We start from the raw sequence: 228793 nt of genomic DNA on the forward strand, positions 1-228793 counted from the left end.
CTCGGCACGATGAAGCCCGGCGAGAAGTTCGACGTGCCGAAGGATGCCAAGGATCCGAAGATCAACATCGGTCGCGCGGACAAGCTGACAGTGACACTTAACGGTGCCGCGGCGCCGGCGCTGGGCACCGGCGAGCGCGCGATCAAGGACGTCGCCGTCGGTGCGCCCGCGATCGCCGCGCGGATCGCAGGCACGCCTTTGCCGCAGGCCACGCCGGCAACGAGCGAAGCAACCCGTGCGCGCCCCTCCGAGCGGCCCCGCACCGCCAGCCGTCCGCGTACGCCGCGTCGTTCGCTCAGCGAGACGCAGCGCGCTAACCTGGACGCCGCCGCTAATCCGACGCCCGCCGCTACGGCAACGCCCAATCCGTGAAAACCTGCGGGCCTCGCCAGCGCCTTAAGGCTGGCGACAGGATGGGTAGTGCAGCTATACCCGGACGATTAACCAATCCACCGGGGGGTGTGGCCCATGCGTAAGTCAATTCTGGTCGGCGTCTGCCTCGCCGCTCTTCTGCCCGCCGCGATCTCCACGGGTGCGCAGGCGCAAAATGTCGAGGGCCGCGTCGGCAAGCTCGAAAGCGAAATGCGCGCGGTCCAGCGGAAGGTCTTCCCGGGTGGTGCCGGCCAGATGCTCCAGCCCGAGGTGCGTGCGCAGCAGAGCGAGCAGGGCCCGGGGCCTGGCTCGCCCGCGACCAGTGCGCTGGCCGACGTGAACCAGCGCGTGACGTCGCTCGAACAGCAGATGACGTCGCTCACCGAACAGATCGAGCAGAACCAGAACCGTACGCGCCAGTTGCAGGATGCGTTCGACAATTACCGTCGCTCGAACGACGCGCGGATGAAGACGCTCGAAACCGGCCCCGCGCCGATCGCGACGGGGGCTGGTGGCCCGAGCGAGTCCGACGACCAGTCAAGCGACGGTCCATCGAACGGGGGCCCATCCCGCCCGACCACGCGCCCCGAGACGGCAAGCAGGCCCGGTACGGCGACACCGACCAAGGTCTCGGTCGAGAAGCCCTCGACCGGCGATCCGGCGGAGGACGAATATATGTATGGCTACCGCCTGTGGGCGGCCAAGCAATACCCGCAGGCCGAGGCGCAACTGAAGAAGGTCGTCGCCGAATACCCCAAGAGCAAGCGCGCCAGCTATGCGCAGAACCTGCTCGGCCGGTCCTATCTCGACGAGGGAAAGCCGAGCCTCGCGTCGATGGCGTTCTACGACAATTACAAGAAGATGCCCGAGGGCGAACGCGCGCCGGACAGTCTGTTGTATCTGGGCCAGGCGCTGACGAAGCTCAACAAGCCCGCCGATGCCTGCAAGGTGTATGACGAGCTGAACGACGTCTATGGCGCCAAGATGGCGTCCGCGATGAAGGGCCAGGTCGCCGCCGGGCGCAGCGCGGCGAAGTGCAAGTAAGTGATCCGAAGTGCTAGTAACTGATCCTCTAACCGGTGTGTGTGATCCCTTGCTTGTGACTTCGCATCGCCCACCAGCACCACCCCGGCGTAGGCCGGGGCCCAATTGGCAAGGTCGTCGTAACGGAGGGCTGCGCTCGGTCATTACCGTCCCCCAATTGGGCCCCGGCTTCCGCCGGGGTGGTGACCGCTCGACTGTGACGGCGCGCACCGCATGACCGAAGAAGGACGCCGCTTCGCCGCCGACTTCGCGCGCCTGGCCAGCGACATCACCAACCCGCTGTTCGCCGTCTCCGGCGGCCCCGACAGCATGGCGATGCTCACGCTCGCGCACGAAGCGCTCCCGCCCGGCTTCACGGTCGCCAGCATCGATCACCGCCTCCGCCCCGAAGCGGAGGAGGAGTCCGCGATGGTCGCCGCCCACTGCGCGACGCTCGGTATTCCCCACGCCACGCTCGCTCCCACCGAACCGATCACCGGCGCCAGCATCCAGGCACAGGCGCGCACCACGCGCTACGCGCTGCTCACCGATCACGCCCGCGCGATTGGCGCAGGGGCGCTCGTCACCGGCCATCACGCCGACGATCAGGCCGAGACCTTCCTCATGCGCGCCGCGCGCGGTTCGGGCCTCGCCGGCCTCGCCGGAGTCCGCGCGCGTACCGAGGTCCACGGCGTCACGGTCGTTCGCCCGCTGCTCGACTGGCGCCGCGCCGAACTCCGCGCGATCGTCCGCCGTGCCGAAGTGCCGTTCTTCGACGACCCCTCGAACCACGACGACCGGCACGATCGCACTCGTTTCCGCCGGTTGCTGGGCGAGAATGAATGGCTCGGCACGCCCAACCTCGCGCGCGCCGCCGCCGCGCTCGCCGAGACCGATACCGACGTCCGCGCGATGGTCGAATGGATCTGGACCGGACGCGCCAAGGTCGGCGGCGGCGAGGTGAAGCTCGCGGTCGAGAAGCTGCCGCGCGAGATCCTCCGCCGCCTTGCCCGCCGCGCGATCGGCACGGTCCGTGCCGAGGCGGGCATCGTCGCGCCCGAATGGAGCGAGGCCGCCAACATCGAGAGCCTGCTCGACTCGCTGATGGCCGGCAAGCGCACGACCCAAGCCGGGATCATCGCCAGCGTCCGCGGCGACGTCTGGCGCTTCCGCGAGGCGCCACCGCGAAGAACGGCGTAGCGTGCCCGTCCGTTCACACTGATCAACGCAAGTCGCGCGTTGTTCCATTGCCATTAACCTGCGCGCGCTTATCTTGTGCGGTGAAAGGTATCGTGCACCCATGAGCGACAACGACAACCGCGGTCAGAAGCCCCAGGGCTCCGGAAACGGTGGCCCCGAAAATGGCGGCGGCAATCCTTGGATGAAAAGCCTGTTGATCTGGGTCGGCATCCTGCTCGCGCTGGCGATGTTCGTGACTCTGTTCGACGGCCGCACCGCGGCATCGGGCGGCAACACGATCGCCTATTCGGCGTTCCTCGACAAGGTCGACGAGGGCACCGTCAAGGACGTCAACATCTCGCGCGATATCATCTCGGGGACGCTGTCCTCGGGCGAGAAGTTCAAGTCGTATCCGATCCCCGATTCGACGCTGGTGCCGAAGCTGCGCGAGAAGGGCGTCTCGATCAGCGCGAAGCCCGAAGAGGGCCCGTCGATGCTGGCGCTGCTGCTGTATCAGTCGCTGCCGTTCCTGCTGTTCCTCGGCATCGCGTTCTTCGTGCTGAAGCAGATGCAGAAGAATTCGGGCTCCGGCGCGATGGGCTTCGGCAAGTCGCGCGCCAAGATGCTGACGCAGAAGGAGGGCAAGGTCACCTTCCAGGATGTCGCCGGGATCGACGAGGCGCGTGAAGAGCTTGAAGAGATCGTTGAGTTCCTCAAGGATCCGACCAAGTTCGCCCGCCTGGGCGGCAAGATTCCCAAGGGTGCGTTGCTCGTCGGATCGCCCGGCACCGGCAAGACGCTGCTCGCCCGCGCGATCGCAGGCGAAGCAGGCGTGCCGTTCTTCACGATCTCGGGTTCCGATTTCGTCGAGATGTTCGTTGGCGTCGGCGCGAGCCGTGTTCGCGACATGTTCGAACAGGCCAAGAAGTCAGCACCGTGCATCGTCTTCATCGACGAAATCGATGCGGTCGGTCGGCACCGTGGTGCCGGTCTCGGCAACGGCAATGACGAGCGCGAGCAGACGCTGAACCAGCTGCTGGTCGAGATGGACGGCTTCGAAGCCAACGAAGGCATCATCATCATCGCCGCGACCAACCGTCCCGACGTGCTCGATCCTGCGCTGCTGCGTCCGGGCCGCTTCGATCGCCAGGTCACGGTGCCGCGTCCGGATATCGAGGGCCGCATCAAGATCCTCGAAGTGCACATGAAGAAGGTGCCGCTCGCACCCGACGTCGACGCACGCGTTATCGCACGCGGTACGCCGGGCTTCTCTGGCGCCGATCTCGCCAACCTCGTCAACGAGGCGGCGCTGCATGCGGCACGCAAGGGTAAGCGCCTGGTGGCGATGGCCGAGTTCGAGGAGGCCAAGGACAAGGTCATGATGGGCGCAGAGCGTCGCAGCATGGTCATGACCGACGACGAGAAGCGGATGACCGCGTATCACGAGGCCGGCCACGCCGTCGTCGCGATGCACGAGGCCGCCTCGGATCCGATCCACAAGGCGACGATCATCCCGCGCGGCCGCGCACTGGGCATGGTCATGCGGCTGCCCGAGCGCGACTCGTACAGCTATCACCGCGACAAGATGTACGCGAACCTCGCGGTATCGATGGGCGGCCGCGTCGCCGAGGAAGTCATCTTCGGCTACGACAAGGTCTCGTCGGGCGCATCGGGCGACATCCAGTACGCGACCGGTCTGGCACGCGACATGGTCACGCGCTGGGGCATGTCGGACAAGGTCGGGCCGCTCGAATATGGCGAGCCCGAGGGTGAGTCGTTCCTTGGTTACTCGTCGAGCCGTCCGTCGCGCATGTCGAACTCGACCGCGCAGTTGATCGACGACGAGATCAAGCGGATCGTCGAAGGCGGTCTCGACCGCGCCAAGCAGGTGCTGAGCGATCATGTCGACCAGCTCCATACCGTGGCCGGTGCGCTGCTCGAGTTCGAGACGCTGACCGGTGACGAGATCAAGAAGCTGATCGCGGGCGAGGATCTCGATCGGCCGGATCCGGGCGCAAAGGCCTCGACCGTCCCGCGTGCGGGTACGTCGATCCCGAAGACGCGGCGTCCGTCGGGTCCGTTCGGTACGCCGACACCCCTGGGGGCATGATCCGGTTCACCCGGCAGTCACCGAACTAACTCTATGGGCGGCCTTTTCCCGGAAAGGTCGCCCATGTCGTATTCGCGTTCCAAGGCTGTAGTCGCTGCGTTGCTGATGGTCGGCGTGGCGATGCCGGCGCAGGCGGCGATGACCGTCGGCACCTTCCTCGCCCGCGCCAATGCGTTGCGCGACCAAGGCCCGATGGCGCTGATGTCGCCCGACCTCCCCGCGCTGAAGGCCGAAGCCAAGGCTGCGACCAACCAGCTCAGGGCCGAACGCGCCGCACGCGCCGCCGCCGGCAAGCCACCGATCGCCTGCGTGCCGGAGGGCGAATCCGTCGGCATCATGGACATGCTCGACGGCTTGAACGAACTCCCCGCCAGCTACCAGAAACGCCCCTTAAAGGACGGCTACGCCCGCGTCCTGGCGAACCTCTACCCGTGCCGCTAAAGCGCGCGCCGTGACGGTTTCTGCTCTCAAAGCGCGCTCGTTCTCGGTCGCACGCCGGGGGCGCGCCATTTTCCCGTTCGCGCTGAGGGCACGCCCCCTCCCCCCGTCACGCACTGAGTAGACGCCGGCCCCGTTCGCCCTGAGCGATGTCGAAGGGCATGCCCATCGCGCAGGGGGGGGCGACTTCAACCAGGCGTACTACGGTCCAGCCCGGACGCATCGAACGGCCAGGCATCAACGGAATGCCGCGCAGCCGCCTGCTCAGTCCGTCAATCCGTGCAGCAACAACAGAATGACAAACGCCAATAGCACCGTGAACGCGAACGTCAGTAGCGCCACCGTCCGCCACGCCGCCGACCGTTTCCGCAGCGCATACGTACCACGAAGCTGCGCGAACATGTGGATCGGGGGCACGAGCAACGCCGCCATCACGATCCAGCCGTCCGCGACGCCGATCACGCCCGCGACGATCAGCACGATCGTCAACAACATCATGAACGCCAGCGAATAGGTCACGAAGATCGCGTGGTCGTAGAGGTGGTATTGGCGCCGCCAGAGGAACAGAAGCGCCATGAACGGTACCGATAGCGGGATCAGGCCCCAGCTATATTTATACGCGCTGGTCTGCAGCTTGTAGAACATCAGGCCCGGATTGCCGTTCGCCTTGGCGATGCCGTGGTCGAGCCGTTCCCAACCGGTCTTGAAGTCGCCGAGATCGACCAGCCCACCGTTGGCGCCGCCATTTTGCATATCCGCGGCGACACCGAGCGCGCGGACGGTCGTTCGCAACGCGTCCGCCTGCCGATCGAGCGCAGCGCGCGACTCTGCGGATAAAGTGGCGTGCGCGCGCTGTGCCTCGACTTGGTTCAGCGCGATGCGAGCCTTGGCCGATTCCCGCGCATAATCGGATATCTTGCCGGTACGCTCGTTCCGGATGAAGTCCGTCGTCATTTCGCCGCCGACCGCGCCGATCGTCGCGAACATCAGGAAGACCGTGAACAGGAACAGCGCAAGCGGCGACACGAACCGCGCCCGCTCGCCATTGACGTAGCGCCGCGTGAGCATCCCGGGATGCAGGATCAGCAGCGGCAGCGTGCGCCATATCTTGCCCTCGAAATGAAACACCCCATGCGCAATCTCATGGCCGATCCCGCCTAGCGAACGATGCACATGCGCGGATTGCCCGCAGGCATGGCAATGCTCGCCCAGCAACCGTGTCCCGCAATTGAGGCAAAGCGCGCCTTCCAGATCATGTCCTGGATGCACATGCCGTGCCTCTCCGGCTTTCGGTTCGAACGCGCGCCCAACGAGCGTACCTGTAGCGATATCCGCCGCTGCTCCGATTTCCCCGGTCATGCTTCCCCCTCGTAATACCGCCAGCGTAACGAGTCCGCGGCGTTGGCGCGAGAGGCTTCGCATGGTAGCGAACGCCGCATGGCCGACATAGAAAATCCCGCCGCATTGATCGCAGAAATGGCCCATCGCGCGCGCTCTGCCGCGTTGGTGCTGGCGGCCATGCCGTCGGCGCGGAAGGCGGCGGCATTGGCGTTGGCGGCAAAGTCCATTCTGGCGGCGTCCGACGCGATCGTTGCGGCAAATGTTGAAGATATGGCACGGGCGGCCGCATCCGGCCTGTCGGGTGCGCTGCTCGACCGGTTGCGACTGGACGATGCGCGGGTCGCGGCGACGGCGGGGGGAGTGGCGGCCGTGGCAGCGCTGACGGATCCGGTCGGGCAGGTGATCGACGCCAGCGAGCGTCCGAACGGCCTGAAACTCTCGCGCGTCCGCGTGCCGATCGGCGTGATCGGCATCATCTACGAGAGCCGCCCCAACGTCACCGCGGACGCCGCGGCGCTATGCGTCATGGCCGGCAACGCAGCGATCCTGCGTGGCGGGTCGGAAGCGGTGAAGAGCAACCGGGCAATCCATGCCGCGCTGGTGGCAGGACTGGAGGCGGGCGGGGTGCCTGCCGATGCGGTGCAGCTCGTGCCGACCACCGATCGTGCCGCGGTCGGCGCGATGCTCGCGGCGGACGGGGCGATCGACCTGATCATCCCCCGCGGCGGCAAGAGCCTCGTCGCGCGCGTACAGGCCGAGGCGCGCGTGCCGGTGCTCGCGCATCTCGACGGCATCAACCATGTGTATGTCGATGCGTCGGCAGCGTCTGCGATGGCGGAGGCGGTCGTCGTCGACGCCAAGATGCGGCGCACGGGTGTGTGCGGTTCGATGGAAACGCTGCTGATCGACCGGGACTATGCAGACTCAGCCGCCCTGATCCGAAGCCTCGCGGCAACGGGCTGCGAAATACGCGGCGATGCACGCGCGCGCGCGCTCGTGCCCGAGATCGTCGCCGCCGACGCCGTCGACTGGGATACCGAGTATCTCGACGCAATCGCCTCGGTCGCGATTGTCGACGGGGTGGACGGTGCGATCGCGCATGTCGCCCGCCACGGCTCGCATCACACCGACGCGATCATCGCCGAGGATGCGGCCGTTGCCGAGCATTTCCTGACCGCCGTCGACAGCGCGATCGTCCTCTGGAACGCCTCCACCCAGTTCGCAGACGGCGGCGAGTTCGGCTTGGGCGCGGAGATCGGCATCGCCACCGGCCGCGTCCACGCGCGCGGCCCCGTCGCGCTCGAGGGGCTCACCACCTACAAGTGGATCGGCCGCGGCACCGGCCAGGTGCGCGGTTGATGCGCTGTGTCGATCAGCGTAGCGTGAGGCCATGAACGCGTCCGTTTCGATCACGACTCCGCTCGATCCAGTCACCTTCGCGATGGTCGAGGAGCTCGCGCAGTATCGCGGCATCACCGGCGAAGAGTTCGCAGCAGAGGCGATCCGGGAGGCGGCTGAACATCACGCCGAAATGCGCGCTTTCATCCAGGCCGGAATAGACTCCGCCGATCGAGGCGAACTGATCAGCCAGGAAGAGATGGAAGCCTGGTTCGAAGAGCGTGTCGCTGCTCGCCGGCAAGGATGAGCCGCGCGAGCTGGGCTGCGCTCGCGCGGATCGATCTAGCGCGGATCGATGATTTCAATGCACGACACGATCTCGACTATGCCGATTCGGTCGGTCGCGCTGCGATCGCCGCGGGCAATTTCCTGGCAGATTTTCCCGCTGCGGGGCCGGTCGTCGATCGCGGCGAACGAAAATGGCGTGTGCCCGAAACCGACTATATCCTGATCTATCGCATCGTGCCCCATGGCGTCGAAATTCTCCGAGCGTTTCATGCGCGTGAGAATTGGCGGAAATATCCTTGACCCGCGTCGGCATTCTCGGCGGGTCGTTCAACCCCGCGCACCGCGGCCATCGCGGGATCACGCTCGCGGCGATCGACGCGCTCGCGCTCGACGAAGCGTGGTGGCTGGTGTCCCCTGGCAATCCGCTCAAGTACGCGGCGAACGATATGGCGCCGCTGCCTGCGCGCCTTGCATCCGCGCGACGCATGGCGCGCCGCGCGCCGATCCGTGCGACCGATATCGAGTCGCGGCTGCACACGCGGTACACGCTCGACACGATCCGCAAGCTCAAGCGGCGCTACCCCAGGATCCGCTTCATCTGGTTGATGGGCGCGGACAATCTGGCCGACTTCCACCGGTGGAAGAACTGGCGGCAGATCGCCCGCGAGGTTCCGATTGCGGTAATCGCGCGTCCGGGATATGACGGGCGCGCCCTCGCGGCCCCCGCGATGGGTTGGCTGCGGCGCTTCCAACGGCGCACAGACCATGCGAAGAGCTGGACGACGTGGAGATTGCCGGCCCTTGTGCTGTTGCGCTTCCGACCCGACCCGACCTCCGCAACTGGCCTGCGCGCCAAAAATCCCGACTGGGTCCAGCAGGTTGCTGGTCCGGTAGTTTTACCCAGGAGCTGACTTGGCCACTTCCCCTACTGCCCCTCGCGCGACCGACCCCGAAGAGGTTGAGGCGCTGCATCGCCTGATCCTCGCGTCGCTCGACGACGACCAGGCGGTCGAGACGATCTCGATCCCGCTCGCGGGCAAGACCAGCATCGCCGATTACATGGTGATCGCCAGCGGTCGTTCGACCCGCCAGGTCGCCTCGACGGCGCAGAAGCTGGCCGAGCGGATCAAGGCCGAGTTCAAGCGTCCGGTGAAGATCGAAGGCCTGCCGACCGCCGACTGGGTGCTGATCGACGCGACCGACGTCATTGTCCACTTGTTCCGCCCCGAAGTCCGCAGCTTCTACAATCTGGAGCGGATGTGGGCGTTCGGCGATGCGCCGACGCCGCCTGCCCCCCCGGCTTCAATGCCGACGTTCACCGACGAAGACTAAACCGACCCCGAGGCGGCGATGCTGCTCCACATCGTCGCCCGCGGACGGATCGGGCGGTCGCCCGAGGCGGACCTTGTCGACCGCTATCTCAAGCGGATCGTTTGGCCGACCAAGGTCAGCGAACTCCCCGACACCGGCGGCAAGATCCCGCTCGTCGGCGAGCAGACCAAACGCATCCTGCTCGACGAGAAGGGCGAGACGCTCTCCTCGTCGCAGTTCGCGCATAAGCTCGAACGGTGGCGCGACGACGGCGTGCGCGAGGCGCGGTTCATGATCGGCGCCGCGGACGGCTTCGACGATGCCGCGCGCGACGAGGCCGATCTGCTGTTTTCGTTCGGTCGCGCGACCTGGCCGCATCTGCTGGCGCGCGCGATGCTGGCCGAGCAGCTTTTCCGCGCGACCAGCATCCTTGCCAACCACCCCTATCACCGCGAAGGGTGATGCATGAGGGCAGGGGGCGTCTTGGCGATCGCGACGCTGTTCGCGGCGGCGGGCGTCACCGCGCAGACTGACGCGCCCGCGGTCGTGACCGAGCAGCAACGCCTGGTCGCGGCAAAACGCGACGCCGCGATCGCCACCGTCCGCGCCGCCAAGCTCGTCGCCGCCGCCACCCGGGAACGCAACGCCGCCGACAAGGCGCGCCGGGAAGAACAGGCGCTGGCCGCCCGCGTGACCGCGGCCGAAGCCAATCTCGCGACCGCCAGTGCGCGCGTGGCGCTGGTCGAGCGGTTGCTGTCGGATCAGCGCGCCAGGCTCGGCCATGCGCAAACCCCCGTCGCGCGGCTGTTGGCGGCGCTGGAGTCGCTCGCCCGCCGCCCGACGATCGTCGCGGTCGCGCAGCCGGGGTCGGTCGACGACCTCGTCCATGTCCGCGCGGTGCTCGGCAGCGCCTTGCCCGTCGTCCGCCAGCGCACGCAAGTCGTCCGCACCGAACTCGCCGAGACGCGCCGCCTGCAGGCCAGCGCCACGCTCGCCGCCAAGGCGCTCGCCGATAGCCGCGCACGCCTCGAGAATGATCGCCAGGCGCTCGCCAACCTCGAGGCGCGGCATCGTCAGCGCAGCCAGGCCCTCGGCCGGAACGCGCTCAGCGAGTCCGACCGCGCGCTGGCGCTCGGCGAACGCGCACGCGATCTCGTCGATGGGATGACCGCCACGACCAACGCCAAGACGACCGCGGCTAGTCTGATCGCGCTCGCCGGCCCGATCCCGCGACCGATCGCGCGTGGCAGCATACCCGCCGCGCCACCACGCGGCGTGTACCGCACGCCGGTATCGGGCAAGCTCGTCACAGGTTTCGACGAAATCTCGGACGCCGGCGTCCGGTCGCGCGGCCTGACGTTCGCCACCGCGCCCCGCGCGCGCGTCGTCGCCCCCGCTGCGGGGACGATCCGCTACGCCCGCCGCTTCCGCGACTATGGCGTCATCGTCATCATCGACCATGCCGACGGCTGGACCAGCCTCGTCACCGGCCTCGCCGCGACTACGGCCAGGCCCGGCGACCGCGTCACGATGGGCGCCCCGCTCGGCACCGCGCCCGGCGAAGACCCGCGCATCACCGTCGAGCTCCGCCGCCAAGGCCGCCCCGTTGACGTCGCCTCATTGATAGGGTCGCGCTGATCGGCCAAGCCCGATGGCCGCCGCCCTTCAATCCTCCCCCGCAAGGGGGAGGTGGCTGGCACTTGCCAGACGGAGGGGGAGGAACGCGATCACCACTGTTCCGTGTCCTCCCCCTCCGTCACCTTCGGCGACACCTCCCCCTGGCGGGGGAGGATCGAAAGAGTCCTCCGGTCAGCCGCCATTAACCCTCACCAAGCTTTGCTCCGCGCGCGCGTTGCCGCCAGCGTTCGGCTACGCTACGCCGTCACGACCGTACGACCCGTCTTTTCTCAGGTTGCAGGACCATCGATGCCTCGTCCTATACTGCGTACCCCGATCCTTACCGCGACGGCGATCGTCGGCGCGCTGACGCTGATCCCATTGGCTACCTCGGCAATGGCGGCGGTCGACACCGACACGTACCGCGAGTTCGACCAGTTCCTCGACGTCTTCAACCGCGTGAAGGCGGAATATGTCGACAAGGTCGACGACAAGACGCTGATCAAGGGCGCGATCCAGGGGATGCTCGCCAGCCTCGATCCGCACTCGAGCTACGTCGACGCACTCGACTACGAAAACCTCCGGATCATGACCGAAGGTAATTACGGCGGTCTCGGCCTGACGGTGCAGATGGAGGACGGCGCGATCAAGGTCGTCTCCCCGCAGGAAGACTCCCCCGCTGCCCGCGCGGGCGTGAAATCCGGCGACTACATAACGCACATCGACGGCAAGCTCATCTACGGCGATTCGCTCGACGAGGCGGTCGGCAAGATGCGCGGCAAGCCCGGCAGCAAGATCACGCTCGGCCTCGTCCGTCCGGGCCGCGACAAGCCGCTCGACGTGACGATGATGCGCGAGATCATCGTCCAGAAGCCGGTGAAGTGGGAAGTCCGCGGCGACGTCGGCTATATCAACATCAACACCTTCAGCGAGAATACCGGCGCGGACACGCGCGCGGCGATCATGGCCATCGACAAGTCGCTCGGCCACCGCCCGCTCGGCTATGTCGTCGATCTGCGCGAGAATGGCGGCGGCTTGCTCACGCAGGCGATCGAAGTCAGCGACGCCTTCCTCGACCACGGCGAGATCGTCTCGCAGCGCGGCCGCGAGAAGACCGATATCGAACGCTATTACGCCAAGCCCGGCGACGACGCGCACGGCCTGCCGGTCGTCGTCCTCACCGATCCCGGCACTGCGTCGGCCTCCGAGATCGTCGCCGGCGCACTCCAGGATCATCACCGCGCGCTTATCATGGGCGAGCGCAGCTTCGGCAAGGGCTCGGTCCAGACCGTGCTCCAGCTCGGCCCCGAGACCGCACTCCGCCTGACCACCGCGCGCTACTTCACGCCGTCCGGCCGCTCGGTGCAGGAGGGCGGGATCGAGCCCGACATCAAGGTGCCGCAGCTCACCGATCCCGACTACAAGTCGCGGCCCGTGTTCCGCGAGGCCGACCTGCGCAAGCACCTGATCAATGAGGTGAAAGCCGACAACGCGGTGCTGGAGGAAGATACCAAGACCGATCCACGCTTCTCGCAGACGCCCGAGCAGTTGAAGAAGCAGGGCATCGACGACTTCCAGCTCTATTACGCGCTGAAGACGGTCGCGCGCCTCGGCGGTCCGGTGCAGGTTGCCGCCGCGACCAAGCCGCGCCCGATCAAGCCTGATCCCACCGCTGCCGCCACCAAGGCGCCCAACAAGTGAGCGTGCGTCGTGGGCTTGGCATGACCAAGAACGAGGAGATCGCGCGCGCCATCGCACTGCTGCTGCCGGCGTTCCTGCTGCTCGGCGCGCTCGGGTCGCAATATCTGGGCGGATTGTATCCGTGCGAAATGTGCCATTGGCAGCGCTGGCCGCATTATTCCGCGGTGCTGATCGCCGGTGCGACGTTCTTCGTGCCCGGACGCTCGTTGCGCGCGTCGCTGGTCATCATCGCCGGGCTGCTGATCGGCCTCAGCGGGCTGATCGGCGTCGCGCATGCCGGCGTCGAATATCACTGGTGGAACGGATTCACCGCCTGCACCACGACCGTGTCGATGGCGGGGACCACCGCGGCCGAACGCCTTGCCGCGATCATGAACGCGCCGATGGTCCGCTGCGATTCGCCGCAGTGGAAATTGCTGGGAATTTCGCTCGCCGGCTTCAACGCCATCTTTTCCCTGGCCGGTGCGTTCACCATATTCGCACTCATGAGGAAGACGCGATGAGCTGGAAGCCAGGAGACCCCAAGCGCGCAACGGATGCGATGATCCGCGTCGATCAGGCGGGCGAATATGGCGCGATCCGGATCTACGCCGGGCAGCTGGCCGTGCTCGGCGATCGGCATCCGGCGTCGCGATCGATCCACCACATGGCGCAACAGGAGGAGCGCCACCGCGCGTTCTTCGACAAGATGATCGTCGAGCGCCGCGTGCGCCCGACGGTGCTGCAGCCGATCTGGAAGGTTGCCGGCTTCGCGCTGGGTGCCGTCACTGCGGCGATCAGCCCGCGGGCAGCGATGGCGTGCACCGCGGCGGTCGAGACCGAGATCGACAAGCATTACGAGGAACAGCTCGTTCAGCTTGGCGCCAGCGATCCCGAGCTATCGGCGGCCATCCTCGATTTCCAGGCCGAGGAACTCGAACACAAGGCGACCGCGATCGCCGCGGGGGCCGAAGAGACGCCGGGTTATCCGGTGCTGAGTGCTGCGATCCGGCTCGGCTGCAAGGTCGCGATCGCAACCGCCAAACGGATCTAGGCAGGCGGATCGTATCGGCGGATCCCGCCGGGCGACAATGACGAGCCGAACGAACGCGTGGGAGTGATGCGTATGAAGATGCTTTTTGCGGCGGCCTTGCTCGTCGCCGGACCCGCGGTTGCACAGACCGCGCCGCAGACCTCCAATGGTAATGCGGGACCGACCCTTGCCCAGCCGCCGGCCAAGGCCCCCGCGCTTCCCGGCGCGACCGCTCGGCCCAAGCCGGTCGTCGCCCCCCCGCAGGTGTCGCGCAACGCCCCGATCAACGGCGTCCTGACGCTGTTCGGCAACGAACGCTGCCCGACCAACGCGAACGGCGAAGAAATCGTCGTCTGCGTCCGCCGCAGCGCGCAGGAGCAATACCGCGTTCCCAAGGAACTCCGCGACTTCGTCGTCACGCCCGAAAATGCCAGCTGGGCGACCAAGGCGCAGGGCACGATGGATGCTGGCTCCGGCGTCAACACGATCGGCAGCTGCTCCGCTGTCGGTGCCGGTGGTGCCACGGGCTGCTTCGGCCAGCGGGTGCGGGAATCGCGCCTGGAGAACAAGACGCGTGCGGCGGAAGTCCCCGTCCTGCCGTAACCCGGCGGACGAGAACGGTCTCCGCTGTCCCGACGCGGTCCCGCCATCTTAACGCGGACCTGTCATCCTGCCATGCTCCTCCGTCATCCTGACGAAAGTCAGGATCCAGGGTTAAACAGACCATCGCCTGCGGCTCTGGATCCTGACCTTCGTCAGGATGACGGGAATGTTCAGGTCGCTGCGCTCGACCTTCAGGCCATCTCCGCCTCTTCCGCATGCGCCCCAGTTTCATCCGTCGCCTCAGCGAACGCTGGGTATTCCGCGACATGGGTGACGCGAGCAACGCATGATGGCCCATGACCCACATGATCGCCCCGTAGATCCGCGCGGCCTTTCCCGGGACCCAACTACGTCCCGCGCCCGGGCGCGCCACCGTCCTGCGCCCCCCTTCAGCCCTTCTGTCCTACAAGCATAGGGCATGACATGATGCGCGTATGACGTTGCAAACCTTCCCAGCCGTAATCCTGAAAACTGCCCGTCAGCCCGTCTCGACGGCCGGAAAGACTATCGCGCCAGCGTCTATACTTTCTATACTTCACTCGCGCGCTACCCGCACCCAATGCCAGATTGTCGTGACTTCTCCGTAAGCTAGGAAAAATCGCGAACCGTACGCCCCCCGCTGCTCGGCAACGCTCCTCTCGCTAGGAATACCGGCATGACCAAACCCCTGAGCATCGCCTTCCTGCTGTTTCCGAACGTCACACAGCTCGACCTGACCGGCCCCGCGCAGGTCCTGTCGCGGCTCGGCAACGCTCGCCTCGATCTGGTCTGGAAGACGCTGGAGCCGGTACCGACCGACGCGGGATTCTCGATCCTGCCGACCGCGACCTTCGCCGACGTGCCGCGCGCGGACATCCTCTGCGTGCCCGGCGGGTTCGGGATCAACGATGTCATCGCCGATGACGACGCGATGGCGTGGGTCCAGGCGGTCGGGGCGCAGGCAAGCTGGGTAACGAGTGTGTGTACCGGGTCACTGATCCTCGGCGCAGCGGGATTGCTCGACGGCTATCGGGCCGGGTGCCATTGGGCGCAACGCGACATGCTGACGCTGTTCGGTGCGATCCCGGTCGCCACGCGGACCGTCGTCGATCGCAACCGGGTGACGGGTGGCGGTGTCACCGCGGGGATCGACTTCGCGCTGACGCTGACCGCGATGATCCGCGGCGAAGCGCATGCGAAGGCGGTTCAGCTCAGCCTCGAATATGATCCCGCGCCGCCTTTCGACAGCGGCTCACCCGAGAAGGCCGACCCCGAAATCCTTGCTGCGGTAAAGCGAAGAACGGCGCAACTTGTGCCGACCCGCGACGACGATCTGCGCGCGCTCGCGAAGCGTCGTGGCTTCGCCCAAGATACTCAGGGGTGACGCTTGAGCCCACGCACGCGGTGCCAGATGTATAATCCGACCAGCGCGATCAGGACCACGCCGATCAGCAGGTCGGCACTGTGGAACGCCGCCTTCACGCGCGGATCGCTATCCCATTTGTCGCCGAGCTTCATGCCGACCCAGGCGAGCCCGAAGCACCACGGCCACGATCCGATGAAGGTATAGACGTGGAACGGCACCAGCTTCATCCGCGCGACGCCGGCGGGGAAGGCGATGAACGAGCGGATGACGGGCAGCAGCCGGCCGATCAGCACCGCCATCGAGCCCCAGCGTGCGAAGAACCGGTCGGCGGCGTCGAGCTCGCCCGGACCGATCAGCAGGTACCGGCCCCAGCGCTCGGCCATCGGGCGGCCCCCGCGCTTGCCGATCTCATAGGCGACGATCGAGCCAAGATTGCACCCGATCGCGCCCGCGGTGGCGGCAAGGTACAGGTCGAACCGCCCGGTCGACACGAGATAGCCTGCAAACGGCATGATGATCTCGGACGGCAGCGGGATGCAGGCGCTCTCGATCGCCATGAGCAGCGCGATGCCGACATAGCCACCCGACGAGATGACGCCGATCGTGAAGGTGGCCAGCACGGCCAGGATCTTTTCGAACATGAGTCGGTCGATTGCGCGAACCGGGGGGCGAAGGGAAGCCCTAAACCGAACCGGCGCATCGGAACCGGGGCGCGGGTCGTTCGCTGGTGGGGCATGACAGATCTCACACTCAACGACGGCCGCTCCATGCCCCAGCTCGGCATGGGCACGTGGCAGATCCCCGACAGCCAGGCCGCGGCGATCGTCCGCAGCGGGCTCGACATCGGCTTCCGCCTCGTCGACACCGCCGCGATCTACGACAACGAACGCGGTGTCGGCGACGGCTACAAGGGATCGGACGCGTTCCTGACGACCAAGCTCTGGAACGACCGACAAGGCGATGCCAAGGCCGCGATGGACGAGAGCCTTGCGCTGCTGGGCGTCGAATCGGTCGACCTGTATTTGATGCACTGGCCGGTGCCGACGCAGGAGAAGTTCGTCGACGCGTGGAAGGCGATGATCGCGCTACGCGATGCGGGCAAGGCCAAGTCGATCGGCGTATCGAACTTCCTGCCCGAGCATATCGACGCGATCGTCGCCGCGACCGGCGTGACGCCCGCGGTCAACCAGATCGAACTCCACCCGAACTTCCAGCAGCGCGAGCAGCGCACCTATCATGACGCGCACGGCATCGTGACGCAGAGCTGGAGCCCGCTCGGGCAGGGCAAAACATTGCTTCAGGATGAGGCGATCATGCGCATCGCCGACAAGCATGGCCGGAGTGCAGCGCAGGTCATCCTCGCCTGGCACTTGGCGAACGGCTTCTCGGTCATCCCGAAGGCGTCGGACGCCGAGCATCTCGCCGACAATTTCGCAGCACTCGACCTGACGCTGGACGACGAAGACATGGCTGCGATCGAAGCGCTCGACGATCCGGCTGGTCGTCTGGGGCCGGAGCCGAACAGCATGTGATTCGCTTCGACGGGCGGCCGGAGTTTTTGTCCACGACACCGCCTCCACGAGGCGGAGTTAAGTTTCGCTCAGCCGCCCGCCAACCACGCGCAAATCCTCGACGAACCGCGCATATTCCTCCGCCGCCTGCGCCGGATCCGGCAACCGCAGCAGATAGCTCGGATGCACCGTGATCCAGGCCTCGCCCCCGTCGGGCAGCTGCAACGCCCGCCCGCGCTCGCGACCAATCGTCATCACCTTGCCGAACAACGACCGCGCCGCCGTCGCGCCGAGCGCTACCGTCACCTTCGGCTTGATCAGCATCTGCTCCTGCTCGATCCACCAGCGACACGCGTCGATTTCGCCGGCCCCCGGCTTGGCATGAATTCGCCGCTTGCCGCGCTGCTCGAACTTGAAATGCTTCACCGCGTTGGTGACGTATGCGCGCGAGCGGTCAACGCCCGCCTCCGCCATCGCCTTGTCGAACATCTGACCTGCAGGACCGACGAACGGACGTCCGGCGATATCCTCCTGGTCGCCCGGCTGCTCGCCGACGAACATCAGCGGCGCGTCGACCGGACCCTCGCCGAACACGGTCTGCGTCGCGGGCTTGTAGAGCGGGCAGCGCGTGCAGCCTGCGGCCTCGTCGCGCAACGCTTCCCACGCGATCTGGCTATTGCCGCCCACCGTGTCGCGCGCTCTTGCGATCATGCCGCTCTCCCTGGCCTGCGCCGCCGCGAGTAACCCCGGCACCAGTGCAGTCTCGGGCATGTTCTTCCAGTATTTCTTCGGCATTTCCTTCAGCATCGCGCCGATCTTGACGCGCGCCGGGTTGAAGATGCTGGCGTAATAGGTTTTCCACACCTCCTCGGTCGGATCGCCGTCGGGCGCGTCGGCCTTGCTGGCGCCGGGCCCTTCGCTGAGCGCCTTGCCGTCCCAGTGGACCGAGACCTCGGGCGTCAGGATCGACCAGCGCATGCTGGCAAAGCGGTTGACGAAGAAGGCGGCGTTGGCACGGACGATGTGATGATCGGGTTCAAACCACGCGACGAAGCGCGTGCCGCCTTCCTCCTCGACTTCGCGGAAACGCAGGAACGCGCGCATCTTGTGGATGTCCCGGCGGACGTCCTTGGCGATCCGGTCGAGCCGGCGGACCAGCGGATCGGCGCGGTCCTCGATCAGTTTCGGTTCGCGGCTGAGGCGGAAGAGCAGCGTGTAGAGCAGCGCGAACCGCTCCAGGTCGCTGCCGAGGATCGCACTCCGGGCAAGATCGAGGAACGCGCGAGGCACGGAGAACGCGCCGGGGGCAGGGGCAGGCGCGGGCTCGGCGACGGTCGCAAACAGATCGACGGGCTCGTCACCGACCTGCCAGACGACGTCGTCTGGCGGCACGTCCTCGGCGACCAGCCCACGCGCTGCATCGCGCCAGCCGTCGAAGTCGTCGGGTTCGCTAAGCGTTACGACGCGCATACTCCTCCCCGTGCCGAGGAGGAATATGCGGTCACGCGAACATTTCCATCTGCTTGGGCTTTGGCTTCGGCGCGATCAGCGGGCGCAGGTTTGCAGCGTCGGAGAGCATCACCGGGCGCCAATCCTCGGCGATGATGAACGGCCGCAGCTTCGCAACCGACACCGTCAGCCGCGCGACGTCCGCCAGATGCAACCGACGCCAGCGACGGCTCGTCAGGATGCCGTTGACTGCCTTCACGCCGAGCCCCGGCACGCGGAGCAGCATCTCGCGCGGGGCGCGATTGACGTCGACCGGAAACGACCCGCGGAACTTGAGCGCCCAGGCGAGCTTCGGATCGATATCGAGCGGGAGCATCCCGGTCGCGTCGTCGGCAGCCGCCACCACCTCGTGCGGCTGGAATTCGTAGAACCGCATCAGCCAGTCCGACTGGTACAATCGGTGCTCGCGCATCAGCGGCGGGCGTTGCAGCGGCAGGACGGCGCTCGCGTCCGGGATCGGGCTGAACGCCGAATAATAGACGCGGCGCAGGCCGAACCGATCGTACAAGGTCGATGCCTTGCGCACGATATCGCCGTCCGTTGCAGCATCCGCCCCAACTATCATCTGCGTCGACTGGCCGGCGGGGGCATAGCGCGGCGCGGACTTGTACTTCGCCTTGGCATCCTTGCCGTCGATGATCGACGCCTTCACCTCGGCCATCGCGGTCTCGATCCGGACACCGTCCTTCTCGGGCGCGAGGCGCTTCAACCCGTTGGCGGTCGGCAGTTCGACGTTGATCGACACGCGATCCGCATACAGTCCAGCCTGGTGGACGAGCTCGGGATCTGCATCGGGGATCGTCTTGAGGTGGATATACCCTCGGAAATGATGATCCTCGCGAAGCGACCGCGCGACCTCGACCATCTGCTCCATCGTATAGTTGGACGAGGCGATGATTCCGGACGAGAGGAACAGCCCCTCGATATAATTGCGCTTGTAGAAGGCGATGGTGAGATCGACGACTTCCTTGGCCGTAAAGCGCGCGCGGCGCACGTTCGAGCTCTTGCGGTTGATGCAGTAATGGCAATCGAAGATGCAGCTGTTGGTCAGCAGAATCTTCAACAGCGAGATGCAGCGGCCATCCGGCGCATAGGCGTGGCAGATGCCCATGCCCTCGGTCGAGCCCAGCCCCTTGCCGTCGCGCGAATTGCGCTTGGTCGTGCCGGACGACGCACACGACGCGTCGTATTTGGCCGCATCGGCGAGGATCTCGAGCTTTGCACGGGTGTCGAGTTGGGCCATTCGTTCGTCTTACGTTCCGCGAAAAGGGGTGTCGAGTGATGGAGATCAACTTGTCACTATGTCGCTGATACGGGGTGGTTCTTCGTCGTGGCGGCAGAGTGAAGTATAGAAAGTATAGACGCTGGGAGCGTTTTTGCAGGTCCGGCTTCCAGGGTATGAAAGTCTAGCGGTCAAGGCGTCGGAACGCTGGCAGGATCGGGGCATGTAGGACAGCGATCAGTTAGTCGAACACGTAGCGGATCAGGTCGACCATGCCGCCGAGGCTCACGGGCAGGAGCAACAACAAGAAGAGATAGACGAAGATCAGGCGGGTCAGCGCCTTTTCGTGGCGATACACGGGCTTGCGTGGAGGCAGGTCCTCCTTGCGTGGCCAGATGCTGGATTCGTCGAGGAACATGGCGCTATCCGAGTGTTGATCCAGTCATAACGACACGAGGCCCGCCAAGTGCCGCGTATCGTCATCATTATTTACATCTTGTCTGCCGTGGTTAGACTGCTCGAACCGGGGAGATATAGTATGATGAAAAATAACCGATTCCTGTTCGTTCCTGTTTGTCTTTTCCTGATGGTGTCGACCGCGAGCGCGCAAGCCCTCGACAATGTTGGCACCGACGTGAAGAAAGAAAAAAAGACCTGTCGGCAGTTGATGCCTACGGGGACGATCATGTCCACGCGTGTCTGCAACACGGCGGTCGAATGGGCGAAATTCGATGCGATCAATTCGGATGGAGCGGATGACTTTCACAAGGCGCTCAGGATGACGACAACAGGGGAGCGAGGGCCCGGCCCAGGGCGGTGAACCGTCCGCGAGTCGCGGTTTGGACATGCGTCATTCCGCTGCAATAAGACCCGTCGCGGCTTGGAGGTCGACCGAGACCAGGCGACTGACACCGCGTTCGATCATCGTCACGCCGAACAGGCGGTGCATGCGGCTCATCGTGACGGCGTTGTGCGTGACGACGAGGTAGCGCGTATCGGTGTCGCGCGCCATGCGATCGAGAAGATCGCAGAAGCGCTCGATATTGGCGTCGTCGAGCGGTGCGTCGACCTCGTCGAGGACGCAGATCGGCGCGGGATTGGTGAGGAACAGGCCGAAGATCAGCGCGACCGCCGTCAGGGCCTGTTCGCCACCCGACAGCAACGTGAGGGACTGAAGCCGCTTGCCGGGTGGTTGCGCCATGATCTCCAGTCCGGCCTCGAGCGGGTCGTCGGAATCTATGAGTTCGAGGTGCGCGGCGCCGCCGTCGAAGAGCGTGGTGAAGAGGCGCTGGAAATGGCCGTTCACCGCCTCGAATGCGGCGAGCAGGCGTTGGCGACCTTCGCGGTTGAGCGTCCCTATCGAGCCGCGCAGGCGGTTGACTGCCTGGCCGAGTTCGTCGCGCTCGACGGCGTTGCCGCGGGAGGCGTCTTCGAGTTCGGCGAGTTCGGTTTCGGCGACGAGGTTGACCGCGCCGATCCGTTCGCGGTCCGTGGTGAGGCGGTCGTGGGCGGCGGACTCCTCGGCTGGCGCGCGGACGTCGGCGACCGCGAAGCCGAGGCGTTCGGGGAGCACGGGCGCAGGGCATTGGAAGCGCTCACCCGAAAGACGACCGAGATCGAGGCGGCGCGCCTCGTGGTTATCGACGCGGGCGACAGCGCCGGCGCGGGCTTCGCGCGCTTGGGACAGGGCTTCGGTGGCGGCGCGGTGTGCGTCGTCGGCGGCGCGGGCAGCGGTTTCTGCACTCTGTTCGGTGGCGAGGAGCGCGTCGGCCGCTGCACGAGCCTCTCGGTGCTTGCCGTCGAGCGTGGTGATGTCTGCGTCGAGGGCGGCGGGGCGATCGGCGATGGCGGCGAGGTCGGTGCTTAGCGCTGTCTCCCGCGCGTCCATGGCGGCGATGCGCTTGGCGGCTTCACCGGCGCGCGCGCGCCAGCTTCGGGTGTCGGCTTGGGCGGCGGACAGGCGTTCGCGGTAGGTGGCGATGCTGCGGTCGAGTGTGGTGCGATCGGCGCGGGCCTGCGCGACGGCGGCGCGACTGCGTTCGGCGTCGTATTGAAGCGTGGCGACCTGGCGCGCGTTGGCGGTGCCGTCGGGGACCGCGGCCATCGCGGCTTCGGCGCGGGTGCGGTCGGCCTGCGCGTCGGCGACGTCGTCGGCGATACGGTGCGCGCGGACGTCGAGGTCTGCGCGCTGGGTGGCAAGCCGTTCGAGCGCGGCGGCGGCGCGGTCTTCCTGGCGGGTTGCGTCGCGCGCGGTAGTCTCGCCGCGTTGCAGGGCGGCGCGGGCGACCTGCGACTGGCTCCGGGCTTCGGCGATCCGCGCGTCGATCGTGGCGCGGGTGTGTTCGGCGTCGTCCAGCGTTTTGGCCGCAGCGGGGCGGGTGGCTTGCAGCGCGACGAGCCGGTTGCGGCGGACGAGGCGTTCGGCGGCGGCCGCGCCGGTACCGGTTGCGGTGAAGCCGTCCCAGCGGCGGAGTCGGCCGTCTCGAGTGACGATCCGCTGGCCGACGGCGAGGTGTTGCCCTTCGTCGGTCTCGATGACGAACACTTGCGCGAGTCTGCGGGCGAGCGCGGCGGGTGCCTCGACATATCCCGAGAGCGGTTCGGCGTCGGCGGGCGCTTCGGGATCGCCGGCGCGGGACGCGGCGCCTGCCCATGCGTCGAGCCCGGTGTCGAGATCGTCGCCGAGCGCCGCGGCCAGCGCGCGTTCGTAGCCTGCGCTGGCCGAGACATGGTCGAGCAACCGGTCGCGGCCGCTACGCTGCGTCGCCTTGGTGAGTGCCGCCATTTCGCTGTCGATCGCGGCAAGGTCGGCGCGGGCGGTGGCGCGTGTGGTTTCGGCGGCGTCTCGCGCGCTGGTCGCGGCGGCTTCGTCTGTGTCAGCGCGGGCGATGGCTTGGCGGGCTGCCTCTGCAGCCGCTGTCGCGGCGCGTCGGGCTTCGGCGGCGGTTTCGCGCTCCGCGGCGAGCGGCGCTGGGTCACCGAGGGCGCGTAGGGCGGCGGCGATCTGCGCGGAGTCCCGGTCCGCGCGATCGGCGCGGGTACGCGCGGCGGCGAGGGCGGCACTGGCGACACGGACTTCGGCGGCGTCGCGGGCCTGGGTTGCGAGCGCCTGGGCGAGCGAGACCTCCGCATCGCGCGCGCGCCGTTCGGTGTCGGCGAGTGCGGTATCGAGATCGGGGATCGCTGCGGCGGCATCGGCGATCGCGGTGTCGAGGGCCTTGGCCTCGCCTGCGAGGCGGGCAAGCGCAGCGGCGGCATCGCTGGCGAGCGATCCTTCGCGGGCCCGGTCGTCGGCGATCCGCGTGCGCATGTCGGCCAGGTCGGCGATCCGGCGCGCGACGCTGGTCTTTTCGGTCCTGAGCGCGGCAAGGCGGTGCGCGAGGTCACCGACCAGGTCGCGCGCGGCGAGGGCTGCGGTGCGGGCGGTGGAGACGACGTCGATCGCCCGGAGTTTATCGGCGGCGGCTGCGCGTTCGGCGTCCGTGCCCGCGCGGACCTGGGCTTCGGCGGCGGTGGCTTCGGCCATGGCGGCATCGGATGCGGTGGCGGCGTCGCGCCAGCGGGCGAACAGCGTGCGGGCCTCGGCGATGCGGATCTGCGCGGAGACGAGGCGGTAGCGTTCGGCGGCGCGGGCCTGGCGTTTGAGCGTGGCGGCGCGCGCATCCTGGTCGGAGATGATCTCGTCGAGCTTGGCGAGATTGGCTTCGGTCGCGCGCAATTTGCCCTCGGCGTCCTTGCGGCGGACATGGAGCCCGGCGATCCCGGCGGCCTCCTCCAGCATCGCGCGACGGTCGGCGGGCTTGGCGGCGATGACTGCGCCGATCTTCCCCTGGCTGACGAGCGCGGGCGAATGCGCGCCGGTGGCGGCGTCGGCGAACAGGAGGCCGACGTCCTTCGCGCGGACGTCGCGGCCGTCGATCCGGTAGGCGGAGCCGGCGCCGCGCTCGATCCGGCGGACGATCTCGCGTTCGTCACCGGCTATTTCGGCGAGGATCGAGACTTCGGCGAAATCGCGCGGCGGGCGGGTCGCGGTGCCGGCGAAGATGACGTCGTCCATGCCGGCGCCGCGCAGCGATTTCGCGCTGGCCTCGCCCATCGTCCAGCGCAGCGCTTCGAGGAGGTTGGACTTGCCGCAGCCGTTGGGGCCGACGACGCCGGTCAGGCCGGGTTCGATGCGGAGATCGGCGGGGTCGACGAAGCTCTTGAAGCCGGTGATGCGGAGGCGCTTGATCTGCATTTTTGCGCCTCCCCCCGACGGTTATGATTTTATGCCGAACCGTCCTTGTGTCCCCGCGAAGGCGGGGACCCAGACTAGGCTCCCGCCTTCGCGGGAGAACAGGGAAGAGATGACATCTGCCCAAACGTCCACCACCCCGGCGGAGGCCGGGGCCCAGTTGGAGAGGTCGCAGTAACGACGCGCAACGCACGTCAGCACCGTCCCCCAATTGGGCCCCGGCCTTCGCCGGGGTGGGGCGTCGCGCGAGGGTTAGCTTACGCCCCCGCCGCCTTCAGCGCCTTCTCCATCTGATCCCAGCTCACGACCTGGTCGAGCTTCTTGTCGTTCAGCAGGAACGTCGGCGTGCCCGTCACGGTCCCTGCCTGCATGGCGTTTTCGGTCGGCTTGGCCATCACTTCGAGCTGCTTCTGGTCGGCGAGGCAAGCGCGCGCCTTGGCTTCGGGGATGCCGCGCTGCTTGACGAAATCGATCGCGCCCATCTGTTCGGCGAGCTTGGTCGCGACGACCGTCGGCGGCTGGTTGGCGAGTTCCTGCTGCTGCGCGGGCGTCATCACCTGGAGCTTGTCGAGGAACGCGATCTGGTTGCCGTACATCTGCTCGAGGATCGGGAAGAACGGCGCGACGCCGCCGCACTGGCCGAGCAGCGTCAGCGCGACGTCGGGCGCACCGTGGACGAGGAAGTCGCGGAATTCGAAGCTGACTTTCCCGGTCGCGACATATTTCTCGGTCAGCGGCCTGTACGCCTCGCGGGCGAACGCACCGCAGGTCGGGCATGAGCGCGCGCCGTATTCGACCAGCTTGATGGCAGCGTTCGGATTGCCCATCAGATAGCCCTCGGGGGTCTTCACGACCGTCTCGGTCCAGTTCTGGCCGGCGGGTGCGGCGGCGGCGGCGACGGGCGCGGCGGCAGGCGCATCGACGTTGCCGGTGGAATCATTCTTCGAGCAGGCGGCGAGCGCGAGCGGCAGGACGGCGAGCGTGGTCAGCAACTTCATCGGAATACTCCAGTGGATCGGGTAAATTAGCGGGCGCCGGCCTTGCGCAGCGCGGGTTCGAGCTGGTCCCAGCCGACGTGCGGAACCATCTTGCCGTTGAGGTAGAAGGTCGGCGTGGAGTCGATCTCCTTGGGTGCGTCGGCGGTCAGTTTGACGATCCGGTCGATCTCGGGCTGGTTGGCGAAGCAGGCGTTTATCGCCGCATCCGAGAGCCCGCGTGCTTTAACGAACGCGGTCAGGCCGGAGCCGTCGGCGTTGGCGCGGACCTGCGCGGCGGCCGGGTACATGGCGAGCCGTGCGGCGTTGCCCTGCTGATACTCGATCCCGCGCTCCAGCCATTGCGGCTGCGCGGCGAAGATCGCGGACGAGGTAGCGGAGAAGCCCTTGGGTCCGGTGCAGCGCGCGAGGATCGCCGCCGCCAGGTCGAGCCGGTCGCGGATGAAGCTGCGGACTTCGAGGCTGGTCGAGCCCGACGCGATCATCTGGCGCTTGAGCACGGGTTCGGACTTCACCGAGAAGTCGGCGCAGTGCGAGCAGGTGTAGCTGGCATATTCGACCAGCTTCACGCGCGCGGCGGGGTTGCCGATCAGGTAGGCGCCCGACGGGAGGATGCGCGCGGTCTGCGACCAGTCGCGTTTCGGCGCGGCACCGGTCAGGAGGAAGAGGGCGAAGACGGCAAGGAAGACGCGCATCAGTTGATCCTGGGAAGGCCGTGCGTCGAGGCGACTCCGGCGGCGAGGGATTCGAGGACGGCGCGCAGTTCCGGATCGGCGATGCCCTTCAGGCTCGCACCGAGATCGACGGGAACCGGGCGGATCGAAGGCGGGGCGCGGCGGGGGGCGGGGGGCGCGACTTCACCCTGGCGGATCGCGACTTTCACGATCGCCGCGTAGCCGAAGAAGCGGTTCACGCGCTCGATGATCTCGGGCGCGATGTGCTGCATCATCGGCGCGTGTGCGCCGCGGACGGTGAGCGTGAGGACGCCGTCCTGCTTCTTGCCGAGCGGGAAGCGGATCGATTCGGGGATGCTGGCGCCCGCGAGCTTCGCGCCGACGATCTCGGGCCAGCGGCTGACGATCGACGACTGGACGAAGCCGAATCGCCGGAACGCCGCGCCGCCGATCGCGGGCAGCAGCTCGGCGACCGCGCGCGAGCGGTTCTCGCGCGGGGCGTCGGGATCGGTCTTGCCCTTCACGCGGCGCTTGGGCGTCGCAGCTTTGGGCAGGGAAACGGGCGGCTTGCTCATCCGCAATCCCATGCCATAGGCGACGCGTGAACGCCAAGCGCTCTTCGGTCTCGACGGCCCTGCTCGACTGGTATGATGCGCATCGCCGCGACCTGCCGTGGCGCGCGAAGCCCGGTGAAGCGGTCGATCCGTACCGGGTGTGGCTGTCCGAGGTGATGTTGCAGCAGACGACGGTCGCCGCGGTGACGCCGCGGTTCCTGGCGTGGACGGCGCGGTGGCCGGATTTCGCGAGTCTCGCGGCGGCGGACGATGCCGATGTGATGGCCGCGTGGGCGGGGCTCGGCTATTATGCGCGGGCCCGCAACCTGGTGAAGGCGGCGAAGGCGGTGGTCGCCGAGCATGGCGGCGTTTTTCCGCGGACCGAGGCTGAGCTGCGAGAGTTGCCCGGCCTCGGCGCCTATACCGCGGCGGCGGTGGCGGCGATCGCGTTTGGCGAGCGCGCGGTGGTGGTCGATGCGAATGTCGAGCGCGTCGTCGCGCGGCTGTTCGCGATCGAGACGCCTTTGCCGGCGGCGCGGCCGGCGATTCGGGTGGCGGCGGACTCGATCACGCCCGACGCGCGGGCGGGCGATTTCGCGCAGGCGATGATGGATCTGGGCTCGGGGACCTGCACGACGCGCAGTCCGAAATGCCTGCTCTGCCCGATCCGTGAGTTTTGCGAGGGGTTCAGGCAGGGCGCACCCGAGCGGTTGCCGGTCAAGGCGAAGAAGGCGGCCAAGCCGCAGCGTTTCGGCACGATCTTCTGGCTGGAACGCGATGGGCAGGTGCTGCTGGTGCGGCGGCCGGATACGGGGCTGCTCGGCGGGATGCGCGCGTTTCCGACCGGGCCTTGGGGCGACGGCCCACCCGGGTTCGAGGATGCGCCGGCGCAGGCGGAGTGGCGGATGCTGGACGCGACGGTCGCGCACGGATTTACCCATTTCGATCTGCAACTGACGCTTGCGGTGGCGACGGTCGAGGCGCATCAACCCCGCGTTCCACCGGCAAGCGAATGGTGGCCGATCGACGACCTGGATACCGCCGGGCTTCCAACCGTTTTCGCTAAAGCCGGTAAAGTCATACGAAACTGGGCCATACGGAGAGCTGCATGAAATTGGTGCACTGGATTTCGACGGGCGGCCTAGCCGCACTGGCCGCGGCCACGGCCTATGCCCAGCAGGCGCAGCCCCGCCCGCAGCCTTCTCCACAGGTCCGTCCGACGCCGCGGATGACGATCCCGGTTAACGCGCTGCTGCCCGCTACGTCCACGCTGTTCGACGGCTATGTCGCGCAGAACAAGATGCCGGGGATCGTTGGGGCGTTCGGGGCTGGCGACGGTCCGACGCTGTTCCCGTCCGCGGGCAAGATCAGCGACGATCCAAACGCGCCCGCCGCCGGCCCCGATTCGCTGTGGCGCGTCTATTCGATGAGCAAGCCGATCACCGGCATGTCGGCGATGATGCTGATCGAGGACGGCAAGCTCAACCTCGACGATCCGGTCAGCAAATACATCCCGGCGTTCAAGGACATGAAGGTGGCGACGAGCCCCGACACGTCGCTCGCCACGCGCCCCGCGACGCGGCCGATCACGATCCGCAACCTGCTGACGCATACCGCCGGGCTCGGCTACACGATCGTCACCAAGGGGCCGCTGCTCAAAGAGTATGAGCGGCTCGGGATCCTGCCGCTGTCGGTCAGCGCGGCGATGGAAGAGAAGATGCGGCCCGTGCGGCCTAAGTCGCTCGAAGACTTCGCGAACCGCGTCGCGACGCTCCCGCTGATCGCGGAACCGGGGACCAAGTGGAGCTATTCGATCGGGCTCGACGTGATGGGGCGCGTGATCGAGGTGGCGAGCGGCATGAGCTTCGAGCGGTTCGTGCAGACGCGGCTGTTCGATCCGCTCAAGATGCGGTCGAGCTTCTGGCAGGTGCCGCAGAGCGAGGTCGGGCGCCTGGCGACGAACTACGCGTTCGTCGGCGACACGCGGACGCCGCTCGATCCCGCCGCGACGTCGGTGTTCCTGCAGAAGCCGAGCTTTCCGTATGGCGGCGCGGGGCTGGTGATGTCGGCGCGCGATTACGACCGGTTCCTGCACATGATCCAGGACGGCGGCACGCTCGACGGCGTGCGCGTGATGAAGCCCGAGACGATTGCGCTGGCGACGTCGAACCTGTTGCCGACAGGCGTCGTGTTCGGCGGGGTCGGTGGCGGCACGGGGGGCACGAAGGGCAGCAACATGGGCTTTGGCGCGGGCGGGTCGGTGGTGCTCGCCACCACCCCGAACGGACCGGGCAAGGGCACCTATGCCTGGGGCGGTGAGGCGGGGACTATCGCCTGGGTCGATCCGGTCAAGCATTCGCGCGGCAATGTGATGGTCAACTACTTCCCGGCGGATCGGATTCCGCTGCGGGAGCAGGTAGTCTCGGCATTGATGCAGGATGCGGCGAGGTTGCGCCGATGAGCGTGATGGAAGCGCCCGGTTTCACGGGCGGGGCGCTCGACCGGTCGGATGCGCTACGGCACGATCCGGAGGGGCTCGCCGCGGCGCAGCGCGACTGGCGTGCGCGGTTGCTCGTGCTCGACGGGTTGCTCCCCGGCACGACCGATGACGGGCATCTCGCCTGGACGTCGATGGCGGACATGCCCGAGGATGCCGAGCCGATCCTGCTCGGCCTCGACGAGAGCGGGCGGCCGCACTTCGCGGCGTTGCTGAACGGGATGCGTGTCGACACTGCGCCCGCGATGCGGTCGCCGGCGCTGATGGCAGTGCTCGCCGCGCTCGCGCCGGGTGAAGCGGCGACCTATGCTGGCGCACGCAGCGTCATCGACTGGCACGTCCGGCACGGGTTCTGCGCGAAATGCGGTTCGCCGACCGAGATGTTCCGGGCCGGTTGGGCGCGGAAATGCCCGAACTGTGCGACCGAGCATTTCCCGCGCGTCGATCCGGTGGTGATCATGATCGCCGAGCATGACGGGCGTGCGCTGCTCGGGCGGGGCAAGGGGTGGCCGCCGGGGCGGTATTCCGCGCTCGCCGGCTTCGTCGAGCCCGCCGAATCGATCGAGGAGGCGGTTGCGCGCGAGATCCTCGAGGAGTCGGGCGTGCGGGTCGGCAAGGTGCGCTATGTCGCCAGCCAGCCCTGGCCGTTCCCGTCGTCGCTGATGATGGCTTGCGTCGCGGAGGCCGAGGACGACGCGATCACGCTCGACGTGAACGAACTCGAGGATGCGATGTGGGTGCCGCGCGAGATGGTGCGCGCGGTGCTGCGCGGGGAGGACGGGCCGTTCGTCGCGCCGCCGCCCTACGCGATCGCGTACACGCTGCTCAAGGCATGGGCGGGGGAGTAGACGACGCGCCAGCTTCGGATGGACGGCGCGGGGTATAGTCTCGTAACGGCGACGCATGACCCCGCTGACCTTTGATCGCCCGGATGAGCAGACTCGTGCTCGCCCCGATTGCCACCAGGCGATCTCTATCCTCGACCTGTTCACGATCGGGATCGGGCCGTCGAGTTCGCATACCGTCGGGCCGATGCGTGCGGCGTGGCTGTTCGCCGATCTGGTCGCGGACGAGAAGCCTGTGGCGGTGCGCGTCGACCTCTTTGGTTCGCTGGCGCTGACGGGGCGAGGGCATGCGACTGACAGCGCGGTGATGCTGGGGCTCAGCGGTGCGCAGCCCGAGACGATCGATCCCGACCTGATCCCGGTGCGCCTCGCCGCGATCCGGTCGAGCGGGCGGCTGATGCTCGCCGACCGGATCGAGATCGGCTTCGAGGAAAGCCAGCATCTGCTGTTCCACGCGCAGACCTTCCTGCCGGGGCATCCGAATGCGGTGACCTTCACCGCGTCGTTCGGCGACGGGCGCAGCGTCGAGCGGACCTATTTCTCGATCGGCGGCGGTGCGATCGTCGAGGCGGGGTCGGGGCCGGTCAAGGCGAACATCCTCCTGCCGCGGCCCTTCTCGTCGGGCGCGGAACTGCTCGCGACCGGCGACGCTACGGGGATGACGATCGCCGAGATCGTCCGCGAGAACGAGATCGCGTGGCGCCCGGACAGCGAGACCGACGCGTTCCTCGACGCGGTGCGCGCCGCGATGTTCGCGTCGATCGATCGTGGGTGTCGGCAGGGCGGCATATTGCCCGGCGGGCTCAAGGTCCCGCGCCGCGCGAAGGCGTTGTTCGAGGGGTTGCAGGCGCGCGATACCGCCGCCGATCCGTCCGCGGTGTTCGAATGGGTCAGCCTGTACGCGCTCGCGGTGAACGAGGAGAATGCCGCGGGCGGCCGCGTCGTGACCGCGCCGACCAACGGCGCGGCGGGCGTGCTGCCCGCGGTGCTGCGCTTCTACGAGACCTTCACCAAGGACCCGACGCCGAAGGGCGCACACGACTTCCTGCTGACCGCCGCGGCGATCGGATTTCTCTACAAGAAACGCGCGTCGATCTCGGCCGCCGAAATGGGATGTCAGGGCGAGGTCGGCGTCGCGTGTTCGATGGCGGCGGGCGCGCTGGTCGCGGCGCTCGGCGGGACCAACGAACAGATCGAGAATGCCGCGGAGATCGGCATGGAGCATAATCTCGGCCTTACCTGCGACCCGATCGGCGGGCTGGTCCAGATCCCGTGCATCGAGCGCAACACGATGGGCGCGATCAAGGCGATCAACGCCGCCTATCTGGCGCTGCGGGGGGACGGTCGCCATATCGTCAGCCTCGATGCGGTGATCGAGACGATGCGCCAGACCGGTGAGGACATGCGCTCGCAATATAAGGAGACGTCGCTTGGGGGCCTGACCGTCAACGTCGTCGAATGCTGAAGGATTTTTGATGAACCCGCTTCTCGATACGCTGTCGCTGCCCCGCTTCGCCGACCTCGCCCCCGACCAGATCGCGCCCGCGCTCGACGAGGCGATCGCGCGGCACGAGGCGATGGTCGAGGCGCTGACGACTGCGCGGCCGACCGATTTCGCGGGCGCCTGGCTGCCCTATGAGCGCGCGAATACCGAGATCGGCGCGATCTGGTCGGCGGTGTCCCACCTGCACGGCGTGGCGGACACGCCCGAACTGCGCGCGGCGTATTCGGAGGGGCAGAAGCGGCTCGTCGAGAACGACATGAAGGTCGGCCAGAACCGCGACCTGTACGAGGTGTTCGTCGCGCTCAGCGTGTCGCCCGAATTCGCCGACCTGCCGACCGAAGACCGGGTCGCGGTCGAGCAGGCGATCCGCGATTTCACGCTGTCTGGCGTGGCGCTGGAACCCGAGGCACGCGATCGGTTCAGCGAGATTTCGGTCGAGCTGTCGGGCCTGTCGAACGAATTCGGCAGCGCGGTGCTCGATGCGACCGATGCCTGGTCCGAGCTGGTCACCGACGAGGCCGATCTCGCCGGCATCTCGGACGCGGACAAGGCGATGTTCGCGGATGCCGCCAAGGCGAAGGGGCAGGCGGGCTGGCTGGTCACGCTGCAACAGCCGAGCGTCAACGCGGTGCTGACCTTCGCCGAGAACCGTGATCTCCGCGCCCGCATGTACCGCGCGTTCGCGACGCGCGCGTCCGATCAGGGCCCCAACGCCGGCGAGTTCGACAACAGCGCGCGGATCGCGCGGATCCTCGAACTGCGGCACGAAAGCGCCACGCTGCTCGGGTTTGCCGACCCGGTCGCCTGGTCGCTGGAGACGAAGATGGCCCCCAATGGCGCCGAGGTGATCGCCTTCCTCCGCGATCTCGCCCACCGCGCCAAGCCCGCCGCCGAGCGCGATCTCGCCGAGCTGAAGGCGTTCGCGGCCGAGCATCTCGAGATCGCCGATTTCGAGCCCTGGGATGCGGGCTTCGTCTCGAACCGGTTGCGGCAGGATCGCTACGCGGTCGATGCGCAGGTGGTGAAGGCGTATTTCCCGGTCGAGCGCGTGATGGCGGGCTGGCAGACGCTGATGGAGCGGCTGTTCGGCATCCGCCTCGTCGAGCGCGACGACGTCTCGCTCTATCACGACGATGCGCGGTTCTTCGACGTGGTCGACGAGAGTGGGACGGTCTTCGCCGGGCTGTACCTCGATCTCCACGCACGCACCGGCAAGCGCGGTGGCGCGTGGATGGCGCAAGCGCGGCCCAGGCTGCACGACGGCAACACCGTGACGGTGCCGGTCGCCTATATGGTCTGCAACTTCGCGCCGGATGGTGGCGAGACGCCGTCGCTGCTGAGCCACAACGACGTGACGACGCTGCTGCACGAGACCGGCCACTGCATCCATCTGCTCTTCACCAAGGTGAACCGCCCGAGCATCGCCGGGACCAACGGCTTCGAATGGGATGCGATCGAGCTGCCGAGCCAGCTGATGGAGGATTTCGCCTGGGATCAGGGCGTCCTCACCGGCATGTCGGGGCATTACAAGACCGGCGAGACGCTCCCTGCCGACCTGTTCGAGCGGATGGTCAAGGCGCGGCATTTCCAGGCGGGGATGTTCATCCTGCGCCAGGTCGAGTTCGCGCTGTTTGATCTGTTGCTGCACCTCGGCACGATGGGCAGCGACCCGATCGAGGTGATCGAGGCGGTGCGCGACGAGGTGGCGGTGATCCGCCCGCCCGCCTGGCACCGCTTCCCGCACGCGTTCAGCCACATTTTCGCCGGCGGCTATGCGTCGGGCTATTACAGCTATCTCTACGCCGAACTGCTCGCCGCGGACGGGTTCGGGGCGTTTGCCGAGGCGGGGTTGGTCGACCGCAAGACCGGCGACCGGTTCCGCGAGGAGGTGCTCGCGCGCGGCGCGACGCGACCCGCGGCGGAGAGCTTCCGCGCGTTCCGGGGTCGCGATCCGGAGCCGACCGCGATGCTGATCCGGCACGGGCTCCAGTAATGCCGAAGCGGGTCGATCGGCGCTGGCTGTCGGAGGCGGTGCGGCGGATCGAGGCGGACTATAACCGGTCCGCCGACACGCACCTGATCCGCGTCGATTTGCCGCGCTATCCCGACATCGTCCTGTATCTGAAGGACGAGAGTTCGCACCCGACCGGCAGCCTCAAGCACCGGCTCGCGCGGTCGCTGTTCCTGTATGCGCTGTGCAACGAATGGATCGGGCCGGAGACGACGGTGATCGAATCCTCGTCGGGCTCGACCGCGGTGTCGGAGGCGTATTTCGCCAAGATGCTGGGGCTGCGCTTCATCGCCGTGGTGCCCGCGACGACCGCCGCCCCAAAGCTCGACGCGATCCGCTTTCACGGCGGCGAGATCCACATGGTCGACGATCCGCGCACCGTCTACGCGGTGTCGCACGGCCTCGCGGCGGAGACCGGCGGGCATTATCTCGACCAGTTCACCTATGCCGAGCGTGCGACCGACTGGCGCGGCAACAACAACATCGCCGAGAGCATCTTCGCGCAGATGGCCGAGGAGGAGCATCCGTGCCCGTCCTGGATCGTCTGCGGTGCGGGGACCGGCGGCACGTCGGCGACGATCGGCCGCTTCCTCCGCTATTGCCGGCACGAAACGCGGTTGTGCGTCGCGGACCCGGTGCATTCGGTGTTCCACCGCCATTTCGAGGATCGCGCCGTGGTCGCGCTGCCTGAGGGGTGCGCGTCGCGGATCGAGGGGATCGGCCGGCCGCGCGTCGAGCCGAGCTTCCTGCCTTCGGTCATCGACCGGATGATCGCGGTCGAGGATGCCGACAGCATCGGCGCGATGCGCGCGCTGTCCGACCGGCTCGGGCGGCGCGTCGGTGGTTCGACCGGCACCAACCTCGGGGCCTGCGCGCAGTTGATCGAGGAGATGGCTGCGGCAGGGCAGACGGGGAGCATCGTCACGTTGCTGTGCGACGGTGGCGAGCGCTATGGCTGCACCTATTATCACGACGCGTGGCTCGACGAGCGCAACGTCGCGTGGACCGACGCGGCGGCGCGGATGACGCATTTTCTGGGCTGATTGACCGATGACCGCATGGCAGTTCTGGATCGATCGCGGCGGCACGTTCACCGATGTCGTCGCGCGCCGACCCGATGGGCGGATCGTCACCGCCAAGCTGCTGTCGGAAGATCCCGAGCGCTATGACGACGCGGCGGTCGAGGCGATCCGGCGGCTGACCGAAGGCGCCGACGTGCCGCTCGAGCTGCGCATCGGCACGACCGTTGCGACCAACGCGCTGCTGGAGCGCAAGGGCGAGCTGACGTGCCTCGCAATCACCCGAGGGTTCGGCGACGCGCTGCTGATCGGGCACCAGGAACGCGCGGACATTTTTGCGCGCGACGTGAATCGCCCGCCGCCGTTGTTCGCGCACGTCGTCGAGATCGACGAGCGGGTCGGGGCGGCGGGCGACGTGCTCCGTCCGCTCGACGTCGGTGCGGCCCGAGCGGAATTGCAGGTGGCGTTCGATAGCGGGCTTCGCGCGGTCGCGATCGTCCTGATGCACGGGTACCGCTTCACCGCGCACGAAGAGGCGCTGGCGGAGATCGCCGCCGAGATCGGCTTCACGCAAATTTCGGTCAGCCACCGTGTCGCGCCGCTGATCAAACTGATCGGGCGCGGCGATACGACCGTCGTCGACGCGTATCTGTCGCCGGTCGTCGATCGCTATGTCGCGGGGCTCAGCGCTGCGCTGGGGCAGGGTGCGCTGTTCATGCAGTCGTCGGGCGGGCTGGTCGACGGCGCGGGCTTTCGCGGCAAGGACGCGATCCTGTCGGGTCCCGCGGGCGGCATCGTCGGCATGGCCGCGACCGCGCGCGAGGCCGGGTTCGCGCACGTCATCGGCTTCGACATGGGCGGCACCTCGACCGACGTGTCGCACTACGCCGGCACCTATGAGCGCGACACCGAGACGCTGATCGCGGGCACCCGCATTCGCGCGCCGATGCTGCGGATCCACACCGTCGCGGCGGGTGGCGGCTCGATCTGCCGATATGATGGAGAGCGGCTGATCGTCGGCCCGGAGAGCGCGGGCGCGGTGCCGGGGCCGGCCTGCTATCGCCGCGGCGGGCCGCTGACGGTGACCGACTGCAACGTGATGCTGGGCAAAGTGCGGCCCGAGTTCTTCCCGGCACTGTTCGGACCGACAGGCGATGCCCCGCTCGATGCTGAGGCGGTCGCCGCGCGGTTTGCTGAGTTGCCGCTCGATCCTCAGGTCGCGGCCGAAGGGTTCGTCGCGGTCGCGGTGGCGAACATGGCGAATGCGATCCGGACGATCTCAGTCGCGCGTGGGCATGACGTGACGCGCTATACGCTGGCGTGCTTCGGCGGGGCCGGGGGTCAGCATGCGTGCTTGGTTGCCGATGCGCTGGCGATGGACCGAGTGATGATCCACCCGCTCGCCGGCGTGCTGTCGGCATACGGCATGGGGCTGGCCGACCGCCGCGTCCTGCGCGAGGCGACGTCGGGGGCGGCGTTTGCGGACTATGCCGCGATCACGCAGGCGCTGGATGGTCTTGCAGATGCGGCGCGCGACGCACTCGTGGCGCAGGGCGTTCCGGCGAATGACGTTCGGATCGAGCGACGCGTGCATCTGCGCCGCGGCCAGACCGATCACACGATCGAGCGCGATCTCGACGACCCGGCTGCGATGACCGCCGCGTTCGACGCTGCGCACGTCGCGCAGTTCGGGTTCGCCAGCGAGGCGCCGCTGATCGCCGACCGGATCGTCGCGGAAGCGATCGCCGAGAGCCCGCCGATCGAAGCCGCACTCGTCGCGTTCCCGGACGCACCCGCCGCGCCTCTGGCGACCGCGCCCGTCTACATGGCCGGCGCGTGGCACGACACGCCGGTGCTGGCGCGCGAAGGCCTCCCCGTCGGCCACGGCGTCGACGGCCCCGCGCTGATCCTCGACAGCGTCTCGACCACGATTGTCGAGCCCGGCTGGCGCGCGCGCGTCGATCCGATCGGCAACCTCATCCTCGACCGGATCGCGCCGCGCGTCGGCGCGAGCATCGGCACCGAGTCCGATCCCGTCCGGCTCGCGATCTTCGCCGGGCTGTTCATGAGCATCGCCGAGGAGATGGGCGCCGCGCTCCAGCGCTCGGCCGCCTCCGTCAACATCCGCGAGCGGCTCGACTTCAGTTGCGCGCTGTTCGACGCGCACGGCAACCTCGTCGCCAACGCGCCGCACATCCCGGTCCATCTGGGCTCGATGGGCGAGAGCATTCGCACGATCATCGACGCCCGCGGCGGCGGCGCAGACGGGCGCGGTATCCGGCGCGGCGACGCCTATGCGCTCAATGCGCCCTATCGCGGCGGTACGCATTTGCCCGACATCACCGTCATCATGCCGGTCTTCGCCGATGACGCCGAAGCCCCCGCCTTCTTCGTCGCGGCCCGCGGCCATCACGCAGACGTCGGCGGCACGACCCCCGGATCGATGCCGCCCGAGAGTCGGTCGGTCGAGGAGGAGGGCGTGCTGCTCGACGACGTGCTGGTGGTCGACGAAGGGCGCTTCCTCGAAACCGAACTGCGCGCGGTGTTCGCGTCGGGCGCTTATCCGGCACGAAACATCGACCAGAACATCGCCGATCTGTCCGCCCAGCTCGCCGCCTGCACACGCGGCGCGACAGGGCTCGTGCGGCTTGCCGACGAATACGGCACCGACGTCGTCGCGGCATACATGGAGCACGTCCAGGCCAATGCCGACGCCGCGGTCCGTCGCCTGATCGCGACGCTCGACGATGGCGCGTTCGCCTATGAGATGGATGACGGCGCCGTCGTCCGCGTGGCCGTCCGCGTCGATCGCGCGGCCGCAACGATGGAGGTCGATTTCGCCGGCACCAGCGACCAGCGCCCGACCAACTTCAACGCCCCCGTCTCAATCGTCCGCGCGGCGGTTCTCTACGTCGTGCGCGCGCTGATCGACGAGGCGGTGCCGCTCAACGACGGCTGCCTGCGCGGCGTGACGATCCGCGTGCCCGCAGGCTCGATGCTCAACCCGCGCTATCCGGCCGCGGTCGTCGCGGGCAATGTCGAGACCAGCCAGGTCGTCACCGACACGCTGTTCGGCGCGCTCGGCGCGATGGCGGCGAGCCAGGGGACGATGAACAACTTCACCTTCGGCAACGCCGTGCACCAATATTACGAAACGATCGCTGGTGGCGCAGGCGCGGGCCCCGGCTTCGACGGCGCGGCGGTGATCCAGACGCACATGACCAACAGCCGGCTGACCGACCCGGAGATCTTCGAGACGCGCTTCCCCGTGCTGCTGGAAGAATTCTCGATCCGCCGCGGCTCGGGCGGGGCAGGCGCGCACCGCGGCGGCGACGGCGGCACGCGGCGTGTTCGGTTCCTCGAGGCGATGACCGCCTGCATCCTAGCCAACCGCCGCCGCGTGCCGCCGTTCGGGATGGCCGGTGGCAAACGCGGCGGCCTGGGATCCGCAATCATCGAGCGCGGGGCCGGCAGCGTCGAACGGCTTGGGTCCACCGCCAGGGTCGACATGCAGGTCGGCGACGTGTTCGTGATCGAGACGCCCGGCGGGGGTGGCTTCGGTCAGGGGTGATCGTGCACGCGCCGTGCGACGGGTGGTTGCGGTACCGCGACGAACGCGGCACACACGGCACGCCTTCGATCAGCCTGAAAGTCAGCTCATGACCGTATCCCGTTCCCGTGCCCTGTTCGTCCGATTGCTTGCGGGATCGGTGCTGGCGATCGCGGCGCCCGCGCTGGCGCAGACCACCAACAACGCCCCCGGTGCTGCGGCGGCGCGCACCGAGGCGCCGAAGGCGCGGCCGTGGATGAATACTGCGCTCAGCGCGGACGCCCGCGTCGAGTTGCTGCTACAGGCGATGACGCTCGACGAGAAGTTGCAGCTCACCTTCGGCTATTTCGCGACCAACGCCGACTGGCTGAAGACGCCGATCAAGAACTGGGTTTATCCCAAGGACGGGCTGCCCGCATCCGCCGGGATCGTGCCGGGCATCCCGCGGCTCGGCATCCCCAACCAGTGGCAGACCGATGCCGGCGTCGGCGTCGCCAGCCAGCGCGGACCGACGCCGCGCCTGCGCACTTCGCTGCCGTCGGGGATCGCGACCGCGGCGACCTGGAACCCTGCGCTCGCGCAGGCAGGCGGCGCTATGATCGGCCGGGAGGCGTTCCTGTCGGGGTTCAACGTGCAGCTCGCCGGCGGGATGAACCTGACGCGTGAGCCGCGCAACGGACGCAATTTCGAATATGGCGGTGAGGATCCGTTGCTGGCGGGCGTCATCACCGGCCACGAGATCAAGGGCATCCAGTCGCAGCACGTCGTGTCGACGATGAAGCATTACGCCTTCAACGGGCAGGAGACGAACCGCTTCACGATGGATCACCGGATCGGCGAACAGGACGCGCGCCAGTCCGATCTGCTCGCGTTCGAGATTGCCAACGAGGTGGGTCAGCCCGGCTCGGTGATGTGTTCGTACAACCGCGTGAACGGCCATTATGCGTGCGAGAATGATTGGCTGCTCAATACAGTCCTGAAGCGCGACTGGGGCTTCAAGGGCTATGTCATGTCCGATTGGGGCGCGACGCATTCGACCAGCGAGGCGGCCAATGCCGGGCTCGACCAGCAATCGGGCTGGGCGTTCGATCGCTCGGCCTATTTCGCCGATGCGCTGCGCGAGGCGGTCAATAACGGCCACGTCAGCGAAGCGCGTGCGACCGACATGGCGCGGCGCGTGCTGTGGGGCATGGTCTCGGTCGGCGCGTTCGACACGGTCGTGACCGGCGATCAGGCGACCAAGATCGACTATAGCGCGCACGCCGCCGTCACGCGCGCGGATGCCGAGGAGGGCATCGTCCTGCTCAAGACCACCGCCGGGCTGTTGCCGATCGCCAAGACCGCGAAGTCGATCCTGCTGATCGGCGCGCATGCCGATCTCGGCGTGCTGTCGGGTGGCGGCTCGTCACAGGTCTATTCGCACAACGCGCCGACCAACGGCCTCGTCGTGCCCGACGAATTCCCGAGCGGCTTCCCCGGCCCCAAGACCTATCACGCCTCCTCGCCGATGAAGGCGTTGCAGGCGCGGACCGGCGCGAGCGTGACCTATCTCGACGGCAAGGACGTGAAGGCGGCGGCGGCAGCGGCGCGGGCGGCGGACGTCGTCGTCGTGTTCGGCGAGCAGTGGACCGGCGAGTCGATCGACGCGCCCGATCTCAACCTGCCCGATGGCCAGAACGCGCTGATCGATGCGGTCGCGCGCGCCAACAAGAAGACCGTCGTGGTCCTCGAGACCGGCGGCCCGGTGGTCATGCCGTGGCTGGGCAAGGTCGGCGCGGTGCTGGAGGCGTGGTATCCCGGCACGGCGGGCGGCGAGGCGATCGCGCGCGTGCTGACCGGCGAGGTCAATCCGTCGGGGCATCTGCCCGCCACCTTCCCCGCATCGCTCGCGCAGACGCCGCGGCCCGTGCTGGAGGGCGACCCCAAGCTCGACCGCGATTCGCACCCGATGGGCAATTACGACATCGAGGGTGCGGCGGTCGGCTATAAATGGTTCGACAAGACCGGCGCCAAGCCGCTGTTCCCGTTCGGCCACGGCCTTTCCTACACCAGCTTCGCGATGAGCGGGCTGACCGCCGCCGCGGAGGGGAAGGGCATCAAGGCCGGGTTCGCGGTCAAGAACACCGGCGCCGTGCAAGGAAAGGCGGTCGCGCAGGTCTATGTGTCGGGCGCGGGCTGGGAAGCGCCGAAGCGACTGGGCGCGTTCCGCAAGGTCGACCTCGCACCGGGCACGGAGCAGACCGTATCGGTCACGATCGATCCGCGCCTGCTCGCGACGTTCGACGTGGCGAGCGGCGGGTGGCGTATCGCAGCCGGCGAGTACAGCGTGATGCTGGCGACGTCGGCGGCGGATGTCGTGCAGACGGTAAAGGTGCGGATCGCCGCGCAGACGCTGGATCGTACGGGCAAGTAACCACTGATCCTCGCCCGCCAGGGGGAGGTGGCTGGCGCTAGCCAGACGGAGGGGGAGGGAAGGGCGACCGGCGTTGCGTGTCCGCCCCCTCCGTCACCTTCGGTGCCACCTCCCCCTGGCGGGGGAGGATTGGCGTGCTCAATTTATCCCCGCGCGTTCACCCTCGCGTCTTTATCGCGGCGATCCGCTCGTCCACGCGGCGTTCGAGGATCGTGAGCGGCATCGCGCCCTCCTTCAGGATGTCGTGGAACTGCTTCAGGTCGAACCGGTCGCCGAGCGCGGCCTTCGCCTTCACGCGCGTGCGCGTCCACGCCATGTGGCCGACCTTGTAGCTGCAGGCCTGCCCGGCCTGCGTACAGTAGCGCTCCACCTCGCGCAGCGTCCGGGGCCGTGCGAAGCCGGTCGTCGCGACCATATAGTCGGTCGCCTTCTCGCGGCTCCACCGCTTCGCATGGATGCCGGTGTCGACCACCAGTCGGGTCGCGCGGAACAGGAACGACTGGAGATAGCCGGCGCGTTCCAGCGGCGACGCATACGCGCCCAGCTCGTCGGCCAGCTGCTCCGCATACAGCGCCCAGCCTTCCGAATAGGCTGAGAAGAACCCGATTTTCCGGAGAGTAGGAATGTCCTTCGATTCCTGCGCGAGGCTGATCTGGAGGTGATGCCCGGGCACGCCCTCGTGATAGGTGAGCGACGGCAGCGTGTATTTGGGCCAGTCGCCGACGTCCTTCAGGTTGACGAAGTAGATCGCCGGGCGGCTGCCATCGAGCGACGCGCGGTTATAATAGCCGTTGGCCGCACCGTCCTCGATCTCGACGGGCACCGCCCGAATCTCGAGCGGCTGCGTGGGAACTTGCGAAAACGCCTGGGGCAGCTTGGCGTACATCGCCTTGATGCCGTCGTTCAGCCCGGCGATCAGCTCGGTCCGACCCGCTGCGGTGTTCGCATAGAGCTGGTCGGGCATGACGTTCAGCTTGGCGAGCCGCTCGCCGACGGTGCCGGTCGTATAGCCCTGCGACTTCAGGATCGTGTCGAGCTGCGCGGTGATCTCGGCGACCTGCGCAAGACCGATGCGATGGACCTCGTCGGGGCTCATCGTCGTCGTGGTGGCCTGGTTCAGCGCCATCGCATAGATCGCGTCGCCGTTCGGCACGCGCCAGATGCCGTCGCCGGGCTTGGTCGTCGGCTTCAGCTTCTCCATCAGCGCGATCTGGCGGTCGAGCGCGGGATAGACCTTCTGGTCGACGATCGCCGTCGCGCGCGCCTGCCAGTCGCCGGTGAGGCCCTTGGCGGCGGCACGCTTGACGAGCGACTGGACGATGCTCGACGTCGCCGCCGGCTGGCCCCGCAGCTTGCGCATCTGGCCGAGCGTCAGGTCGAGCGACCAGCCCGGCGCGAGCAGGCCGCGTGCGGCGTCGGCCTGCTGCATCGCGCTTTCCTGGTCGAGCACGGTGCCGAACTGGTCGAGCCGCGACAGATACGCTTCGGCATCGGGCGTCGCGGTGATCGTGTGCGCGGTATTGAGGAAGTCGGGGACCTGGAAATAGGCGCCGCCCTGCTGGAAGATCCGGTAGGGGCGGATCGGGCTGTCCATGCCGAATTTTTCGGGCGCGGCGATCTGCGTGGTCAGCGAATAGCGCACCACTTCGAGATTGAGCGCCGCAGCGGGTGACAGGCCCGCGCCGTCATAGCGGGCCAGGGTCGCGAGCGCCGCCTTCGTATCTGCGACGTCCCTAGCGCGCTTGTCGGGGGTGCGCGGCGAAAGCTGGCTCTTCAGTCCCGCGAGCAGCCCCTTGTCCAGGCCAAGCGAGGTCGCGAGTTCGGGCGATCGGGCCACGCTCGCCTGGAAGATCCGCTCGAAATCGGCGTTGAGCGCGGTGTCGCCGCGCGACTGTGCGAACGCCGACTTCGGCAACAGCGTGGTGGCGAGCGCGGCGACGCCCCCCGATGCGAGGAACTGGCGACGATCCAAGACGAATTCTCCCGTGAACTTTCGCATATCTAAGCCGATCGTCGCGCGGATCGCCAGCGCTTCCGGACTTGGAATTCCGGCGCGTCTGCGACAGGAACCGGCGCGGAACGGGCCGATGTGGCGAAACCGTCGCGAAACCGCCGGAACAAGCGCCCATACCGTCGGTTAGACCCGAGAGCCCGGCGGTGTCCTTACCCCCCGAAGGATGCCGTCGGGTGTATGCGTAAATTGAGGTAAGCGTGCGAAACGAAACATCCAGGCGAGGAGCCGGCGCACGATTGCACGATGTCGGCGAGACTCTGCGCTCGTCCTGGCTGACGCCCACCGACACGATGATAACCGAAGACATCCCGACTTTGCTGACTCGCCTGTCGCAGGTGCCCAAGAACCGCAGGAAACCCTAGTCCGACCGGTCCGGCGCGCAGCCGGACCGATTCTTTTGCCCGATCTCAGCGCCCCGAGTTCAGCGCCCCGCTGCGGCGTTTTTCATTGCTTCGATCAGCTTCTTCACTTCCTGGCTGCGACCGCGTGGCATGATTAGCACGTCGTCGCCGCTCGCCACCACGATCAGATCCTCGACCCCGACCAGCGAGACACGGACGCCGTCGCTGCGGACGAAACAGTTCTTCGTGTCGATCGCCAGCACATTGCCGTCACCGTGGCTGCGATGCGCGTTGCCGTCGCTGTCGGTATCGCTGATCGCGTGCAGCGCGTCCCAGCTGCCGACGTCGTTCCAGCCCATGTCGACCGGCACGACCGCGACTCGATCCGCCTTTTCCATGACCGCATAATCGATCGAATCGTCTGGCGAGGCAGCGAAGGCGACGGCGTCGGGATAGATTCGCGTGCCCTCGATCCGTGCCTTGTCCATTGCCTCCTGCGTGGCGGTCAGGATGCCCGGATCGAACTGTGCGAGCGCCTCGAGATAGGCGTCGGCGAGGAACAGGAAGATCCCGCCGTTCCAAGCATGATCGCCGCTCGCCAGCATCGACTGCGCCTTGTCGAGCGGGGGCTTCTCGACGAACCGTGCCACGCGGTTGATGCCGGGTTGCAGCTCGTCGCCGATCTGGATCCAGCCATAGCCGGTCTCGGGGGCATCGGGCGCGATCCCGAACGTGACGAGCCACCCCTGCAACACCAGTGGCATCGCCGCCTCGATCGCCGCATGGAATGCAGCGACATCACCGATGACGTGATCCGACGGCATGACGAGCAGGGCGTCGCCACCACCACCGGCGGCGATCGCAGCGAGCGCGATCGCCGGTGCGGTGTTGCGACCGGTCGGTTCGAGGATCAGCGCCTGAGGCGTCGCGCCGGCTTCGGCAAGCTGCTGCTCGACCAGGTCCGCATGGCGCGCATTGGCGACCACGATCGGCGCGGCAAAGCGTTCGCCGGACGCCCGTCCCGCGGTAAGCTGCAGCATCGTCTCGTCAGCGGTGAGCGCGAGCATCTGCTTGGGCATTTCAGGGCGCGACATCGGCCACAGGCGCGTGCCCGAACCGCCTGAAAGAATAACGGGAACGATCGTACGTGCGGTCATGAAGCCTCCTGCTAGCGCCGAGCTATAACGCGGCAATTTTGCGCGCCAATTGCCGAATGATCGGATTGGCATGCCATGTTCAGGCTTTTTTGGTGTTTTACTGCGAAACGAAGCGTTCAGGTGTCGGAAGCGTTTACACTGGTGCGTCGGGATAGCGGACGATGATACGGCTCTTCAAGCATTACGTACCCTATGCGGTCCTCCTGCTCGGCCTCGTCGATGCGGTGCTGCTGATCGCGTCGGCGGAGATCGGCTGGATCGTCCGCGCGCATCAGATCGGCATGGACGTCGGGCCGATCCATACCCGGATCGCGCAGTTGCTGACGTTCGCGCTCGCATTGCAGGTCTCGCTGGTCGCGGTCGGGGCGTATGGCGTCGCGTCGTTCCTGTCGTTGCGCTTCGCCGCCGCGCGGCTGGCAGTCGCGCTGTCGCTGGGCGTGATGTTCCTGTCGCTGATCTTCTTCCTCGTCCCCCCGCTCGCGCTGTGGCGATCGAACCTGCTGTACGCGACGGTGATCGCGACCATCCTGCTCGTCACGGTGCGCGCGCTGCTCGGCAAGACGCTGGGGGGCGAGACGTTCAAGCGGCGCATCGTCGTGCTCGGCGCCGGCACGCGCGCCGCGCGGATCGAGACGCTGGCTGCGCAACCCGGCGTGAACTTCGTCGTCGCGGGCTTCGTCCGGATGGCGGAGGCGGACCCGGTCGTCCAAGGCGCGATGCCGCGCGCCGACATCCCCAATCTCGCCGCGCATATCGTCGACCAGAATGCGAGCGAGGTCGTGCTGGCGCTCGACGAACGTCGCAACGCGCTGCCGATGAAGGATCTGCTGCGCGTCCGCACCACCGGCGTGCAGGTCAGCGAGATATCGAGCTTCCTGGAGCGCGAGACGGGGCGCATCGACCTGAAGAGCGTCAATCCGTCCTGGCTGATCTTCTCCGACGGCTTCGCCTCCAGCCGGATGCTGTCGAGCGTGTTCAAGCGGGCGTTCGACATCGTCGCCAGCGGGCTGCTGCTGGTCGTGACGCTGCCGATCATTTTGCTCACCGCGATCGCGATCAAGCTCGAATCGAAGGGCCCGGCTTTCTATCGCCAGCGGCGTGTCGGGCTCTACAACGAGGGCTTCGACATCCTGAAACTGCGATCGATGCGGCAGGATGCGGAGGTTGCGGGCACGGCGGTATGGGCCGCGGAGGACGATCCGCGGATCACCCGGATCGGTCGCTTCATCCGCAAGGTGCGGATCGACGAACTGCCGCAGACCTGGACCGTGCTGAAGGGCGAGATGAGCTTCGTCGGCCCCCGTCCCGAACGTCCCCAGTTCGTCCAGCAGCTCGAGGAGCATCTGCCGTTCTACGCCGAGCGGCACATGGTGAAGCCCGGGATCACCGGCTGGGCACAGATCAACTATCCGTATGGCGCCTCGATCGAGGATGCGCGGCACAAGCTCGAATACGACCTGTACTATGCGAAGAATTATTCGCCGTTCCTCGACATGCTGATCCTGTTGCAGACGTTGCGCGTGGTGCTGTGGCCGGCGGGCGCGCGGTGATTCTCGCCGGGCTTCGGCCGTGATGACCACGCTCATCCTCTGGACCCATGCGCTCGCGGCGCTGCTGTTCGGTGCGTTGGCGCTGGCGCAACTGCGGCGACCGAGCGGGCACTGGCCGCATGCGGCGTTCGTGGTCGCACTGGTCGCGACGAGCCTGTGGGTCCTAGCGGTCGCAGGGATCGATTCGCGCGACGTCGCGACACGGATCGCCGCCAGCGCGCGCGACATTGCGTGGCTGGGGTTCATGCTCGCGCTGGTCCGACGCGATCGTGCGGGCAATTACGCACTCGGCGCGGTGTATGTCGTGGTGATGGCGCTCGCCGGTACCGCCGCGGTGCTGGCAGTCGTCGAGGGGATGGGACTGGATGCCGAGCCGCTGGCCGCGCTCGCATCGGCCCGGATAGTGCTGCAGATGATGGGCGCCATCAGTGGCCTCGTGCTGGTCCATCACCTCTATCAGGCGGCCACGCCCTCGCGCGGCGGCATTCGCCTGGTGATGCTCGCGCTGGCCGCGATGTGGGGCGCCGACCTGGTCGTGTCGGGCGCCGTGTATTTCAGCGCACCCTGGACGCCGGTGACGATCGTCGCGCGCGGCGTCGTCATGACCGGCGTCGCGGCACTGCTCGGGGTCGGCGTACACCGCGGCGGCGACAGGACGCTGGCGCTGTCGCGACCGATCGCGGTGCGCGCCTTGTCCGCGGTCGCGCTCATCTTCTACATCGGCATCACCGCGCTCGCGACCGACATCGCCGCGGGCTATGCCGGACAGTATGCGCGGGCGGTGCAGACCGCGATCGTGTTCGGGGCGACGGCCAGCGTGCTGGCGCTGCTGTCGACGCCGTGGCTGCGCGCCTGGGTCAAGGTGAAGATCGCCAAGCACCTCTTCCGCCATCGCTACGACTATCGCGCCGAGTGGCAGCGCTTCACCGATACGCTGGGCAAGCCGGGCGTCGGCGCCGCGACGCTCGATTGCCGCGTCGTGAAGTCGATCGCCGACCTGACCGATTCGCCCGGCGGGCTGTTGCTCGTCCCCGACGGGGCGTCGCTGGCGCCGGGCGCGACGTGGAACTGGGTCGGTGCCGCCGATGGTCCACGCGACGAGACGCTGGCGCGGTATCTCGCACAGGACGCGCGGATCGTCGAACTGGACCGGGTTCGGGCCGGCACTGCGCCGAGCGACGACGTGGCGAGCGTGCCCGACTGGCTGCGTGCGTGCCCCGACGCATGGGTGATCGTGCCGCTGGTTCACGGCGGTGCGCTGGTCGGCGCGATCGTGCTCGCGCGTCCCCCGGTCGACCGCGCGCTCGACTGGGAGGATTTCGACCTGCTCCGGGTCGCGGGGCGGCAGGCGGCGAGCTATCTTGCCGAGGATCGCGCGCATGCGGCGCTGGCCGATGCGGCACGGTTCGACGAGTTCAACCGCCGGTTCGCGTTCATTCTGCACGACATCAAGAACCTCGTCAGCCAGTTGACGCTGGTCGCGCGCAATGCCGAACGCCACGCCGACAACCCCGATTTCCGCGTCGACATGGTCGCCACGCTCAAGGACTCGTCCGATCGCATGACCGCGCTGCTCGCCCGCCTGTCGCAGCACGGACCCGTCCGCGGCGAACCGCTCCAGCCGATCGACGTCACCGGAATCGTCGAACGGGTCGCGATCCACCGCAAGGCGCAGCACCCGATCGTCGCGCGCGGCGGTCCGGCCTGGGCGTTGGGGCATGCGGCGCGGCTCGAACAGGTCTTGGGCCAGCTCGTCCAGAACGCGGTCGAGGCGAGCGCTGCGGATGCGCCGGTCCTGCTGGCGGTCGAGACCGTTGGCGAACAGGTCGCGATCGACGTGATCGACCATGGCTGCGGCATGGCGCCCGGCTTTGTCCGCGACCAGCTGTTCAAGCCGTTCGTGTCGTCCAAGCCCGCCGGTTTCGGGATCGGTGCGTTCGAGGCGCGGCAATTGGTGCAGGCGATGGGGGGCGCGCTCACCGTCGTCAGCCGCGAGGGGGAGGGTACGCGCTTCCGCATCCTGCTGCCCGCCGTCGCGGCGCTGGAGGTGGCGGCGTGACCGACACGACGCCTCCCGTCCTGCTGATCGTCGAGGACGACCTTGGGCTGCAACGGCAATTGCGCTGGGCGTATGAGGGGTATGAGATCGTCGTCGCGAGCGATCGCGCGCAGGCGCTCGACGCGGTGCGCGCGCATGAGCCCGCGGTCGTCACGCTCGACCTCGGCCTGCCGCCCGACCCGGACGGCGTCACGCAAGGGTTCGCCACGCTGCGCGACATCCTCGCGATGAAGCCCGATACCAAGGTGATCGTGGCGTCGGGGCACGGCGCGCGTGACAGCGCGTTGCAGGCGATCGCCGACGGCGCCTGGGATTTCTATGCCAAGCCGATCGACATCGACACGCTGGGGCTGATCGTCAGCCGCGCCTTCCACGTCCACGCGCTGGAGGCCGAGAACCGCCGGCTCGCCGCGCGGATCGACGCGGGCGGGTTTGGCGGGCTGATCAGCGCGTCGCCCGAAATGGCGGTGGTGACCCGCACGCTGGAGCGAGTCGCGCCGGCCAACGTCTCGGTCATGCTGCTGGGGGCGAGCGGCACCGGCAAGGAGCTGCTCGCGCGCGGGCTGCACGACGCGTCGCCGCGGTCGCGTGGCAAGTTCGTCGCGATCAACTGCGCGGCGATCCCCGAGACGTTGCTCGAAAGCGAGCTGTTCGGCCATGAGAAGGGCGCGTTCACCGGCGCGGTGAAGACCACCGAGGGCAGAATCGAACAGGCCGCGGGCGGCACGCTGTTCCTCGACGAGATCGGCGACGTGCCGCTCGCGCTCCAGGTGAAGCTGTTGCGGTTCCTCCAGGAGCGCGTGATCGAGCGCGTCGGCGGGCGGAAAGCGATCCCGGTCGACACGCGCATCGTCTGCGCGACTCACCAGAACGTCGACGCGATGGTCGCGGACGGACGGTTCCGCGAGGACCTGTATTACCGGCTCGCGGAGATCGTCGTGCGGATACCGGCCCTGGCCCAGCGGACCGGCGACGCGGTGCTGCTCGCGCGGCATTTCGTCACGCGCTATGCGCGGACGATGAACCCCGTCGTCACCGGCCTTGCCCCAGATGCGCGTGCTGCAATCGACGGCTGGGGCTGGCCCGGCAACGTCCGCGAGCTGGAGAATCGGATCAAGCGCGCGGTCATCATGGCCGACGGCAAGCTCGTCACGGCAACCGATCTCGACCTCGACGGCAAAAGCGAGGAGGCGGCCGCACTCAATCTGCGCGCGGCGCGCGAACTCGCCGACCGGAAAGCGATTCGCCAGGCGCTGGCGCGGGCCGACGGCAACATATCGGGCGCATCACGACTGCTCGGGATCAGCCGTCCGACCCTGTACGACCTCCTGAAAAGCTATGATCTCCATGCCTGACACGACGCGCACGCATCGTTATCCGCTGCTGCGCCGGGGCAGGCGTCGGCGCCTGACCGTCCGCAGTGTCGTCACCGCCAGATATACGCGGCTCGTCGCGATCGGCGCCGTGTGCCTGCTGATCGTCGGTATCGCGATCGCGCTGGCGACGCGTCCACCGCGACCCGATGCGCGCCGGTCGCTGGTCGACAGCCTGACGACGCTGGCGGCGGGCAACTACAGCGCCGCGCGGACCAATGCGCAGGCTGCGATCAGCGCCGCCCCGAATTTGGCCATGGCGCATGCGGTGCTGGCGCGCGCGTATCTCGAACTTGGCGACGGGCTTGCGGCGGAGGCGGAACTGGCGCGCGCGACCGATGCCGGATTGCCCGCCGACCGCCTGCATCAGCTTCAGGCGCATGCGCGGTTGCTGCAAGGCGATCCCGATGGCGCGATCGACGAGGCCGCACAGGCACTACCTCGCTATGCCGGCTATGCCGCGCGGATCCAGGCGCGGGCGCTGGCGTCGCAAGGCAAGCCCGTGGCGGCGCAGGCGGTGCTCCGCGCGCTGCTGGACCAGGCGCCGGACGATGGCGCGGCGTGGACCGATCTCGGCCGTATCCGATTGACGGCCGGCGATGTCGGCGGCGCGTCCGTCGCCGTGGCGCGCGCGGTGACGTTGGCGCGAGGCGAACCGGCGGCGCTGACGTTGCAGGGCGAGGTGATCCGCAGCCGCTACGGTCTGGTCGCGGCGCTGCCGTGGTTCGAGGCGGCGTTGCAGCGCGACGCCTATTATCACCCCGCGCTGATCGAATATGCGGCGACGCTGGGCGAGGCGGGGCGGAACGCGGACATGCTGGCGGCAACGCGTCGCGCGCTGTTGGCACGGCCCGGCAGCCCGCAGGCGCTGTACCTCCAGGCGGTATTGGCCGCGCGCGCGGGACGGATCGATCTGGCGCGCGGGCTGCTGCAACAAACCGGTGGCGCGGTGGGCGGCTTGCCGGGCGCCATGCTGCTGTCGGGTAGCCTCGACTATGCGCAAGGCAGGTTCGAACAGGCGGCGGTCACGTGGCGACAATTGATCGCGATCCAGCCGCTCAACGTGGCTGCGCGTCGCGTGCTGGGGGCGGCGTTGCTCCGGTCGGGGGATGCGCAGGCGGCGCTCGGCGTGCTGCGGCCGATCGGGCTGCGCGCCGATGCGGACAGTTATTCGCTGGCGGTGATCGCGCGGGCGTTGGCAGCGACCGGGGATACGCAGACCGCCGCGCAGTTCCTCGATCGTGCGGCGGCGGGGCAGGGTGCCCCCGCTGCGATCTTCGCCACGGACGATTCGGTGGGGGCGTTGCAGGCGGTAGCCGATGCCGCATCGGGCGACCCTGTCTATGTGCTGGGCGTGGTACGCGGTCAGATCGCGCGCGGGGATACCGCCGGTGCGATTGCCCGGGCGCGTGCGCTTGTCGCGGCGGGGCCCGGCGCCCCCGCCGCGCACCTGGCGCTCGGTGACGCGCTCGCCGTGGATCGGCGTTATGCCGAAGCGGCCGGCGCCTATGCGCGCGCGGCGGACCTGTCGTTCGACGAACCGACGATGTTGCGTCTGGTCGACGCGCTGGGTCGAGCCGGCCGCGCACAGGATGCCGCGGCCTCGCTGGCGCTGTATCTGTCGCAGAACCCGCAAAGCCTGACCGGGCTGCGCCTGCTGGGCCACTGGCAGGTCGCGTCGGGGGATTGGGACAAGGCGATCGAGACGCTGGAGGGCGTACGGCGACGGGTCGGCAATCGCGATGGCGGCGTCTTGATCGATCTGGCGCTTGCCTATGCCGGCAGCGACGACGGCGCCATCGCGGTGCGCTACGGCAAGGCCGCGTACATGCTCGCGCCGACGAACCCCGCCGCTGCCGATGCTTACGGCGTCGCGCTGGCGGCGAGCGGGAACAGCGACGGCGCGCGCCAGCTTCTGGACAAGGCTGTCCGACTCGCCCCGGGCGACGCGACGATCGCAGGTCACCGCCGCCAGCTCGGTTGAAGGGTGCCGGTCTTGCCGCCGAACTCTTGCCTCCAGGCGGGCGCATCGTCAGAAGCCGCGGATGACCGATCCGCTGGACCGCATCGCCGCCGCGCTCGAGCGCCTGTCGCCGCCGCCGCCGCCGGCCTCCGACCCTTGCGCACATCCTGCCTATGTGTGGCGGGGCGGCGTGCTCCAGCCGGCCCGCGGCTTCGCGCCGTTACCGCTGGATATGCTGATCGGTGTGGATCGCCAGAAGGCGTCGCTGATCGCCAACCTGCGCCATCTTGCCAAGGGGCATGCCGCGCAGGACGTCCTGCTATGGGGTGCGCGAGGGACCGGCAAGTCGGCGCTCGTCAAAAGCGCGGTGGCCGATGTGCAAGGATCGGGCGGCGATATCGCGCTGGTCGAGGTGACCGAACTCGCCGGACTGCCGACGCTGTTCGCCGCCTTGGCACAAGTGGCGCGCGCGTTCGTGGTGTTCGTCGACGATCTGGGGTTCGATGTCCCGGCCGAGGCGCGTGCGCTTCGGTCGATGCTGGAGGGCGGGGCGGAACCCCGGCCTGCCAATGTCCGGTTGCTGGTTACCGCCAATCGCCGACATCTGGCGCCGCGCGACATCGCCGAACAGGAAAGCGCAATAAATCCACGCGATTCGGCGGACGATCATCTGGCGCTGTCGGATCGCTTCGGCCTCAGCCTTGGCTTCCATGCGCTTGATCAGGAGGGGTATCTGGCGATCGTTGCGGCCTATGCAGCGGCGCATAATCTGGATTTCGAACCGGGCGAGGCCATCGGTTGGGCTACACGTCGGGGCAGCCGCTCGGGCCGCGTCGCGTGGCAGTATATCGTCGATCTAGCCGGCCGCGCGGGCAAGGCAATATAAGTCAGAAAACGGTGGGCCGGCGCCGAAGCGCCGGCCCGGCAACATCAGTTGCTGTCCGAATTGTCGTCCTTGACGATGGCGACGATGCCAATCGCTGCAACGCCAGCTGCGATCAGGATCGCGAAGATCCCGCCGCCGCCTGCGAGCTTGCTCTTGTCGGCAGTTGTCGAACCGGTGCGGGCGTTCGCAACCGACAGGCTGGCAGGAGCAGCCGACGCTGCAACCGAGGTGGTCATCATTGCAACGGCAAGTGCGCCGCCGGTAAGGGCCTTGAGCTTCATAAGTATCTCCAAAATAGTCGTCTTCACATGTATCGCAACGCAACATTTGTCAACGAGTTCCGACGTAAACTCATTACGGTTTAACCCGTTCAGGACACCCCTTCGACCATTTCGGCAAGTTCCAGCCAGCGGAGTTCAGCCGCTTCCTTCTCCGCGCGCGCCGTTTCGATCGCCTTGGTGAGTCGGGCGAACGTCGCATTGTCGCGCATGTAGAGATCCGGCTTGGCAAGTTTTACCGCATCCGCTGCCATCTGCGCGTCGAGTTCCTCGATTCGCTTGGGCAGCAATTCGTAATCGCGCTGGTCCTTGTAGGTCAGTTTTGCGCGAGGAGCGGCTGCGACGGGCGCGGTCGCGGCGACCTTCTTCGACGCGCGCTTGCCAGTGGTCGTCGAAGCGCGACGCTTTTCCCAATCCTCGTACCCGCCCGCGACCACGTCGACCGTGCCCGAACCGTCGAGCCCGAGCGTGATCGTCACGGTCCGGTCGAGGAAGTCGCGGTCATGGCTGACGATCAGCACGGTGCCGTCATAATCGCCGATCACCTCCTGCAACAGGTCGAGCGTCTCGAGATCGAGGTCGTTGGTCGGCTCGTCGAGCACGAGCAGGTTCGACGGCTTGGCGAACTCGCGCGCCAGCAACAGGCGTGACCGCTCGCCACCCGACAGCGACCCGATCTTCGCATCGACCATGTTCGGGTCGAACAGGAAGTCCTTCAGATACCCGTGGATATGTTTGCGCACGCCGAGCACGTCGATCCACTCGCCGCCATCGACGACGACTTCGCGCACCGTCTTCTCGGGCGCCATCAGGCTGCGCTGCTGGTCGATCACGACCGCGTCGAGAGTCTGGGCGAGCTTGATCGAACCGCTGTCGGGCTGGATCTCGCCGGTCAGCAGCTTCAACAGCGTCGACTTGCCCGCACCGTTGCGGCCGACGATGCCGATCCGGTCGCCGCGCGTGACGCGCAACGTCAGGTCGCCGATGATCGTGCGGTCGCCATATGCCTTGGTGACGTTCTTCGCGTCGATGACCACCTTCGACTTGCTGTCGTCGCTGGCGGTCGTCAGGTTCGCAGACCCCTGCGGCCCGATCATCGAGGCGCGTTCGGCGCGCATCTCGTGCAGCTTGGTCAGGCGGCCCTGGTTGCGCTTGCGCCGCCCGGTGACGCCGCGCAGCAGCCAATGCTCCTCCAGCTTGAGGCGTGCATCGAGCTTTTCGGCCTGGCGCTGTTCCTCGGCGTACACCTGTTCGGTCCACGCCTCGAACCCGCCAAAGCCGATCTCCGCACGCCGGATCGCGCCGCGATCGAGCCACAAGGTCTGCTTGGTGAGACGCGTCAGGAAGGTGCGGTCATGGCTAATGACGACGAACGCGCCGCGGAAGCGCTTGAGCCAATCCTCGATCCATTCGATCGCGCCGATGTCGAGATGGTTGGTCGGCTCGTCGAGCAGCAGCACGTCGGGGTCCTGCGCCAGCGCGCGGACGATCGCCGCGCGGCGTCGCTCGCCACCCGACGCCGACCCCGCCTCGCGCGACAGGTCGATGCCGAGCTGGTCGGCGATCGAATCGGCCTCGTAGCTCACCGGCGCGTCATCGCCGCCCATCACGTAGTCGCGCAACGTCGCGAAGCCGCGCAGATCGGGCTCCTGCTCCAATATCACGACGCGCGTGCCGGGGACGATTACCCTGCGGCCCTCGTCGGCGATGACGCTGCCGCCGAGCAGTTTGAGCAAGGTGGTCTTGCCCGCGCCGTTGCGGCCGATCAGCGCGAGCCGATCACGCGGGCCGATATGGATGTCGAGGTTGCGAAAGAGCCATCCCGAGCCCTGGACGAGTCCGAGGCCTTCGAATGCTAAGATTGGTGCTGCCATGTCCGCGCCACGTAGGGGGGCGAGGTGATGCAGGCAAGTTACACTGTGTCCGGACTGTATGGGCGGGACCATTCACAGGCTGTTCAACGCATTGCGGCTATGCCACGGCGATGAAGATGTTGCTCATCCTTGCGACCCTGGCCGCGGCGCCCGTCCTGATCGGCGCTGCGCCTATGGTGGCCGCAGCCGATCAGCGCCGCAGCGATCAGATGTCCGCGTTCGAAGCGCGCAAGACCGGACGCCTGCTGTCCGTCCGCGAGATCGAGGCGCGCGTGCGCCCGACGATGGGGGACGCGCAGTATCTCGGCTTCGACTATGATTCGGGCAGTGCCATTTACACGCTGAAATACCTGCGCGATGGAACCGTCATCTGGGTCGACGTGGATGGCCGTACCGGTCAGATCGTCGGCCGTACCGGTCGCTGAGACCAGCAAGCGAGAGGATTATCATGCGCGTTCTGATCGTCGAGGACGAGCCGAATCTCGGCCAGCAACTGAAGAACACCCTCGAAGGGGCTGGCTATGCGATCGATCTCGCGGTCGATGGCGAGGAGGGGCATTTCCTCGGCTCGACCGAGAATTACGACGCGGTCGTGCTCGATCTCGGCCTGCCCGAGATCGACGGGCTGACGGTGCTCGATCGCTGGCGGAAAGAGGGCAAGGTGATGCCCGTCCTCGTACTGACCGCGCGCGACAGCTGGTCGGACAAGGTCGCCGGGCTCGACGCGGGCGCGGACGATTACGTCGCCAAGCCGTTCCAGAGCGAGGAGTTGATCGCTCGCCTGCGCGCGCTGATCCGTCGGGCGAGCGGCAATGCCTCGTCCGAGCTGACCGCGGGAGACATCCGCCTCGACACGCGCAGCGGCAAGGTCACGCGCGCCGGCGAGCCGGTGAAGCTGACCGCACAGGAATATAAGCTGCTGAGCTATCTGCTCCATCACAAGGGCAAGGTCGTCAGCCGCACGGAGCTGATCGAGCATATCTACGACCAAGACTTCGACCGCGATTCGAACACGATCGAGGTTTTTGTGACGCGCATCCGCAAGAAGCTCGGCCAGGACGTGATCACGACGATCCGCGGCCTCGGCTACAGCCTCGAAGATCCGGACGCCTGATCGGCTCACGATGGATAGCGTCCCGGTCACAGACACGCCGATAGCGGACGGACCGATCCGCGTGCCCGCCGCGGTCAAGGGATCGCTGTCGCGGCGGATGATCCTGATCGCGGCCGTGTGGATCGCCGTGTTGCTCAGCGGCGGCGGTTTCGCGCTCGACCGCGTGTTGGGGCAGGCCGTGACCCGCAACTTTGATGATCAGCTCGAATACGTCTTGCGTTCTCTGCTGAATTCATCCGAGATCGGCCCCGAGGGCGAGGTGATCTTCACGCGCGAAGCCGTCGCCGACCAGCGTTTCCTCGAGCCCTATTCGGGACTTTATTATCAGGTGTCGGCCAAGGGCCAGGATGACCTGCTGTCGCGTTCGCTATGGGATCGCAAGCTGGCGTTCGGCGGGCCCCACGACGATCGAACCGCGCATTTCTACGACAGCATGCAGTTCCCCGACGAGAAGCTGCGGATCGTCGAGCGTGACGCGGTCATCCCGGGCTCCAAGGTGCACTGGCGGTTCCAGGTTGCGCAGAGCCGAGACGGGCTCGACGCGCAGATCACGACGCTGCGCCGCACGCTCGTCCGCAGCTTCGCGCTGCTTGCGCTCGGGCTGATCGTGATGGCCGCGCTCCAGACCTTCTACGGGCTGTGGCCGCTGCGCCGCGTGCGCGAGGAGATCGCCCGGATGCGCGCGGGCCAGTCGAACCGCGTGTCGAGCGCGATGCCGGTAGAGGTCGCGCCGATGGTCGAGGAACTCAACGCGCTGATCGAGCATAACGAACGCCAGGCTGAGGAGGCGCGGCGTCACGCCGGCAACCTCGCGCATGCGCTCAAGACGCCGCTGACGGTCATCATGAACGCTGCGACGGCGCAGTCGGACGACCTCGCCGATACGGTGATCCGCGAGGCGCGGACGATGCGGCGGCAGGTCGATCATCACCTCGCGCGCGCGCGCGCGGTAGGCCGGCGCGGGTCCGCGCACAGCCGCGCCGACGTGTGGCCGAGTCTCGAATCGGTCGAGCGCGCGGTCGGGCGGCTCTACCGCCACGTCCGGATCGACGTGACCGGGCCGCGCGGTCTCCAGGTCCATGTCGAGCGGCAGGATCTCGACGAGATGCTCGGCAATCTGATCGAGAACGCCGCGAAATACGGCGGTGGCAGCGTCTTCGTCACGGTCGGTGCGCAGTCGGGCTTCGTCGAGTTCCTCGTCGAAGATGACGGCGTCGGTATCCCGGAAGAGGAGCGCGTCCGCATCTTCGATCGCGGCGTGCGGCTGGATACGGGGAAGCCGGGGACCGGCCTGGGCCTCGCGATCGTGCGCGACGTGGCGGAGATCTACGAGGGAACGGTCGCGCTCGAGGAGAGCGAGGATCTCGGCGGGTTGCTGGTGCGGCTGAGACTTCCGGCCGCAAATTAGCGCACCGTCATCCTGACGAAAGTCAGGATCCAGAGCCGCGATCGATGCCTTTCGTTACTCTGGATCCTGACTTTCGTCAGGATGACGGACTGAGTTGGCTACCCCCGCGACCGCGCCTGCCGATACGTCCCCAGCACCCGCAGCCATTTCGAATGGAACCCCAGTTCCTCCAGCGCGTGATCGAGGTTGGCGTCGCCCGGCTTGCCGACCACGTCCGCGTAGAATTCGGTCGCCGAGAAACTCCCGTTGCGCTGGTAGCTTTCGAGCTTGGTGATGTTCACCCCATTGGTCGCGAACCCGCCCATCGCCTTGTACAGCGCGGCGGGGACGTTCCTCACCTCGAAGATGAGCGTCGTCATCCACGCGCCGCCAACCGGTTCCTGCGCCGCGGGCGGCTTGCCGCCCCGCGCCAGCACCACGAACCGCGTCGTGTTGTGATCCGCATCGGCGATGTCGGTCGCGAGCAGTTCCAGTCCGTACAACCCGGCCGCCGCGGGCGGCGCGAGCGCAGCGATCGCCGGATCGCCAAGCTCGGCGACGACCGCCGCCGCGCCCGCGGTGTCCGGATAGCTCACCGGCTCGATCCCGTGCGCCTTCAGCCAGTGGCGGCATTGGCCGAGCGCCTGCGGATGGCTCATCGCTTGGCGGATCCCGTCGCGGGGCCCGCATCCCATCAGCGCGTGGCGGATCGGCAGGAAATGCTCACCGGTGATGACCAGCCCCGATTCGGGCAGCAGGAAATGAATGTCGGCGACGCGGCCTTGCAGCGAATTCTCGATCGGGATGATCGCGCAGTCGGCGCGGCCGTCCTTCACCGCGTCGATCGCGTCGGAGAAATCGAAACAGGGCAGGGGGAGGCCGTCCGGGAACGCCTCGCCCGCCGCGACATGGCTGTTGGCGCCCGGCGCGCCCTGGAATGCGACGGCGCGCGCGGGATCGGCAGCGGCGGCCTGTGTCATCCGCGCGACGATGGGGCGGGCGGGTGCGGCGAAGTTTTCCATGCGCCGGGCGCGTACTGGCGCGCGCGCGCATGTTCAAGAGTGGGTGCAGCCGCGGGTTGCGGTGCGCGTCCGCCTTTTCTATGGCTATCCCAAACAGAACAGGGCGGATGCACAAGATGGACAATCGGACCAATACGATCGCCGGCTGGGTGCTCGCAGGCTGTGGCGCGGCACTCGGACTGTCGATCGTCGGTGGGATGATGTTCCACGGCGAACGCCCCGAGAAGATGGGCTATGCGATCGAGGGCGTCGTCGCCGAGGGCGGCGAGGGTGCCGCCGCCGAAGTGCCGATCGCCTCGCTGCTGCCGACTGCCGACGCCGCCAAGGGTGCCGAAGTGTTCAAGAAGTGCGCCGCCTGCCACACCATCAACCAGGGCGGCGCGAACGGCGTCGGTCCGAACCTGTACGGCACGGTCGGCGAGGAAATAGCCAAGGGCAAGGGCGGGTACGCCTTCTCGGCGGCGCTCGCCGGCGTCGGCGGCAAGTGGGATTTCGATAAGCTCAACGCTTGGCTGACCAGCCCGCGCAAGTTCGCCAACGGCACCAAGATGACGTTCGCCGGCCTCGGCAACGCACAGGACCGTGCGAACGTGATCCTGTATCTGAACCAGCAGGGTTCGAACCTGCCGCTTCCGGCGGCGCCCGCGGCTGGCGCTGCGCCGGCGGCGAAGGATGCGGCGGCAAAGGATCAGCCCGCGACTGCGAACGCTGCAGAAGCGGCTGCGACCGAGGGCGCGCCGACTGCGGACATCGCCAACACTGGCACGCCAGCTTCGGGTGCGCCGTCGGTCGATCCCGAAGCAGCCCGCAAGGGCGCCCGCTCGGAGAAGTAATGGTTTCCTGCTCCCTCTCCCCTGCGGGGAGAGGGCTGGGGTGAGGGGTAGCCCAGCAGCGCGTCACCTGGAACAGCCCCTCACCCCGACCCTCTCCCCGGAAGGAGGAGAGGGAGCAGAGCGTCAGGCTTGGGCAGCTTCGTCCGCGGCGCGCTCACGGTAGAAGGACTGCACTGCGTCCCAGGCTTCGTTCGCGGTTTCGACATAGCGGAAGATCCCGAGATCCTTCTCGCTGACGACGCCTTCCTCGACCAGTGCGTCGAAGTTCACGACTCGCTCCCAGAAGGCGCGGCCGAACAGCAGCACCGGGATCGGCTGGATCTTGCCCGTCTGGATTAGCGTGAGCAGCTCGAACAGCTCGTCGAACGTCCCGAACCCGCCCGGAAACGCCGCGAGTGCGCGCGCGTGCAACAGGAAGTGCATCTTACGCAGCGCGAAATAGTGGAACTGCACCGACAGCGACGGCGTGACATACGGGTTGGGCGCCTGCTCGTGCGGGAGGACGATGTTCAGGCCGATCGATTCGGCACCCACGTCGTCGGCGCCGCGGTTGGCCGCTTCCATGATCGACGGACCACCGCCCGAACACACCACGAACTGCCGCCAGCCACGCTCGTCGCGCGGCAGCACGCTGACCTTGGCGGCGAGCTCGCGCGCGACATCGTAATATTTCGACTTCTCGACCAGCCGCTCGGCGATCTTCTTAGACTTCTCGTCGGTCGCCAGCGACAACAATGCCTGCGCCTTCGATGGCTCGGGGATGCGTGCGGAGCCGTAGAACACGAACGTCGAGCCGATCTTCGCTTCGTCGAGGACGAGTTCGGTCTTCAGCAATTCGAGCTGGAAGCGCACCGGCCGCAGGTCTTCGCGCAACAGGAAATCCATGTCCTGGAAGGCGAGTCGGTAATGCGGGTGCTGCGTCTGGGGGGTGGAAACGGAGTCGCGGGCGGACTCGGCATCCTGGCTGGCGTTCGGAAAAACGCGCGTCGGTACTCGTGTATCAGTCATTCAGGCGCGATTAGAGGAAACGGGAGTGCAGGGCTAGACTGCCGTTTTCCTGCAAAAGCAGGAATCCAGGGTTTATGCACGATGCGGCTCGGACCCTGGGCGCCTGCTTTCGCAGGAGAACGTCAGCGACAGAAATTGGCGCGATCGTCCTCGAGATGCAGGTGGTTGCGGTGCGCGGCGTTGTAGTCGGGGCTGAGCACCGTGCCGAACCGCTTGCACGCCGAGGCGCGGATCGTCTGGAGGAATTGCCGCACCTGCGGATCGGACGAGTTCCAATCGTTGAGCACGGTGATTCGTCGCCCGTCCTTCAGCACGAACCCGCCGACGTCGATCGCGTTGGCGATCGCGTGGCCAGACCGCCGGCTCGCATTGCGCGCCGAGCCGACGACGTTGCGACACGCATAGCTGCCCATGCTGTCGATCCGTGCCAGTTCGCTGCCGAGCATCTGGTATGCCGCCGGCGCGACCGCGTTGCGCGTCCAGCCGATGAACGCCCGCGCCGCGCCGCAGCGCACCGCGGTGAGATTGGCGACGGGCACGCCGATGTCGACGAGCTTGACCGTGCCGTTCAGTCCGCAGCCGGGCCCGGTCTCGCGGTCGGGCAGCACCTGGAACGACACATGGAGTTCGCGCAGGTCGGCAAGGCACTGCGCGGTCTCGCGGTTGCTCGGAACCGACAGGTTCGGGCGCGTCTTCGTCGGGGCCGCGGGGCGATCGGCACGACCGCAGCCGGCGAGCGCCAACGCAAGGACGATCACGACCGCCCCGATCCTCAGGCCGGGTTCGTTCCGGCATCCAGGTGCGATCTTTTCCCCCACGCGGTCGCGATGCGGCACCGTGGACCCCGGAACAAGCCCCGGGTGACGGAGTGGTTTTGACGCGCGGCGGAGCGAGTCCCGTCGTGCCGCGCCGCGGTCGGCTCGGGTTGACACCCCCGCGGACGTCGTTAGGGCCGGCAACGGGCCACGCGGTCCCAACGCCGCGCGTGCTCTCTGTGAGGAGAGATACATGACTGATACGACCTACGCCCCCGCCACGGGTGCGCCTGCGCTGCCTGCCACCAAACCGGCACGCCCCTTTTTCTCCAGCGGTCCCTGCGCGAAGCCTCCGGGCTGGTCCGCGGACAAGCTCGCCACCGATTCGCTCGGTCGCTCGCATCGCTCGAAGATCGGCAAGACCCGCCTCCAGTACAGCATCGACCTGATGCGCGACCTTCTCAAGCTCCCCGACACGCACCGCATCGGCATCGTCCCCGGCTCCGACACCGGCGCGTACGAGATGGCGATGTGGACGATGCTCGGCGCGAAGCCGGTGACGGCGCTCGCCTGGGAAAGCTTCGGCGAGGGCTGGGTGACCGATGCGGTCAAGCAGCTCAAGATCGACCCGACCGTGGTGCGCGCCGACTACGGCCAGCTGCCCGATCTGGACTCGGTCGACTGGTCGAACGACGTGCTGTTCACTTGGAACGGGACGACCAGCGGCGTCCGCGTGCCGAACGCCGACTGGATTCCCGACGACCGCGAGGGCCTCTCGTTCGCCGATGCGACCTCGGGCGTGTTCGCCTACGACATCGATTGGACCAAGATCGATGTCGCGACCTTCTCGTGGCAGAAGGTGCTGGGCGGCGAGGGCGCGCACGGCGTGCTGATCCTCGGCCCCCGCGCGGTCGAGCGGTTGGAAACCTACACACCCGCCTGGCCGTTGCCGAAGGTGTTCCGCCTCGTCTCGAAGGGCAAGCTGACCGAGGGCGTGTTCAAGGGCGAGACGATCAACACCCCGTCGATGCTGGCCGTCGAGGACGCGATCTTCAGCCTCGAATGGGCGAAGTCGCTTGGTGAGGACGGTCTGATCGCACGCTCCGACGCGAATGCAGCGGCGTTGGACACAATCGTGGCGGAACGCGACTGGCTCGGCCATCTCGCCGCCGATCCGGCGACGCGGTCGCGCACCAGCGTCTGCCTTACGGTCGAGGGCGCCGACGAGGCGATGATCAAGGCCATGGCCGCCGCGCTCGAAAAGGCGGGCGCTGCGTATGACGTCGCCGGCTACCGCGACGCGCCCCCGGGCCTCCGCATCTGGTGCGGCGCGACCGTCGACACCGCCGATATCGTCGCGCTCGGCCCCTGGCTCGACTGGGCCTACGCGACCGCCAAGTCCGCTTAACCGCTACAGCGCGTTCGTTAGTCCGCCGACACCCACCCCCTCTCCGTCATCCCGGCGAACGCCGGGACCCATGGACACGGAGCATCCGCTTATGACACGGACCGCAACCATGGGCCCCGGCGTCCGCCGGGGTGACGGAATGGGGGTGAGGACAAGGTCTTAAACCAAGCGCACCCCCAATTCCCGAAATTCCCAGGAGCAATCCCATGCCAAAAGTCCTCATTTCCGACAAAATGGATCCCCGCGCGGCGCAGATCTTCCGCGAGCGCGGCGTCGAGGTCGACGAGATCACCGGCAAGACTCCGCAAGAGCTGATGGCGATGATCGGCGCGTATGACGGCCTCGCGATCCGCAGCTCGACCAAGGTCACCAAGGAAATCCTCGAGCACGCCACCAACCTGAAGGTCGTCGGCCGCGCCGGGATCGGCGTCGATAACGTCGACATCCCCGCCGCCTCGGCGAAGGGCGTGGTCGTCATGAACACCCCGTTCGGCAACTCGATCACCACCGCCGAGCACGCGATCGCGCTGATGTTCGCGCTCGCCCGTCAGCTGCCCGAGGCCGATGCCTCGACGCAGGCCGGCAAGTGGGAGAAGAACCGCTTCATGGGCGTCGAGCTGACGTCGAAGACATTGGGCCTGATCGGCGCGGGCAATATCGGCTCGATCGTCGCCGACCGTGCGCGCGGCCTCAAGATGAAGGTCGTCGCGTTCGATCCGTTCCTGACGCCCGAGCGCGCGGTCGAGATGGGCGTCGAGAAGGTCACGCTCGACGAGCTGCTCGCGCGCGCCGACTTCATCACGCTGCACACGCCGCTGACCGATCAGACGCGCAACATCCTCTCGGCCGAGGCGCTCGCCAAGACCAAGAAGGGCGTCCGCATCATCAACTGCGCACGCGGCGGCCTGATCGACGAGGTCGCGCTGAAGGCGGCGCTCGATTCGGGTCAGGTCGGCGGCGCCGCGCTCGACGTGTTCGTCGAGGAGCCGGCCAAGGCTTCGCCGTTGTTCGGCACGCCCAACTTCGTCAGCACGCCGCATCTCGGCGCGTCGACCAGCGAGGCGCAGGTCAACGTCGCGATCCAAGTCGCCGAGCAGATGGCCGATTTCCTGATGTCGGGCGGCGTCACCAACGCGCTCAACATGCCGTCGCTGTCGGCCGAGGAAGCGCCGCGCCTGAAGCCGTACATGACGCTTGCCGAAAAGCTCGGCTCGATGGTCGGCCAGCTCGCGCATGGCTCGATCGACCGGATCTCGGTGCATAGCGAGGGCGCGGTTGCCGAACTCAACCCCAAGCCGATCACCAGCGCGGTGCTGGCCGGCTTCCTGAAAACGCAGACCGCGACCGTCAACATGGTCAACGCGCCGCTGCTCGCGCGCGACCGCGGCGTCGAGGTGCGCGAAGTCCGCACCGAGCGCGAGGGCGATTACCACACGCTGCTGCGCGTCGCGGTCCGCACCGAGGACGGCGAGCGCTCGGTCGCCGGCACGCTGTTCGGCGATCAGGCGCCGCGTCTGGTCGAGCTGTTCGGCGTCAAGATCGAGGCCGATCTGGCGGGCCCGATGCTCTACGTCGTCAACGTCGACGCGCCGGGCTTCATCGGTCGCCTTGGCACGGCGCTCGGCGAGGCGGGCGTCAACATCGGCACCTTCCACCTCGGCCGTCGTTCGGCGGGCGGCGAGGCGGTGCTGCTGCTGTCGGTCGACGAGCCGGTGACGCCGGACCTGCTGACCAAGGTCCGCGCGCTCCCGGGCGTGAAGACCGCAATGGGCCTGAACTTCTAACCAGACTCCCTCTCCCCAAAGGGGAGAGGGAGCAGTGGCTGGCGCTGGCGCATGGTTGTGGTACGGATCTAGCCCTCTCCCCTCCGGGGAGAGGGTTGGGTGAGGGGCCGTTGGGACGGGTAGCGCTCGCGGCACCCCTCACCCCGGCCCTCTCCCCAAGGGGGAGAGGGAGCGGTGGCCAAGGTCGACGACGTTCTGCTGGATCGTGCGAAGCGGATGCGGCGTGAGCCTACGCTGGCCGAGGCGATGCTTTGGCGGCATCTTCGCGGGCGCCAGATTTCCGGCGTTAAATTCACTCGCCAGTTCGTCATCGGCCCCTACATCGCCGACTTCGCCGCGCGCGACGCGAAACTCGTCATCGAGGTTGACGGGGATACGCATAGTGACCAAGCGCGCGACGACAGCCGAACGGATTGGCTCGAACGACAGGGATATCGCGTGATACGGTTCAGCAATGCCGACATCATGTCCGGGATGGACGGGGTCTGGCTGGTCATTTCGGCAGCCCTTGGCAAGGAGTCGGCGCAGTGACCGCACTCCTCCCCGAGGGATTTAGAGACCGCCTGCCGCCGTTCGCCGATTCGGCGGCGGCACTGGAAGCCCGCGTGCTCGAGGCCGCGCGCCTGCACGGCTACGAGCGCGTCGACCCGCCGCTCGCCGAATTCGCCGATGGGCTCGAGATGCGGCTGAAGGCAGGCGGGCTGCACGACGCGGTCCGCTTCGTCGATCCGGTGTCGCAGCGCACGCTCGCGATCCGTCCCGACATCACCGCGCAGGTCGCGCGGATCGCCGCCACGCGGATGGGGCATCACCCGCGGCCGGTGCGGCTCAGCTATGCCGGCTCGGTCCTCAAACTGCGCGCGTCGCAGCTCGCGCCGGCGCGTGAGACGCGGCAGATCGGCTGCGAGCTGATCGGGCTCGATTCGGTCGCCGCCGCGCAGGAACTCGTCGCGGTCGCGGTCGACATGATCACCGCTGCCGACGTCACCGGCGCCTCGATCGACTTCACGCTTCCCGACCTCGTGCCAACGCTCGCCGCCGGCCCGCTCCCCGTCGCACCCGAGCACGTCGCGACGCTGCGCGATCGCCTCGATGCGAAGGATGCCGGCGCGGTTGCCGCGCTCGCGCCTGCCTACCTCCCGCTGATCGAGGCCGCCGGGCCGTTCGCGCAGGCGATGGAGCGCCTCCGCGCGTTCGACACGAGCGGCGCGCTCGCCTCCCGCCTCGATGCGCTCGCACGCATCGCGGACGCGATCGACGGTCGCGTCGCGCTGACGCTCGATCCGACCGAGCGGCACGGGTTCGAATATCAGAGTTGGCTTGGCTTCTCGCTGTTCGCCGATGGCAGCGCGCGGGAGGTTGGCCGCGGCGGCACCTACACGATCGTCCACGAGACGGGCGCGGAGGAGGCCGCGACCGGTTTCTCGCTGTTCGCCGATGCTTTGGTCGGGCGCACCGCGAGCGTCGATCGCCGCCGCCTGTTCCTGCCGTTCGGCACGCCGACCAGCGAAGGCGCAGCGATGCGCGCGCAGGGCTGGGTCACCGTCGCCGCGCTCGAGGCGGGCGATACCCCCGAAGCACAGGTCTGCACGCATCTTTGGGTGGCGGGCGGCCCCCGCGCGCTGTAGGCGCTGCGGGTAATCCTCAGGAGATAGAGTTTGGCCAACGTAGCAGTCATCGGCGCGCAATGGGGCGACGAAGGCAAGGGCAAGATCGTCGACTGGCTCGCCGAGCGGGCCGATATGGTCGTGCGGTTCCAGGGCGGCCACAATGCCGGCCACACGCTCGTCGTGGGCGAGAACGTGTACAAGCTGTCGCTGCTGCCCTCGGGCATCGTGCGCGGCACGCCGTCGTTCATCGGTAACGGCGTGGTGCTCGATCCCTGGGCGCTGAAGGACGAGATCGCCCGGCTCGGCGCGCAGGGCGTCGTCGCGACGCCGGAGACGCTGCGGATCGCCGATACCTGCGCGCTGATCCTGCCGTTCCACCGCGACCTCGACGGCCTGCGCGAGGATGCGAGCGGCGCCGGCAAGATCGGCACGACGCGTCGCGGCATCGGCCCAGCATACGAGGACAAGGTCGGCCGCCGCGCGATCCGCGTCTGCGACCTCGCGCATCTCGACGACCTCGGCCCGCAGCTCGATCGCCTGACCGCGCATCACGACGCACTCCGCGCAGGCTTCGGCGAGCCGCCGATCGACCGCGCGCAGCTGATCGCCGAGCTGCGCGAGATTGCCGGCTTCGTGCTGCCATTCGCCAAGCCCGTCTGGCGCGACCTCAACGCGGCGCGCGCAGCTGGCAAGCGCATCCTGTTCGAGGGCGCGCAGGGCGTGCTGCTCGACGTCGACCACGGCACCTATCCGTTCGTCACCTCGTCGAACACGATCGCCGGTGCCGCAGCCGGTGGTTCGGGCCTCGGGCCATCGGCGGTCGGCTTCGTGCTCGGCATCGCCAAGGCCTATACAACGCGGGTCGGCTCGGGACCGTTCCCGACCGAGCTGGAGAACGAGACCGGCGAGCGCCTCGGCGTACGCGGCCACGAGTTCGGCACCGTTACCGGGCGGAAGCGCCGCTGCGGCTGGTTCGACGCGGTGCTGGTGCGCCAGGCGGCGGCGGTCGGTGGCATCACCGGCATCGCGCTGACCAAGATCGACGTGCTCGACGGGTTCGAGACGGTGTCGATCTGCACCGGCTATACGCTGCGCGGCGAGACGCTCGATTATTTCCCGGCACATGCCGCCGATCAGGCGCTCGTGGAGCCGATCTACGAGACGATGGAAGGCTGGCAGGAGACGACCGCCGGTGCGCGCAGCTGGGCCGATCTGCCGGCGCAGGCGATCAAATATATCCGCCGCATCGAAGAACTGATCCGCTGCCCGGTAACGCTGGTGTCGACCAGCCCGCAGCGTGCCGACACGATCCTCGTCCGCGACCCGTTCTCGGACTGAGATAGACACGAAAAAGCCGGGCGATCGCTCGCCCGGCTTTTTCTCTATCCGCTTGCAGCAGGATCAGCGCGGCGGCGTCGTGCCCGTCGTGCCACCCGTGGTCGAACCCATCGTGCCACCGGTCGTCGTTCCGCCCATGGTGCCCGTTCCGCCCATAGTGCCCGTGCCACCCATGGTGCCAGTACCGCCCATGGTGCCAGTACCGCCCATCGTGCCCGTGCTGCCGGTCGTACCGCCCATCGTGTCGGCGCCCATCGTGCTGCCGGTCGTGCCGGACATCGTGCTGCCCGTCGTGCCGGTGTCGCCCGTCGTGCCGCTCATGCTACCCGACGTCGTACCCTTCGTACGGCTACGGGCCTTGGTGCCGCGCTGCGTGCGAGTCGTCGTGGTCGAACGCGTGCTGGTCGAGGGCTTGGCCTGATCCATCGTGCCTGTCGACATACCACCGGTCGTGCTGCCTGCGGTCGAACCGCCCATGGTGCCGCCACTCGTCGTGCCGCCGCCCATCGTGCCACCGGTACCGCCGGTCGTCTGTGCCATTGCCACGCCCGGAATGATCAGGGCTGCTGCTGCGATTGAAGTCAGAATACGCATTTCGCTCTCCTATGTTATTGAAGAGCAAGCGCTTCAGTTCTTCTAAGGTTCCGCTGTCAGCCGCACTGGCCCCGATGCAGCAACGCCTGGTCGGCCAGCACGAGTGCCACCATCGCCTCGACCACGGGGACTCCGCGGATGCCGACGCAGGGATCGTGACGCCCCTTGGTGGCGATCGTCGCCGCTTCGCCGGTCGGGCTGATCGTCTCGACCGGGGTGAGGATCGAGCTGGTAGGCTTGAACGCGACCCGCAGACGGATCGGCTGGCCGGTGGCGATCCCGCCCGCGATTCCGCCGGCATGATTGGCAAGGAATTCGGGGCCATTCTCGCCCGGACGCATCGGATCGGCATTGGCCTCACCCGACAGCGCGGCGGCGGCGAACCCGTCGCCGATCTCGATCCCCTTGACCGCGTTGATGCTCATGCACGCCGACGCGAGTTCGGAATCGAGCTTGGCATAGAGCGGCGCGCCCCAGCCTGCCGGCACGCCCGTCGCCTCGCACGCGATCACTGCGCCGAGCGACGACCCCGACTTCCTCGCGGCGTCGACCAGCGTTTCCCAGCGCAACGCCGCCGCGGCATCGGGGCAGAAGAACGGGTTCTGGTCGATCTGCGCGTCGTCGAAGTTCGCCGGATCGATCGCATCGCCGCCGATCGCCTCGACCCAGGCGCGCACGCGGACCTGCGGCACGACGAGCCGCGCGACCGCGCCGGCGGCAACGCGCGCCGCGGTCTCGCGCGCCGACGACCGGCCGCCGCCGCGATAATCCCGAAACCCGTATTTGGCGTCATAGGCATAGTCGGCGTGACCGGGGCGATAGGCCTTGGCGACGTCGGAATAATCCTTTGAGCGCTGGTCGACATTCTCGATCATCAGGCTGATCGGGGTGCCGGTGGTACGCCCGTCGAACACGCCGGAGAGAATGCGGACGGTATCTGGCTCGCGCCGCTGCGTGGTGAACCGCGATGTGCCGGGGCGGCGCTTGTCGAGCCACGGCTGGATATCGGCCTCGGTCAGCGCGATCCCCGGCGGGCACCCGTCGACCACTGCGCCCAGCGCCGGCCCATGCGACTCGCCCCAAGTGGTAAACCGGAACATCCGCCCAAACGTGTTGACGCTCAAAACCCTCTCCCCTTGGGGGAGAGGGAGGGGCCCGCCGCAACGCGGTGGGAGGGTGAGGGGGCGTTGGCGCAGGCGACGATCGCCGCAGCAACACCATCGATATTCGTCATCACGTCATCATTCCCAAACCGGCATACCCGATAACCTTCGGCCTCTAATACCGCGGTTCGGCGTTTGTCATAGGCCTGCGCGTCATGTGTCGCGTGGGTATCGCCGTCGATTTCGACGACGAGGGCGATCTCAGCGCAGAGGAAATCGACGATATACGGGCCGAGCCAGACTTGGCGGCGAAATTTGAGCCCGACCAACTGGCGATTCCGGAGGATCTGCCAGACGCGATGTTCGGGCTCGGTGGGCGCGTTGCGCGCATCGCGTAGACGGTCTCGCGCCGCGATGCCGGGTGGCCGTTTCATCCCCTCACCCTCCCATGCTTTGCATGGGCCCCTCCCTCTCCCCTGAAGGGAGAGGGGAAGGTCGATGCGGCTTTTGCTTATGCCAACGCGATGTCGGGGGCGTCTTCGGCCTTCATACCGATCACGTTGTAGCCGGCGTCGACATGATGCGTCTCGCCCGTCACGCCGCTCGCGAGATCGCTCAGCAGGTACAGCCCGGCACCGCCGACATCGTCGATCGTCACGTTGCGCTTGAGCGGCGAGTTCAGCTCGTTCCACTTCAGGATGAGGCGGAAATCGCCGATGCCGCTGGCAGCCAGCGTCTTGATCGGGCCGGCCGAGATCGCGTTGACGCGGATGTTGTCGCGACCCAGATCGACCGCGAGATACTGCACGCTCGTCTCGAGCGCGGCCTTCGCCACCCCCATCACGTTGTAATGCGGGATCACCTTCTCGGCGCCGTAATAGCTGAGCGTCAGCATCGCGCCGCCCTCGGTCATCATCTTGGCCGCGCGCTGCGCCACCGCGACGAACGAATAGACGCTGATGTTCATCGTCATCAGGAAATTGTCGAGGCTGGTATCGACGAACCGCCCGCGCAACTCGTTCTTGTCCGAAAAGCCGATCGCGTGGACGACGAAGTCGATCGTCGGCCATTCCTCCGCCAGCTTGTCGAAAGTCGCATCGAGCGCGCCCATGTCCGACACGTCGCAATCGAACAGCCGCGCCACGCCCAACTGCTCCGCAAGCGGGCGAACGCGCTTCTCCATCGTCTCGCCCTGATAGCTGAACGCGAGCTCCGCGCCCGCTTCGGACAGCTTCTTGGCGATCCCCCAGGCCAGCGACTTGTCGTTCGCCAGACCCATGATCAACCCACGCTTGCCCGCCATCAAACCGTTCACGCCGTCTCCGCCTCTGCCTGCATATCTGTAGCAGGATGCTCTAGCGTTGTTTCGGGTGGTTCCGCCAGTGCCGCGTTCAGATGCGCGCCGAATACCAGGCCGAGCCCAATGACATAGAAAAATAACAGCATGATGACGACGCCGGCGAGACTGCCATAGGTCAAGTCATACCCGCCGAGCCGCGACAGGATCACCGGCAGCAATGCGGTCGCGCTGACCCACCAGGCGGTGGTGAACATCGCGCCCGGCCATTTCCGGCACTTCGAATAACGATAGCGCGACGGCGTCACCGAATAGAACAGGAGGTACAGAGCGCCGAACATCAGCAGGCCCGGGATCAGCCGCGACAGCCCGACCCAGCCCGCGGCGTCCTGCGCGAAGGGGAGGAGGCGGTAGATGAACTGCTCGGCCGCAGTCAGGATGCCCTGAACCAGGAACGAGAGCAGCGCGATGATCACCGACAGGATGATGACGGCGGACGAGCCGAGCCGCGATTTCCAGAACGGTGCGGTCGCCTTGATCCCGTACGCGCGGTGGAAGATGTCACGGATCGTCTCGACGAAGCTGCCGACCGTCCATAACCCGACGAGCGCGCCGAGCCACAGCAGCGACCCGGTCCGCGCGGCAAGCACGTCGGCGATCGGCTTGCGCAACAGGTCCCCGACATTGGGCGGCAACACGTTCAGGAAGGATTCGACCGCGCGCACCGTCTCGACGCTCTGCCCGAAGATCGACAGGATGGCCGCTGCGACGATGAAGAACGGAAACACCGTCATCAGCGCGAGATAGGCGAGGTTGCCGGCGTGGATGAACCCGTCGTTGAACACGCCGATCGCCGCGCGCTTGAAGACTTCGAATGCGCGGCTGCCCGGCCTGACCTTCGCCATGCCGCGGTTGAGACGGGTGCGCGTGCCACCATGGTGGTGGTGGGCGCGCGCTTCGGGCGTAAGGGGACTATCGTTCACAACGCGTTCAGACGCCCATGGCCCCCCGCGGGTTCCCCGCCTCGCGCCCATCCCAGCTCTCGACGAACGCGGTCAGCGCGGCATCGCTCGACGGAATGTCGATCATCAGCGTCACCAACTGATCGCCCCGCGTGCCGCCCTTCTTGTGGAAACCCTTGCCCTTGAGGCGCAGCGTCTTGCCCGAGGTAGTCCCCTTGGGGATCGTCAGCATCACCGGCTTGTCGACCGTCGGCGCCTTGATCGAACCACCCAGCACCGCCTCGGCCAGCGTGATCGGCAGCTCCAGCCGGACGTCGTCGCCATCGCGCGTGAAGAATTTGTGCGGCTGGACCTCGATCGTCAGGATCGCATCGCCCGTGCCGCCGGGGCCTTGCTCGCCCTTGCCGGCAAGCTTCATCTGCGTGCCTGTCTCGACACCAGCGGGAAGCTTCAGATCGAGCGTCTTGCCGTCCGACAGCGTGACGCGCTGCGGCTCCAGCGCCGCGGCTTCGACGAACGGCACCTGCAGGCGATAGGCGACGTTCTCGCCCTTGGGCTGCGGCCGCCGGCCAAAGCCGCCGGAGAAGCCGCCGCCACCGCCCCGCTGCGCGCCGCCGAACAGCCCTTCGAAGATATCGCTCATGTCGGCCCCGCCGGCGCCGGTCTCATAGCCTTCGCTGCGGAAGCCGCCGGGCTGGGGTCGTCCGCCGCCGCCGCCACCGAACCCGAACGGCGACGCGGGGTTGCCGTCGCCGTCGATCTCGCCGCGGTCGAACCGGGCGCGCTTGTCCTTGTCGTTGAGCAGGTCGTACGCGTTGGTGACCGTGCTGAACCTTTCCGACGCCTTCGGATTGTCCTTGTTGCGATCGGGATGAAGCTCTTTCGCAAGCTTGCGATACGCCTTCTTGATGTCGGCTTCGGTCGCGTCGCGCGCTACACCCAGAGTCTTGTACGGATCGGCCACTTACGTCCCCATTCTAACTTGCGCATCTATGTGGGGCGATGGCGTCCGCAACGCAATTGCGCGCGGGGTGTTTGATGCGTCGAGAGGAGCGACGATGACCAAGCAACCGATGCAGGGCGTGCCGAGGAGGGACGACGGCGCCAAGGAGAAGGACGGCGTCAACGACGCGCCGGCCAAGGAGCAGGGGGGCGAGAGCGGCGGCGGCGCGTATCCGAACCCGCACGAAGACAAGAAGTAACGTCCTTTTAGGACCCGGCCTTAATACCTCGTTCTCCCGCGAAGGCGGGAGGCCAGGGTAATGAGGGGCGACGATCGTGACTCCTGGGCTCCCGCCTTCGCGGGAGAACAGGGAAGCTAAAATGTCAGGCGAGCGCCGCCTCGTCCAACGGCGCGACATCGACGCTGACGTCCATGTTCTGCGCCCCCGATCCGAGCACGACCCCGTCGACCGGTGCGATCTCCGCATAGTCGCGCCCGATCGCCATAACGATATGGTCGCTCGCCATCCAGATCCCGTTGGTCGGATCGACGCCGACCCAGCCGCGCACCGGCCCGCACCACAGCAACACCCACGCATGCGTCGCATCCGCCCCGACGAGGCGCGGCTGACCCTCGGGCGGGATCGTCCGGATATAGCCCGACGCATAGGCCGCAGGCAGCCCTGCCGCGCGCAGGCCGGTGATCATGATCTGCGCGAAATCCTGGCACACGCCTTTGCGTTGCAGGAACGCCTCGTGCGGCGGGGTGTCGACGAGCGTCGCGTCCGCATCGAACTCGAATTCCTGCTGGATGCGCCGCGCGAGCGCGATCCCCGCCTCCAGCGCGCCGCGCGACGGATCGAGATCGATCGCGCAATAGTCCGCGATCGCCTGGTCGAGCGGGATCAGCGGCGACGGGTAGATATAATTCGCGGGACTCGCCGCGGACAGATCGGTGCTCGCCCGCGCCATCGCCGCGATCTCGCCCAATGTCGGGTCGCTCGCGTCGGGGATGGGTACGAGCCGGTCGACCGTCATCCGCGACCGGCTCTCGATCGTCAGATGCCGGACCGGGCTGTCGACCACCAGCCGCGTGACATTGGCGAGCCCCGCCTCCGCGCGCGCGGCGCTGGTCCGCCCCGCCGGGTGGACCGAAAGCGCATAGGTATCGAGGTGCTGCCCCGGCCAGTCGATCGGCTTCAACCGAAGATTGCACCGCGCGAACTTGACGCTCGCGCCGTAATCGAACGTCGTGACGTGGCGAATATCGTAGATCATGACCGTAACCCGCTGCCCATCGGTGATAGGGCTGCCTCCTTCTTGCTCCCTCTCCCCTGCGGGGAGAGGGCTGGGGTGAGGGGCTGTTCCGGGCGGAGCATGGCTTGGCTGCCCCTCACCCCGACCCTCTCCCCGGAGGGGAGAGGGAGCAGTACACCGCAGCTCACGCCGCCCGTCATGCCAAGGTCAGCCCACTGGTCCGCAACGGCTCGGCACCCTGCAGGAAATAGCGCCGCGCCAGCGCGTCCGACACCGCGCCCAGCCGGCGCTCGATATCGCCCAGCGTCTCGGCATCCAGCGCCGCCGCCGTCGCGGTCGCCACGATCGCCTGCAGCCCGGTCGCCTGCGCCTGTTGCGGTTCCGCCATCTCGTCGTCGCTCAGCACCGGCAGTTCCGCCAGCCGCGCGGCGATCCGCTCCGCCGAGAACGCCAGCGATCGCGGATTGCCCGGATCGAGCGCGACCAGATCGATCACCGGCACGCGCGCGATCCCGGTCGGATAACGCTGGCGATAGCTGATCTGGCTGTCGGCGAGGTCGAGCAGCACCGACAGGTCGTCGGGCGAGGCCCCCGGCATCCCGAACAACCGGATCGCGCGCGCCATCGCCATCGCGCGCTCGACCCGCCGCCCGAGATCGTGGAACCGCCACGCCGCGGTCCGCCCCATATGCTCCGCCGATAGCCCCGCGATCGCCGCATAGCGCCGTTGCAGCGACCCCGCGCGCTCGAGCATCCCGCGATGCGTAGGGAAGGGCGCTTCGAGCAGCCGCACCATGTCCGCCGACAACCGATCGCGCGAGCCTTCGCCGATCTCGCGCGCGTGCCGGTTGAGCGTCAGGATCGACTGCCACGCCTCGTCCTCCATCGCGGTGCGGGCGAGTGCGGTCAGGTCGGCGCGGCGCAAGCTCGGCGGATGCGGCGCGCTGCCGGCGCCGACGATCAGCCCGACCAGCTTGCCGACCGTCGTCTGGGACAACCCCGCGCCGCCATCCGCGTCGATCGAATTGCCCAGCATGACCCGAATCGCGCCGAGCAGCGCCTCGCCGCGTTCCAGATAGCGGCCCAGCCAGTAGAAATTGTCCGCCACCCGGCTCGGCAACGTCCCCGGATTGCGGCGCACCTGGAGCGAATCCGCAGCGGTCAGCAGCGAGACCGGGGCGACCGGCTCTGCGCCATAGACGCAGACATCGGCGGACCAGATGCCTTCGCCCATCACCGCCGCGCGCGCATCCGGGTGCTCGCCGATCCGCGCGAACCCGCCGGGCAACACGGTCCATTCGCCGTCGCCGCCGCGTGCCGCAAACACGCGCAGCGTGAAGGGGCGGGGCACGAGTTCGTCGCCGACGACGACCGGCATCGTCGAGAGCTGGACCAGTTCCTGCCCGACATAATCCTGTGGCCTGTTCGCCATGTCGGCCAGGAGCGCCGCGCGCGCGTCACCGGTGATATCGGCGCCCACGGTCGGACCGCCGGTCATGCCGAGCGGGCGGGCATGGAAGGCCGGACCGATCAGCAGGCGGTCGAAATTCGCCTCCACGCTGCCCTTCGCCGCGGTCTGCCCGCACCACCAGGTCGCGATGTTGGGCAGCAACAGATCCTCGCCGAGCAGCGACTTGGCGAGATTGGGCAGGAATGCCGAGAAGGCGGGCGCCTCCAGTACCGCCGAGCCCGGCGCGTTCGACAGCACAACGTTGCCCGCGGCATAGGCGTCGATCAGGCCGGGCACGCCGATCTGCGAATGCGTATCGAACGCCAGCGGGTCGAGCAGCCGCGGATCGAGCCGCCGCCACAACGCATCGATCCGCTTGAGCCCGCCGATCGTGCGGACATAGACCTTGTCCTCGAGCGCGGCGAGATCTGCGCCCTCGACCAGCAGCAGCCCCAGATACCGCGCGAGATGCGCCTGTTCGGGATAGCTCGGGTTGAAGCGGCCGGGCGTCAGCAGCCCGATCCGCGGGTCGGTCCGCTTGCACATCGCCGCGATTCCCGCGCGGAACGCGGCGAAGAACGGCGCGTGCCGCTGGACGTTGAGCCGATCCTGCAACCCACCGAGCGTACGGCCGACCGCGATGCGGTTCTCGAGCGCATAGCCGGCACCCGCGGGCGCGCGCAGGTGATCGGCGAGCACGCGCCATTCGCCGGTCGGTCCTCGGCCCAGATCGATCGCGATGAAATCGAGATGGCGGCCGCCCGGTGGGGCGAGCCCGACCATCGGCCGCAGGAAGAACGGGCTGCCGGTGACGAGCGCGGCGGGGATATGGCCGTCCGCGACCAGCTTTCCCTCGCCGTACAGATCGGCGATCACCGTCTCCATCACCGTCGCGCGCTGGATCACGCCGCGCGCGATGCCCGCCCATTCGCTGGCCTCGATCAGCAGCGGGACGGGCGAGACGGGCCAGGGGCGCTCATCGGGTTCGTCGGCGATGCGAAAGCCCGTGCCGATGTCGACCGCATGCCGCTGGACGCGTTCGCGGATATGGCCGAGATCGTCCGAGGCGACCATCGCCAGCTCGGCGAACATCGCCGGCCACGCCGGATCGACGCTGCCATCGGCAGCCGGGCACAGCACGTCGGCGCTGGTGCTGCGCGCGCAATAGTCGGCGATCCAACGGCCGGCGTGGACCGTCGCGTCGAATGTCGGGTCGGGCGCCGTGTCGAATGCCGTGTCGGGCGCCGTAGCCAGCGGGGGCGCGGATTGCGTCGCCATGTCCAATGCCTCAAGCCCCTGAATACAGCCGGCGGTGTTTCACCTTTCGACACGGCGGTGCAACATAAATTGTCATGTGGGCGCCGCCGCCTTGTCCCCTCGCAGCAGTGGAGAATGGCGAAACACCGCTCCGAAACAGGCCACCACCCCGGCGAAGGCCGGGGCCCAATTGGGCAACGATGCTAATGAAGGATGGCGCTCCGTTACGACCACCTTTCCAATTGGACCCCGGCCTCCGCCGGGGTGGGAATGGGGATGGGGATGGGGAGGGGGCGGGGTAGGGGTCACAAATCCGGCAGCACCTGATCGGCCACGCCCCAACCTTCCAAACCCCGCGACCCGGCCCGCTCGATCAACTCTGCCCCATCCCGAACACCCCATCGCGCCGCCGTGTCGATATCGCGCAACTCGCTCCACGATACCGGCGCCGCCACCGGCGCCCCCGCCCTGGCCCGTGCCGAATACGGCATCACCGCCGTCGCGCCGCGCTGGTTGCGCAGCCAGTCGATGAAGATCCGCCCCTTCCGTTTCGCCTTCGCCATCGTCGCGACGAAGCGTTCCGGCTCGGCGCTCGCCAGCGCGCGCGCGAACCGATCCGCAAAGTCCTTCACCGCCGGCCATTCCGCCTCCGGGGTCAGCGGCACGACGACATGCACGCCCTTGCCCCCCGACAGCATCGGAAAGCTGATTAGCCCCAGTTCCGCCAGCTGGTTCTTCAGATGCTCGGCCGCCGTCTTCGTATCGCCAAAGTCGAGCCCCTCGTCGGGATCAAGATCGAACACAAGCCGATCGGGTTTCTCCAAGGTCGCGTTCGACGAGCCCCAGCCGTGGAACTCGATCGTCCCCATCTGCACGCACGCGACCAGCCCGTCGGCATCGTCGACATACAGATAATCTTCGGTCGATCCGTCCTTCTCGCGGATCGCCACCTTGTGGACCGCGTCGCCAAAGCTGCCCGCATCGTGTTTCTGGAAGAAGCAAGCGCGCGACCGGCCCTGCGGACAGCGGACGAGGCTGATCGGTCGGTTGCCCGCGACCGGCAGCATGATGCCGGAGACCGCGACGTAATAATCCGCGAGATCGCCCTTGGTAACGTCCGATTTGTCGAAGAGGACGCGGTCGCGGCTGCTGACCTTTATAGTCGTTTCCGGTGCGGCGCTTTCAGCCACCTCCGGCAGCGAGGCAGGCGTCTCGGCAACGACGTCCTTCGCCGCCTTGTCCCCGCGCAGGCCGATGAAGCTCGAATGGCGCAGCACGCCATCGGGCGTGACCTCGGCAAACGCGATTTCGGCGACCAGCTTCGGCGTCACCCATTTCGCGCCGCGCACGGCGGCCTTGGGCGCATCGACCGTCGGTGTCTTGCGGTCGAGCGCGTCGAGTTTGTCGCGCAGGTCGTCCATCAGCGCCTGATCGAACCCGGTGCCGACCTTGCCCGCGTACCGATACCCCTTGCCTTCGCGGACGCCGAGCAACAGCGACTTGAACCCGCGCTTCTTGTCGGATGGGAGCCAGCCGACGATCACGAACTCCTGCCGGTGCGTGCATTTGACCTTGAGCCATGCCTTGGTCCGCTTGCCGAGATACGGCGCGTCGGCGCGTTTCGAGACGATGCCTTCAAGGCCTTCGCGGCACATCGTCTCGAACAATTGCTCGCCCGCACCAATGACGTGGTCGGAATAGCGCAGGCGATCCTCGTCCTCCGGGATAATCGGCTGCAGCCGCGCCTTGCGATCGAGGTTGGAGAGCCCGGTCAGGTCTTCGTCGTCGAGCGCGAGCAGATCGAACGCGAACAACGTTATGTCGCCGCCGGCGGAGATGGCGTCCTTCAACGTCGAGAAATCGGGATGGCCATCCTTGAACGCGACGATCTCGCCGTCGATCAGTGCGGATTTGACGGGGAGCTTGGCGGCTGCTGCGGCGATGGCCGAGAACTTGTCGGTCCAGTCTAGGCCGGTGCGCGTGAACACCTTCGCCTTGCCGTTCGCGACGGAGACAAGCGCGCGGTACCCGTCGTACTTGACCTCGTGCAGCCACGCGGAACCGGTCGGAACGGCATCCACCAGTGTACAGAGTTGCGGTTCGACGAAGGCGGGGGCTGATTGGCGTGTTCTCCCGCGAACGCGGGAGTCTAGGGTAACGGGCGTTGCGCTTGGAGCCCTGGACCCCCGCCTGCGCGGGGGAACGGCTTTCTCGATTGCCGGCGCGTCCTTCCCCTCCGCGATCTCGACCATCGTCCGCCCGGTCGAAACGCTGGTCAGCGCCTCCTCGACGAGCACATCCGTCCCGCCGGCTGCCGCATCGTCGATCTTGCGCAGCAGCCAGTTCTCGCGCTTCTCCTTGGCACGTGGTTTCAGCCGGATCAGCAGCCACTCGCCCTTCATCCGCTCGCCCTCGAGCAGGAAGTGGAGATGGCCCTTGTCGATATCCTTCGCCGACTTGCCCTTGATCGGCGACCAAGTGCCGCGGTCCCACAGCATGACCGTGCCGCCGCCATATTCGCCGGCGGGGATCGTGCCTTCGAACGTCGCATAGCCGAGCGGATGGTCCTCGGTGCGGACCGCAAGGCGTTTTTCGTTCGGGTCGAGGCTGGGGCCGCGCGTGACCGCCCAGCTCTTGAGCACGCCGTCGATTTCCAGGCGGAAATCCCAGTGGAGCCGTGTGGCGTCATGCTTCTGGACCATGAAGCTGTTGCCGTTGCCAGGCGCGAGCGTACCCGCGGGCTCGGCGGTCTTGGCGAAGTCCCGCTTGGCATTGTACAGCGCGAGGGGATCCGGCACTTCAGCCACCGTTGTTCTCCTCCGAAGGCGGGAGCCCCGTCTGGGTCCCTGCCTTCGCGGGGAAACAACGCTGCACGCTACGCACGCTTTTTAGCCGGCGCACGTTTGGCGGGGGCTTTCTTCGCGGGCGCTTTCTTCTCAGGCGCCGCCGTCCCCCCACTCTTCTCCATCGACTTCTTCAACGCCGCCATCAGGTCGACCACGTTCGAGCCCGTCTTCCCCCCGGTGTCCTTGTCCTCGATGATCTTCTTCCCGTTCGCCTTGCGCTTGCGTTCGATCAGGTCCTTCAGCGCATCGACATAGCGATCGTGGAACTCCTGCGGGTGGAAGTCGCCGCTGCGCTTCCCGATCAGTGCCTCGGCCAGTTCCAGCAGCTCCTCGGACGGCTTGTCATCGGGAATGTCGCGGAAATACCCTTGCGCCTTGTGCACCTCGTCGGCGTAGCGCAGCGTCTCCAGCACCATCCCGCGCCCGCATGGCTTAAGGCTCACGACATATTCGCGCCCACGCATGGCGAGCTGGCCGAGCCCGACCTTCTTCGTCCGCCGCAACGCCTCGCGCAGCACGATGAACGCCTCCTCCGCGAGATCGTCGGCCGGCACCACGAAATAGGGCTTCTCGTAATAGAGCACGTCGATCTCGCTCGCATCGACGAACTGCGTCAGCTCGAGCGTCTTCTTCGATTCGAGCTTCACCGCGTCGATCTCGTCCTGCTCGAGCAGGACATATTCGCCCTTCGAGACCTCATAGCCCTTCATGATCTCGTCCGCGTCGACCGGGCCGACGCCGGTGACGACCTTGTCGTAATGGATCGGCTGGCCCGACGGCTCGTGGATCTGCTTGAACGACACCGCCGCGCCGGACTTGGTCGCGGAATAGATCTCGACCGGGATCGAGACGAGGGCCAGCCGGATCTGTCCCTGCCAATACGCGCGCGCTGCCACCTTGCGTGTTCCTTCGTTGCGGAAACGATTCGATTACCTGGGTCAATCATCGGCACGGTAGAGTCGTTCCAAAGTTTCGCTCCGTCCCAAATCCCGCTATGGCGCGCGCATGTCAGACAATCCCTTCACGCTGTTCGATAGCTGGTACGCCGACGCCAAGGAGTCCGAGCCGAACGACCCGAACGCGGTCGCGCTCGCGACGGCCGATGCCGAGGGGCGGCCTTCGGTGCGCATGGTGCTGTTGAAAGGCCATGGTCCCGACGGCTTCGTGATCTACACCAACCGCGAAAGCCGCAAGGCGGACGAGCTGGCCGCCAATCCGCAGGGTGCATTGCTGTTCCACTGGAAGTCGCTGCGCCGGCAGATCCGGATCGAAGGTCCGGTGACGCACGCGACCGACGCCGAATCGGACGCCTATTTCGCCTCGCGCGGTCGCGACTCGCGGATTGGCGCCTGGGCCTCGGAGCAGTCGCGGCCGCTCGACACCCGCGAGACATTCGAGCAGCGCGTCGCCGAGATGACCGCGAAGTTCGAGGGCCAGGACGTGCCGCGGCCGCCGCATTGGGGTGGCTACCGTGTCACGCCGACGCGGATCGAATTCTGGCAGGACCGCGCGCACCGCCTGCATGAGCGGCGGCTGTTTACCCGCGAAACCGGCACTTGGGCCGAAGGACTGTTGTTCCCATGACCCAGGACGAACGGCGCAGGGTTATTCCCCTCGCAACCCGCGCGGCGCTCGCCAGCGTCGCGATGGCGTGTTTCCTGCTGCTGCTGAAGGCGTTTGCGGCGTGGTCGACGGGCTCGGTCGCGATGCTCGGCTCGCTTGCCGATACCGCGCTCGACCTGCTTGCGTCGCTGGTCACGCTGTACGGCGTGCGGCTCGCCGCAACGCCTGCGGATCACGATCATCGCTTCGGCCACGGCAAGGCAGAGGCGCTGGCCGCGTTGTTCCAGGTCATGCTGATCACCGCCTCGGCGGTCGGCATAGCGTGGCGCGCGATCCTCGCGTTCAACGATCCGCAGCCGACCACCGGCGCCGATTTCGGCATCGGCGTGTCGGTCATCGCGATCGTCGCGACCGTGTTCCTGCTCGCCTATCAGCGGCGCATCATCCGCCAGACCGGCTCGGTCGCGATCCTTGCCGACAACGTGCATTACCAGTCCGACGTGCTGCTCAACGGCTCGGTGATCGTCGCGCTGGTGCTCGATCAATATGTCGGGTGGAGCGGTGCGGATCCGATCTTCGGCATCGTCATCGCGCTGTGGCTCGCCTGGGGCGCGTTCTCGGCTTCGTCCAACGCGATCGACCAGCTCATGGACAAGGAATGGCCCGAGGATCTGCGCGCGCAGTTCCTCGACGTCGCCGCGCGTCAGCCCGGCATCCGTGGTATCCACGATTTCCGCACGCGGCGCTCAGGGAGCCATGATTTCGCGCAGTTCCACATGGAGGTCGCACGCGACCTGACCGTGGCGAACGCGCATGACATCGTCGAAGCCGTGGAGCGCAACCTGCGCACCGCCTTCCCCAAGGTCGAAGTGTTGATCCACCTCGATCCCGAGGGCCATGTCGACACCGACAATCCGCTGGTCGAGGCGGACGTGACGCCGCACTGGTTCGGCAAGCGCGTTTAAGAGGGTCAAGCCATGAGAATACCGTTCGCGCAGATCGATGCGTTTTCCGACACCCCGTTCGGCGGCAACCAGGCCGCGGTGATGCCGCTGTCGACGTGGCTCGACGACGCAGTGCTGTTGAACATCGCGGCGGAGAACAATCTGAGCGAGACCGCGTTCATCGTCGCATCGGACGACGAGGGCGTCGATTTCGACCTGCGCTGGTTCACGCCGGGGGCGGAAGTCGCACTGTGCGGCCACGCGACGCTGGCGAGCGGGCATTTCGTGCTGTCGTCGGATACCGCGCGGGATCGGGTCCGGTTCCGGACGCGGCAGGCGGGGATGCTGGAGGTTGCGCGTGCGGGCAGCGGCTACACGCTGGAACTGCCCGCGTGGGGGCCTAGCCCGAAGGCGATCCCGGAGATCGTCACGGCGTTGAATATCGAGTCGCCGGTCGAGACCTTGTGGCACGACAAGGGATATGCGCTCGTGATCGTGGAGAACGAGGGTCTGGTGCGCGACCTGAAGCCGGACTTCGCCGCGCTGGCGGCATTCCCGATCGTCGCGATCGTCGCGGCACGGGGCGAGGCGACCGACATCGTCAGCCGTGTCTTCACACCCTATTACGCGATCAACGAGGATCCGGTGACGGGCTCTGCGCATGCGGTAATGGTGCCCTACTGGGCGCCGACGCTCGGCAACAGCTTCACCGCCTATCAGGCGAGTGCGCGTGGCGGGAAGCTGACGTGCCGGCTCGAGGACGACCGGGTGGTGCTCGGTGGATCGTGCGTGACGACGATCGAGGGCACGTTCCTGCTGCCTTGATTTCGCTCCAAAATACCCCGTCATCCTGACTTTCGTCAGGATGACGGAAAAAACAGGGCGGGGTCAAGCCTACCGCTTCCGCCCCTTGGTCATCGGATCGGGCTTCTTGGGCTTAACCCACCCTGGCGGTGGCGTCATGCGCTGCTGACTGGTGCCAAGCCCCATCGCGCCCGGCTGTTGCCGCGTCAGCCCGACCGTGTCCGCCTCCTTCCCGCCGCCGCGCAACACGCTGATCTGATCGCGCAGCCGGCTCGCGGTTTCGAAGTCCATCGCGGCGGCGGCGGCTTCCATCTGGCGGCGAAGGTCTTCGATATCCATGCCGCCTCAACGCGCCAAACCCACAAAGGGCGCAGGTCAGGCGGCGACCATTGCCGCTTCGGTCTCCGCGATCCAGCCGCCGCCGAGCACGCGCTCGCCCGCGTACAGCACCGCCGCCTGACCGGGCGCCACGCCATATTCCGGCGCATCGAACACCACGCGGTCGCCGACCAGACGCGCGGGGACGGGCTTGGCCATCGACCGCACCTTGGCGGTGAGCGGCCCGGAAAAGTCGCCGCCGAGCCAGTTGATATCGGTCATCCGCGCCGCCTCGACCGCGAGGGCGCGGCGGGGGCCGACGACGACTCGCTTTGTCTCGGGCTCGACCCGCACGACATAGAGCGGCTCGGGGCTGCCACCGATCTCCAGCCCGCGACGCTGGCCGACGGTGAAGTGGATCAGCCCGCGATGCTCGCCAAGCTTAGTGCCGCCAAGATCGACGATATCGCCCGCCGTCTCCGCCGCCTCGGGCCGCAGCTTCTTCACCAGCCCGGCATAATCGCCATCGGGTACGAAGCAGATATCCTGGCTGTCGGGCTTGGCCGCGACGCCGAGGCCCAGTTCCGCGGCGATCTCCCGCACGCGTGCCTTGGGCAAACCACCAAGCGGAAAGCGCAGATAGTCGAGCTGGCTCTGCGTCGTCGCGAACAGGAAGTAGCTCTGGTCGCGCGCCGGATCCGCCCCGCGGTGAAGCTCGGCGCCGTGTATGCCCTCGACACGCCGGACGTAATGCCCGGTCGCTAGGCAATCCGCGCCGAGATCGCGCGCAAGCTTCAGCAGGTCGGTGAATTTCGGCCCCATGTTGCACTGGACGCAGGGGATCGGCGTGCGGCCGGCGAGGTATTCGTCGGCGAACTTGTCGACCACCTGCTCGCGGAAGCTGGTCTCATGGTCGAACACATAGTGCGCGATGCCAAGCCGGTCGCACACCGCGCGCGCATCGCGGATATCGCGACCGGCACAACACGAGCCCGCGCGGCCGACCGCCTCGCCGTGATCGTAGAGCTGCAACGTCACGCCGATCGTCTCGGCACCCGTGGCGTGCGCGAGCGCGGCGACGACCGAGCTGTCGACGCCGCCCGACATCGCCACGACGATGCGCTTTCCGGCCATGCCCGCATCGGCAGTGGCCCCGAGTTGAAAATCGGTCTGATCCATGCGGCGCTACATAAGCGCGGAGGCACCGCGTTGCAAAAAGACGCGTCGATTAACCTGGATCAGGCTGAACCGAGCGAAAAATGCGACCGACGAACACTGCGATGCGACAAATCGAGCTCGGGGCGACCGGTGTTTTACGCCGTCTTCATCCCCTTGGCCTAGACCGGGGTTTCCGAGAGTGAAGCGAGTATCCCGTTGGACCTGAGTTTTCCCCGTTTCGATCGCGACGCAGAGGTCACCCTGTTACCGGGTGACCTGGCCGTCCTGATCGTCGGTATCGCCGCCCGGCAGGCAGCGAGCCCGACAGCGGCGGTGCAGGCGGGATTTGCTCGCGCCACGATCGATCCGAAGCTGTTCGCGCCGCTCCACGGTGCGTTCAATGGGCCGATGGCCGCGGCGCTGACGCGTTGGAAGGAGGAATGAAGATGCTGTTTACCGCGGCGTTTCAGTCGATCTTCAAGACCTGCGATTACTGGTCCAACACGCATATCGAGAGGGGGCCCCCCGCCCCGATCAGAGGTTTCAAATGATCGAGAACCAGAAAATTCGTCCCGGCAAGGTTATCGGGCCGTTGGGCGAGCAGCTGACGCTGGACAGCCTGCCACCGCCGAGCACCACGCGCTGGGTCGTGCGCCGCAAGGCCGAGGTGGTCGCTGCGGTGAATGGTGGGTTGCTGAGCGTCGACGACGTCTGTGCGCGCTACGGCCTGACGGTTGAGGAATTCGCCGGTTGGCAGCGGGCGATCGATCGGTCGGGCATGCCGGGGCTGCGCGTGACGCGGATTCAGCATTATAAGTCATTGTACGAGCGCCAACAAAAGTATTGAGCGGCAAAACTCAAAACGCGAGCGGAACAAAAAACGCCGCTCGCACGTCTTTCCGCCATCGCCCGGATACGGGTTCAACGGAGGGAACGTTATGATTAACCTGATCATTTGGCTGATTGTCGGTGGCGTGATTGGCTGGATTGCAAGCATGATCATGCGCACGGACGCGCAGCAGGGCATTTTCCTGAACATCATCGTCGGCATCGTCGGCGCGTTCATTGGCGGCCTGATCATCTCGGGCGGGTCGATCAACAATGCACCGCTCAACATCACGTCGTTCATCGTGTCGCTGCTGGGTGCGATCATCCTGCTCGCGATCGTGAACCTCGTGCGTCGCGGTAGCGTTCGCTAAGAGTTCGCTTCTTCACGCGAAATCGAAGAAGGGCCGTCCGGGCGACCGGGCGGCCCTTTTTTTGTTCGGGCATCTAGAAATCCTCCCCCGCAAGGGGGAGGTGTCGCTGTAGGTGACGGAGGGGGAGGACACGGAGCAGAGGTTGCCCTGTCCTCCCCCTCCGTCTGGCAAATGCCAGCCACCTCCCCCTAGCGGGGGAGGATCAAGTGCCAGACACCTCCCCTGACGGGGAGGGTCCAGCGCGGGTCAGTTCAGCAGGAAGCGTACCGACAGCGTGACCGTCACGTCCTTCTCGCCCGGTGCGATCTGCGTGCTGTCCTTGGCCAGCGAAGCGCGCGCCATGAACATCGGCTGTGGCGAACCGCCCGTATCCTGGCCCGATTCGGCGATCGAGACGATTCGCGATACGCGCAGCCCCGCCGCCTTGGCGTAGAGATCCGCGCGACGCTTGGCCTGCGCGATCGCATCGGTCCGTGCCTCGTCGAGCGCCGCGTCGGGCTTGTCGATCGACAGGTTCGGTCCGTCGATCTGGTTCGCGCCTTCCGCCACCAGCGCATCCAGGATCGTCCCCGACTTCGCGACGTCGCGGAAGCGGATCGAGACGGTGTTGGTCGCCTGATAGCCGGTGATCACGGGCGGCTGGTTGTCGGCATAACGATATTGCGGTGCGAGCTGGACGTTCGAGGTGGCGACGTCGCGGGGGGCGACGCCGGCACGCTTCAGCGACGCCAGAACCTTCGCCATCCGCTGCGCATTGTCGGCGAGTGCGGCCGCGGCCGTCGGCGACTGCGATACGACACCGGCGCGAATCGTCGCGAGGTCGGGGACGCGCGTCGTGCGGCCCTCGGCGGTCACGTCCAGAACGGTCCCGGCAGCGGGCACCATCGGTTCGACGGTCGTCGGCGCGGCCTGCGCCGTGGCAGCGACGGCGGGCAGGCCGATCGCCACGGTGGCGAGGGCGCTCAGGAACGATGCTGTCTTCATTGTTTCTCTCCGGTAGGTCACGGCCTGCCTGTCGTCCCACACAGTTCAACGCAAGCTGAACGGCATTGCGGATAGATCGGAATCGAAGCATGTCTGCGCTCCGCACGAGCCAAAGGGCTTGAGCGCGGTGACCTATTCAGATAATACAGCTTGCGAATGGCGAAGCGGGTCGAGACAAGACCGGTCGAAATTGGGATTGTGACGCGCATGAACTACGAGACGAAAATGGCCGGTCACATTGGCGCGAGCGACAGCGAAGACCAGCTTGTGCTCCCCGATTACACCGCCCCGTCGCACCGCCGTCGCAACATCATCATCGCGGTCGTCGTGGTGCTGGCGATCATCGGTGCCGTCTTCGCGTTCAGGGGCGGCAAGAAGGACGTCGCCGCCGGTCCGGTGGTCGAGCAGGTGCCGACCGTTTCGGTCGTGGTGCCGGGGCGCCAGGTCGTCGATCGCACGATTTCCGCCACCGGCACGATCGCGGCGCGTCGCGAAATGCCGGTCGGCGTCGCTGGCGAGGGCGGGATGATCACGCGCGTCCTGGTCGAGCCGGGCCAGTGGGTCGCGGCGGGTCAGGTGCTGGCGACGGTCGATCGCTCGGTCCAGACCGAGACCGCCGCGTCGCTTGCCGCTTCGGTCAGCGTCGCTCGGTCCGACGAGACGATCGCGCAGGCCGAACTCGATCGCGCCAAGCAGCTCGTCGATCGCGGCTTCATCTCGAAGGCCGATCTGCAGCGCAAGGCCGCGACGCGCGACGCCGCCGCCGCGCGCGTGAAGGTGGCGCAGGCGACGCTCGGCGAGGCGCGCGCGCGCAACGGTCGGCTCGATATCCGGGCGCCTGCCGCCGGGCTCGTGCTGACGCGCGGCGTCGAATCGGGTCAGGTCGTGGGGGCGGGCACCGGCGTGCTGTTCCGCATGGCGGCGGACGGCCAGATGGAAATGCGCGCGCAGTTGAGCGAAGCGGATCTCGCCGGGCTCCATGCCGGCGCGCGTGCGACGGTCGTTCCGGTCGGCACGACTCACGGCTTTCCGGGCCAGGTGTGGCAGGTGTCGCCCGTGATCGACCCGCAGAGCCGGCAGGGCATTGCGCGGATCGCGGTCAAGTACGACCCCGCGCTGCGGCCGGGCGGGTTTGCCGCGGCGACGATCGTCGGTGGCGCGACTCAGGCGCCGTTGCTCCCGGACTCCGCGCTGCAGAGCGATGAGAAGGGCAGCTTCGTCTATGTCATCGGCGCGGACGACAAGGCCGTGCGCCGTGATATCAAGATCGGCCAGGTGTCCGATGCGGGCGTGACGATTCTCAGCGGACTCGACGGAACCGAACGGGTAGTGTTGTCTGCGGGTGGGTTCCTGGCGCCCGGGCAGAAGGTGAAGCCGGTCACGAAGAAAGCGAGCTGAGCTCATGAACTTCCGCAACATCTCGGCCTGGGCGATCCGCAATCCGGTGCCGCCGATCGTGCTGTTCATCGCGTTGACGCTGGCGGGCATCGTCAGCTTCATGCGGATGGACGTGAACAACGATCCGGACATCGATTTCCCGATCGCGATCGTCGTCATCAACCAGCCGGGTGCTGCGCCGACCGAACTCGAGACGCAGGTCACGCAGCGCGTCGAGGCTGCGGTGCGTTCGCTCCAGGGCATCGACGAGATCACCTCGACCGTCACCGAGGGGACGTCGCAGACCGTCGTCCAGCTCAGCATCGGGACGCCGATCGACCGCGCCGTCACCGACGTCCGCGACGCGATCGCGCAGATCCGCAGCGACCTGCCCGAGGGTATCCTCGAGCCGCAGGTGTTCCGCGCGAACACCACCGACAACGATCTCGCCAGCTATTCCGTGATCGCCAAGGACATGACGGTCGAACAGCTCAGCTGGTACATCGACAACAACGTCGCCAAGGAATTGCTGTCGGTCCCCGGCATGGCCGCGGTCAACCGCAACGGCGGCGTCAGTCGCGAAATCCGCATCATCCTCGATCCGCTCAAGCTGCAGAGCCAGGGGCTCACCGCAAGCCAGGTCAACGCTCAGTTGCGGCAGGTCAACCTGAACGCGGCGGGTGGTCGTGCCGAGATCGCCGGATCCGAACAGTCGGTCCGCGTGCTCGGCAATGCGAAGGATGCGGTGGCGCTCGCGCAGACGCAGATCAGCGTCGGCAACGGCCGTACGGTACGATTGGCCGACATCGCGCAGGTCCGCGATCTCTACGCCGAACAGCGCAGCCGCGCCGCGATCGACGGTCGCCAGACGATCAGCTTCGATTTCCAGCGTTCCAAGGGGTCGTCCGACGTCACCGTCTTCAACGAGGCGGTGAAGAAGCTCGCGGCGATGGAAAAGCGCAATCCGAACGTGCATTTCGTGCTGCGTTCGAACAGCGTCAAATACACCGAGATGCAGTATGAGAGCGCGATCCACGCGATGATCGAGGGCGCGGTGCTCGCGGTGATCGTGGTGTTCCTGTTCCTGCGCGACTGGCGTGCGACGGTGATCTCGTCGCTGGCGATCCCGCTGTCGGCGATCCCCGCCTTCTGGTTCATGGACCTGCTCGGCTTCAACCTGAACCAGATGACGCTGCTCGCGCTCAGCCTGGTCGCGGGCGTGCTCGTCGACGACGCGATCGTCGAGATCGAGAACATCGTCCGCCACATGCGGATGGGCAAGTCCGCCTATCAAGCCTCGATCGACGCCGCCGACGAGATCGGTCTCGCCGTGCTGGCGACGACGATGGCGATCGTCGCGGTGTTCCTGCCGGTCGGCCTGATGCCGGGCATCTCGGGGCAGTTCTTCAAGAATTTCGGCCTGACGGTGGTCGCCTCGGTGCTGATGAGCCTCGCGGTCGCGCGCCTCGTCACGCCGATGCTCGCCGCGTATTTCCTCAAGTCCGCCGGCCCCGCCGTGCACGGCGAGGGCGTCCTGATGGACGGCTATATGGCGACGCTGAAATGGACGCTGGAAACCGGCAAGGCCAAGGCCTCGGCGGCACGCGGCGGCTTCCGCCGCGTTACCAGCCGGTTCCGCGATCACCGGTTCTGGGTGCTCGGGCTCGGCGTATTCGCGTTCCTGATGACGATCGTGATGTTCGCGGTCCTGCCGATGACCTTCCAGCCGGCGCAGGACAACGACACGTCGATGGCAGTGATCGACATGGTGCCGGGCACGACGCTGGCGCAGACCGAGGCGGTGGTGACCAAGGTCGCGGCGCTGATCGGATCGCAGCCCGACGTGCAGTCCGTCTACGCGCGCAGCGGCGCCAACGGCTCGGTCAACGCCGGCCGCGTCACCGCGACGCTCAAGGACGATCGCAAGATGAAGAGCACGGAGTTCGAGCGCAGCCTCGCACCCCAGCTCGCGGCGATCCCCGATGCGCGCGTTTCGTTCCGCTCGCAGAATGGCTGGGGCGGCAGCACGCGCGACATGAGCGTGACATTGGGCGGCGACGATCCCAAGCTGCTCGATGCGACCGCGCAGAAGATCGTGACCGAGATGTCGCGCCTGCCGACGCTGGTCGCGCCGCGCGTCGCCGGCAACATGCAGCGCCCGGAAATCGTCATCAAGCCGCGCTTCGATCTGGCCGCCAATCTCGGCGTGACGACGCAGGCGCTGTCGTCCGCGATCCGGATCGCGACGCTGGGCGATATCGATCAGAATTCGGCACGCTTCTCGCTGTCCGATCGCCAGATTCCGATCCGCGTCGCGCTCGATCAGGGCGCGCGCAGCGAGCTGTCGACGATCCAGAACCTGCCGGTGTCGACCGCATCGGGCGGCTCGGTGCCGCTCAATCTGGTGGCGGAGATCACGCTGGGTTCGGGGCCGACCAAGATCGACCGCGTCAACCAGCAGCGTCAGCTGACGATCGGCGCCGATCTCGCGCCCGGTATCGTCTCGGGCGTCGCGCAGAAGCAGATCGATGCGCTCCCGACGATGGCGAACCTGCCGACCGGTGTGAACAAGCTCGTGCTCGGCCAGTCGAAGTTCCAGGCGGAGATGATCAACAACTTCATCCTCGCGGTGATCGCGGGGACGTTCCTGGTCTTCGCGGTGCTGGTGCTGCTGTACCGCCGCGCGCTGCCGCCGTTCGTCAACATGGGCTCGCTGCTGCTGGCGCCGCTGGGAGGATTGCTGGCGCTGTGGGCGACGGGTAATCCAGTGTCGATGCCGGTGTTCATCGGCATTCTCATGCTGCTCGGCATCGTCGCCAAGAACTCGATCCTGCTGATCGACTTCGCGCTGGAGGAGATGGGCAAGGGCGTCGACGTGTGGACCGCGGTGGTCGATGCGGGACACAAGCGCGCGCAGCCGATCGTCATGACCACGGTTGCGATGGTCGCGGGCATGATCCCGACCGCGCTGTCGCTCGGCGGCGACGGATCATGGCGCGCGCCGATGGGTATCGTCGTGATCGGCGGGCTGGTCCTGTCGACCATCCTGACGCTACTGATCGTCCCCGCGGCGTTCAGCCTCGCGGTCGGGATCGAGCGGTATATCGGACCACGCCTCGGCCGCAGCCTGCTGACGTATCGCCCTGGCGACGACGGCAGCGAGGTGATCGGGATCGCCGGACCGTCCGGGCCGCGGCTCGGGCCGGTGACTCCCAAGCTGGGCGATGGCACGCAGCCAGCCGAGTGACGCCACCGCGCCCTTCGTGTTGAGCGACGTCGGATTTCCGCGCGACGGCGGAGCCCCTGGGCAGCGCGCACCGCGAAGGGGTTGCGCGCGAGGATCGTGGTCGAAAGCCGGATCCTCGTCAGGCCGCTTGAACTATCCCCGCGCTGGGGGATTGTTTCGGGCATGACAGTTTCCACCCGCACGCGCCCGGCGAGCGAAGCAACGCCGCCCGCCCTCGTCCGCATGCGGATCGTCGCGACCGGGCTGCTCGTGTTCATGGCCGCGACGTTCTTCGTCAGCCGCGCGCTCGTCCCCGTCCACCCCGCCTTCGCGTTCGTCCGCGCCTTTGCCGAAGCGGCGATGGTCGGTGGCCTCGCGGACTGGTTCGCGGTGACCGCGCTGTTCCGCCATCCGCTCGGGCTGCCGATCCCGCACACCGCCATCGTCCCGCGCAACAAGGATCGTATCGGCGACACGCTCGCGCAGTTCCTTCGCGCGAATTTCCTGATCCCCGTGGTGATCGCCAGGCGGACCCGCCGGCTCGACGTGGCGGGCGCGATCGCCCGATGGCTCACCGATCCGCCGGAGGGGGCAGGGGGGCGCTTTCGCCAGGGGGCGTCGAAGCTGGTCGCGCAGGTTCTCGAGGGGCTCGATCCCGCGCGGCTCGGCGGGATGGTCAAGGCCGGGATCGGCGCCCGCCTGCGCGCCACGGAGGTTTCGCCCATCCTCGGCCAGCTGCTCAAGGCTGCGATCGCCGAGCGCCGCCATGCACCGTTGCTCGAAAGTGCGATCCGCTGGGCGGCGAAGACGCTCGCGGCGAACGATCACCTCGTCCGCGCGATGGTCCACGACAAGGCAGGTTCGATCCTGCGCTGGACCGGGCTCGACACCACCGTCGCGGACAAGCTCATCAGCGGCTTCGACCGCCTGCTCGCGGAGATGGCAGAAGATCCGGAGCATCCGTTGCGCGTGAAGGCGGAGGAGGGGCTCGATCGGCTCGCCTGGGATCTGCAATATGACCGCCGCATGCGCGAGCGCGTCGAGACGATGAAGAACGAACTGCTCGACAACCCTGCGATGCAGCGCTGGCTCGACGGCTTGTGGGAACAGGCGCGGGGCGCGCTGCTGGCGATCGCGCGCGATCCCGAGCGCGCGATGGCGGGCAAGCTCGGCGACATCCTGCGCCAGTTCGGCGAGACGTTGCAGCACGATCCGCGCATGTCGCGGACGATCAACCGGTTCGTGCGGCGTGCAGCGGTCGGCGCTGCGGAGGATTACGGCGACGGAATCGTCAAGCTGGTCTCGGAAACGGTCCGCAGCTGGGACGCCGACACGATCACCCGCCGTCTGGAAAACGCCGTCGGCCGCGACCTGCAATATATCCGCGTGAACGGCACGATCGTCGGCGGTCTGGTCGGACTGGTGATCCACAGCGTGGATGTACTGGTGTGAACGCCTAAAACGCTCGGGTACTGATACATACCTTTGCCGAGTGTTTTCACGACGTTAGGCGGGCGCAACGCATCGATGATGGCGCAGGCCCTGTACCTGAACGACAACAGTCGACCGGTCCCCCTTGCACGCCAATGCAAACCCTTCAGCCACGCAAGTTCGCAGGACGTCTTTGCGAGAAAAAACCGCTAAACTGCCGGTCCGTTGGAAGGCCCATCGGCAGTGCACGTAGCGAGCGGTGGCTTGCCACCGCTCGCCACTTAGCTTTACCAGCCGAACGTTACCCCGACGCGTCCACCCGTCGAGCCCTTGACCGTCGATCCCGCTATGCCGCCGGAAACGTAAACGCGGTCGACCACCTTCGCGATGCCTGACCCGGAAAAGCCCTGCTCACCACGATAGGTTGCGAGGTTGAATGACACCGCCATCGTCGAATCGGGCGGCAGAATCGTTCCGCCCAGCGCCATCGCCGCAGCGATGCCGCCCTCCGCCTGCGTTGCCTGGCGCTGAAGAGCAGCCGTGCGCCCTTCGAGGGTAGCGGCACGCAGTTCCAAGGCGCCAGTCCGGCCTTCGAGAACGCCAGTACGGCTTTCCAGCGTCGTAGTGCGTCCGTCGAGTCCGCTGAGCGTTCCGATGTTCAGCGCGCTGGTTGCGAGATTGCCTAGGCCATCGGTAGTGATAAGGCTCAGCGCACCGGTTTGCGCGACACGGCTAGCCGACGACACGACACCGGCAAGCGTCACCGTCGAGGTCGCGCTACCCAAAGCTAGCTGCCCATCTCGACTGGCAACCGCGCCATCGCCGATCGCAACCGACGAGGCGCCGCTTGCAACCGCATTTGGCCCAACCGCAACCGCGTTGGTCCCGGATGCCTGTGGTCCTGGCGCGGTTGAATTTGCGCGGAAATACGTTCCGTTGGCAGTGGCGACATTAGCGGCCGCCAGCGCGGTTGCGGCGTCGGTCCGTGCGAGGTTGGCCGTCGTCTGTGCCGTGCCCGCCGATGTCAGCGCTGCCGTTGCATTGGTATTGGCCGTATTGGCAAGCGTCTGTGCGGTGCCTGCCGATGTCAGCGCTGCCGTTGCGTTGGTATTGGCCGTGCTAGCGAGCGCTTGAGCTGTGTTCGCGGATGTTTGCGCCGCAGCGACGTTCGTATTGGTCGCGAACAACTGCTGCCCCGTCACCGCGTCGGTGCTGGTCGAGGTCAGCGCGCCATTGGCAACGTTGACGATGCTGCGTTCTGCCCCGACCGCGCCGACTGAGACCGTATTGGCAACATCGGCAACCGAATTGGCGCCGATCGCGACGCTGTTCGCGGCTGACGCGGTCGCACTTGAACCGACCGCAACCGCTTCTGCACCGCTTGCCTGGGCCACCGGACCAGTCGAATTGACTGCAACATACGCATTGGTGCCTCCCGCCTCCAACGCGTCGACACGGTCGTTCGTCGCCAAAAGCTGTGAACCGTTGACGGCATCGGTGCTTCCGGTCGCGAGATTGCCCGCGGCGACGTTTACGATGCTGCGTTCAGCGCCGACGGCGCCGACCGATACGGTGTTTGCGACATTTGCCACCGATCCTGCACCGAGCGCCACGCTATTGCCCGAAAGGGCCGAACTGTTCGCGCCGATGGCCACTTTCGTTCCGCCATCGCCGAAGGCACTCGCCCGTTCTCCGATCGCGATGTTACTGGCTTGAAGGCCACTAGCGTTGCTGTTTGTACCAGTAGCAATGTTACCGCCCTGATCGCCGCTTGCATTGCTGAATTGGCCCGTCGCGATATTATTTCCTTGAATACCGTTTGAATCACTCAATTGCCCGATCGCAATATTATTGCCTTGGCCGCCACTCGCGTTGCTTCCGACGCCAGAGGCAAAATTGTATCCCTGTTCTCCGCTGGCATTGCTGGCTGTGCCCGTTGCAACGTTATTGCCCTGAACGCCGCTAGCGTTGCTGTCGGCCCCTGTCGCGGTGTTGTTGCCTTGCACGCCGCTGGCGTTGCTATTGGCACCGGTTGCGGTGTTTGCCGCTTGGCCGCCGCTGGCATTGGCATTCAACCCGGTCGCGGTGTTTTCCGGTGTGCCTGTCGCATCCGCGTTAGTGCCGGTCTGTGTTTGCGCTGTCGCGGGAGCCGCAAAAAGCAGTGCGCCCGTCAGCGCGAGTGCCGAAGCTTGCGCCAGTAAAGAGAGGCTGTGATCGGCAAAGCCTGAATTGCTGCCGGAGATGCGCCGGCGACGATGATTGCTGGCGGTACGATCGGTCATTTTGCTTCCCCATGTTTCCTGCCCGCCGATGTTTGACATCGATCTGGGCGCGTCGGTGACGCCCAGGTCGATCACGTCCCAGTGGATGGTTGTCGCCGCAAGAGCGTGCCGGTTCCGGCCGCCCATTCCTCCCCTTCGCGTGGAAACCTCGCAGCGAATCATTCTGCGTCGGTTCCATCGACGCGATTCATCACACGCAAATGTATGTTCGTTCAATACAATATAGGATAAATATTGAATGCAGCGCTTTGATTTCACGGATAGTTCAGTTTTGATCATTACATCCAAATCCGATGAAACTCTTTTGACGAGCGAAAAGTTTTAGCGCGCCGAATTCTATACTAGCCCCATGCGGGCGGGCGGGGTGAATGGTTAAGCATGGCTTAACGCTTACTTGCCCCGCCGTGCTGTATGCGACGCAGAACTTGAACAAAGATCGTTTGCGGCGGCGGCGGGAGGCCCGTCTCGACCGCGGCGCTATCAGGGCAGCGAATGCGAACTGTACCGGATCGTCCGTGACCGTTGCCGTTCACAGCCTAGACCGCGTGCCGAATACACGCCGTCGCGTTGCCAAGCGTCGATCACGCAAGCGATCCGCTGCAAGTCCGTGCGTAGACATGTTCCCGAACGGTCCTTTCCAAAAAAGGAGCGTTCGAATCTTGAGGAACGGGTTGGCTGGCCTGAACCGCAGACTGGTTTCCGGCCGCCTCGCTCTTTGACTAGCGGTCATCGCAAGGACGACAGTTCGCTTGAATGTTTTCTCAAGGCGAGCATGTCGCTCGAGGACACTGGATTACGCAGCTTGCCGCCAGGCAGCTACTGTTCCCACCGGGACGCTACCGTTCCCAATCCGGCATCGGCCAGCCTCTGGCCTTGGCCAGCAACCGCAACGGCCCGTGCGCATTCACCGCGAAAGGTTCGTCGGCCCACTCGAAGGTCGGGGCGTCGGAGACATGATCGGAGTAGAATCGCACATGCGCGTCCGCCCGCGCGATGCCTTCGCGGTCCATCCAGGCTTCGATCATCCGCAGTTTTGCCGGGCCGTAGCAATTCTCGCCCTCGATCCCGGCGAGCAGCATCCCATCACGGTCGCGCACGCTCTCCGTCCCGATCACTGCGTCGAAGCCCAGTCGCCGCGCGATAGCCTCGACGTAGAAGCGGTACGACGCGGTCGCCATCACCAGCCGGTAGCCGGCGGCGCGGTCTGCCTCGATCTGCGCGCGGGCGCTGGTGAACACGCCGTCGCGCATCACGCGGTCGGCAAAGGCGTCGGCGCTTCGGCGTTCTTCGGCAGGCGTCATGCGCTTGCCGAGCATCATCCGCTGCATCAGATATTTGAGCCGGCCGCGGCTGATCAGCTTGCCGACATAGCCCAGCGCCGCGACCCCCGCGAACGGGACGAGCGCCAACCGCCACGGCGCACCGCTGCTGCGCGCGGTCTGGAGCAGGAACGGCGTCCAGGTCGGTGCGTGCGTGATCGTCTTGTCCATGTCGTAGATCGCGAGACGGATCGCGCGCGAGGCGCTGGCGGTCGAGGCGGAAGGGGAGGGGGCCGGTGCAGAAGGAGTCATCGTCGTCGCTTACGCCGCATTCATCTTGCCGATCCAGTCACTTTGCCGCAAAGGTACCCCCTATGAGCGCGATGGCCGATTTCCAGCAGGACGGTGCCGATACCGGCACGCTTCGCTTTACCGGCGATCTGTCGCTCGCGAAGATCGGCAATCTGCCCGATCGGCTCGAGGCGATCGATGCGGCTTCGGTGAAGCATGTCGACCTTAGCGGCGTCGACCGGATCGACACGATCGGCGCCTGGGTCGTCCACCGGTTCGCGGCGCGCAACGACGCGACGATCGCGGGGCTCGACGAAAACGACCAGGCGCTGTTCGATCAGGTCGTCGCGTCGGACCAGCCGATCGCCGCCAAGCCGGCGAAGGTCAGCGCGCTGTCCCGCGTGGTCGGCGAGATCGGCGACGCGGTCGTGCTGTCGGGCAAGACGATGCTCGGCCTGCTCGGGTTTCTCGGCGCGACGACGATCGCGTTCGGCAGCGTCATCCGCCATCCGCGCCGTTTCCGTTTCAACGCCGTCGTCCAGCGCTTCGAGGTCGTCGGCGTTGCCGCGCTCGGCATCGTCGGGCTGATGAGCTTCCTGATCGGCATGGTCATCGCGCAGCAGGGCGCGGTCCAGCTTCGCCAGTTCGGCGCCGAAGTCTTCACGATCAACCTCGTCGGCCGCCTGACGATCCGCGAGCTCGGCCTGCTGATGACCGCGATCATGGTCGCGGGCCGCTCGGGCTCGGCGTTCGCGGCACAGCTCGGCACGATGAAGCTGACCGAGGAGATCGACGCGATGCGGACGATCGGCGTGTCGCCGATGGAGGCGCTGGTGCTGCCGCGCGTTCTGGCGGCGATCGTGATGATGCCGCTGCTCGGCTTCTATGCTTCGGTCATCGCGATCATCGGCGGCGGACTGCTGTGCTGGGTCCAGCTCGGCATTCCGCCGGTGACGTTCATCGCGCGCATCCGCGAGGTCGTGCCGATCACGGATCTCTATATCTCGCTGATCAAGGCGCCGGTGTTCGGCGCAATCATTGCGATCGCCGGCTGCTTCCAGGGGATGCAGGTCGAATCGGATGCCGAGCAGGTCGGGCTGCGCACGACCTCCGCGGTCGTCCAGGGCATCTTTCTGGTGATCGTGCTCGACGCGTTCTTCGCGGTGTTCTTCACCTGGTTGGGTTGGGACTGATGCCCCGCAAGACAGACGATATCATCATCTCCGTGAAGGGGTTGAAGAACGCGTTCGGCGATTCTGTCGTACACGAGGGGCTCGACCTCGACGTGCGGCGTGGCGAGATCCTTGGCGTCGTCGGCGGGTCGGGGACCGGCAAGTCGGTGCTGATGCGCTCGATCATCGGCCTGCAGACGCCGGTCGCGGGCGAGGTCACGGTGTTCGGCGAGCCCAATATCGGCCGCGAGGAAACCGAGGCGACCGAGATCCGCAAGCGCTGGGGCGTGCTGTTCCAGGGCGGCGCGCTGTTCTCGACGCTGACGGTGGCCGAGAATGTCGAAGTGCCGTTGCGCGAATTCTATCCGGATTTGTCGCCGGCGCTGCTCGCCGAGATCGCGTCGTACAAGGTGGTGATGACGGGCTTGCCCGCCGACGCCGCGAACAAGTTTCCCGCCGAGCTGTCGGGCGGCATGAAGAAGCGCGCCGGCCTCGCCCGCGCGCTGGCGCTCGACCCGGAATTGCTGTTCCTCGACGAGCCGACCGCGGGCCTCGATCCGATCGGTGCGGCGGCATTCGACGGGCTGACCCAGTCGTTGCAGAAGACGCTCGGGCTGACCGTGTTTCTGATCACGCACGATCTCGATACGCTGTATGCGATCTGTGACCGTGTTGCCGTACTGGCCGACAAGAAGGTCATCGCGGTCGGCACGATCGACGAACTGATCGCGCTCGATCATCCGTGGATCGAGGAATATTTCAAGGGGCCGCGCGGCCGTGCCGCGGTCGCGACTCAGAACGCGCACGAACGCGCCGACGAAGAAGCAGCCCGACACCCTACCGAAGTCCAGTCCAAGCAGTCCGCGCCGGACGACGCCGACGCGACATACGCCGAGAAAGAAGCAAGGACGCGCTGATGGAAACCCGTTCGAACCACGTCCTAGTCGGCGCCGTCGTGCTGATCCTGCTAGCCTTGCTAGCGCTGTTCACCGTGTGGATCGCGCGGATCGGCGGCAAGGAAGAGAAGGAATACGACATCTTCTTCCGCCAGTCGGTCGACGGACTCGCGCGCGGCTCCGCGGTGGTGTTCTCCGGCGTGCCGTCGGGACAGGTGAAGACGATCTCGCTGTGGAAGAACGATCCGCAGTTCGTCCGCGTGCGGATCAGCGTCAACGACGAGACGCCCGTGCTGCAGGGCACGACCGCGTCGATCTCCGGCGTCGGCTTCACGGGCGTCAGCCAGATCTCGCTCGATGGCGCCCGCAAGGGTGCGCCGGCGATCGGTTGCCCCGACACGAAGACGCCGACCGAATGCCCGTATGGCGTGCCGGTGATTCCGACGAAGCTCGGTGGTCTGGGCGCGATCCTGAACTCGGCACCGCAGTTGCTGGAGCGCCTGTCGACGCTGACCGAGCGCCTGACCGGCTTGCTGACCGATCGTAACCAGGCATCGATCGCGGGTATCCTCGAGAACACCAACCGCCTGACCGATGCGCTTGCCGATCGTGGGCCCGAGATTGCCGCGACGCTCGCGCAGACCCGTGTTGCGATCCAGCAGGCGGGCGACGCAGCACAGCAGTTCGGCGTGCTCGCCAAGACCACCAACGGCGTGCTGTCCGAGGACGTGAAGCCGGCGATGGCGAACCTGAACAAGGCGATCGTGTCGGCGCAGACCAGCGCCGAAACGCTCAATGCGGCGATCGGCGATGCGCGTCCGGGGTTGCAGGCCTTCTCCAAGACGACGATCCCCGAGGCCAACCGTCTGGTCCGCGACCTCCGCACGACCGCCGCGGCGCTTTCGTCGGTCGCCGAGAAGGTCGACCAGCAGGGTGCGAGTTCGCTGATCGGGCAGCAGAAGCTCCCGGATTACAAGGGTAAGTGAGGCACGCCATGAAGACACCGCTCATCCTGATCGCGATGCTGCCACTCGCCGGGTGCATCAGCTTCGGCGCGAAACCGCCCCCCACGTTGCTGACGCTGACGAGCGCATCGTCGGTGCCGGTCGGCCAGAACCAGGATTCGGCGACCGCGAAGTCGATCACGATCCAGGTTCCGGTCGTGCCGCAGTCGCTCGCGACCGCGCGCGTGCCGGTGCAGGCCACGCCGACCTCGATCGCCTACGTCACCGAGGCGCAGTGGGCCGAGCCTCCGGCGCGGCTGTTCGCGCGGCTGGTGTCGGATACGGTCGCGGCGCGCACCGGGCTGGTGGTGCTGTCGACGGCGCAGTCGGTCGGCGATCCGGGCGGCTTGCTCGGCGGCGAGCTGCGGTCGTTCGGGCTCGACGCGACGACTCGCGAGGCGGTCGTGACGTTCGATGCCTCGCTGACCCGCGTGGGCAAGACGACGGTTGAGAAGCATCGCTTCGAGGCGCGCGTGCCGGTTGCGGCGATCGATGCCCCCTCGGCTGCGGCTGGGATCAACCAGGCGGCGAACCAGGTCGCGACCCAGGTGGCGGACTGGATCGGTCGCTGAACGCGATGCCGGCCTGAGCGTTGACGGTCTCTCATCAGGAGAGCGGCGATGCCACAGGGTGACAAGAGCGCGTACACCGACAAGCAGAAACGCAAAGCCGCGCACATCGCGGACGGCTATGAAGAGCGCGGCGTCCCGGAGAAGGACGCCGAAGCTCGCGCCTGGGCCGTCGTGAACAAGGATTCCGGCGGTGGCAATCTGTCCGGCTCCGGTCGCGGGAAGCCCGATACGCATGCGTCTTCGCACGAAGGCGGGAAGCAGGCGGCTGGGCGAGCCGCGTCAGCGAAGTCGGCCGCTGCGAAGAAATGGTGGGAGACGCGGCGGAAAAACGGCTCGGGCTGATGCCCGGTTGTCGGCCGCTCGTCCCACCGCGAGCAGGTCGCGGTGCAGCGTCGTCTCAGCATCGGCATCGCGTCTCTTCAGGCCGGGCAAAACGCCGTGACCGTCAGAACCGACGCGCATCCCAGCGCCATCGGGAAATGCCCGATCCCGCGCCGGAGCGCAGGATCGGGTAGTCGTCGGTCAGAGCATGCGGTTGATGAGGTTCTCGATCCGCTCCTGCTGGCCCGAGACCGGCTTTGGATCGATGCCGCGCTCGATCGCCAGGTCGGCGATGCCGGCAAGGTCCAGCCCACCGATCGCGCCGCCGAATTCGCCGTCCCAGCCGGCATAGCGCTTGGCCTTGATCGCATCGATGCGGCCGTCTTCGATCAGCTTGGCCGCGTTCAGCAGGCCCTTCGCGACGACGTCGATCGCGCCGACATGACCGTAGAACAGGTCCGCCGGGTCCATGCTCTGGCGCCGCACCTTGGCGTCGAAGTTGAAGCCGCCGGTCGTGAACCCGCCGGCGCGGATGATCTCGAGATTGGCGAGCGTCAGTTCCTCGACCGAGTTGGGGAATTGATCCGTATCCCAGCCATTCTGCGGATCGCCGCGATTGGCATCGATCGAGCCGAAGATCCCCAGCGCCGCCGCGGTCGCGATCTCATGCTCGAACGTATGGCTGGCCAGCGTTGCATGGTTCGCCTCGATGTTCACCTTGACCTCGTTCTCCAGGCCATAGCGCTTGAGGAAGCCGTATACCGTCGCGGTGTCGAAGTCGTACTGATGCTTGGTCGGCTCGAACGGCTTGGGTTCGATCAGGATCGTGCCGGTGAAGCCGATCTTGTGCTTGTGCTCGACGACCAGGCTCAGGAAGCGGCCGAAATTGTCGAGCTCGCGCTTCATGTCGGTGTTGAGCAGCGTCTCATAGCCCTCACGACCGCCCCACAGCACATAGTTCTGGCCACCCAGCCGGTGCGTCGCCTCGAGCGCGTCGCGCACCTGCATCGCACCGAACGCGAACACTTCCGGATCGGGGTTGGTCGCGCCGCCGGCGGCGAAGCGCGGGTGGCTGAACAGGTTGGCGGTGCCCCAGAGGAGCTTGCGACCCGTTGCGGCCTGGAGCTGTTCGAGATGGTCGACCGCTTCGGCAAAGAACGTCCGGTGCTCGGTGATGTCGTTGGCATCGGCCATCACGTCGACGTCGTGGAAGCAATAATAGGGCACGTCGAGCGTCTTGAAGAAGTCGAACGCGACCTCGCGCTTCATCGCCGCCGCTGCGCTGTCATTGGCACCGCGATGCCACGGGCGATCGAACGTGCCGCCGCCGAACACGTCGGAGCCGGGCCAGCAGAAGGTGTGCCAGAAGCACGCGGCAAAGCGGAGGTGATCCTCCATCCGCTTGCCAAGGACCATCTTGTCCTTGTCATAGAAGCGATAAGCCAGCTCGTTGGTGCTGTCGGGGCCCTCATATTTGATCTGGGGGATATTGGCGAAGAAGTCGGACATCGGGATTCCTACGATTTTGGAGTGATGCGGGAATAGGCTTGGCGAAACGCGGCCTTCTTTTCGGCGAGTGCCGAGACGAGGGCAGGGTCGGGGACGATGCTGTGCGAGACGGGGGGCGCGACGCAGATGTCGGCGGGGTCGCCACCATCGACGGCGAGCTGGGCCAGCCGTGCGGCGCCCAGCGCAGGGCCGACTTCGCCGCCTTGAAGGTAGACGAGTTCCACCTCCATCGCCGCTGCGATCACCTCGCCCCAATAGCGCGATCGCGCGCCGCCGCCGATCACCGCGAGCCGCTCGACGACGGTGCCCGCCTCGCGCAGCACGTCGAGCCCGTCGGCCAGCGCGAACGCCACGCCTTCGAGCACCGCCTGCGACAGGCGGCCAGCATCGGTATCGTTGTCGAGATGCAGGAACGCGCCGCGAACCTCCGGGTCGTTGTGCGGCGTGCGCTCGCCCGAGAGATAGGGGAGGAATATCTCCGGGCCACTGGCGGGGCCGGCGGCCTCGGCGCGTGCGAACAGGTCCGCGGCCCCCGTCGCGCCGGTGATCCGTGCGACCCAGTCGATGCACGACGCGGCCGACAGGTGCACCGACATCTGGTGCCACATGCCAGGCAGCGCATGGCAGAAGGCGTGGACCGCGCGCGCCGGATTGGGGCGAAAGTCGTCGGTTGCGACGAAGATCACGCCGGACGTGCCGAGCGACAGCAGCGCGTCGCCGTCCTTGACCACACCGACACCGACCGCGCCCGCGGCATTGTCGCTGCCGCCTGCCGCGACCGGGACCTGCGGCATGCCCCAGAGCTCGGCCACCTCGGCGGTGAGCGTGCCGGTGATCTCCGATCCCTCGAACAGGGCCGGCATCTGCGCCTGCGTCAATCCGCACGCAGCGAGTATCTCGTCGCTCCAGCAGCGGCCACCGACGTCGAGCCACAAGGTGCCGGCACTGTCCGACAGGTCCGATGCCTTGTCGCCGGTCATCAGCAGCCGGACATAGTCCTTGGGCAGCAGCACGGTGGCGATCTTCGCGAAGACATCTGGCTCATGCTCGCGCACCCAGAGCAGCTTCGGCGCGGTGAAGCCGGGCATCGCGATGTTGCCCGCGATCGTGCGGAGATCGGGAACGGCGCGCTCCAGGGCCAGGCATTCGGCGAAGCAGCGACCGTCGTTCCACAGGATCGCCGGGCGGAGCGGACGGTCATCGGCGTCGAGCAACGTCGCGCCGTGCATCTGGCCGGCGAGTCCGACGCCGCGCACGGAGCGGCGGACGCCCGGGTCGATCGCCTGCACCGCGGCGGTGGTCGCCTGCCACCACGCATCCGGATCCTGTTCGGACCAGAGCGGGTGCGGCCGCTGCACGGTCAGCGCGGCGGTACCCTGGCCGACCACGCTGCCGTGCGTGTCGAGCACCACGGCCTTGACACCCGAGGTGCCGATATCGATTCCGAGGAACATCAGTTGACGAACGGATCGATGGTCGGGATCGAGCCGTCGGGTGCGAACTTCAGTTCGGTCACCTTGACGTTGCGCAGGTGGTTCTTGTTGCTGAGCTGCGTATCCGCATAGAACAGCCACCATTTGTTGTTCCACTCGATGATCGAATGGTGGCTCGTCCAGCCCTGTACCGGCTTCAGGATATGGCCCTTGTAGGTGAACGGACCGTACGGGTTGTCGCCGATCGCATAGTTGAGGAAGTGCGTGTCGCCGGTCGAGTAGGTGTAGTAATATTTGCCGCCGCGCTGGAAGACCCAGGACGCCTCGAAGAAGCGCTTCTCATGATCACCACCGAGGACGGGCTTGCCGGCCTCGTCGAGGATCTGGACGTCGCGCGGCGTCTCGGCAAAGCTCTTCATGTCGGGGTTGAGCTTGGCGATCTTGCCCGACAGCGCGGGCTGGTCGTCCTTACCCAGATCGGTGTCCGAGCCGTTGGCGTCGAACTTGCCGTCCTTCCAGCGCTGCAGCTGGCCGCCCCAGATCCCGCCGAAATACATGTAGCTCGCGCCGGTCGCGTCGGTGAATACCGCCGGATCCATCGAGAAGCTGCCGGCGATCGGCTTGGGATCGGCCTTGAACGGGCCGGTCGGGCTTTTCGACGTGGCGACGCCGATCCGGAACGTGCCGAGGCCGTTCTTGTCGAGCATCTTGTCGCGGACCGGGAAGTACAGGAAATACGTCCCGTTCTTGTAGGCGGCATCGGGCGCCCACATCTGCTTTGACGCCCAGGGCACGTCCTTCACGTCGAGCGCGACGCCATTGACCTTCACCGGGCCGCCAATGCGGTCCATGCTCAGGACGCGGTAGTCGCGCATCGCATATTGATTGCCGAGATCGTCGTCGCCGATGCCAGCGTCGATGTCATGGCTCGGATAGACGTAGATCTTGCCGTTGAAGACATGCGCCGACGGATCGGCAGTGTAGATGCTGGTGACGAGCGGCTGCGACAGATAGGGCTTGCCGTCGGGGCTACGCGGTTCCTTGCCGGCGGACGCGGTTTTTGCTGGGGCGTTGGTGCCGCTGGTCTGGGCGAGGGCGATCGTCCCCGTTGCTGCAAATGCGGCAATGACGAGCGTAGGCGCGAGGCTGAAACGCATCGGTCCGTGGTCCTTCCTAATGTTCACCATCTGCTGTGGTGTCGAGCTTCGATGTGTTTGGGTAGCGCTACCGCACGAAACGTGTCAATACTTAGCACGTGGGTCGGACGACTGTCGACACGACCTGAATCGCATGCCGTGTTGACTACGTGCGCGTGGCTCACTTCAGCCATGCGTAGGGACCGACCAGCGTGCCGACGAAACCGCCCGCGGTCTTGGTGCTGAGGAAGCGGGCATCGACGTCGCGCGCCAGCGTTCGCTTGCCGCCGGCACCACCATAGTCGAACGCCATCGTGCCGCCGTTCGCACGGATCGTCAGCGTGATCGGGCCTGCACCCATGACGGGAGCCGAGCCGACCAACCGCTCCGTGCCCTTGTCGTTGGTGTAGAGCGCGACGACGGACTTGCCGGCGATCCGTGTGATCCCGAAGAACAGGTAATTCGCGTCGCTCTGCATCGCGACCAGGCCGGCGCGATCGCCATCGGTGTCAGGCGCGAATCGGACCGTCGTGGCCATCGTCGCGATGTGATGTTGCTGCCGGCGTCCGACGAACGACGGCACGCGCGACAGATCGCCGATGCGTCCGCCGCGGTCGAGGATCAGGTCGCCGTGATCGAGCCGGTAGAAGGGGGCCTTGGGCGTGCGTACGCCGACCCATTGCATCGCCAGCGTGCTGCCATCGAAGCTGTCGACATAGCGAAAGTCGCCGCTCGTCGGGATGTCGCTCGGCGGGCTTGCGGGCAGCTTGGGCTTGGTGCCGACGAAGGGAACCGGTTGTCCCTTCGGCAGGATGATCGGCCAGCCGTTCTTCCATGTTACCGGTAACAGAAACGTCTCGCGGCCGATGTTGTAAGAGTCGCCCTCATACGGGCGCACGCCGAGGAAGGTCGCGTACCAGTCGCCGTTCTGCGTCTCGACGAGCTTGGCATGGCCGGTCGAGGTGACCGGATTGGCGCGCGCAGGGTCGAGATCGCGCTGCGTCAGGATCGGATTGCCCGCGAACGGGACGTAGGGCCCGCGGAGTGACGTCGACCGTAGCGCGACTTGAGAATGGTTGACGCTGGTGCCGCCCTCGGCTGCGGTCAGGTAATAATAGCCGTCCTTGCGGAAGATGTGCGGGCCCTCGATCCAGACCGGCTTCTTGGCGATGTCGACGCCGCCATTGATCAGCTGCGTGCTGTCGCCGACCATTTTCCCTGCGCGCCAGTCATATTCCTGGATCCAGATCGCGCGGTGGCCGTCGTAGCGCGGCGGCTCGGCAGGGGCGCGGTTGTTGAGGATATAGGCCTTGTCGCCTTCCCAGTAGATCGACGGGTCGATGCCTTCGAACGGCAGCCATGTCGGGTTCGACCAGGGTCCCGCCGGGTCCTTGGCGGTGATGACGAAATTGCCTCTGCACGCGACGCACGTGTTGACGATGTAGAAGACGCCGTCGTGATACGAGATGTCGGGGGCGAACACCGCCTCCGACGTGCGCATGCCGGTGAAGTCGAGCTGCTCCGGCCGGTCGATCGCGTTGCCGATCTGCGTCCAGTTCACCAGGTCCTTCGAACGGAAGATCGGCAAGCCCGGGTAATGCGCGAACGAGGACAGGACGAGGTAATAGTCATCGCCGACGCGCGTCACCGACGGATCGGGATAATAGCCCGACAGGATCGGGTTGCGATACTGGCCGGGGCCGACGGTGACCTTCTCCTGCGTATGGCCGTCATAGCTGAAGCTGCTGAACCGCGGCGCGTCGCTCGCGAACGCGGGCGTCCCAAGACCGAGACCGGCGAGCAGTGCGAGCGACGGGCGTTTCATGGCGGGTCTCATCGGGTTGCGCTCGCCGTCTGGGTCGGCTTGGATCCGGCAGCGGCGGCAAGCTCCTGCGCGGCTTGCGCGAGTTCGATCCACATCGCGCCTTCGGGAATGACATATTCGTTCTCGCCCCAGAAGAACGGCCAGTCCTCATGGTTCTCGGGAAAGTCCGGCTTGATGACCAGCACGCCTGGTACCACGCCGCCGGCGATGAACGAGAAGTCGGCGCGGTTGTTGCCATAGGCGACTTCCTTCGAGACGGTGCCGACGGCGGAGACGAACGACACATCGGACGCGGGGTGGTTGCCGACCAGGAACTCGAGCCCGCGGAACACTGCGTCGGCGGGCATGATCTCCGGGAACGCCTTGTGCAGCGCGTAGGCGTTCATCGCCGTGCCAAGCACGGTGCCGCTGCCTGCCCAGCCGCCGGTGGTGATCGGCACGCCGAACGGATTGGCCTTGGCGGCCGTATCGGCGGAGGCGGCATAGGCGCGCACCGCGGGGATCATCGCCGCGCGATAGGCTGGCGGCATGAACGGGATCGCCGCCACCGCATCGCGCAGCGTGAAGGCGAACGTCTTTTCCATCGCCGGCCACAGCGACTGGACCGCCGCAGCGTAGCGCGGATCGCGCGTCGTACGCAGCAGTTCGACGGCGGCGGAAAAGCGCTCGGCATCGAGTGGCCCGCCGGTGGTGTTGCCATGCTGGTACATATCGGGCGCATGCGACTGTTCCTCTGCCCAGGTTCGCGTCGCGATCCCGAGCGCTTTCTTCGCCAGCGCCGGATCGACCTCGGCGAGCGCGCGCGATGCGGCGGCGAGCCCTGCGATCGAGCCATAGTTCAGCGCGGAGGCCTTGGTCGTGAATGCCCAGCGATCGTCGGGCGTCCCGCTGCGGCCGCCCTTTTCCTCACCGAGCTTCAGCGCGGGATCGTAGACCAGCCCGTCGGTCTTGGTCGAGGCATCGCCGAGATGCGTGTATTGCGCGACGTCGGGTTCGACGATGCCGTGGATCGCATGGCCGACCGCGTCGAACTGCGCGACGAGTTGCAGCGTGCCGTGGCGGATCTGCTGGACCAGATCGGGCGTGCCGTCGGGGACGTGGATCTCGGTCTTGCGGCGCGTCCAGTCGATCGCGGTCGTATCGCGCATCGGGTGCCAGCGCTCCCAGCTGTCGACCAGCGAGCGGATCACCTGATATTGCGATTGGGTGCGGATGTCATAGTCGCCCGCGTCGAACCAGCCGCCGACCGCGAGGCCGGGGATATGCTCGCCCGACTTGAACCGCGTGTCGGTGGTCGGGCCCTGCGCGTAGAGATCGATATGCTCGTGGTCGGTCGGTGCCTGCCGCGCATCGTCGCGGTGCGCGTCGCCATGCCAGACGCGGTAGCCCTCATTGACGAACATATGGTCCATCGCGACCGGGAAATAGACGTCGAGCGTCGGGTGCCAGGCGCCGGCATAGGCGTCGGCGGCGATGCGGAACGGCGCGGTACGCGTGCTGCCATAGTCGAGCACATAGGTGCCGGGTTGGCGGACCGCGCTGAAATCGAGTTGCAGATAGCTGTAGCGCAGATAGTCGCCCCAGCGCTTGGCGGGCGTGGTCGGCACGGGCGTCATGCTGCCATCCTCGCCGACGCGGAGCAGGCGCGCGGGCAGCATGCGGCGATCGTTGCGATCGAGTTCGATCGTCGCGACCTTGCGCGCGTCGGGCGTATAGCCGAGCTGCGAATGCGCGATTACGGGGTCGCGCAGCCAGCCCGGTACGCTGTTCGGCTGGATCGTCCATTCGAGCACAGTGCCGGTGCGCCCGGCCGGGAGCAGCGAGCGGAGGACGAACCAGCCATTCTGTGCCTGGTTGCGCCCGTCGAACAACTGTACTTCCGCGGTCGATCGGATCGTCACGCGGCGAGCCGGGTCCTCGGGCGCGAGGACGAAGCGGCTGCCCTTGGCGATCGCGGTCGGCTCGGCGCCGGGCCCTTCCGTGCGACCGCTCGCCGCGTTGCGTTGCGGCGTCCGGATCATCGCGTCGGCGGGATAGACCGGGAATGCGCCGCTGACCCCGTCCGCCATATAGCTATGGTGGAAATAGGCGGCGGGGAGGAATTCGAGGTTGAACCCGGCGTTGCCCGCAAGTGCGGCCGGCACGGGTTGGTCGAGGATCACCGAGACGGCGACCGCGCCGCCGCGCTTTTCCGAGCGGACGCGGTAGCGCCATTTATAGTCGGGATATTCGAGTGTGACCGTGATCGCGCCGGTCGCGGCGTCGATCTTCCGGTCGACCAGGCGCCCGATCGCGTCCCATTGGCCGGGCGTTGACGACAGGCGGACGTCGCCATTGGTGGCGATCCGTTCGCCCTGCTGGATGATCTCGACGCCGCTGATCTTCGAATCGGCGAACAGGCCGTCATACCAATTGGAAAACACGAGGACGTTGGCGGCCGGCGCCTCATAGTAACCGGCGGCGTTGAGCGTCAGGTCGGTCGACGCCGCGCGTGGGCTTGTCTGAGCGGTCGCGGGCGCGGTGCTCGCCAGCAGGGTCGCGATCAGGCAGAATGCGGATTTGGCCGCCATGGTTTTTCCTCTCCGGTATCGTCATGCGGCGTTGGATTCGCCCGCTATTCGCTCGACTATAGCGCTAACAATCGCAGACGCCACCCGCTGTCGCCTTTGCCATATGGACAGGGTAGCGGTATCACCCTAATACTCATACAAGGTTGCAAAGGGCACGCGACGGTTTCGGTTTCGGGACGTCGGAGAATGCCAGCACGCAATCGACAGGGAGAAGAGGATGACCGGGCCAACCGTCGATCGTCGTCGTGCGATGTTTGCATCGATCGCCACCGGGGCAGGGCTGATGCTGCCCGCCATCGGTCGCGCGCAGCCTGCGCCCGGATCGTCCGCTTCGCGCGCCGGCAGTTGCTCGACGCCACAATCGGCGATCGCGCGGACGCAATACGGGCCGGTTCGCGGCTATGTCTCGGACGGCGTCTACACCTTCAAGGGCGTGCCTTACGGCGCGGACACCGGCGGCGAGAATCGCTGGCTGCCTGCCAAGCCGCCAAAGCGCTGGACCGAGACTCGCGACACGCTGTCCTATGGCGCGAACTGCCCGCAGACGCTGCATGATTTCAGCGCGGTCGAGCATACGTTCCTCCAGCAATGGACCGACGGGTTCGTCGGCGAGGACATGCTCAAGCTGAACGTCTGGACGCCGTCGCTCTCGGGCAAGCGGCCGGTGATGGTGTATTTCCACGGCGGCGGGTTCGCGTTCGGATCGTCGTACGAACTCGCGTCGCACGACGGTGCGCAGATGGCGCGGCATCATGACGTGGTGCAGGTGTCGATCAACCACCGGCTGAACGTGCTCGGGTTCCTCGACCTGACCGAAGTCGGCGGCGCGGCGTATAAGGAGTCGGTCAACGTCAGCATGACCGATTGCGTCGCGGCGTTGCGCTGGGTGCAGGAGAACATCGCGCGGTTTGGCGGCGATCCCGACACGGTGATGATCTACGGCCAGTCGGGCGGCGGGTCGAAGGTGACGACGTTGCTCGGCATGGCGACCGGCAAGGGCCTGATCCACCGCGCGGCGGTGCAATCGGGCGGGGGCGGGTCGCTGCCGACCGCCGAACAGTCGCGCGAGTTCTCGCGGCGCGTGCTGCGCGAATTGAGTATCGGACCGAAGGATCTGGGCGCGCTGCAGCGGATCGCCTGGAAGCCGCTGTTCGAGGCGGGCAACAAGGTCGCGACCGAGATCAACGGACCGCGCGGGCCGATGGGGCCTTCGCTGACCCCGCGCGTGGGCTGGAACCCGACGCTCGACGGCAAGGTGATCGACGTCCGCTCCTACTCCGAAATAGCGCCCGAGGTGTCGCGCGACGTACCCGTGATGATCGGCAACGTTAGCGAGGAGGGCATGCGCTGGGGCTATAACCCGAGCGAGACGCAGTGGCGAACCGATCTCACGACGCAGATGGGTGGCGACAAGGCGGGGCGGCTGATCGCGGCGATGAAACAGGCGCACCCCGAAAAGGCCGTGCGGACGTTGGCGTACGGCGTGCAGGGCCTGCAGAACCGCAACCGCGTGCAGGACATGGTGCGGCTGAAACACGCGCAGCGCGGCGCGCCGGTGTACCAATATCTGTTCCAGTGGCAGTCGCCGCAACTCGGCGGCGTCGCCGGCGCGTGGCACACCGCCGATCTCGCCTTCTGCTTCGACAACACCGCGCTCTGCGACCAGGGCACCGGCAACTCGGCCGAAGCGCAGCGCGTCGCACGGACCATGTCGACGGCGTGGGCGAACTTCGCGCGGACCGGCAATCCGAGCCAGCCGGGCTTCAGCTGGACGCCGACCGATCCGCAGCGCTGCCAGACGATGGTGTTCGATGCCACGAGCCGCATGGTCGACGATCCCGAGGCGGCCGCGCGGCGCATCCTGCTGTCGTGAGCGTGGTGTGACGGACGATTTGATGGAGAAGACAATGCGTTGGGCGATCGGATGCGGACTATTTGCCGGCGCGCTGGCACTGGCGACACCGGTCATGGCGCAGGACGCGCGGATGACCGTGACGGCGACTCCGGCCGAGCCGAGCGCGATCCCGCTCAACACCGGCGGGGTGAAGGGGCAGGCCGCACCCGAGGCGTGGTTCAGCCAGTACGGGGTCGCGATGACGCGCAACGTCACGACTGCGACGCTGACGCCGTTCCTGCCCGATCCGGCCAAGGCGACGGGGGCGGCGGTGATCGTCGCGCCGGGCGGCGGCTTCCTGATGCTGTCGATGGAGAATGAGGGCTGGCGCGTGGCCAAGGCGCTCGCCGACCGGGGGATCGCGGCGTTCGTGCTGAAATACCGGTTGAAGCCGACCCCGGCGGACATGGGCGGGTTCGAGCGATCGGTCACGGCGATGTTCGCCGGTGCCGCGCAGCCGCAGCGACGGATGAGCCCGGACGAGGCGATCGCCGGGCTCGGCGATCAGATCGCGGACGCGCGCGCTGCGGTCGCCATGGTGCGGGCGCGCGCAACCGAGTGGAAGATCGACCCTGCCCGCGTCGGGATGGTCGGCTTCTCGGCAGGGGCGATGACGACGATGGCGACCACGCTGGCAGCCCCCGACACGCATCTGGCCTTCATCGCGCCGATCTACGGATCGATGGAGGCGGTGAGCGTGCCAGCCGACGCGCCGCCGCTGTTCGCGGTGCTCGCCGCCAATGACCCGCTGTTCGCCAACAAGGGATTCGGCCTGATCGAGTCCTGGCAGAAGGCGGGCAAGCCGGTCGAGTTCCACCTTTACCAGGCGGGCGGGCACGGCTTCGGGCTCGGCAAGACGGGCACCACCAGCACCGGCTGGTTCGAGGATTTCATGCACTGGCTCGACGCCAACGGCATGCTCGTACGGCGATGACACCATGGCAGGGGAGACGGATATGACACGCTTTACGAGAGTTCGGGCGATCGGGCTGCGCGCCGCGCCGCTGCTGGCGCTAGCGGCGCTGGCCGGAATGTCGTCCGGCGCGAACGGGCAGGACACGGCGACGGGACTCGCGCCGTATTTCCAGCCGGTGACGCAACGCGCCACCACGCCGGATAGCGACGGTTTCCTGCGTCGCTGGCTGCTGCTCGAGCCGATCGACAAGCCCAACCGGAGCAATGCGGGGTTCACCGCCACCTATGTCCGCCAGGCGCTGACCACGCAGTATTTTCCCGGCCAGTTCGGCGCCGTCCCGCGCGACGGGCAGAGCGTGACGGCGGCACGATCGCTGCGCTGGCATGCGCTCGATTCCAGCGCGTTCGACGTGAAGCTGTTCAGCTTCGCCAAGGGCCTCGGCAAGCCGACCTACGGCGTCATCTTCTGGGCGGTGACGATCGTCGACAGCCCGCGCGAGATGCGTGACGTGCGGCTGGCGGTCGGGTCGAACTCGGCGTCGATCTGGTGGCTGAACGGCAAGGAGACGGTCGGGCTGTTCAACGATCGCCGCATGGTGATGGACGACGTGCTGTCGGACCGCGTGACCCTGCGCAAGGGCCGCAACATCCTGCGCGGCGCGGTGATCAACGGCCCCGGGCTGAGCGCCTTCTGCGTGCGCTTCGTCGACGAGACCGGCCGACCGATCACCGACCTCAAGACCGATGTTCGCTAGCATGGAGCCTCTCATGACACGTCTTGCCGCCGCTGCTCTCGGGCTGTCCGTGATCCTCGCCGCCGGTGCGTCGCCTGCCATCGCGCAGTTGCAGGGCGAGACCTTCATCCACGATCCGTCGACGGTGACCGAGTCGGACGGCAAATTCTACACGTTCGGCACGCGTGGCGGTGGTCTTGTTTCCGACGATGGTTGGACCTGGCGCAGCGGGCCCGAGCGTCCCGGCGGCGGCGTCGCGCCCGACGTCGTCAAGATCGGGGACCGGTATTACGTCGCCTATGCGGTCGGCGGTGGCGGGATGTCCGGCGGGCATGCGAGCCAGGTCAAGATCATGTGGACGCTGTCGCTCGATCCGAAATCGCCGCGGTTCAAATATCACGACGTCGGCGTGGTCGCGTCGAGCGACGGGGTGGAGACCGCCGACGCGATCGACCCCGCATTCCTCTACGTCGATGGCCGTCTATGGCTGACCTACGGCACCTATTTCGGGCCGATCCGCATCATCGAACTCGATCCCAGGACCGGCCTGCGCATCGCCGGCAACCAGCCGGTCGATGTGGCCATCGACATGGAAGCCACCGCAATGATGCACCGCGACGGCTGGTATTACCTGCTCGGCACGCACGGGACGTGCTGCGACGGGCCCAATTCGACCTACCATATCCGCGTCGGCCGATCGCGCAGCCCGCTCGGGCCGTATGTCGATCACATGGGGACGCCGTTGCTCCGCGGTGGCGGCAAGCTGGTCGTCAGCGCACGCGGTCGCACCATCGGCCCCGGCCATTTCGGGCTGATCGAGCTGGACGGCGGCGTCGAGAAATTCTCGATGCATTACGAGGCGGACATGGATCGCAGCGGCCGCAGCGTACTGGGGATCGAGCCGCTCCGCTGGACCGACGGCTGGCCGGTCGCTGGCGAGAACGTCGTGGCCGGCACCTATGAGGTCGCCTCCGAAAGGAGCGGCTACGCGCTCGGCCTCGCGACCGATGTCGTAAGGATCGCGTTCGACCCGCGCCGCAGCTTCATGGCCAAGCCCACCGACCCGGTCAGTCCGATCCCGGACCAGACATTGGCGCAGGATTCGGCGGGCTGGCCGCAGGGTCGCATCCGCGTCGACCTCGCCGACTATATGAACCGCCCGCATCAATTGTGGACGATCGCGCCCGCGGCGGGGGCCGGCGGGTATTTCGGTGCACCCTATTACACGATCACCATCGCCGGGACCGCGCGGGTGCTCGCGGCGACGCGGCAAGGCGAGGTCGAGACGGTGCCCGCGTTTACGGGCGCGACCGAACAGTTGTGGCGAATCGACCAGCTCACCGACGGCACCTACCGGATCATGCCGAAGTCCGTGGCCGGTGGTCGCGCAAACTCGGCCCTCGTAGCGATCGGCGCCAGCACGCCGACGCTCGCCCGTTTCGATCCGGCTAGCCCCGCCGGGCGCTGGACCTTCAAGCGACCGTAGCCGATCTCCGGCCGACGTTGACGCTGGCCGAGATTGAACTACTCCTACAAGTATCGAAAAGATGGGGCTGCGTCATGGCGGTCGAAAGGGAGAGTATGGACCTGTTCACGCAACGCACTTCACAGTCGGGTTCCGGCCAGGCGCGCGGGCGCACGCGCGCGTTCGTGGCACTGACGTTAGCGCCGCTGATGCTGGCGGGGGCTGGCTTCGTGACGTCGGCGGCGGCGCAGGATGCGGCGGCACCGACGGTGACGGCGACGTTGCAGGCGGACAAGCCGGGTGCGGTCGTCCACCGCGACGTGTTCGGGCAGTTCGCCGAGCATCTCGGCCACGGCATCTATGGCGGGATCTGGGTCGGCAAGAGCTCGCGTATCCCCAATGACGGCGGCTATCGTCGCGACGTGCTCGATGCGCTGAAGGCCATTAACGTGCCAATGGTGCGCTGGCCCGGCGGGTGCTTTGCGGACGAATATCATTGGCGCGACGGGATCGGCGCGACCAAGAGCCGCCCGACCAAGGTCAACACCAACTGGGGTGGCGTGAACGAGGACAATGCGTTTGGCACGCACGAATATTTCGGGTTGATGGACCGTCTCGGCGCGAGCACCTACGTCTCCGCCAATGTCGGCAGCGCACCGCCTGCCGAGACCACGCAGTGGGTCGAGTACATGACCGCCGCGCAGGGCACGACCGTGCTGGCGAAGGAGCGCGAGCGCAACGGCCATGCTGAACCGTGGAAGATCCAGTATCTCGGCATCGGCAACGAGCTATGGGGCTGCGGCGGCAACATGCGCGCCGAATATGCCGCCGACCTGACCAACCGCTACGCGCAGTTCGCCAAGTCCGCGAACGGCACGATGCTCAAGATCGCCAGCGGCCCGAGCGACTCGAACTACGAGTGGACCGAGGCGATGATGCGGATCGCCGGCAAGAATATCGATGGTTTGGCGCTGCACTATTATACGCGGCCGCGAAACAAGGACTGGAAGGATAAGGGCGCAGCGATCGGCTTCCCAGAGCGCGAATGGGCGAGCACCATGTCGCACACGCTGGAGATGGAGGAATTCATCACCAAGCATTCGGCGATCATGGACAAATATGATCCGGCCAAGCGCGTGATGCTCGCGGTCGACGAATGGGGCACGTGGTACGATCCGACACCGGGCAGCAATCCCGGTTTCCTCGAGCAGCAGAATTCGCTGCGCGACGCGGTGGTCGCCGGGCTCAACCTCAACATCTTCGCGCATCATGCCGACCGTGTCCGGATGGCGGCGATCGCGCAGATGGTGAACGTGTTGCAGGCCATGCTGCTGACCGACGGCGCGAAGATGGTGAAGACGCCGACCTATTGGGTGTTCGACTTGTACAAGCCGTGGCAGGGTGCGACGTCGTTGCCGATCCAGGTGACCTCACCCTGGTATCACAAGGACGAGGTGGCGGTGCCTGCGGTCAGCGCGTCGGCGGTGCGCGACACGGCGGGGCAGGTGCATGTTGCGCTGGTCAATCTCGATCCGAACCGCGCGATGCCGGTTTCGGTATCGCTCGCCGGGTTGCAGGCGACGCAGGCAAGCGGTCGGATCATCACCGGCGCTGCGATGGACGCGCATAACAGCTTCGACGCGCCGAACACGGTGACGCCGCAGCCGTTCGCGGGCGCGCAGGTGACGGGCGGTACTCTGACGCTCACGGTACCGGCGAAGTCGGTGCTGGTGCTCGACCTGCGCTGATCGGGTGACGACCATCGAACCCACGCGTCGTGACATGCTGGAAGGGGCAGCGGCGGTCGCCGTCGCTGCCCTTGCCGGATCGGCGACGGTGCCCGCCTGGGCGGCGGCAACTGTCGATGGTCCACGGCTCTGGTATCGGCAGCCGGCGGTCGCCTGGACTGAGGCCTTGCCGGTTGGCAATGGCCGGCTGGGCGCGATGGTGTTCGGCGGGACCGCCAGCGAGCGGTTGCAGCTGAACGAGGACACGCTGTGGACCGGGGGGCCGTATGATCCGGTCAACCCGGCAGCGCACGCGGCGCTGCCCGAGGTGCGGCGGTTGATCGACGCAGGCAAGTTTGCCGAGGCACAGGCGCTCGCCAATGCGCAGGTCATGGGACTACCCAAGACGCAGATGGCGTATCAGCCGGTCGGCGATGTGCTGCTGGAAATGCCGGGCGTGTCGGGGGCGGTCGGCGACTATGTCCGGCAACTCGATCTCGACGTGGCGGTTGCGACGACGAGCTTCACGATGGGTGGCACGCGGTTTCGGCGCGACGTGTTCGCGTCGCCGGGGGATCAGGTGATCGTGGTGCATTTGGTCGGCGATCGGCCGTTCGACCTGCTGGTGGGACTCCAGTCGCCGCAGCTTGGCGCCAGCGTCTCGATCGACGGTGCAACGGTGACGCTGGCCGGCCATAATGGCGAGCGGGCGGGGATTGCGGGACGGTTGCGCTTTGCGGCGCGCGCGCGGGTTTCGACGGTGGGCGGTGTCGTCTCGAAGGACGGCGGCCGGGTTCGCGTCACGGGGGCACGTGCGGTCACGGTGCTGGTGGCGATGGCGACCAGCTATCGCCGGTTCGATGATGTGAGCGGAAACCCTGAAGCCGCGACGCTCGCCACGCTCGATCGTGCCAGTCGGCGCGGCGTCGAGCGGATCCGTGCCGAGACGAGCGCTGCGCACCGTGCGCTGTTCCGTCGCGTGACGCTCGATCTCGGGCGTACGGCCGCGGCGGAGAAGCCGACCGACGAGCGGGTCCGCGCCAATCGGGCCGGCGACGATCCGGCACTGGCGACGTTGTATTTCGATTATGGCCGCTACCTGCTGATCGCGTCGTCGCGACCGGGGACGCAGCCGGCGAACCTGCAGGGTATCTGGAACGACGCGATCAAGCCGCCTTGGGAATCCAAATACACCGTCAATATCAACACCGAGATGAATTACTGGCCGGCGGAGGTGACCGCGCTGGCCGAGTGCACCGCGCCACTGGTGCAGATGGTGCGCGAACTGGCCCTCACTGGGACTCGCACCGCGCGGAAAATGTACGGCGCGCGGGGCTGGGTGTGCCATCACAATACCGATTTGTGGCGGGCGACAGCGCCGATCGATGGTGCGCAATGGGGGCTGTGGCCGACCGGTGGCGCGTGGCTGTGCACGCATTTGTGGGATCGCTACGACTATGGGCGCGACCTCGCCTATCTGCGCTCGGTCTATCCGCTGATGCGCGGGGCAGCGTTGTTCTTTCTCGACACGCTCCAGACCGATCCGGCGACCGGTGCGCTGGTGACCAATCCGTCGCTGTCGCCCGAGAACATCCACCCGGCGGGCGCGTCGATCTGCGCAGGGCCGGCTATGGACATGCAGATCCTGCGCGACCTGTTCGATCAGGTCGGGCAGGCGGCGGCCTTGCTTAAGCTTGATGCACCGTTTGCGGCGGAGGTGGCGGCGGCACGCGCCCGCCTCGCGCCCGATCACGTCGGCGCGCAGGGGCAACTTCAGGAGTGGCAACGCGACTGGGATACGGCCGCGCCAGAGCCGCATCACCGCCACGTCTCGCATCTCTACGGGCTGTTTCCGAGCGACCAGATCGATCTCGACCGGACGCCCGCGCTGGCACAGGCGGCGCGACGGTCGCTCGAACTGCGCGGCGACGAGTCGACCGGCTGGGCGACCGCGTGGCGGGCAAACCTGTGGGCGCGGCTGCGCGACGGCGATCACGCGCACCGCATCCTCGCATTCCTGTTGGGTCCGGAGCGGACGTATCCCAATCTGTTCGATGCGCATCCGCCGTTCCAGATCGATGGCAATTTCGGCGGTACGCGGGCGATCGCCGAGATGCTGATGCAGAGCCGTGGCGACGAGATCCTGGTGTTGCCCGCGCTGCCGCGCGCATGGCCGGCCGGGTCCGTGACGGGGCTGCGCGCGCGGGGGCGGTGCTCGGTCGACCTGCGCTGGCAGGGCGGCGAACTGGTCGAGGCGGTGGTGCGCGGCGAGCTGTCGGGGCGCCGTGTGATCCGGCTCGGCATGCGCCGTGTCGAGGTCGCGCTGACCCCGGGGAAAGCGGTGCGACTGCGCGGCAATGATCTCGCGGCCGCGTGACCAAGAAAACGGGGATGTCCGTGAACACGATGCTCGTCATACTTGGTACCGCGTTGGCGATGCTCTCGAGCGGTCCCGCTTCGGCGCAGGTCAAGACGCCGGGGCCGCCGCCCGTCGCCGGTGCGCGGCCGGTAACGATCGAGCGGATCACCGTCCACTCGCCCGCGATCGCGGGCAATCTCGAAGGGCTTTGATGATGTAACCGCCCCCCGACGGCATTAAAGTGGAAACGGGGGTCTTCAACTGATGGAGGAGTGCGGTGATGTCGGAGATTGTTACGATCGGACTCGATCTGGCGAAGAGAGTGTTCCAAGTCCACGGGGCTGATGGAGCGGGTCATGCGATCCTGCGCAAGAAGCTGAGCCGGGATCAGTTGCTGCCGTTCTTCAGTACGCTTCCGCCGTGCACGGTCGCGATGGAGGCTTGCGGAGGCTCGCATTTCTGGGGGCGGAAGATTGCCCTTCTGGGCCATGAGGTTCGCCTGATCCCGCCGGCGTATGTGAAGCCTTTTGTGAAGCGGCAGAAAAATGATGCGGCGGACGCCGAGGCGATCTGCGAGGCGGCGCAACGCCCATCGATGCGCTTCGTGCCGGTGAAGAGCGAAGAGGTACAGGGAGCTGCCTCGGTGTTCCGGGTCAGGGAGTTGATGATCCGGCAGCGCACCCAGGCGATTAACGCCTTGCGCGGCCATTTGACAGAGTTCGGCAAGGTGGTGCCCAAAGGCGCTGCAAATATCTCCCGCCTGATTGCCATTGTGGATGATCCGGACAGCGGCCTGCCTGCTCAGGCTGTTGCGACATTCCGGGTGCTTGTCGACGCGCTCGTCGGCCTCGACGCGCAGATCGAGAAGCTGAACGCCGAAATCACCCATCGCGCTAAAGAGAATGAAGTCGCGCAAAGGTTGATGACGATCCCCGGCATCGGTCCCCTGATCGCCACAGCCATCGCGGTGCTGGCCCCACCACCGGAGACGTTCCGTCGCGGCCGCGATTTCGCGGCCTGGCTCGGCCTCGTGCCGCGACAACACTCAACGGGCGGCAAGCAACGCCTTGGGGCAACGACGAAGATGGGCGAGCGATCCCTGCGCCGCCTCCTGATCATCGGGGCCAACAGCGTCATCATCAAACGGAGTGTCCATCAGGCAGCTCGACCGGGCACCTGGCTGGCAGGAATGCTGTCGCGCAAGCCGTCGATGCTCGTCCGTGTCGCGCTGGCCAACAAGATGGCGCGCGTCGCCTGGGCGTTGATGATCAAGGGTGAAAGTTACCGGGCTCCGGCTGCGGCGGCATAAGCCGACCGTCAGTCGCGAGGCGTCGGAGCGTACGAGGGCAAGGAGCAGTTTGGCGCAACGGTCGTGAGACGGGGATCGGGAAAACCAGTTTGCAACAGAGTGCCTTCGAGCACGCGGCTTTGATCTGGACCCGACCTGCGAACACCATACGGGCCCGCGGCAGTTGTAAGGCCGCATCATGAGGCCGGACATATGTCAGCACCCGACACGCGCCACAACGAGTTTCAAAAACCCTCTTGCGTATGGGGCGGTTACATATGTTGCATAACGCCTCGAGAGCATGACCGCCCTTTTACTTGAAGATATTATGCGATGCGGACAGTGATCGGCGTTCCCATCTTGGAGAAGCGATTGAGGATTGCAGCACGGACTTTGAGCTCGGTGATCTGACGATCGAAGGTACGAGCCACAACGCGTTGGCTCAGGAGTTTGAAGCAGTGCATTTTGGTCTCGGCCAGACTGCGGCGATGATAGCCGCTCCACTTCTTCCAGATAGCGCGGCCAAGGCGCTTTGTAGCGCGTAGCGCTTCATTGCGACCATCGACGCCAGGACCGTCTTTCGTCCATGGTTGCCCGTTGCGACGGACCGGAATGACCGCCTCTGCACCACGTTTGGCAATGGCAGCATGGCACGCCCTTGTATCGTAAGCGCCATCTCCGCTGACGCTGAGTATCTGCTCGTCCTGCGGGATCTGCGCCAGTAGATTTGGCAGCGTCGGCGCATCGCCGACGGCATTCGTCGTGACTTCGATGGCCCGGATATCCAGCGTTGCCGCGTCGATCCCCAGATGCACCTTGCGCCACTGGCGGCGGTAGGAGGCGCCATGCTTGCGCGTCTTCCACTCACCTTCACCCGTCATCTTAATGCCTGTGCTGTCGACCAGAAGGCGCAGGCCGCCTGAACTAGGTCGCCCGCCAAGCTCGACGACCAACGTCTTCTGCCGTCGGCATAGCGTCGTATAATCCGGCACCGGCCAGTCCAGCCCGGCAAGCTTGATCAGGCTAGCCACCAACCCTGTCACTTGCCGCAAAGGCAGATTGAACAGCGATTTCAGCGTCAGGCAGAGCTCAATCGCGCTGTCCGAAAATCGCATCGGCCGACCAGGACGACCGCACGGCTTCGACAGCCAGTGCATCTGCGGATCAAACCAAATTTCCAGTGACCCGCGCCGCTTCAGCGCTGCATTATACTCCGGCCAGTTCATCGTGCGGTATTTCGGTGCGGCAGGTTTGGACATCGCGCCCATCTATCTCGCTCGATTCCCTCGGGGAATCCCCAGCGTCAGTTTTGCAACATATGTAACCGCCCCATACGCAAGAGGGTTTTTGAAACTCGTTGTGGCGCGTGTCGGGTGCTGACATATGTCCGGCCTCATGATGCGGCCTTACAACTGCCGCGGGCCCGTATGGTGTTCGCAGGTCGGGTCCAGATCAAAGCCGCGTGCTCGAAGGCACTCTGTTGCAAACTGGTTTTCCCGATCCCCGTCTCACGACCGTTGCGCCAAACTGCTCCTTGCCCTCGTACGCTCCGACGCCTCGCGACTGACGGTCGGCTTATGCCGCCGCAGCCGGAGCCCGGTAACTTTCACCCTTGATCATCAACGCCCAGGCGACGCGCGCCATCTTGTTGGCCAGCGCGACACGGACGAGCATCGACGGCTTGCGCGACAGCATTCCTGCCAGCCAGGTGCCCGGTCGAGCTGCCTGATGGACACTCCGTTTGATGATGACGCTGTTGGCCCCGATGATCAGGAGGCGGCGCAGGGATCGCTCGCCCATCTTCGTCGTTGCCCCAAGGCGTTGCTTGCCGCCCGTTGAGTGTTGTCGCGGCACGAGGCCGAGCCAGGCCGCGAAATCGCGGCCGCGACGGAACGTCTCCGGTGGTGGGGCCAGCACCGCGATGGCTGTGGCGATCAGGGGACCGATGCCGGGGATCGTCATCAACCTTTGCGCGACTTCATTCTCTTTAGCGCGATGGGTGATTTCGGCGTTCAGCTTCTCGATCTGCGCGTCGAGGCCGACGAGCGCGTCGACAAGCACCCGGAATGTCGCAACAGCCTGAGCAGGCAGGCCGCTGTCCGGATCATCCACAATGGCAATCAGGCGGGAGATATTTGCAGCGCCTTTGGGCACCACCTTGCCGAACTCTGTCAAATGGCCGCGCAAGGCGTTAATCGCCTGGGTGCGCTGCCGGATCATCAACTCCCTGACCCGGAACACCGAGGCAGCTCCCTGTACCTCTTCGCTCTTCACCGGCACGAAGCGCATCGATGGGCGTTGCGCCGCCTCGCAGATCGCCTCGGCGTCCGCCGCATCATTTTTCTGCCGCTTCACAAAAGGCTTCACATACGCCGGCGGGATCAGGCGAACCTCATGGCCCAGAAGGGCAATCTTCCGCCCCCAGAAATGCGAGCCTCCGCAAGCCTCCATCGCGACCGTGCACGGCGGAAGCGTACTGAAGAACGGCAGCAACTGATCCCGGCTCAGCTTCTTGCGCAGGATCGCATGACCCGCTCCATCAGCCCCGTGGACTTGGAACACTCTCTTCGCCAGATCGAGTCCGATCGTAACAATCTCCGACATCACCGCACTCCTCCATCAGTTGAAGACCCCCGTTTCCACTTTAATGCCGTCGGGGGGCGGTTACATCATCAAAGCCACGCGCTGCTGTTCGGCGCCATATTGTTGCGGGAACCAGCCCGGCAGGTTCTGCCGGTTGTTCGGATTGGCATAACCTGCCGACGCAGTGTCGCTGGTCGGGGCGCAGGCCCCGGTGCTGCCGGCGAGCTGGCACGGCGCGAAGTTCCCGCCCGGCCAACCGGACACGTACACGCGGTTGGTATCGGTCTTACGCTGCGTGTAAATCACGTCCGCCAAGACGCCGAACGTCTCGTCCTTGTTCGTGCTGCTGATCAGGAGACCAGCGGTCGGCGCGATCTTGCCCGAGCGTTCCTGGATCGAACCAGAGCCAGATGCGGCAAGGCGGAAGCCGGGATGATCGAACGGCTTCGGGAATTGGATGTCCACCGTCGCACCGATCGAACTCGATGACAGAGTGACGTCGGGCGTCTTCAGAACGCTGAGCTGGCCAATGAAGTCGACGCCGACGGTGCTGAAATCGATCTGGCGACCGCCGGTCGCGGTCGAGATACGACGACCATCATACAGCGTCGTATTGAAGTCGTTGCCAAAGCCGCGCACGGCGATGCCCGTCGGTTCACCCCGCGAGCCGGAGCGCACGATCGTCACGCCAGGCAGGCGCTGCAAAGCGGCGGCGACATTCGAATCGGGGAACTTGCCGATGTCTTCGGCCGAGATGACGTCGACGACGCCGGAAGACGTGCGCTTCAGGTCGAGGTTGCGCTGGAGCGACCCGCGCAAGCCTGTGACGATGATGTCGTCGCTCTGCGGTGCGCTACCCTGGACCGTGTTGCCCTGCGACGCGTCGGGCGCGGTCGCGAGATCCTGCGGCTGTCCGGCCTCCGATGCGGTCGTCGTATTCGCAGTCGTCGGCACCGCTGGCTGCGGTGCGGTCGGCTGCGTGGTAGTGCTGTTTTGAAGATTGCCCTGATCCTGCGCCATAGCCGGGATCGACCACATCATCGCCAGTACGCTGGTCGCGCAGGCGAGAGCGCTCGATGGGTGGGCCAGTCCCCGAAAGCCGAAAGCGCGCGTTGTGGTGGTCACGGTCAAACATCCCCTCATGCGACGCCGCACCGCCCTTCTTTTGAGAGGCGTAAGCGACAAAATTACTCCGACGATCGAATCATGCGCGTTCCCGCACCGTCTCGATCCTCTACGGTAGCGCTCACAATAATCACGCCGCGGCCCAATGCAAGCAATTGTATGAGTGGTCGCGACGACGCTTTGCAACCGGCGCCGCATGTGCGATCTCACGAGCAAGAAGACTGCACGGAGGGAGACGGGATGCCGATCTGGGAGATGCTGAGCCATGCACAGCATGCGGCGTTGCGCGTATCGCGCGCGCATGATGGCGAGCGGCAATTCGCGCAGATCGTTGCGGATGAATTCCTCCAAGCCGCACCATATTACGCGATCCTCTTCACGAAACACCCGGAGACCGGCGCCTTTTACGCAGGTGTCGTGATGGGTCTGGAGCCGGGGCGCAACCTGATGACGGTAAAGGGTGCGTCGCCCGATTACCGGCCTGCCGACCTCGAACGGCAAGGCTTCTACATCGCCGACGGGCAGTTGGTCGTCGACCGCGAACACGGCGTTTTCACCGCGCCGGACGGCCAGCTCTTGTTCGACATGAACGGTGAGGCAGCGCTACCACTCAAGCGCGTCCAGCAGGCCCTGCATGTCCTCCAGTCCGGCATTCCCGAGACGGATGCGATGATCGAGCGCTTTCTCAAGCACCGCCTGCTCGAGCCGATCGACGTGACGATGCACTTCGATGATGGCGAACACCTGACCCTTGAAGGGCTTTACACCGTCAGCCTCGACGCGTTGCATGCGCTGACTGATGCCGCGGTGCTCGATCTGTTTCGCCGCGGCGACCTGCAACTCGCCTATGCGCAGGCCGGATCGGTCCGCCACCTGCGCACGCTCGGCCGGATTCGGAACAACCGTCTGGTGGACATCGGCTGATGGTTCACGAAGCGTCTGCCGATGCGTTGCGCGATCCGGAGAGGTTCCGGGCCGAGGTGATGACGCGGTGCGAGCCGGCGGTGCTGCGCGGTGTGGCGCGCGATTGGCCCATGCTGTCGGGTGTGGCGAAGGGTGCGGCACTCGACGGCGTCGTGGAGCAGCTTCGCCGTTTCGACATCGGCAAGCTCGCCGACGTGTTCGTCGGCAAGCCCGAGATCGGCGCGCGGTACAATTACGACGCGTCGATGGCCGGGTTCAATTTCGACCGCACCACGCTGCCGTTCGGCGACGCGCTGACCCGGATCCTCGACAGTGCGGCGGACCCCGACCGAGCCAGCATGTACATGGGATCGATGACGGCGGAGACGTATTTCCCCGGCATTGAGGAGACGACGCGCCTGCCGTTCGTGCCGCCCGCGGTACGGCCCCGGTTCTGGGTCGGACACGCATCGACGGTCGCCTGCCACTACGACACGATGGACAATGTCGCGTGCGTCGCGGCGGGGCGTCGGCGTTTCACGCTGTTCCCGCCCGATGCGATCCGCGACCTGTATGTCGGACCGATCGATCACACGCTCGCCGGCCAGCCGATCAGCCTCGCGGTCGGCAGCGACCCGGGGGATCCGCGCTTCCCTCGGTTCGAAAACGCCCGCGATCGCGCACTGGTCGTCGAACTCGAGCCCGGCGACGCGCTCTACGTGCCGAAACTCTGGTGGCATCAGGTCGAGGCGGTCGGCGACGTCAATGTCCTGGTCAATTTCTGGTGGGACGGGTTCAGCGCGGGGCCGGACCAGCCCTATACCGCGATGCTGTTGTCGCTCCTGACGATCGCCGAACGCCCGCCGGCCGAGCGCGCGGCGTGGCGGGCGTGGTTCGATCATTATGTGTTCCGTCCGGACGGACATCCGCTGGCGTTCCTCCCGCCCGAACGCCACGGCGTGCTAGCGGCGTCGAAGGAGGCTCACGGACGTATCCGCACGCTGGTGATGCGGTTGCTGCGGGGCGGTTGAGTTTGCGCGGGGCGGGTATTTCAATGTCTACTAACGTCACCACGTAATACTTCGTCGGGAGTGCGGCGGAGTCAGTACTCATACTATCGATAGAGCTAGGTCGAGGCTGTCGAAGTTAACAGAACGGCAGGCGGCGCTAAGACGCGGCGTCGTCCTGCGGCGGCGACGTGGACTGTCGCTTGACGATTTCGTGGTCCAGCACCCGGTCGGTACGTTTGACGGGGGTCCTCGATGGCGTAGCGATCTCCGCAACCAGCAGGCCGAGCGCTTCCGCCGCGAGTCGGCGGACCGGCTGGTGCACCGTCGTCAGCGGCGGCCACAGCATCACTGCCGCGGTGGTATCGTCGAACCCGACGACCGTCAGCTCACGTGGTACGTCCAACTGGCGTCGGTGCGCCACCGACACGACGGCAGCGGCCATGTCGTCGTTGCTTGCGAAGATGGCGGTGGGAGGCGGATCGGCCTGTAGCAACTGATCTCCGGCAGCGAGCCCGGAGGCGAAGCTGAAATCGCCTTGCGCGACCGTCGCGCGAATGCCCGGATGTTCGCGAACCGCGGCGTAAAAGCCGTCGAGCCGCTTGAGGCTGGCGACCTGATCGGGGTTGCCGACGACGAAGCCGAGACGGCGGTGGCCCAGCGCGATCAGCGCGCGGGTCATCTCGTACGCCGCGAGACGATCGTCGATACGGACGCAGATCACGTCGTCGACACCGTGTGCACCAACCGCCGCTACCGGTACGCGCGCCTTGCGCAACACGTCGAGGACCGCCGCGGACTCGCTTAACGGCGGCGCGCAGATCAGGCCGGAGATGCCCGACGCGACCAGCTCCTCCAGCGCGGCGGGGCTCGGCGGGCGGCCGTCTTCGCCCTTCAGCAGGATCAGGCGTGCGCCTCGGATCGATGCCTCCTCGAACACGCCGGTGAGGAAATCGCTCATGAACGCGGCACTGGGGTTGGCGTAGATCACGCCGATCTTCAGTTCGGTCGACGTGACCAGACTGCGCGCGGCGAGGTTCGGCGTGTAGCCGAGCGACGTTATCGCATCCTGCACGCTGGCGCGCGTCGTCGGATCGACGCTGGCGCGGCCGTTGATGACGCGCGACACCGTCATCGGCGATACCCCGGCCCGGGCGGCGACATCGATGATCGTCGGGCTGCGCGGGCGCCGAGCGCGTTCCTTCACACCGATCCCTTCAACCCTGCCCCACGACCGTCACGTCAAACTCTACAGTCCGAACCATGCACATCAATTCGACCTAGACCTTTGGCCCTGCGATGCAAGTTGGTCGGGTCTCGACCGTTTTCTTGTTAGTCGGCGTAATCTATCCTGCGATGCGCCGCCGCCAGTCGATGCCGAAGAGCGGGTCGGTGTCGTCTACAGGAATGGTGCGCCAAGCGGACGACACGGCAAAACCGGCGGTTAAACCGACCCGCCGAGCGTCCAGCGCTTTTTCTGAAACAGCAATGCTTGCCTAAGCCGAGCATCGACGGCTACCACGACATGATAACGTTACCGGGGGGGTGAGGGTGCGGCGCTTCACGAATATCCGCTGGACCATCATCGGCCTGTTCGTTGTGGCGATGGTCATCAACTATCTCACGCGCAGCGTGCTCGGCGTCGCGGCGCCGGCGATCATGGCCGAACAGCATATCAGCGCCGCGCAATATTCCTGGATCACCGGCGCGTTCCAGATCGGCATCATGTTCCAGCCGCTGGCCGGCTATGTGCTCGACGTGGTCGGGCTGAAGATCGGCTTCACGCTGTTCGTCACGCTCTGGTCGCTGATTACGATGGCGCATGGGCTGGCGAGCGGCTGGATGGGATTTGCCGGGCTGCGCGGTGCTTTGGGGCTGGTGGAGGGATCGGCGCAACCGGCGGGGATGAAGCTGGTCGCCGAATGGTTTCCGGCCCGTGAGCGCGGCGTCGCGGGCGGCATCTACCAGATCGGCGCTTCGTTCGGGGCGGTGTTCGCGCCGCCGCTGGTCGCCTGGGCGGTACTCAACCATAGCTGGCGGGCCGCCTTCTTCATCGCGGGCGCACTTGGACTGGTGTGGGTGATCGGCTGGCTGCTCTGGTATGCGCCGCCCGCCAAGCACCGACGGCTGTCGCCGGCCGAGCATACGCTGATCGTCGCGGGACAGGAGGCGTCGCTCGCAACGCATCGCAAGCGGCCGCCGCTAGGCGAACTTTTGCGACGTCGTAATCTGTGGGCGATCGCCGCGGCGCGGTTCCTCGCCGATCCGGTGTGGGGCATGTTGTCGTTCTGGATGCCGCTATACCTCGTGCAGGTACGACATTTCGATCTCGGCCAGATCGCGATGTTCGCGTGGCTGCCGTTCCTGGCGGCGGATCTCGGATGCCTGTTCGGGCCGATCGTGGTGGCGTGGCTGCAACGGCGCGGCGTCGACCTGATCGATGCGCGGCGTGGCGCCTTCACGGTGGGCGCGGTGCTGATGACGGGCATGATGTTCGTCGGCACCGTGACCAGCCCGATCGCGGCGATCGCACTGCTGTGCCTCGGCGGCTTCGCGCACCAGACGCTGTCGGTGACCGTCATCACGCTGTCGTCGGACCTATTCCCGCAGGACCAGGTCGCGACCGCGACGGGAATGTCGGGCACCGCCGCCAATCTCGGCGTCCTGATCTTCACACTGGTGCTCGGATCGATGGTCGCGGAGGTCGGCTATCAACCGTTCTTCATTCTTCTCGGACTGCTCGACTTGCTGGGCGCCGCACTCCTCTGGGTCCTGATACGAAAGCCCGCATGACCATTCGAAACCCGATCCTTCCCGGCTTTAATCCGGACCCTTCGATCGTTCGCGTCGGCGACGATTATTATGTCGCGACCTCGACCTTCGAATGGTATCCCGGCGTCCAGATCCACCATTCGCGCGATCTAGTGAACTGGCGACTAGTGACTCGGCCGCTCACTCGCGCGAGCCAGCTGGACATGCGCGGCAACCCGGATTCCTGCGGGGTCTGGGCACCCGACCTGAGCCATGTCAATGACCAGTTTTACCTGATCTACACCGACGTTAAGCGCTACGGCCAGACCACGATCGACGGTGCTCGAGGGGCGTCGCTGCGCGATTTCCACAATTACTGGGTCACGTCCGAGCATATCGACGGGCCCTGGTCCGATCCCGTCCATCTCAACAGCAGCGGGTTCGACCCAGCGTTGTTCCACGACGATGACGGGCGGAGCTGGCTGCTGAACATGCTGTGGGACCACCGGCCGGGGGGGCGTCGTTTCGCCGGGATCGTCGTGCAGGAAATCGACCTTGCGACTGGCGGCTTGCTTGGCGACCGTCGACTGATCTTCGAGGGTACGTCGCTCGGGTTCACCGAGGGTCCGCATCTCTACAAGCGCGACGGCTGGTATCATCTGCTGGTCGCGGAAGGCGGCACCGAGCGCAACCATGCCGTCGTGATGGCGCGGTCGCGGTCGCTGTTCGGCCCGTATGCGGTACATCCCGATGGCCCGGTACTGACCGCGGCGGGCAAGCAGGATGTGCCGTTGCAACGAACCGGCCACGGCGATCTGGTCGAAACGCCGACCGGTGAAACCTGGATGGTGTATCTGTGCGGGCGGCCGCTGCCTGTCAGCGACCGGTGCGTGCTAGGACGCGAGACCGCGATCCAGCCGATGCGATGGGGCAAGGACGGCTGGCTGCGGACGCTTGACGGAGACGCGAGCCCGGTGCTGGCCGTGGAGAAGACCACGCGGTCGGCCCCTCCCGAACCGCGACGCGATCGTAGCGTGTTCGATACCGCGGTGCTGCCAGAGGCCTTCCAATGGCTTCGCACGCCGGACGCCGATCGGTTGTTCAGCCTCACCGCGCGGCCCGGCTATCTGCGCCTGTACGGCCGCGAGACGATCGGGAGCCATTTTACGCAGTCGCTGGTCGCACGCTGGCAGCAGGCGTTCGCCTATGCCGCCGAAACATGCGTCACATTCGACCCGCGTACCTTCCAGCAGGCGGCGGGGCTGGTCTGCTACTATAACTCGACCAAGTTCCACTACCTTCACGTTACGGTCGACGATGATGGCCGGCGCGTGCTTCAAGTGCTGTCGGCGATCCCGACTCCGCTCGGCAGCAGCGTGATGACGCAGCCGACCGCAATCGACGCGGGACCGATCGGACTGCGGGTCGAGGTGGATCACGAAAGCCTTCGCTTCGGATACCGGTGTGCCGGATCAAGCGCCTGGACATGGCTACCTGAGCGGTTCGACGCGAGTATCCTGTCTGACGAGGCAACTTTGCCGGGCCTGCCCAACTTCACCGGCGCCTTTGTCGGCATGGCATGCCAGGATATGTCGGGCGCGGGAGAGCCGGCGGACTTTAGCTATTTCGAGTATGTCGAAGGCGGTGATGCCTAAACGGACAGGCGGAACGTGGCACAAATCCGCGTTCCGCCGTCGAGACCATGGCTCCGACGTTACGCCGCGATCTTTAGATCCTGCATCACGTCGGCCGTTATCGAGAGGCTCCGCTTGCGGGCTTCGTGGTCGTAGATCGCGCTGGTCACCATGACCTCGTCAACGCCGGTCCGTTCGACGAACGCCGCGATCCCGCGCGCGACCTTGGCGGGGCTGCCGACCGCCGAGCACTGCAGCACATGGTCAAGGATCTGGTTGCCTTGCGCGCCGAGGGACTCGCGATAGCCGGCGAGGGGCGGCTTCATCTTGCCGGGGTTGCCGGTGCGAAGCGCCACAAACGACTGCTGCTGCGAACTGGCGAGCAGCTCGGCCTCCGCATCGGTCTCGGCCGCGAAGACGTTGAAACCCGCCATGGCATGGGGCTTGGAAAGACGCGCCGAGGGGCGGAAATCGCGGCGATAGATCGCAAGCGCGGCATCGAGCGCGTCGGGCGCGAAATGCGAGGCGAACGCGTAAGGCAGCCCGAGCGCGGCGGCCAATTGCGCGCCAAACGTGCTGGAGCCGAGGATCCACATGGCGACGTCTGCGCCCGCACCCGGGGTGGCGACGATGCCGGTCTGGCCGTCGTTCGCGAAATAACTCTGGAGCTCCATCACGTCCTGCGGGAAGGCGTTGGCGTCGGTCTCCAGCGTGCGGCGCATCGCGCGCGCGACGCGCTGGTCGGACCCGGGAGCTCGGCCGAGACCCAGGTCGATGCGGCCGGGGAACAATGCGTCGAGCGTGCCGAACTGCTCAGCGATCGTCAGCGGCGCGTGGTTGGGAAGCATGATGCCACCTGAGCCGACGCGGATCGTGCTGGTCGCCGCGGCGATGTGCGCGATCACGACTGCGGTCGCGGCGGAGGCGATCCCGGTCATGCCGTGATGTTCGGCGACCCAATAGCGCTGGAAACCGACGTTTTCAGCGTGGCGCGCGAGGTCGGCAGCGTTGGCCAGCGATTGGGAGACGGTGCCGCCTTCGATAACGGGGACCAGATCGAGCAGGGAATAGCGTGTCATGTCGCACGAGATAGGTACCGAACGGTAGCTTATCCAGTGCTGGCGTCGGATTGGGGTATGGGCGGGGGGCTGTCGTGGATCGCCGTTCTGGCGCCCGGCCGTTCTCGTGGCTAACCGTCACCCTGGCATTCTGCCCGTCGTCCTGACGCTTCCCCCGTCATCCTGACGACAGTCAGGACCCAGAGCCAAGAACGGCACCGCCCGAAACCCTGGGTCCGGACTGTCGTCAGGATGACGACTTGGGGAGGGCTGGGCGTCAGAACCCAACGCTATACCGCATCGCCATGCCGTAATCGTTGGGCAGCGCGGCGAAGTTGCCAGGGTCGCGGCGCCAGAACAGGTTGGTGTCGAGGCCACCGCCGAACGCGGGGACACCGTAGCGCATCTCGACATCGAGTTCGCGGCCCTGCGGCGCGAGGTTGAGGCGTTGGGTGGTCCAGTCGGTGACGGTGCCGCTGGTATAGTCGAAATAGGTCGGGAGCCCGAGGTCGATGCCGCCGTGGGCTACGCGCAATGGTTGCGCGACGCGCAGGCCGAGCGTGTCGTGGCCGAACACCCCGTCCTTGCCGATGTCGGCAGCGAACGCATTGGTGCGGACGAGGCCATCGCCGCTGAGCCCGCCGCGGACGACGGCGCGCGTCCAGCCCTGGCGCATCGCGCCGCCGATGCTCCAGCCGGCGCCGGTCTCGAACCGCGCCTTCGTGTCCACGAACCACGTTGCCGCCCGTGTCGCGCCAAGTGCGGTGTCGAAGCGCGCGCCGAGGACGGTGTCGCGTTCGTCCATCCGGGTGGCGGCGACCATCGTCGACAGCGCGCCGACCCGCCGGTCGATCGTCAGCGAGGCGCGGTTGTAGCCCGATCGCTGCCAGCGGTCGCGGAGGCGAAGGTCGTCGTCACGTTGCGTAAGGACGTCGCCAGTCTCGATCCCTGCGGTAAAGCCGAACCCGCCAACGCTCTGCCGCATCGCGCTCGACGCCCGCGCGGTGTTGTCGAAGCCCATGCCGCCGGTGTTGGCGATCAGGAAGGCGGGTTCGGACTGCCCCGACAATTGTGCGCTGAGCGCGTTCGCGCCTTGCGCGAACCCGAAGCCGAACGACAGCGTGCTGCCCAGCTTTTGCGTGACCATCCCAGCGATCGCGCGTGCGCTGGACGCGTCGGCGCTCGACAGCGAGGTGCGGTCGAGCGCGACGTCGCCGTTCGCGCGCGGGGCGAGCGTCATCGATACGGTCAAGCCGCCTTGCGCCAACGCGACCGTGCGGAACCGCGACTGGAGCGCGCCGCCGAGCGAGCGGTCCGGGCTTCGGCGGGCGATCGTCCTGGCGAGGTCGATCGCGAACGCGCGGCTGTAGCCGTCGAGGATGACTGCGCCGAGCTCACCCTGCGCGGCATCGCCCATCGGGGCGGATAGGCTGGCGTTGCCGATCGTCGAGACGACCGCTTTCGATCCTGCGATCGAAGTTGCGCCGAGCGGCTGGAACGCACGCGTCAGGTCGAGCACGCCGTTGCCGTAGACCGAATCGACACCCGGCGCGCCGAGATCGCGTGCGCTCTTGAACAGGATGTCGACGATCTGCGCGCCCGTGAGGTTGGGGAAGGCCTGCGCCAGCAGCGCGACCGCGCCGGATATCTGCGGCGCAGCGAACGAGGTGCCGGACCAGAGATAGGCGGTGTCGGTCTGATCGGGCGCGCGGACGCTTTCGCCGACCGCGGTCAGGAAGTGCGCGGCGCCGGTGCCAGCGCGGTCGCTGAAGGTGGAGATGCCGTCGCTTGCGCCGACCGAGCCGGCAATGATGACCTGGTTGCGGCCTTGCGCCTCGCCGGCGACGGTGGTGAACGGATCGGGATTGACCGAGCCGTCATTGCCCGCAGCGATCACGACGACCAACCCGGCAGCTGTTGCGCGGCCGATCGCGTCCTTCAGACTTTGCGGCATTTCCGATCCGCCTAGCGATATGTTGACGACCTTCGCGCCTGCGGTGCGTGCCGCATCGAGCCCGCGTGTGATCGCATCGGTGCCGAACTTGCACCCCGTATCCTCGTCGTCCTTGCTCGCGGTGGCGCAGGTGCCGGGGCGGTCGGCGCGCAGCACGATCAGCGTCGCGTCGAATGCCACGCCGTGCGAGCCCGCACCGTTCCTCCGCCCTGCCAGCGTGAAGGCGACGGCGGTACCGTGACCGCCTTCGTCGTCGATCGTGGCATTGCCGGCGACGTCCTGCGAGGCGGACGAGACGCGGGTGCCGAATTCCTGGCTTTGCAGATCGATGCCGCTGTCGATCACGCCGACGCCGATTCCCTGGCCGGTTGCACCGACGGTATAGGCAGCAAGCGCGTTCATCGAGACCGCGCCGACGGTCGCGCGGTATTCGCTGGTGTCGTTGCTGGACGGCGTCGGGGTTGGCGCGGGCGTCGGGGCTGGCGTGGGGGTAGGGGCTGGCGTGGGGGTAGGGGGCGGAACCGGCGTCGGAGTGGGAGCCGCGGGCGGGACTGGTGTGCCGTTGACGCCTCCACCACCGCCCCCGCACGCCGCGAGCAGCAGGCCACCTGCCATCGCTGCCGATCTCAGTAGCCCCGCGCTTGTGCCGTGCATCCGACCCGCCCTTTTGTAATTTTCCGTAACATACTGGAATGCAAAGACTTACGCGATCGTAAACATCGGCGCTCGACGTCTGACGTGTCGCAGCCCGCTTGTCGCCGCACGCGGCGGTCCGTAGAGGTTCCGGCCGATGCTTGCCCGCCTTGACCCCCGCCTCGACCATGTCCGCAACTGGATCTTCGATCTCGACAACACGCTGTATCCGGCGAGCGCGAACCTATTCGCGCAGGTGGATGCGCGGATGACCGGGTTCATCCAGGATCTGCTCGGGCTCGATCACGCCGAAGCGCGGCGCGTGCAGAAGGGGTATTTCCACAACCACGGCACGACATTGTCGGGGTTGATGACCGAGCATCATGTCGATCCGCACGCGTTTCTCGCGCATGTCCACGATATCGAGATGGACGTGATCGAGCACGACGCGCCTTTGGTCGCGGCGATCGCGAAGCTGCCGGGGCGCAAGCTCGTCTTCACCAATGGCGACACGCCGTACGCGACTCGGATCCTCGACCGGCTGGGGTTGAGCGAGAGCTTCGAGGCGATCCACGACATCCATGCGATGAACCTGATGCCCAAGCCGCATGCGTCGGCCTATGCCGGGTTCTGCGCGGCGTTCGATATTGACCCGCGCGAGTCGCTGTTCGCGGACGACATGGCGCGCAACCTGACGCCGGCCAAGGCGATCGGGATGACGACGGTGTGGATCGACAACGGCTCCGAACAGTCGCCCGACGCAGCGCGCGATCACATCGATTTTACCGTGCCGGTGCTCGCACCATGGCTCGAAACCATCCTGGAGACATCATGACCTTGCAGACCATCATCGACGCCGCCTGGGACGATCGCGCGAACCTCGGGCTGGAGACGAAGGGCGAGATTCGTGATGCCGTGGAGTCCGCACTGGCGATGCTCGATGCGGGCACGGCGCGCGTTGCCGAGCCGACGGCAGATGGCTGGCAGGTCAACCAATGGCTCAAGAAGGCGGTGCTGCTGTCGTTCCGGCTTAACGATAACGTCGTGATCGACGGCGGATCGGGCGGCGCGCCTGCGTTCGACAAGGTGCCGTCGAAGTTCGCCGGCTGGGGCGAGGCGGAGTTCCGCGCGGCGGGGATCCGGGTCGTACCGGGCGCGGTCGCGCGTCGGGGCAGCTTCATCGCCAAGGGCGCGATCCTGATGCCGAGCTTCGTCAATATCGGCGCGTATGTCGGCGAGGGCACGATGGTCGATGCCTGGGCGACCGTCGGGTCGTGCGCGCAGATCGGCAAGAACGTCCATCTGTCGGGCGGCGCCGGTATCGGCGGCGTGCTCGAGCCGCTCCAGGCCGACCCGGTGATCATCGGCGACGGCGCGTTCATCGGCGCGCGTGCCGAAGTCGCGGAGGGCGTCCGCGTCGGCGAGGGCGCGGTGCTGTCGATGGGCGTGTATCTTGGCGCATCGACCAAGATCATCGACCGCGCGACCGGCGAGGTCTTCAAGGGCGAAGTGCCGCCTTATGCCGTCGTCGTGCCGGGCTCGATCGGCGGCGGGGACGGCAAGCCTGCGTTGTACTGCGCAGTGATCGTCAAGCGCGTCGATGCGCAAACTCGTTCCAAAACCTCGATCAACGACCTTCTGAGGGACTGATCGGGTCGACAACCGGATGGGGGCTGCCTATCCGGGACGAAACATACCGAGGAGAAATATTTTGACCGCAGCCGCCAGCCAGGTTCTCGACCGCGTTCTCGTCCTTGAAATGGTCCGCGTGACCGAAGCGGCGGCGATCGCCGCCTCCACGCTCGTCGGGCGCGGTGACGAGAAGGCGGCGGATGCGGCCGCGGTCGAGGCGATGCGCGAGGCGCTCAACTCGCTGTACATGGACGGCACCGTCGTGATCGGCGAGGGCGAGCGCGACGAGGCGCCGATGCTGTTCATCGGCGAGAAGGTGGGCTCGGCGATCGGCAAGGGCCCGAAGATCGACATCGCGCTCGATCCGCTCGAAGGCACCACGATCTGCGCGACTGCGGGTCCGAACAGCCTCGCCGTGCTGGCGATCGCCGAAGAGGGCGGGCTGCTCAACGCACCCGACGTCTATATGGACAAGATCGCGGTCGGCCCGGGCTATCCCGAGGGCATCATCGATCTAGACAAGACGCCGACCGAGAACATCACTGCCGTCGCCGCCGCCAAGGGCGTGCCGGCGCGCGACCTGATCGTGTGCGTGCTCGACCGGCCGCGTCACGAAGCGTTGATCGCCGAACTGCGCCAGGTCGGCTGTGGGATCATGCTGATCGGTGACGGCGACGTCGCCGGCGTGATCGCGACGTCGGATCCCGAGACCACGGTCGACGTGTACATGGGCTCCGGCGGCGCGCCCGAAGGCGTGCTGGCCTGCGCGGCGCTGCGCTGCGTCGGCGGGCAGTTCAAGGGTCGGTTGCTGTTCCGCAACGACGACGAGCGAGGCCGTGCGGCGAAGTGGGGGATCACCGATCTCGACAAGCAGTATGACCTGTCCGAGCTGGCCAAGGGCGACTGCATCTTCGCGGCGACGGGCGTGACCGATGGCTCGCTGCTGGCGGGCGTGAAGCGGAAGAAGGGCAAGATGACGACCGAAAGCGTGGTGATGCGCGCGTCTTCGGGGACGGTGCGCTGGGTCAAGGGCGAGCATCGGACCGATTGATTTGGCCGCTTCGCGTAGTATGTAAGCACCGCCGCGGCGGAGGCCGGGGTCTAATTGGGGAACGTTGCTGACGAAGCGATGCGCTTCGTTAGCAACGTTCCGTTTGGGCCCCGGCCTTCGCCGGGGGGAGTGCTCGGTCACGGTGGTGAACCAAGCACATGTGTCCCCGCGAAGGCGGGGACCCAGACTCGGCTCTCGCCTTCGCGGGAGAACAAGGTCAGCGAGGTACGCGCATGATCCTGCCCAACGCCCTCCTCCTCGTCACGATCATGAGCCTCGTCTGGTTCCTCAAGGGCGATCTCCTCGGCTACCGCCGCATCAAGCGCCTCCCCGACACTGCCTCGCGCCAGAAGACCTACCGCCTGTGGATTGCCAAGGCCGCGATCGCCTTCGTCCTGCCGGCTATCATCGGGCTCACGCTAGTGGGCAGGCTGGATGCCCTCGTTATCGTTCCCCCCGAGTTCGACGCTCTCCGCAGGCTCCTGCCAAGCCTTGCCGGCGACAGCCGCGCGGACATGCTCGCCACGATCGGCGGCAGCGCCCTTGGTGGTCTCGTCATCGGTACGGTCCTGGCGACGCGGCGTAAGTGGCGTTTCCTCAGGACGATCGGCAACATCGGATCGCTGCTCCCGCGTAACCGGCCTGAGCTCGCGCACGCCGCCGCCATGTCGATCGCGGCGGGCGTTTCCGAGGAGCTCGCCTTCCGCCTGTTCCTGCCGCTGCTGGTCGCGCTCGTCACCGGCAACGCGGTCGTCGCGTTCGGTGTCGCGATCGCGGCGTTCGGCGCGATGCACCTGTATCAGGGGCGGGCAGGCGTGATCGCGACCACGCTCGTCGGCGCGCTGATGGCGGCGATCTACCTGATGACCGGCGAGCTGTGGCTGGCGATGAGCCTGCACGCGCTGATCGATCTCAATTCGCTGGTTTTGCGCCCGGCGCTGACTGGAGCGTGGCGCGCGGCTTGACTTCGCGGGCGCGGGTTCGTCCAATCGCGCCACGGTTCACGAAGGGGTCCATCATGTCACGCCACGCCCTCCTGCTTGCCCTGGCGATTACCGCGGCGCTGCCCCGCGCAACCGTCGCGCAGATCGCCCCGCAAACCTCGACGCAATCGCCGTTCACCTATGAAGAGGTGATGGTGCCGATGCGCGACGGTGCGAAGTTGCAGACCGTCATCATGCGGCCACGCGGGATGACTGCACCGCTGCCGATCCTGCTCCAGCGAACGCCGTACGGCGTGCCCGATGCGCCGTTCCCCGACGCCAACCGCTTCGCCCCGCTGATGAAGGACGGCTATGTGTTCGTCTTCCAATCGATGCGCGGGCGGTTCAAGTCCGACGGTGTCTTCACACTGTCGACCGCGGTGCATCCGGGTGATCCGAAGGCCGTGGACGAGGCAACGGATGCGTACGACACCGTCGGCTGGCTGGTAAAGAACATACCGGCCAACACCGGCAAGGTCGGCATGTGGGGCGTGTCGTATCCCGGTTTCGCCGCCGCGGTCGCGCTGGCGAACCCACATCCGGCGCTCAAGGCCGTGTCCCCGCAAGCGGCGTGGATCGATTACTGGCAGTCGGACGACCTGCACCGCAACGGCGCGCTGCGGCTGAGCTATGCAACCGACTGGGTGTCGTCGCTGCAACTCGACAAGACGAAGAATTCGGATTTCTCGTATCCGAGCGACACGTACGAGTATTTCCTCAAGGCAGGCTCGGCGGAGGCGATCGACCGTACCGTGTTCAAGGGACGCGTGCCGATGTTCACGTCGCTGCTCGATCACCCGAACCACGACGGCTTCTATACCGCACAGCGCTGGACCGACTCGCTGGGCAAGACGACGGTGCCGACACTGAACGTCGCGGGGTTTTGGGATCAGGAGGACCCGTGGGGTTCCTGGCAGATCTACGCGAGGCAAAAGCGCAACGACCCGAACCATCTGGCGCAGATGGTGGCGGGGCCTTGGCGGCATGGCGGGTGGCAGGGCGTGGCGGATCATCTGGGGCCGATCCCGATCGGAACGCCGAGCGGCACGCAGTTCCAGGAGCAGATCCAGGCACCGTTCTTCGCCTATTGGCTGCATGGCAGGGGGCCGCGGCCCGACTTTGCCGCCAAGATGTTCCAGTCGGGATCGAACGCGTGGAAGACCTATGCCGCGTGGCCGCCGGCGGGGACGAAGCAGACCGACCTGTATCTGCATGCCGATGGCAGCCTGTCGTTCACCGCGCCGGCGGCAGGCGAGGGGTGTCGCGACTATGTGTCCGATCCGGCCAACCCGGTGCCGTTCCGCCGGCGGCCGATGTCGGCGACCTATGCCAGCCCCGATTGGTCATGGTGGGAGGCGGACGACCAGCGCTTCGTCGATCATCGCCCCGATGTGCTCGGCTATGTGTCCGAACCGCTCGCCGCGGACCTGACCGTGACGGGTGCGCTGTCAGCAACGTTGCAGGCATCGACGAGCGGGACGGACAGCGATTTCGTGGTGAAGCTGATCGACGTGCTGCCCGACGATACCGCGCCGTTCGACGGCCGGACCGCGCAGCCGGGGGACTATGCGAGAACGCTCAACGGCTATCAGCTGCCGATCGCGATGGAGGTGCGGCGCGGGCGGTTCCTGGCCAGCGACACCGCGCCGAAGCCGCTGGTGCCGGGCGAGGTCGTAGCGTGGGACGTGCCGCTGCGCGACCATGACCATGTGTTCAAGGCGGGGCACCGGATCATGGTGCAGGTCCAGTCGAGCTGGTTCCCGATGATCGACCGCAACCCGCAGTCGTTCGTGGCGAATATCGGGCGGGCAAAGGCGGGCGATTACGTGAAGGCGACGCAGAAGGTCTGTGCGGGGTCGCGGGTTACGCTGCCGGTGATGCGATAAGATTGAGTATTACTGCACTTCCCCGGCGGATGCCGGGGCCCAGTTGGGAAGGTCAAGGTAACGAAGCGCAGTCCCCCGATGGCCAAGTCCCCCAACTGGACCCCGGCCTTCGCCGGGGAGGTGCTCTAGGGCGTCGAGGTCAGTTTTTCATCCGCCAGCCGGTCTTGAAGATCAGCGCGATGACGATGAGGCATGCGGCGAGGAAACCTGCCGTCACCGCGAGGCTGATCCCAACTGCCACGTCGCCCTGCCCGAAGAAGCTCCAGCGGAAACCGCTGATGAGATAGACGACCGGGTTGAACAGGCTGACGGTGCGCCAGGGCTGGGGCAGCATGTCGATCGAGTAGAACGCGCCGCCGAGGAAGGTGAGCGGCGTGATCAGCAACGCGGGGACGAAGTTCAGCTGTTCGAACCCGTTCGCCCAGACGCCGATGATGAACCCGAACAGGCTGAACGCAATCGCGGTCAGCACCAGGAATGCAATCATCGCGAGCGGATGCTCGATCCGCAGATCCACGAAGAACGACGCGGTCGCCAGGATGATAAGCCCGAGGATCACCGACTTGGTGGTCGCTGCGCCAACATAGCCGATCACCATCTCCATCGCGGAGACAGGCGCGGACAGGAGCTCGTAGATCGTGCCGGTGAATTTGGGGAAGTAGATTCCGATCGACGCGTTCGAGATGCTCTGCGTGAGCAGCGACAGCATGATCAGGCCGGGAACGATGAAGCTGCCATAGCCGACGCCGCCGACCTGCTGCATCCGGCTGCCGATCGCACCGCCGAAGACGATGAAATACAGCGAGGTGGTGAGGACGGGGGTGACGAGGCTCTGCCACAAGGTGCGCAGCGCACGCGCCATTTCGAAGCGATAGATCGCCCAGATGCCATGCGTATTCATGCGCGCTCTCCGACGAGATCGACGAAGATGTCTTCGAGGCTCGATTTGCTGGTTTCGAGATCCTTGAAGCCGATGCCGAGTTCGGCGAGCTTTCGGAGCAGCGAGGGAATACCGGTGTGATCGGCCTGCGCGTCGAACACATAGCGCAGGCGCTTGCCGTCGTCCTGTAGCGACACGTCCCAGTCTGCCAGTTCGGCGGGGATCACGGTCATCGAATCCTGGAGCGCCACGTCGAGTTCGCGCTTGCCGAGCTGCTTCATCAGCGCCGCCTTGTCGTCGACCAGCAGCAGCTTGCCCTTGTTGATGACGCCGACGCGGTCGGCCATCTCCTCGGCCTCCTCGATATAATGCGTCGTCAGGATGATCGTCGTGCCGCCTTCGCGCAGGCGGTGGACGAGCTTCCACATGTCGCGGCGCAGCGCCACGTCGACGCCGGCTGTCGGTTCGTCGAGGAAGAGGATCTCGGGCTCGTGGCTGAGCGCCTTGGCGATCAGCACGCGGCGCTTCATCCCGCCCGACAGTTCCATGATCTTGGCATGGCGCTTGTCCCACAGCGACAGGTCGCGGAGCACTTGCTCGATATACGCGCTGTGGCCCGAGCGGCCGAACAGCCGGCGGCTGAAGGTGACGGTGGCGAGCACCGTCTCGAACATGTCGACGTTGAGTTCCTGCGGCACGAGGCCGATGCGGCTGCGCGCCTGCTTATAGTCGCGGATCGCGTCATAGCCCGCGACCTTGATCGTGCCGGCCGACGGCGTGACGATGCCGCAGATGATGCTGATCAGTGTCGTCTTGCCCGCGCCGTTGGGGCCGAGGAGGGCGAAGATCTCGCCCTTGCGGATATCGAGATCGACGGGATGGAGCGCGGTGGTGCCGCTCTTGTAGGTCTTGGTGACGCCCGCGACGGACAGGATCGGTTCGGTCATTGGCACCCCTTTTTTGTCAGGGCGGATGTGGGGGTGATGCCCGCCTATTGATAGGGGCGGGCTGCTCAAATCCCGTCATCCTGGGCTCGACCCAGGATCCAGAGCCATGCGCGTTCCGCTTGTGGCTCTGGATCCTGACTTTCGTCAGGATGACGGGGTGGGTGGTTTAGCCGGCCCGCGCGGCGGCTACCGCCTTTTGCAGGTCCTCTAGCGGCAGCGCGCCCGACAGGACGCGGTCGCCGACGACCCAGCTCGGCGTGCCGGTCATGCCGAGTTTGGCGGCGGTTTCCATGTTCTTGGCGATCTCGGCGTCGGCGGTCTTGGTGAAGCCTGGCTGGGAGAGGTCGACCCCGGCCTTGCCCGCCGCTGCGGCGATCGAGGCGTCGCTGACCGGGCCGCCGGCATAGAGCGCGTCGTGGAAGGGGGCGAACTTGCCCTGTTGCGCGGCGGCCAGGCTCGCGCGCGCGGCGATGCGGCTCTCCGCGCTGAGGATCGGGAGTTCGCGGAAGACGACGCGGACCTTGGGGTCGGCGGCGATCAGCTTGGCGATCATCGGCAGGCTCGCGCGGCAATAGCCGCAATTATAGTCGAAATACTCGACCAGCGTGACGTCGCCCTTGGGATTGCCGGCCCAGGCGCTGCCGAACGGCGTGAGAATCGCGTCGCGGTTCGCGGTGACGGTCTTGCCCGACTCGCGGTCGCGCAGCTTCTCCATCGCCTCGGGGAGGATTTCGGGGTGCGCCAGCACATAGTCGTGGACGATCGATTCGACCTGCGCGCGCTCGACGCCGCCGCCCTGGCGGTCGAAACCCCAGACCGCGAGGCCGCCGATGAGGGCGCCGGCGACGGCTATGGCCGGGAAAGTGAATTTGCTCATTTGCGGCGCTTATACTGCTTGGGGTTGTCGTCCATCTCGTTCTGCGCGGCCATCGCAATATCCTGCGCGCGGATCCAGTCGGTGGTGTTGGCGGGGATGTTGGCGAGCGCATATTGCGCGCTGGCCGACGCGGTCCGCATGTCGCCGCCCATGCTCGCGCGTTCGGCGGTGGCGAGCGCGGCGCGCGCGGTGTCGCCGGTCAGTTCGTACACCGTGCCGAGCTGCATCCAGGCGAACGGGTTCTGGTCGTCGCGGCCGACCGCGGTACGCAGGACGCGAGTCGCCTCGGGATAGTTCGCCTTGTTCTCGGTCGCGATCAGCGCGTGGCCAAAGGTGGTGGCGATCAGCGGGTTGTTGCGCGAGCCTTCGGTCGCTTCGCGCAGCGGCACGAGTGAATCGACCGGCTTGCCCGCCTCGAGCAGGATCTGGCCCTTGATCTCGAGGAAATAGGGGTCGGTCGGCTCGGCCTTTACTAGCGCGTTCGCCTCGGCGTCGGCTTTCTCGGGATAGCCGGCTTTGTGATAGGCATAGGCGCGAGCGTAGTGCGCGTAGATCGACTGGTTGCTGGGCGGGAAGGCCTGCAGCGTCTGGTCGGCGGGCAGGACATAGCCGGCGAGCTTGGCCTTCACGCGGCGGAAGCGTTCCTCCAGCGTGGCATCGGGCTTGTTGGCCCAGGCGGGCGAGGCTTGCAGATCGGCGGTGAGCGTCGCGACGCGTTCGCCCGAGAGCGGGTGCGACTGCATGAACGGATCGATGTTCGCGGTGCCGAAGCGATATTCCTGCTGCTGCAGCTTCTTGAAGAAGCTGAGCATGCCGCGGCCCGAGACGTTGGCCTCGCGCAGGAATTTCGCGCCGGTCGCGTCAGCGGTCGATTCCTGGACTCGGCTGAACGAGAGGTAGCTGCCCATTGCCGCCTGCTGTCCCGCGGCCATGATGCCAGCGCCTGCTTCGCCGCTGCCCGCGGCCATCGCGGCGAGGCCGAGGACCATCGAAAGCAGGTACATGCCCATGGCGGGCTTGGTCCCGCGGTCGGCGAGGACGACATGGCCGTCGGCGATGTGGCCGAGTTCGTGCGCGATCACGCCCTGGACTTCGTTGGCGTTGTCCGCGGCCTGGATCAGCCCTGAGTGGACGTAGACGGTCTGTCCGCCCGCAACGAACGCGTTGATCGACTCGTCGTTGATCAGGACGACCTTCACGTCGCGCGTCGAGAGCCCGGCGGCCTTGACGAGCGGGTTCGACATCTCTGCGAACATCGTCTCGGTCTCGGCGTCGCGGAGGATCGACTGCGCTTGGAGGGGTTGGGTCCAGAGGAGGAGGGCGGTGGCTGCGGCGGCTACGAAGCGCTTCATTTCACGGGTTATCGTTGATTGGGGGCGGGGGGGCAATGGGCCTGCGGCCGGGCGTGCGGCAGAGTGAAGTATAGAAAGTATAGACGCTGGGAGTGGTTCTTGCGGGGTTGGTGGGGAGTGCGGGTGGCATTGGAGGAGGGGAGCAGGATTTGGTTGTGTAGGACAGGGGTTCGAGGGGGCGGAGGGGGCTGGTTGGGGCGCGTCGTGCTGCTTTCCCTCCCGCCGTCAATCCCGCGAAAGCTGGGATTTCATGGTTTGGTGGGTGTCGCGTGCCATGCGGGATACGCCAGCTTTCGCTGGGGTGACGGGTTTTGGTTTGGGGTGGGATGCGGTTCGGCAAAGCAGGAGGCGAGCGCCTCCTAGCTACCACCCCGGCGGAGGCCGGGGTCCAATTGGGGGACGGTGCTGACAGAGGTGGCGCTTCGTCATTGCCACCTTTCCAATTGGGCCCCGGCCTTCGCCGGGGTGGGTGGGTGTTGGGGGGAGCGCTGAGAACGCTTGAACGACCGCTCAGACGGCTGACGGGCCGAGAAACCTAAACTTCGCGTCGCCCTCGTGTCGTGTTCACCCGCGAAGGCGGGTGCCCAGTCTGGGTCCCCGCCTTCGCGAGGACACATGCTTCGTCGTGGGGGCGCCTTACCGAGGGGGTTCGCTTTCTCCCCAAACGAAAACGGGCGCGGCCTTTCGGTCGCGCCCGTTCTTTAGTTTCAGCGTCCGGCGTTAGCCGAAGGTGCGCTGCCACCAGCCGCGGCGGGGGGAGCCGTCGGGGTCGTCGTTGCTGTCGGTGGTGGTGACGTCCTGGGGTTGGACTTCGGCCTTTACCGGAATGGTCTCGATCGGCGTGGCGAGCGGTTCGCTGGTCGGGGCAGCGTCGCCGGCTTCGACTACGGCTGCCTTGCGCGGACGACCACGGGGTTTGGCGACCTTGACGGGGGCCTCCTCCACGACCGGCGCTTCGACCACGGCGTCCGACGCCTTGCGACGCGCACGCTTGGGCTTGGGCGCCGAGGCTTCGATGGTCTCGGCGGGCGTTGCGCTCACCTCGTCCATCGTCGCTTCGGCGACCGCCTCACGACGGCGACGGCTAGGCTTGGGTGCAGCCGGCTCGGCCGCGACGGGCTCCGGAACGACCGGCTCCGGCGCTACCTTTTCGGCTTCGGCCTCGACCGCGCGTGGCTTGCGACCACGGCGCGCCTTGGGGGCTGCCTCCGCCACCGCCTCGGCGATGTTGGCCGCTGCGGCTGCCGCACGCGCACGGGGGCGACGGCGCATCTTCGGCGCCTCGGCCACCTCCGCAACCGGTGCTTCCTCGACGGCCGGCTCGTACGCCGGTTCGTATGGAGGTTCGTATGGCGGCTCGGCATAGGTCGACTCGACCGGCTCGTACGCTTCCGGCTCGGGCGCCTCGGCGATCAGCTGGGCATCGTCGATGCTGCTGACGGCGACCGACTGGCCATTGTCCGACCCCTGCTCGTTGCGGCGACCGCCGCGACGACCGCGACGACCGCGACGACGACGGCCTTCGCCATCGACTCCGTTCGCGGTTTCGGCTGGTGCCGCGCCCTCGACGCCCTCGACCGCACCGCCGACTTCGACGATGTCGCCCTCGACCTCGTCGATCTCCTCGACGTTATTCGTGTCGCGGGTATCGGCGTCGAAGCCTTCCTCGTTGGTGCCTTCGACCGCGCCGTCCTCACCGGGACGCGCGCGACCGCGACGACCGCGGCGACGACGGCGCTTCTTGCCACCTTCGCCGTCCGCATCGCGACCTTCGCGCGGTGCCGACTGCTCGCGTGGCTCGCGACGGCGCGGCTGCTCGGCCTCGGCCTCTTCGACCTCGTCCTCCTCGATCTCGTCCTCGATCTCCTCGGGGAGGTCGTCCTCGTCTTCCTCGATGATCTGGACGAATTTCGGCGCGTGGGCGGGCGGCGGGCCGCTGGCCTCGACCGTCATGTGCGCGCCTTCCTCGTCCTGGCCGGGGATGATCTCGACGATCACGCCGTAGCGATCCTCGATCTCCGAGATGTCGGCGCGCTTGCGGTTGAGGATGTAGACCGCCGCCTCCTGGCTGGCGCGTAGGGTCAGCAGCGAGCCGCGACCGCGCGCGGCCTCGTCCTCGATGAGCCGCAGCGCGGAGATGCCCGACGACGAGGCGGTGCGGACCAAGCCGGTGCCTTCGCAATGCGGGCAGGGGCGGGTGGACGCTTCGAGCACGCCGGTGCGCAGCCGCTGGCGGCTCATTTCCATGAGGCCGAACGACGAGATGCGACCGATCTGGATGCGCGCGCGATCGTTCTTGAGCGCCTCCTTCATCGCCTTCTCGACCTTACGGACGTTGGAATTGTTATCCATGTCGATGAAGTCGATGACGACGAGCCCGGCCATGTCGCGCAGGCGGAGCTGGCGGCCGATTTCCTGTGCGGCTTCGAGGTTGGTCGCGGTCGCGGTCTGCTCGATGCTGTGCTCGCGCGTCGAACGGCCGGAGTTGATGTCGATCGAGACGAGCGCCTCGGTCGGGTTGATGACCAGATAGCCGCCCGACTTCAGCTGGACGACCGGATGGTACATCGCCGACAGCTGATCCTCGACGCCGGCGCGCTGGAACAGCGGAACCGGATCGGCGTAGTGCTTGATGCGACGGGCGTGCGTGGGCATCAGCAGGCGCATGAACTCGCGCGCCTGGCGATAGCCGTCCTCGCCCTCGACGATGACCTCTTCGATTTCCTTGTTGTAGATGTCGCGGATCGCACGCTTGATCAGGTCGCTGTCGCCGTAGACGAGCGCGGGGGCCGACGCGTTCAGCGTGGCCTCGCGGATGCCATCCCACAGGCGGGCGAGGTAATCGAAGTCGCGCTTGATCTCGACCTTGCTGCGCTGGAGCCCGGCGGTGCGGACGATGCAGCCCATCGAGGGTGGCAGCTGCATGTCGGCCATGATCGACTTCAGGCGCTTGCGATCGCCCGCGTTGCTGATCTTCCGCGAGATGCCGCCGCCGTGGCTCGTGTTGGGCATGAGCACGCAATAGCGGCCGGCCAGCGACAGGTACGTGGTCAGCGCGGCGCCCTTGTTGCCGCGCTCCTCCTTGACGACCTGGACGAGCAGCACCTGACGGCGATGGATCACGTCCTGGATCTTGTAGCGACGGCGCAGGTTCATGCGACGCTCGCGCAGGTCCTCGACCGCGGCATCGTCGCCGTTCGATTTCCGCTTGCGGCGGGGTGCTTCACCGGATTCTTCGGCGCCTTCGAGCTCTTCGGCGACGTCGGGGTCGACCCCGCCATCGTCCTCGAAGCGCTCGATGTCGTCCTCGTCGTCACCCTCGTCTTCGTCCGAATCATAGTCGGCGCGCAGGGCGGCTTCCTCCGCGGCATGCTCGGCTTCTTCGCGGAGCAGCGCGTCGCGATCTTCCTTGGGGATCTGGTAGTAATCGGGGTGGATTTCGCTGAACGCGAGGAAGCCGTGGCGGTTGCCGCCGTAATCGATGAACGCCGCCTGGAGCGACGGCTCGACCCGCGTCACCTTGGCGAGATAGATATTGCCCTTGAGCTGCTTGCGTTCGGCACTCTCGAAATCGAATTCCTCGATCCGGTTACCTTTGACGACGGCGATCCGGGTTTCTTCCCGGTGGCGTGCGTCGATCAGCATACGCGTTGTCATAATAGATTCTCCGCGCGCGCGCCGGGCCTGTCGGCAGCCGTCGCGCGCTTGATGGTGGGGCGGTCGGACACGGACGTCCTGAGCCGCGGAAGGTATGCGAAACTGCCTCTGCTCGGGTCGCATGCCGCGGGAACTCTCCCTGCGGCGCCCGCACGACCGCGAGTCCGTCGGCGAAAGCCGGTCGGAGTGCGGGGCGGGGGGAATGCGTCATTCGAGCGTCAACCTGAATTGCCGCGCCGGCGAGGATCCGCAGGCGGGCGTCGAGACCAGCGCGTCGCTGGTCAAAACCAGGCGACACACGGCTGTACGTTAGGACTAGCATCGCATACCCGATCCCGCAATGCGCCACATTGTGTCGGCAAACCGCCCGCGGACGCCCGCGCTTCGCCGCGGAACCAGGGCAGCAAGGCGCAGAATTGCCGGGGCGGCAGAGCCTTGCCGCCGGATTCGTGGCAAACGGCAAATTAACTGCACTACGCAACCGCGTCTTGTGACGCGCAGCGCTACCGCCCGATCACAGAGATCGGATGTATCGATCAAAGGGGTGTAGCATGGGTTTTCGCTGGACCGGCGGTCGAACCGTACGGCAAGGGCACGGGGTGTTGACCGTCATCGCCCTCATGGCCGGCTGGCTGACGAGCGTGCCCGCCTGGGCGGCCACCGTGCAGAGCGTCGCGATTAGGGACGGACGGATCGTGATCCGCTTCGACGCGGCGGTCGGCGATGCCGCCAGCCGCGTGCTGACCGGACCGCGGCAGATCGCGGTCGACGTGTCGGGCGCGTCCCCGGGCCGCGAGGTCGTCGCGCGCGGGCTGGTGACCGGCGTCACGCAGATGCGCAGCGGGCGGTCGGGAATGCGAATGGTGTTCGATCTGGCCGAGCCGGCGATCGTGACCGATGGCGGGTTCGACTCCGACGGTCGCGAGCTGACGCTGGCGTTGCGCACGGTCGATTACGATCAGTTCGCGGAAGCGGGTGTCGCCGGGCCGTTGACCTTCTTCCCGTTCACGTTCGGGGCGGCATCGCGGCCCAGATACAAGGTGTCGGTTCCGGTGCCGCCAAAGCCGCGGGGGATGAAGCTGCCGCGCGTGCAGGGGGATGACACACGACCGCTGGTGGTGATCGATGCCGGGCATGGCGGCGTCGATCCGGGTGCGATCGGGCCGAACGGGCTGCGCGAGAAGGACGTGACGCTGAAGGTCGCCAAGGCGATCCGCGACGAGCTGCTGGCGTCGGGGCGGGTGCGCGTGGCGCTGACGCGGAGCGACGACCGCTACCTTATCCTGCGCGAGCGGTACGGCGTGGCGCGGCGGTTGAAGGGTGACCTGTTCATCTCGATCCATTGCGACAGCACAGGGTCGGAGACCGCGACCGGGGCGACGGCGTACACGCTGTCCGAAGTGGCGTCCGACAAGGAGGCGGCACGGCTGGCGGCGCGCGAGAACAAGGCCGACGTGATCTCGGGCGTGAACCTAGGCGAGGCGCCTGCGGACGTGTCGTCGATCCTGATCGACCTGACTCAGCGCGAGACGATGAATGCGTCGGCGACGTTCGCGCGGTTGCTCGGGCGCGAGGCCAAGCCGCTGATGCCGCTCAAGGCGAACTTCCACCGGATGGCGTCTTTGATGGTGTTGAAGGCGCCGGACATGCCGTCCATCCTTTTCGAGACGGGCTATATCTCGAACCCGCAGGACGCGGCGTTCCTGGACAGCGAAGAGGGGCGGCACCGGATCGCCGAGAGCGTGACGCGCGCGGTCGAGGTGAATTTCGCGCGGCGGATGGCGGTGCGGTAGGGGCAGGGCGAGAGCAACCGACCCTTCCTTAGTCCCTGTTTTCCTGCGCACGCAGGAATCCAGGACCAAGCAGACCAACGCCGCCCGGCGTTCGAGACTCCTGGGCTCCTGCTTTCGCAGGCGAACGATCGGGTTTGAGAAACACGCGCGTCGCGGTCGATACGGTTTCCTCTGACCCCACATCATGGCACAGGTCGCTCAAATTGCTTTGAGGTTGACCAGATGACCGACGCGACGCGGGGCGTAACCGGGACGGGCGTACCTGAAACGAGCATGCGCGAGCTCACCTTTCGCGGGATCGTGCTCGGCGGGATCATCACGCTGCTGTTCACCGCGGCGAACGTCTATCTCGGGCTCAAGATCGGGCTGACCTTCGCGACGTCGATCCCCGCCGCGGTGATCTCGATGGCGGTGCTGCGATTGTTCAAGGATTCGACCATCCTGGAAAACAACATCGTCCAGACGATCGCGTCCGCCGCGGGCACGCTGGCGGCGATCATCTTCGTGCTGCCCGGCCTCGTGATGATCGGCTGGTGGCAGGGCTTCCCGTTCTTTACGACCTCGGCGATCACGATGTTCGGCGGCGTGCTCGGCGTGCTGTTCTCGGTGCCGCTCCGCCGCGCGCTCGTCGTCGACACCGTACTGCCCTACCCTGAGGGGCGGGCGGCGGCCGAAGTGCTCAAGGTCGGCGCGGGGAGTCGCGAAGGCGGTGAAGAGAGCGCACGCGGGCTCGGCATCATCGTCGCCAACGCGGTCGTCTCGGCGGGTTTCGCGATCCTGACGCAGACCAAGCTGGTCGCCGCCGAGGCCGCGACGTGGTTCCGCGTCGGCGCAGGCGCGACGGGGATTTCGGGCGGATTGTCGTTCGCATTGCTCGGCGCCGGGCATCTGGTCGGCATCTCGGTCGGCATGGCGATGTTCGCGGGCGTCATCATCGGCTGGTGGATCCTGCTGCCGATCCTGACCTCCGGCGGGAGCATCACCGGCACCGCGGAAGTGATCGCGACCACCGTGTTCCGCTCGGATGTCCGCTTCTTCGGCGCGGGCGTGATCGGAGTCGCGGCGATCTGGACGTTGCTCAAGATCGCCGGACCCGTGGTCGGCGGCGTGCGGTCGGCGCTGGCGGCGTCGGCGGCCAAGCGTGGCGGCGAAGTGCTGGCGCTCGAGGAACGCGACATTCCGATCGGGATCGTCGGGATCGGCTCGCTGGCGATGCTCGTGCCGATCGGTATGCTGTTGTGGACCGTGTTGCAGGGCGGGCCGCTGGAGGCGTCGGCGATCGGGCTGATCGCGGGCAGCCTGGTGTTCATTCTGGTCATCGGCCTCGTGATCGCGGCGGTGTGCGGGTACATGGCCGGGCTGATCGGTGCGTCGAACTCGCCCGTGTCGGGGATCGGCATCCTCGCCATTCTCGCAGCGTCGATCCTGCTGGTGTCGTGGTTCGGTCGTGCGGTCGAGCCGGGCACCACGCAGGCGCTGGTTGCCTATGGGCTGATCGTGACGGGCATCGTGTTCGGGATCGCGACGATCTCGAACGACAATCTGCAGGATCTGAAGACGGGCCAGCTGGTCGGCGCGACGCCTTGGAAGCAGCAGGTGGCGTTGCTGATCGGCGTGGTGTTCGGATCGATCGTCGTGCCACCGGTGCTCAATCTGCTTGGTAGCACGTTAGGGTTTGCGGGTGCGCCGGGGGCGGGGCCCAATGCGCTGGCGGCCCCGCAAGCGGCGTTGATCTCTGCGCTCGCGAAGGGCGTGCTGGGGGGCAACCTCAACTGGGGGATGATCGGCTATGGTGCTCTCACCGGCGTTGTCGTGATCGCGGTCGACGAGCTGCTGGGCAAGGCGGGGAAGCTGCGGTTGCCGCCGCTGGGCGTCGGGCTGGGCGTGTATCTGCCGATGTCGGTGACGCTGCCGGTCACGATCGGGGCGGTCGTCGGCTATATGTATGACCGCTGGGCGGACCGGGCGCGCGATCCCGAGTTGGCCAAGCGTATGGGCGTGCTGACTGCGACGGGGATGATCGTCGGGGAGTCGCTGTGGGGCGTCGGGTTTGCGGGGATCGTGTACCTGACCAACAAGGAGACGCCGCTGGCGCTGGTCGGCGACGGGTTTGCGAGTGTGGCGCTGATTGGCGGGACGCTGCTGTTCGCGGTGCTGACGTGGGTGATGTACCGACGGACGATGGCGGCGTCGCGGTAGGGCTGTTCTCCTGCGAACGCAGGAGTCCAGGGTTGCGAACGGGCCCGCTTGGTATCCTGGGCTCCTGCGTTCGCAGGAGAACGGGGTTGGAGCAGAGTGCTCGGCTTATCCTGCTGTGCCGAACTTCCCCCTCCCGTTCGTGCTGAGTAGAGACCGAGTAGCTGCACTTGCCGCGTATCGAGTGCTCGTATCGAAGCATGGGTTCCGCGCGCCAACCTGTCCTTCGATACGCCGTCTCGATACGCTGCAGAAGCAGCTACTCGACGGCTACTCGGGACGATCGGAAATGGTTTAAGCCATCGCGGCGAGCATGTCCTTGATCGGTACGAACGCGAAGCCCACCGAGCTGTCGGCGATCCCGTACGGCATGAAGATCGTGTCGCCATGCTTCAACGCGCCGCAGCTGTAGACGACGTTGGGGACGTAGCCCTCGCGATCCTGGTCCTTCGCCGCGAGGATCGGCTGCTTGGTGCGGCCGATCACCTTCGACGGATCGTCCTTGTCGAGCAGCACCGCGCCGATCGAGTACTTCCGCATCGCACCGACGCCGTGAGTCAGCAGCAGCCAACCCTCGTCGAGCTCGATCGGCGGTCCGCAATTGCCGATCTGCACCAGTTCCCACGGATATTCCGGCGTCAGGATCTTCTCGCCATCGTCCCAGTCGGTCAGCGTGTCGGACTTGAGCAGGAACAGGTTCTCGCCGTCCTGCCGGCCGATCATCATGTACTGGCCGTTCACTTTCCGCGGGAACAGCGCCATGCCCTTGTTGCGCGCGGCGGGGCCGGTCATCGGCACGAGATCGAACGCGCGAAAATCGCGGGTGCGCATCAGCTCCGACTGGATCACCGAGCCGTTATACGCGGTGTAGGTGCCGATCCACTCATACTGGCCGTCCTCGTGCTGGAACCGGACGATGCGGAGATCCTCCAGCCCCTTCGACTGCGCCTGCGTGATCGGGAAGATCACGGTGCCGCTCAGCGTGCTGTCGCGGTGGCGATAGACGGTGACGGGGCCGATCGGCATTTCGTCCTCGCCGCTGCCGACCGCATCGGTCGCGGTGGCGAACGGGGGTTCGGGCGCCAGCTTCATCTGGTTTTCGGAGGTGATGATACCTTCGCGGAAGGCGACCGACGAGATGTGACCCTCGCCGACCGCGCGCAACGACATCAGGATGCGCATCGAACCCGGCGGCATCCCCGACTGGTCGAAATGCGGCACCGCGCTCGGGTTCATCAGCGCGGCGGCGGCATAGCTGTATTCATGGCAGAAATAGGCGCCGATCAGCTGGCGCTTCTCGTCGCCGATCTCGGCACCGTTCAGCCCGAGCATGTCCTCGATCTGGTCGTAGCGGGTCATGAACACGCGGCGCGTCTGCCAGTGGCGCGCCTCGAAATCCTTCAGCACAACCTCGAGTTGCGCGCGCGCCTGTGCGGGCGACATTTCGAGCACTTCGCCGACGAGCCGCTCGGTGCGGCTCGGCGCGCCGCCATGACCGCCCCAGGCGATATGGAACGGCCGGACGACGACACGCGAAGGGTCCGCGTGCAGCCGCAGCTGGTGGTTGAACAGATCCATCGTAGCAGTGCCCCGCGTCGTTCCACTCAGCGCGCCGTCGAGACCGGGACCTGCTCAGGTCCGGCTAGGCGACGACGCGGGTGGCTCCTGCCACGCTTTGCGCTGCTTTAGATACCCCTGAAATGGCACAACTTGCGAGTTGGAGCGCCAAAATCGACTCGGCACCCTGGTTTCGGTTGAGCCCGGTCGGCATCAGGCCGTCGTAACAGCCGCCATCCGCAACGCTCGCCAGCGGCAGATCGAGGTCGTTGACGCCGAGGTACCAGCCATAGGCGCGGAGTGCCTCGTCACGCCAGCGCACGTCGCCGGTCGCGTCGAACGCGGCCGCACACGCCTCGACGGTCGCCTGCGCTTCGAGCGGCTGCTGGTCGAACTGCAACGGCTCCGCATAGGGCCGGTTGAAGCTCTCCGACCCGACCGCGCGGAAGCGACCCTCGGGCGAGGTCTGCTTGGCGACGATCCAGTCGAGCGTGGCGAGGCCGCACTCGATCAGGTCCTGACGCTTGAGCGCCTGGCCTGCGCGGATCAGCGCCTGCGGGAGACGGGTGTTGTCGTAGGCGAGCACGATTTCGAACCACTGCCATTCGGGACGGCGCGCCTTGGCGAGCAGATCGAGATGGACCTTGGGGAAGGCCTCGAGGATCGACAGCGACAGCTGGTGGCCGGGTTTGGCCTCGAGCATCGCCGCGGCGCCGAGCATCGCGAACGCCTGTGCACGCAGGCTGCCGAGTTCAAGCGCCACCGACGCGGTCGAGTCGAACATGGCGGTCGCCCAGTCGCGGTGCTTGGCGGCCTGCGCATCGCGCGCGGTGACGCCGAGCGACCAGAGCGTGCGACCGTTCGAATCTTCCGATCCCGCATCCTCGCACCAGGTGCGATCGTAGTTCATGAAGTTGCGGAAGCGGCGCGTGTCCGGGTTCCACGCATATTGCACGAACGACGCATAGATCGTCATCCACTTGTCGCGGAGAACCTCATCCATGTCGGGGATCGCGCTCATGAGCATCAGCGCGCGGCAATTGTCGTCGATGCAATAGCCGTGACGGCGATCGGGAATCGAGTAGATCGAATGCTGGAGCATGCCGGTCGAATCGCTCATCCTCTCGACCGCGGCGAAATCGGGCGCGAGCTGCTTCAGCGGTGCGGGAACCTTGGCGAGGCGAAACGGGCGCGCCGCCACGATCGCACGGATCTCCGTCATCATTGCCTCGGCGAGCTTCGGCCAGATCATCGTGCGGCCACGCGCATACGCACGCTCGGCCAACCGATTGCGATCGCGGTCATTCGACATCAGCGCGTCAATCTCACGCGCGAACGCATCGACATCGCCGAACGGCACGAGCACGCCGTGGCCGTCAGCGAGGATTTCGGTCGCGTGGACATAGGGCGTCGAGATGACGGGCTTGCCGACGCCGATCGCATAGCTGAGCGTGCCCGACGTGATCTGCGCAGGGTTGGTGTAGGGCGTCACATAGACGTCCGCGGCCTGGAGATAATCGAGCAGTTCGCCATGTTCGAGAAACGCATCGACGAACGCGACATTGCCGGCCACACCCTTGTCGACGGCAAGCGCCTTGAGCTTGTCGCGGTACTTCTCGCCTTCATATGCGACGAGGTTCGGATGCGTGGCGCCGAGCACGACATAGAGCAGGTCGGGATGCTTCGCGATCACCGTGGGGAGCGCGTTGATGACCGTCTCGATCCCCTTGTTGGGCGCGAGCAAGCCAAACGTCAGCATGACCTTGCGGCCTTGCCAGCCGAACTTGTCCTTCAGCACGGCAGGATCGAGCAGGTCGCGGTCGGGCACGCCGTGCGGGATCATGACGATCTGGCGTGGATTGGCGCCATAGACGCGCTGCAGGATGTCGCGGCCACGCTCGGCCATCACGACCACGCGGGCGGCGCGACGCAGCAGGCCTTCGAGGACGCGACGCTCGTCGGCGTTGGGCTTTTCGAGGATGGTGTGCAGCGTCACGATGACCGGCAGCGTGGTGCGATCAAGAAGCGCGAGAATGTGTTCGCCGGCGGGGCCGCCGAAGATGCCATATTCGTGCTGGAGCCAGATCGCCTGCGCGCCGCTGGCCTCGATCTTCCGCGCGGTGTCGATATAGGCCGAAAGGTCGGGCTCGGGGATCGTGCCGGTGACTTCGGCCGGATAATCATATTTGCCGGGGTGATCGTCCATCGCGTAGACGTCGACGGCAATCTCGGGAAAGCGCGCGCGCATGGCCGTGAAAACGTCGGTCGTGAAGGTGGCGATGCCACACTGTCTCGGCAAAAAATTACCGATCAGCGCCAGTCGCGCGATATTCCCACCGTCCGCCGGTTTCACCATACCCTGTCCCTCGTTTGAGCGCGCACTTCTGGGAGAACCCGGTCGCGCATCCATTTGAACGGTTCAGGTAGCATAAAGTTTCATCATATACTGCAGTGCAGCACGGGAAAAATATCAATCCAAATCAATTCGATATTTTCCGTCCCTCATCCGCGGCCGCGATAGGAGGCGACCCCCTGGTCCGGCAGCCACAGATCGTGCGGCGGTGCACTTGATTGCCAGAACACGTCGATCGGGATGCCGCCGCGTGGATACCAATAGCCGCCGATGCGCAGCCACACGGGTTTCATCTCGTCGAACAGCCGCTCGCCGATGCCGACGGTGCAATCCTCGTGGAAGCCGGCATGGTTGCGGAAGCTGCTCAGGAACAGCTTCAGCGACTTCGATTCGACGATCGTCTCGCCCGGGACATAGTCGATCACGAGGTGCGCGAAGTCGGGTTGGCCGGTGACGGGGCAGAGCGACGTGAACTCGGGCGCGGCAAACCGCACGAGATATGTCCGGCCCGGCCGCGGGTTCGGAACATAATCGAGCACGGCCTCTTCTGGAGAGGCGGGGAGGGCGCTGTTCTGGCCCAGATGCAAAGGGTTGGCGGGTGCGGTCATACGCCGCCATGTAGGAGGCGATGACGCTGAAGAAAACCACACTTGTACCGATCCTCGGCGACCAGCTCACGATCGACCTTGCATCGTTGCGCGGGCACGATCCCGAGGCGACGATCGTGCTGATGATGGAGGTCGCCGACGAGACGACCTATGTCCGCCATCACAAGCGCAAGATCGCCTATATCCTCTCGGCGATGCGGCATCATGCCGAGGCGTTGCGTGCGGCGGGCTGGACGGTGGAATACACCACGCTCGACGATCCCGACAATGCGGGCAGCTTCACCGGCGAGATCGCACGCGCGGTCGAGCGGCACGACCCCGAGCGGATCGTCGTCACCGAGGGCGGCGAGTGGCGCGTGATGGCGATGCTCGAAAGCTGGGAGACGCTGTTCGGCATACCCGTCGCGATCCGCAGCGACGACCGGTTCCTCGCGAGCCATGCCGATTTCGAGACCTGGGCGGCGGAGCGCAAGTCGCTGACGATGGAATGGTTCTACCGCCAGATGCGGACGCGTACCGGGTTGTTGATGACCGACGGCAAGCCCGAGGGCGATCGCTGGAACTTCGACAAGGAGAACCGCAAGCCCGCGAAAAACGACCTGCTGATGCCGCGCCCGCTGGTGTTCGAGCCGGATGCGATCACGACCGAGGTGCTGGCGCTGGTGGCGGAGCGGTTCGCCGAGCATCCGGGGAGTCTCGACGGGTTCGACTATGCAGTGACGGCCGACGATGCCGAGCGACAGGCGGCGAACTTTTTCAAACACGCGCTGCCGCAGTTCGGCGACTACGAGGATGCGATGCTCACCGGCGAGCCGCATCTGTGGCATTCGATCCTGTCGCCCTACATCAATTCGGGGCTGCTCGATCCGCTCGACCTGTGCCGGCGGGCGGAGGCGGAATATCGTGCCGGGCGTGCGCCGCTCAACGCTGTCGAGGGGTATATCCGCCAGATCATCGGCTGGCGCGAATATATGCGCGGGATCTACTGGCGCGAGGGGCCCGACTATGTCGAGCGCAACTTCCTCGACCACCACCGCGAACTCCCCGGCTGGTACTGGACGGGCGAGACCGACATGCACTGCCTGCGCGAGGCGATCGGCCAGACGCTCGAGACCGCGCATGCGCACCACATCCAGCGGCTGATGGTGACGGGCAATTTCGCGCTACTGATCGGTGCGGACCCCGCCAAGGTGCACCAATGGTATCTCGAGGTGTATGTCGACGCGTATGAATGGGTCGAGCTGCCCAACACGCTGGGGATGAGCCAGTTCGGCGATGGCGGGCTGCTGGGCTCGAAGCCCTATATCTCGTCGGGCGCGTATATTGACCGGATGTCCGATTATTGCGGGACATGCCGGTACAAGGTGAAGCAGCGGATCGGGCCCGATGCGTGCCCGTTCAACGCGCTCTACTGGGATTTCCTTGCGCGGCACGAGGACAAGCTCGGGCGCAACAACCGGCTCGCGATGCCGTATCGCAACTGGGCCAAACAGTCACAGGCGGACCGCGACGCGACGCGCGCACAGGCCGCGCAGTTTCTCGCCTCCCTCGACGCGAGCGGCCCCGCTGGCTACTGATACGTCAGCAAAAGGAGCCGGATATGGACGCGTTGGTGACCACCGAATGGCTGGCAGGCGAACTGGGCGCGCCATCAAGGGGGGGTGATCTTCGGATCGTCGACGCGACCTATGCCGAGGGACGCGACGCCGCGGCGGAATATGAGGCGGCGCACATTCCCGGCGCGGTGTTCATGAACCTCGCCGAGCTGCGCGATACCGACAGCGACCTGCCCAACATGCTGCCGTCCGCCGAGAAGTTCGCGAGCCGGATGCAGACGCTGGGCTTGGGCGATGGCAGCCGGATCGTGCTGTACGACAGTTCGCCGTGGCACACCGCGGCGCGCGCGTGGTGGATGCTGCGGCTGTTCGGCGCGCACAACGTGGCGATCCTCGACGGCGGGCTGGCCAAATGGCAGGCCGAGGGGCGCGAGATGGCGTCGGGCAAGGACACGCTGCGGCATCGCCATTTCACGACCTGGGCGGACCTCAAGGGCGTGCGCGCTATCGATCAGATGAAGGCGAACGTCGACAGCGGTGCGGAGCAGGTGCTCGACGCACGCTCAGCGGCGCGCTTTACGGGGGCGGAGGAAGACCCGCGGCCCGGCACCGCGCCGGGGCATATTCCGGGTTCGACCAATCTACCGCAGGGCGCGGTGTTCAACGCGGACGGCACGTGGAAGACCGGCGCCGCGCTGAAGGCGGAGTTCGACAAGGCGGGCGTCGATCTGTCGAAGCCGCTCGTGATGACCTGCGGCTCGGGCATTACTGCGGCGGTGCTCGCATTCGGCGCGCATCTGCTCGGCAATGAGGCGGCGCTGTACGACGGCAGCTGGTCCGAATGGGGCGGCGATCCGTCCACACCCAAGGCGACGGGAACGACATGAGCGATACGAACAAGCCGGTTGGCGATGCGACCAAAGTCGTGCTCGCCGGCCGCCGACCTGAGTGGACACAAGGCATCGTCAGCCCGCCGGTGTGGCGCGCGTCGACGATCCTCTATGATTCGGTCGGCCACCTTCGCGACAGCGCGACGCGCGATACGCATCACCGGTTGTTCTACGGCCGCAAGGGCACGCCGACGCAGTGGAGCCTCGCCGACGCGCTGACCTCGCTTGAGCCGGGTGCGGAGGGGACGTTCCTCTATTGCTCGGGTGTCGCGGCGATCGCGGCGGCGTTGCTCTCGGTGCTGTCGCCCGGCGACGAACTGCTGCTGGTCGACAGCGCCTATGATCCGACGCGCGGGATGGCGGGCGGCCTGCTCAAGCGGTTCGGCATCACGACGCGCTATTACGACCCGATGATCGGCGCGGGCATCGCCGACCTGATCGGCGAGAACACGCGCGCGATCTTCATGGAGAGCCCCGGATCGCTCAGCTTCGAGGTGCAGGACGTCCCCGCGATCGTCGCCGCCGCGAAGGCGCGAGGGGTGACCACGCTGCTCGACAACACCTGGGCCACCCCGCTGTTCTTCCCCGCGATCGAACGCGGCGTCGACCTGACGATCCTCGCCGGCACGAAGTACGTCGTCGGCCATTCCGACGTTATGCTCGGATCGGTCACTGCCGGCCCTGGCCATTTCAAGAAACTGCGAGAGACGAGTTTCCAGCTCGGCCAGGTCGCCAGCCCCGACGATTGCTGGCTCGGCAGCCGCGGCCTGCGCACGATGGCGGTCCGCCTCGCGCAGCACCAGTCGAGCGCGTTGACCATCGCCAAGTGGCTGCAGTCGCGCCCCGAGGTCGCGCAGGTGCTCCATCCGGCGCTTCCCGGCTGCCCCGGCCACGACCTGTTCGTCCGCGACTTCAAGGGATCGAGCGGGTTGTTCTCGTTCGTGCTGGACGGCGGGGACGACGCGGCGCGCGCCGCGCTCATCGACACGCTGCAACTGTTCGGGATCGGCTATAGCTGGGGCGGGTTCGAGAGCCTCGCCATCCCGGCCGACCCGCAGCGGTACCGAAGCGTCACCAAGCGTGACGCGGCGGGGCCGATCGTCCGCCTCCAGATCGGCCTCGAAGACCCTGCCGACCTGATCGCCGATCTCGACGCCGGGCTCGCTGCGTTTTCTGCTGCGAAGGGCTAGACGATTTCCGATCGAGGCGTGTCCGCGTCCGCGGATACCGAAGCCCCCATCTTCGGCCCCGAGTTCCAGGCCGAGTTGAACGCGCTGTTCCGCTGGCGCCGCGACGTCCGGCGGTTTCGTCGCGACGCGTTGCCGGTCGGACTGCTCGACCAGTTGCTGGCGACGGCGAACGGGGCACCGTCGGTGGGTCTCAGCCAGCCCTGGCGGTTCGTCACGGTCGAAGACCCCGCCCGCCGCGCTGCGGTTCGCGCCGATTTCGCGGCGTGCAACGCAGCGGCCCTGACGACGCAGGACGAGACGCGGGCGGCCACCTACGCGCGCCTCAAGCTTGCCGGGCTCGAACAGGCGCCGTGTCAGGTCGCAGTCTTCATCGAACCCGATCCCAGCCAGGGCCACGGACTCGGCCTTGGCTGGGTCTCGATACTGGACCCGTCCGGTATCCGATCGATCCTCGACGTGCCCGAGACGTGGCGGCTCGTGGCGTATCTCTGCATCGGATATCCGGAGATCGACGCGATGAGCCCGGAACTGGAGCGCGAGGGCTGGGAAACGCGGCGTTCGATCAGCGTATTGATGCGCTGAGCGATCCGAGCCGCTGCTTCTACGATCCCGCGAAACTGTGGCGCTTGCGCAACATGCGTGCTGTCAAAGCCCAATTGTACGCAAGATTCGCTTGTGTGGTGCACCACGGGCTGTCATCGCGGGGTTACCGTTGGAAAGACCGCCCTAGGGTTCGCCCCGATAGATGCGGCGTCCACGGATGCAGGGCGGACATCGACTTCCGGTATCGAAAGGGAAACGATGCGCTTCACCACACTTCTTCTCGGCGGCATTGCTTTGGCTGCTGCAACGCCGGCGTTCGCGCAGGACGACACGGCGCCTCCCAAGGAGATCACCGTCAGTGGCTCGGTCGGGCTCGTCAGCGACTATCGCTTCCGCGGCGTGTCGCAGTCGGACGAGAACCTCGCCGTCCAGGGCGGCATCACGATCACGCACAAGAGCGGGCTGTATATCGGCACCTGGGGGTCCAACCTCGCGGGCTGGGGCACGTTCGGCGGCGCCAACATGGAGCTCGATCTGATCGCGGGCTACAAGGTGCCGGTCGGCGGCGGCGCGCTCGACGTCGGCGCGACCTGGTACATGTACCCGAGCGGCTTCGACAACACCGACTTCATCGAGCCTTACGCCAAGCTGTCGGGCACCGTCGGCCCCGTCGCCTTGCTCGCCGGCGTCGCCTATGCGCCCAAGCAGCAGGCGCTGGGGCCTTGGTACGCCAATGGCACGTCGGCCGCGAACGGCGTCTACGACCGCGTCAATGCCAAGGACGACAACCTCTATCTCTGGGGCGACGTCAGCAGCGGGATCCCGAACACCGGCCTGACGGTGAAGGCGCATGTCGGCTATTCGAACGGCAACAAGGGTCTAGGGCCCTTCGCGACGAGCGTGTCGCCGACCGGCGAGTATTTCGACTGGTTGTTCGGTGCGGACTATGTGATCCCGACGACTCCGTTGACGCTCGGCGTGGCGTATGTCGATACCGACATCGGCAAGGGCGAGTCGGCGTATCTGCAGCCCAGCTTCAGCCGGGGGCAGGACGGCAACGGCTCCATCGCCAACGGCAAGGTCCTGGTGTCGCTGACCGCGGCGTTCTGATCGACCGTCAGCCTGGGCTCGACCCAGGATCCAGCGCTGCAGGCGTTCCGCTGTCGGTTCTGGATCCTGACTTTCGTCAGGATGACGGGTGAGGCGAGACCGTTAGATACGAAAAAGGGCGGCACCGCGAGGAGCCGCCCTTTTTCGTGTGCCGGGTAAACCCGATCAGTTCGCGGTCGTGCGCGCGTCCTGGCCATCGCCCTCCGGTGCAGCGACGATGTCGCGGGTCGTCGAACCCTTGTCGACGACCGTCGTGCCGGGATCGCCCACGCTCGACCGGATGCCGGGATCGTCATTGTCCGCGCCGGCGTCGGCAACGACGCCCGACTCCGCCGGGCTGCGGGCAGCGGCGCCGCCGAACAGTGCGTCGAGCGTCTGGGCATTGGCGGCGGTATCCTGCGGGCGGGCGGCACCCGGCTGTGGCGGGACCAGCGCGAAGTCGGGCGGGATCACCAGCGGCGCCTGGCGGGCGACGGCGAACTCGTCCGGGCGCGCACGATCGAGGCTTCGGCCTGCGCCACAACCGGACAGAAGGGCGACGCTCGCCAGACCGGCAGCCAGGGGTACGAACTTACGCATGGGAATTCTCCACAGGGGGCTTTTCGCGCACGAGAAGCGCCCGGACAAGCAGGACGAGCACGCCGACAGTAATCGCTGCATCGGCGACATTGAAGACCAAAAACGGACGCCATTCGCCGATATGCAGGTCGGCGAAATCGACCACATAACCCAGCCGGATGCGGTCGAGGATATTGCCGACCGCACCGCCGAGCACGAAGCCGAGCGCGACCTGATCGGCCGGGTTCTTCTCGCGCGTCATCCACACCGCGACGCCGACCGCGATCGCGCCGGTCAGCAGCACCAGCGCCCAGCGGGTCAGGTGGCCGTCGGCGGGCAGCAGCCCGAGCGAGATGCCGATGTTCGGCACGAAGCGCAGGTCGAAGAACGAGGTAATCGTCTGCGAGTCGCCCAGCGAGTCGATGCCGAGCGGCTTCGTCACCGCCCATTTGCTGAGCTGATCGGCGAGGAACAGCGCGATCGCTGCCCCGAACCCGGCCTTGGGGAGGTTACGCATGCGCTACGACCTCGTCGCAGCGGTCGCAGAGATCGCCGTCGATCGTCACCTCGGGGAGGTGGCGCCAGCAGCGGCCGCATTTGTGGAAGTCGGTGCGGGTCACGGTGACTGCGTCGCCCGGCGTGACCTTGGCGACGATGAACGCCTCGGCCAGCGCGTCGGCGTCGAGCAGCATCACGGGGACGGTGATCTCGGCTTCGAGGCTGGAGCGCACCGTCTTTTCGCGGCGCAACGGCTCGATCGCCTCGGTGACGGCGACGCGGAGCTCGCGGATCTCGCGCCACTTGCTCCCGACCACGTCGTCCGCATCGAGCGACGGGAGCGACGGCCATTCGAGGTAATGCACCGAGCTGTCGTCGCTCGGGAAGCGGGCCTGCCAGACTTCCTCCGCGGTGAAGCAGAGCACTGGTGCTGCGTAGCGGACCAGCGCGTGGAACAGCACGTCGAGGACGGTGCGGTATGCGCGCCGCTTGATGTCGCTCGGGGCGTCGCAATAGAGCGAGTCCTTGCGGATATCGAAGAAGAACGCGGACAGGTCCTCGTTCGCGAAGTCGGTCAGCAGGCGCGTGTAGCGGTTGAACTCATAGGCTTCGGCCGCCTGACGCAGCTCGGTGTCGATCATCCGCAAGCGGTGGAGAACGTAGCGCTCCAGCTCGGGCATGTCGGCGACCGCGACGCGTTCCGACTCATCGAAGCCTTCGAGTGCGCCGAGCATGTAGCGGAACGTGTTGCGCAGTTTCCGGTACGCGTCGGAGGCGGTGGCGAGCACCTCCTTGCCGATCTTCACGTCGTCGAAATAGTCGGTCGAGGCGACCCACATGCGCAGGATGTCCGCGCCGCTCTCGCCGATGATCTTGAGTGGATCGACGACGTTGCCGAGGCTCTTCGACATCTTCCGGCCCTGGCCGTCGAGCGCGAAGCCGTGGGTGAGGACCGCGTCATAGGGTGCGCGACCGCGCGTGCCGCAGCTTTCGAGCAAGCTCGACTGGAACCAGCCGCGATGCTGGTCCGAGCCTTCGAGATACAGGTTGGCGCGGGTGCCTTCGCCGTAACGTGCTTCCACGGTGAAGACGTGCGTGCAGCCGGAGTCGAACCAGACGTCGAGGATGTCCTTCACGACCTCATAGTCGGCGAGCGCATAGTCGGGGCCGAGCAGCGCTTGGTGGCCGTCGGCGTACCACGCATCCGCGCCGTTCTCGCGGAAGGCAGCGACGATGCGCGCGTTGACCGCGGGGTCGTTCAGATACTGGCCGGTGGCGCGGCTGACGAACAGCGCGATGGGGACGCCCCAGGCGCGCTGGCGCGAGATGACCCAGTCGGGGCGGCCCTGCACCATCGACGTGATCCGGTTTTCCGCACGCGCGGGGATCCAGGTGGTCGCGGCGATCGCGTCGAGTGCGATTTCGCGGAGCGTGGCGCCGTTGCCTTCTTGATCCCTCTCCCCTGCGGGGAGAGGGCTGGGGGGAGGGGCTGTTTCGGGCGCAGCATTGCTTGGCTGCCCCTCACCCCGACCCTCTCCCCGGAGGGGAGAGGGAGCAGGCGCATCCATCGGGATGAACCATTGCGGCGTCGCGCGGAAGATCACCTTGGCCTTCGAGCGCCACGAATGCGGATAGCTGTGCTTGAAGTCGTCGCTCGCCGCGAGGAGCGCGCCGGCCGCGCGCAGATCGGTGCAGATCGGGCCGTCGGCGGCCACGAACTTCTTGTTGATGACCGAGCCTTGCCCGCCAAGCCACGCCCAGTCGGCGCGGTACATTCCCGCGCCGTCGACCGCGAAGACCGGATCAATGCCGTACTGCTTGCAGAGTTCGAAATCGTCCTCGCCGTGATCCGGCGCCATGTGGACGAGCCCGGTGCCCGCATCGGTCGTGACGAAGCTTCCGGGGAGCAACGGTCGCGGCTTTGCGAAGAACCCGCCGAGCGCGTGCATCGGGTGACGGGCGGTGGCGTCGTAAAGCTGCCAGCCTTTCCCTGCCCATACTAATGACTCGGATTCCAGGCTAAGACCTGCGCGCTGAAGGCTACTCTCAACGAGATCAGTTGCCATCAGCAACGTGCGACCATCGCTGGTACGGACAGCGGAGTACAGAATCTCTTCGCCGAAGGACAAAGCCTGGTTCACCGGGATCGTCCACGGGGTCGTCGTCCAGATCACCGCATGCGCACCGACCAGCTCGGGTGCGTTCGGCGCCTCCACGATCTCGAACGCGACGTCGATCTGGGTCGAGACAATGTCCTCATACTCGACCTCGGCCTCGGCGAGCGCGGTCTTCTCGACCGGCGACCACATCACGGGCTTGGCGCCGCGGTACAGCTGGCCGCTCTCGGCGAACTTGAGCAGCTCGCCGACGATGGTGGCTTCCGCCTCATATTTCATCGTGAGGTACGGATCGGCCCAGTCGCCCATCACGCCCAGCCGTTCGAACTCGCCCTTCTGCACGGCGACCCATTTTTCGGCATAGGCGCGGCATTCGGCACGGAACTGGTCAACGGGGACGTCGTCCTTGTTGAGCTTCTTCGCGCGATACGCTTCCTCGACCTTCCACTCGATCGGCAGGCCGTGGCAGTCCCAGCCGGGGACATAGGGCGCGTCCTTGCCGAGCAAGGTCTGGCTGCGGACGATGATGTCTTTCAGCACCTTGTTCATGGCGTGACCCATGTGGATGTCGCCGTTCGCGTAGGGCGGGCCGTCGTGCAGGATGAACCGCTCGCGCCCGAGCCGCTGTTCGCGCAGCCGGTCGTAGATGCCGAGCTTCGCCCAGCGCTCGAGGATCGCCGGCTCCTTGGCGGCGAGGCCCGCCTTCATCGGGAAGTCGGTCTTCGGCAGGAAGACGGTGTCGCGGTAATCGCGGGCGGGCGCAGGAGTATCGGTCATAGGTGGGCCGGGCTGTAGCCGAGCGGAGGACGCGTTGCCATCCCCCCTCCCGCGCGGCTTGCGGCTTCGATACCTAGCGCAGAATGGCCCGTGCCCGCGCGCAGTCGATGTCCATCTGCGCGATCAGCGGGTCGAGCCCGTCGAACTTGGCCTCCGCGCGAAGATATTCGATCAGCGACACCTCGATGCGGCGGCCGTACAGGTCCTCGGCGAAATCGAAGAAATGCGGCTCGAGCAGCTCTTTCGGCGGATCGAAGCTGGGGCGGATGCCGAGGTTCGCCGCGCCCTTCAGCACGCGTCCGTCTTCGAGCCGTGCCGTCACCGCATAGATCCCGTAGGCGGGGCGGAGATACTTGCCCATGTCGAGATTGGCGGTCGGATAGCCGATCGTGCGGCCGAGCTTGTCGCCGTGCTGCACCACGCCCTCGATCGCGAACGGGCGGGTGAGGAGGCGCGTCGCGGTCGCCATGTCGCCGGTGCGCAGGGCTTCGCGGATCCGGGTGGAGGATACGGTCTCGCCGTTCAGCGACACTGCCGCGACGGTCTCCGCGCGAAACCCGTGGGCCGGTCCGCGCGACGCCAGCGTGTGGACCGTGCCGGCCTTGCCCTTGCCGAAGGTGAAATCCTCGCCGGTGACGACGCCGCCGATGCGGAGATTGTCCTCCAGCCGCTGGGCGATAAACGCTTCGGCGGTCAGCGCGGCGAGATCACCGTCGAAATGGAACACGACCATCGCGTCTGCGCCCGCCTCGGCGAACAGCCGCTCGCGCTGGTCGAGCGTGGTCAGGCGAAAGTGGGGCGTGTCGGGGCGGAAATGGCGGACCGGGTGCGGGTCGAAGGTGGCGACGAGCGCGGGACGGCCCTCGGCCTTGGCCCGCGCGATCGCGCGCGCGACGACCGCCTGGTGACCGAGGTGAAATCCATCAAAATTGCCTAGCGCGACGATCCCGCCCGCAAGCTGCGAGGGAATGGCCGCACCGCCGTCGAGCCGCTGCATGGAGGCGGGCTATAGGGGCGCGGAAGGGGGCACGCTACACCTCTTGTTCCCCGGGCCTCTTGTTCTCCCGCCTTCGCGGGAGAACAGTTCAACGTCGGGTGAGGGTGACGAAGCTATAGGCGGGCCGTTGCTTTTCGCCTGGATGGTCTTCGCGCGCGATCTCGTGCCAGCCCTCAAACGCGGGGACGATGGCATCGCCTTCAGGTTCGTCGTGAACTTCGGTCAGTTCGATCCGGTCCGCATGGGGGAGCAGCTGCGCATAAATCTGCGCGCCGCCGATCACCGCGACGTCGTCGCCCGCCATTGCGAGCGCCTCGTCGATCGAGTGTGCCACTTCCGCGCCATCCGCGTGCCAGTGGCCGCGCGTGAGGACGATGTGGCGGCGGCCGGGGAGCGGGCTCGGGAAGCTCTCGAACGTTTTGCGCCCCATCACCATCGGCTTGCCCATGGTCAGAGCCTTGAAGCGCTTGAGGTCGGCGGGGATGCGCCACGGAAGCTGGCCGTCGCGGCCGATGACGCCGTTGCTGGCGCGAGCGAGGTAGAAGGTGATCATTCGCGCATCATGCCGGATTGGGGGGTGGGGGGCTACTACAACAATCGCGGCGCACACCCAACCCATACCACCACCCCGGCGGAGGCCGGGGTCCAGTTGGGAAACGTCGCCAACGAAGGACTGCGTTTCGTTACGCCGACCTTTCCAACTGGACCCCGGCCTTCGCCGGGGTGGTAGTTAACCAGCCCCCTCAACCCGGCGCGTGTTCCTTGACGTACGCCTCGGGATCCTTCTCGACGACCTTCACCCCGTTCAGGTGGTTCGCCTCGAACGCCGCGAACCGGACGCCGAGCTCATGCCGCTCTTCGAGCGTCGCATGCTTGCGGAAGTCGGTCAGGCCCTGGCGCTCTTCCTCGGCGAGGTGATCGCTGTTTGCCTTGTTGCATTCGCCGACCGCCTCGAACCACGCGTCCGAGCCGACCGGGTGCGTGTCGACCGCTTCGCCGGTCTCGCGGATGTCGTTGTGATCCTCGATCGCGTCCTCGGTCTCCTCGGCGGCCGAGTCGGCGTCGTTGCCGCCGGTGCCGATCTTCATGAGGCGCGGGTAGAAGAAGCGCTCCTCGGCCTCGGCATGCGCGTCGAGCAGGTTCTTGAGGCGAGTCCACAGCGCCGACAGCGCCTCGGTGTCCTTCGCGTCGATCGAATCGATCTGCGCGAACAGCGCGCGCTGCTGCGCGTGTTCGTCGAGGATGAGCTGGGTGATGTCCATGATAGGCCTTCCGAATAGGTTCGGACGGTCAACCGGGGGTAACGCTGCGAGTTCCTATTGCGATTCGGTCGCGTGGCGCTGCCGCGGGGTCGCTCTCTGTGTTCAGACCGCGACTGGCGCCTTGATGTGCGGTTGCGCGACGTAATCGTGGAGCACGAAATCCTCGTATTCGTACGCATCGATCGAGTCCGGCTTGCGCACGATCTCGAGTCGCGGGAGCGGGCCGGGGTCGCGGCCCAGTTGCAGCCGTGCCTGTTCGAGATGGTTCGAATAGAGGTGGCAGTCGCCGCCGGTCCAGATGAACTCGCCGACCTCGAGCCCGCATTGCTGCGCGAGGATGTGCGTGAGCAGCGCATAGCTGGCGATGTTGAACGGCACGCCGAGGAAGATGTCGCCCGAGCGCTGGTAGAGCTGGAGCGAGAGCTTGCCGTTCGCGACATGCGTCTGGAACAGGCAGTGGCAGGGCGCGAGCGCCATCGCGTGCAGGTCGCCCGGATTCCACGCGCTGACGATCTGGCGGCGCGAGGCGGGGTTGGTCTTGATCTGGCCGATCAGCTCGGCGATCTGGTCGATATGGCGGCCGTCGGCGGTGGCCCAGTCGCGCCACTGCTTGCCGTAGACCGGGCCGAGATCACCGGCCTCGTCCGCCCACTCGTCCCAGATCGCGACCTTGCGCTCCTGCAGCCAGCGGACGTTGGTGTCGCCACGCAGGAACCACAAAAGCTCGACGATGATCGAGCGGAGGTGGAGCTTCTTCGTGGTGAGGGCGGGGAAGCCCGCCGCGAGATCGAAGCGCATCTGCGCGCCGAAGACGCTGAGCGTGCCGGTGCCGGTGCGGTCCATCGTCTCGACGCCGGTCGAGAGCACGCGGTCCATGAGGTCTAGATATTGGCGCATCGTGCGTGCGTAGTCGGGTGCGCGGGCGGGCTCAAGCGGATGTAGTTGTGCGTGCGGTCGTCGGTGTCGGGAAGCAGGGGGGTATGTGTTGCCGTTGCCCGAGCCTTTGCGCCCTGTCGCCGACCTTGCCACCGCATGCGTGCTGTTCGCGGGGTTGGGTGAGCCCTGCGTCGAGATGGTGGCGGTGGCGTATCTTGATCCGAATCGGAGGCTTCTCGGGATGCGGCACGTCGTCGGGGGGAGGGACCATGTGGCGATCTCGATCCGGACGATCGCGGTCGATGCGCTGGCGTTCGATGCGGTCGGGGTGGTGATGGCGCACAATCATCCGAGCGGGGATGCGACGCCGAGCGCGCGCGATCTGGCGTTCACGCGCGCGCTGGCGGCGGGGTTGCGGACGCTGGAGGTGGTGCTGGTGGATCATCTGGTGATCGCGGGCGACCGGGTGACGAGTTTGCGCACGATGGGCGTGGTTTAGGCGCGCCTGCCAACCCCCGGTACCACCCCGGCGGAGGCCGGGGCCCAATTGGGAGACGTGGCCAACTGAGCGATTAGCGCCGTTATATCCGCCTTACCAATTGGGCCCCGGCCTCCGCCGGGGTGGCGGTGCTTACTTCGCTTACCCCAGCCGGCACGCCCGGATCGCCTCCGGCGCCGGCCGAGGCCCAGTCGCGCGGAACGTCGCCAGATAGCCACCGGCCGACGGCATCTCGTCCATGTCGACCTGCGTATACCCCACCGCCGCGAACTCGCACTTGAGCAACGCAGGCGGCGTCCCGTGGTTCTGCGTCGGGCGGTTCGCGTCGACCACCACCACCAGCCCGTCGGGCTTCAACGACGGCCGCAGCCGCCACAGGAACTCGTAGGGCTGCTCGATCTCGTGATACATGTGCACCATCAGCACCCGGTCGAAACTCGCCGCGGGCAGCTTCGGATCGTTCGCCTCGCCCAGCTTCACGCTGACGTTTGCCAGATCCTCGCGCGCGACGCGTTCCGCCAGCTGATCGCGGACGGCCGGGATGATGTCCTCCGCCAGCACGCGCCCGTCCTTGCCGACCCGCGCCGCGAGACGGATCGTGTAATAGCCCTCGCCCGCGCCGATGTCCGCGACCGTCATGCCCTTGCGGATCGCGCTCTTGTTCATGACCTCGCCAGCCTCGTTCAGCCGGTCGCGCGCTTCCTCGTTCGACCAGCGCGTCGAGACGATCGACGCGACCGGACGGTCGGCGGCAGGAAATACCGGCGCCTTCGGCTCGCGCTTGATCAGCGGCTTGCTACCGTCGCACGCTGCAAGCAGGAACACGGGCGACAGCATCAGGGCAAGGGCACCCTTGAGCGTCAATCGACGTCCTCCACTTCGACGGCCTCGCCGGTCACGCGCTGCGACAGCGCCGCCGCCATGAACATTTCGAGATCGCCGTCGAGCACGTCCGACGGGCTGGTCGAGACGACGCCGGTGCGCAGGTCCTTCACCATCTGGTACGGCTGGAGCACGTAGCTGCGGATCTGGTGGCCCCAGCCGATGTCGGTCTTGCCAGCGTTCTCGGCATTGGCCGCGGTTTCGCGGATGGCCAGTTCGCGCTCGTACAGACGCGCGCGGAGCTGGTTATAGGCCTCGGCCTTGTTCTTGTGCTGCGATCGCTGGTTCTGACACTGGACGACGATGCCGGTCGGGATGTGCGTGATGCGCACCGCCGAATCGGTCGTGTTGATGTGCTGCCCGCCCGCACCCGACGCACGGTACGTGTCGATGCGCAGGTCGCTCTCGTTATATTCGACCTCGATATTGTCGTCGACGACCGGATAGACCCAGACGCTGGCGAACGAGGTGTGGCGGCGCGCGGCCGAGTCGTAGGGGCTGATCCGGACGAGGCGGTGGACGCCGCTCTCGGTCTTGGCATAGCCGTACGCGTTCTCGCCCTTCAGCAGCAGCGTGGCGGACTTGATCCCGGCCTGCTCGCCCGAATGCTGGTCGACCAGCTCGACCTTCAGCCCGTGACGTTCGCCCCAGCGCGAATACATCCGGCTGAGCATCCCCGCCCAGTCCTGGCTCTCGGTGCCGCCGGCGCCGGCGTTCACCTCGATATAGGTGTCGTTGGCGTCGGCCTCGCCCGCCAGCAGCGCCTTGATCTTGTCCTTGTCGGCACGCGCGGCGAGTTCGGCGAGCGCGGCGACGCCGTCCGCCTCCATCGCGGTGTCACCCTCGGCCTCGGCCATCTCGATCAATTCGGCGGTGTCGCTGAGCTCGCTCTGGATCGCGCGAGTCGCGCTGATCGCCTCGTCGAGACGACGACGCTCGCGCATCACCTCCTGCGCGGCCTTGGGATCGGACCAGAGCGCCTGATCCTCGACGCGCGCGTTCAACTCGTCGAGACGACGCAGCGCGCGGTCCCAGTCGAGGAAGCGGCGCAGCAAGGCCAGCGCGTCGTTGATGGTGTCTACGTGAGCCTGCGCTTCGGCGCGCATGGGTATTCTCCGGTCTTCGTCATGCCAGCGGATGCTGGCATCTCCTGCGGCGAGGAGTGTCCTCCCTTACCACGAGATCCCGGCTTTCGCTGGGATGACGGATTGATGTGCGATGACGTCTATATAAGGGCGCTAGTAGATTCCGCCTTGTCTTTGCAAGAAATCGCTGTCGCGCGGTGCTTCGGCCTTCTTCACCGCGGTGGTGGTCGGCGACGCGGTCGGGGCCGCATCGGAGTGTCGAGCGGCGCGTCGCGGCTCGCTCTCGGGCTTGAACGCTTCCCAGATCACGCCGGCCTTGGGGTCGCTGGTGTCCGGCCATGTGCCATAGACCGGACGGCCGCTGCCGCGATCGATCCGCACCATGCGGATCCCGGCGGGCGCGCGGAACGGCAGCTTCTCCAGCCCGTCATACGCCTTCACCGCGAACTGCTTGAAGATCGGTGCGGCGAGCGTCCCACCCTGCGCCGCGCCCCCCAGGTTCCGCGGCGTGTCGTAGCCGATATACAGTCCGCCGACGAATTGCGGGGTGCCGCCGATGAACCACACGTCGGTCGGACCGCTGTTCGTGCCGGTCTTGCCGAACATCGGCCGATCGAGATCGCGCAATGTCACCGCGGTGCCGCGCTGGACGACGCCCTCGGTGATGTGGACCATCTGATAGGCGGTCATCGCGTCGAGCACCTGGCGCTGGCGCGCGACCGGGCGCGGCATGGGCTTGCCGTCCCAGTCGGGCGCGTTGCAGCGATCACAGGCGCGCCAGTTCTCCGGCCAGATCACCTTGCCGTGGCGATCCTGGACGAAGTCGATCAGCGACGGCGGTCCGCCCTTGCCGTTGTTCGCGAGGATCGAATACGCGTTGACCATCCGCCCGACGGTCGTCTCGCCGGCACCCAGCGCGAAGGCGAGATACGGCGCGTAATCGCCGACGCCCATCTTCTTGATGGTGGCGACGACCTTGGGCATGCCGGTCTGCGCGGCGGTCCGCACCGTCATCAGGTTGCGCGACTGTTCGATGCCCCAGCGCATCGTGTGCGGCCCCGCGCCGCGCGAATTGCCGAAGTTGCGGAAGCATTTCTGCCCAAGCCGCGCGCCCTGATAGACGCAGAACGGCCCGTCGACGATGATCGACGCGGGCGTCATGCCGTTGTCGAGCGCGGCGGAATAGACGATCGGCTTGATCGTCGAGCCCGGCTGCCGCATCGCCTGAGTCGCGCGGTTGAACGCCTGCAACCGGTCGTCGAACCCGCCCTGCATCGCCAGCACGCGGCCCGATGCGGGCTCCTCGACGACGAACGCGCCCGATACCTTGGGGATCGCGCGCAGCGAGAAATTGCCGCCGTCGGGCGCCACCGCGATGATGTCGCCGGTCTTGATCGCACCGAACGCGTTGCCGCCCTCGCCGCGCACCGGCATCTGCGCGGCATAGCGCGGCAGCGTGCCGGTCTTGCCGGTGCGGAAGCCCAGGCTCCAGGCGTTGCCGTCCTTGCCCGTCACGATCGCTGCGACCCAGTCGCGGTAGTCGAGCGCGATATTGCTGTTGAGCAACGGCTGGAGCCAGTTGTCGTCCTCGATCTCGACATGGCGGATCGGCCCGTTCCAGCCGCGGCCGCTGTCGAAGCGAACCAGGCCATCACGAAGCGCTTGCTGCGCCAGCTCCTGCAACCGGTTGTCGAACGAGGTGCGCACCCACAGGCCGCCCGAATAGACGCTGTACGGGCCGTCCTTCGCGTTCTCGCCGAACTTCGCCATCAGCTGGCGGCGGACTTCCTCGACGAAATAACCGCCGACGCTCTCGAACTTGGGCGTTCGCCGCATCACCGCGCCGAGCGGCTCGGCATTCGCCTGATCATGCTGCGCGCGCGTGATGAAGCCGTTGTCGAGCATCCGGTTCAGCACGTAGTTGCGCCGGATCATCGCGCGCTCGGTGTTGCGCACCGGATCGTAGTTTGACGGCCCCTTGGGCAGGATCGCAAGATACGCCATCTGCGCGAGATCGAGCTGGTCGAGCTCCTTGTCGAAATACGCATGGCTAGCCGCCTCGACGCCGAACGCGTTGCGACCGAGCGCGATCTGGTTGAGGTACAGCTCGAGGATCTGTTCCTTGGTGAGCGTATCCTCGATCTTGTACGCCAGCACCGCCTCGCGCAGTTTCCGCGACGGCGAATAGGCGTTGCCGATGAGCAGGTTCTTGGCGACCTGCTGCGTGATCGTCGAGCCGCCCTTGGCGCGCTTGCCGGTGCCGAGCTTGATGGCATAGTCGTACACTGCGCCGGCGAGACCGGGATAGTCGACGCCGTGATGCTCGAAGAACGACTTGTCCTCGGCGGCGAGGAACGCCTTGACCAGCAGCGGCGGATATTCGGCATAGCTGAGCTCGACGCGGCGTTCGCGCGCGTAGCTGTGGATCGGCGTGCCATCGATCCCGCGGACGTTGGTCGGCAGCGGTGGCTCGTAGGTGCGCAGCGTATCCACCGACGGTAGGTCGCGCATGACCGCGAACCAGAACGCGAAGATCGCGACGATGCCGAGCACGACCAGCACGAGCGCGGCCTTGGTCCAGCGGCTCGCCCAGGCGCGCGCGACCCGACCGCGCAGCCGGTCGGAGGTGCGGCCTGTCGCCGTCGTCGAGTTGGGGGAGGGATCGGACGCCATGATTACTGGCGCAGCGTCTAGCAGGTTCGGACGCGCTTGCCAGCCTTCGGTGCGATGGCGGGCGGGGCGAGTTACGCACGCGAACCGTTACCCCGGGGTTTCGCGGTACCTAGCTATGAGAGAAGGTGCACCACCCCGGCGGAGGCCGGGGCCCAGTTGGAGAGGTTCCAGTAACGGACCGCAACCGTCGTCAGCAACGTTTCCCAACTGGACCCCGGCCTCCGCCGGGGTGGTGCTATTCTCGCCGGTGAGGTGAGGTTTCAGGATAGATTGAGGGGCCAGGTTAGGCCATCGACCTCCGTGCCCGACGATCCTCCCCCGTCAGGGGGAGGTGGCTGGTGCTTGCCAGACGGAGGGGGAGGAAAGGGATGGCCGTCGTTGCGTGTCCGCCCCCTCCGTCACCTTCGGTGCCACCTCCCCCTGGCGGGGGAGGATTGCAAAGTCGTTACCTTCGCGTCTGGCGCGGATCGACGCGCTCGTGCCGCGACAAAACCTGTCGCCAACCCTGCGGCTGTGGCAGCAGGCAGCAATGACCCCGCCGCCACTGCCGATCCTCGCCGTACTCCCCGACCTCCTCGCAACGCTGCGCGAACGCCAATCGGCCGTTCTGGTCGCGCCGCCCGGCGCCGGCAAGACCACCGCGGTCGCGCCCGCGCTCCTTGCCGAACCCTGGTGCACCGGCGAAATCCTGCTCCTTTCCCCCCGCCGGCTCGCCGCGCGCGCCGCCGCCGAACGCATGGCCTCGATCGCAGGCGAGCCCGTCGGCGGCACCTTCGGCTACGCCACGCGCATGGACAGCAAGCGCTCCGCCGCGACCCGCGTGACGGTGATCACCGAGGGTATCTTCGTCGCGCGGATCCAGAGCGATCCCGAACTCGCGGGCGTCTCCGCCGTCCTGTTCGACGAAGTCCATGAGCGCAGTCTCGACGGCGATTTCGGCCTCGCGCTCGCGCTCGACGTCCAGGCCGGGTTCCGTCCCGATCTGCGCATCGTCGCGATGTCCGCAACACTCGACGGCGCAAGGTTCGCCGCGCTGATGGACGGCGCGCCGGTTATCGAGAGCGAGGGGCGCAGCTATCCGCTGACGCTGCGGCACATCGGCCGTCAGGCGGAATTGCGGATCGAGGACTCGGTGGCCGCCGCAATCCGTCGCGCGCTCGGCGAAGCGGAGGGCGGCGTGCTTGCCTTCCTTCCCGGCGTCGCGGAGATCGAACGGACCGCCGAGCGGATCGCCAACCTTCCCGACGATATCGTCCTGCACGAACTCCACGGCAGCCTAGACCCCGCAGCACAACGCGCGGCGATCCTTCCCGAACCCGATGGGCGCCGCAAGGTCGTGCTTGCCACCAGCATCGCCGAGACCAGCCTGACGCTCGACGGAATCCGCATCGTCGTCGATTCAGGGCTCGCCCGGCGTCCGCGCTATGATCGCGCGGCGGGGATGACCCGGCTGGTCACCGAACGCGCGAGCCAGGCGGCGGTCACGCAACGCGCCGGCCGCGCGGCGCGCCTTGGGCCGGGCATCGCGTATCGCCTGTGGGAAGAGGCGGCGACCGCCGGCCTGCCGCGCTACGATCCGCCCGAAATCCTGGAGGCGGACCTCTCCGCGCTGGTGCTCGCCTGCGCGCTGTGGGGCGTCGGCGATCCGCGTGACCTGCGCTGGATCGATCCACCGCCCGCCGCGGCGATCGACGAGGCGATGACGCGACTGACGACGCTGGAGGCGATCGAAGACGGCCGCCCGACGCCGCACGGCCGCGCGATCGCGAAGCTGCCGATGCCGCCGAGACTGGCGCACATGCTGCTGCGGGCGGGGGAGCGCGGCCTGGCGCCGGTCGCGGCGCAGGTTGCGGTCCTGCTCGGCGAGCGCGGGATCGGCGGCCAGGACGTCGACCTCGAAACCCGACTTCGCCGCTGGAAGACCGAACGCGGGCCGAAGGCGCAGGCGGCGCGCGGCATGGCCGAGAGATGGGCGAAACTCGCTCCCCTCCCGCTTGCGGGAGGGGTCGGGGGAGGGCGTGACATACACCAGGGGCGCGGCGCTGCTGGGGCAGCCCCTCCCCCCACCCCTCCCGCAGGCGGGAGGGGAGCAGACGTTTGCGTCGCGCTCGGCTTTCCTGACCGGGTCGCGCGCCGCCGCGATGCGTCCGGCGAAACCTGGGCATCGGTCGGCGGGCGCGGCTTCAAACTCGACCCGACCTCGCCACTCGCGCGGTCGGAGTGGCTCGCGGTGGCCGACACGCAGGGCTCGGCGGCGGGCGCGCGCATTCTCTCGGCCGTCGCGATCGATCAGGGCACCGTCGAAACGCTGTTCGTCGACCGCATCGAGTTCCGCCGTACCGTCGCGTTCGATTCCACGACCGGTGGCATCCAGGCGCTCCGCGAACGCCGGCTCGGCGCGATCCGCCTGTCGAGCGGCCCCGACAGCGGCGCCGATCCCGACGCGATCCTCGCCGCGCTGCTCGCCGGCGTCCGCGAACATGGCCTCGGCCTGCTGCCATGGAGCGACGGCGCGCAGGCGCTGCGCGACCGTGCCGCCTATGCCGGCGTGCCGCTCGACGACGCCATGCTGCACGATCGCATCGACGAATGGCTCGCCTCGCTGCTGGTCGGAAAACGCCGTCTCGACGCGATCGCGCCCGGCGCGCTCGCCGAGGCGCTGCGCAACCTCCTCGGCTGGGACGCGGTGCAGACGATCAACCGCCTGGCGCCACCCGATTTCACCAGCCCCGCCGGCAGCACGCACATGATCGATTACGCGGCCGAGGGCGGCCCGCGTGTCGAGCTGCGCGTACAAGCCCTGTTCGGGCTGGCCGTCCACCCGGTGATCGGCGAGGCCCGCGTGCCGCTGGTGCTGAGCCTCACATCCCCCGCCGGCCGACCGATCCAGACCACCCGCGACCTGCCGGGATTCTGGGCGGGCAGCTGGACCGCGGTGGCGAAGGAAATGCGCGGGCGCTACCCCAAGCATCCCTGGCCCGACGACCCCGCCGCGGCCTCCGCCACGCTGCGCACGAAAAAGGCGGATGCAAGGACCGCCGGTTCGCGATAAGGGAGCATCCATGCCTACCGCCCGTATCTTCCAGCGCCCCAAGAACGCCATGCAGTCCGGCAAACACCGGACCGACGCCTGGCAGCTCGAATTCGAACCCTCGGAGCCCAAGCGCCCCGACCCGCTGACCGGCTGGGCCGGCAGCGGTGACACGCGCGACCAGCTGCGGTTGCTGTTCCCGACCGCGGAGGCGGCGATCGCGCACTGCGAGCGCGAAGGGTTCGGGTACACCGTCGTGCCCGCGCCGCAGAAGACGCTGAAGCTGCAGAGCTACGCGGACAACTTCAAGTAAGCGGCCGCGCGCAGGGTGCGACCGTCCTCCTGCCGTAAGCCCCCATCTCCCGTCATCTCGTCATCCCAGCGAAAGCTGGGATCCAGAGCCAAGAACGTTCGCGCTCGTGGCTCTGGATCCTGGGTCAAGCCCAGGATGACGGCACGGGGCGAAACTAGAGAATCGACCCTGCCAGGATCAGCAGCATCTTGGTGTCGATCGCCACGCCGGCCTTGCGCTTCGCCGCGACGAACGCGGGCACGTCCGCCAGCGGAACCCGGTGGACGGTGATGTTCTCGTCGCTGTCGCCGCCGCCATCGCCGATCCTGGTCAGCCCGGTCGCGCGCACCAGCGTGAAGCATTCGGACGTCATTCCCGGCGAGGAATAGAACACCCCCAGATCCTCGATCGCGTCCGCGCGGTAGCCGGTCTCCTCTTCGAGTTCGCGCCCTGCGGCGACCGCGACGCTCTCTCCCGCGGATTCGTCACCGACCAGGCCCGCCGGCAGTTCGAGACAGGCGCGCCCCAACGGAACGCGGAACTGCTCCACCAGGATCACGTCGCCGTCATCGATCGCGACGATCACCGCCGCTGCGATCTGGCCTTGGCGCGCGACGAATTCCCACGTGCCCTCGGTCTGGACAGTAATGTATTTGCCGGCCCATGCGGTCGTGCTCATAGTTCGATCAGCCTGTCGGGAAGTTCGTTGATGGGGGTACCGCGACGCGGGAAATGCTCGGCGAGCACCGTGCCGATCTGCGCGACCGCGTCGGCCATGCCGTCGGCGGGGCGATCGTCGCGGACGCCGGTCAGGACCGCCGCCATCGCCGCCCCCCAGGTCTCGTTCGGCACACGCGAATGGATCGCCTCGTCGGCGATGATCTCCGCCCGGCGTTCGGCAAGCGAGAGATACAGCAGCACGCCGGTCGCGCTTTTGGTCCGCTTCTCGGCACCCGCGCGGAACAGCAGCAGCGCGCGACGGCGCACGCGCCGTGCCTTGGTCGCGCCGGGTGTCAGCGCGAGCCGCGCGGGCGCCCAGGCCAGCACCAGCCGTATCGCCAGAAACACCAACGTCACGAGCACCAGCGCGATCACGTACAGCGCGCCTTGCGGTGCCTGCGCCCAAGGATCGACCAGCGCGTAGATGTGGTCCGCCGCGACCGGCCAGAACGCGAGCAACGCCAGCGTCAGCAGCATCCCGAGCACAGCCCAGTGCAGCGATACATCGTGATAGGAATCGGACGCCTGCGCGACGATCGTGACGATCTCGCCGGTCGTCGCGGTCTCCGCCTGCGTCACGGCCGCAGTGACGCGGTCGTGATCGGTATCGCTCAACCGCATGTCACCAACTCCCCGATGCGCCGCCGCCACCGCCGGATCCCCCGCCGCCGCCACCGAAACCACCGCCGCCCCAACCGCCGCTATCGCCACCGCCGGAGCTGCCGCCCCCGCCGCCACCACCGCCGCGCATCATCGCATCGGCGACGCTCCACAACACGATCGGCAACGCGCCGCTGCCGCCGCTCCGGCTGCCGCCGTCGACATAGTTTTTGCCGCCGGCTTTGCGGGACAGCATCGGAATGACGATCGCCGCCAGCACGATGCCGAAGAAGATCAGCCCGATTGGCACGCCGCCGCCGCCCGACGTCGAACGCCGATGCGTCTTGTCATATTCGGCGGCTGCGGTCGTCACCTTGGCGCGCGCCTCCGCGTCGGGGAGCGCGAGCTGGTCCGCGACCGCATTGGTTCCTGCGACGATGCCGCCGGAAATATCGCCTGCCTTGAAGCGCGGCAGGATCTGCTGGTTGATGACGACGCTCGAGAATGCGTCGGTCAGCACCGGCTCGAGCCCGTAGCCGACCTCGATCCGCACTTTCCGGTCGTTCGGTGCCACCAGCAGGATCGCGCCGTTGTTCGCGTCCTTCAGCCCGACGCCCCAGCTCCGGAGCAGTCGATTGCCGTAATCCTCGATCGGATACCCTTCGAGATCGGGCACGGTCGCGACCACCAACTGGTTGCCCGTCGCCTTTTGCAGGTCGTCGAGCCGCCTGGTCAGCGCGGCTTCCTGATCGGGCGGGATCACGTTCGCGCTATCGACGACGAACCCGGTGAACTTCGGAAAGGTCTGCGCGGTCGCGGCACTGCTTCCCAGCAGTACCGCGAACACCAGCGTGGCGAGGTGGCGGATCATCGCGCAGACCCCGGAATCAGCTCGCGTTGCCGAAGTTCACCGTCGGAGCCGTCTCGGCACCGGGCGTGGTCGCCGCGAACGGCACCATCGGCTTGGCACCGTAGAAGATCTTCGCACCGACCGCGTCGGGGAAGGTGCGGATCTTGGTGTTATACGCCTGCACCGCGCCGTTATAGTCGCGGCGCGCGATCGTGATGCGGTTCTCGGTGCCCTCGAGCTGGCTCATCAGCGTGGTGTAGTTGCCCTGGCTCTTCAGCTCGGGATAGGCCTCCTGCAAGCGCTGGAGCGATACGCCGACGGCACCCTGGACGCGCTGATACTGCGCCATCTTGGCGGGGTCGGAGAGATCGTCGGCCGAAACCTGGACCGAGTTCGCCGCGGCGCGCGCCTGCGTCACTTGGACAAGGATATCCTTCTCCTGCGCGCCCGCCGCCTTCACCGTGGCGACGAGGTTGGGGATCAGGTCGGCGCGACGCTGATAGTCGTTCTGGACGTCGGCCCAGCGTGCCTTCGCATTTTCCTCGGCAGTCGGAATGCTGTTGATCCCGCAGCCGGCGAGCGCGGATGCGAGGAGGATTACGGCGGTACCGCGGGCGATTGGGGCACGTGACATCGGGGCTCTCCTGAATACCTGTATCAGCATCATAGGACAGTCGGCAGGGTTGGCGAAACCGAAATCGGCGGTTAGCTTTGACGGGTAACAAAGGGGGCAACATGCTCAAGGAATTCAAGGCGTTCATCATGCGCGGCAACGTGCTCGATCTCGCCATCGCGGTGATCATCGGTGCGGCGTTCGGCAAGATCGTCACGTCGCTCACCGACGACGTGCTGATGCCGATCATCGGCAAGGTCTTTGGCGGGCTCGATTTCTCGAGCTATTTCTGGCGGATGGGGCCGGTGCCGGCAAATTATGCGGGCTCGCTCAGCGACTATGCCGCGCTCAAGAAGGCGGGGGTGCCGCTGCTCGGCTATGGCGCGTTCGCGACGCAGCTGGTCAACTTCGTCATCGTTGCCGGTATCATCTTCATGATCCTGCGCGTGGTGAACCGCACCGCGGCGCTGATCGAGCGCGAGACGGCGCGGTTGAAGCGCGAGGAGGAGGCAGTCGCCGTCGCGCCTGCACCAGAGCCGGTCGAGATCGCACTGCTCCGCGAGATCCGTGACGAGCTGAAGGCTAGGGGGTGACCGCCTTGTCCCTCTCCCCTCAGGGGAGAGGGAGGGAGGAGCCGTTAGGCGACGGAAGGATGAGGGGCCTGAGGCTCGGGGCGGGATCCCAACACCCCCTCATCCGACGCTGCCGCGCCACCTTCTCCCCCAGGGGAGAAGGAAGACTACGCCGCTACGAGATCTTCGGCGTTGGCGTCCGCCAGGCTCGTGCCATCCAGGATCCGCGCGGTTTCGTCGCGCACGCGCATCATTGCATAGCGGATCGCGCAATCCGCCTCGCTCTTGCAGTCGAGGCAGGGCCGGTAGGCCGTGCGGCTGACGCACGGGACGAGCGCGAGCGGCCCCTCGATGATCCGGATGATCTCGCCGAGCGAAATGAGATGGCTTGGCCGCGACAGGCGATAGCCGCCCATCTTGCCGCGATGGCTGTGCAGCAGGCCGGACTCGCGTAGATCGGCGAGGATCAACTCGAGAAACTTGCGCGGCACGTTCGCCTCGGCGGCGATCCGCGTCATCGGGATGGGCGGGCCACCGACGGGGGCACCGCCAAGAAAGATCATCGCGCGGAGCGCGTAGCGGGAGCGCTGCGTCAACATAATGCAGGCTGCTATGCACGCGCTTTGTGGCGAGCGGAAGGCGGTTCGGCACGCGGCGTGCTATGATGTTGGCGATCGGGACAAAAAGGAGCGCCGGCCGGGCTTTTCATCGCGTTGCGGCTCCCCTATATCGGTCATGCCGTCGGGGGAATCTTCTCTTGGCGGCTATGGCGATAAACCGTGGCGTGTCATAGACACAGCGGACCCGGGGGCAGTACCCGGCGACTCCACCACCGCCCTCTTCGCAAGAGGGGGACGATGACGGGGTCGAACTAGGATCGACGTGTGTTCAACGACGCTATGTTTCGCTCGGAATGGGACCACCGCAACGGCCCATACACAAGTGCCAACGATAACGAAGCACTCGCAATTGCCGCATAACTGACGGTCTAACGACCTAAGTTATACGGACGAAAGCGCGGTTCGGGCCACACCGGGCAACAGAAGTGGAAACCGGCGGTACGGGGGGCACCGAGCAACAGAAGCTCCCCACTATCCCGCTACATGTTTCCGGCGACGGGGTCTAAGGTATGCGGTCCCAGCTATGCGGTCCCAGTCACGCGGCAAGGCGCTCGACCAGCCGCTGTACGGGCGGGCTGAAGCCCAGCGGACCGACCAGAACGTTGGTCACGGCCAGTACTCCGCCACCCCAAAAATAGGCGGGATGTATCTTCCCGTGGAGGCGCAGGTCGAAGATCATCCCTGCGATGACATACACTGCCATCGACGCGAACACCGCGAGCGGCGCGAACTTGCCCAGCAGGGGCATCGGCAGGATCCGTCCGAGCGCCGGCGACATGACCAGGATCGTCCCGCACAGCATCAAGCGCTTATGCCAGGCGGCCTGTTTTCGCAGCGCAATCGCCCAAGCGGTCAGGATGCCGAAGCCGATTACACCCAGCACATCGAGCGCCAGGAAAATGCCCGGTGGAAAGAACGGCGGAACGCGGTGCTGCTGGACCGCTGCAACGGTAGTAACGATGCCCAGCACGACCATCGACACTGCGATAGCGGCGCCCAGCACGCCCAGTTGCCGGTGCCGGGTGATTGATCCCCGGACGATCACCCAGTTCTGAACGACGTAGAGCATGATCCAGGCAAAGAAGGCGGCGGCATGCAAATGCACGTGCGGGGGCAATTCGAAAAACGTCCAATTCATCCGCGCGGCATTCAGCGTGAAACCAAAGATGACCGTGACGGCTATCGCTATGGCCATGCCAAAGAAGAAGCGGCGTTCGCTCGCTACCATATTCCACTGCGCCGGCCGTGTAACGTTCACCGATGCCATCTGATCGCCCCCGCCAGTCGATGTTCAATAACCGTACGATAGGCCGAATATCTTAAGGCAGCAATACTTAGGATGATGGAGGGTTGCAGAGACTAACAGGCATCACATCCTAAGGTAATCGTTATTCGAACAGTTGCTTAAGGCTGTAAAAGCTTGCTCAATTGTGCGCCGGTATAGGGTTTCCGCACAAACCGGGCGGCCTTGGGTAGCGCATCTGTGGTGCCGTCATCGGTTCCCGACGTGACGAGGACCGCGATATCGGGGCGTTGCGCGTGCACTGCATTGGCCAAGTCGATGCCGTTTAGAGCTCCGGGCATGCGCACATCGGTGAACAGGGCAGCGATATCGGGCCGCTCTTCGAGCTTTGCCAAGGCATCGGCTGCGTTGCTGGCTTCGACGACTTCATAGCCGGCATCCTCCAGCGCGAGGTTGGAATGGACCCGGACCAGGGCATCGTCATCGACGACGAGGATAACAGACTTCGAAATGGTGTTCATACCGGTTCGAACATCCGGAATGCCGCTCCGTTCCAACATAAGTCATATTCGACCTTAAGAACGGGTTAGTTCAAGGCTGGCATGAGAAAGGGGCCCGGTTTCCCGAGCCCCTCCATCAATTGCCATTACGTGGCAAAGGCTTAGTCGCGATCGCCCGTCAGGAATGCCGGAGCGAACTCGGGAGCCTTGTCGCCGTCCGAACGTGCAGCACGCTCGCCGCCGCCGCTGCCACCGCCGTCACGACGCGGGCCACGGCCACCGCCGTTACCGCCGGCATCGCGACCGCCGTCGCCGTCACGACGTGGGCCACGCGAGCCACGGTCACCGCCGCCGCCTTCGCCGCGCGGACCACGACCGCCGCCGCCGCCGCCATCACGGCCACCATCGCCATCACGACGCGGCGGACGCGGACCACGATCGCCGCCTTCGCGCGGCTCGCGGGCAGGACGCGTGTCCTCCAGCTCTTCGCCGGTCGTCTGGTCGACGACGCGCATCGACAGGCGAACCTTGCCGCGCGGGTCGATCTCGAGGACCTTGACCTTGACCTCCTGGCCCTCGCTCAGCGCATCGCTGACCTTCTCGACGCGCTCGTTCTTGATTTCGGACACATGGACGAGACCGTCCTTGCCACCCATGAAGTTCACGAACGCCCCGAAATCGACCAGGTTGACGACCTTGCCGTCATAGACCTTGCCGACTTCGGCTTCCTCGACGAGGCCCTTGATCCACTTGATCGCAGCTTCGATCTGCGCGGGATCGGACGACGAGACCTTGATCACGCCCTCGTCGTCGATGTCGACCTTGGCGCCGGTCTGCGCGACGATCTCGCGGATCACCTTGCCGCCGGTGCCGATGACTTCACGGATCTTCGACTTCTCGATCGTGAAGGTCTCGATACGCGGTGCGTGTGCCGACAGCTCCTCACGCGTGTGATCGAGCGCCTTGGCCATTTCTCCCAGGATGTGCGCGCGGCCTTCCTTGGCCTGTGCCAGCGCCTTGCCCATGATCTCTTCGGTGATGCCGGCGATCTTGATGTCCATCTGCATCGTGGTGATGCCCTCGGACGTGCCAGCAACCTTGAAGTCCATGTCGCCGAGGTGATCCTCGTCGCCGAGGATGTCCGACAGAACCGCGAAGTTCTTGCCCTCGAGGATCAGGCCCATCGCGATGCCCGACACCGGACGCTTCAGCGGAACGCCCGCATCCATCATGCTCAGCGAACCGCCGCAGACCGTCGCCATCGACGACGAGCCGTTGCTCTCGGTGATGTCCGAGAGAACGCGGATCGTGTACGGGAACTCCTCCTTCGACGGCAGCACCGGGTGCAGCGCGCGCCAGGCGAGCTTGCCGTGGCCGACTTCGCGACGACCCGGCGCACCGAAGCGACCGACTTCACCGACCGAGTAGGGGGGGAAGTTGTAGTGCAGCATGAAGTTTTCGTACGAGAGCCCGTTGAGGCTGTCGATCATCTGCTCGGCGTCGCGCGTGCCGAGCGTGGTGGTGCAGATCGACTGCGTCTCGCCGCGCGTGAACAGCGCAGAGCCGTGCGTACGCGGGAGGAAGTGGACCATGGCCTCGATCGGACGGATCTGCGTGGTGGTACGACCGTCGATGCGGGTGCCGTCCTTGAGGATGGCGCCGCGGACGATCTCCGCCTCCAGCTTCTTCATCAGCTTGCCGGCAGCCATCTGGTCCTGCGGCGACGCGTCCGCAAATGCGGTCTTGCCCTTCGCACGAGCGGCATTCAGCAGGTCCGAGCGCTTCGACTTGTCGGTCACCTTGTAGGCAGCCGCAATGTCCTTGCCGATCAGCTTCTTCAGCTTGTCCTTGGCGGCCGACAGGTCGGCCTGCTCGGCCATTTCCCACGGATCCTTGGCGGCCATCTCGGCCAGATCGATGATCAGGTTAGCGGCTTCGCGGCACGCTTTGTGGGCGAACTGCACGGCGCCGAGCATGATCTCTTCCGAGAGCTCCTTGGCTTCCGATTCGACCATCATCACGGCGTTGCCGGTGGCGGCGACGACGAGGTCGAGATCGCCCGTCTTCGCTTCTTCCAGCGTCGGGTTGAGGATGTACGCGCCATCGACATAACCGACGCGCGCCGCGCCGATCGGGCCCATGAACGGCACGCCCGAGATCGTCAGCGCCGCCGACGCCGCGACCATCGCGAGGACGTCCGGCTCGTTCTCGCCGTCATACGACAGAACCTGGCAGATCACGTTGATCTCGTTGTAGAAACCCTCGGGGAAGAGGGGACGGATCGGGCGATCGATGAGACGGCTGGTCAGCGTCTCCTTCTCGGTCGCGCCACGCTCACGCTTGAAGAAGCCGCCGGGGATGCGGCCGCTCGCGGAGAACTTCTCTTGGTAATGGACGGTGAGCGGGAAGAAATCCTGCCCTTCCTTGACGGTCCGTGCAGCCGTCACGGCGCACAGAACGACGGTTTCGCCGAGGGTCGCGAGCACGGCGCCATTGGCCTGACGGGCCACACGGCCGGTCTCGAGCGTCAGCGTCTTGCCGCCCCACTGGGCGCTTACGGTCTTGGTATCGAACATTCTTTTTCCTTCACTCCAAACGCCAGATGCGTTTGGGGCCTATGTGCGGGCTAAGCCGGCCCGCGGCGGTATGGAGCGAGTTGTCGCTCCCAAAGGGATCGGCCGAATTGCCTTTCCCTTAATTCCTCCCCGGAGAAGGCCGGGGTCCCGTTGGGGTACGCTGCGTGTCGCGCGCGCCGCCAGTGTAGAATAGTTCTGCCGGAATGCCAAAAGGGGCGACCTTTCGGCCGCCCCTTGAGATTACTTGCGAAGACCGAGCTTCGCGATCAGATCCAGGTAGCGCTGGCCGTCCTTGTGACGGAGATAATCCAGCAGCGTCCGGCGCTTGTTGACCATCATGAGAAGGCCACGACGCGAGTGGTTGTCCTTCTTGTGGGTCTTGAAATGCTCGGTCAGGTTCTTGATGCGCTCGGTCAGGATCGAGACCTGGACTTCCGGCGAACCGGTATCGCCCTCGGCGCGCGAATGCTCCTTGACGAGCTCGGTCTTGCGTTCTGCGGTAATCGTCATGAAATTCGTCCTACGACATCATAGATTGAAACCGCGAACGACCCGGACGTCTCCGTCCTCGACCTCGACCAGCGCGACCGGGACAGCGTCCAGTTCGGCGAAGTATTGGCCATCGTCTGCGGCGATCCCGGCCAAGATGCGCCCCTGTCGGAGCGCCCCTGCCTGGTCGGGGGTGAGGGAGAGAGCCGGGATGTCGTCCAGCGCCACCCTCAAGGGCAGAAGTACATCTTCAAGCGCGGAGGCCTTAGCGAGTTCGTCCAGTTTGTCCAGCGATATCGCGGCGGACAGGTCGAAGGGGCCCGCCTTGATGCGGCGTAGCATGGTGACGTGGCCGACCGTTCCGAGCGCCAACGCGATGTCGCGCGCGAGGCTGCGGATATAGGTGCCCTTCGAGACATGCGCGGTTAGCGTGACGTCCTGCAATTCCTCCCCGGAACCGGGAGGGGGACCGCCGTCCGCTTGGGCGGGGGGGGAGGGGGGGGCGCCAGAATCGTTCCGCTCGCGGAAGCCCCCCTCCACCAGCTGCGCTGGTCCCCCTTCCACTGCCGGGGAGGATCTTAGGCTGTGAATCGTTACATCCCGACTAGCCAGAACCACCTCATGCCCGGCCCGCGCCAGATCATAAGCCCGCTCCCCATCCACCTTCAGCGCCGAATAGGCCGGCGGCACCTGCGAGATCGGTCCGGTAAACCGCCCCAACACCGCCTCGACCGCCGCCAAGGTCGGCCGCACGTCCGACCTCGCGATCGGCACGCCCTCCCCATCGAGCGTATCGGTCTGCACCCCGAACATCACCGTGAAGTCATAGATCTTGTCGCTGTCCAGCATCCGCCCGGCAAGCTTGGTCGCCTCGCCGACCGCGATCGGCAGCACGCCGGTCGCGAGAGGATCGAGCGTGCCGCCATGGCCGACCTTGAACTTGCCATAGCCGCCCTGGCGCAACGCGCGCTTCACCGCGGACACGCCTTGGGTCGAGCCGAGCCCCAGCGGCTTGTCGAGAATGATCCAGCCATGCATGTTCGGGGTCCTTGAGTTCTAGGTAAGGCAGGCGCGCACCCCTCCTTCTCCGTCATCCTGACGAAAGTCAGGATCCAGAGCCATGAGCGACGGTGTTCGGTACCCTGGATCCTGACTTTCGTCAGGATGACGGCGAAGTGGGTAGCGGAAAGGGCAGGGAGTTAGCCCAAAGCCTCCGTGAAATGGCGTCGGCATAGCGCGACATAGCGGTCGTTGCCGCCGATTTCGGTCTGCTGTCCCTCGGCGATCGCGCGGCCATTGCCATCCACGCGCAGGTTCATCGTGGCCTTGCGCCCGCACATGCAGACCGACTTGATCTCGACCAGCGAGTCCGCCAGCGCCAGCAACCGTGCCGATCCGGGGAACAACGCCCCCTGGAAATCGGTGCGCAATCCGTATGCCAGCACGGGGATCCCGACGACGTCGCAGACATGAGCGAGTTGGTCGATCTGTGCGGGCGTCAGGAACTGCGCCTCGTCCACCAGCACGCAGGAGATCGCGTCCGCGGCGTGCTGCCGGGCGACGCACGCGCCGATATCAGTCCCCGCATCGAACGCGATCGCGGGAGCCTCCAGCCCGATCCGCGAGGTGATCGTCCCCGCCGCGAACCGATCGTCGATCGCCGCGGTGAACAGCATCGTCCGCATCCCCCGCTCGCGATAGTTGAAGTCCGCCTGGAGCAGGTTCGTCGACTTCCCCGCGTTCATCGACGCGTAGTAGAAATACAGCTTGGCCATGAGAGCAAAGAGCGGGAACGTAGGGGGATGTCTAGAGCCGGTACGCGCTAAACCCCGGAATTTCTGAACTCGTTGTCCAAGGCTCGGCACCCCACCACCCGTTCGTCCTGAGTAGCTGCTGAGCTTGTCGAAGCGGCGTATCGAAGGATGGGTTGGCGGGCGGAAACTGTGCTTCGATACGAGCCTTCGATACGCTTCTGCGAAGCTACTCGGTCTCTACTCAGCACGAACGGGGGGGGCGGTCGGTCCGCCTTGAACGAAACAGGAAGGGCACGAGCCGCAAAGGTCTCGCGCGCGCGATCAATCTTCGCTCAAATCTCGCGCGATATGCGGATCGCGCAGCAGCGTGTCGATGTGCGTGCCTTCGTCGAAGCTCTCGTCCGCCAGAAACTTGAGTTTCGCCGCGTAGCGCATCTGTACCCGGTTCGCGACTTCGCGCTGGAGATAGGCGGTGTTGGTCCGCAGCGCCTTCAGCACCTTTTCCTCGTCCTTGCCGAGAAGCGGTTTCACGAAGACGGTGGCGTGGCGCAGATCCGGGGACATCCGGACCTCGGTGATCGTGACGAGGTGCTTTTCGAGCACCGGATCGTGGACGTCGCCGCGTGCGAGGATGTCCGACAGCGCGTGACGCGCCTGTTCGCCGACCCGCAAGCTGCGGACGACTTTTACTTCTGGGGTATCGGCTTTCATTCTTCTCACTCCCTCGCCCCTCCGGGGAGAGGGTGGGGGTGAGGGGAGGCTGCGAACGCTATCGCCCGGTACTGCCCCTCACCCGACCCTCTCCTCCGAGGAGGAGAGGGCTCTACGTCATCAAAGCGTGCGTTCGCGCATCTCGACTTCGAACGTCTCGAGGACGTCGCCGGCCTTGATGTCGACGAAGTTCGACGTGAACGTCACACCACATTCCAGCCCGGCGCGGACTTCGGCGACATCATCCTTGAAGCGACGCAGCGATGCGATTTCGCCCTGGTAGATGATGACGTCGTTGCGCGTGATGCGCGCCTTGAGCGCCTTGCGGATATTGCCTTCGGTGACGAGCAGACCCGCCGCCTTGCCGTGCTTGCCCGCCGAGAAGACCTCGCGGATATCGGCACGACCGACGACCGTCTCGAACGCTTCCGGCCCGAGCTCGCCGGCCATCCCCGCCCGGATCTCGTCGATCAGGTCGTAGATCACGTCGTAATATTTGAACGCGACCTTCTGGCGCTCGGCGATCTCGCGCGCCTTGGCATTCGGGCGAACGTTGAAGCCGATGATCGGTGCACCCGATGCCGCCGCCAGCGTGACGTCCGACTCGGTGATGCCACCGACGCCCGAGTTCAGCACGCGCGCCTTGATCAGGTCGGTGGAGATCTTGTTGATCGCCCCGACGATCGCCTCGACGGTACCCTGCGTATCCGCCTTCACGACCAGCGGATATTCGATCGCCTGCTTTTCCTTCAGCGCCGAGAACATCGACTCGAGGCTGGCAGGAGTCGACGCGGTCCGCTTGTCGGTCTTCACGCTGCGACGATATTCCGCAACTTCGCGAGCCCGTGCCTCGTTCTCGACCACCTGGAACGGATCGCCCGCCGATGGGACACCCGACAGGCCAAGAACCTCGACCGGCATTGCCGGACCCGCTTCCTTGATCTGCTTGCCCTTGTCGTCGACCAGCGCACGGACCTTGCCGCTCTCGCCGCCGACCACGAAGATGTCGCCGACCCGCAGCGTACCGCGGTTGACGAGGATCGTCGCGACCGGGCCACGGCCCTTGTCGAGCTTGGCTTCGATCACCGTACCCTCGGCGGCGCGATCCGGATTGGCGCGCAGTTCGAGCAGTTCGGCCTGGAGCTGGATCTTCTCGATCAGCGCGTCGAGACCGATTTTCTTGGTCGCGGAGACTTCGACGTCCTGGACGTCGCCGCCCATGTCCTCGACGACGATCTCCTCGCTCAGCAGGCGCTCGCGCACCTTCTGGGCATTGGCGCCTTCCTTGTCGATCTTGTTGATCGCGACGATCATCGGGACGCCTGCCGCCTTGGTGTGGGCGATCGCCTCCACTGTCTGCGGCATCAGGCCGTCGTCCGCCGCTACCACCAGGATGACGATGTCGGTGACGTCCGCGCCACGCGCACGCATCTGCGTGAACGCCTCATGGCCCGGCGTGTCGAGGAAGGTGATCTTCGACTTGTCCTTCAGCGTGACCTGATACGCGCCGATATGCTGGGTGATGCCACCCGCTTCGCCGCGCACCACGTCGGTACCGCGCAGGGCATCGAGCAGCGACGTCTTGCCGTGATCGACGTGACCCATGATCGTGACGACCGGGGCACGCGGAAGCAGCGTCTCCTCGGCATCATCGATCGTGTCGTTGGCCAGATCCTGATCGACATCGCTGACGCGAGTCAGGTTGTGACCGAATTCGGTGACGAGCAGCTCGGCGGTATCCTGGTCGATCGTCTGCGTCATCGTGACGGGCATGCCCATCTTGAACAACGCCTTGACGAGGTCGGCACCCTTCTCAGCCATACGAATGGCGAGTTCCTGGACGGTAATTGCCTCCGGGACGACCACGTCGCGGATCTGCTTGGCTTGCGCCTCGCGCGGACCACCGGTGCCACGACGCTCCTTCTCGCGCGCACGCTTCAATGCGGCGAGCGAGCGGGCGCGTGCGCCATCACCATCGCCGAGCGCGCGGTTGACGGTGAGCTTGCCCGAGGTGCGACGATCGTCGCCCTTGCGGTCACGCTGCTGCGGACGCGCCGGAACGGCGTCGCGACGGACGCCACCAGCGGGAGCGTTCGCCCCGGTCGCGCCGGGACGCGCGGCGGTCGTGCCAGCGTTGCCCGTCGTCGCGGGTGCCGCGGCAGCGGGTGCTGCGACAGGCTTTGGCGGCGGCGGAGGACGCTCTGGACGCGCCACCGGCGAGAACCGGCGCGGGGCCGGGAACGCCGGATCGCGGGTCAGTTCGAGAACGGGCGACGGTGCCGGCGGCGCAACAGGGGCCGGCGCAGGCTTTGGCGCGGGTGCCGGGGTAGCCGCTACCGGAGCCGGCGTGGGCTTCGGTGCAGGTGTGGGTGCCGCTGGAACCGGAGCGGGGGCAAGAGCCGCTGCAACGGGGGCTTCGGCCGGCACTGGCGCAGGCGTCGGTGCCGCGACCGGAGCGGGCGCCGCTTCGACCACAGGTGCAGGTGCAGGAGCGGGCGCCTCGACCGGCTTCGGCGCCTTGGCTTCCGCCTCGGCACGCGCGCGATCGGCGACGCGGTTGCGCTCGTCCTCGGCGGCCTTGCTACGCTCGGCCTCCTGGCGACGACGCCCTTCCTCCAGCGTGTTCATGCGCTGCTCTTCCGCCTCGCGGAGGAGCTTTGCCTGACGCTCCTGCGGCGACAGATTGCTCGGCGCCTGCTGACGCACGGGAGCGGGCGCAGGCTGCGGCGCGCGCGCCTGCGGGGCCGGTGCGGGGGCCGCAACCGGGGTAGGCGCGGCAACCGGTGCGGCGTCCGCGACCTGCACGTCGGGCTCGCCCGGACGGCGCAGTACGCGCGCGCGCTTGGTTTCCACGATCACCGTATTCGATCGGCCGTGGCTGAAGCTCTGCTTCACCTGGCCGGTCTCGACCGTGCGCTTCACACCCAAAGGTGCGCGCATGCCAAGTTTCGGCTTCTCGTTGTCCGTGTCGCTCACTCAAATTCCTCAGTCATGTCCACGGCCGGGCTGTGTCCGGTCGATCCGGACGCCCCTGTTATGGGTGACGTCCCGTTTTGTTGGGACGCCGATGCGCCCTGCGAGGCCGTTTCGCAAGACACGGGAGAAGGTTCGGGGCCGATAAAATGCAGCCAACGGTCGAGCGCTTCGCTCACCCGCTTTGCTGCAGCGCGGTCGGTCAGACCAATGTGTACCACATTTTCCCGCCCCAGCGCCAACGCCAATATGGTGCGCGACGCAGGCAGTGCCAACCCCCGTAGACCCGAGCCCTCGACATCGTTGCCGATGCGCCACGCCTGATCGAGCTTACGGTTGCCGTCTTCGGCCGCGTCGGACGCGTGATACAGTGCCTTCAGCTTGCCCGAGCGCGCGTTCTGCTCGATCCGGTCGGACCCGATCAGCACGGTGCCCGAGCGCGATTCGAGCCCGAGCCGGTCAAGCGCGTTACGCTCCAGCGCGGATTCGATCATCGCCGGGAGTTCGGGTGCGATGGTAAACTCGCCGGTCTTGAACGCCCGAGCGAGCGCGCCCTTGAGCTTGCCCTTCTTGATCGCGGCTTCGAGTTCGAGTCGTGTCACCCCGATCCACGCACCGCGACCAGGCGCCTTGGCGCGCACGTCGGGATGGATCTGGCCGTCGGGGGCCAGCGCGAGTCGCACCAGATGCGGGCGAACATCGCGCTCCCCCGACAAGATGCACTTGCGGATGGGGGCATCTTCATCCCCTTCGCGCATGCGGGATGGCTTGGGCTCGCGCCCGGCACCATCCTTGTTTTTAGCCGAGGCCGGACGTCCGACCTTCGGCCCCCTGCCACTTGCGGGAGGGTTGGAAGGAAGGGAATCAGTAGCACCTAGCGTCTCATCGGGAGGGTTCCGCATGTGCGTCCTCCTGCGCCGGAGTCGTCTTGGGCGCGTCGCGGTCGACCAGCAACTGGCCGCCCGCGCCGTAATTCTCGGTCGAGACTTCCTCGATCACGATCTGCACCGCAGCCGGGTTCTTTCCCAGCCGCTCGACGAGCGACTGGGTGACGTCGGCGACGATGCCGGCCTTCTGGTCCTTGGTGGCGGACCCCGAAATGCGGATACTGACAAACGGCATCAGGCCTTGTCGTCCTCGCTCTTCGCATCGGTCGACTCTGCGGCGTCATCCACCGCAGCGTCGTCTGCCGTAGCGTCCTCAGCCGCAGTGTCCTCAGCCGCAGTGTCCTCAGCCGCAGTGTCCTCAGCCGCAGTGTCTTCAGCCGAAGCCGCTTCCACCGGAGCCTCGTCCGTCTCGTCAGCGTCAGCCTCAGGGGCCTCGTCCTCGAACCAGTGCGCACGCGCGGCCATGATGATCTCGTTGCCCTGCTCGTCGCTCAGGCCGTATTCGGCGAGAATGCCGCCCTTGGGCTCGGGACGCTTCGGCGCATCGTCGTTGCGACGGCGTGGCTCGACGCGCTTCTTCTCGACCAGCTCGTCGGTCGCCAGATCGGCGAGATCGTCGAGCGTCTTGATGCCCGCCTTGCCGAGCGTGACCAGCATCGCCTCGTTCAGATACGGCATGTCGATCAGCGCATCCTCCACGCCGAGCGCGGTGCGCTCTTCGCGGCTGGCGGCATCGCGACGCTCGAGCGCCTCGGTCGCGCGGTTCTGCAACTCGCCCGCCAGATCCTCGTCGAAGCCCTCGATGCCGGCGATCTCCTCGACCTCGACATAGGCGACCTCCTCGAGGTTGGTGAACCCTTCGGCGACCAGCAGCTGTGCGAGCGTCTCGTCGACATCGAGCTCCTTCTCGAACATCGCCGAACGCTCGACGAAGTCCTTCTGGCGCTTCTCCGACGCATCGGCCTCGGTGAGGATGTCGATCGCCTTGCCGGTCAGCTGCGACGCAAGCCGCACGTTCTGGCCACGACGGCCGATCGCCAGCGAAAGCTGGTCATCGGGAACGACCACCTCGATACGCTCTTCTTCCTCGTCGATCACCACACGCGACACGGAGGCCGGCTGCAATGCGTTGACGACGAAGGTCGCGATATCGGGCGACCAGGGGATGATGTCGATCTTCTCGCCCTGCATTTCCTGCACGACGGCCTGCACGCGGCTGCCCTTCATGCCGACGCACGCGCCGACCGGATCGATCGACGAGTCATGGCTGATGACGCCGATCTTCGCGCGCGAACCGGGATCGCGGGCCGCGGCCTTGATCTCGATGATGCCGTCGTAGATTTCGGGCACTTCCTGCGCGAACAGCTTCTTCATGAAGTCGGGATGCGCGCGGCTGAGGAAGATCTGCGGCCCACGATTCTCGCGGCGCACGTTCAGGATCAGCGAGCGGATGCGGTCGTTGACGCGCACCACTTCGCGCGGGATCTGCGCGTCGCGGCGGATGACGCCTTCTGCGCGGCCCAGGTCGACGACGACATGGCCGAACTCGACGCGCTTGACGACGCCGGTGATGATCTCGCCGGCGCGGTCCTTATACTCTTCGAACTGGCGCTCGCGCTCGGCGTCGCGGACCTTCTGGAAGATGACCTGCTTGGCGGCCTGTGCGGCGATGCGGCCGAATTCGATCGGGGGCAGCGGATCGACGATGAAGTCGCCGAGGGCTGCGTCCTTCTGGAGCTTCTGCGCGCCCTTGACGTCGACCTGCTTGAAATAATCGTCGACCGCCTCGACCACTTCGACGACGCGCCACAGGCGCAGATCGCCGGTGTTCGGATCGAGCTTCGCGCGGATGTCGTTCTCGGCGCCGTAGCGCGAGCGGGCGGCGCGCTGGATCGCGTCCTCCATCGCCTCGATCACGATCGCCTTGTCGATCATCTTCTCCGACGCGACCGAATTCGCGATCGCGATCAGTTCCGCGCGGTTTGCGGTGACTGCCGTGGCCATCAATGCTGTCCTTCTTCGGTGTCGGCCTCATGAGCGTCAGGCTCATCGGCGGGCGTATCTTGATAGAAAACTTCGTCCGCGCCTTCGATCGAAAGCGGTGCGGTCGCGGCGATGAGGCGGTCGGTCATGACGAGCTTGGCGTCGGCGACCTGCGCATAGTCGATCGTCATGATCTTGTGCTTGTTGACGTCGACGGTGATCTTGGTTCCCTCGACGCCCATCAGATTGCCCGAGATCTGCTTGCGGTCCTCGAACGGCTCGACGAGGCGGATGCGCGCCTCCTGGCCTTCCCAGTCGGCGAAGTCCTGCAACCGGGTCAGCGGGCGATCGATACCGGGGCTCGACACTTCGAGGCGATACGCTTCCTCGCCAACCGGGTCCTTGCCCTCGGCTTCGAGCGCGTCGAACTTGTCCGAGATGCGGCGCGACAGCTCGGCGCAGTCGTCGATCAGCAACTGACGCGTGTCGGGGCGCTCGGCCATGACCTGCAACGTCGGATCGGACTTGCCGCCCTGCATGCGCACGCGCACGAGGCTGAGGCCGAGCGCGGTGGCTTCGGGTTCGATCAGGTCGGTCAGCAGGGCGATATTCGCCATCGAAATTCCAAACAGGGCCAAAGCACAGGGGGTTTCCGCCGCGGAGCAAGCCCCGCAGCCTCTTCACCTGGCGATGTAGAGAAGTGATGCCTCTATACGCGGGGTGGTGCGGGTTCGCAAGCGGGAGCAACCTTCATCCGTTACGCCGCGTTTGCGGAGAGATTTCCGGGAGAAGATCATGATTCGCCACACGCTGTTCGCCGCCGCTCTGCTGTCCGCCACGCTGCTCGCCTCGACTACCTGTTCCGCGCAACTCGCCGCGGCCGGCAAACCGTTCAAGGAGACGGTGGTCGCCGACTTCGAGTCGCCGTGGGCGATGGCGGTCTTGCCCGACAAGCGCATACTGGTGACCGAGAAACAGGGGCAGATGCTGCTCGTGTCCGCCGACGGCAGATCGCGCCAGACGGTCGCGACTATCACGGTCGATTCGGCCGGGCAGGGCGGTCTGATGGACGTCGTCCTCGCTCCCGACTTCGCGACGAGCCAGCGCGTGTATTTCAGCTATTCGACCACAGGCGAGGGCGGCAAGGGAGTCGTCCTGGCGCGCGGTCGCCTGCGGCCGAACGGTGCCGATGGCGAGCGCCTTGGCGAGATCGAGGTGATCTTCAGTGCGCGGCCCTTCGTCGAGGGCAATGGCCATTACTCCGGCCGCATCGCCTTCTCGCCCGACGGCAAATATCTGTTCTTCACCAATGGCGAGCGCCAGAAGTTCACGCCTGCGCAGGATCCGAAGATGACGCTCGGCAAGGTCTTGCGCCTCACCCTCAACGGCAAACCCGCGCCCGGCAACCCGCTCGCTGCCAAGGGTTTCGCGCCGGAGGTCTGGAGCTACGGCCACCGCAACCTGCTCGGGATCGCGTTCGATGCGCAGGGCAATCTCTGGGAGCAGGAAATGGGGCCCAAGGGCGGCGACGAGGTCAATCTGATCAAGCCCGGCCTCAACTATGGCTGGCCCAACGCCTCGAACGGCAGCAATTACGACGGCAGCGACATCCCCGATCACAAGCCCGGCGACGGCTATGAGCCGCCCAAGGTGTCGTGGAACCCGGTGATCTCGCCGGGCGGCCTGATGATCTATTCCGGCGCGATGTTCCCGCAGTGGAAGGGCGACGCGTTCATCGGCGGGCTGTCGTCGAAGTCGCTCGTCCGCGTCGACCTGAACGGCACATCTGCCGCGAAGGGCGATCAATGGGACATGCGCGCGCGCATCCGGGAGGTCGAACAGGGGCCCGACGGTGCAATCTGGGTGCTGGAGGACGGCGGCGATTCGCAAGGCCGCCTGATCAAGCTGACCGCGAAGTAGCGCTCAACGCAGTCCCCCTCCCGCTTGCGGGAGGGGAGGAAGAATTAGTCGCGCACGATCAGATAGTTCATCCGCGCCGCCGCGATCGGCTTGTCGCGCTCGTCTTGCCAGGCGGTCGCCTCGACATTGGCCACCCGGTTTCCCAACCGCGTCACCACGCCAGCTGCGCGCGTAGGCTTGTCCCTGCCGCCGCGCATGAAGTCGACCGTGACGTTGACGGGCTTGATCCGCGGGTCGGAGCCATTGGCGCCCTCGGCCTCCAGCGCATGCTGCAACGCCGCGATCGCCGCCATCTCGAGCAACCCGGAGATCGCACCGCCGTGCAGGAACCCGGGTCGGCCCAGCACGTCGTCCGCAAACGGCATCACCAGCACGGGCGGCGCGCCCGCCTCGATCTCGACCGAGACGCGCAGGATCTCCGCATAGGGCGGCAGGCCGATCGTCATGCCTCGATCCTTCTATTCAGACCCATCCCCGCGACATCGCCCACCACCATGAACGTCCCCGCGACATGCGCGAGCGGATCGTCGGGATCGCCGTCATGCGCCTGGCCGCGGACGAACGCGATCGAGCGCGTGATGCGGTAGCATTCGCCGCGCCCGATCACCGTCTTTCCCGGCGTTGCCGGGCGCAGATAATCGACGCGCAGGTCGAGCGTCGCGTGCGGTACGAACGCGTTGCGCTTGATCCAGATCGCGAGACTCGTCGCCATGTCCATCATCGTGATGATCGGCCCCGACGCGATCACCCCGCTCGCCGGGTCGCCGATCAGTTTCGCGTCATAGGGCAGCGCAAGCTCCGCCCAGTCGTTGCCATGCGCGTGATAGCGCATCCCCAGCGCGGCGCCATGCCCCCCGAACCCGCGCGTCGCAAACCATTGTGGATCAAAACCAGCCATCCGCCCGCCTCTACACGCCGCGCGCCGGGGCGCAACATTGCGGGCGCCGTTGCAGGCGGGCGCAGGCGCGGTTAGCGTCCCGGCAAAGATCGAGAGGATCGCCTAAATGAACGACGCTAGCAACGACCGGGTCACCCTCACCGTCACCGAGGGCGTCGCCGACGTCCGCCTCAATCGCGCGGACAAGATGAACGCGATCGACCCGGCGATGTTCGAGGGCATCGCCGCCGCGATCGACCGTCTTGCCGGCATGAAGGACGTCCGCTGCGTCGTGCTGTCGGGCGAGGGCAAGGCGTTCTGCGCCGGGCTCGACATGGCGTCGATGGCGAGCGGCGGGTCGGGGCTGGAGCTCGGCGACCGGACGGCCGGTGGCGCGAACCTTCCGCAGCAGGTTGCGTGGGGCTGGCGCACGCTGGCGATGCCGGTGATCGCCGCGGTCCACGGTGTCGCGTTCGGCGGGGGCTTCCAGATCATGTCGGGCGCGGACATCCGCATTGCGCATCCAAGCGCGCGTTTCGCGATCCGCGAAAGCTATTGGGGGCTGGTGCCGGACATGGCCGGGATCGCATTGTGGCGGACGCTGGCGCGCGACGACGTGCTGCGCGAACTCACCTACACCGCGCGCGAGTTCGACGGCGCGGAGGCGGTGCGGCACGGTTTCGTCACGCGGCTGTCCGAAGACCCGCTCGGCGAGGCGATGATGCTCGCGCGCGAGATCGCCGCCAGGAACCCGCACGCGATCCAGGGTTCGAAGCGTCTGTACAACCTCGCGGCGGATGCGGATGCGGTCGCCATTCTCCACGCCGAGACCGAAGAGCAGCTCAAGGTCATCCGTACGCCAAACCAAATCGAACAGGTCCGCGCCAACATGGAAAAGCGCGCGGCGGTGCTCGAGGACTGAACATCTGAACCCGTTCTCCTGCGAAAGCAGGAGCCCAGGGTAACCGAACGTTGCCCTGAATGGCTCTGGATCCTGACTTTCGTCAGGATGGCGAAGGAGGGGGCTGGCGTTCATCCCCTCCCACCACCCCGGCGAAGGCCGGGGCCCAATTGGCAAGGTCGTTGTAACGGATCGCCGTCCTCAGCCAGCACCGTCCCCCAATTGGGCCCCGGCCTTCGCCGGGGTGGTGTGCCACGGGTTTGGGAACGCCGCTACTTCACCTTGTCATACGGCGTGAAATCCCGAAACCGGCAATAGCCCGACGGGATCGACATACCCGTCGACACCGTCCGGAACCGATCGTTCCGACACAATTGCCCGCCATACACATCGACGATCAGCGTATCTAACGGCCGCAGCGAAGCGCATTCGCCGACCGGCCCGGTCTTCCAGATCCGCTTGCCCGACTGCCGGTACAGGATCGTCTGCGAATCGACGATCTCGGGCCCGTTCAGCTGTTGCAGGTTGACGCAGCGCACCGGCGCCCCGGCGATCCGCCCCGCCAGCGGATCGGACTTCCCCGCCACCAGCATCAACGCCACTGCCGCGAGCAACGGTGCACGCATCACGGCTTCCGATAGGGTATGAAATCGCCGAAGCTGCAACTCCCGGTCGGAAAGCGCGCCGCCTGGTCGAACGTCTGCGCGATGTCGCCGCGGCAGAGCTGCCCGCTCGGCGTCCGCGTCACGAGGACGTCGCCGCGCCCGATCCCCTCGCACCCGCCGGCCGTATCGCTGCGATACACCAGGCCGTTATTCACGCGGTACAGGATCGTCGCGCCGTAGCCCGAACTCTGCTTCTGCGGGAACTGGCTGATGCAGGTCTGAGGCTTGCCCGGCACAAGCCCGGCGAGTTCCTTTGCCAGCTTCTCCTGCACGCCGGCCTCACGGACCTGCACGCGCTCGACCTCCGCCTGGGTCTGCGTACACGCACCCAGCAACAACGCCGGCAGCATCAAGAGTGGCAGGGTCCGCATCCGCATCGCAACGCTCCTCAAAATCCCCGCCACACCTTATACGCCTATTACCCGCGAAACGCATCCTTGAGTGCACGATAGCCCGCAAACTGCGCGAGCGATGTCGCTCGCAGGAACGGGTTGGTCGCGCGCTCGCGCCCGATCGTCGTCGGCACGGTGGGCTCGCCCTTCGCGCGCGCTGCGTCCACCTCCGCCATCCGCGCCACGATCTCCGCATTGTCCGGCTCGGCAACCATCGCATACCGTCCGTTGCTCTGCGTATATTCATGTCCGCAGAACACCTCGGTCTCGTCCGGCAGCACGGCATAACGCTGCATGTTCGCGAACATATCAGCGGGCGTTCCCTCGAAGAGCCGTCCACACCCCATCGCGAACAGCGTGTCGCCGGTGAAGATCACCGCATCGTCGGCGAAGTGGAACGCGATATGCCCCTGCGTATGCCCCGGCACCGTCATCACGGTCGCCGCATGATCGCCGATCCGCACGACGTCACCCTCGTCGACCTGCTGGTCGAGAGTCGGAATCTTGTCCGCTTCCGCCGCCGGGCCGACGACCGTCGCGCCATACGCCTTCATCTCGGCATTGCCGCCGGTGTGATCGGGATGCCAGTGAGTCGTCCACACCCGGTCGATCCGCCAGTCACGCTTCTTTGCAGCGGCGATCACCGGCCCCGCCTCGCCCGGATCGACCACCACCGTCTCGCCCGAGACGGTATCGTGGACCAACCAGGCATAATTGTCGGAAAGTACCGGAACGCGGACAATATCGAGCATCAGCGCGTCCTCACCACTTGCCGGTGTTCGGCATCGACGCCCATGGCTCGGCGGGATCGAGCGCGCCGTCGGCCTGCAACAGCTCGATCGAGATGTTGTCGGGGGTCCGCACGAACGCCATGTGGCCGTCGCGCGGCGGCCGGTTGATCGTCACGCCGGAGTCCATCAGACGCTGACACGTGTCGTAGATATTGTCGACGCGGTAGGCGAGATGGCCGAAGTTGCGACCCTCGTCATAGTCCTCGGGATCCCAATTGTGCGTCAGCTCGACCTCGGCGCTCTCGTCGCCGGGAACCGACAGGAAGATCAGCGTGAACCGCCCCTTCTCGCTCTCCATCCGCCGGACCTCCTTCAAACCCAGCGTCTCGAAGAACGCGATCGTCTTCGCCGGGTCGGTCACGCGGATCATCGTGTGGAGATATTTCATGCTTGCTCCGAGCGTTGTTCGCAAGCGCAGATAGGGACGCGGCCTGTGTCCTGAAAGGGTGTGACCGATCGGCGGCGCCCTATTCCTCCGACCGGATCAGCACGGCCTCGCCGATGAAGAAGAACAGCAGGAACGGCGCCCAAGCGGCAAGGAACGGCGGGTAGGCGCCGAGATTGCCCATCGCGAGCGCGAAATTATCCGCGACGAAGAACGCGAAGCCGAGCCCCATGCCGATCACGGCGCGGACGAACAGCTTGCCCGATCTCGCGATCCCGAACGCCGCGACCGCGCCGAGCAACGGCATCAGCACTGACGACAACGGGCCCGAAAGCTTGTGCCACAACGACCCCTCGAGCGCCTTGGTCGGCCGCCCTGCATCGGACAGGTCGGCAATCGCCGCCTTGAGTGCACCGAACGACAGGCCGTCCGCATCGACGCTGGCCAGCGTGAACTGGTCGGGCCGCACGTCCTTCGCGATGACGACCGTGCCGAGATCGTGGACGGTGCCGCTCTTCACCTCGAACCGGTTCGCAGGGCCTACCTCCCAGCCGTTTGCGACTTGCCGGCCGTGGTCGGCACGCAGGATCGCCACCAGGTTCCCGCCGGTGCGATCGTACAGCGTGATGCCGCCAAGCCGAGTCGCATCGCCGCGCCCGCGAATCTGCGCGACCTCGATCAGGTCGTCGCCGTCGCGCACCCAGACGTTTGCCCTGTCCCCGCGATCGATCGGCAGCTTGCCGTAATTGACCTTCTGCCACTGGTTCAGCGTCGCCGTCGCCCGCGCCACCACCCGATCGTTGAACGCGAAGCTGATCACCGCCACGCCAAGGCTCGCGACCAGCAACGGTGCGAGCACCTGATGCGCGGACAGGCCGGAGCCCTTCAGCGCGACGATCTCGCTGTTCTGGTTCATCGTGATCAGCGTCAGGATGGTGCCTAGCAGGACGGAAAACGGCAGGAAGCGCGATACGATCTGCGGCGCGCGAAGCGACACATATTGCCAGACCTGCGCATCGCCATTGCCCGGGAAGGCGAGGATGTCGCCCGAGGTACTCAGCAGGTCGAGCGCCTGGAGCACCAGCACGAGCGCGGCCAGCACCGCGAACGTGCGAACCAGGAACATCCGGCCCATGTAGATCGCGACCGTCCGCGACGGGAAGAAGCTGACGAGGGTCATGCGGCCTTGCTCTTACGAAAGCCCGGGATACGCTTGGTGATCGCCTTGAACGTCTTGGAAAAGACGCGTTCGAGCGCACCGATCGGTTGCCCGCCGGGAACATAGGCGATCGTGTAGTACATCCACAGGATCAGCCCGGCGAAGATCGTGAACGGCACCCATAGCGCGATGATCGGGTCGATCCGCCCAAGTTCGCCGACGTCCGCCGCATATTGGTTCACCTTGTGATAGGTGACGATCATCACGATCGACAGGAACACGCCGAGCGCGGACGAGGATCGCTTGGGCGGCACGCCCAGCGCGAGCGCGAGCAGCGGCAACAGGAACATCGTTGCGACTTCGGCAAGACGGAAATGGAATTCGGATCGGCTACCGTCGCGCTGCTCCAGCGTCGCGCCGCGCTGGCCCTGTTTGGCGAGTTCGGGCAGCGTGTATTCGAGATTGCGCCCGCCGCGACTGCGGAAGCTTTCGAACTTGGGCAGGTTGATCGGCAGGTCGTGGCTGCTGAATGTCAGCACGCGCGGCGTCTTGAACTCGGGCCGGTTGTGGATCAGCGTCCCGTTCGCGAGCCGGAAGATGATGACGTTGGGATCGTCGGTCGCGAGGAACTTGCCCTTCTCGGCGGTCACGCCCAGCCAGTCGCCATTCTGGCTCGACGCGTGGACGAAGATACCCGACAGCTCGCGGCCCTTGTCCTTGCTCTCCTCGATCCGCAGCGTCATCCGGTCGCCCAGATTGGTGAACTCGCCGACCTTGATCGACGCGCCCAGCGCGCCGGTGCGCAGTTCGAACCGCAGACCCTCGTAATAATAGCGGGCGATCGGCTGGACATAGCCGACGATCGCGAGGTTCAGCAGCGCCAGTGCAATCGTGTACATATACGGCACGCGCAGCAGCCGGTTGTAGCTCATGCCGACGCCGCGCAGCACGTCGAGCTCGGACGAGGTCGACAGCCGGCGGAAGGCGAGCAGGATGCCAAGCATCAGCCCGATCGGAATACCGAGCCCGAGATATTCGGGCAGCAGGTTCGCCAGCATCCGCCACACGACGCTGATCGGCCCGCCTTGCGTCGCGACGAAATTGAACAGCCCGAGCATGCGGTCGAGAACGAACAGCATGACGGCGATCAGCAGCGTCGAAAAAAGCGGCACCGCGATCAGCCGGGCCATGTAGCGGTCGATGGATTTCATGCGCGGGTTGGGCTCGGTATGCTGGGTCGCGCGGGTATAGGGGCGCCGGGGCGAGGCGTCATCCTCAATCGCAACACGTTAGTGAACGATCATTCCGCAGCGATCGAGTGGCCTGTCTCGCGGCGCTCCGCTGCCATCGCGGTTATGACGGCGCGCTCCAGCCCGTTGAGCGTGAAGGGTTTGCGCAACACCTCGTGCCCGCCGAACTGCGCGACGTTCACCTCGCCGGCAAACCCGGTGACGAAGAGCACCGCGACGTGCGGATAGAGTGGGGAGAGCGCAGCGATCATCTCCGGCCCGGTCTGACGCGGCATCAGCACGTCGGAGATGATCAGACCGATCCCCGGGTTCGCGGCGAGCAGTGCCGGCGCGGCGAGCGGATCGTCGCACGCGATCGGATCATGGCCGATCTCCTCCAGCGCGCCGGTGGTTGCCGCCAGCACGCGCGGATCGTCCTCCACGACCAGGATCTGCAACGTCGCCGGCATCGTCGGCGCGATCGGCTCGACCACCGCGACAGGAGCGGGGGGCAGGGGACGTGCGACCAGCGCGGCAGCGCGCGGGAAATAGAGCGTAACGGTCGTTCCTTTACCCGGTGCGGAGGCGATGCCGACTTCGCCGTGCAGTTGCTGGACAAGCGCGAAGATCTGGCTGAGCCCGAGCCCGGTGCCCTTGCCGACTTCCTTGGTGGTGAAGAAGGGCTCGAACACGCGCTCGGCGATTTCAGGCGGCATTCCGCAGCCATCGTCGCTGACCATGATCGTGACGTAATCGCCCGCGGCGCACTGCCCGACCTGCTCCGCCGCCAACGTGAGCGTACCGGTCGCGACGGTCAGCGTGCCGCGCCCGTTCATCGCGTCGCGCGCATTGACCGCTAGGTTCAGCACCGCGTTCTCCAACTGGACGCGATCGGCCCGGACGCACCCGCCGGCCGCGTCGTCACGCACAATGACCGTAATCGCATCGCCCAGCGTACGGTCGAGCAAGTCGGACATACCGGCGACCAGCGCGGCGGCGTCGATCGTCTCGGCCTTCAGCGAATCCTCGCGGCTGAAGGCGAGCAGTCGGCGGGTCAGCGCCGCCGCCCGGTTCGCGCCCTCGGTAGCGCTGTCGATATGGCGACGGACGCTCGTCTGATCGCTCGCCAGATTGCGCCGCGCGAGTTCGAGCCCCCCCAGCACGACCGCCAGCATGTTGTTGAAGTCGTGCGCGATGCCGCCGGTGAGCTGGCCGACTGCCTCCATCTTCTGGATCTGGCGCAGCTTGGCTTCCTGCACGCGCAGTTCGGCGGTGGCGGCGGCGACTGCGGTAGTCAGCTCGTCGGCGCGTTCGCGTTCAAGCTCGGCATCGGCCAGCGCGGTCGCACGCTCGCCAACCGCGCGGATCGTGAACCAGCCCAGCAGGGTCGCCCCCAGTACGATCAACACGCCGAATATCGCGAGCACGCCTGCGACCCAGCTGGACCGCTCGACCGACCCCATCGCCGCCGCGGTCCGCTCGTCGAGCAGCGCGCGCTCGCCGGCGATCAGCGTGTCGAGCGTCGTGTTGATCTCGATGAGCGTCGGCGCCTTGCGGGCCTGATAGTAGCGCGCCAGCGCCTGCCCGTTCTTGCCGTAACTCGTGTTGAGCGCGGTCAGCGACAACTCCCGCCCGCGCGCGTCATAGGCGGCGCGGAGGCGATCGACTCGCGGCTGCTGCCTGGGGTTGTCGTTGGTGATCTGGTCGAGCCGATCGATCTGCGTCCCCGCGAGCAACCACTCGTCGAAATAGAGCTGCCCCAGCTGCTTGTCGCCGCTGATGACATAGCGCCCCAGCGACGCCTCCGACCGCGCGATCGTCCCCGACAGCGTCCGCGCGAGGATCATCACGTCATAGCTATGCGCCTGCAGTTCCAGCGCGCGATCCCGCTGCCGGTTGGCATCGCCGAGCGTCACGATGAGCGCGACCAGCACGGCCGCACCGAGCAGGCCCATCACGACCAACATGGCTATGCGCCACCGTGCCCCGCCCCCCTGGGCCGCCGTCTCGACCTCGTCTTGCGTCACGGCCTGCATCCTAACGCGTCGTTGCCCACACGCAATGATTTCGATTTGGGCGGCAGGGTGATGGCGGTGGTCCGAGCGCGAGCATCGAGCTCAGACCCGCCGTCATCCTGAAGAACGTCGGGACCCAGAGCCAAGGGCCTCGACGTTCGTAACCCTGGGTCCTGACTTTCGTCAGGATGACGAAGTTCTTCAGCTAAGCTTAGCCGATCACGCCGACGGAGCGGCCAGCGGCCTCGAACATCCCGAGGATCGTCGTGATCTGATCGTCCGTGTGCTCGGCGCACAGCGAGCAGCGCAGCAGGAACGTGCCAGCGGGCGTCGCGGGCGGGCGCGCCATGTTCACGTAGAGTCCGCCTTCGAGCAGCGACTGCCAGATCGCGATCGCCTGTTCCTGGTCGGTAAGGATCACCGCGATGATCGCCGAGTCGGACGTCTCGGTGCCCAGCTTGAAGCCCATCGTCTTCAGCCCGCCGTGCAGCCGGCGCGCGTTCTTCCACAGCTGCGCGCGCTTGTCATGCGCGGTCATCAGCTTGCGGATCGAGGCGGCGGCGGTCGCGACCACCGACGGCGGTAGCGAGGCGGTGAAGATGTACGGGCGGCAGGCGAAGCGGACCATCTCGAACTTCGGGTGGTTCGACACGACGAACCCGCCGACCGTACCGACCGACTTCGAGAAGGTGCCGACGACGAAATCGACCTCGTCGGTCAGGCCCATCTCCTCGTACACGCCGCGCCCGTTGGGACCGAAAAACCCCATCGAATGCGCCTCGTCGACCAGCACCATGCAGTCATGCTTCTTGGCGACCGCGACCATCTCTTTCAGCGGCGCAATGTCGCCGAGCATCGAATAGACGCCTTCTAGCACGACCAGCTTGCCGGCCTCCTTGGGCAGGCGGCCGAGCCGCTTGTCGAGATCGGCGACGTCGTTGTGGCGGAAGCGGACGATCTCGGCATTGCCCTGCTTGCAGCCGTCATAGATCGAGGCGTGGCTGTCGGCGTCGAGGATGACGTATTCGCTTTTGCCGGCGAGCGTCGAGATGATCCCGAGATTGGCCATATAGCCGGTCGAGAACACGATCGCGCCGGTCATGTCGTAGAACTCGCGGAGCGCCTGTTCGACATCGATATGATCGTGGAACGTGCCGTTGAGCATGCGGCTGCCGTTGGTGCCCGAACCGAACGTGTCGAGCGCGTGCTTGCCGGCCTCGATCACGTCGGGGTCGAACGTCATGCCCATGTAATTGTACGTGCCGAGCAGGATCGTGTCCTTGCCGCGGATCACTGCCTGGGTCGGCGACTTCACCTCGTCCATCACGATCGTAAACGGGTTGCGCACGCCGGACCGCACCAGCGCCTCGCGTTCGGCGATCAGGCCGTCGAACTTCGACATCAGGTCGCGTTCGGGGGCGACCTCGGGCGGATCGACGGGGAGGGCGTGGGCAGTGGTGGCGGCTTCGGTCATGTTCGGTTCCAAGAGGTTGGAATGTGTTAACGCCTCAAACCGTTCGTCCCGAGTAGCCATCGAGCTTGTCGAGAGCCCGTATCGAGGGACATGTACCTCGATACGGGCTCTCGACTACGCTCGATCTACTCGGCACGAACGGCAATGGGGTCAGGCCTTCAACTTCGCGACCGCATCGACCAGCTGGCCGACCGTTTCGATTTCCGCCTGCATGTTCATCGTGATGATGATGTCGAATTCGTCCTCGATCGCGGCGACGAAATCCATGACGGTCAGGCTGTCCCACTCCAGGTCGCCCTGGAACGTGGTCGCGTCGGTCAGCGCGACGCCCTTCTTGTTGAAAGGCTCGATCTGCGCGGTGACGGTGTCGTAGATCTGCTGACGGTCGCTCATGATAATCCCTTCGGTGTCGCAACGATCCCTGACAGGAAATTGCGGCGGCTTTTCGGCGCTATAGCAGTCCGGCGGCGCGATACCACGCCGCGGTTTGCGCGAGCGCTTGGGGGGTCGGGACCGACGGCGTCCACAGCGCGGCCGGCGGCGGCTTGTGCGACACCCAATCGGGGTGGCAGAAATAGCGGACCCGGTCGCGCGTCAGCCTGGCCTTGCGACGGCGGACGAGTCGGTCGGCGGTCGAAGCGAGCTTCAGGAGCGCGCGGGGCGTGGAGAAGACCTTGACCGACTTGCCGACCGCCACGCCGATCGCGCGGGCGAAATCGCGGTTGTCCCAGCCGTTCGGTACGCCGTCGTCGGGCTCCATGATCGACTGCGCGACAGGACTATCCGCGAGTGCGAGCAGCAGCGTGGTCAGGTCCTCGACGTACAGCAGCGAAACGCGCGTGCCGGCGGGGGGCATCGGCAGATAGCCCGAGCGTGCGGCCTTGAAGACGTCGAGCAGGTCGTGGTCGCGCGGGCCGAAGATCGCGGGCGGGCGGACGATCGTCCAGTCCAGTCCCGAGGTCTGCACGCGCGTCTCCGCCTCCGCCTTCGACCAGCCGTAATTCGACAGCGCCGGCTCGCGCGCGGCAAGCGACGAGACGTGGACGAAGCGGCGGATGTCGGCGGCGCGCGTCGCCTGGATGATGCCTTCGGTGCCCGCGACATTGCCTTTGCCGAAACCTGCGCGATCGGGGGCGTTGACGACACCGGCGACGTGAATGACCACGTCCGCGCCATCGACGAGCGTCGCGAGGCTCTTGGGGCGATCGAGCGCGCCTTCGATCCAGGTCACGCCGATGCGCTTGGCCTGCGGTTTGCGGGCGAGCGCGCGGACGGTGTGGCCGGTTTCCAGCGCGTGGTCGATCAAGTGGCTGCCGACGAACCCGGTGCCGCCTGTGATGGCCAGGATCATGACGGCGCTCCAAACGAAGACGTATGTTCACCCGCAAAGGCGCCGCGAGTCATACGATTGCCAAGTGATTGCGGTGGACCAAGGCGGATCTTGGCGCGTAACCTAGGATCGCCGCGTGGTCGTCGCTATGGCGACCAAGCAGGCGTGCCGTGTCGGCGGCATCATACTCAGCGAGGCCACGCGCGACGGTGCCGGCTGGTCCTTCGATCGTCACGAGATCGCCCCGCGTAAACCCACCATCGATCCGAGTCGCGCCAGTGGCGAGCAGACTCCGCCCCTGTCCAAGCGCCGCCGCAGCCCCGGCATCGACATGGATCGCCCCCTTCGCGGTGAGCCCACCCGCCAGCCAAGCCTTCCGCGCGGACGCCGTGCGCTCGGCGGTAAAGATCGTGTGGCGGGCGGGGGTGGACAGCGGATGCTCGATCCGCCCCGACGCGATCGCCAGCGGGATACCCGCACCGGTCGCGATCCGCGCGGCGGCGATCTTCGAGGCCATCCCGCCCGACCCCATTCCAGACCCCGACCCATCGTCCGCCATGCCCGCAACCGCATCGATCCTGGGCACGCTGGCGATATGAGTCGCGGACGGATCGACGTGCGGGTTGGCGGTATAAAGCCCGTCGACGTCGGACAGCAGGATCACTCCTTGCGCACCGGCGGCCTGCGCGACCCGGGCGGCAAGGCGGTCATTGTCGCCGAAGCGGATTTCCTCGGTCGCGACGCTGTCGTTCTCGTTGATGACCGGCACGACCTTCAGCGACAGCAACCGGTTCAGCGTCGCGGCGGCGTTGAGATAGCGACGGCGGTCTTCGAGGTCGTCGAGCGTGACGAGTATCTGCGCCGCGTTCAGACCCTGCGCGGCCAGCAGTTCGGCCCAGACCTGGCTCAGCGCGATCTGGCCCGTGGCGGCAGCGGCTTGCGCATCCTCGAGACTCGCCCGCCCGCCCTTGGCGAGACCAAGCCGGCGTGCGCCCAAGGCAATTGCCCCGGACGATACGATCGCAACCTGCTGGCCCTCACCAGTCCGAGCCGCAATGTCGGCGACGAGTCCGGTCAGCCACTCCCGCCGAACGCTCCCATCGGGATCGACAAGCAATGCCGAGCCGATCTTCACGATCAGTCGCGGGCAGGACGACGGCGGGAACATCACTGCTCGCTCTCCCATGCGGGGAGAGGGCCGGGGTGAGGGGCGGCCACGGGCGATAGCGCTTGGAACAGCCCCTCACCCAACGCTCTCCCCGACGGGGAGAGGGCTAAGAGGGACGCTAGAGCGGCGACCATGCGACCGGCACTTCGCCTTCTTCCAGCTCCTTCGGCGCCCCCGGCGCTGGCCCGATCGCCTCGATCAGCTGGTCGAGCACCGCCTCGATACCAGCGCCACTCGCGCCCGAAATCGCCATCACCTCGGCGCCGCTGGCTTCTGCCAGTTCCGCCGACAGCGCTGCGATGAGTTCCGGATCGAGCATGTCGATCTTGTTCAGCGCGACAATCACCCGCTTGTCGGTGAGCCCCTCGCCATAATTTTCCAGCTCGTCGCGCACGATCCGGTACGATTCGGCGACATCGGCGTCGTTCGCATCGACCAGATGCAGCAGCACCCGGCACCGCTCGATATGCCCGAGGAACCGGTCGCCGATGCCTGCGCCCTCGGCCGCACCCTGGATCAGGCCCGGAATATCCGCGACGACGAATTCGCGCTGCTTGTGGCGCACCACCCCCAGCTGCGGCCGCGTGGTCGTGAAGGCGTACTCGCCGACCTTGGCCTGTGCGTTCGTCACCTGGTTGATGAAGGTCGACTTGCCCGCATTGGGCAGCCCGACCAGACCCGCATCGGCGAGCAGCTTCAGCCGCAGCCAGACCCACGCCTCGCCGAACGGCCAGCCGGTGCCATGCTGGCGCGGGGTGCGGTTGGTCGATGTCTTGTAGCTCGCGTTACCGCGCCCGCCGTCGCCACCGCGGAACAGCACTTCGCGCTGGCCGACCTCGGTGAAGTCGATCAGTACCTCTTCCTTGTCCTCCGACAACACCTGCGTGCCCAGCGGAACGCGGATCACGAGATCGTTGCCGCCTGCGCCGGTGCGGTTCGAACCCGACCCGCCCGAGCCGCGTGGCGCGCGGAAATGCTGTGTGTAGCGAAAGTCGATCAGCGTGTTGAGGCCGGCGATGCATTCGAACACGATGTCGCCGCCCTTGCCGCCATTGCCGCCGTCGGGGCCGCCATATTCGATATATTTCTCGCGGCGGAAGCTGACGGCACCGGGGCCGCCCTCACCCGAACGTACGTAGATCTTGGCTTGGTCTAGAAAATGCATCGCCGCCCCATAGCGAAATTGGCGAAAATCTCCACCCTCTGCGATTCGGCTTGCGATTCGACCCGCGATCCGATGCGCTCAGCAGCGGGCAGGGGTGGCGGCGTCCTTGCTGGCGAGCAGCGCGTCGAGCGCGAGTTCGCGCGCCTTGCCGACCGGCAGCCCGAGCGCACGCGCCATCGGTGCCCCCATCAGCGCATCGCCCAGCGCCATCAGTACGAGCGTCAACGTCTGCTCTTGGATCGGCTGGTCGCCGGGCATGTCGCCCTCGGCCAGTTCGTCGACGAGATCGTGAATCGCGGTGAGAATCGGGTCGAGTGCATCGGTATTGCCCGACAGGATCATCCAGCTCGCCAGCGCCCCCGCACCGCCTTTGCCGAATGCGTCGAAGGTCATCTCCACCACCTCCCGCGGGTCCAGCTCGCCCGCCCGCACGCTCAGCACCGCCGCACCGATCGTGCCGACGATATCCGCCGCCATCCGCGTGATCAGCGCGGTATGCAGCGCTTCGGCCGAGCCGAAATGATGAAGCAGGTTCGCGTGCGTGCGCCCAACGCGGCCCGCCACCGCCTTCAACGTCACCGCGCTGGGGCCGCTTTCGACCAGTAGCGCACGCGCCGCCTCGACGGCGGCTTCACGAGATTCGGTGGGGGAGAGGCGCTTGCGCGGTGTTGACGTCACGGACCGGGGAACCTATTTACATCAATGTAAGTAACGAGCGTTCATTCCTGTTTGGAGGTTTCCGTGGCGAAAGCAACCACGCCTGCCGATCTGACGATCACGCCGCGCGACCGCCGCTTCGGCCGCGGTGCCGCGATTCGCCGCTGGTGGCTGAACGACGACCCGATCGCGACGGCGTTCTACAACGCGCTGTCGGTGACGTTTCCGAAGGGTGAGGGCTATTTCGTCGACAGCGTGCGGAAATTTCGTGAGGGCACGCCGCCCAAGCTGCACGCCGAGATTAACGCCTTCATCAAGCAGGAGGTGATCCACACCCGCGAGCATGTCGCGTTCAACCGCCACGTGACCGATCAGGGCTATGACGTCGCGCCGTTGATCGTCGACGTCGACGCGGCGCTGGCGCTCACCAAGGGCCGCCCGGAGATTGCGAGCCTCGCGGCCACCACCGCGCTCGAGCATTTCACCGCGATGCTCGCGCACGAACTGATCGCCAATCCGACTCATCTGCGCGGTGGCGACCAGCAGGCGGCGGCGCTGTGGCTCTGGCATGCCGCCGAGGAGATCGAGCACAAGGGCGTCGCCTACGACACCTGGCTGCACGCGACTCGGGATTGGCCGCGCTTCACGCGCTGGCGGGTGAAGTCACTGGTGATGCTGATCACGACGTGGCGGTTCTTCACCGGTCGTGCGCGCGGGATGGCGGAACTGTTGCGACAGGACGGCCTGACCGGTCCGAAGGTGTGGGCGCGCATGGCGTGGTATGCGTTCGGCAATCCGGGCATGGCGCGCAAGATCGCAGGGGTCTGGGCAGCGTATTTCCTGCCGGGGTTCCACCCGTGGAAGCACGACGACCGCGCGCTGATCGGACTTGCGGAGAGCGAGTATGAGGCGGCGGCGTTGCCGGTGAAGACGCGAGTGGCTGCGGTAGCCTGAGACGCTGCAGGCCGCGGATGCCCGTTATAGTTCCCTCGCGAAGGCGGGGGCCCAGGATACCAAGCGGCACCGCTCGCGATTCCTGGGCCCCCGCCTTCGCGGGGGAACGGGGAGTGGGGGAGCCGCCGCCAAGGCACCACCCGGCGAAGGCCGGGGCCCAATTGGGGGACGGTGCTGACGAAGGACATCGCTCCGTTACTGCGACCTTTCCAATTGGGCCCCGGCCTTCGCCGGGTGGAGCGTGATTATGCGGTGGCGATGCCGCGACTCACGCCGCGAGCGGCATCGGCGCACATCGGTCGTCGTCCAGATCAAGCTCGAACATCACCGCTGGTGCTTCACCGCCCCGCCCACGCGACGTCCGCGGCTCGACCCGCCCGGTCGGCCGAAAGCCGAGCTTGGCCAGCACGCGCCCCGAAGCCGGGTTGTCCACGAAATGAAACGCATCCAGCCGTCGCAGGCCTAGCGCGTGTCGCGCCATCGCCACCACCGCCTGGCCGGCCTCGGTCGCATATCCGCGACCCCAGGCGTCCGGCGCCAGCCAATAGCCAAGTTGATGCCCGGCATCCGCGGCACGAATGCCGATCCCCCGACGAGTCGCGGGACACCCGCCTCCATCGTCTCGATCAGGAAATGCGGATCATGCCCGGCGCGCGGCTGCGCCAGAAACGCCTCGGCATCGCCCAGCGCGTACGGCCATGGCGCACGCGCCAGCTTGGCGACGACCGACTCATGGCCGATCGCCTGCGCCAATGCGGGCGCATCTTCCGGCCAACCCGGCCGCAACGTCAGTCTCTTGGTGCGCGCGAACACGATTCTCTCCTTCACGCATCGCGCCTGACGTCTTGCCATGTCCGGATGACACGGCAGCGACAGGCGAGGGGAAGGGGGCAATAAAAAAGGGAGCCGGGGTGACCCGTCTCCCTTATTCAGGTTCGCTTTCGCGACCCGGGTCACCCTGGTGGGCAACCCGGATGGTTACCCGTTGTTATTCGGCTGCGACCGCGACGTCGGCGACGTCGTTCGCTGCCAGCTCGACCGAGCAGAACTTGCGACCAAGCTTGCCCTTGCTGAACACGACGCGACCGTCGATCAGCGCGAACAGCGTATGGTCGGTACCGATACCGACGTTCGTGCCCGGGTAGAACTTCGTCCCGCGCTGACGCACGAGGATGTTGCCGGCGACGCACGCCTGGCCACCGAACTTCTTGACGCCGAGGCGACGACCGGCCGAATCGCGACCGTTGCGCGAAGAGCCGCCTGCTTTCTTATGTGCCATCTGAAGCTACTCCTTATGCCTGAGCGGCCGGGGCGGTTTCGCCCTCGTTGCTCTTTGCAGTCTGGCCACCCACGGACACGATCTTCAGGATCGTGTGCTGCTGGCGATGGCCGTTCTTGCGACGATAGTTATGACGACGACGCTTCTTGAAGACGATGACCTTGTCCGCCTTCGCCTGCGCGATGATCTCTGCAGCGACGACGAAGCCCTCGACGGACCGCAGCTCGGAGCCTTCGCCCGCCAGCAGAACGTCACCCAGCGTCACCGACGCACCTGCATCGCCCTCGATCTTCTCGATGACGATCTTATCTCCGGCGGCGACGCGATACTGCTTGCCGCCCGTGCGCACGACTGCGAACATGGCCCTTGTCACTTTCCAAATACATGTGCCCCACGAACGCAGGGTCCGCCGGGAGAAGCCGGGCAGCTAAGCGACGAGGGGGATGTTGTCAACCGCGAAGGGCCGGGAAAGGGTGGTTTAGCATGACGCGCTGCCCACCGATGCAGTAGAGAATTGTCTTCCAACGAAGGCAGGGACCCCGACTGCACTCCCGTCTCTGCGGAAGAACCAACTGTCGAGCCGTCCGATTCGCTTTTAGTGCCGATGAACCTGCCGCAGCGCATACCGGCCATCCGCATAGTCGCTGAACAACCCCGAAATCGCCGGGTGGTCGACTGGCTCGTCGCTATCGTCGGGCACCAGGTTCTGCTGGCTCACATAGGCGACGTAGCTCGACTCCATGTTTTCGGCGAGCAGATGGTAGAAGGGCTGGTCCTTGCGCGGACGAATGTCTTCCGGAATTGCCGCATACCATTCGTCGCTGTTCGCAAATACCGGATCGACGTCGAAGATCACGCCGCGAAAATCGAACAGCCGGTGCCGCACGACGTCGCCGATCGAGAAATTCGCATGCGAAATCGGCGGCGCGACCACCTCGGCGGGCACGATCGGGCGGGTGATGTCGTGAGCGATACTGTCGTGTCGGGGCATATGCGCCAATCTAAGGTGTGTTTTGCGCTGCACAAGGAAAACGCGTTGAGCGGTGCACGGCGCGCCAAAATCCGCTTGCGTCGCCAGGGGCACTTCATTAGAGGCCGCGCTTCGACCGATCGGAGGCGCTGTTCGCAGCATCTCGGATGACCTGCGGAGAGGTGGCAGAGTGGTCGAACGTACCGCACTCGAAATGCGGCGTACCCGCGAGGGTACCGTGGGTTCGAATCCCACCCTCTCCGCCATTACTTTCCTAAGTGATTGTTCCCCCTCAACTCTCTCGCAAATCGTCGCTTTTTCACCGTCCGGGTGCTACAAAGTGATGCTCGTCCCCGCCTGCGGGGACGATTGCGGGGATCGCCCTATCCCATATCAAATCTCGGTAATGAGTGGATAGCCTGCGCAAGGACGTCGATCGGTCATTCGCATAGGCTTCGCCTACGCTACGCGGTGCGTGGCCTTGAATAGCATCTCGCACCTCCGGCGCGATCCCCGCTCGCCGGGCTAACGTTTTGAACAGGTGCCTCGAGCCATGGTTCGGTTGGGCGTTAGGGTCGTCCACCCCCAAATCGCGCACCCATCCATTTGCGATAGAGTTGAGGGGGAACAATCACTTAGGAAAGTAATGGCGGAGAGGGTGGGAAGCCCTGCTCCAAGCTCGATCTCTCTACGTCACGGGCGATTTCAAGGTGGGCGAATAGCAGATCATCTGAGTATTTTCCGAGGGTCATCGGTTGGCCGCAAAGCGCGTAAGCCGACCGAACCTTGAAGGACGCGCCGACCCTGCAGTACGAATTTGTTCGGGTCGGTGGCGTCGCACACGAGATCGGAAAATTCGAGATGAGCGTTGAGGCGGAAGTCGTTGCCAAGGCCGGCCGACATGCGGTCATCCTGTGTCATCCCGATCCCCGAAGCTTCAATCACGGTATTGCCGAGGCCTATTGCGATGCCGTGCGTAACGCTGGCCAATCGGTCGTGATGCGCGACCTTTACGCGCTGGGTTTCGATCCCGTCCTGAAGGCGGACGAACGGCCCACCCTCGCATCGCCTCTTTTGTCGGCGGACGTCGCCATCGAACTCGATATGATCGCCGGGAGCGACGTCTTCGTGCTGATCTATCCGATCTGGTTCGCCTCGCCACCGGCGATGATGAAGGGCTATATCGAGCGCGTGCTCGGCTCCCGTGTTCGCCCTGAGGCGATCCAGAAGCGGGCCCGGACGGACCTGCTCGGCAAGAAGCGGTTGCTCAGCTTCACGACGTCGGCCGCATCCGGCATCTGGCTGAACGAGCAGGGGCAGGAGCAGGGCCTGCGCAGCGTTTTCGACGACTATCTGGTCCATGCCTTCGGAATGCATTCGCAGGACCACAAGCGCTTCGATCACATCACCGCCGACCTTGGCCAGCGTTTTGCGGATCAACATTTCCTCGAAGTCGCCACGCAGGCGCAACGCACCTGCGCCCAGATCGCGTTCGGTGACGAGGCGTTGCTGCGCGACCCCACGCTCGCGCGACGATTCACCCGCTGACGGCGCACGTCTCGCGCGCTAGGCTTACGAACCCATCAAAGGAATCTCTATGTCCCGCATGATGCAGGCAGCCGTCGTGGAAGCGTTCGGCAAACCCCTCAGCTTACGCGAATGGGCGATACCGTCCGCCGGTCCGGGCCAGATCCTGGTCAAGACCGAGGCGTGCGGCGTGTGCCACACCGATCTCCACGCCGCGCGCGGCGACTGGCCGGTGAAGCCGGTGCCGCCGTTCATCCCGGGGCATGAAGGCATCGGTATCGTCGTCGAGGTCGGCGCCGGCGTGACGATCGTCAAGCTGGGCGACCGGGTCGGCGTACCCTGGATGTACTCGGCGTGCGGGCATTGCGAATATTGCCTTTCCGCATGGGAAACCGTCTGCCCGGAGATCGAGTTCAGCGGCTACACGCGCAACGGCGGGTTCGCCGAATACATCCTCGCCGATCCGAACTATGTCGCGCATATCCCCGCGGGCCTCTCCGCGGTCCAGGCGGCGCCGATCATCTGCGCGGGCATCACCACCTACAAGGGGTTGAAGGAAACCGGCGCGCGGCCGGGTGAGTGGGTCGCCATCTCCGGGGCCGGCGGGCTCGGGCATCTCGCGGTGCAATATGCAAAGGCGATGGGGCTGCGGGTCTGCGCGGTCGATATCGACGACGGCAAGCTTGCCCACGCCAAGGCGCTCGGCGCCGAATTGGTGATCAACGCGCGCGAGGGCGACGCGATCGATGCGATCAAGGACGGCACGGGTGGCGGCGCACACGGCGTTCTCATCACCGCGCCGTCGCTGACAGCGTTCAACCAGGGCGTCGCGATGACTCGGCGCCACGGCACCTGCGTGCTCGTCGGCCTGCCGCCCGGCGACTTCCCGCTGCCGCTGTTCGACGTGGTGGCCAACTGCATCACGGTGCGCGGATCGTTCGTCGGTACGCGCAAGGATATGGCGGAGGCGCTCGCCTTTGCCGCCGACGGCAAGGTGAAGGCCGATATCGAGCTTCAGCCCTTGTCGGCGATCAACGAGGTGTTCGATCGGCTGGAGCACGGCAAGGTGCCGTCGCGCGTGGTGCTCGATTTCGGCGCGTCGTCATGACCGTGAGCGATACGCTGCAGCCTCGCCCGCCGGTGAAGGCGGATGCGCCGCTAGCCCCCGACATGCTGCGGCGGATGAATGCCTATTGGCGCGCGGCCAATTACCTGTCGGTCGGGCAGATCTATCTGCGCGACAATGCGCTGCTCGATCGCCCGCTGACGCTTGCGGACGTGAAGCCGCGGCTGCTCGGTCACTGGGGCACGACGCCGGGACTGAACTTTCTCTACGTCCATCTCAACCGGCTGATCGTCGAGCATGACCTCGACATGATCAACGTGATCGGGCCGGGGCATGGCGGGCCGGGGCTTGTCGCGAACACCTATCTCGAGGGCTCGTACACCGAACGCTATCCGGCGATCGAGCGGAGCCGGTCGGGCATGCACCGGCTGTTCCGGCAATTCTCATGGCCGGGCGGGATCCCGATCGGTCACCGGATCGTCCATGGAGGTCGGCATCGAGACGCGCATGCGTGATCGACGCGGCGGTGATGGCCGACCTGGCGGTTGCGTGTGCGTTCGCGCCGCTGCACGGCCCGGCGGCGCTGGCGCTGATACGTGCAGTTGAAGACCGTTTTCCCGGTCTGCCGCAGGTCGCGTGTTTCGACACCGCCTTCCACGCCGGTCTGTCCGATATCGCTGGCGAACTGCCGATCCCGCGGCGCTACCGCGCTGATGGCGTTCGGCGGTACGGTTTCCGGGCTCTCGTGCGAGCCGATACTTCGCGAGTTGGGGACTGGCGGGCCCGGCCGGCTGGTCATCGCGCATCTCGGCAACGGCGCCAGCATCACCGCCGTCCGCGATGGCCGGTCGATCGACACCAGCATGGACCTGACCCCATCGGGCAGCGTGACGATGGCGACACGGACAGGCGATATCGAACCGGGCGTGCTGCTCTTCCTGCTGCGGGAGAAGGGGCTGACGGTCGAGGCGCTGGCCACGACGATCGACCACGCTTCGGGCATGACGGGTATCCGGCGTGTCTGGTGACCTGCGCCGCTTGCGCGCGGCTGCGGTGACCGACACGGATGCCGATCTCGCAGTCCGGATGTTCGAACGCTCGGTCTGCAAGCAGGTCGCGGCGATGGCAGCCGCCCTGGGTGGCCTCGACATGCTGGTCCCGACCGGAGGGATTGGCGAGAACGATGCCGCGACGGCGTGCGCTGTCCGTGAAAGCCTGGCTTGGCTGCCGTCGCTTCGGATCGTGACGATCGCCTCGCAGGAGGACGAGGAGATCGCACTCCATGCAGCACGGCGCAATTACCCCCGCATCATCTCGCTTCGTCGGTGTCGGCGCGGTAAGACTGCAGCCGCGATGCCGCTCTGGTGCGCAGAGGCATCGCGGGTGCTGCCGGGATCTACGTGACGGGTCTCAATCGACAGCGTCCAGAACTGTGTCGCTGCTGATTGCAGAATGTCGCCTCGATCTGCCAATCCGCGCCCTCAGGAATGAGCCGACCCGCCCATCAGGCTGCCGCCGCAAGGCCGAGGCCGCGAACCCCCTCGATCATCTTGATAAGTACCGCCTGTGCGTCGCCGTAGACCATGGCGCAGTTCTCACCGTAGAACAGCGCGTTGACGACGCCGGCATAGCCTTTGCCCTCGCCACGCTTGACGACGAAGACCTGTTTGGCCTTGTCGGCGTTGAGGATCGGCATACCGAAGATCGGCGAGGTCTTGTCGGTCCGCGCCGCCGGATTGACGACATCGTTCGCGCCGATGACAAGAACGATATCGGTTGCCGCGAAATCGTCGTTGATGTCTTCGAGCTGGAATATCATGTCATAGGGCACGCCGGCTTCGGCGAGGAGCACATCCATCTGGCCCGGCATCCGGCCTGCGACCGGATGCACCGCGACGGCCGACGATGCGGGAGGTCGCTCCCCAGGCGAATCGAACTTCCCCTGATAAACAGGGGGCGGCAGGCAATCGAGGCCGAGCAGTTCGGCGACCGCGACCTGGGCCGACCGGATGGAATATTGAGCTCAACCAACCGCATTCCATCCGGCCCAGCTGCGATCGACCGACGCGGCAACAGCGGTCAGCAGAGTCTGACCGCCAACGTTACGTGACAGGACCGTGTCGCCGTGACGTTCAGCTTCCCGCAAGAGCGGATTGCCCGGGTTGAGACCGTCGAGAAGCAGCGCTCGACCGCGCCAACCGCTCGCGCGCATTTTACGCAACAAATCCATTCCGTCGACCTCCTCCATCTCAAGATCGAGGATGATGCAGGGATAGTCGCGGGACCGCGGATCAGCGAGAAGTGCAGCGCAAGTCGCATAGGACCTGACCTCGTAGCGTTCGGCCCGAAGCATCAACTGCCGGGCGCGGCGAACGCTCGGGTCGCCATCGACCAGTGAGACGCCGATGCCCTCTGGCGATGAGGTGTTCTTGTCTGACATGCTGCGTCCTCAAATTTGCTGGAGGATCGCATGGTCAGCCTATGGCCGTCTGTACGTAGAAGGCGAGGGTGACGATGTCGTATTACGCAGCTTCTGGCTCCCCGAGCCCGGCCGTGAACGCAATCCTAAGGACGTCCGACAGGCTGCGCGCCGACAGCTTCTCCATCAAATTGGCACGATGCACCTCGACGGTCCGGGTCGCGATCCCGAGGTCGAAAGCGATGAGCTTGTTCGGCCGACCGAGCACCATTCCATCCAGCACACCGCGCTCGCGCGCTGTCAGGGCCGCGAGGCGGATGATTGCCTCTCCTGCCAAAATGTGATTTCGGTCGTTGCGGCCGGCCTGATCCAGTGCCTCGTCGATGGCCTGCAAAAGCGCTGCTCGTTCGAACGGCTTTTCCAGGAATTCGATCGCGCCGGCTTTCACGGCGCGCACAGCCAAGGTCACGTCGCCGTGCCCCGTGAGCATGATCACGGGCAGGATGATGCCCTGTTGCGCGAGCCGCGTCTGGACCTCCAGTCCATCGATTTCGGGCATGCGGACGTCGAGCAGCACGCAGCCTTGCGTCTCGCGCGTGGTCGTCTTCAGGAACGCGACACCTGACGGGTAGGTCTCGACGACATGTCCTGCCTTGCGCAGCATGAAGCTGACGGATTGCCGAATCGCCTCGTCATCATCGACGATATGTACCGTTCGAGCGGTGTCAGGCATTCGTGTTTCCTTCCAAATCGTCTCCCTCAGGACCGTCTCCAGCCAAGGGAACGCAGAAGTGGAAGGCCGTCCCGCCATCCGCGCCGGCCTCTGCCCAGATGCGCCCGCCATGCGCCTCGACGATTGTCCGGCAGATCGAGAGACCGAGGCCCATGCCGTCTTCCTTGGTTGTGGCGAATGCCTCGAACAGCCGATCGCGAATGTCGGGGTCCAGGCCGATGCCCGTATCGGCCACGGTCACGCGCACCCAGCCGGCTCGATCGGGAGCGGTCGCGATCATCAGTTCCTTGCAGGCGCGGGTCGTCATCGACTGGATCGCGTTGCGGATGAGATTGACCAGCACCTGCTGAATCTGCACCCGGTCGACCATCACGCGGTCCAGGCCCGCCGCGATCGTCATTGTTACCTTGATTCCCGCCTCGTGCGCACCGAGCAAACCAAGGCTGGTTGCTTCCTCCACGAGCAGGTCGAGCCGCTCTACCTTGAAGCCGGTATCGCCGCCGTCGACGAAGGCCCGAAGTCGCCGCACAATCGTGCCCGCCCGCAGCGATTGCGCGGCTGCCAGGTCGAGAGCCTCCGCAATCTCGGTCAACCTGGCGTCGTCGGTTTCGCCGATCATCGCGCTGGTGGCCTCGAGGTAATTGGCGATGGCGGTCAGCGGCTGATTGATTTCGTGCGCCAGGGTAGACGCCATCGTCCCCATCGCGCTCACGCGGGAGACGTGGATCAGTTCGGACTGAAGTTCCTTCACCTGACGCTCGGTCTCGTGCCGGTTGGTCAGATCGCGGACGAAGCCTGTAAAGATGCGTTCGCCGGCAATCGACGCTTCGCCAACGGCAAGCTCAATCGGAAAAATCTCGCCATTCGCCCGCTGTGCCGTTGCGATCCGGACATTGCCGATGATGTGGGGTACGCCGGTCCTGAGGTAGGTAAGCAGGTGGTGATCATGGTCGCGTCGCTCGACTAGCGGCATCAGCATACCGACATTCTGGCCGATCACCTCCGCCTTGGTGTAGCCGAATACCTGTTCTGCAGCGGTACTGAACGAAGACACGATGCCGCGCTCGTTCATGACGATCATCGCATCGGGTACGGTCGCAAGGATCGAGCTTAAATGATGCTCGCGACGTACCAGCGCTGCTTCGGCTGCCTTCTGATCGGTAATGTCGCGGATCACCTTGCCGAAGCCGCGAAGGTCTCCCGCATCGTCGCGCAGCGCGGTCATCGTCACGCTGGCAAGAAATTCCGATCCGTCCTTGCGCAGCCGCCAACTCTCCTCCTCGATGCGCCCGCAGTTCGCGGCACGCTCGAGATCAGCACCTGGCTTGCCAGCAAGTACGTCTTCAGACGTGTAAAACTTCGAGAAGCTGGAGCCGATGATCTCGGACTCGGTCCATCCCTTGAGACGCTCCGCGCCCAGGTTCCAGATGGTTACCAAGCCTTCGGTATTGAGCATGTAGATCGCGTAATTTGCTGCACCATCGATGAGCAGGCCCAATTCCTGTGCCATCACCGCGTTTCTTGCAGCGACAGCTTCGGAGCCAACGAGGCCATCCAAGTACGCGCTACCCATCATGCGGGCGGGGCGGTCGATCGGGGTTTCTGCACGTAGCCCTTGAGCATGTCTGCCTCCGGTTCGGGTAGCACCCGAGACCTCGGCGACCCCGTGCGGGCCAATGGTCAACGACTGGGCGTGACCCATGTTATACCAATGGCATCGCAAAGGCTAACGCGCTCTCAGTTATCAATACCAGGGCAAGCACGCCGCCGCCGATGGAAATTCTGCGGTTCATTGCCAAAAGTCGCCCGTACGATTTCCCAATTGTCTGGCTCACGGCCGTTTCCCCTAAATATTAAGAGGAAGTGTGCCCGTCCGGTTGTCCGTCTGATATTGTGGTTTTACACATTTCGGAAAATTCAGTCGTGCGCGCGGTTCTACAGGCTGGCTGATCGCATCACGACCGATATGCGCCGGGACTCACGCAGCGAGCTGGTTCATGGCCTGTCCCGTCGTCTCGAAGGACGACAGGTTTTCCATTGTTGTTGCTGCGATAGCGGACAGCGCTTCGTGCGTGAAAAAGCCCTGATGGCCCGTGACAAGCACGTTGGAAAACATCAGCAGCCTTTCGAAGGCATCGTCCTGAATGACCTCGCTCGACATGTCCTCGAAGAACAGGTCTTCCTCCTCCTCGTACACGTCGAGTCCCAGATGGCCGATCGCTCCGCTCTTCAGCCCCTGGATTACCGCGCTTGTATCGATCATTGCCCCGCGGCTCGTGTTGATCAGCATCGCACCGTGCTTCATGCGGGCAATGGCAGCGGCATCGATCAGGTGCTTCGTCGCGTCGGTCAGAGGGCAATGGAGCGATACGATGTCGGCTTGGGCAAGCAGCGTGTCTAATGTCGTGTACGCGACGCCCAAAGCCGCGCATGCGGTGTTGGGCACGACGTCATAGGCGATCACCTTGCAGCCGAACCCGAGCATGATCCTGGCGACCCCGACACCGACGCGGCCTGTACCGACAATTCCGACGGTTCGGCCATGCAGATTGAACCCGAGCAGTCCATCGAGCGCGAAATTGCCTTCCCTGACGCGCGCGTAAGCCCGGTGGATGTTACGATCGAGCGCTAGGATCAGGGCCACCGCATGTTCCGACACGGCCTCCGGGGAATAGGCCGGGACACGCGCAACGGCGATGCCTAGGCGTTTTGCTGCCGCGAGGTCGACGTTGTTGAAGCCGGCGGACCGCAGCGCGACGATCTCGATCCCGAGATCCTTGAACACCTGCAGCACGGCCTCGTCGACCTGGTCGTTCACGAAAACGCACACGGCGTTCGAGCCCTTGGCCAGGATCGCGGTGTCCTGCGTGAGCCTGGCCTCGACGAAGTTCAGCGTGTGCTTGGCGCCAGCGGCCGGAACCAGGAAAGGCACGATCATAGGACTTGGTGCTGAAAACGGTGACGATCATCGCGATAACCTTGGTTTGGGAGTGATGCCTGAGGTCGTGGGTCGAATATTTCTGTCAGCCGGCTGGGAGAGGGATCGGCGCGCGGGCGAGCTGGACGGGACGAGTCTTCCCGGCGGCGTGACCGGTTTCCTTGAGCAAGAAACTCAGCAGGACCGCGACTACGACGCCCGCTACCAGCGGCATGAAGCCGTTCTGGAACTGGTGCAGGGTCAGGGTATCAGCACTGCAGCCCCATCGAAGCAGCCGCCTCGCAGGTCGCTTAGCGCCGCGTTCGCCTGAATGAGAGGATAGCGGTGGATCGTGGTCACGATACCGATTTTCGGCGCCACCTTCAGGAACTCCAGTCCATCATTCCTGGTCAGATTGGCGACCGATATCAATTCGCGTTCCTCCCAAAGGTCGCGGTACGGGAAGCTTGGAATATCGGTCATGTGAATGCCGGCGCATACAACTTTGCCACCTTTGCGGACGGCCTTCAGCGCCAATGGGACCAGGTCGCCGACCGTCGCGAACAGGATGGCGGCGTCGAGCGGCTCGGGCGGCATTTCATCGGACCCGCCCGCCCACACCGCGCCGAGCGACCGTGCGAACGCCTGGGTCTTCAGGTCGCCAGGCTTGGTGAACGCGTAGACCGATCGTCCCTGCCACGCTGCCACCTGCGCCACGATGTGTGCGGAGGCGCCGAAGCCGTAAAGGCCGAGGCGTTTCGCCGCACCGGTCTTGCCGAGCGATCGCCATCCGATCAGGCCGACACAGAGCAACGGCGCCAACGCCGCATCGTCACCGTCCTCGCCGAGCGGAAAGGCGTAGCGCGCATCAGCCACGACCGCCGTCGCGAAGCCGCCGTCGCGGGTGTAGCCGGTGAAGAGCGGTCGATCGCACAGGTTTTCGGCGTGGATCTGGCAATAGGGACACACGCCGCAAGTATAGCCCAGCCAGGGAATGCCGACGCGCTCACCGATCCGGAGGGTGTCGACCCCTGCACCCAGCGCGTCGATCCGGCCGACGATCTCGTGCCCAGGGATGATTGGCACCTGGGGAGCGGCAAGTTCACCGTCGACGACATGAAGATCTGTTCTGCACACGCCGCAGGCAGACACTTTCAACCTGATCTGTCCGGGGCCCGGCAGCCGATCGGGCAGTTCGGTCCATTCGAGGGGGCGGCCGATCGCCCTGAGGATCATCGCGTGCACGACGGTTCGTTCAGTGCGACAGCAATGTGCAGCAGCGCTCATGCAGCAGCAGGTCGCGGGTGACCCCGCCGAACGTCCATTCGCGGATACGGCTGTGACCATAGGCGCCGGCAACGACAAGGTCGGCCTCGACATCGTTGGCGATCGCTTCAAGCGTATCCGTATGCAGCCAAATATGCCGCCGAACGCGCTGCCGCGCGTGTCCAGGGCGTCAAGGCAATCGCCGAAGAGATCGAGGTTCAGCTCGACGACCGGTTCAAGCGTGGGGACGAGGCCATCGCCGGTGCGATCGTCGAGCGATTCTCCTGGGATACGACGATCCCGAAGGACGCCGTCAAGGTGTTGATTTTCACTGAGAGTTGACCCGGAGTTTTCATCGAGAAGTGACCCGCGTCGAAGGGTTCATGTCATGCCCGCGGGGTTGCGGGTCAAGGTGAGGCTTTGTCCTTTTTCGGTTTGTCGGCCTCGGACCGGACGCGGAACCGGAAGCTGTCGTTGCCGGTCTCGACGATGTGGCAATGGTGGGTAAGGCGGTCGAGGAGCGCGGTTGTCATCTTGGCGTCGCCGAAGACGCCGGCCCATTCGCTGAAGCTGAGGTTCGTGGTGATGATGACGCTGGTCTGCTCGTAGAGTTTGCTGAGCAGGTGGAACAGCATGGCGCCGCCCGAGGAACTGAACGGCAGGTAGCCCAGCTCGTCGAGGACGACGAGATCGAGGCGAAGCAGGCGCTCGGCGAGCTGCCCGGCCTTGTTCATGGCTTTCTCCTGCTCGAGCGCGTTGACCAGGTCGACGGTGGCAAAAAACCGGACCTTCCGGCGCCGGTGCTCGATGGCCTGCACAGCGAGCGCGGTAGCGATGTGCGTCTTGCCGGTGCCGGGGCCACCAATCAGGACGACGTTATCGGCGCCGTCGATGAAATCGCCCTGATGGAGTTGGCGAACCATGGTCTCGTCGACTTCGGCGGAGGTAAAATCGAAGCCGGTCAGATCCTTGTACGCCGGCAGCTTTGCAGCCTTGATCTGGTAGGCGATGGATCTGACTTCGCGCTCCGCCATCTCGGCCTTGAGCAGCTGAGACAGGATGGGAACGGCCGCATCGAAGGCAGGCGCGCCTTGTTCGATGAGGTCGCCTACGGCCTGGGCCATGCCGTACATGCGAAGATCGCGCAGCATGACAACGACCGCGGCGCTGGCGGGATCATGACGCATGGCGCACCTCCTTCATAAGCGTGTCGTAGCGGCCGACATCGGCTTGGGGTTCACGTCGCAGGACGAGCGCCTGTGGGGCATCGATGGGCGTGACGCTGGCGGTCTTGCCGTCGACCAGCCGATGCAGGATGTTGAGAATGTGGGTTTTAGTGGCGACGCCGGCCTCGAGCGCTAGTTCGACCGCGCACAGCACCGCTTGTTCGTCGTGCTGGAGCACCAGTGCCAGGATATCGACCATCTCCCGGTCGCCGCCCGCGTGCTTGAGCAATCGCTCGCGCAATTTCCGAAAGGCGTCGGGCAATTCGGTAAAGGGCGCACCATTTCGCATGGCACCCGGCTTGCGCTGAACCACCGCCAGATAATGGCGCCAGTCGTAGATAGTCCGTCCTGGCGAGCTGTGCGCCCGGTCGATCACCCGGGCGTGCTCGCACACCCTGCGCCCTTCCGCGACCACGACGATGCGCTCAGGGTAGATCCGCAGGCTCACCGGCCGGTTCGCGAAGGAAGCCGGGACGCTGTAACGGTTGCGGTCGAAATGCACGAGGCAGGTCGGCGATACCCGCTTGGTATGTTCGACGAAGCCATCAAACGGGCGCCCCGGTTTCATCAGGTCCGCCACTTCTTGCGCCCATACCTCGGCAACGGTGCCGGGAAGGTTGCCGTGCGGAATCTGTGCCCACTGTGCGATACACTGCTCTTCCAGCCATGCGTTGAGCGCAGCAATGTCGGAAAGTTCGGGCAGTCGCTGCCACAGCCGGCGACGCGCATCCTGGACGTTCTTCTCAACCTGACCTTTCTCCCAGCCCGATGCCGGATTGCAGAATTCGGGTTCGAACAAATAGTGGCTCGTCATCGCCGCGAACCGCGCGTTGACCTGCCGCGCCTTGCCCGTGCCGATACGGTCGACCGCGGTCTTCATGTTGTCGTAGATCCCGCGCCGCGGCACTCCGCCCAGCACCCGAAAGGCATGCTGGTGCGCATCGAACAGCATCTCGTGGGTCTGGAGCGGATACGCTCGCACGATGAACGCCCGGCTGTGCGACAGCTTGGTGTGCGCTGCCTGCAGCTTCACCCGTTCGCCGCCCAGGATGGCCCAGTCCTCGCTCCAGTCGAATTGAAAGGCTTCGCCGGGCATGAACACCAGCGGCACGAACGTGCCCCGGCCCGTCGTCTGCTCCTGGACCTGACGGTCGGCCTTCCACGCCCGGATGAAGGCCGCTACCCGACTGTAGGACCCGTCATAGCCCAGCACGACCAGGTCGGTATGGATCTGCTTGCCCGTACGCCGTTGCTTGCGCGATTTGCCAGCTTCCGTCTTCAACCATCCCGATAGCCGGTCGGCGAACGGATCCAACTTGCTCGGCCGGTCGACCACTTCGAACTTCGGCTCCACCGCGTCCGACCGCAGGTATTTGCGGATCGTGTTACGCGACAGCCCCGTACGTCGGGTTATCTCCCTGATCGACATCCCGTCCCGGAATGCCCAGCGCCGGATCACGCTCAGTAACGCCATGTCTATCACTCCTTGATCCCCCGACAGCCTGCCGGGGTGAGGTTGAGACACGGGTCACTTCTCGGTGGAAATTTATGCCTTCTCCGGGTCAGCTCTCAGTGGAAATCAACACCCCTCGGTCATCCGCCGCTGGCGTTCAGCCTCAGCTGCACTGGTGCTGGGATGAGGATGGTCCACAGTCGGAATCTGTCCGGCCGGTGCCCAGCGTGTGACGATCACGCCCTTTGCGCCAATCCGATGGTCGAGCAGGCTCAGCGCGCCCGAAGGCGTGCCGTCGCCGAACAGACGCTTGCCGGTCCCCAGCACGACTGGAAAGGTCATAAGCACCAGTTCGTCGATGAGCCCGGCGGTGAGCAGTGGAGGATAGAGCGTGGAGGAGCCTTGGATTAGCAAGTCTGGACCGTCGCTATCCTTCAAGGTTCGGATGGCGGCAATGCCGTCCAAGCGATAGCTGTTTGCCCAGTCGAGCGGCTGATCGCCATGGGTTACTACATGCTTTTCGGCAGCTGTCAGAGCGCTGCCCATGCCCGCCATCTCGCCTTCGACGAACGGCCAGTAGGCTGCGAAGATATCGTAGGTCCGTCGACCGAGCAGCAGCGCGTAGGGCGGGTTGAACAGCTCGCCGAGCACTGGATCGATCACATCGTCACCTATGCCGAACACCCAGCCGCCCTGGCCAAAGTCTCCGGTCGGATCTTCTGTAGGGCCTCCAGGTGCCTGCATCACGCCGTCAAGCGATACGAACGCCGCACCGGTCAGCTTGCGCATGGATCAAATCCTTTCGTTGGATGCCCTGTCGATCCCTATTCTCACTTGGAACGGGTCGCGCAGCAAGTGCTCAATCGCCGCTCTGCGTGACCTGAATGAACGACTGCTATCGAAAAGCAGTCGCGGGGTTTTGAATGTCCGCAATTGGGTTGTCGCAATACATTCATCAGTCGACGGCTTACTGCGCAAACCTGATAGCAGCCTTTGACATGATCTACTTGCCTGATGCACGTAACGCCCGCCACGGTCCGATATCGACGACCCGCAATTTGTAGCGTCTGGGCGGCAGCATCAGCGCGACGTCATCCCATGCACGGATCGCGACCCGGTCCATCGGAACGGAGGCGGCCGGCTCGCCAACGGGGCGAGCCTCAACGACGCGCCAACCCCTGGTTGGATAGAGCGCGCGCCAGACCGACCGCGAGATCGCCGAGGCACTGGCGGCTGGCGTCGGCCAGTTCAACCTCGAACTGGAGGAGGAGGGGGCAGGTGCTCGCCGCGCTGGCCCGCGCGCGGGGCAGGCGGGCGACCGCGGTACTGCGGGTCAATCCCGACGTCGACGGCGGCACGCATGCCAAGATCTCGACGGGACGGCGCGGCAACACGTTCGGGGTGGCGATCGTCGATGTGCCCGCAATGTACGACCAACTGTCGCGGCTCGATGGTCTCGACCTGGTCGAGGTCGCGCTGCACATCGGCAGCCAGTTGCGCGATCTCGCGCCGCTGGAGGAGGCCTATGATCGGATCGGTCGCCTCGTCGCGAACCTCTGTGCGCGTGGCCACGTCGTCAGCCACGTCGATTTCGGCGGTGGTCTCGGCATTCCCTACCGCGCCGACGACGTGGTGCCGACGCTCGACGCCTATGCCGCCATGGTCGCCAGGGTCACGCGCGACTGGGCGGTCGAACTGACCTTCGAGCCGGGGTGCTGATGACGCGGGTGATCTGGGTAAAGCCCGGTGCGGACCACCCGTTCGTGATCGTCGATGCCGCGATGAACCACCTTGCGCGGCCGGCGCTGTACGATGCCTTTCACCGCCTCGAGGCCGTTACGCCGGACGGCGAGCGGATCGTCGCGACCATCGCCGGCCCGGTCTGCGAAAGCGGCGACGTGTTCGCGGGCGCGCGCGACTTCGACCGTGTCCGCCGTGGCGACCTTGCCGTGCCGCACGCCACCGGTGCGTATGGCGCGGCGATGGCGTCGACCTATAATTGCCGCGCGCTCAGCGCTCAGGTTCTGGTCGACGGCGATCGGTTCGAGATCGTCGCCGATCGCTATCTGCCCGCAGAGTTCGCCGCATAGCGGCGGCTTGGGGGGCAGGTGAGGTAGGCGTGGACGATCTCGACCAGCGCCTCGGCCGCGACGGTGCGGGGATCGTCATGCGCGGTGGCGGGATTGATCATGTGTTCGCGGATATGATCCTCGATCACCTCGGCGATGAACCCGTCGAGCGCGCCGCGACACGCGGTGGCTTGCTGCAGGACACGCGCGCACTCCGGGTCTTCCTCGATCGCGCGTTCGAGCGTTTCGATCTGTTCCTACAGACCGCCGATCCGGTCGCCCGGTTGTTGTCCACCTCATGATCGTCGACGCTGAAGAACCATCAGTTATACCGACCTCTTATGATACGGACGCGGCGATGACACCGGCGTGCGGGTGCGCTATTCGCGCCTGGTGCTCGCCGTTCGCCGCCTTCTGATGAAACGCTACTTCGCGGTGCTGCTGTGCACGGCAACGCTCCTGTTAAAGCTGCTGGTGCCGACCGGGTATATGATCGGCAGCGAACAGGGTCGGATAACGATCGAACTGTGTTCCGGCGTTGCCCCCCGGCTCATGGCGATGGCTATGGCGATGCCGGGCATGCATGACGACGTGCCCGATCACGGCAAGCCGAAGGATCACGGCAAGGCCGAGATGCCCTGCGCCTTCGCGGGTCTCTCGGCCGCCGCGCTCGGCGCGATCGATCCCCTCCAACTGGCTGTCCTGATCGCCTTCGTCATGGCGGTCGGGCTGGCACCGCTCGTCGCGCCGACGATCATGCGCTTCGGTTATGTCCGACCGCCGCTGCGAGGTCCACCGGCCGTCCTTTGACCGACCGATCGCGTGCGCCTCCGGGAGCACACCACGTCCACGGCCCGCGCGTCTCTGCAGGGCCGGTCAAAGGCATAGTCATGATCCGATCCCTCTTGCTGGCGGGGGCCTGTCTGCCGGGCCTCCTGCTCGCGACACCCGTCTTCGCCCAGCATGCCATCCCAGCCGCGACGAACCCCGGTTTGACGGCGTCCCAAACCCGGAACCCCGCTACACCAGAGAGCGGCGATATCATCGTCACTGCGCTCAAGCGTCCGCAGATGCTCCAAGACGTGCCTGCCAGCGTCACCATCCTCTCCGCCGACGTGCTTCGCCGGCTCGATGCGCAGGATTTCTCGCGCATCGCGGACTCCGTGCCGGGCTTGGCCTTTGCCACCTCCGGCCCCGGCAACGCGCAATACATTATTCGCGGGATCGGCGGGGTCGGCTTCGTCCAGTCGCCGACCACAGGCGTCTATCTCGACGAGACGCCTTTGCAGACGCGGGCGCTGCGGGGCTTTTCACAACCCGACCCGCAACTGTTCGACGTCGCCCGGGTCGAAGTGCTGCGCGGACCGCAGGGCGTGCTGTTCGGATCGTCGACGATGGGCGGCGTGGTCCGGATCGTGACGAACCAGCCCAATGCCGCCAGCGTGTCCGCGCTCGGCCAGGCGAGCGTTTCGACCATTACCGATGGCGGCACGAACTGGGACGCCAAGGCGATGCTCAACCTGCCGATCGTCGCCGACACGCTGGCGCTGCGTATCTCGGGCGGCGTCGTCCGGCAGGGCGGCTGGATCGACGATCTGCGACCGACCACCGGCAACCTGACCGAGAATGTTGGAACGTCGGCGGTCCGCAAGGACGTCAACTGGACCCGAACCGGTACGGTTCGCGCAGCACTGCGCTGGAACGCCTCGCCGACCCTGACGATCACGCCGTCTTTGGTCTGGCAAGATGCCTATAGCAACGCGGACCGGCCCCATAGCGACGTCACCTTCGGCAAGCGTGCACGGCTGAAGGCACGCTATGCGGACACGTTCGCCAAGGACCGTTTCGTGATCGGCTCGCTGCTGATCGAGAACCGGTTCGCCGCGCTCGGTGGCTTTACCGTGTCGTCCAACTCGTCGTGGCTCGACCGACGCAACCGGCTGTCGTTCGACGTGACCGCGTTCGATTCCCCGATCGTGGAGGCTATCGTCGGCCCCGGCCCCGGCGGAAAGCTGTTCCCAACGCCGCTCATCGATTTCGGTCGCACCAGACAGTTCACGCAGGAGGTGCGCGCCGTCTCCGATGGGCTCGGACGCCTGCAATATGTGCTCGGTGCCTTCTACCGCGATCTTCATCAAGACTCCGGTCGCACGATTTCCGTCGCCGACCTGTTCGGCGTCACCGCGCCGCCGCCCCTTGGCGCCAGCAGCCCGGCCTTCATCCAGGATACGATCGTGCGCTTCCGCGAAAGCGAGATCGCGGGGTTCGGCGAGCTGACCTATGCCATTGCGCCGAAGGTGAAGGTCGCCGCAGGCGCGCGGGTCTTCGCCTATCGCCAGCACGAGGCGAGCCGGCGCTACGGCATCGGCGGCGTCGCAGGCGGCGACCTCGCCTACGACTATGCCGAACGCAACCGCGAGAGCGGGGTCACGCCGCGCCTGACGCTCAGCTACGAACCGAGCCGCGCCGCGACGCTCTACGCCAGCTATTCGCAGGGCTTCCGCACCGGGGGCGTCAACGCACCCGTGACCGATGCTATCTGCTCGGCCACGGAACGTCGCGCGGCGGGCATTCCCGACGTACCACCGCCCTATGACAGCGATCGTACCGACAATTACGAGATCGGCGCGAAGACCAGCCTGTGGGGCGGTCGCCTGCGGATCAACGGCGCCGCCTATGCGATCGACTGGAAGGATTACCAGCAGGCGTTCCAGACGGCGTGCGGGATCAACAATGCGACCACCATTTCCTTTACCGTCAACGCCGGGCGGGTCCGGAGCCGGGGCGGCGAGCTCGAGGTCAGCGTTTCGCCGGTCCAAGGCCTCGACCTGCACGCAGGCGGTTCGTTCACCGACGCGACCTATCGTAACGCCGTTCCTAACCTGCTTCTGCCGGCGGGGTCGCGCGTGCTCGACGTGCCGCGCTGGCTCTGGAATGTGCGGGGCGCGTACGAGGCGGCGCTCGCCGATGGGCTGACCGGCACTCTTTTTGCTGCGGCGCGTCGCGTCGGGGCGTCGAACAGCGGGTTCGGGGAAGGCGAGGTGCTGCCTCGCCCGGCCTATGCGCTGGTCGACGCCTCCGCCGGCGTGCGGATGCGGGACGGCCTGGGGATCGAGCTGTTCGTCACCAACCTGTTCGATGCCGTGCCGGTCTTCGGCCAGGAGTTCACGACATCGCCGGGCAACACGACCGCGACCAGCTATTTCTCCTATCTCGTGGGTCCGCCGCGGACGGTCGGGATACGCCTGACCAAGACTTTGTAATGGCAGGTGTGCACGATTCGGGCTCGAGCGGGAGCCTAACGTATAAGGAGATCGATCCGAACGAACGTTTGAAGCCGATGCGGATAGCCGGCGGACAGCGGCTATCCTGTACGGCCGGCCCGCTGCCGACAGTTCGTTTGCCGCTGGGGTGCTTTTGATGCATGCCGCCTGTTCAGAGATTGGCCTGTTCATCCTCGCTCAAGTCGGCATCGGAGCCGTAATAGAGTTCGGCGCAGGTTTCGCGCAGGCAGCCGCCCTCGATCTCGATATCGTCGCGATAGGCGTCGGCGATAAAGCCCAGCGTATCGACGTGTCTGGCCTCGAAATACATCGGATGCACGTCGCTGCGGCCCGCGCCATAAACCACGCGGCCGACCTTCGACCAGATCGATGCCATCGTGCACATGCCGCATGGCTGGAGCGTCGAGTACAGCGTTGCCCCGCGCAGCTCGAGTTCGCCGGTCTGCTCGCATGCCCGGCGGATCGCCATCATTTCGGCATGCGCGGTCGCGTCGGGCAATTCCTTTGTCTGATTGCGTTCGGCGGCGATCACCTTGCCGTCCAGCACGATGACGCATCCCAGCGGGGACGTTGACGGATCGGACCCTTTCGAACGCGCGACGTCGATCGCCATCTGCATCCAGTGTTCGTCGGTATGAGTCTGCATTGCGTTTCCACCTGTTTGTAGCAGCTGTAAAATACGAGATACCGATCCGGTTGCGGCGTCAGCCTTTGACCACTCTGACGGTAGCCTCTGTCGGGTCGACCGGATCCATCACGAACGCGCCGGCATCACGGTTCGCGACCAGCCACGCGACATGCGCGGCCGTGATGCGCTGGCC

199 protein-coding genes, 1 tRNA gene, 1 other RNA gene and 5 pseudogenes (2 of these 206 cut by a window edge) are annotated in these 228793 nt (G+C 66.4%); 98 read left to right on the plus strand and 108 right to left on the minus strand.

What is annotated here, in order from left to right; all coding sequences use genetic code 11:
* From HMP09_RS15175 to HMP09_RS15195, 5 genes are all read left to right on the plus strand, one after another.
* On the plus strand, nucleotides 1-372 hold the final stretch of the coding sequence (locus tag HMP09_RS15175; protein ID WP_176501050.1) for a helix-turn-helix domain-containing protein. Its footprint begins 597 nt before the window's first position; the window shows 372 of its 969 coding nt (coding positions 598-969); its start codon lies off the left edge, out of view; its stop codon occupies nucleotides 370-372.
* A 96-nt stretch (nucleotides 373-468) separates the two neighbouring features.
* Entirely contained in the window at nucleotides 469-1416 is a 948-nt protein-coding gene (locus tag HMP09_RS15180) for a tetratricopeptide repeat protein (RefSeq protein WP_176501051.1), read from the plus strand.
* 213 nt (nucleotides 1417-1629) lie between these two features.
* Complete coding sequence (gene tilS, locus HMP09_RS15185; RefSeq protein ID WP_176501052.1) at nucleotides 1630-2595, plus strand: tRNA lysidine(34) synthetase TilS; 966 nt, start codon at nucleotides 1630-1632, stop codon at nucleotides 2593-2595.
* Between the two features lie 181 nt (nucleotides 2596-2776).
* Nucleotides 2777-4684 carry an ATP-dependent zinc metalloprotease FtsH gene (gene ftsH / locus HMP09_RS15190; protein ID WP_232090888.1) on the plus strand — a complete coding sequence of 636 codons (1908 nt, stop codon included), beginning with the start codon at nucleotides 2777-2779 and terminating at the stop codon, nucleotides 4682-4684.
* A 63-nt stretch (nucleotides 4685-4747) separates the two neighbouring features.
* Nucleotides 4748-5125 (plus strand): hypothetical protein, encoded by a 378-nt coding sequence (locus tag HMP09_RS15195; protein ID WP_232090363.1) that lies wholly within the window; start codon nucleotides 4748-4750, stop codon nucleotides 5123-5125.
* Nucleotides 5126-5386: 261 nt separating this feature from the next.
* Here the strand turns inward: HMP09_RS15195 and HMP09_RS15200 are convergent, their stop codons facing one another.
* On the minus strand, nucleotides 5387-6481 hold the full coding sequence (locus HMP09_RS15200) for a DUF3667 domain-containing protein (protein ID WP_176501054.1): 1095 nt from the start codon (nucleotides 6479-6481) through the stop codon (nucleotides 5387-5389).
* A 78-nt stretch (nucleotides 6482-6559) separates the two neighbouring features.
* Here HMP09_RS15200 and HMP09_RS15205 point away from each other — a divergent pair, with 78 nt between their 5' ends.
* From HMP09_RS15205 to HMP09_RS15260, 12 genes are all read left to right on the plus strand, one after another.
* Entirely contained in the window at nucleotides 6560-7822 is a 1263-nt protein-coding gene (locus HMP09_RS15205) for a glutamate-5-semialdehyde dehydrogenase (protein ID WP_176501055.1), read from the plus strand.
* Between the two features lie 31 nt (nucleotides 7823-7853).
* The gene (locus HMP09_RS15210; protein WP_176501056.1) at nucleotides 7854-8108 is read left to right on the plus strand and encodes a hypothetical protein; all 255 of its coding nucleotides are present in this window, start codon (nucleotides 7854-7856) and stop codon (nucleotides 8106-8108) included.
* Nucleotides 8105-8389 carry a type II toxin-antitoxin system RelE/ParE family toxin gene (locus HMP09_RS15215; protein ID WP_176501057.1) on the plus strand — a complete coding sequence of 95 codons (285 nt, stop codon included), beginning with the start codon at nucleotides 8105-8107 and terminating at the stop codon, nucleotides 8387-8389. Before HMP09_RS15210 ends, HMP09_RS15215 begins: the two co-directional genes overlap by 4 nt.
* Nucleotides 8386-9000, plus strand: coding sequence for a nicotinate-nucleotide adenylyltransferase (locus tag HMP09_RS15220; RefSeq protein ID WP_176501058.1), 615 nt, complete (start codon nucleotides 8386-8388; stop codon nucleotides 8998-9000). Before HMP09_RS15215 ends, HMP09_RS15220 begins: the two co-directional genes overlap by 4 nt.
* A 1-nt stretch (nucleotide 9001) precedes the next feature.
* The gene (rsfS, locus tag HMP09_RS15225) at nucleotides 9002-9421 is read left to right on the plus strand and encodes a ribosome silencing factor (RefSeq protein WP_176501059.1); all 420 of its coding nucleotides are present in this window, start codon (nucleotides 9002-9004) and stop codon (nucleotides 9419-9421) included.
* Nucleotides 9422-9439: 18 nt separating this feature from the next.
* Entirely contained in the window at nucleotides 9440-9862 is a 423-nt protein-coding gene (locus HMP09_RS15230; RefSeq protein ID WP_176501060.1) for a 23S rRNA (pseudouridine(1915)-N(3))-methyltransferase RlmH, read from the plus strand.
* A gap of 3 nt (nucleotides 9863-9865) precedes the next feature.
* On the plus strand, nucleotides 9866-11038 hold the full coding sequence (locus HMP09_RS15235; RefSeq protein ID WP_176501061.1) for a murein hydrolase activator EnvC family protein: 1173 nt from the start codon (nucleotides 9866-9868) through the stop codon (nucleotides 11036-11038).
* 288 nt (nucleotides 11039-11326) lie between these two features.
* Nucleotides 11327-12718, plus strand: coding sequence for a S41 family peptidase (locus tag HMP09_RS15240; RefSeq protein ID WP_176501062.1), 1392 nt, complete (start codon nucleotides 11327-11329; stop codon nucleotides 12716-12718).
* 20 nt (nucleotides 12719-12738) lie between these two features.
* Nucleotides 12739-13221: a disulfide bond formation protein B gene (locus tag HMP09_RS15245; RefSeq protein WP_176501810.1), complete on the plus strand. Its 483-nt coding sequence runs from the start codon at nucleotides 12739-12741 to the stop codon at nucleotides 13219-13221.
* Complete coding sequence (locus HMP09_RS15250; protein ID WP_176501063.1) at nucleotides 13218-13751, plus strand: demethoxyubiquinone hydroxylase family protein; 534 nt, start codon at nucleotides 13218-13220, stop codon at nucleotides 13749-13751. Before HMP09_RS15245 ends, HMP09_RS15250 begins: the two co-directional genes overlap by 4 nt.
* Nucleotides 13752-13823: 72 nt before the next feature.
* Entirely contained in the window at nucleotides 13824-14333 is a 510-nt protein-coding gene (locus tag HMP09_RS15255) for a hypothetical protein (RefSeq protein ID WP_176501064.1), read from the plus strand.
* Between the two features lie 655 nt (nucleotides 14334-14988).
* A complete protein-coding gene (locus HMP09_RS15260) occupies nucleotides 14989-15696 on the plus strand; it encodes a DJ-1/PfpI family protein (RefSeq protein WP_176501065.1) in 708 nt (235 codons plus the stop codon).
* Here the strand turns inward: HMP09_RS15260 and HMP09_RS15265 are convergent.
* The gene (locus HMP09_RS15265) at nucleotides 15687-16319 is read right to left on the minus strand and encodes a DedA family protein (RefSeq protein WP_176501066.1); all 633 of its coding nucleotides are present in this window, start codon (nucleotides 16317-16319) and stop codon (nucleotides 15687-15689) included. The genes HMP09_RS15260 and HMP09_RS15265 overlap by 10 nt on opposite strands.
* A 93-nt stretch (nucleotides 16320-16412) precedes the next feature.
* On the opposite strand from HMP09_RS15265, the gene HMP09_RS15270 reads away from it, so the two are divergent.
* Nucleotides 16413-17210: an aldo/keto reductase gene (locus tag HMP09_RS15270; RefSeq protein ID WP_176501067.1), complete on the plus strand. Its 798-nt coding sequence runs from the start codon at nucleotides 16413-16415 to the stop codon at nucleotides 17208-17210.
* Between the two features lie 57 nt (nucleotides 17211-17267).
* Here HMP09_RS15270 and HMP09_RS15275 read toward each other — a convergent pair whose 3' ends face one another.
* The 3 genes from HMP09_RS15275 to HMP09_RS15285 all read right to left on the minus strand — a co-directional run bounded on the left by HMP09_RS15275 (nucleotide 17268) and on the right by HMP09_RS15285 (nucleotide 20338).
* Nucleotides 17268-18659, minus strand: a complete 1392-nt coding sequence (locus tag HMP09_RS15275) for a UdgX family uracil-DNA binding protein (protein WP_176501068.1) — start codon at nucleotides 18657-18659, stop codon at nucleotides 17268-17270.
* A 31-nt stretch (nucleotides 18660-18690) separates the two neighbouring features.
* The gene (locus HMP09_RS15280; protein ID WP_176501069.1) at nucleotides 18691-19941 is read right to left on the minus strand and encodes a putative DNA modification/repair radical SAM protein; all 1251 of its coding nucleotides are present in this window, start codon (nucleotides 19939-19941) and stop codon (nucleotides 18691-18693) included.
* A 220-nt stretch (nucleotides 19942-20161) separates the two neighbouring features.
* A complete protein-coding gene (locus HMP09_RS15285; protein ID WP_168371622.1) occupies nucleotides 20162-20338 on the minus strand; it encodes a hypothetical protein in 177 nt (58 codons plus the stop codon).
* A 120-nt stretch (nucleotides 20339-20458) separates the two neighbouring features.
* On the opposite strand from HMP09_RS15285, the gene HMP09_RS15290 reads away from it, so the two are divergent.
* Complete coding sequence (locus tag HMP09_RS15290) at nucleotides 20459-20740, plus strand: hypothetical protein (RefSeq protein ID WP_176501070.1); 282 nt, start codon at nucleotides 20459-20461, stop codon at nucleotides 20738-20740.
* A 30-nt stretch (nucleotides 20741-20770) separates the two neighbouring features.
* Here the strand turns inward: HMP09_RS15290 and HMP09_RS15295 are convergent, their stop codons facing one another.
* From HMP09_RS15295 to HMP09_RS15310, 4 genes are all read right to left on the minus strand, one after another.
* A complete protein-coding gene (locus tag HMP09_RS15295) occupies nucleotides 20771-24157 on the minus strand; it encodes a chromosome segregation SMC family protein (protein ID WP_176501071.1) in 3387 nt (1128 codons plus the stop codon).
* A gap of 254 nt (nucleotides 24158-24411) precedes the next feature.
* Nucleotides 24412-25152: a thioredoxin domain-containing protein gene (locus HMP09_RS15300; RefSeq protein WP_176501072.1), complete on the minus strand. Its 741-nt coding sequence runs from the start codon at nucleotides 25150-25152 to the stop codon at nucleotides 24412-24414.
* Between the two features lie 26 nt (nucleotides 25153-25178).
* Nucleotides 25179-25844, minus strand: a complete 666-nt coding sequence (locus HMP09_RS15305) for a thioredoxin domain-containing protein (protein ID WP_176501073.1) — start codon at nucleotides 25842-25844, stop codon at nucleotides 25179-25181.
* Nucleotides 25844-26398, minus strand: a complete 555-nt coding sequence (locus HMP09_RS15310; RefSeq protein WP_176501074.1) for a DUF721 domain-containing protein — start codon at nucleotides 26396-26398, stop codon at nucleotides 25844-25846. Before HMP09_RS15310 ends, HMP09_RS15305 begins: the two co-directional genes overlap by 1 nt.
* 59 nt (nucleotides 26399-26457) lie before the next feature.
* Here HMP09_RS15310 and HMP09_RS15315 point away from each other — a divergent pair, with 59 nt between their 5' ends.
* From HMP09_RS15315 to HMP09_RS15350, 8 genes are all read left to right on the plus strand, one after another.
* Nucleotides 26458-27489: an A/G-specific adenine glycosylase gene (locus tag HMP09_RS15315; protein WP_176501811.1), complete on the plus strand. Its 1032-nt coding sequence runs from the start codon at nucleotides 26458-26460 to the stop codon at nucleotides 27487-27489.
* Nucleotides 27486-28838 carry a serine hydrolase domain-containing protein gene (locus HMP09_RS15320; RefSeq protein WP_176501075.1) on the plus strand — a complete coding sequence of 451 codons (1353 nt, stop codon included), beginning with the start codon at nucleotides 27486-27488 and terminating at the stop codon, nucleotides 28836-28838. The genes HMP09_RS15315 and HMP09_RS15320 overlap by 4 nt, the downstream gene beginning before the upstream one ends.
* Nucleotides 28839-28843: 5 nt before the next feature.
* Nucleotides 28844-29722 (plus strand): NAD(+) diphosphatase, encoded by an 879-nt coding sequence (gene nudC / locus HMP09_RS15325; RefSeq protein WP_176501812.1) that lies wholly within the window; start codon nucleotides 28844-28846, stop codon nucleotides 29720-29722.
* A gap of 55 nt (nucleotides 29723-29777) precedes the next feature.
* Nucleotides 29778-31184, plus strand: a complete 1407-nt coding sequence (locus HMP09_RS15330; RefSeq protein ID WP_176501076.1) for an L-serine ammonia-lyase — start codon at nucleotides 29778-29780, stop codon at nucleotides 31182-31184.
* Nucleotides 31185-31194: 10 nt separating this feature from the next.
* Nucleotides 31195-33216 carry a M3 family metallopeptidase gene (locus HMP09_RS15335; RefSeq protein WP_176501077.1) on the plus strand — a complete coding sequence of 674 codons (2022 nt, stop codon included), beginning with the start codon at nucleotides 31195-31197 and terminating at the stop codon, nucleotides 33214-33216.
* Entirely contained in the window at nucleotides 33216-34277 is a 1062-nt protein-coding gene (locus HMP09_RS15340) for a PLP-dependent cysteine synthase family protein (protein ID WP_176501078.1), read from the plus strand. The genes HMP09_RS15335 and HMP09_RS15340 overlap by 1 nt, the downstream gene beginning before the upstream one ends.
* 7 nt (nucleotides 34278-34284) lie before the next feature.
* A complete protein-coding gene (locus HMP09_RS15345) occupies nucleotides 34285-37824 on the plus strand; it encodes a hydantoinase B/oxoprolinase family protein (protein WP_176501079.1) in 3540 nt (1179 codons plus the stop codon).
* An 88-nt stretch (nucleotides 37825-37912) separates the two neighbouring features.
* Nucleotides 37913-40216, plus strand: a complete 2304-nt coding sequence (locus HMP09_RS15350; protein ID WP_176501080.1) for a glycoside hydrolase family 3 C-terminal domain-containing protein — start codon at nucleotides 37913-37915, stop codon at nucleotides 40214-40216.
* Between the two features lie 157 nt (nucleotides 40217-40373).
* On the opposite strand, the gene HMP09_RS15355 is transcribed toward HMP09_RS15350, so the two are convergent.
* Nucleotides 40374-42188 carry a DUF885 domain-containing protein gene (locus tag HMP09_RS15355; RefSeq protein ID WP_176501813.1) on the minus strand — a complete coding sequence of 605 codons (1815 nt, stop codon included), beginning with the start codon at nucleotides 42186-42188 and terminating at the stop codon, nucleotides 40374-40376.
* A gap of 278 nt (nucleotides 42189-42466) precedes the next feature.
* On the opposite strand from HMP09_RS15355, the gene HMP09_RS18570 reads away from it, so the two are divergent.
* The gene (locus tag HMP09_RS18570; RefSeq protein WP_269473569.1) at nucleotides 42467-42592 is read left to right on the plus strand and encodes a hypothetical protein; all 126 of its coding nucleotides are present in this window, start codon (nucleotides 42467-42469) and stop codon (nucleotides 42590-42592) included.
* A gap of 59 nt (nucleotides 42593-42651) precedes the next feature.
* On the opposite strand, the gene HMP09_RS15360 is transcribed toward HMP09_RS18570, so the two are convergent.
* Nucleotides 42652-43665 (minus strand): mannose-1-phosphate guanylyltransferase, encoded by a 1014-nt coding sequence (locus tag HMP09_RS15360; RefSeq protein ID WP_232090889.1) that lies wholly within the window; start codon nucleotides 43663-43665, stop codon nucleotides 42652-42654.
* Between the two features lie 224 nt (nucleotides 43666-43889).
* Here HMP09_RS15360 and HMP09_RS15365 point away from each other — a divergent pair, with 224 nt between their 5' ends.
* From HMP09_RS15365 to HMP09_RS15385, 5 genes are all read left to right on the plus strand, one after another.
* A complete protein-coding gene (locus HMP09_RS15365; protein WP_176501082.1) occupies nucleotides 43890-45278 on the plus strand; it encodes a TIGR03013 family XrtA/PEP-CTERM system glycosyltransferase in 1389 nt (462 codons plus the stop codon).
* 22 nt (nucleotides 45279-45300) lie between these two features.
* Nucleotides 45301-47337, plus strand: a complete 2037-nt coding sequence (gene prsK, locus HMP09_RS15370) for an XrtA/PEP-CTERM system histidine kinase PrsK (RefSeq protein ID WP_176501083.1) — start codon at nucleotides 45301-45303, stop codon at nucleotides 47335-47337.
* Nucleotides 47334-48692 (plus strand): PEP-CTERM-box response regulator transcription factor, encoded by a 1359-nt coding sequence (gene prsR / locus HMP09_RS15375; protein WP_176501084.1) that lies wholly within the window; start codon nucleotides 47334-47336, stop codon nucleotides 48690-48692. The genes prsK and prsR overlap by 4 nt, the downstream gene beginning before the upstream one ends.
* Entirely contained in the window at nucleotides 48685-50694 is a 2010-nt protein-coding gene (locus tag HMP09_RS15380) for a tetratricopeptide repeat protein (protein ID WP_176501085.1), read from the plus strand. Before prsR ends, HMP09_RS15380 begins: the two co-directional genes overlap by 8 nt.
* 61 nt (nucleotides 50695-50755) lie before the next feature.
* Nucleotides 50756-51559 (plus strand): DUF815 domain-containing protein, encoded by an 804-nt coding sequence (locus tag HMP09_RS15385; protein WP_176501086.1) that lies wholly within the window; start codon nucleotides 50756-50758, stop codon nucleotides 51557-51559.
* A gap of 44 nt (nucleotides 51560-51603) precedes the next feature.
* Here the strand turns inward: HMP09_RS15385 and HMP09_RS15390 are convergent, their stop codons facing one another.
* Together HMP09_RS15390 and HMP09_RS15395 are read right to left on the minus strand one after the other, a co-directional pair.
* A complete protein-coding gene (locus HMP09_RS15390; RefSeq protein WP_176501087.1) occupies nucleotides 51604-51840 on the minus strand; it encodes a hypothetical protein in 237 nt (78 codons plus the stop codon).
* Nucleotides 51841-51929: 89 nt separating this feature from the next.
* On the minus strand, nucleotides 51930-53711 hold the full coding sequence (locus HMP09_RS15395) for an ABC-F family ATP-binding cassette domain-containing protein (RefSeq protein ID WP_176501088.1): 1782 nt from the start codon (nucleotides 53709-53711) through the stop codon (nucleotides 51930-51932).
* 110 nt (nucleotides 53712-53821) lie between these two features.
* Here HMP09_RS15395 and HMP09_RS15400 point away from each other — a divergent pair, with 110 nt between their 5' ends.
* From HMP09_RS15400 to HMP09_RS15410, 3 genes are read left to right on the plus strand one after another with little or no spacing between them, the layout of a single operon-like run.
* On the plus strand, nucleotides 53822-54136 hold the full coding sequence (locus HMP09_RS15400; RefSeq protein ID WP_176501089.1) for a hypothetical protein: 315 nt from the start codon (nucleotides 53822-53824) through the stop codon (nucleotides 54134-54136).
* Nucleotides 54137-54159: 23 nt separating this feature from the next.
* Nucleotides 54160-54825, plus strand: coding sequence for a response regulator transcription factor (locus HMP09_RS15405; protein WP_055881618.1), 666 nt, complete (start codon nucleotides 54160-54162; stop codon nucleotides 54823-54825).
* A gap of 10 nt (nucleotides 54826-54835) precedes the next feature.
* Nucleotides 54836-56233, plus strand: coding sequence for a sensor histidine kinase (locus HMP09_RS15410; protein WP_443026422.1), 1398 nt, complete (start codon nucleotides 54836-54838; stop codon nucleotides 56231-56233).
* Between the two features lie 98 nt (nucleotides 56234-56331).
* Here the strand turns inward: HMP09_RS15410 and HMP09_RS15415 are convergent, their stop codons facing one another.
* Complete coding sequence (locus tag HMP09_RS15415) at nucleotides 56332-57234, minus strand: prephenate dehydratase (RefSeq protein WP_176501090.1); 903 nt, start codon at nucleotides 57232-57234, stop codon at nucleotides 56332-56334.
* A gap of 116 nt (nucleotides 57235-57350) precedes the next feature.
* Here HMP09_RS15415 and HMP09_RS15420 point away from each other — a divergent pair, with 116 nt between their 5' ends.
* Nucleotides 57351-58067 (plus strand): c-type cytochrome, encoded by a 717-nt coding sequence (locus HMP09_RS15420; RefSeq protein ID WP_132736475.1) that lies wholly within the window; start codon nucleotides 57351-57353, stop codon nucleotides 58065-58067.
* Nucleotides 58068-58190: 123 nt separating this feature from the next.
* Here HMP09_RS15420 and HMP09_RS15425 read toward each other — a convergent pair whose 3' ends face one another.
* Nucleotides 58191-59075, minus strand: coding sequence for a TIGR00730 family Rossman fold protein (locus HMP09_RS15425; protein WP_176501091.1), 885 nt, complete (start codon nucleotides 59073-59075; stop codon nucleotides 58191-58193).
* Between the two features lie 122 nt (nucleotides 59076-59197).
* Complete coding sequence (locus HMP09_RS15430; protein WP_232090366.1) at nucleotides 59198-59833, minus strand: extensin family protein; 636 nt, start codon at nucleotides 59831-59833, stop codon at nucleotides 59198-59200.
* Nucleotides 59834-60083: 250 nt separating this feature from the next.
* Between HMP09_RS15430 and HMP09_RS15435 the strand changes: the two genes are divergently transcribed.
* The 5 genes from HMP09_RS15435 (at nucleotide 60084) to HMP09_RS15455 (ending at nucleotide 65970) form a co-directional block, all read left to right on the plus strand.
* Nucleotides 60084-61238, plus strand: coding sequence for a phosphoserine transaminase (locus tag HMP09_RS15435; protein WP_176501093.1), 1155 nt, complete (start codon nucleotides 60084-60086; stop codon nucleotides 61236-61238).
* A 206-nt stretch (nucleotides 61239-61444) separates the two neighbouring features.
* A complete protein-coding gene (gene serA / locus HMP09_RS15440) occupies nucleotides 61445-63022 on the plus strand; it encodes a phosphoglycerate dehydrogenase (protein WP_176501094.1) in 1578 nt (525 codons plus the stop codon).
* Between the two features lie 174 nt (nucleotides 63023-63196).
* Entirely contained in the window at nucleotides 63197-63553 is a 357-nt protein-coding gene (locus HMP09_RS15445; protein WP_332103225.1) for an endonuclease domain-containing protein, read from the plus strand.
* Complete coding sequence (locus HMP09_RS15450) at nucleotides 63550-64650, plus strand: ATP phosphoribosyltransferase regulatory subunit (protein WP_176501095.1); 1101 nt, start codon at nucleotides 63550-63552, stop codon at nucleotides 64648-64650. The genes HMP09_RS15445 and HMP09_RS15450 overlap by 4 nt, the downstream gene beginning before the upstream one ends.
* A gap of 30 nt (nucleotides 64651-64680) precedes the next feature.
* Nucleotides 64681-65970: an adenylosuccinate synthase gene (locus HMP09_RS15455; RefSeq protein ID WP_176501096.1), complete on the plus strand. Its 1290-nt coding sequence runs from the start codon at nucleotides 64681-64683 to the stop codon at nucleotides 65968-65970.
* Nucleotides 65971-66033: 63 nt separating this feature from the next.
* Here the strand turns inward: HMP09_RS15455 and HMP09_RS15460 are convergent, their stop codons facing one another.
* The 6 genes from HMP09_RS15460 to HMP09_RS15485 form a co-directional block, all read right to left on the minus strand.
* The gene (locus HMP09_RS15460) at nucleotides 66034-66564 is read right to left on the minus strand and encodes a hypothetical protein (RefSeq protein ID WP_176501097.1); all 531 of its coding nucleotides are present in this window, start codon (nucleotides 66562-66564) and stop codon (nucleotides 66034-66036) included.
* 56 nt (nucleotides 66565-66620) lie between these two features.
* Entirely contained in the window at nucleotides 66621-67688 is a 1068-nt protein-coding gene (gene aroC, locus HMP09_RS15465) for a chorismate synthase (protein ID WP_176501098.1), read from the minus strand.
* Entirely contained in the window at nucleotides 67685-68101 is a 417-nt protein-coding gene (locus tag HMP09_RS15470; RefSeq protein ID WP_176501099.1) for an endonuclease domain-containing protein, read from the minus strand. The genes aroC and HMP09_RS15470 overlap by 4 nt, the downstream gene beginning before the upstream one ends.
* A gap of 77 nt (nucleotides 68102-68178) precedes the next feature.
* Nucleotides 68179-68982 carry an enoyl-ACP reductase FabI gene (gene fabI, locus HMP09_RS15475; RefSeq protein ID WP_107964572.1) on the minus strand — a complete coding sequence of 268 codons (804 nt, stop codon included), beginning with the start codon at nucleotides 68980-68982 and terminating at the stop codon, nucleotides 68179-68181.
* The gene (locus HMP09_RS15480; protein ID WP_443026423.1) at nucleotides 68979-69947 is read right to left on the minus strand and encodes a YihY/virulence factor BrkB family protein; all 969 of its coding nucleotides are present in this window, start codon (nucleotides 69945-69947) and stop codon (nucleotides 68979-68981) included. Before HMP09_RS15480 ends, fabI begins: the two co-directional genes overlap by 4 nt.
* Nucleotides 69948-69954: 7 nt before the next feature.
* Entirely contained in the window at nucleotides 69955-70890 is a 936-nt protein-coding gene (locus HMP09_RS15485) for a DnaJ C-terminal domain-containing protein (RefSeq protein ID WP_176501101.1), read from the minus strand.
* A 94-nt stretch (nucleotides 70891-70984) separates the two neighbouring features.
* On the opposite strand from HMP09_RS15485, the gene HMP09_RS15490 reads away from it, so the two are divergent.
* The gene (locus tag HMP09_RS15490; protein WP_176501102.1) at nucleotides 70985-71128 is read left to right on the plus strand and encodes a hypothetical protein; all 144 of its coding nucleotides are present in this window, start codon (nucleotides 70985-70987) and stop codon (nucleotides 71126-71128) included.
* A 124-nt stretch (nucleotides 71129-71252) separates the two neighbouring features.
* On the opposite strand, the gene HMP09_RS15495 is transcribed toward HMP09_RS15490, so the two are convergent.
* The 4 genes from HMP09_RS15495 to ku form a co-directional block, all read right to left on the minus strand.
* Nucleotides 71253-72146, minus strand: coding sequence for a transglutaminase family protein (locus HMP09_RS15495; protein ID WP_176501103.1), 894 nt, complete (start codon nucleotides 72144-72146; stop codon nucleotides 71253-71255).
* A 175-nt stretch (nucleotides 72147-72321) separates the two neighbouring features.
* Nucleotides 72322-74853, minus strand: a complete 2532-nt coding sequence (locus HMP09_RS15500) for a circularly permuted type 2 ATP-grasp protein (protein ID WP_176501104.1) — start codon at nucleotides 74851-74853, stop codon at nucleotides 72322-72324.
* A gap of 284 nt (nucleotides 74854-75137) precedes the next feature.
* Nucleotides 75138-77630, minus strand: coding sequence for a DNA ligase D (gene ligD / locus HMP09_RS15505; RefSeq protein ID WP_176501816.1), 2493 nt, complete (start codon nucleotides 77628-77630; stop codon nucleotides 75138-75140).
* Nucleotides 77631-77707: 77 nt separating this feature from the next.
* Nucleotides 77708-78574, minus strand: coding sequence for a non-homologous end joining protein Ku (gene ku, locus HMP09_RS15510; RefSeq protein WP_176501105.1), 867 nt, complete (start codon nucleotides 78572-78574; stop codon nucleotides 77708-77710).
* A gap of 109 nt (nucleotides 78575-78683) precedes the next feature.
* Between ku and pdxH the strand changes: the two genes are divergently transcribed.
* Genes pdxH through HMP09_RS15525 form a run of 3 tightly spaced genes read left to right on the plus strand, consistent with a single transcriptional unit; the run spans nucleotide 78684 to nucleotide 81010 of the window.
* Nucleotides 78684-79262, plus strand: coding sequence for a pyridoxamine 5'-phosphate oxidase (pdxH, locus tag HMP09_RS15515; protein ID WP_176501106.1), 579 nt, complete (start codon nucleotides 78684-78686; stop codon nucleotides 79260-79262).
* Nucleotides 79259-80206, plus strand: a complete 948-nt coding sequence (locus tag HMP09_RS15520; protein WP_176501107.1) for a cation diffusion facilitator family transporter — start codon at nucleotides 79259-79261, stop codon at nucleotides 80204-80206. The genes pdxH and HMP09_RS15520 overlap by 4 nt, the downstream gene beginning before the upstream one ends.
* A 12-nt stretch (nucleotides 80207-80218) precedes the next feature.
* Nucleotides 80219-81010 carry a PhzF family phenazine biosynthesis protein gene (locus HMP09_RS15525; RefSeq protein ID WP_176501108.1) on the plus strand — a complete coding sequence of 264 codons (792 nt, stop codon included), beginning with the start codon at nucleotides 80219-80221 and terminating at the stop codon, nucleotides 81008-81010.
* Nucleotides 81011-81079: 69 nt separating this feature from the next.
* Here the strand turns inward: HMP09_RS15525 and HMP09_RS15530 are convergent, their stop codons facing one another.
* Nucleotides 81080-81328, minus strand: coding sequence for a UvrB/UvrC motif-containing protein (locus HMP09_RS15530; protein WP_176501109.1), 249 nt, complete (start codon nucleotides 81326-81328; stop codon nucleotides 81080-81082).
* Nucleotides 81329-81364: 36 nt separating this feature from the next.
* Nucleotides 81365-82486: a tRNA 2-thiouridine(34) synthase MnmA gene (gene mnmA, locus HMP09_RS15535; protein WP_176501110.1), complete on the minus strand. Its 1122-nt coding sequence runs from the start codon at nucleotides 82484-82486 to the stop codon at nucleotides 81365-81367.
* A 195-nt stretch (nucleotides 82487-82681) separates the two neighbouring features.
* Between mnmA and HMP09_RS15540 the strand changes: the two genes are divergently transcribed.
* From HMP09_RS15540 to HMP09_RS15550, 3 genes are all read left to right on the plus strand, one after another.
* Complete coding sequence (locus HMP09_RS15540) at nucleotides 82682-82909, plus strand: hypothetical protein (RefSeq protein WP_176501111.1); 228 nt, start codon at nucleotides 82682-82684, stop codon at nucleotides 82907-82909.
* Between the two features lie 103 nt (nucleotides 82910-83012).
* Nucleotides 83013-83312, plus strand: coding sequence for a CtrA inhibitor SciP (gene sciP / locus HMP09_RS15545; protein ID WP_056061087.1), 300 nt, complete (start codon nucleotides 83013-83015; stop codon nucleotides 83310-83312).
* A gap of 94 nt (nucleotides 83313-83406) precedes the next feature.
* Nucleotides 83407-83664, plus strand: coding sequence for a GlsB/YeaQ/YmgE family stress response membrane protein (locus HMP09_RS15550; RefSeq protein WP_176501817.1), 258 nt, complete (start codon nucleotides 83407-83409; stop codon nucleotides 83662-83664).
* Between the two features lie 246 nt (nucleotides 83665-83910).
* Here the strand turns inward: HMP09_RS15550 and HMP09_RS15555 are convergent, their stop codons facing one another.
* A complete protein-coding gene (locus HMP09_RS15555; RefSeq protein ID WP_176501112.1) occupies nucleotides 83911-84648 on the minus strand; it encodes an SIMPL domain-containing protein in 738 nt (245 codons plus the stop codon).
* A 207-nt stretch (nucleotides 84649-84855) separates the two neighbouring features.
* On the opposite strand from HMP09_RS15555, the gene HMP09_RS15560 reads away from it, so the two are divergent.
* The 3 genes from HMP09_RS15560 to HMP09_RS15570 all read left to right on the plus strand — a co-directional run bounded on the left by HMP09_RS15560 (nucleotide 84856) and on the right by HMP09_RS15570 (nucleotide 90703).
* Nucleotides 84856-86046 carry an efflux RND transporter periplasmic adaptor subunit gene (locus HMP09_RS15560; protein WP_176501818.1) on the plus strand — a complete coding sequence of 397 codons (1191 nt, stop codon included), beginning with the start codon at nucleotides 84856-84858 and terminating at the stop codon, nucleotides 86044-86046.
* A gap of 4 nt (nucleotides 86047-86050) precedes the next feature.
* Complete coding sequence (locus tag HMP09_RS15565; RefSeq protein WP_176501113.1) at nucleotides 86051-89272, plus strand: efflux RND transporter permease subunit; 3222 nt, start codon at nucleotides 86051-86053, stop codon at nucleotides 89270-89272.
* A 162-nt stretch (nucleotides 89273-89434) separates the two neighbouring features.
* Entirely contained in the window at nucleotides 89435-90703 is a 1269-nt protein-coding gene (locus HMP09_RS15570; RefSeq protein WP_232090371.1) for a DUF445 domain-containing protein, read from the plus strand.
* A gap of 266 nt (nucleotides 90704-90969) precedes the next feature.
* Here the strand turns inward: HMP09_RS15570 and HMP09_RS15575 are convergent, their stop codons facing one another.
* Both HMP09_RS15575 and HMP09_RS15580 read right to left on the minus strand, forming a co-directional pair.
* Nucleotides 90970-93243: a YadA family autotransporter adhesin gene (locus HMP09_RS15575; RefSeq protein ID WP_176501114.1), complete on the minus strand. Its 2274-nt coding sequence runs from the start codon at nucleotides 93241-93243 to the stop codon at nucleotides 90970-90972.
* 557 nt (nucleotides 93244-93800) lie between these two features.
* Nucleotides 93801-94454 (minus strand): HAD family hydrolase, encoded by a 654-nt coding sequence (locus tag HMP09_RS15580; RefSeq protein ID WP_176501820.1) that lies wholly within the window; start codon nucleotides 94452-94454, stop codon nucleotides 93801-93803.
* A gap of 143 nt (nucleotides 94455-94597) precedes the next feature.
* Between HMP09_RS15580 and HMP09_RS15585 the strand changes: the two genes are divergently transcribed.
* Genes HMP09_RS15585 through HMP09_RS15605 form a run of 5 tightly spaced genes read left to right on the plus strand, consistent with a single transcriptional unit; the run spans nucleotide 94598 to nucleotide 98500 of the window.
* Nucleotides 94598-95707 (plus strand): ABC transporter permease, encoded by a 1110-nt coding sequence (locus tag HMP09_RS15585; RefSeq protein WP_176501115.1) that lies wholly within the window; start codon nucleotides 94598-94600, stop codon nucleotides 95705-95707.
* Nucleotides 95707-96603 (plus strand): ABC transporter ATP-binding protein, encoded by an 897-nt coding sequence (locus HMP09_RS15590; protein ID WP_176501116.1) that lies wholly within the window; start codon nucleotides 95707-95709, stop codon nucleotides 96601-96603. Before HMP09_RS15585 ends, HMP09_RS15590 begins: the two co-directional genes overlap by 1 nt.
* On the plus strand, nucleotides 96603-97568 hold the full coding sequence (locus HMP09_RS15595; protein WP_176501117.1) for an MlaD family protein: 966 nt from the start codon (nucleotides 96603-96605) through the stop codon (nucleotides 97566-97568). The genes HMP09_RS15590 and HMP09_RS15595 overlap by 1 nt, the downstream gene beginning before the upstream one ends.
* 8 nt (nucleotides 97569-97576) lie before the next feature.
* Nucleotides 97577-98158: an ABC-type transport auxiliary lipoprotein family protein gene (locus HMP09_RS15600; RefSeq protein WP_176501118.1), complete on the plus strand. Its 582-nt coding sequence runs from the start codon at nucleotides 97577-97579 to the stop codon at nucleotides 98156-98158.
* Nucleotides 98159-98206: 48 nt separating this feature from the next.
* On the plus strand, nucleotides 98207-98500 hold the full coding sequence (locus tag HMP09_RS15605; RefSeq protein WP_176501119.1) for a plasmid stabilization protein: 294 nt from the start codon (nucleotides 98207-98209) through the stop codon (nucleotides 98498-98500).
* 180 nt (nucleotides 98501-98680) lie between these two features.
* Here HMP09_RS15605 and xylA read toward each other — a convergent pair whose 3' ends face one another.
* The 5 genes from xylA to HMP09_RS15630 all read right to left on the minus strand — a co-directional run bounded on the left by xylA (nucleotide 98681) and on the right by HMP09_RS15630 (nucleotide 106952).
* Nucleotides 98681-99988 (minus strand): xylose isomerase, encoded by a 1308-nt coding sequence (gene xylA, locus HMP09_RS15610; RefSeq protein ID WP_176501120.1) that lies wholly within the window; start codon nucleotides 99986-99988, stop codon nucleotides 98681-98683.
* 8 nt (nucleotides 99989-99996) lie between these two features.
* Nucleotides 99997-101442 carry a xylulokinase gene (gene xylB / locus HMP09_RS15615; protein WP_176501121.1) on the minus strand — a complete coding sequence of 482 codons (1446 nt, stop codon included), beginning with the start codon at nucleotides 101440-101442 and terminating at the stop codon, nucleotides 99997-99999.
* A complete protein-coding gene (locus HMP09_RS15620; protein WP_176501122.1) occupies nucleotides 101442-102578 on the minus strand; it encodes a glycoside hydrolase family 43 protein in 1137 nt (378 codons plus the stop codon). The genes xylB and HMP09_RS15620 overlap by 1 nt, the downstream gene beginning before the upstream one ends.
* 160 nt (nucleotides 102579-102738) lie before the next feature.
* Nucleotides 102739-104382 (minus strand): glycoside hydrolase family 43 protein, encoded by a 1644-nt coding sequence (locus HMP09_RS15625; protein ID WP_443026424.1) that lies wholly within the window; start codon nucleotides 104380-104382, stop codon nucleotides 102739-102741.
* A gap of 8 nt (nucleotides 104383-104390) precedes the next feature.
* Nucleotides 104391-106952, minus strand: coding sequence for a glycoside hydrolase family 9 protein (locus tag HMP09_RS15630; RefSeq protein ID WP_176501124.1), 2562 nt, complete (start codon nucleotides 106950-106952; stop codon nucleotides 104391-104393).
* Between the two features lie 217 nt (nucleotides 106953-107169).
* Between HMP09_RS15630 and HMP09_RS15635 the strand changes: the two genes are divergently transcribed.
* The 8 genes from HMP09_RS15635 to HMP09_RS15670 all read left to right on the plus strand — a co-directional run bounded on the left by HMP09_RS15635 (nucleotide 107170) and on the right by HMP09_RS15670 (nucleotide 117355).
* Nucleotides 107170-108825 carry a carboxylesterase/lipase family protein gene (locus HMP09_RS15635; RefSeq protein WP_176501125.1) on the plus strand — a complete coding sequence of 552 codons (1656 nt, stop codon included), beginning with the start codon at nucleotides 107170-107172 and terminating at the stop codon, nucleotides 108823-108825.
* Nucleotides 108826-108859: 34 nt separating this feature from the next.
* Entirely contained in the window at nucleotides 108860-109780 is a 921-nt protein-coding gene (locus HMP09_RS15640; RefSeq protein WP_232090373.1) for an alpha/beta hydrolase, read from the plus strand.
* A 22-nt stretch (nucleotides 109781-109802) separates the two neighbouring features.
* Nucleotides 109803-110516: an acetylxylan esterase gene (locus HMP09_RS15645; protein ID WP_176501127.1), complete on the plus strand. Its 714-nt coding sequence runs from the start codon at nucleotides 109803-109805 to the stop codon at nucleotides 110514-110516.
* A 13-nt stretch (nucleotides 110517-110529) separates the two neighbouring features.
* Nucleotides 110530-111981, plus strand: coding sequence for a family 43 glycosylhydrolase (locus HMP09_RS15650; protein WP_197942438.1), 1452 nt, complete (start codon nucleotides 110530-110532; stop codon nucleotides 111979-111981).
* A gap of 188 nt (nucleotides 111982-112169) precedes the next feature.
* Nucleotides 112170-113708 (plus strand): alpha-N-arabinofuranosidase, encoded by a 1539-nt coding sequence (locus HMP09_RS15655; RefSeq protein ID WP_176501821.1) that lies wholly within the window; start codon nucleotides 112170-112172, stop codon nucleotides 113706-113708.
* 4 nt (nucleotides 113709-113712) lie between these two features.
* Nucleotides 113713-116064, plus strand: coding sequence for a glycoside hydrolase family 95 protein (locus tag HMP09_RS15660; protein ID WP_232090375.1), 2352 nt, complete (start codon nucleotides 113713-113715; stop codon nucleotides 116062-116064).
* On the plus strand, nucleotides 116061-116258 hold the full coding sequence (locus tag HMP09_RS15665) for a hypothetical protein (protein ID WP_176501129.1): 198 nt from the start codon (nucleotides 116061-116063) through the stop codon (nucleotides 116256-116258). Before HMP09_RS15660 ends, HMP09_RS15665 begins: the two co-directional genes overlap by 4 nt.
* 68 nt (nucleotides 116259-116326) lie before the next feature.
* Nucleotides 116327-117355, plus strand: coding sequence for an IS110 family transposase (locus tag HMP09_RS15670; protein WP_176498987.1), 1029 nt, complete (start codon nucleotides 116327-116329; stop codon nucleotides 117353-117355).
* 305 nt (nucleotides 117356-117660) lie between these two features.
* Here the strand turns inward: HMP09_RS15670 and HMP09_RS15675 are convergent, their stop codons facing one another.
* The 3 genes and pseudogenes from HMP09_RS15675 to HMP09_RS15685 all read right to left on the minus strand — a co-directional run.
* Nucleotides 117661-118593 carry an IS5 family transposase gene (locus tag HMP09_RS15675; RefSeq protein ID WP_176499899.1) on the minus strand — a complete coding sequence of 311 codons (933 nt, stop codon included), beginning with the start codon at nucleotides 118591-118593 and terminating at the stop codon, nucleotides 117661-117663.
* 316 nt (nucleotides 118594-118909) lie between these two features.
* Complete coding sequence (locus tag HMP09_RS15680; protein ID WP_176498987.1) at nucleotides 118910-119938, minus strand: IS110 family transposase; 1029 nt, start codon at nucleotides 119936-119938, stop codon at nucleotides 118910-118912.
* A gap of 81 nt (nucleotides 119939-120019) precedes the next feature.
* Nucleotides 120020-120958 (minus strand): annotated as a pseudogene (locus HMP09_RS15685) (TonB-dependent receptor plug domain-containing protein); the annotation flags it as partial.
* Nucleotides 120959-121282: 324 nt separating this feature from the next.
* On the opposite strand from HMP09_RS15685, the gene HMP09_RS15690 reads away from it, so the two are divergent.
* Complete coding sequence (locus HMP09_RS15690; protein WP_176501130.1) at nucleotides 121283-121966, plus strand: SapC family protein; 684 nt, start codon at nucleotides 121283-121285, stop codon at nucleotides 121964-121966.
* Complete coding sequence (locus HMP09_RS15695; RefSeq protein ID WP_176501131.1) at nucleotides 121966-122976, plus strand: cupin-like domain-containing protein; 1011 nt, start codon at nucleotides 121966-121968, stop codon at nucleotides 122974-122976. The genes HMP09_RS15690 and HMP09_RS15695 overlap by 1 nt, the downstream gene beginning before the upstream one ends.
* Before the next feature lie 136 nt (nucleotides 122977-123112).
* Here the strand turns inward: HMP09_RS15695 and HMP09_RS15700 are convergent, their stop codons facing one another.
* Nucleotides 123113-124159 carry a LacI family DNA-binding transcriptional regulator gene (locus HMP09_RS15700; protein WP_232090377.1) on the minus strand — a complete coding sequence of 349 codons (1047 nt, stop codon included), beginning with the start codon at nucleotides 124157-124159 and terminating at the stop codon, nucleotides 123113-123115.
* Between the two features lie 344 nt (nucleotides 124160-124503).
* Here HMP09_RS15700 and HMP09_RS15705 point away from each other — a divergent pair, with 344 nt between their 5' ends.
* The gene (locus HMP09_RS15705; RefSeq protein WP_232090379.1) at nucleotides 124504-125745 is read left to right on the plus strand and encodes an MFS transporter; all 1242 of its coding nucleotides are present in this window, start codon (nucleotides 124504-124506) and stop codon (nucleotides 125743-125745) included.
* Entirely contained in the window at nucleotides 125742-127358 is a 1617-nt protein-coding gene (locus HMP09_RS15710; RefSeq protein WP_176501132.1) for a glycoside hydrolase family 43 protein, read from the plus strand. Before HMP09_RS15705 ends, HMP09_RS15710 begins: the two co-directional genes overlap by 4 nt.
* A gap of 59 nt (nucleotides 127359-127417) precedes the next feature.
* On the opposite strand, the gene HMP09_RS15715 is transcribed toward HMP09_RS15710, so the two are convergent.
* On the minus strand, nucleotides 127418-128416 hold the full coding sequence (locus HMP09_RS15715) for an LLM class flavin-dependent oxidoreductase (protein WP_176501133.1): 999 nt from the start codon (nucleotides 128414-128416) through the stop codon (nucleotides 127418-127420).
* A 256-nt stretch (nucleotides 128417-128672) separates the two neighbouring features.
* A complete protein-coding gene (locus HMP09_RS15720) occupies nucleotides 128673-130964 on the minus strand; it encodes a S8 family peptidase (RefSeq protein ID WP_232090385.1) in 2292 nt (763 codons plus the stop codon).
* Between the two features lie 175 nt (nucleotides 130965-131139).
* Between HMP09_RS15720 and HMP09_RS15725 the strand changes: the two genes are divergently transcribed.
* From HMP09_RS15725 to HMP09_RS15745, 5 genes are all read left to right on the plus strand, one after another.
* Nucleotides 131140-131817 carry a pyrimidine 5'-nucleotidase gene (locus HMP09_RS15725; RefSeq protein ID WP_176501135.1) on the plus strand — a complete coding sequence of 226 codons (678 nt, stop codon included), beginning with the start codon at nucleotides 131140-131142 and terminating at the stop codon, nucleotides 131815-131817.
* A complete protein-coding gene (gene dapD, locus HMP09_RS15730) occupies nucleotides 131814-132632 on the plus strand; it encodes a 2,3,4,5-tetrahydropyridine-2,6-dicarboxylate N-succinyltransferase (RefSeq protein ID WP_176501136.1) in 819 nt (272 codons plus the stop codon). Before HMP09_RS15725 ends, dapD begins: the two co-directional genes overlap by 4 nt.
* A gap of 61 nt (nucleotides 132633-132693) precedes the next feature.
* Nucleotides 132694-133665, plus strand: a complete 972-nt coding sequence (gene glpX, locus HMP09_RS15735; RefSeq protein WP_232090394.1) for a class II fructose-bisphosphatase — start codon at nucleotides 132694-132696, stop codon at nucleotides 133663-133665.
* Between the two features lie 233 nt (nucleotides 133666-133898).
* Nucleotides 133899-134630 (plus strand): CPBP family intramembrane glutamic endopeptidase, encoded by a 732-nt coding sequence (locus HMP09_RS15740; RefSeq protein ID WP_176501138.1) that lies wholly within the window; start codon nucleotides 133899-133901, stop codon nucleotides 134628-134630.
* Between the two features lie 53 nt (nucleotides 134631-134683).
* Nucleotides 134684-136534: a CocE/NonD family hydrolase gene (locus HMP09_RS15745; RefSeq protein WP_176501139.1), complete on the plus strand. Its 1851-nt coding sequence runs from the start codon at nucleotides 134684-134686 to the stop codon at nucleotides 136532-136534.
* Nucleotides 136535-136673: 139 nt separating this feature from the next.
* Here the strand turns inward: HMP09_RS15745 and HMP09_RS15750 are convergent, their stop codons facing one another.
* The 5 genes from HMP09_RS15750 to HMP09_RS15770 all read right to left on the minus strand — a co-directional run bounded on the left by HMP09_RS15750 (nucleotide 136674) and on the right by HMP09_RS15770 (nucleotide 144235).
* Entirely contained in the window at nucleotides 136674-137435 is a 762-nt protein-coding gene (locus HMP09_RS15750) for an ABC transporter permease (RefSeq protein ID WP_176501140.1), read from the minus strand.
* The gene (locus tag HMP09_RS15755; protein WP_176501141.1) at nucleotides 137432-138361 is read right to left on the minus strand and encodes an ABC transporter ATP-binding protein; all 930 of its coding nucleotides are present in this window, start codon (nucleotides 138359-138361) and stop codon (nucleotides 137432-137434) included. The genes HMP09_RS15750 and HMP09_RS15755 overlap by 4 nt, the downstream gene beginning before the upstream one ends.
* 166 nt (nucleotides 138362-138527) lie before the next feature.
* A complete protein-coding gene (locus tag HMP09_RS15760) occupies nucleotides 138528-139238 on the minus strand; it encodes a DsbA family protein (protein ID WP_176501142.1) in 711 nt (236 codons plus the stop codon).
* Nucleotides 139235-140590, minus strand: coding sequence for a M48 family metalloprotease (locus HMP09_RS15765; RefSeq protein ID WP_176501143.1), 1356 nt, complete (start codon nucleotides 140588-140590; stop codon nucleotides 139235-139237). Before HMP09_RS15765 ends, HMP09_RS15760 begins: the two co-directional genes overlap by 4 nt.
* A gap of 720 nt (nucleotides 140591-141310) precedes the next feature.
* Complete coding sequence (locus HMP09_RS15770) at nucleotides 141311-144235, minus strand: ribonuclease E/G (RefSeq protein WP_176501826.1); 2925 nt, start codon at nucleotides 144233-144235, stop codon at nucleotides 141311-141313.
* A 563-nt stretch (nucleotides 144236-144798) separates the two neighbouring features.
* Here HMP09_RS15770 and HMP09_RS15775 point away from each other — a divergent pair.
* Nucleotides 144799-146040 carry an N-acetylmuramoyl-L-alanine amidase family protein gene (locus HMP09_RS15775; protein WP_443026425.1) on the plus strand — a complete coding sequence of 414 codons (1242 nt, stop codon included), beginning with the start codon at nucleotides 144799-144801 and terminating at the stop codon, nucleotides 146038-146040.
* 222 nt (nucleotides 146041-146262) lie between these two features.
* Nucleotides 146263-148239: an OPT family oligopeptide transporter gene (locus HMP09_RS15780; RefSeq protein ID WP_232090397.1), complete on the plus strand. Its 1977-nt coding sequence runs from the start codon at nucleotides 146263-146265 to the stop codon at nucleotides 148237-148239.
* A 291-nt stretch (nucleotides 148240-148530) separates the two neighbouring features.
* Here the strand turns inward: HMP09_RS15780 and HMP09_RS15785 are convergent, their stop codons facing one another.
* From HMP09_RS15785 to queF, 3 genes are all read right to left on the minus strand, one after another.
* Complete coding sequence (locus HMP09_RS15785) at nucleotides 148531-149814, minus strand: glycoside hydrolase family 130 protein (RefSeq protein ID WP_176501145.1); 1284 nt, start codon at nucleotides 149812-149814, stop codon at nucleotides 148531-148533.
* A 64-nt stretch (nucleotides 149815-149878) separates the two neighbouring features.
* Nucleotides 149879-152149, minus strand: a complete 2271-nt coding sequence (locus tag HMP09_RS15790) for a glycosyltransferase family 4 protein (protein WP_176501146.1) — start codon at nucleotides 152147-152149, stop codon at nucleotides 149879-149881.
* Between the two features lie 146 nt (nucleotides 152150-152295).
* Nucleotides 152296-152754 carry a preQ(1) synthase gene (queF, locus tag HMP09_RS15795; protein WP_176501147.1) on the minus strand — a complete coding sequence of 153 codons (459 nt, stop codon included), beginning with the start codon at nucleotides 152752-152754 and terminating at the stop codon, nucleotides 152296-152298.
* A gap of 20 nt (nucleotides 152755-152774) precedes the next feature.
* Here queF and HMP09_RS15800 point away from each other — a divergent pair, with 20 nt between their 5' ends.
* From HMP09_RS15800 to HMP09_RS15820, 5 genes are all read left to right on the plus strand, one after another.
* A complete protein-coding gene (locus HMP09_RS15800; RefSeq protein WP_176501148.1) occupies nucleotides 152775-154331 on the plus strand; it encodes a cryptochrome/photolyase family protein in 1557 nt (518 codons plus the stop codon).
* A 23-nt stretch (nucleotides 154332-154354) separates the two neighbouring features.
* Entirely contained in the window at nucleotides 154355-155197 is an 843-nt protein-coding gene (locus HMP09_RS15805; protein ID WP_176501149.1) for a sulfurtransferase, read from the plus strand.
* Entirely contained in the window at nucleotides 155194-156390 is a 1197-nt protein-coding gene (gene metC, locus HMP09_RS15810; protein WP_176501150.1) for a cystathionine beta-lyase, read from the plus strand. Before HMP09_RS15805 ends, metC begins: the two co-directional genes overlap by 4 nt.
* A gap of 18 nt (nucleotides 156391-156408) precedes the next feature.
* Nucleotides 156409-156972 (plus strand): nitroreductase family protein, encoded by a 564-nt coding sequence (locus HMP09_RS15815; protein WP_176501151.1) that lies wholly within the window; start codon nucleotides 156409-156411, stop codon nucleotides 156970-156972.
* A gap of 219 nt (nucleotides 156973-157191) precedes the next feature.
* A complete protein-coding gene (locus HMP09_RS15820; protein WP_176501152.1) occupies nucleotides 157192-158043 on the plus strand; it encodes a TorF family putative porin in 852 nt (283 codons plus the stop codon).
* Between the two features lie 165 nt (nucleotides 158044-158208).
* On the opposite strand, the gene HMP09_RS15825 is transcribed toward HMP09_RS15820, so the two are convergent.
* The 7 genes from HMP09_RS15825 to HMP09_RS15855 form a co-directional block, all read right to left on the minus strand.
* Nucleotides 158209-158622 (minus strand): DUF3035 domain-containing protein, encoded by a 414-nt coding sequence (locus HMP09_RS15825; RefSeq protein WP_176501153.1) that lies wholly within the window; start codon nucleotides 158620-158622, stop codon nucleotides 158209-158211.
* A complete protein-coding gene (gene lspA / locus HMP09_RS15830; RefSeq protein WP_176501154.1) occupies nucleotides 158615-159118 on the minus strand; it encodes a signal peptidase II in 504 nt (167 codons plus the stop codon). The genes HMP09_RS15825 and lspA overlap by 8 nt, the downstream gene beginning before the upstream one ends.
* Nucleotides 159111-161993: an isoleucine--tRNA ligase gene (ileS, locus tag HMP09_RS15835; protein WP_176501155.1), complete on the minus strand. Its 2883-nt coding sequence runs from the start codon at nucleotides 161991-161993 to the stop codon at nucleotides 159111-159113. The genes lspA and ileS overlap by 8 nt, the downstream gene beginning before the upstream one ends.
* Before the next feature lie 73 nt (nucleotides 161994-162066).
* Entirely contained in the window at nucleotides 162067-162990 is a 924-nt protein-coding gene (locus HMP09_RS15840; RefSeq protein WP_176501156.1) for a bifunctional riboflavin kinase/FAD synthetase, read from the minus strand.
* Between the two features lie 88 nt (nucleotides 162991-163078).
* The gene (locus tag HMP09_RS15845; protein WP_176501157.1) at nucleotides 163079-163543 is read right to left on the minus strand and encodes a dihydrofolate reductase; all 465 of its coding nucleotides are present in this window, start codon (nucleotides 163541-163543) and stop codon (nucleotides 163079-163081) included.
* 190 nt (nucleotides 163544-163733) lie between these two features.
* Nucleotides 163734-164252, minus strand: coding sequence for a hemerythrin domain-containing protein (locus HMP09_RS15850; protein WP_176501158.1), 519 nt, complete (start codon nucleotides 164250-164252; stop codon nucleotides 163734-163736).
* Between the two features lie 102 nt (nucleotides 164253-164354).
* Nucleotides 164355-165149 carry a thymidylate synthase gene (locus HMP09_RS15855; RefSeq protein WP_176501159.1) on the minus strand — a complete coding sequence of 265 codons (795 nt, stop codon included), beginning with the start codon at nucleotides 165147-165149 and terminating at the stop codon, nucleotides 164355-164357.
* Nucleotides 165150-165369: 220 nt separating this feature from the next.
* On the opposite strand from HMP09_RS15855, the gene HMP09_RS15860 reads away from it, so the two are divergent.
* Complete coding sequence (locus HMP09_RS15860) at nucleotides 165370-165627, plus strand: JAB domain-containing protein (RefSeq protein WP_232090891.1); 258 nt, start codon at nucleotides 165370-165372, stop codon at nucleotides 165625-165627.
* 141 nt (nucleotides 165628-165768) lie between these two features.
* On the opposite strand, the gene HMP09_RS15865 is transcribed toward HMP09_RS15860, so the two are convergent.
* From HMP09_RS15865 to HMP09_RS15875, 3 genes are all read right to left on the minus strand, one after another.
* Nucleotides 165769-166464 carry a class I SAM-dependent methyltransferase gene (locus tag HMP09_RS15865; RefSeq protein WP_176501829.1) on the minus strand — a complete coding sequence of 232 codons (696 nt, stop codon included), beginning with the start codon at nucleotides 166462-166464 and terminating at the stop codon, nucleotides 165769-165771.
* Nucleotides 166465-166487: 23 nt separating this feature from the next.
* The gene (gene prfB, locus HMP09_RS15870) at nucleotides 166488-167615 is read right to left on the minus strand and encodes a peptide chain release factor 2 (protein ID WP_176501160.1); all 1128 of its coding nucleotides are present in this window, start codon (nucleotides 167613-167615) and stop codon (nucleotides 166488-166490) included.
* A 132-nt stretch (nucleotides 167616-167747) separates the two neighbouring features.
* Complete coding sequence (locus tag HMP09_RS15875; RefSeq protein WP_176501161.1) at nucleotides 167748-170267, minus strand: penicillin-binding protein 1A; 2520 nt, start codon at nucleotides 170265-170267, stop codon at nucleotides 167748-167750.
* 529 nt (nucleotides 170268-170796) lie between these two features.
* On the opposite strand from HMP09_RS15875, the gene hrpB reads away from it, so the two are divergent.
* Together hrpB and HMP09_RS15885 are read left to right on the plus strand one after the other, a co-directional pair.
* Nucleotides 170797-173319 (plus strand): ATP-dependent helicase HrpB, encoded by a 2523-nt coding sequence (hrpB, locus tag HMP09_RS15880; protein ID WP_176501830.1) that lies wholly within the window; start codon nucleotides 170797-170799, stop codon nucleotides 173317-173319.
* Nucleotides 173320-173329: 10 nt separating this feature from the next.
* A complete protein-coding gene (locus tag HMP09_RS15885) occupies nucleotides 173330-173611 on the plus strand; it encodes an ETC complex I subunit (protein WP_056051595.1) in 282 nt (93 codons plus the stop codon).
* Nucleotides 173612-173765: 154 nt separating this feature from the next.
* Here HMP09_RS15885 and HMP09_RS15890 read toward each other — a convergent pair whose 3' ends face one another.
* Genes HMP09_RS15890 through HMP09_RS15905 form a run of 4 tightly spaced genes read right to left on the minus strand, consistent with a single transcriptional unit; the run spans nucleotide 173766 to nucleotide 176394 of the window.
* On the minus strand, nucleotides 173766-174269 hold the full coding sequence (locus tag HMP09_RS15890) for an NUDIX hydrolase (protein WP_176501162.1): 504 nt from the start codon (nucleotides 174267-174269) through the stop codon (nucleotides 173766-173768).
* Nucleotides 174266-174931 (minus strand): TPM domain-containing protein, encoded by a 666-nt coding sequence (locus HMP09_RS15895; protein WP_176501163.1) that lies wholly within the window; start codon nucleotides 174929-174931, stop codon nucleotides 174266-174268. Before HMP09_RS15895 ends, HMP09_RS15890 begins: the two co-directional genes overlap by 4 nt.
* Nucleotide 174932: 1 nt before the next feature.
* On the minus strand, nucleotides 174933-175781 hold the full coding sequence (locus HMP09_RS15900) for a TPM domain-containing protein (protein ID WP_176501164.1): 849 nt from the start codon (nucleotides 175779-175781) through the stop codon (nucleotides 174933-174935).
* Between the two features lie 16 nt (nucleotides 175782-175797).
* A complete protein-coding gene (locus tag HMP09_RS15905; RefSeq protein ID WP_176501165.1) occupies nucleotides 175798-176394 on the minus strand; it encodes a LemA family protein in 597 nt (198 codons plus the stop codon).
* A gap of 101 nt (nucleotides 176395-176495) precedes the next feature.
* On the opposite strand from HMP09_RS15905, the gene mscL reads away from it, so the two are divergent.
* Nucleotides 176496-176966, plus strand: a complete 471-nt coding sequence (mscL, locus tag HMP09_RS15910; RefSeq protein WP_176501166.1) for a large conductance mechanosensitive channel protein MscL — start codon at nucleotides 176496-176498, stop codon at nucleotides 176964-176966.
* Between the two features lie 146 nt (nucleotides 176967-177112).
* Here the strand turns inward: mscL and HMP09_RS15915 are convergent, their stop codons facing one another.
* Nucleotides 177113-177544, minus strand: a complete 432-nt coding sequence (locus HMP09_RS15915; protein ID WP_176501167.1) for an RrF2 family transcriptional regulator — start codon at nucleotides 177542-177544, stop codon at nucleotides 177113-177115.
* A 99-nt stretch (nucleotides 177545-177643) separates the two neighbouring features.
* Between HMP09_RS15915 and ssrA the strand changes: the two genes are divergently transcribed.
* Nucleotides 177644-177999: a transfer-messenger RNA gene (ssrA, locus tag HMP09_RS15920) on the plus strand.
* 101 nt (nucleotides 178000-178100) lie between these two features.
* On the opposite strand, the gene HMP09_RS15925 is transcribed toward ssrA, so the two are convergent.
* The 12 genes from HMP09_RS15925 to rimP form a co-directional block, all read right to left on the minus strand.
* On the minus strand, nucleotides 178101-178832 hold the full coding sequence (locus tag HMP09_RS15925; protein WP_176501168.1) for a hypothetical protein: 732 nt from the start codon (nucleotides 178830-178832) through the stop codon (nucleotides 178101-178103).
* 137 nt (nucleotides 178833-178969) lie between these two features.
* The gene (locus HMP09_RS15930) at nucleotides 178970-179329 is read right to left on the minus strand and encodes a response regulator (protein WP_176501169.1); all 360 of its coding nucleotides are present in this window, start codon (nucleotides 179327-179329) and stop codon (nucleotides 178970-178972) included.
* A gap of 140 nt (nucleotides 179330-179469) precedes the next feature.
* The gene (gene pnp / locus HMP09_RS15935; protein ID WP_176501170.1) at nucleotides 179470-181884 is read right to left on the minus strand and encodes a polyribonucleotide nucleotidyltransferase; all 2415 of its coding nucleotides are present in this window, start codon (nucleotides 181882-181884) and stop codon (nucleotides 179470-179472) included.
* 240 nt (nucleotides 181885-182124) lie between these two features.
* Complete coding sequence (gene rpsO / locus HMP09_RS15940; protein WP_128454121.1) at nucleotides 182125-182394, minus strand: 30S ribosomal protein S15; 270 nt, start codon at nucleotides 182392-182394, stop codon at nucleotides 182125-182127.
* Between the two features lie 18 nt (nucleotides 182395-182412).
* A complete protein-coding gene (truB, locus tag HMP09_RS15945) occupies nucleotides 182413-183411 on the minus strand; it encodes a tRNA pseudouridine(55) synthase TruB (RefSeq protein WP_176501171.1) in 999 nt (332 codons plus the stop codon).
* A gap of 161 nt (nucleotides 183412-183572) precedes the next feature.
* Complete coding sequence (locus HMP09_RS15950; protein ID WP_176501172.1) at nucleotides 183573-184148, minus strand: thymidine kinase; 576 nt, start codon at nucleotides 184146-184148, stop codon at nucleotides 183573-183575.
* 300 nt (nucleotides 184149-184448) lie between these two features.
* Nucleotides 184449-184838, minus strand: coding sequence for a 30S ribosome-binding factor RbfA (gene rbfA, locus HMP09_RS15955; RefSeq protein ID WP_176501173.1), 390 nt, complete (start codon nucleotides 184836-184838; stop codon nucleotides 184449-184451).
* Nucleotides 184839-184958: 120 nt separating this feature from the next.
* Complete coding sequence (gene infB / locus HMP09_RS15960; protein ID WP_176501174.1) at nucleotides 184959-187814, minus strand: translation initiation factor IF-2; 2856 nt, start codon at nucleotides 187812-187814, stop codon at nucleotides 184959-184961.
* Nucleotides 187811-188569, minus strand: coding sequence for a DUF448 domain-containing protein (locus HMP09_RS15965; RefSeq protein WP_176501831.1), 759 nt, complete (start codon nucleotides 188567-188569; stop codon nucleotides 187811-187813). The genes infB and HMP09_RS15965 overlap by 4 nt, the downstream gene beginning before the upstream one ends.
* Nucleotides 188570-188693: 124 nt before the next feature.
* Entirely contained in the window at nucleotides 188694-188933 is a 240-nt protein-coding gene (locus HMP09_RS15970) for a tautomerase family protein (protein ID WP_031392998.1), read from the minus strand.
* Nucleotides 188933-190702 (minus strand): transcription termination factor NusA, encoded by a 1770-nt coding sequence (gene nusA, locus HMP09_RS15975; protein WP_176501175.1) that lies wholly within the window; start codon nucleotides 190700-190702, stop codon nucleotides 188933-188935. Before nusA ends, HMP09_RS15970 begins: the two co-directional genes overlap by 1 nt.
* Nucleotides 190702-191298, minus strand: coding sequence for a ribosome maturation protein RimP (rimP, locus tag HMP09_RS15980; RefSeq protein WP_176501176.1), 597 nt, complete (start codon nucleotides 191296-191298; stop codon nucleotides 190702-190704). The genes nusA and rimP overlap by 1 nt, the downstream gene beginning before the upstream one ends.
* A 178-nt stretch (nucleotides 191299-191476) precedes the next feature.
* Here rimP and HMP09_RS15985 point away from each other — a divergent pair, with 178 nt between their 5' ends.
* The gene (locus tag HMP09_RS15985; protein WP_176501177.1) at nucleotides 191477-192601 is read left to right on the plus strand and encodes a PQQ-dependent sugar dehydrogenase; all 1125 of its coding nucleotides are present in this window, start codon (nucleotides 191477-191479) and stop codon (nucleotides 192599-192601) included.
* A 44-nt stretch (nucleotides 192602-192645) separates the two neighbouring features.
* Here the strand turns inward: HMP09_RS15985 and HMP09_RS15990 are convergent, their stop codons facing one another.
* The gene (locus HMP09_RS15990; RefSeq protein WP_176501178.1) at nucleotides 192646-193047 is read right to left on the minus strand and encodes a PaaI family thioesterase; all 402 of its coding nucleotides are present in this window, start codon (nucleotides 193045-193047) and stop codon (nucleotides 192646-192648) included.
* The gene (locus HMP09_RS15995) at nucleotides 193044-193499 is read right to left on the minus strand and encodes a PaaI family thioesterase (RefSeq protein ID WP_176501179.1); all 456 of its coding nucleotides are present in this window, start codon (nucleotides 193497-193499) and stop codon (nucleotides 193044-193046) included. The genes HMP09_RS15990 and HMP09_RS15995 overlap by 4 nt, the downstream gene beginning before the upstream one ends.
* A gap of 106 nt (nucleotides 193500-193605) precedes the next feature.
* Here HMP09_RS15995 and HMP09_RS16000 point away from each other — a divergent pair, with 106 nt between their 5' ends.
* Entirely contained in the window at nucleotides 193606-194400 is a 795-nt protein-coding gene (locus tag HMP09_RS16000) for a crotonase/enoyl-CoA hydratase family protein (protein WP_176501180.1), read from the plus strand.
* Between the two features lie 251 nt (nucleotides 194401-194651).
* On the opposite strand, the gene HMP09_RS16005 is transcribed toward HMP09_RS16000, so the two are convergent.
* The 13 genes from HMP09_RS16005 to HMP09_RS16065 form a co-directional block, all read right to left on the minus strand.
* A complete protein-coding gene (locus HMP09_RS16005) occupies nucleotides 194652-195005 on the minus strand; it encodes a hypothetical protein (protein ID WP_176501181.1) in 354 nt (117 codons plus the stop codon).
* Nucleotides 195005-195421 (minus strand): hypothetical protein, encoded by a 417-nt coding sequence (locus HMP09_RS16010; protein ID WP_232090399.1) that lies wholly within the window; start codon nucleotides 195419-195421, stop codon nucleotides 195005-195007. Before HMP09_RS16010 ends, HMP09_RS16005 begins: the two co-directional genes overlap by 1 nt.
* Before the next feature lie 41 nt (nucleotides 195422-195462).
* Nucleotides 195463-196188, minus strand: a complete 726-nt coding sequence (gloB, locus tag HMP09_RS16015) for a hydroxyacylglutathione hydrolase (protein ID WP_176501182.1) — start codon at nucleotides 196186-196188, stop codon at nucleotides 195463-195465.
* Nucleotides 196189-196198: 10 nt separating this feature from the next.
* Complete coding sequence (locus HMP09_RS16020) at nucleotides 196199-196615, minus strand: VOC family protein (RefSeq protein ID WP_176501183.1); 417 nt, start codon at nucleotides 196613-196615, stop codon at nucleotides 196199-196201.
* Nucleotides 196616-196694: 79 nt separating this feature from the next.
* The gene (lptG, locus tag HMP09_RS16025; RefSeq protein WP_176501184.1) at nucleotides 196695-197792 is read right to left on the minus strand and encodes an LPS export ABC transporter permease LptG; all 1098 of its coding nucleotides are present in this window, start codon (nucleotides 197790-197792) and stop codon (nucleotides 196695-196697) included.
* On the minus strand, nucleotides 197789-198982 hold the full coding sequence (lptF, locus tag HMP09_RS16030; RefSeq protein ID WP_175518216.1) for an LPS export ABC transporter permease LptF: 1194 nt from the start codon (nucleotides 198980-198982) through the stop codon (nucleotides 197789-197791). Before lptF ends, lptG begins: the two co-directional genes overlap by 4 nt.
* A gap of 89 nt (nucleotides 198983-199071) precedes the next feature.
* Nucleotides 199072-200967 (minus strand): ATP-binding protein, encoded by a 1896-nt coding sequence (locus HMP09_RS16035; RefSeq protein WP_232090892.1) that lies wholly within the window; start codon nucleotides 200965-200967, stop codon nucleotides 199072-199074.
* Between the two features lie 259 nt (nucleotides 200968-201226).
* Nucleotides 201227-202489: a serine palmitoyltransferase gene (gene spt / locus HMP09_RS16040; protein WP_176501186.1), complete on the minus strand. Its 1263-nt coding sequence runs from the start codon at nucleotides 202487-202489 to the stop codon at nucleotides 201227-201229.
* Nucleotides 202490-202639: 150 nt separating this feature from the next.
* Nucleotides 202640-202882: an acyl carrier protein gene (locus tag HMP09_RS16045; RefSeq protein ID WP_056021671.1), complete on the minus strand. Its 243-nt coding sequence runs from the start codon at nucleotides 202880-202882 to the stop codon at nucleotides 202640-202642.
* 58 nt (nucleotides 202883-202940) lie between these two features.
* Nucleotides 202941-203840 (minus strand): NAD-dependent epimerase/dehydratase family protein, encoded by a 900-nt coding sequence (locus HMP09_RS16050; protein ID WP_176501187.1) that lies wholly within the window; start codon nucleotides 203838-203840, stop codon nucleotides 202941-202943.
* A gap of 49 nt (nucleotides 203841-203889) precedes the next feature.
* The gene (proB, locus tag HMP09_RS16055) at nucleotides 203890-204987 is read right to left on the minus strand and encodes a glutamate 5-kinase (RefSeq protein WP_232090893.1); all 1098 of its coding nucleotides are present in this window, start codon (nucleotides 204985-204987) and stop codon (nucleotides 203890-203892) included.
* A gap of 118 nt (nucleotides 204988-205105) precedes the next feature.
* Nucleotides 205106-206152: a GTPase ObgE gene (gene obgE, locus HMP09_RS16060; protein WP_176501189.1), complete on the minus strand. Its 1047-nt coding sequence runs from the start codon at nucleotides 206150-206152 to the stop codon at nucleotides 205106-205108.
* Nucleotides 206153-206230: 78 nt separating this feature from the next.
* Entirely contained in the window at nucleotides 206231-206830 is a 600-nt protein-coding gene (locus HMP09_RS16065) for a TetR/AcrR family transcriptional regulator (protein WP_176501190.1), read from the minus strand.
* Nucleotides 206831-206893: 63 nt separating this feature from the next.
* Between HMP09_RS16065 and HMP09_RS16070 the strand changes: the two genes are divergently transcribed.
* Nucleotides 206894-207763, plus strand: coding sequence for a metal-dependent hydrolase (locus HMP09_RS16070; protein ID WP_176501191.1), 870 nt, complete (start codon nucleotides 206894-206896; stop codon nucleotides 207761-207763).
* Nucleotides 207764-208031: 268 nt separating this feature from the next.
* Here the strand turns inward: HMP09_RS16070 and HMP09_RS16075 are convergent.
* The 4 genes and pseudogenes from HMP09_RS16075 to hspQ all read right to left on the minus strand — a co-directional run bounded on the left by HMP09_RS16075 (nucleotide 208032) and on the right by hspQ (nucleotide 210033).
* Nucleotides 208032-208576 (minus strand): annotated as a pseudogene (locus HMP09_RS16075) (GNAT family N-acetyltransferase).
* Nucleotides 208577-208751: 175 nt separating this feature from the next.
* Nucleotides 208752-209042 (minus strand): 50S ribosomal protein L27, encoded by a 291-nt coding sequence (rpmA, locus tag HMP09_RS16080; protein WP_176501192.1) that lies wholly within the window; start codon nucleotides 209040-209042, stop codon nucleotides 208752-208754.
* A gap of 13 nt (nucleotides 209043-209055) precedes the next feature.
* Nucleotides 209056-209403: a 50S ribosomal protein L21 gene (rplU, locus tag HMP09_RS16085; protein WP_176501193.1), complete on the minus strand. Its 348-nt coding sequence runs from the start codon at nucleotides 209401-209403 to the stop codon at nucleotides 209056-209058.
* A 234-nt stretch (nucleotides 209404-209637) separates the two neighbouring features.
* Entirely contained in the window at nucleotides 209638-210033 is a 396-nt protein-coding gene (gene hspQ, locus HMP09_RS16090; RefSeq protein WP_176501194.1) for a heat shock protein HspQ, read from the minus strand.
* A 155-nt stretch (nucleotides 210034-210188) separates the two neighbouring features.
* Between hspQ and HMP09_RS16095 the strand changes: the two genes are divergently transcribed.
* The 6 genes and pseudogenes from HMP09_RS16095 to HMP09_RS18490 all read left to right on the plus strand — a co-directional run bounded on the left by HMP09_RS16095 (nucleotide 210189) and on the right by HMP09_RS18490 (nucleotide 214009).
* Nucleotides 210189-210278: transfer RNA gene (locus HMP09_RS16095), tRNA-Ser, on the plus strand.
* A 595-nt stretch (nucleotides 210279-210873) separates the two neighbouring features.
* Complete coding sequence (locus HMP09_RS16100; RefSeq protein WP_176501195.1) at nucleotides 210874-211560, plus strand: NAD(P)H-dependent oxidoreductase; 687 nt, start codon at nucleotides 210874-210876, stop codon at nucleotides 211558-211560.
* 49 nt (nucleotides 211561-211609) lie between these two features.
* Nucleotides 211610-212647 (plus strand): alcohol dehydrogenase AdhP, encoded by a 1038-nt coding sequence (adhP, locus tag HMP09_RS16105; protein ID WP_176501196.1) that lies wholly within the window; start codon nucleotides 211610-211612, stop codon nucleotides 212645-212647.
* Complete coding sequence (locus HMP09_RS16110) at nucleotides 212644-213120, plus strand: hypothetical protein (protein ID WP_232090401.1); 477 nt, start codon at nucleotides 212644-212646, stop codon at nucleotides 213118-213120. The genes adhP and HMP09_RS16110 overlap by 4 nt, the downstream gene beginning before the upstream one ends.
* A gap of 14 nt (nucleotides 213121-213134) precedes the next feature.
* Nucleotides 213135-213284: pseudogene (locus HMP09_RS18710) on the plus strand (acetate kinase); the annotation flags it as partial.
* Nucleotides 213285-213318: 34 nt separating this feature from the next.
* Nucleotides 213319-214009 (plus strand): annotated as a pseudogene (locus HMP09_RS18490) (hypothetical protein).
* Between the two features lie 100 nt (nucleotides 214010-214109).
* Here the strand turns inward: HMP09_RS18490 and HMP09_RS16115 are convergent.
* From HMP09_RS16115 to HMP09_RS16155, 9 genes are all read right to left on the minus strand, one after another.
* A complete protein-coding gene (locus tag HMP09_RS16115; RefSeq protein ID WP_443026426.1) occupies nucleotides 214110-214463 on the minus strand; it encodes an NAD(P)(+) transhydrogenase (Re/Si-specific) subunit beta in 354 nt (117 codons plus the stop codon).
* Nucleotides 214464-214628: 165 nt separating this feature from the next.
* Complete coding sequence (locus HMP09_RS16120) at nucleotides 214629-215045, minus strand: response regulator (RefSeq protein WP_176501197.1); 417 nt, start codon at nucleotides 215043-215045, stop codon at nucleotides 214629-214631.
* Between the two features lie 82 nt (nucleotides 215046-215127).
* A complete protein-coding gene (locus HMP09_RS16125) occupies nucleotides 215128-215757 on the minus strand; it encodes a response regulator transcription factor (RefSeq protein ID WP_176501198.1) in 630 nt (209 codons plus the stop codon).
* A complete protein-coding gene (locus tag HMP09_RS16130; RefSeq protein WP_232090403.1) occupies nucleotides 215750-217459 on the minus strand; it encodes a PAS domain-containing sensor histidine kinase in 1710 nt (569 codons plus the stop codon). The genes HMP09_RS16125 and HMP09_RS16130 overlap by 8 nt, the downstream gene beginning before the upstream one ends.
* 276 nt (nucleotides 217460-217735) lie before the next feature.
* Entirely contained in the window at nucleotides 217736-218695 is a 960-nt protein-coding gene (locus tag HMP09_RS16135) for a 2-hydroxyacid dehydrogenase (protein ID WP_332103226.1), read from the minus strand.
* 240 nt (nucleotides 218696-218935) lie between these two features.
* The gene (locus HMP09_RS16140; RefSeq protein ID WP_176501199.1) at nucleotides 218936-219919 is read right to left on the minus strand and encodes a zinc-dependent alcohol dehydrogenase family protein; all 984 of its coding nucleotides are present in this window, start codon (nucleotides 219917-219919) and stop codon (nucleotides 218936-218938) included.
* A 428-nt stretch (nucleotides 219920-220347) separates the two neighbouring features.
* Nucleotides 220348-221127, minus strand: a complete 780-nt coding sequence (gene istB / locus HMP09_RS16145; protein WP_176499042.1) for an IS21-like element helper ATPase IstB — start codon at nucleotides 221125-221127, stop codon at nucleotides 220348-220350.
* Entirely contained in the window at nucleotides 221117-222640 is a 1524-nt protein-coding gene (gene istA, locus HMP09_RS16150; RefSeq protein WP_176499041.1) for an IS21 family transposase, read from the minus strand. Before istA ends, istB begins: the two co-directional genes overlap by 11 nt.
* A gap of 105 nt (nucleotides 222641-222745) precedes the next feature.
* Nucleotides 222746-223408 carry a dihydrofolate reductase family protein gene (locus HMP09_RS16155; protein WP_176501200.1) on the minus strand — a complete coding sequence of 221 codons (663 nt, stop codon included), beginning with the start codon at nucleotides 223406-223408 and terminating at the stop codon, nucleotides 222746-222748.
* 410 nt (nucleotides 223409-223818) lie between these two features.
* On the opposite strand from HMP09_RS16155, the pseudogene HMP09_RS16160 reads away from it, so the two are divergent.
* Nucleotides 223819-224709, plus strand: a pseudogene (locus tag HMP09_RS16160) (diaminopimelate decarboxylase family protein); the annotation flags it as partial.
* Here HMP09_RS16160 and HMP09_RS16165 read toward each other — a convergent pair.
* Entirely contained in the window at nucleotides 224682-224939 is a 258-nt protein-coding gene (locus tag HMP09_RS16165) for a metal/formaldehyde-sensitive transcriptional repressor (RefSeq protein WP_176501834.1), read from the minus strand. The pseudogene HMP09_RS16160 and the gene HMP09_RS16165 sit on opposite strands and share 28 nt — an antisense overlap.
* Before the next feature lie 118 nt (nucleotides 224940-225057).
* Between HMP09_RS16165 and HMP09_RS16170 the strand changes: the two genes are divergently transcribed.
* Both HMP09_RS16170 and HMP09_RS16175 read left to right on the plus strand, forming a co-directional pair.
* Nucleotides 225058-225498 (plus strand): DUF2946 family protein, encoded by a 441-nt coding sequence (locus HMP09_RS16170; RefSeq protein ID WP_232090410.1) that lies wholly within the window; start codon nucleotides 225058-225060, stop codon nucleotides 225496-225498.
* Nucleotides 225499-225578: 80 nt separating this feature from the next.
* Complete coding sequence (locus HMP09_RS16175; RefSeq protein ID WP_176501201.1) at nucleotides 225579-227951, plus strand: TonB-dependent receptor; 2373 nt, start codon at nucleotides 225579-225581, stop codon at nucleotides 227949-227951.
* Nucleotides 227952-228123: 172 nt separating this feature from the next.
* Here the strand turns inward: HMP09_RS16175 and HMP09_RS16180 are convergent, their stop codons facing one another.
* Together HMP09_RS16180 and HMP09_RS16185 are read right to left on the minus strand one after the other, a co-directional pair.
* Nucleotides 228124-228618, minus strand: coding sequence for a nucleoside deaminase (locus tag HMP09_RS16180; protein ID WP_176501202.1), 495 nt, complete (start codon nucleotides 228616-228618; stop codon nucleotides 228124-228126).
* 58 nt (nucleotides 228619-228676) lie between these two features.
* Nucleotides 228677-228793: the final stretch of an aminotransferase class I/II-fold pyridoxal phosphate-dependent enzyme gene (locus HMP09_RS16185; RefSeq protein ID WP_176501203.1), read on the minus strand. 1344 nt of this gene lie beyond the right edge of the window; the window shows 117 of its 1461 coding nt (coding positions 1345-1461); the start codon falls outside the window, past its right edge — the gene reads right to left on this strand; its stop codon occupies nucleotides 228677-228679.

Origin of the sequence: Sphingomonas sp. HMP9 (genome assembly GCF_013374115.1) — a bacterium.
GTDB lineage: Bacteria > Pseudomonadota > Alphaproteobacteria > Sphingomonadales > Sphingomonadaceae > Sphingomonas.

Excerpts from the sequence above, each read along its gene's own strand:
- HMP09_RS15845 (WP_176501157.1), bottom strand. The coding sequence starts at position 163,543 with ATGATCACCTTCTACCTCGCTCGCGCCAGCAACGGCGTCATCGGCCGC.
- HMP09_RS15460 (WP_176501097.1), bottom strand. The coding sequence starts at position 66,564 with ATGCGTATTCTGACTTCAATCGCAGCAGCAGCCCTGATCATTCCGGGC.
- mscL (WP_176501166.1), top strand. The coding sequence starts at position 176,496 with ATGCTCAAGGAATTCAAGGCGTTCATCATGCGCGGCAACGTGCTCGAT.
- HMP09_RS15640 (WP_232090373.1), top strand. The coding sequence starts at position 108,860 with ATGCGTTGGGCGATCGGATGCGGACTATTTGCCGGCGCGCTGGCACTG.
- HMP09_RS15200 (WP_176501054.1), bottom strand. The coding sequence starts at position 6,481 with ATGACCGGGGAAATCGGAGCAGCGGCGGATATCGCTACAGGTACGCTC.
- HMP09_RS16035 (WP_232090892.1), bottom strand. The coding sequence starts at position 200,967 with ATGTTGGTCGTGATGGGCCTGCTCGGTGCGGCCGTGCTGGTCGCGCTC.
- HMP09_RS15875 (WP_176501161.1), bottom strand. The coding sequence starts at position 170,267 with ATGGCGTCCGATCCCTCCCCCAACTCGACGACGGCGACAGGCCGCACC.
- HMP09_RS15380 (WP_176501085.1), top strand. The coding sequence starts at position 48,685 with ATGCCTGACACGACGCGCACGCATCGTTATCCGCTGCTGCGCCGGGGC.
- HMP09_RS15950 (WP_176501172.1), bottom strand. The coding sequence starts at position 184,148 with ATGGCCAAGCTGTATTTCTACTACGCGTCGATGAACGCGGGGAAGTCG.
- HMP09_RS15390 (WP_176501087.1), bottom strand. The coding sequence starts at position 51,840 with ATGAAGCTCAAGGCCCTTACCGGCGGCGCACTTGCCGTTGCAATGATG.
- HMP09_RS15825 (WP_176501153.1), bottom strand. The coding sequence starts at position 158,622 with ATGCGTAAGTTCGTACCCCTGGCTGCCGGTCTGGCGAGCGTCGCCCTT.
- HMP09_RS15715 (WP_176501133.1), bottom strand. The coding sequence starts at position 128,416 with ATGACACGCTATTCCCTGCTCGATCTGGTCCCCGTTATCGAAGGCGGC.
- hspQ (WP_176501194.1), bottom strand. The coding sequence starts at position 210,033 with ATGCCCCGACACGACAGTATCGCTCACGACATCACCCGCCCGATCGTG.
- HMP09_RS15800 (WP_176501148.1), top strand. The coding sequence starts at position 152,775 with ATGACGCTGAAGAAAACCACACTTGTACCGATCCTCGGCGACCAGCTC.
- HMP09_RS15320 (WP_176501075.1), top strand. The coding sequence starts at position 27,486 with ATGAAATTGGTGCACTGGATTTCGACGGGCGGCCTAGCCGCACTGGCC.
- HMP09_RS15300 (WP_176501072.1), bottom strand. The coding sequence starts at position 25,152 with ATGAAGTTGCTGACCACGCTCGCCGTCCTGCCGCTCGCGCTCGCCGCC.
- HMP09_RS15750 (WP_176501140.1), bottom strand. The coding sequence starts at position 137,435 with ATGAATACGCATGGCATCTGGGCGATCTATCGCTTCGAAATGGCGCGT.
- serA (WP_176501094.1), top strand. The coding sequence starts at position 61,445 with ATGCCAAAAGTCCTCATTTCCGACAAAATGGATCCCCGCGCGGCGCAG.
- rimP (WP_176501176.1), bottom strand. The coding sequence starts at position 191,298 with ATGGCGAATATCGCCCTGCTGACCGACCTGATCGAACCCGAAGCCACC.
- HMP09_RS16155 (WP_176501200.1), bottom strand. The coding sequence starts at position 223,408 with ATGCGCAAGCTGACCGGTGCGGCGTTCGTATCGCTTGACGGCGTGATG.
- HMP09_RS15335 (WP_176501077.1), top strand. The coding sequence starts at position 31,195 with ATGAACCCGCTTCTCGATACGCTGTCGCTGCCCCGCTTCGCCGACCTC.
- prfB (WP_176501160.1), bottom strand. The coding sequence starts at position 167,615 with ATGCGCGCCGAAGCGCAGGCTCACGTAGACACCATCAACGACGCGCTG.
- HMP09_RS15590 (WP_176501116.1), top strand. The coding sequence starts at position 95,707 with ATGCCCCGCAAGACAGACGATATCATCATCTCCGTGAAGGGGTTGAAG.
- HMP09_RS15630 (WP_176501124.1), bottom strand. The coding sequence starts at position 106,952 with ATGGCGGCCAAATCCGCATTCTGCCTGATCGCGACCCTGCTGGCGAGC.
- HMP09_RS15470 (WP_176501099.1), bottom strand. The coding sequence starts at position 68,101 with ATGAAACGGCCACCCGGCATCGCGGCGCGAGACCGTCTACGCGATGCG.
- HMP09_RS15820 (WP_176501152.1), top strand. The coding sequence starts at position 157,192 with ATGCGCTTCACCACACTTCTTCTCGGCGGCATTGCTTTGGCTGCTGCA.
- HMP09_RS15605 (WP_176501119.1), top strand. The coding sequence starts at position 98,207 with ATGCCACAGGGTGACAAGAGCGCGTACACCGACAAGCAGAAACGCAAA.
- HMP09_RS15400 (WP_176501089.1), top strand. The coding sequence starts at position 53,822 with ATGAAGATGTTGCTCATCCTTGCGACCCTGGCCGCGGCGCCCGTCCTG.
- hrpB (WP_176501830.1), top strand. The coding sequence starts at position 170,797 with ATGACCCCGCCGCCACTGCCGATCCTCGCCGTACTCCCCGACCTCCTC.
- HMP09_RS16010 (WP_232090399.1), bottom strand. The coding sequence starts at position 195,421 with ATGCGGATGCGGACCCTGCCACTCTTGATGCTGCCGGCGTTGTTGCTG.
- HMP09_RS15495 (WP_176501103.1), bottom strand. The coding sequence starts at position 72,146 with ATGATCTACGATATTCGCCACGTCACGACGTTCGATTACGGCGCGAGC.
- HMP09_RS16180 (WP_176501202.1), bottom strand. The coding sequence starts at position 228,618 with ATGCAGACTCATACCGACGAACACTGGATGCAGATGGCGATCGACGTC.
- spt (WP_176501186.1), bottom strand. The coding sequence starts at position 202,489 with ATGACCGAAGCCGCCACCACTGCCCACGCCCTCCCCGTCGATCCGCCC.
- HMP09_RS15755 (WP_176501141.1), bottom strand. The coding sequence starts at position 138,361 with ATGACCGAACCGATCCTGTCCGTCGCGGGCGTCACCAAGACCTACAAG.
- rpmA (WP_176501192.1), bottom strand. The coding sequence starts at position 209,042 with ATGGCACATAAGAAAGCAGGCGGCTCTTCGCGCAACGGTCGCGATTCG.
- HMP09_RS15765 (WP_176501143.1), bottom strand. The coding sequence starts at position 140,590 with ATGAAGCGCTTCGTAGCCGCCGCAGCCACCGCCCTCCTCCTCTGGACC.
- HMP09_RS15970 (WP_031392998.1), bottom strand. The coding sequence starts at position 188,933 with ATGCCGTTTGTCAGTATCCGCATTTCGGGGTCCGCCACCAAGGACCAG.
- HMP09_RS15290 (WP_176501070.1), top strand. The coding sequence starts at position 20,459 with ATGATGAAAAATAACCGATTCCTGTTCGTTCCTGTTTGTCTTTTCCTG.
- HMP09_RS15245 (WP_176501810.1), top strand. The coding sequence starts at position 12,739 with ATGACCAAGAACGAGGAGATCGCGCGCGCCATCGCACTGCTGCTGCCG.
- lspA (WP_176501154.1), bottom strand. The coding sequence starts at position 159,118 with ATGCGTAACCTCCCCAAGGCCGGGTTCGGGGCAGCGATCGCGCTGTTC.
- HMP09_RS15365 (WP_176501082.1), top strand. The coding sequence starts at position 43,890 with ATGATACGGCTCTTCAAGCATTACGTACCCTATGCGGTCCTCCTGCTC.
- HMP09_RS15385 (WP_176501086.1), top strand. The coding sequence starts at position 50,756 with ATGACCGATCCGCTGGACCGCATCGCCGCCGCGCTCGAGCGCCTGTCG.
- xylA (WP_176501120.1), bottom strand. The coding sequence starts at position 99,988 with ATGTCCGACTTCTTCGCCAATATCCCCCAGATCAAATATGAGGGCCCC.
- HMP09_RS15585 (WP_176501115.1), top strand. The coding sequence starts at position 94,598 with ATGAGCGCGATGGCCGATTTCCAGCAGGACGGTGCCGATACCGGCACG.
- xylB (WP_176501121.1), bottom strand. The coding sequence starts at position 101,442 with ATGTTCCTCGGAATCGATATCGGCACCTCGGGTGTCAAGGCCGTGGTG.
- HMP09_RS15180 (WP_176501051.1), top strand. The coding sequence starts at position 469 with ATGCGTAAGTCAATTCTGGTCGGCGTCTGCCTCGCCGCTCTTCTGCCC.
- HMP09_RS15770 (WP_176501826.1), bottom strand. The coding sequence starts at position 144,235 with ATGCTGATCGACGCACGCCACCGGGAAGAAACCCGGATCGCCGTCGTC.
- queF (WP_176501147.1), bottom strand. The coding sequence starts at position 152,754 with ATGACCGCACCCGCCAACCCTTTGCATCTGGGCCAGAACAGCGCCCTC.
- HMP09_RS15525 (WP_176501108.1), top strand. The coding sequence starts at position 80,219 with ATGAGAATACCGTTCGCGCAGATCGATGCGTTTTCCGACACCCCGTTC.
- HMP09_RS15990 (WP_176501178.1), bottom strand. The coding sequence starts at position 193,047 with ATGACGATCGGCCTGCCGCCCTATGCGGAGATCCTGCGCGTCTCGGTC.
- HMP09_RS15580 (WP_176501820.1), bottom strand. The coding sequence starts at position 94,454 with ATGGACAAGACGATCACGCACGCACCGACCTGGACGCCGTTCCTGCTC.
- HMP09_RS15930 (WP_176501169.1), bottom strand. The coding sequence starts at position 179,329 with ATGAACACCATTTCGAAGTCTGTTATCCTCGTCGTCGATGACGATGCC.
- HMP09_RS16130 (WP_232090403.1), bottom strand. The coding sequence starts at position 217,459 with ATGGGTCACGCCCAGTCGTTGACCATTGGCCCGCACGGGGTCGCCGAG.
- HMP09_RS15305 (WP_176501073.1), bottom strand. The coding sequence starts at position 25,844 with ATGCGCGTCTTCCTTGCCGTCTTCGCCCTCTTCCTCCTGACCGGTGCC.
- HMP09_RS16175 (WP_176501201.1), top strand. The coding sequence starts at position 225,579 with ATGATCCGATCCCTCTTGCTGGCGGGGGCCTGTCTGCCGGGCCTCCTG.
- HMP09_RS15260 (WP_176501065.1), top strand. The coding sequence starts at position 14,989 with ATGACCAAACCCCTGAGCATCGCCTTCCTGCTGTTTCCGAACGTCACA.
- HMP09_RS15895 (WP_176501163.1), bottom strand. The coding sequence starts at position 174,931 with ATGCGGTTGAGCGATACCGATCACGACCGCGTCACTGCGGCCGTGACG.
- HMP09_RS15655 (WP_176501821.1), top strand. The coding sequence starts at position 112,170 with ATGCTGGCGGGGGCTGGCTTCGTGACGTCGGCGGCGGCGCAGGATGCG.
- HMP09_RS15500 (WP_176501104.1), bottom strand. The coding sequence starts at position 74,853 with ATGGCGACGCAATCCGCGCCCCCGCTGGCTACGGCGCCCGACACGGCA.
- HMP09_RS15790 (WP_176501146.1), bottom strand. The coding sequence starts at position 152,149 with ATGGTGAAACCGGCGGACGGTGGGAATATCGCGCGACTGGCGCTGATC.
- proB (WP_232090893.1), bottom strand. The coding sequence starts at position 204,987 with ATGTTCCCGCCGTCGTCCTGCCCGCGACTGATCGTGAAGATCGGCTCG.
- HMP09_RS15775 (WP_443026425.1), top strand. The coding sequence starts at position 144,799 with ATGGGTTTTCGCTGGACCGGCGGTCGAACCGTACGGCAAGGGCACGGG.
- HMP09_RS16115 (WP_443026426.1), bottom strand. The coding sequence starts at position 214,463 with ATGGATGTGCTCCTCGCCGAAGCCGGCGTGCCCTATGACATGATATTC.
- HMP09_RS15395 (WP_176501088.1), bottom strand. The coding sequence starts at position 53,711 with ATGGCAGCACCAATCTTAGCATTCGAAGGCCTCGGACTCGTCCAGGGC.
- HMP09_RS15695 (WP_176501131.1), top strand. The coding sequence starts at position 121,966 with ATGGTTCACGAAGCGTCTGCCGATGCGTTGCGCGATCCGGAGAGGTTC.
- HMP09_RS16005 (WP_176501181.1), bottom strand. The coding sequence starts at position 195,005 with ATGCGTGCACCGTTGCTCGCGGCAGTGGCGTTGATGCTGGTGGCGGGG.
- HMP09_RS15270 (WP_176501067.1), top strand. The coding sequence starts at position 16,413 with ATGACAGATCTCACACTCAACGACGGCCGCTCCATGCCCCAGCTCGGC.
- pnp (WP_176501170.1), bottom strand. The coding sequence starts at position 181,884 with ATGTTCGATACCAAGACCGTAAGCGCCCAGTGGGGCGGCAAGACGCTG.
- HMP09_RS16020 (WP_176501183.1), bottom strand. The coding sequence starts at position 196,615 with ATGAAATATCTCCACACGATGATCCGCGTGACCGACCCGGCGAAGACG.
- HMP09_RS15690 (WP_176501130.1), top strand. The coding sequence starts at position 121,283 with ATGCCGATCTGGGAGATGCTGAGCCATGCACAGCATGCGGCGTTGCGC.
- HMP09_RS15720 (WP_232090385.1), bottom strand. The coding sequence starts at position 130,964 with ATGGCAGGTGGCCTGCTGCTCGCGGCGTGCGGGGGCGGTGGTGGAGGC.
- HMP09_RS15555 (WP_176501112.1), bottom strand. The coding sequence starts at position 84,648 with ATGAAGACAGCATCGTTCCTGAGCGCCCTCGCCACCGTGGCGATCGGC.
- HMP09_RS15925 (WP_176501168.1), bottom strand. The coding sequence starts at position 178,832 with ATGGCATCGGTGAACGTTACACGGCCGGCGCAGTGGAATATGGTAGCG.
- HMP09_RS15410 (WP_443026422.1), top strand. The coding sequence starts at position 54,836 with ATGGATAGCGTCCCGGTCACAGACACGCCGATAGCGGACGGACCGATC.
- HMP09_RS15560 (WP_176501818.1), top strand. The coding sequence starts at position 84,856 with ATGAACTACGAGACGAAAATGGCCGGTCACATTGGCGCGAGCGACAGC.
- HMP09_RS15670 (WP_176498987.1), top strand. The coding sequence starts at position 116,327 with ATGTCGGAGATTGTTACGATCGGACTCGATCTGGCGAAGAGAGTGTTC.
- prsK (WP_176501083.1), top strand. The coding sequence starts at position 45,301 with ATGACCACGCTCATCCTCTGGACCCATGCGCTCGCGGCGCTGCTGTTC.
- HMP09_RS15635 (WP_176501125.1), top strand. The coding sequence starts at position 107,170 with ATGACCGGGCCAACCGTCGATCGTCGTCGTGCGATGTTTGCATCGATC.
- HMP09_RS15620 (WP_176501122.1), bottom strand. The coding sequence starts at position 102,578 with ATGCGTTTCAGCCTCGCGCCTACGCTCGTCATTGCCGCATTTGCAGCA.
- HMP09_RS15995 (WP_176501179.1), bottom strand. The coding sequence starts at position 193,499 with ATGGCTGGTTTTGATCCACAATGGTTTGCGACGCGCGGGTTCGGGGGG.
- HMP09_RS15900 (WP_176501164.1), bottom strand. The coding sequence starts at position 175,781 with ATGATCCGCCACCTCGCCACGCTGGTGTTCGCGGTACTGCTGGGAAGC.
- lptG (WP_176501184.1), bottom strand. The coding sequence starts at position 197,792 with ATGACCCTCGTCAGCTTCTTCCCGTCGCGGACGGTCGCGATCTACATG.
- HMP09_RS15520 (WP_176501107.1), top strand. The coding sequence starts at position 79,259 with ATGACCCAGGACGAACGGCGCAGGGTTATTCCCCTCGCAACCCGCGCG.
- HMP09_RS15575 (WP_176501114.1), bottom strand. The coding sequence starts at position 93,243 with ATGATCAAAACTGAACTATCCGTGAAATCAAAGCGCTGCATTCAATAT.
- HMP09_RS15965 (WP_176501831.1), bottom strand. The coding sequence starts at position 188,569 with ATGCGCGAAGGGGATGAAGATGCCCCCATCCGCAAGTGCATCTTGTCG.
- HMP09_RS15250 (WP_176501063.1), top strand. The coding sequence starts at position 13,218 with ATGAGCTGGAAGCCAGGAGACCCCAAGCGCGCAACGGATGCGATGATC.
- HMP09_RS16100 (WP_176501195.1), top strand. The coding sequence starts at position 210,874 with ATGAGCGTTGAGGCGGAAGTCGTTGCCAAGGCCGGCCGACATGCGGTC.
- HMP09_RS15710 (WP_176501132.1), top strand. The coding sequence starts at position 125,742 with ATGACCATTCGAAACCCGATCCTTCCCGGCTTTAATCCGGACCCTTCG.
- HMP09_RS16110 (WP_232090401.1), top strand. The coding sequence starts at position 212,644 with ATGACCGTGAGCGATACGCTGCAGCCTCGCCCGCCGGTGAAGGCGGAT.
- lptF (WP_175518216.1), bottom strand. The coding sequence starts at position 198,982 with ATGAAATCCATCGACCGCTACATGGCCCGGCTGATCGCGGTGCCGCTT.
- HMP09_RS15785 (WP_176501145.1), bottom strand. The coding sequence starts at position 149,814 with ATGGATCTGTTCAACCACCAGCTGCGGCTGCACGCGGACCCTTCGCGT.
- HMP09_RS15885 (WP_056051595.1), top strand. The coding sequence starts at position 173,330 with ATGCCTACCGCCCGTATCTTCCAGCGCCCCAAGAACGCCATGCAGTCC.
- HMP09_RS15360 (WP_232090889.1), bottom strand. The coding sequence starts at position 43,665 with ATGTCGCGCCCTGAAATGCCCAAGCAGATGCTCGCGCTCACCGCTGAC.
- dapD (WP_176501136.1), top strand. The coding sequence starts at position 131,814 with ATGACCTTGCAGACCATCATCGACGCCGCCTGGGACGATCGCGCGAAC.
- HMP09_RS15205 (WP_176501055.1), top strand. The coding sequence starts at position 6,560 with ATGGCCGACATAGAAAATCCCGCCGCATTGATCGCAGAAATGGCCCAT.
- HMP09_RS15420 (WP_132736475.1), top strand. The coding sequence starts at position 57,351 with ATGGACAATCGGACCAATACGATCGCCGGCTGGGTGCTCGCAGGCTGT.
- HMP09_RS15985 (WP_176501177.1), top strand. The coding sequence starts at position 191,477 with ATGATTCGCCACACGCTGTTCGCCGCCGCTCTGCTGTCCGCCACGCTG.
- truB (WP_176501171.1), bottom strand. The coding sequence starts at position 183,411 with ATGCATGGCTGGATCATTCTCGACAAGCCGCTGGGGCTCGGCTCGACC.
- HMP09_RS15915 (WP_176501167.1), bottom strand. The coding sequence starts at position 177,544 with ATGTTGACGCAGCGCTCCCGCTACGCGCTCCGCGCGATGATCTTTCTT.
- HMP09_RS15490 (WP_176501102.1), top strand. The coding sequence starts at position 70,985 with ATGACCAAGCAACCGATGCAGGGCGTGCCGAGGAGGGACGACGGCGCC.
- ileS (WP_176501155.1), bottom strand. The coding sequence starts at position 161,993 with ATGACCGATACTCCTGCGCCCGCCCGCGATTACCGCGACACCGTCTTC.
- HMP09_RS15650 (WP_197942438.1), top strand. The coding sequence starts at position 110,530 with ATGACACGTCTTGCCGCCGCTGCTCTCGGGCTGTCCGTGATCCTCGCC.
- HMP09_RS15405 (WP_055881618.1), top strand. The coding sequence starts at position 54,160 with ATGCGCGTTCTGATCGTCGAGGACGAGCCGAATCTCGGCCAGCAACTG.
- HMP09_RS15415 (WP_176501090.1), bottom strand. The coding sequence starts at position 57,234 with ATGGAAAACTTCGCCGCACCCGCCCGCCCCATCGTCGCGCGGATGACA.
- HMP09_RS15340 (WP_176501078.1), top strand. The coding sequence starts at position 33,216 with ATGCCGAAGCGGGTCGATCGGCGCTGGCTGTCGGAGGCGGTGCGGCGG.
- HMP09_RS15675 (WP_176499899.1), bottom strand. The coding sequence starts at position 118,593 with ATGTCCAAACCTGCCGCACCGAAATACCGCACGATGAACTGGCCGGAG.
- HMP09_RS15600 (WP_176501118.1), top strand. The coding sequence starts at position 97,577 with ATGAAGACACCGCTCATCCTGATCGCGATGCTGCCACTCGCCGGGTGC.
- HMP09_RS15310 (WP_176501074.1), bottom strand. The coding sequence starts at position 26,398 with ATGAGCAAGCCGCCCGTTTCCCTGCCCAAAGCTGCGACGCCCAAGCGC.
- HMP09_RS15850 (WP_176501158.1), bottom strand. The coding sequence starts at position 164,252 with ATGGACATCACCCAGCTCATCCTCGACGAACACGCGCAGCAGCGCGCG.
- rplU (WP_176501193.1), bottom strand. The coding sequence starts at position 209,403 with ATGTTCGCAGTCGTGCGCACGGGCGGCAAGCAGTATCGCGTCGCCGCC.
- HMP09_RS15645 (WP_176501127.1), top strand. The coding sequence starts at position 109,803 with ATGACACGCTTTACGAGAGTTCGGGCGATCGGGCTGCGCGCCGCGCCG.
- HMP09_RS15240 (WP_176501062.1), top strand. The coding sequence starts at position 11,327 with ATGCCTCGTCCTATACTGCGTACCCCGATCCTTACCGCGACGGCGATC.
- HMP09_RS15195 (WP_232090363.1), top strand. The coding sequence starts at position 4,748 with ATGTCGTATTCGCGTTCCAAGGCTGTAGTCGCTGCGTTGCTGATGGTC.
- sciP (WP_056061087.1), top strand. The coding sequence starts at position 83,013 with ATGATCGAGAACCAGAAAATTCGTCCCGGCAAGGTTATCGGGCCGTTG.
- adhP (WP_176501196.1), top strand. The coding sequence starts at position 211,610 with ATGTCCCGCATGATGCAGGCAGCCGTCGTGGAAGCGTTCGGCAAACCC.
- HMP09_RS15840 (WP_176501156.1), bottom strand. The coding sequence starts at position 162,990 with ATGCAGCGGCTCGACGGCGGTGCGGCCATTCCCTCGCAGCTTGCGGGC.
- HMP09_RS15565 (WP_176501113.1), top strand. The coding sequence starts at position 86,051 with ATGAACTTCCGCAACATCTCGGCCTGGGCGATCCGCAATCCGGTGCCG.
- HMP09_RS15890 (WP_176501162.1), bottom strand. The coding sequence starts at position 174,269 with ATGAGCACGACCGCATGGGCCGGCAAATACATTACTGTCCAGACCGAG.
- rbfA (WP_176501173.1), bottom strand. The coding sequence starts at position 184,838 with ATGAAAGCCGATACCCCAGAAGTAAAAGTCGTCCGCAGCTTGCGGGTC.
- HMP09_RS15855 (WP_176501159.1), bottom strand. The coding sequence starts at position 165,149 with ATGCGCCAATATCTAGACCTCATGGACCGCGTGCTCTCGACCGGCGTC.
- HMP09_RS15275 (WP_176501068.1), bottom strand. The coding sequence starts at position 18,659 with ATGCGCGTCGTAACGCTTAGCGAACCCGACGACTTCGACGGCTGGCGC.
- HMP09_RS15435 (WP_176501093.1), top strand. The coding sequence starts at position 60,084 with ATGACTGATACGACCTACGCCCCCGCCACGGGTGCGCCTGCGCTGCCT.
- HMP09_RS15215 (WP_176501057.1), top strand. The coding sequence starts at position 8,105 with ATGAGCCGCGCGAGCTGGGCTGCGCTCGCGCGGATCGATCTAGCGCGG.
- HMP09_RS15780 (WP_232090397.1), top strand. The coding sequence starts at position 146,263 with ATGACCGACGCGACGCGGGGCGTAACCGGGACGGGCGTACCTGAAACG.
- HMP09_RS15425 (WP_176501091.1), bottom strand. The coding sequence starts at position 59,075 with ATGACTGATACACGAGTACCGACGCGCGTTTTTCCGAACGCCAGCCAG.
- HMP09_RS15330 (WP_176501076.1), top strand. The coding sequence starts at position 29,778 with ATGACCCCGCTGACCTTTGATCGCCCGGATGAGCAGACTCGTGCTCGC.
- HMP09_RS16125 (WP_176501198.1), bottom strand. The coding sequence starts at position 215,757 with ATGCCTGACACCGCTCGAACGGTACATATCGTCGATGATGACGAGGCG.
- HMP09_RS15860 (WP_232090891.1), top strand. The coding sequence starts at position 165,370 with ATGCGGCACGTCGTCGGGGGGAGGGACCATGTGGCGATCTCGATCCGG.
- gloB (WP_176501182.1), bottom strand. The coding sequence starts at position 196,188 with ATGCTCGATATTGTCCGCGTTCCGGTACTTTCCGACAATTATGCCTGG.
- HMP09_RS15285 (WP_168371622.1), bottom strand. The coding sequence starts at position 20,338 with ATGTTCCTCGACGAATCCAGCATCTGGCCACGCAAGGAGGACCTGCCT.
- HMP09_RS16000 (WP_176501180.1), top strand. The coding sequence starts at position 193,606 with ATGAACGACGCTAGCAACGACCGGGTCACCCTCACCGTCACCGAGGGC.
- rpsO (WP_128454121.1), bottom strand. The coding sequence starts at position 182,394 with ATGACGATTACCGCAGAACGCAAGACCGAGCTCGTCAAGGAGCATTCG.
- HMP09_RS15350 (WP_176501080.1), top strand. The coding sequence starts at position 37,913 with ATGACCGTATCCCGTTCCCGTGCCCTGTTCGTCCGATTGCTTGCGGGA.
- HMP09_RS15530 (WP_176501109.1), bottom strand. The coding sequence starts at position 81,328 with ATGGATATCGAAGACCTTCGCCGCCAGATGGAAGCCGCCGCCGCCGCG.
- HMP09_RS15210 (WP_176501056.1), top strand. The coding sequence starts at position 7,854 with ATGAACGCGTCCGTTTCGATCACGACTCCGCTCGATCCAGTCACCTTC.
- HMP09_RS15745 (WP_176501139.1), top strand. The coding sequence starts at position 134,684 with ATGTCACGCCACGCCCTCCTGCTTGCCCTGGCGATTACCGCGGCGCTG.
- HMP09_RS16050 (WP_176501187.1), bottom strand. The coding sequence starts at position 203,840 with ATGATCCTGGCCATCACAGGCGGCACCGGGTTCGTCGGCAGCCACTTG.
- HMP09_RS15625 (WP_443026424.1), bottom strand. The coding sequence starts at position 104,382 with ATGAAACGCCCGTCGCTCGCACTGCTCGCCGGTCTCGGTCTTGGGACG.
- HMP09_RS15295 (WP_176501071.1), bottom strand. The coding sequence starts at position 24,157 with ATGCAGATCAAGCGCCTCCGCATCACCGGCTTCAAGAGCTTCGTCGAC.
- tilS (WP_176501052.1), top strand. The coding sequence starts at position 1,630 with ATGACCGAAGAAGGACGCCGCTTCGCCGCCGACTTCGCGCGCCTGGCC.
- HMP09_RS15280 (WP_176501069.1), bottom strand. The coding sequence starts at position 19,941 with ATGGCCCAACTCGACACCCGTGCAAAGCTCGAGATCCTCGCCGATGCG.
- HMP09_RS15905 (WP_176501165.1), bottom strand. The coding sequence starts at position 176,394 with ATGTCACGTGCCCCAATCGCCCGCGGTACCGCCGTAATCCTCCTCGCA.
- istA (WP_176499041.1), bottom strand. The coding sequence starts at position 222,640 with ATGGCGTTACTGAGCGTGATCCGGCGCTGGGCATTCCGGGACGGGATG.
- metC (WP_176501150.1), top strand. The coding sequence starts at position 155,194 with ATGAGCGATACGAACAAGCCGGTTGGCGATGCGACCAAAGTCGTGCTC.
- HMP09_RS15760 (WP_176501142.1), bottom strand. The coding sequence starts at position 139,238 with ATGAGCAAATTCACTTTCCCGGCCATAGCCGTCGCCGGCGCCCTCATC.
- HMP09_RS15265 (WP_176501066.1), bottom strand. The coding sequence starts at position 16,319 with ATGTTCGAAAAGATCCTGGCCGTGCTGGCCACCTTCACGATCGGCGTC.
- nusA (WP_176501175.1), bottom strand. The coding sequence starts at position 190,702 with ATGGCCACGGCAGTCACCGCAAACCGCGCGGAACTGATCGCGATCGCG.
- HMP09_RS15255 (WP_176501064.1), top strand. The coding sequence starts at position 13,824 with ATGAAGATGCTTTTTGCGGCGGCCTTGCTCGTCGCCGGACCCGCGGTT.
- HMP09_RS15595 (WP_176501117.1), top strand. The coding sequence starts at position 96,603 with ATGGAAACCCGTTCGAACCACGTCCTAGTCGGCGCCGTCGTGCTGATC.
- ftsH (WP_232090888.1), top strand. The coding sequence starts at position 2,777 with ATGAAAAGCCTGTTGATCTGGGTCGGCATCCTGCTCGCGCTGGCGATG.
- HMP09_RS15725 (WP_176501135.1), top strand. The coding sequence starts at position 131,140 with ATGCTTGCCCGCCTTGACCCCCGCCTCGACCATGTCCGCAACTGGATC.
- pdxH (WP_176501106.1), top strand. The coding sequence starts at position 78,684 with ATGTCAGACAATCCCTTCACGCTGTTCGATAGCTGGTACGCCGACGCC.
- HMP09_RS15740 (WP_176501138.1), top strand. The coding sequence starts at position 133,899 with ATGATCCTGCCCAACGCCCTCCTCCTCGTCACGATCATGAGCCTCGTC.
- nudC (WP_176501812.1), top strand. The coding sequence starts at position 28,844 with ATGGAAGCGCCCGGTTTCACGGGCGGGGCGCTCGACCGGTCGGATGCG.
- HMP09_RS15865 (WP_176501829.1), bottom strand. The coding sequence starts at position 166,464 with ATGCTGTCGCCCGTGTTCCTGCTTGCAGCGTGCGACGGTAGCAAGCCG.
- mnmA (WP_176501110.1), bottom strand. The coding sequence starts at position 82,486 with ATGGATCAGACCGATTTTCAACTCGGGGCCACTGCCGATGCGGGCATG.
- HMP09_RS16045 (WP_056021671.1), bottom strand. The coding sequence starts at position 202,882 with ATGAGCGACCGTCAGCAGATCTACGACACCGTCACCGCGCAGATCGAG.
- HMP09_RS15805 (WP_176501149.1), top strand. The coding sequence starts at position 154,355 with ATGGACGCGTTGGTGACCACCGAATGGCTGGCAGGCGAACTGGGCGCG.
- obgE (WP_176501189.1), bottom strand. The coding sequence starts at position 206,152 with ATGCATTTTCTAGACCAAGCCAAGATCTACGTACGTTCGGGTGAGGGC.
- HMP09_RS15230 (WP_176501060.1), top strand. The coding sequence starts at position 9,440 with ATGCTGCTCCACATCGTCGCCCGCGGACGGATCGGGCGGTCGCCCGAG.
- HMP09_RS15345 (WP_176501079.1), top strand. The coding sequence starts at position 34,285 with ATGACCGCATGGCAGTTCTGGATCGATCGCGGCGGCACGTTCACCGAT.
- istB (WP_176499042.1), bottom strand. The coding sequence starts at position 221,127 with ATGCGTCATGATCCCGCCAGCGCCGCGGTCGTTGTCATGCTGCGCGAT.
- HMP09_RS16135 (WP_332103226.1), bottom strand. The coding sequence starts at position 218,695 with ATGATCGTGCCTTTCCTGGTTCCGGCCGCTGGCGCCAAGCACACGCTG.
- HMP09_RS15570 (WP_232090371.1), top strand. The coding sequence starts at position 89,435 with ATGACAGTTTCCACCCGCACGCGCCCGGCGAGCGAAGCAACGCCGCCC.
- HMP09_RS15235 (WP_176501061.1), top strand. The coding sequence starts at position 9,866 with ATGAGGGCAGGGGGCGTCTTGGCGATCGCGACGCTGTTCGCGGCGGCG.
- HMP09_RS15680 (WP_176498987.1), bottom strand. The coding sequence starts at position 119,938 with ATGTCGGAGATTGTTACGATCGGACTCGATCTGGCGAAGAGAGTGTTC.
- HMP09_RS16120 (WP_176501197.1), bottom strand. The coding sequence starts at position 215,045 with ATGTCAGACAAGAACACCTCATCGCCAGAGGGCATCGGCGTCTCACTG.